This is a genomic window from Lederbergia citrea (assembly GCF_018343525.1).
Lineage (GTDB): Bacteria > Bacillota > Bacilli > Bacillales > Bacillaceae_C > Lederbergia > Lederbergia citrea.
Genome location: NZ_JAGYPH010000003.1, coordinates 116,829 through 347,514, shown reverse-complemented (window position 1 = coordinate 347,514; position 230,686 = coordinate 116,829). Strand labels below are relative to the sequence as shown.

General features: G+C 39.5%; 182 protein-coding genes, 20 tRNA genes, 3 rRNA genes, 4 pseudogenes and 1 riboswitch (2 of these 210 only partly in view). Of the genes and pseudogenes, 161 read left to right on the top strand and 48 right to left on the bottom strand.

Annotated elements, in window-relative coordinates; genetic code table 11:
* The 10 genes from KHA88_RS16210 to leuD form a co-directional block, all read left to right on the top strand.
* Nucleotides 1-765, top strand: the 3' portion of a protein-coding gene (locus KHA88_RS16210; RefSeq protein ID WP_213122502.1) for an ABC transporter substrate-binding protein. The gene continues 309 nt to the left of window position 1, outside the view; 765 of the gene's 1,074 nt are visible here — the last part of the coding sequence; the start codon falls outside the window, past its left edge; the stop codon is at nucleotides 763-765.
* Between the two features lie 299 nt (nucleotides 766-1,064).
* Nucleotides 1,065-1,964: a branched-chain-amino-acid transaminase gene (gene ilvE / locus KHA88_RS16205; protein ID WP_213099134.1), complete on the top strand. Its 900-nt coding sequence runs from the start codon at nucleotides 1,065-1,067 to the stop codon at nucleotides 1,962-1,964.
* A gap of 42 nt (nucleotides 1,965-2,006) precedes the next feature.
* Entirely contained in the window at nucleotides 2,007-3,671 is a 1,665-nt protein-coding gene (gene ilvD / locus KHA88_RS16200) for a dihydroxy-acid dehydratase (protein WP_213099135.1), read from the top strand.
* A 495-nt stretch (nucleotides 3,672-4,166) separates the two neighbouring features.
* Nucleotides 4,167-5,900 (top strand): acetolactate synthase large subunit, encoded by a 1,734-nt coding sequence (ilvB, locus tag KHA88_RS16195; protein ID WP_213122501.1) that lies wholly within the window; start codon nucleotides 4,167-4,169, stop codon nucleotides 5,898-5,900.
* Nucleotides 5,897-6,415: an acetolactate synthase small subunit gene (gene ilvN, locus KHA88_RS16190; RefSeq protein ID WP_213099137.1), complete on the top strand. Its 519-nt coding sequence runs from the start codon at nucleotides 5,897-5,899 to the stop codon at nucleotides 6,413-6,415. Before ilvB ends, ilvN begins: the two co-directional genes overlap by 4 nt.
* Before the next feature lie 18 nt (nucleotides 6,416-6,433).
* On the top strand, nucleotides 6,434-7,468 hold the full coding sequence (ilvC, locus tag KHA88_RS16185; protein WP_213099138.1) for a ketol-acid reductoisomerase: 1,035 nt from the start codon (nucleotides 6,434-6,436) through the stop codon (nucleotides 7,466-7,468).
* The gene (locus KHA88_RS16180; RefSeq protein WP_213122500.1) at nucleotides 7,455-8,996 is read left to right on the top strand and encodes a 2-isopropylmalate synthase; all 1,542 of its coding nucleotides are present in this window, start codon (nucleotides 7,455-7,457) and stop codon (nucleotides 8,994-8,996) included. The genes ilvC and KHA88_RS16180 overlap by 14 nt, the downstream gene beginning before the upstream one ends.
* A gap of 77 nt (nucleotides 8,997-9,073) precedes the next feature.
* On the top strand, nucleotides 9,074-10,174 hold the full coding sequence (gene leuB / locus KHA88_RS16175) for a 3-isopropylmalate dehydrogenase (RefSeq protein ID WP_213099140.1): 1,101 nt from the start codon (nucleotides 9,074-9,076) through the stop codon (nucleotides 10,172-10,174).
* A gap of 11 nt (nucleotides 10,175-10,185) precedes the next feature.
* The gene (leuC, locus tag KHA88_RS16170) at nucleotides 10,186-11,601 is read left to right on the top strand and encodes a 3-isopropylmalate dehydratase large subunit (protein WP_213108336.1); all 1,416 of its coding nucleotides are present in this window, start codon (nucleotides 10,186-10,188) and stop codon (nucleotides 11,599-11,601) included.
* Nucleotides 11,598-12,182 (top strand): 3-isopropylmalate dehydratase small subunit, encoded by a 585-nt coding sequence (gene leuD, locus KHA88_RS16165; RefSeq protein ID WP_213122499.1) that lies wholly within the window; start codon nucleotides 11,598-11,600, stop codon nucleotides 12,180-12,182. The genes leuC and leuD overlap by 4 nt, the downstream gene beginning before the upstream one ends.
* A gap of 61 nt (nucleotides 12,183-12,243) precedes the next feature.
* Here leuD and KHA88_RS16160 read toward each other — a convergent pair whose 3' ends face one another.
* The 3 genes from KHA88_RS16160 to KHA88_RS16150 are packed head-to-tail and all read right to left on the bottom strand — an operon-like array spanning nucleotide 12,244 to nucleotide 14,182.
* The gene (locus tag KHA88_RS16160; RefSeq protein ID WP_213122498.1) at nucleotides 12,244-12,927 is read right to left on the bottom strand and encodes a hypothetical protein; all 684 of its coding nucleotides are present in this window, start codon (nucleotides 12,925-12,927) and stop codon (nucleotides 12,244-12,246) included.
* Nucleotides 12,924-13,814, bottom strand: coding sequence for an ABC transporter ATP-binding protein (locus KHA88_RS16155; protein ID WP_213122497.1), 891 nt, complete (start codon nucleotides 13,812-13,814; stop codon nucleotides 12,924-12,926). The genes KHA88_RS16160 and KHA88_RS16155 overlap by 4 nt, the downstream gene beginning before the upstream one ends.
* Nucleotides 13,811-14,182 (bottom strand): GntR family transcriptional regulator, encoded by a 372-nt coding sequence (locus tag KHA88_RS16150; protein ID WP_213108334.1) that lies wholly within the window; start codon nucleotides 14,180-14,182, stop codon nucleotides 13,811-13,813. Before KHA88_RS16150 ends, KHA88_RS16155 begins: the two co-directional genes overlap by 4 nt.
* A gap of 81 nt (nucleotides 14,183-14,263) precedes the next feature.
* Between KHA88_RS16150 and KHA88_RS16145 the strand changes: the two genes are divergently transcribed.
* From KHA88_RS16145 to KHA88_RS16015, 27 genes are all read left to right on the top strand, one after another.
* The gene (locus tag KHA88_RS16145) at nucleotides 14,264-15,088 is read left to right on the top strand and encodes an AAC(3) family N-acetyltransferase (protein ID WP_213122496.1); all 825 of its coding nucleotides are present in this window, start codon (nucleotides 14,264-14,266) and stop codon (nucleotides 15,086-15,088) included.
* A 74-nt stretch (nucleotides 15,089-15,162) separates the two neighbouring features.
* Complete coding sequence (locus KHA88_RS16140; protein WP_213122495.1) at nucleotides 15,163-17,328, top strand: MMPL family transporter; 2,166 nt, start codon at nucleotides 15,163-15,165, stop codon at nucleotides 17,326-17,328.
* 37 nt (nucleotides 17,329-17,365) lie between these two features.
* Nucleotides 17,366-18,046, top strand: coding sequence for a response regulator transcription factor (locus KHA88_RS16135; RefSeq protein ID WP_213122494.1), 681 nt, complete (start codon nucleotides 17,366-17,368; stop codon nucleotides 18,044-18,046).
* A complete protein-coding gene (locus tag KHA88_RS16130; protein WP_213122493.1) occupies nucleotides 18,043-19,416 on the top strand; it encodes a sensor histidine kinase in 1,374 nt (457 codons plus the stop codon). Before KHA88_RS16135 ends, KHA88_RS16130 begins: the two co-directional genes overlap by 4 nt.
* Before the next feature lie 462 nt (nucleotides 19,417-19,878).
* A 16S ribosomal RNA gene (locus tag KHA88_RS16125) occupies nucleotides 19,879-21,430 on the top strand.
* A gap of 240 nt (nucleotides 21,431-21,670) precedes the next feature.
* Nucleotides 21,671-24,602 (top strand): 23S ribosomal RNA (locus tag KHA88_RS16120).
* A gap of 63 nt (nucleotides 24,603-24,665) precedes the next feature.
* A 5S ribosomal RNA gene (gene rrf, locus KHA88_RS16115) occupies nucleotides 24,666-24,782 on the top strand.
* Together the 16S, 23S and 5S rRNA genes with 20 tRNA genes alongside form the textbook arrangement of a ribosomal RNA operon.
* A 49-nt stretch (nucleotides 24,783-24,831) precedes the next feature.
* Nucleotides 24,832-24,906 (top strand) — tRNA-Glu (locus tag KHA88_RS16110).
* Between the two features lie 3 nt (nucleotides 24,907-24,909).
* A tRNA-Val gene (locus KHA88_RS16105) sits at nucleotides 24,910-24,982 on the top strand.
* A 79-nt stretch (nucleotides 24,983-25,061) separates the two neighbouring features.
* Nucleotides 25,062-25,137, top strand: a tRNA-Lys gene (locus KHA88_RS16100).
* 6 nt (nucleotides 25,138-25,143) lie between these two features.
* Nucleotides 25,144-25,225: transfer RNA gene (locus KHA88_RS16095), tRNA-Leu, on the top strand.
* 7 nt (nucleotides 25,226-25,232) lie between these two features.
* Nucleotides 25,233-25,307: transfer RNA gene (locus KHA88_RS16090), tRNA-Gly, on the top strand.
* Between the two features lie 8 nt (nucleotides 25,308-25,315).
* Nucleotides 25,316-25,401, top strand: a tRNA-Leu gene (locus KHA88_RS16085).
* Between the two features lie 20 nt (nucleotides 25,402-25,421).
* Nucleotides 25,422-25,498 (top strand) — tRNA-Arg (locus KHA88_RS16080).
* A 17-nt stretch (nucleotides 25,499-25,515) separates the two neighbouring features.
* A tRNA-Pro gene (locus tag KHA88_RS16075) sits at nucleotides 25,516-25,592 on the top strand.
* Between the two features lie 6 nt (nucleotides 25,593-25,598).
* A tRNA-Ser gene (locus tag KHA88_RS16070) sits at nucleotides 25,599-25,691 on the top strand.
* Nucleotides 25,692-25,848: 157 nt separating this feature from the next.
* Nucleotides 25,849-25,925 (top strand) — tRNA-Met (locus tag KHA88_RS16065).
* Between the two features lie 7 nt (nucleotides 25,926-25,932).
* Nucleotides 25,933-26,008: transfer RNA gene (locus tag KHA88_RS16060), tRNA-Asp, on the top strand.
* Nucleotides 26,009-26,051: 43 nt separating this feature from the next.
* Nucleotides 26,052-26,124, top strand: a tRNA-Phe gene (locus tag KHA88_RS16055).
* A 26-nt stretch (nucleotides 26,125-26,150) separates the two neighbouring features.
* Nucleotides 26,151-26,235 (top strand) — tRNA-Tyr (locus KHA88_RS16050).
* 6 nt (nucleotides 26,236-26,241) lie between these two features.
* A tRNA-Trp gene (locus tag KHA88_RS16045) sits at nucleotides 26,242-26,315 on the top strand.
* Nucleotides 26,316-26,326: 11 nt separating this feature from the next.
* A tRNA-His gene (locus tag KHA88_RS16040) sits at nucleotides 26,327-26,402 on the top strand.
* Between the two features lie 15 nt (nucleotides 26,403-26,417).
* Nucleotides 26,418-26,492, top strand: a tRNA-Gln gene (locus tag KHA88_RS16035).
* A 16-nt stretch (nucleotides 26,493-26,508) separates the two neighbouring features.
* Nucleotides 26,509-26,582, top strand: a tRNA-Gly gene (locus KHA88_RS16030).
* Nucleotides 26,583-26,593: 11 nt separating this feature from the next.
* Nucleotides 26,594-26,667: transfer RNA gene (locus tag KHA88_RS16025), tRNA-Ile, on the top strand.
* A 14-nt stretch (nucleotides 26,668-26,681) separates the two neighbouring features.
* Nucleotides 26,682-26,756: transfer RNA gene (locus KHA88_RS16020), tRNA-Asn, on the top strand.
* 10 nt (nucleotides 26,757-26,766) lie between these two features.
* Nucleotides 26,767-26,840: transfer RNA gene (locus tag KHA88_RS16015), tRNA-Arg, on the top strand.
* Nucleotides 26,841-26,897: 57 nt separating this feature from the next.
* On the opposite strand, the gene KHA88_RS16010 is transcribed toward KHA88_RS16015, so the two are convergent.
* Nucleotides 26,898-27,359 (bottom strand): hypothetical protein, encoded by a 462-nt coding sequence (locus KHA88_RS16010; protein WP_213122492.1) that lies wholly within the window; start codon nucleotides 27,357-27,359, stop codon nucleotides 26,898-26,900.
* Nucleotides 27,360-27,542: 183 nt separating this feature from the next.
* Here KHA88_RS16010 and KHA88_RS16005 point away from each other — a divergent pair, with 183 nt between their 5' ends.
* From KHA88_RS16005 to KHA88_RS21225, 20 genes are all read left to right on the top strand, one after another.
* Entirely contained in the window at nucleotides 27,543-28,931 is a 1,389-nt protein-coding gene (locus tag KHA88_RS16005; protein WP_213122491.1) for a TldD/PmbA family protein, read from the top strand.
* Nucleotides 28,932-28,934: 3 nt separating this feature from the next.
* Nucleotides 28,935-30,278, top strand: a complete 1,344-nt coding sequence (locus KHA88_RS16000) for a TldD/PmbA family protein (RefSeq protein WP_213099152.1) — start codon at nucleotides 28,935-28,937, stop codon at nucleotides 30,276-30,278.
* Between the two features lie 124 nt (nucleotides 30,279-30,402).
* Complete coding sequence (locus KHA88_RS15995) at nucleotides 30,403-30,612, top strand: PLD nuclease N-terminal domain-containing protein (protein WP_213122490.1); 210 nt, start codon at nucleotides 30,403-30,405, stop codon at nucleotides 30,610-30,612.
* Nucleotides 30,609-31,517, top strand: coding sequence for an ABC transporter ATP-binding protein (locus KHA88_RS15990; protein ID WP_213122489.1), 909 nt, complete (start codon nucleotides 30,609-30,611; stop codon nucleotides 31,515-31,517). Before KHA88_RS15995 ends, KHA88_RS15990 begins: the two co-directional genes overlap by 4 nt.
* Nucleotides 31,514-32,290 (top strand): ABC transporter permease, encoded by a 777-nt coding sequence (locus KHA88_RS15985; RefSeq protein WP_213122488.1) that lies wholly within the window; start codon nucleotides 31,514-31,516, stop codon nucleotides 32,288-32,290. The genes KHA88_RS15990 and KHA88_RS15985 overlap by 4 nt, the downstream gene beginning before the upstream one ends.
* An 84-nt stretch (nucleotides 32,291-32,374) precedes the next feature.
* Nucleotides 32,375-33,175: a thermonuclease family protein gene (locus KHA88_RS15980; protein WP_249313258.1), complete on the top strand. Its 801-nt coding sequence runs from the start codon at nucleotides 32,375-32,377 to the stop codon at nucleotides 33,173-33,175.
* Nucleotides 33,176-33,517: 342 nt separating this feature from the next.
* Nucleotides 33,518-34,483 (top strand): LacI family DNA-binding transcriptional regulator, encoded by a 966-nt coding sequence (locus KHA88_RS15975; RefSeq protein WP_213122487.1) that lies wholly within the window; start codon nucleotides 33,518-33,520, stop codon nucleotides 34,481-34,483.
* A gap of 184 nt (nucleotides 34,484-34,667) precedes the next feature.
* Entirely contained in the window at nucleotides 34,668-35,552 is an 885-nt protein-coding gene (locus tag KHA88_RS15970) for an ABC transporter permease (protein ID WP_430413718.1), read from the top strand.
* A gap of 18 nt (nucleotides 35,553-35,570) precedes the next feature.
* Nucleotides 35,571-36,446, top strand: coding sequence for a carbohydrate ABC transporter permease (locus KHA88_RS15965; protein WP_213099158.1), 876 nt, complete (start codon nucleotides 35,571-35,573; stop codon nucleotides 36,444-36,446).
* A 17-nt stretch (nucleotides 36,447-36,463) separates the two neighbouring features.
* A complete protein-coding gene (locus tag KHA88_RS15960; RefSeq protein ID WP_213122486.1) occupies nucleotides 36,464-38,068 on the top strand; it encodes an ABC transporter substrate-binding protein in 1,605 nt (534 codons plus the stop codon).
* Nucleotides 38,069-38,086: 18 nt separating this feature from the next.
* Complete coding sequence (locus tag KHA88_RS15955) at nucleotides 38,087-39,541, top strand: glycoside hydrolase family 32 protein (protein ID WP_213122485.1); 1,455 nt, start codon at nucleotides 38,087-38,089, stop codon at nucleotides 39,539-39,541.
* A gap of 2 nt (nucleotides 39,542-39,543) precedes the next feature.
* A complete protein-coding gene (locus tag KHA88_RS15950; RefSeq protein ID WP_249313257.1) occupies nucleotides 39,544-40,443 on the top strand; it encodes an ROK family protein in 900 nt (299 codons plus the stop codon).
* A gap of 236 nt (nucleotides 40,444-40,679) precedes the next feature.
* Nucleotides 40,680-40,946, top strand: a complete 267-nt coding sequence (locus KHA88_RS15945; protein WP_213099161.1) for a hypothetical protein — start codon at nucleotides 40,680-40,682, stop codon at nucleotides 40,944-40,946.
* Between the two features lie 79 nt (nucleotides 40,947-41,025).
* Nucleotides 41,026-41,739, top strand: coding sequence for a membrane protein insertase YidC (gene yidC / locus KHA88_RS15940; RefSeq protein WP_430413673.1), 714 nt, complete (start codon nucleotides 41,026-41,028; stop codon nucleotides 41,737-41,739).
* Nucleotides 41,740-41,812: 73 nt separating this feature from the next.
* Nucleotides 41,813-43,167 (top strand): IS3 family transposase gene (locus tag KHA88_RS15935; RefSeq protein WP_213121260.1). Its coding sequence is split into 2 segments (ribosomal slippage): nucleotides 41,813-42,266 and nucleotides 42,266-43,167, totalling 1,356 coding nucleotides; the frame shifts between segments, so codons are not numbered across the junction.
* Nucleotides 43,168-43,283: 116 nt separating this feature from the next.
* Nucleotides 43,284-44,912: an ABC1 kinase family protein gene (locus KHA88_RS15930; RefSeq protein ID WP_213122484.1), complete on the top strand. Its 1,629-nt coding sequence runs from the start codon at nucleotides 43,284-43,286 to the stop codon at nucleotides 44,910-44,912.
* A 189-nt stretch (nucleotides 44,913-45,101) separates the two neighbouring features.
* Entirely contained in the window at nucleotides 45,102-46,241 is a 1,140-nt protein-coding gene (gene menC, locus KHA88_RS15925) for an o-succinylbenzoate synthase (protein ID WP_213122483.1), read from the top strand.
* A gap of 15 nt (nucleotides 46,242-46,256) precedes the next feature.
* On the top strand, nucleotides 46,257-46,628 hold the full coding sequence (locus KHA88_RS15920; RefSeq protein ID WP_213099165.1) for a hypothetical protein: 372 nt from the start codon (nucleotides 46,257-46,259) through the stop codon (nucleotides 46,626-46,628).
* 14 nt (nucleotides 46,629-46,642) lie between these two features.
* Nucleotides 46,643-47,038 carry a DUF5412 family protein gene (locus tag KHA88_RS15915; protein WP_213099166.1) on the top strand — a complete coding sequence of 132 codons (396 nt, stop codon included), beginning with the start codon at nucleotides 46,643-46,645 and terminating at the stop codon, nucleotides 47,036-47,038.
* A gap of 77 nt (nucleotides 47,039-47,115) precedes the next feature.
* Nucleotides 47,116-47,241 (top strand): hypothetical protein, encoded by a 126-nt coding sequence (locus KHA88_RS21225; RefSeq protein ID WP_283247451.1) that lies wholly within the window; start codon nucleotides 47,116-47,118, stop codon nucleotides 47,239-47,241.
* 35 nt (nucleotides 47,242-47,276) lie between these two features.
* Here KHA88_RS21225 and KHA88_RS15910 read toward each other — a convergent pair whose 3' ends face one another.
* The 11 genes from KHA88_RS15910 to ilvA form a co-directional block, all read right to left on the bottom strand.
* Nucleotides 47,277-48,062: a glycerophosphodiester phosphodiesterase gene (locus KHA88_RS15910; RefSeq protein ID WP_213122482.1), complete on the bottom strand. Its 786-nt coding sequence runs from the start codon at nucleotides 48,060-48,062 to the stop codon at nucleotides 47,277-47,279.
* A 75-nt stretch (nucleotides 48,063-48,137) separates the two neighbouring features.
* On the bottom strand, nucleotides 48,138-49,475 hold the full coding sequence (locus KHA88_RS15905) for an ABC transporter substrate-binding protein (RefSeq protein WP_213122481.1): 1,338 nt from the start codon (nucleotides 49,473-49,475) through the stop codon (nucleotides 48,138-48,140).
* A 21-nt stretch (nucleotides 49,476-49,496) separates the two neighbouring features.
* Nucleotides 49,497-50,315, bottom strand: coding sequence for a carbohydrate ABC transporter permease (locus tag KHA88_RS15900; RefSeq protein WP_213122480.1), 819 nt, complete (start codon nucleotides 50,313-50,315; stop codon nucleotides 49,497-49,499).
* Nucleotides 50,312-51,175 carry a carbohydrate ABC transporter permease gene (locus tag KHA88_RS15895; protein WP_249313289.1) on the bottom strand — a complete coding sequence of 288 codons (864 nt, stop codon included), beginning with the start codon at nucleotides 51,173-51,175 and terminating at the stop codon, nucleotides 50,312-50,314. The genes KHA88_RS15900 and KHA88_RS15895 overlap by 4 nt, the downstream gene beginning before the upstream one ends.
* A 71-nt stretch (nucleotides 51,176-51,246) precedes the next feature.
* Nucleotides 51,247-52,368, bottom strand: a complete 1,122-nt coding sequence (locus KHA88_RS15890; protein ID WP_213099170.1) for an ABC transporter ATP-binding protein — start codon at nucleotides 52,366-52,368, stop codon at nucleotides 51,247-51,249.
* A 216-nt stretch (nucleotides 52,369-52,584) separates the two neighbouring features.
* Entirely contained in the window at nucleotides 52,585-53,409 is an 825-nt protein-coding gene (locus KHA88_RS15885; protein ID WP_213099171.1) for a carbohydrate ABC transporter permease, read from the bottom strand.
* Nucleotides 53,406-54,350 (bottom strand): carbohydrate ABC transporter permease, encoded by a 945-nt coding sequence (locus KHA88_RS15880; RefSeq protein WP_249313256.1) that lies wholly within the window; start codon nucleotides 54,348-54,350, stop codon nucleotides 53,406-53,408. The genes KHA88_RS15885 and KHA88_RS15880 overlap by 4 nt, the downstream gene beginning before the upstream one ends.
* Before the next feature lie 116 nt (nucleotides 54,351-54,466).
* The gene (locus KHA88_RS15875; protein WP_213122479.1) at nucleotides 54,467-55,741 is read right to left on the bottom strand and encodes an ABC transporter substrate-binding protein; all 1,275 of its coding nucleotides are present in this window, start codon (nucleotides 55,739-55,741) and stop codon (nucleotides 54,467-54,469) included.
* Between the two features lie 159 nt (nucleotides 55,742-55,900).
* On the bottom strand, nucleotides 55,901-56,983 hold the full coding sequence (locus tag KHA88_RS15870) for a response regulator (RefSeq protein WP_213122478.1): 1,083 nt from the start codon (nucleotides 56,981-56,983) through the stop codon (nucleotides 55,901-55,903).
* Nucleotides 56,980-58,716: a sensor histidine kinase gene (locus KHA88_RS15865; protein WP_213122477.1), complete on the bottom strand. Its 1,737-nt coding sequence runs from the start codon at nucleotides 58,714-58,716 to the stop codon at nucleotides 56,980-56,982. Before KHA88_RS15865 ends, KHA88_RS15870 begins: the two co-directional genes overlap by 4 nt.
* Before the next feature lie 242 nt (nucleotides 58,717-58,958).
* Nucleotides 58,959-60,227: a threonine ammonia-lyase IlvA gene (ilvA, locus tag KHA88_RS15860; protein WP_213122476.1), complete on the bottom strand. Its 1,269-nt coding sequence runs from the start codon at nucleotides 60,225-60,227 to the stop codon at nucleotides 58,959-58,961.
* 177 nt (nucleotides 60,228-60,404) lie between these two features.
* On the opposite strand from ilvA, the gene KHA88_RS15855 reads away from it, so the two are divergent.
* The 6 genes from KHA88_RS15855 to KHA88_RS15830 all read left to right on the top strand — a co-directional run bounded on the left by KHA88_RS15855 (nucleotide 60,405) and on the right by KHA88_RS15830 (nucleotide 69,297).
* Nucleotides 60,405-61,415 (top strand): LacI family DNA-binding transcriptional regulator, encoded by a 1,011-nt coding sequence (locus tag KHA88_RS15855; protein ID WP_213122475.1) that lies wholly within the window; start codon nucleotides 60,405-60,407, stop codon nucleotides 61,413-61,415.
* A 186-nt stretch (nucleotides 61,416-61,601) separates the two neighbouring features.
* Complete coding sequence (gene lacZ, locus KHA88_RS15850) at nucleotides 61,602-64,685, top strand: beta-galactosidase, LacZ type (protein WP_249313255.1); 3,084 nt, start codon at nucleotides 61,602-61,604, stop codon at nucleotides 64,683-64,685.
* A gap of 88 nt (nucleotides 64,686-64,773) precedes the next feature.
* The gene (sspO, locus tag KHA88_RS15845; RefSeq protein WP_249313254.1) at nucleotides 64,774-64,920 is read left to right on the top strand and encodes a small acid-soluble spore protein SspO; all 147 of its coding nucleotides are present in this window, start codon (nucleotides 64,774-64,776) and stop codon (nucleotides 64,918-64,920) included.
* Between the two features lie 144 nt (nucleotides 64,921-65,064).
* Nucleotides 65,065-65,289, top strand: coding sequence for a hypothetical protein (locus KHA88_RS15840; RefSeq protein ID WP_213099178.1), 225 nt, complete (start codon nucleotides 65,065-65,067; stop codon nucleotides 65,287-65,289).
* Nucleotides 65,290-65,350: 61 nt separating this feature from the next.
* Nucleotides 65,351-67,954 (top strand): bifunctional acetaldehyde-CoA/alcohol dehydrogenase, encoded by a 2,604-nt coding sequence (gene adhE, locus KHA88_RS15835; RefSeq protein WP_213122473.1) that lies wholly within the window; start codon nucleotides 65,351-65,353, stop codon nucleotides 67,952-67,954.
* A 515-nt stretch (nucleotides 67,955-68,469) separates the two neighbouring features.
* Complete coding sequence (locus KHA88_RS15830; protein WP_213122472.1) at nucleotides 68,470-69,297, top strand: STAS domain-containing protein; 828 nt, start codon at nucleotides 68,470-68,472, stop codon at nucleotides 69,295-69,297.
* A gap of 208 nt (nucleotides 69,298-69,505) precedes the next feature.
* Here KHA88_RS15830 and KHA88_RS15825 read toward each other — a convergent pair whose 3' ends face one another.
* Nucleotides 69,506-70,144: an SIMPL domain-containing protein gene (locus tag KHA88_RS15825; RefSeq protein WP_213122471.1), complete on the bottom strand. Its 639-nt coding sequence runs from the start codon at nucleotides 70,142-70,144 to the stop codon at nucleotides 69,506-69,508.
* Between the two features lie 216 nt (nucleotides 70,145-70,360).
* On the opposite strand from KHA88_RS15825, the gene KHA88_RS15820 reads away from it, so the two are divergent.
* From KHA88_RS15820 to KHA88_RS15770, 11 genes are all read left to right on the top strand, one after another.
* Nucleotides 70,361-71,131, top strand: a complete 771-nt coding sequence (locus tag KHA88_RS15820) for a CPBP family intramembrane glutamic endopeptidase (RefSeq protein WP_213099180.1) — start codon at nucleotides 70,361-70,363, stop codon at nucleotides 71,129-71,131.
* 341 nt (nucleotides 71,132-71,472) lie between these two features.
* Nucleotides 71,473-73,110: a thiourocanate hydratase gene (ertB, locus tag KHA88_RS15815; protein ID WP_213122470.1), complete on the top strand. Its 1,638-nt coding sequence runs from the start codon at nucleotides 71,473-71,475 to the stop codon at nucleotides 73,108-73,110.
* Nucleotides 73,111-73,156: 46 nt separating this feature from the next.
* Nucleotides 73,157-74,248: a thiohydantoin desulfurase gene (gene ertC / locus KHA88_RS15810; protein WP_249313252.1), complete on the top strand. Its 1,092-nt coding sequence runs from the start codon at nucleotides 73,157-73,159 to the stop codon at nucleotides 74,246-74,248.
* 94 nt (nucleotides 74,249-74,342) lie between these two features.
* Nucleotides 74,343-74,990: an ABC transporter permease gene (locus KHA88_RS15805; protein ID WP_213122469.1), complete on the top strand. Its 648-nt coding sequence runs from the start codon at nucleotides 74,343-74,345 to the stop codon at nucleotides 74,988-74,990.
* Nucleotides 74,991-75,020: 30 nt separating this feature from the next.
* On the top strand, nucleotides 75,021-75,908 hold the full coding sequence (locus tag KHA88_RS15800) for an ABC transporter substrate-binding protein (protein ID WP_213122468.1): 888 nt from the start codon (nucleotides 75,021-75,023) through the stop codon (nucleotides 75,906-75,908).
* Between the two features lie 64 nt (nucleotides 75,909-75,972).
* Nucleotides 75,973-76,959, top strand: a complete 987-nt coding sequence (locus KHA88_RS15795) for an ABC transporter ATP-binding protein (protein WP_346729199.1) — start codon at nucleotides 75,973-75,975, stop codon at nucleotides 76,957-76,959.
* 20 nt (nucleotides 76,960-76,979) lie between these two features.
* Nucleotides 76,980-77,621, top strand: coding sequence for an ABC transporter permease (locus tag KHA88_RS15790; protein ID WP_213122467.1), 642 nt, complete (start codon nucleotides 76,980-76,982; stop codon nucleotides 77,619-77,621).
* A 43-nt stretch (nucleotides 77,622-77,664) separates the two neighbouring features.
* Nucleotides 77,665-78,420 carry an IclR family transcriptional regulator gene (locus tag KHA88_RS21345; protein WP_213122466.1) on the top strand — a complete coding sequence of 252 codons (756 nt, stop codon included), beginning with the start codon at nucleotides 77,665-77,667 and terminating at the stop codon, nucleotides 78,418-78,420.
* A 14-nt stretch (nucleotides 78,421-78,434) separates the two neighbouring features.
* Nucleotides 78,435-79,823, top strand: a complete 1,389-nt coding sequence (locus tag KHA88_RS15780) for a dihydroorotase (protein ID WP_213122465.1) — start codon at nucleotides 78,435-78,437, stop codon at nucleotides 79,821-79,823.
* Nucleotides 79,807-81,060, top strand: a complete 1,254-nt coding sequence (gene ertE, locus KHA88_RS15775) for an N-carbamyl-l-glutamate amidohydrolase ErtE (RefSeq protein ID WP_249308658.1) — start codon at nucleotides 79,807-79,809, stop codon at nucleotides 81,058-81,060. Before KHA88_RS15780 ends, ertE begins: the two co-directional genes overlap by 17 nt.
* Before the next feature lie 26 nt (nucleotides 81,061-81,086).
* Nucleotides 81,087-82,688: an HAL/PAL/TAL family ammonia-lyase gene (locus tag KHA88_RS15770; RefSeq protein ID WP_213122464.1), complete on the top strand. Its 1,602-nt coding sequence runs from the start codon at nucleotides 81,087-81,089 to the stop codon at nucleotides 82,686-82,688.
* 113 nt (nucleotides 82,689-82,801) lie between these two features.
* On the opposite strand, the gene KHA88_RS15765 is transcribed toward KHA88_RS15770, so the two are convergent.
* From KHA88_RS15765 to KHA88_RS15745, 5 genes are all read right to left on the bottom strand, one after another.
* Nucleotides 82,802-83,932 carry a cation:proton antiporter gene (locus KHA88_RS15765; RefSeq protein WP_213099442.1) on the bottom strand — a complete coding sequence of 377 codons (1,131 nt, stop codon included), beginning with the start codon at nucleotides 83,930-83,932 and terminating at the stop codon, nucleotides 82,802-82,804.
* A gap of 207 nt (nucleotides 83,933-84,139) precedes the next feature.
* Nucleotides 84,140-84,787 carry a pyroglutamyl-peptidase I gene (gene pcp / locus KHA88_RS15760; RefSeq protein ID WP_213099189.1) on the bottom strand — a complete coding sequence of 216 codons (648 nt, stop codon included), beginning with the start codon at nucleotides 84,785-84,787 and terminating at the stop codon, nucleotides 84,140-84,142.
* 4 nt (nucleotides 84,788-84,791) lie between these two features.
* The gene (locus tag KHA88_RS15755; RefSeq protein ID WP_213122463.1) at nucleotides 84,792-85,754 is read right to left on the bottom strand and encodes a DUF979 domain-containing protein; all 963 of its coding nucleotides are present in this window, start codon (nucleotides 85,752-85,754) and stop codon (nucleotides 84,792-84,794) included.
* On the bottom strand, nucleotides 85,751-86,440 hold the full coding sequence (locus tag KHA88_RS15750) for a DUF969 domain-containing protein (RefSeq protein ID WP_213099191.1): 690 nt from the start codon (nucleotides 86,438-86,440) through the stop codon (nucleotides 85,751-85,753). The genes KHA88_RS15755 and KHA88_RS15750 overlap by 4 nt, the downstream gene beginning before the upstream one ends.
* A 162-nt stretch (nucleotides 86,441-86,602) precedes the next feature.
* Nucleotides 86,603-87,790 carry an MFS transporter gene (locus KHA88_RS15745; protein WP_213122462.1) on the bottom strand — a complete coding sequence of 396 codons (1,188 nt, stop codon included), beginning with the start codon at nucleotides 87,788-87,790 and terminating at the stop codon, nucleotides 86,603-86,605.
* 212 nt (nucleotides 87,791-88,002) lie between these two features.
* Here KHA88_RS15745 and KHA88_RS15740 point away from each other — a divergent pair, with 212 nt between their 5' ends.
* The 10 genes from KHA88_RS15740 (at nucleotide 88,003) to KHA88_RS15695 (ending at nucleotide 98,047) form a co-directional block, all read left to right on the top strand.
* Nucleotides 88,003-88,689, top strand: coding sequence for a copper homeostasis protein CutC (locus KHA88_RS15740; protein ID WP_213122597.1), 687 nt, complete (start codon nucleotides 88,003-88,005; stop codon nucleotides 88,687-88,689).
* 315 nt (nucleotides 88,690-89,004) lie between these two features.
* Nucleotides 89,005-89,697 carry a FadR/GntR family transcriptional regulator gene (locus KHA88_RS15735; RefSeq protein ID WP_213099193.1) on the top strand — a complete coding sequence of 231 codons (693 nt, stop codon included), beginning with the start codon at nucleotides 89,005-89,007 and terminating at the stop codon, nucleotides 89,695-89,697.
* Nucleotides 89,698-89,719: 22 nt separating this feature from the next.
* Entirely contained in the window at nucleotides 89,720-91,273 is a 1,554-nt protein-coding gene (locus KHA88_RS15730; RefSeq protein ID WP_213122461.1) for an ABC transporter substrate-binding protein, read from the top strand.
* Between the two features lie 63 nt (nucleotides 91,274-91,336).
* Complete coding sequence (gene nikB, locus KHA88_RS15725; protein WP_213099444.1) at nucleotides 91,337-92,293, top strand: nickel ABC transporter permease; 957 nt, start codon at nucleotides 91,337-91,339, stop codon at nucleotides 92,291-92,293.
* A complete protein-coding gene (locus tag KHA88_RS15720; RefSeq protein WP_213122460.1) occupies nucleotides 92,293-93,198 on the top strand; it encodes an ABC transporter permease in 906 nt (301 codons plus the stop codon). The genes nikB and KHA88_RS15720 overlap by 1 nt, the downstream gene beginning before the upstream one ends.
* A gap of 32 nt (nucleotides 93,199-93,230) precedes the next feature.
* Nucleotides 93,231-94,283 carry an ABC transporter ATP-binding protein gene (locus tag KHA88_RS15715; protein WP_213122459.1) on the top strand — a complete coding sequence of 351 codons (1,053 nt, stop codon included), beginning with the start codon at nucleotides 93,231-93,233 and terminating at the stop codon, nucleotides 94,281-94,283.
* A complete protein-coding gene (locus KHA88_RS15710) occupies nucleotides 94,234-95,226 on the top strand; it encodes an ABC transporter ATP-binding protein (protein WP_213122458.1) in 993 nt (330 codons plus the stop codon). The genes KHA88_RS15715 and KHA88_RS15710 overlap by 50 nt, the downstream gene beginning before the upstream one ends.
* 77 nt (nucleotides 95,227-95,303) lie before the next feature.
* On the top strand, nucleotides 95,304-96,914 hold the full coding sequence (gene ggt, locus KHA88_RS15705; RefSeq protein ID WP_213122457.1) for a gamma-glutamyltransferase: 1,611 nt from the start codon (nucleotides 95,304-95,306) through the stop codon (nucleotides 96,912-96,914).
* A 33-nt stretch (nucleotides 96,915-96,947) separates the two neighbouring features.
* Nucleotides 96,948-97,517 carry a chromate transporter gene (locus KHA88_RS15700; protein ID WP_213122456.1) on the top strand — a complete coding sequence of 190 codons (570 nt, stop codon included), beginning with the start codon at nucleotides 96,948-96,950 and terminating at the stop codon, nucleotides 97,515-97,517.
* A complete protein-coding gene (locus tag KHA88_RS15695; RefSeq protein WP_213099200.1) occupies nucleotides 97,514-98,047 on the top strand; it encodes a chromate transporter in 534 nt (177 codons plus the stop codon). Before KHA88_RS15700 ends, KHA88_RS15695 begins: the two co-directional genes overlap by 4 nt.
* Nucleotides 98,048-98,670: 623 nt before the next feature.
* Here KHA88_RS15695 and KHA88_RS15690 read toward each other — a convergent pair.
* From KHA88_RS15690 to KHA88_RS15680, 3 genes are all read right to left on the bottom strand, one after another.
* A complete protein-coding gene (locus KHA88_RS15690; protein WP_213122455.1) occupies nucleotides 98,671-99,594 on the bottom strand; it encodes a nuclease-related domain-containing protein in 924 nt (307 codons plus the stop codon).
* A 200-nt stretch (nucleotides 99,595-99,794) separates the two neighbouring features.
* Nucleotides 99,795-100,085 carry a YxcD family protein gene (locus tag KHA88_RS15685; RefSeq protein WP_213099204.1) on the bottom strand — a complete coding sequence of 97 codons (291 nt, stop codon included), beginning with the start codon at nucleotides 100,083-100,085 and terminating at the stop codon, nucleotides 99,795-99,797.
* Nucleotides 100,073-100,528, bottom strand: coding sequence for a hypothetical protein (locus KHA88_RS15680; RefSeq protein ID WP_213122454.1), 456 nt, complete (start codon nucleotides 100,526-100,528; stop codon nucleotides 100,073-100,075). The genes KHA88_RS15685 and KHA88_RS15680 overlap by 13 nt, the downstream gene beginning before the upstream one ends.
* Nucleotides 100,529-100,952: 424 nt before the next feature.
* Here KHA88_RS15680 and KHA88_RS15675 point away from each other — a divergent pair, with 424 nt between their 5' ends.
* The 11 genes from KHA88_RS15675 to KHA88_RS15625 all read left to right on the top strand — a co-directional run bounded on the left by KHA88_RS15675 (nucleotide 100,953) and on the right by KHA88_RS15625 (nucleotide 111,905).
* Nucleotides 100,953-101,591 carry a hypothetical protein gene (locus KHA88_RS15675; RefSeq protein WP_213122453.1) on the top strand — a complete coding sequence of 213 codons (639 nt, stop codon included), beginning with the start codon at nucleotides 100,953-100,955 and terminating at the stop codon, nucleotides 101,589-101,591.
* A gap of 98 nt (nucleotides 101,592-101,689) precedes the next feature.
* Nucleotides 101,690-101,911, top strand: a complete 222-nt coding sequence (locus KHA88_RS15670) for a hypothetical protein (RefSeq protein WP_213108301.1) — start codon at nucleotides 101,690-101,692, stop codon at nucleotides 101,909-101,911.
* Between the two features lie 174 nt (nucleotides 101,912-102,085).
* Nucleotides 102,086-103,015, top strand: a complete 930-nt coding sequence (glsA, locus tag KHA88_RS15665) for a glutaminase A (protein ID WP_213122452.1) — start codon at nucleotides 102,086-102,088, stop codon at nucleotides 103,013-103,015.
* A 191-nt stretch (nucleotides 103,016-103,206) separates the two neighbouring features.
* Nucleotides 103,207-103,308: riboswitch (purine riboswitch) on the top strand.
* A gap of 285 nt (nucleotides 103,309-103,593) precedes the next feature.
* On the top strand, nucleotides 103,594-104,553 hold the full coding sequence (locus KHA88_RS15660; protein WP_213122451.1) for a nucleoside hydrolase: 960 nt from the start codon (nucleotides 103,594-103,596) through the stop codon (nucleotides 104,551-104,553).
* An 89-nt stretch (nucleotides 104,554-104,642) separates the two neighbouring features.
* Nucleotides 104,643-105,857: a NupC/NupG family nucleoside CNT transporter gene (locus tag KHA88_RS15655; RefSeq protein WP_213122450.1), complete on the top strand. Its 1,215-nt coding sequence runs from the start codon at nucleotides 104,643-104,645 to the stop codon at nucleotides 105,855-105,857.
* Nucleotides 105,858-106,087: 230 nt separating this feature from the next.
* Nucleotides 106,088-106,780, top strand: coding sequence for a deoxyribose-phosphate aldolase (gene deoC, locus KHA88_RS15650; RefSeq protein ID WP_213099210.1), 693 nt, complete (start codon nucleotides 106,088-106,090; stop codon nucleotides 106,778-106,780).
* Between the two features lie 102 nt (nucleotides 106,781-106,882).
* Nucleotides 106,883-107,632, top strand: a complete 750-nt coding sequence (locus KHA88_RS15645) for a GntR family transcriptional regulator (RefSeq protein ID WP_213122449.1) — start codon at nucleotides 106,883-106,885, stop codon at nucleotides 107,630-107,632.
* A 28-nt stretch (nucleotides 107,633-107,660) separates the two neighbouring features.
* Entirely contained in the window at nucleotides 107,661-108,605 is a 945-nt protein-coding gene (gene rbsK, locus KHA88_RS15640; RefSeq protein WP_213122448.1) for a ribokinase, read from the top strand.
* Between the two features lie 20 nt (nucleotides 108,606-108,625).
* Nucleotides 108,626-109,582, top strand: coding sequence for a nucleoside hydrolase (locus tag KHA88_RS15635; protein ID WP_213108295.1), 957 nt, complete (start codon nucleotides 108,626-108,628; stop codon nucleotides 109,580-109,582).
* Nucleotides 109,579-110,535, top strand: a complete 957-nt coding sequence (locus KHA88_RS15630; RefSeq protein ID WP_213122447.1) for a nucleoside hydrolase — start codon at nucleotides 109,579-109,581, stop codon at nucleotides 110,533-110,535. The genes KHA88_RS15635 and KHA88_RS15630 overlap by 4 nt, the downstream gene beginning before the upstream one ends.
* Before the next feature lie 155 nt (nucleotides 110,536-110,690).
* Entirely contained in the window at nucleotides 110,691-111,905 is a 1,215-nt protein-coding gene (locus tag KHA88_RS15625; protein WP_213108293.1) for a NupC/NupG family nucleoside CNT transporter, read from the top strand.
* A gap of 276 nt (nucleotides 111,906-112,181) precedes the next feature.
* Here KHA88_RS15625 and KHA88_RS15620 read toward each other — a convergent pair whose 3' ends face one another.
* Nucleotides 112,182-112,736, bottom strand: coding sequence for a GNAT family N-acetyltransferase (locus KHA88_RS15620; RefSeq protein WP_213122446.1), 555 nt, complete (start codon nucleotides 112,734-112,736; stop codon nucleotides 112,182-112,184).
* Between the two features lie 242 nt (nucleotides 112,737-112,978).
* On the opposite strand from KHA88_RS15620, the pseudogene KHA88_RS15615 reads away from it, so the two are divergent.
* A pseudogene (locus tag KHA88_RS15615) lies at nucleotides 112,979-113,366 on the top strand ((deoxy)nucleoside triphosphate pyrophosphohydrolase); the annotation flags it as partial.
* A 684-nt stretch (nucleotides 113,367-114,050) separates the two neighbouring features.
* On the opposite strand, the gene KHA88_RS21480 reads toward KHA88_RS15615, so the two are convergent.
* The 6 genes from KHA88_RS21480 to dndB all read right to left on the bottom strand — a co-directional run bounded on the left by KHA88_RS21480 (nucleotide 114,051) and on the right by dndB (nucleotide 120,421).
* Nucleotides 114,051-114,137, bottom strand: a complete 87-nt coding sequence (locus KHA88_RS21480) for a DUF4062 domain-containing protein (protein WP_213122596.1) — start codon at nucleotides 114,135-114,137, stop codon at nucleotides 114,051-114,053.
* 90 nt (nucleotides 114,138-114,227) lie between these two features.
* Nucleotides 114,228-115,346, bottom strand: a complete 1,119-nt coding sequence (locus KHA88_RS15605; protein ID WP_213122445.1) for a cysteine desulfurase family protein — start codon at nucleotides 115,344-115,346, stop codon at nucleotides 114,228-114,230.
* A gap of 9 nt (nucleotides 115,347-115,355) precedes the next feature.
* Entirely contained in the window at nucleotides 115,356-115,727 is a 372-nt protein-coding gene (gene dndE / locus KHA88_RS15600; protein ID WP_213122444.1) for a DNA sulfur modification protein DndE, read from the bottom strand.
* Complete coding sequence (gene dndD, locus KHA88_RS15595) at nucleotides 115,724-117,709, bottom strand: DNA sulfur modification protein DndD (protein WP_213122443.1); 1,986 nt, start codon at nucleotides 117,707-117,709, stop codon at nucleotides 115,724-115,726. The genes dndE and dndD (KHA88_RS15595) overlap by 4 nt, the downstream gene beginning before the upstream one ends.
* Nucleotides 117,710-117,731: 22 nt before the next feature.
* Nucleotides 117,732-119,321 (bottom strand): DNA phosphorothioation system sulfurtransferase DndC, encoded by a 1,590-nt coding sequence (gene dndC, locus KHA88_RS15590; RefSeq protein WP_213122442.1) that lies wholly within the window; start codon nucleotides 119,319-119,321, stop codon nucleotides 117,732-117,734.
* A 2-nt stretch (nucleotides 119,322-119,323) separates the two neighbouring features.
* Entirely contained in the window at nucleotides 119,324-120,421 is a 1,098-nt protein-coding gene (gene dndB, locus KHA88_RS15585; protein ID WP_213122441.1) for a DNA sulfur modification protein DndB, read from the bottom strand.
* A 133-nt stretch (nucleotides 120,422-120,554) separates the two neighbouring features.
* On the opposite strand from dndB, the gene dptF reads away from it, so the two are divergent.
* The 3 genes from dptF to dptH are packed head-to-tail and all read left to right on the top strand — an operon-like array spanning nucleotide 120,555 to nucleotide 129,589.
* A complete protein-coding gene (gene dptF, locus KHA88_RS15580) occupies nucleotides 120,555-122,915 on the top strand; it encodes a DNA phosphorothioation-dependent restriction protein DptF (protein ID WP_249313247.1) in 2,361 nt (786 codons plus the stop codon).
* A gap of 1 nt (nucleotide 122,916) precedes the next feature.
* Nucleotides 122,917-124,329 (top strand): DNA phosphorothioation-dependent restriction protein DptG, encoded by a 1,413-nt coding sequence (dptG, locus tag KHA88_RS15575; RefSeq protein ID WP_213122440.1) that lies wholly within the window; start codon nucleotides 122,917-122,919, stop codon nucleotides 124,327-124,329.
* The gene (gene dptH / locus KHA88_RS15570) at nucleotides 124,310-129,589 is read left to right on the top strand and encodes a DNA phosphorothioation-dependent restriction protein DptH (RefSeq protein WP_213122439.1); all 5,280 of its coding nucleotides are present in this window, start codon (nucleotides 124,310-124,312) and stop codon (nucleotides 129,587-129,589) included. Before dptG ends, dptH begins: the two co-directional genes overlap by 20 nt.
* Nucleotides 129,590-129,622: 33 nt before the next feature.
* Here the strand turns inward: dptH and KHA88_RS15565 are convergent, their stop codons facing one another.
* From KHA88_RS15565 to KHA88_RS15555, 3 genes are read right to left on the bottom strand one after another with little or no spacing between them, the layout of a single operon-like run.
* Nucleotides 129,623-129,991 carry a hypothetical protein gene (locus KHA88_RS15565; RefSeq protein ID WP_213122438.1) on the bottom strand — a complete coding sequence of 123 codons (369 nt, stop codon included), beginning with the start codon at nucleotides 129,989-129,991 and terminating at the stop codon, nucleotides 129,623-129,625.
* A gap of 4 nt (nucleotides 129,992-129,995) precedes the next feature.
* A complete protein-coding gene (gene dndD, locus KHA88_RS15560; RefSeq protein ID WP_213122437.1) occupies nucleotides 129,996-132,011 on the bottom strand; it encodes a DNA sulfur modification protein DndD in 2,016 nt (671 codons plus the stop codon).
* A gap of 11 nt (nucleotides 132,012-132,022) precedes the next feature.
* Complete coding sequence (locus KHA88_RS15555; RefSeq protein WP_213122436.1) at nucleotides 132,023-132,211, bottom strand: DNA modification system-associated small protein; 189 nt, start codon at nucleotides 132,209-132,211, stop codon at nucleotides 132,023-132,025.
* A 682-nt stretch (nucleotides 132,212-132,893) separates the two neighbouring features.
* Here KHA88_RS15555 and KHA88_RS15550 point away from each other — a divergent pair.
* From KHA88_RS15550 to KHA88_RS15540, 3 genes and pseudogenes are all read left to right on the top strand, one after another.
* Nucleotides 132,894-133,334, top strand: coding sequence for an ASCH domain-containing protein (locus tag KHA88_RS15550; RefSeq protein WP_213122594.1), 441 nt, complete (start codon nucleotides 132,894-132,896; stop codon nucleotides 133,332-133,334).
* Between the two features lie 117 nt (nucleotides 133,335-133,451).
* Nucleotides 133,452-134,576 (top strand): DUF4145 domain-containing protein, encoded by a 1,125-nt coding sequence (locus KHA88_RS15545; protein ID WP_213122435.1) that lies wholly within the window; start codon nucleotides 133,452-133,454, stop codon nucleotides 134,574-134,576.
* A gap of 26 nt (nucleotides 134,577-134,602) precedes the next feature.
* Nucleotides 134,603-134,998, top strand: a pseudogene (locus KHA88_RS15540) ((deoxy)nucleoside triphosphate pyrophosphohydrolase); the annotation flags it as partial.
* Nucleotides 134,999-135,092: 94 nt separating this feature from the next.
* On the opposite strand, the gene KHA88_RS15535 reads toward KHA88_RS15540, so the two are convergent.
* Nucleotides 135,093-136,088, bottom strand: a complete 996-nt coding sequence (locus KHA88_RS15535; protein ID WP_213122433.1) for an ABC transporter substrate-binding protein — start codon at nucleotides 136,086-136,088, stop codon at nucleotides 135,093-135,095.
* A 537-nt stretch (nucleotides 136,089-136,625) separates the two neighbouring features.
* On the opposite strand from KHA88_RS15535, the gene KHA88_RS15530 reads away from it, so the two are divergent.
* The 4 genes from KHA88_RS15530 to KHA88_RS15515 are packed head-to-tail and all read left to right on the top strand — an operon-like array spanning nucleotide 136,626 to nucleotide 140,160.
* Nucleotides 136,626-137,294: a GntR family transcriptional regulator gene (locus tag KHA88_RS15530; RefSeq protein ID WP_213122432.1), complete on the top strand. Its 669-nt coding sequence runs from the start codon at nucleotides 136,626-136,628 to the stop codon at nucleotides 137,292-137,294.
* 50 nt (nucleotides 137,295-137,344) lie between these two features.
* Nucleotides 137,345-138,031, top strand: a complete 687-nt coding sequence (locus KHA88_RS15525) for a DUF2848 family protein (protein ID WP_213122431.1) — start codon at nucleotides 137,345-137,347, stop codon at nucleotides 138,029-138,031.
* Nucleotides 138,032-138,034: 3 nt separating this feature from the next.
* Entirely contained in the window at nucleotides 138,035-138,832 is a 798-nt protein-coding gene (locus tag KHA88_RS15520; RefSeq protein WP_213122430.1) for a carbon-nitrogen family hydrolase, read from the top strand.
* An 11-nt stretch (nucleotides 138,833-138,843) separates the two neighbouring features.
* Nucleotides 138,844-140,160 (top strand): MFS transporter, encoded by a 1,317-nt coding sequence (locus tag KHA88_RS15515; RefSeq protein ID WP_213122429.1) that lies wholly within the window; start codon nucleotides 138,844-138,846, stop codon nucleotides 140,158-140,160.
* A gap of 356 nt (nucleotides 140,161-140,516) precedes the next feature.
* Here the strand turns inward: KHA88_RS15515 and KHA88_RS15510 are convergent, their stop codons facing one another.
* The 3 genes from KHA88_RS15510 to KHA88_RS15500 form a co-directional block, all read right to left on the bottom strand.
* On the bottom strand, nucleotides 140,517-141,590 hold the full coding sequence (locus tag KHA88_RS15510) for a GerAB/ArcD/ProY family transporter (RefSeq protein WP_213122428.1): 1,074 nt from the start codon (nucleotides 141,588-141,590) through the stop codon (nucleotides 140,517-140,519).
* 239 nt (nucleotides 141,591-141,829) lie between these two features.
* Nucleotides 141,830-143,011: a Ger(x)C family spore germination protein gene (locus KHA88_RS15505; protein ID WP_213122427.1), complete on the bottom strand. Its 1,182-nt coding sequence runs from the start codon at nucleotides 143,009-143,011 to the stop codon at nucleotides 141,830-141,832.
* Nucleotides 143,008-144,594: a spore germination protein gene (locus tag KHA88_RS15500; RefSeq protein WP_213122426.1), complete on the bottom strand. Its 1,587-nt coding sequence runs from the start codon at nucleotides 144,592-144,594 to the stop codon at nucleotides 143,008-143,010. Before KHA88_RS15500 ends, KHA88_RS15505 begins: the two co-directional genes overlap by 4 nt.
* A gap of 298 nt (nucleotides 144,595-144,892) precedes the next feature.
* Between KHA88_RS15500 and KHA88_RS15495 the strand changes: the two genes are divergently transcribed.
* The 32 genes from KHA88_RS15495 to KHA88_RS15340 all read left to right on the top strand — a co-directional run bounded on the left by KHA88_RS15495 (nucleotide 144,893) and on the right by KHA88_RS15340 (nucleotide 193,182).
* Complete coding sequence (locus KHA88_RS15495; protein ID WP_213122425.1) at nucleotides 144,893-145,342, top strand: SgcJ/EcaC family oxidoreductase; 450 nt, start codon at nucleotides 144,893-144,895, stop codon at nucleotides 145,340-145,342.
* A 178-nt stretch (nucleotides 145,343-145,520) separates the two neighbouring features.
* Nucleotides 145,521-146,180 (top strand): 7-cyano-7-deazaguanine synthase QueC, encoded by a 660-nt coding sequence (queC, locus tag KHA88_RS15490; protein WP_213099250.1) that lies wholly within the window; start codon nucleotides 145,521-145,523, stop codon nucleotides 146,178-146,180.
* A gap of 3 nt (nucleotides 146,181-146,183) precedes the next feature.
* Entirely contained in the window at nucleotides 146,184-146,660 is a 477-nt protein-coding gene (queD, locus tag KHA88_RS15485; protein WP_213122424.1) for a 6-carboxytetrahydropterin synthase QueD, read from the top strand.
* Nucleotides 146,653-147,384 (top strand): 7-carboxy-7-deazaguanine synthase QueE, encoded by a 732-nt coding sequence (queE, locus tag KHA88_RS15480; RefSeq protein ID WP_213122423.1) that lies wholly within the window; start codon nucleotides 146,653-146,655, stop codon nucleotides 147,382-147,384. The genes queD and queE overlap by 8 nt, the downstream gene beginning before the upstream one ends.
* A gap of 317 nt (nucleotides 147,385-147,701) precedes the next feature.
* Nucleotides 147,702-150,596, top strand: coding sequence for a WD40/YVTN/BNR-like repeat-containing protein (locus tag KHA88_RS15475; protein WP_213122422.1), 2,895 nt, complete (start codon nucleotides 147,702-147,704; stop codon nucleotides 150,594-150,596).
* 119 nt (nucleotides 150,597-150,715) lie between these two features.
* Entirely contained in the window at nucleotides 150,716-152,281 is a 1,566-nt protein-coding gene (locus KHA88_RS15470) for a purple acid phosphatase family protein (protein ID WP_213122421.1), read from the top strand.
* Between the two features lie 34 nt (nucleotides 152,282-152,315).
* Complete coding sequence (locus KHA88_RS15465) at nucleotides 152,316-152,546, top strand: FIMAH domain-containing protein (protein WP_213122420.1); 231 nt, start codon at nucleotides 152,316-152,318, stop codon at nucleotides 152,544-152,546.
* 285 nt (nucleotides 152,547-152,831) lie between these two features.
* Entirely contained in the window at nucleotides 152,832-155,750 is a 2,919-nt protein-coding gene (locus tag KHA88_RS15460) for a sialidase family protein (RefSeq protein ID WP_213122419.1), read from the top strand.
* 210 nt (nucleotides 155,751-155,960) lie between these two features.
* Nucleotides 155,961-160,040 carry a cadherin-like beta sandwich domain-containing protein gene (locus KHA88_RS15455; protein WP_213122418.1) on the top strand — a complete coding sequence of 1,360 codons (4,080 nt, stop codon included), beginning with the start codon at nucleotides 155,961-155,963 and terminating at the stop codon, nucleotides 160,038-160,040.
* Nucleotides 160,041-160,328: 288 nt separating this feature from the next.
* A complete protein-coding gene (locus KHA88_RS15450) occupies nucleotides 160,329-163,316 on the top strand; it encodes a WD40/YVTN/BNR-like repeat-containing protein (protein ID WP_213122417.1) in 2,988 nt (995 codons plus the stop codon).
* Between the two features lie 212 nt (nucleotides 163,317-163,528).
* Nucleotides 163,529-167,296 carry a cadherin-like beta sandwich domain-containing protein gene (locus tag KHA88_RS15445; RefSeq protein ID WP_213122416.1) on the top strand — a complete coding sequence of 1,256 codons (3,768 nt, stop codon included), beginning with the start codon at nucleotides 163,529-163,531 and terminating at the stop codon, nucleotides 167,294-167,296.
* A 115-nt stretch (nucleotides 167,297-167,411) separates the two neighbouring features.
* Nucleotides 167,412-168,815, top strand: coding sequence for a glucuronate isomerase (gene uxaC, locus KHA88_RS15440; protein ID WP_213122415.1), 1,404 nt, complete (start codon nucleotides 167,412-167,414; stop codon nucleotides 168,813-168,815).
* 21 nt (nucleotides 168,816-168,836) lie between these two features.
* Entirely contained in the window at nucleotides 168,837-170,288 is a 1,452-nt protein-coding gene (locus KHA88_RS15435) for a tagaturonate reductase (RefSeq protein WP_213122414.1), read from the top strand.
* Nucleotides 170,289-170,305: 17 nt separating this feature from the next.
* The gene (locus tag KHA88_RS15430) at nucleotides 170,306-171,796 is read left to right on the top strand and encodes a UxaA family hydrolase (RefSeq protein ID WP_213122413.1); all 1,491 of its coding nucleotides are present in this window, start codon (nucleotides 170,306-170,308) and stop codon (nucleotides 171,794-171,796) included.
* 196 nt (nucleotides 171,797-171,992) lie between these two features.
* Complete coding sequence (locus KHA88_RS15425; protein ID WP_213099262.1) at nucleotides 171,993-172,775, top strand: IclR family transcriptional regulator; 783 nt, start codon at nucleotides 171,993-171,995, stop codon at nucleotides 172,773-172,775.
* A 203-nt stretch (nucleotides 172,776-172,978) separates the two neighbouring features.
* Nucleotides 172,979-174,865, top strand: coding sequence for a beta-N-acetylhexosaminidase (locus KHA88_RS15420; RefSeq protein WP_213122412.1), 1,887 nt, complete (start codon nucleotides 172,979-172,981; stop codon nucleotides 174,863-174,865).
* 28 nt (nucleotides 174,866-174,893) lie between these two features.
* A complete protein-coding gene (locus KHA88_RS15415; protein ID WP_213122411.1) occupies nucleotides 174,894-176,897 on the top strand; it encodes an alpha/beta hydrolase family protein in 2,004 nt (667 codons plus the stop codon).
* Nucleotides 176,898-176,907: 10 nt separating this feature from the next.
* Nucleotides 176,908-178,194, top strand: coding sequence for a Gfo/Idh/MocA family protein (locus KHA88_RS15410; protein ID WP_213122410.1), 1,287 nt, complete (start codon nucleotides 176,908-176,910; stop codon nucleotides 178,192-178,194).
* Between the two features lie 74 nt (nucleotides 178,195-178,268).
* Nucleotides 178,269-179,885: an extracellular solute-binding protein gene (locus KHA88_RS15405; RefSeq protein ID WP_213122409.1), complete on the top strand. Its 1,617-nt coding sequence runs from the start codon at nucleotides 178,269-178,271 to the stop codon at nucleotides 179,883-179,885.
* A gap of 63 nt (nucleotides 179,886-179,948) precedes the next feature.
* Entirely contained in the window at nucleotides 179,949-181,550 is a 1,602-nt protein-coding gene (locus KHA88_RS15400; RefSeq protein WP_213108232.1) for an extracellular solute-binding protein, read from the top strand.
* A gap of 53 nt (nucleotides 181,551-181,603) precedes the next feature.
* Nucleotides 181,604-183,184, top strand: coding sequence for an extracellular solute-binding protein (locus KHA88_RS15395; protein WP_213122408.1), 1,581 nt, complete (start codon nucleotides 181,604-181,606; stop codon nucleotides 183,182-183,184).
* Nucleotides 183,185-183,395: 211 nt separating this feature from the next.
* Entirely contained in the window at nucleotides 183,396-184,250 is an 855-nt protein-coding gene (locus KHA88_RS15390; protein ID WP_213122593.1) for an ABC transporter permease, read from the top strand.
* Nucleotides 184,251-184,274: 24 nt separating this feature from the next.
* Entirely contained in the window at nucleotides 184,275-185,159 is an 885-nt protein-coding gene (locus tag KHA88_RS15385; RefSeq protein WP_213099269.1) for a carbohydrate ABC transporter permease, read from the top strand.
* 42 nt (nucleotides 185,160-185,201) lie between these two features.
* Nucleotides 185,202-186,533 carry an alpha-galactosidase gene (gene melA / locus KHA88_RS15380; protein ID WP_213099270.1) on the top strand — a complete coding sequence of 444 codons (1,332 nt, stop codon included), beginning with the start codon at nucleotides 185,202-185,204 and terminating at the stop codon, nucleotides 186,531-186,533.
* Nucleotides 186,530-187,576 carry a zinc-dependent alcohol dehydrogenase gene (locus tag KHA88_RS15375; protein WP_249313243.1) on the top strand — a complete coding sequence of 349 codons (1,047 nt, stop codon included), beginning with the start codon at nucleotides 186,530-186,532 and terminating at the stop codon, nucleotides 187,574-187,576. The genes melA and KHA88_RS15375 overlap by 4 nt, the downstream gene beginning before the upstream one ends.
* Before the next feature lie 164 nt (nucleotides 187,577-187,740).
* Nucleotides 187,741-189,066: a M20/M25/M40 family metallo-hydrolase gene (locus KHA88_RS15370; protein ID WP_213122407.1), complete on the top strand. Its 1,326-nt coding sequence runs from the start codon at nucleotides 187,741-187,743 to the stop codon at nucleotides 189,064-189,066.
* Nucleotides 189,041-189,427: a RidA family protein gene (locus tag KHA88_RS15365; protein WP_213099272.1), complete on the top strand. Its 387-nt coding sequence runs from the start codon at nucleotides 189,041-189,043 to the stop codon at nucleotides 189,425-189,427. The genes KHA88_RS15370 and KHA88_RS15365 overlap by 26 nt, the downstream gene beginning before the upstream one ends.
* 21 nt (nucleotides 189,428-189,448) lie before the next feature.
* Entirely contained in the window at nucleotides 189,449-190,339 is an 891-nt protein-coding gene (locus KHA88_RS15360; RefSeq protein ID WP_213122406.1) for a dihydrodipicolinate synthase family protein, read from the top strand.
* Between the two features lie 74 nt (nucleotides 190,340-190,413).
* Nucleotides 190,414-191,166, top strand: coding sequence for an SDR family NAD(P)-dependent oxidoreductase (locus KHA88_RS15355; RefSeq protein WP_213099274.1), 753 nt, complete (start codon nucleotides 190,414-190,416; stop codon nucleotides 191,164-191,166).
* A gap of 23 nt (nucleotides 191,167-191,189) precedes the next feature.
* Nucleotides 191,190-191,855: a cyclase family protein gene (locus KHA88_RS15350; protein WP_213099275.1), complete on the top strand. Its 666-nt coding sequence runs from the start codon at nucleotides 191,190-191,192 to the stop codon at nucleotides 191,853-191,855.
* Nucleotides 191,856-191,871: 16 nt separating this feature from the next.
* Complete coding sequence (locus tag KHA88_RS15345) at nucleotides 191,872-192,525, top strand: histidine phosphatase family protein (protein ID WP_213108229.1); 654 nt, start codon at nucleotides 191,872-191,874, stop codon at nucleotides 192,523-192,525.
* 15 nt (nucleotides 192,526-192,540) lie between these two features.
* Complete coding sequence (locus KHA88_RS15340) at nucleotides 192,541-193,182, top strand: histidine phosphatase family protein (protein ID WP_213122405.1); 642 nt, start codon at nucleotides 192,541-192,543, stop codon at nucleotides 193,180-193,182.
* Nucleotides 193,183-193,833: 651 nt separating this feature from the next.
* Here the strand turns inward: KHA88_RS15340 and KHA88_RS15335 are convergent.
* Nucleotides 193,834-193,971, bottom strand: a pseudogene (locus KHA88_RS15335) (IS1595-like element ISSpps1 family transposase); the annotation flags it as partial.
* A gap of 54 nt (nucleotides 193,972-194,025) precedes the next feature.
* Here KHA88_RS15335 and KHA88_RS15330 point away from each other — a divergent pair.
* The gene (locus KHA88_RS15330) at nucleotides 194,026-194,181 is read left to right on the top strand and encodes a hypothetical protein (protein WP_213122404.1); all 156 of its coding nucleotides are present in this window, start codon (nucleotides 194,026-194,028) and stop codon (nucleotides 194,179-194,181) included.
* A gap of 368 nt (nucleotides 194,182-194,549) precedes the next feature.
* Here KHA88_RS15330 and KHA88_RS15325 read toward each other — a convergent pair whose 3' ends face one another.
* Nucleotides 194,550-196,079, bottom strand: a complete 1,530-nt coding sequence (locus KHA88_RS15325; protein ID WP_213122403.1) for a solute symporter family protein — start codon at nucleotides 196,077-196,079, stop codon at nucleotides 194,550-194,552.
* Nucleotides 196,076-196,432: a DUF485 domain-containing protein gene (locus tag KHA88_RS15320; protein ID WP_213122402.1), complete on the bottom strand. Its 357-nt coding sequence runs from the start codon at nucleotides 196,430-196,432 to the stop codon at nucleotides 196,076-196,078. Before KHA88_RS15320 ends, KHA88_RS15325 begins: the two co-directional genes overlap by 4 nt.
* A 672-nt stretch (nucleotides 196,433-197,104) precedes the next feature.
* Here KHA88_RS15320 and KHA88_RS15315 point away from each other — a divergent pair.
* The 7 genes from KHA88_RS15315 (at nucleotide 197,105) to KHA88_RS15285 (ending at nucleotide 207,044) form a co-directional block, all read left to right on the top strand.
* Complete coding sequence (locus tag KHA88_RS15315) at nucleotides 197,105-200,125, top strand: chitobiase/beta-hexosaminidase C-terminal domain-containing protein (RefSeq protein WP_213122401.1); 3,021 nt, start codon at nucleotides 197,105-197,107, stop codon at nucleotides 200,123-200,125.
* A gap of 162 nt (nucleotides 200,126-200,287) precedes the next feature.
* The gene (gene kynU, locus KHA88_RS15310; RefSeq protein ID WP_213122400.1) at nucleotides 200,288-201,568 is read left to right on the top strand and encodes a kynureninase; all 1,281 of its coding nucleotides are present in this window, start codon (nucleotides 200,288-200,290) and stop codon (nucleotides 201,566-201,568) included.
* Nucleotides 201,569-202,198: an arylformamidase gene (kynB, locus tag KHA88_RS15305; RefSeq protein WP_213122399.1), complete on the top strand. Its 630-nt coding sequence runs from the start codon at nucleotides 201,569-201,571 to the stop codon at nucleotides 202,196-202,198.
* Nucleotides 202,199-202,214: 16 nt separating this feature from the next.
* A complete protein-coding gene (gene kynA / locus KHA88_RS15300) occupies nucleotides 202,215-203,039 on the top strand; it encodes a tryptophan 2,3-dioxygenase (protein WP_213122398.1) in 825 nt (274 codons plus the stop codon).
* A 101-nt stretch (nucleotides 203,040-203,140) separates the two neighbouring features.
* Nucleotides 203,141-204,412 (top strand): ATP-binding protein, encoded by a 1,272-nt coding sequence (locus KHA88_RS15295; RefSeq protein ID WP_249313241.1) that lies wholly within the window; start codon nucleotides 203,141-203,143, stop codon nucleotides 204,410-204,412.
* Nucleotides 204,413-204,523: 111 nt separating this feature from the next.
* On the top strand, nucleotides 204,524-205,264 hold the full coding sequence (locus KHA88_RS15290) for a hypothetical protein (RefSeq protein WP_213099285.1): 741 nt from the start codon (nucleotides 204,524-204,526) through the stop codon (nucleotides 205,262-205,264).
* 157 nt (nucleotides 205,265-205,421) lie between these two features.
* Nucleotides 205,422-207,044, top strand: coding sequence for an ATP-binding protein (locus tag KHA88_RS15285; RefSeq protein ID WP_213122397.1), 1,623 nt, complete (start codon nucleotides 205,422-205,424; stop codon nucleotides 207,042-207,044).
* Between the two features lie 76 nt (nucleotides 207,045-207,120).
* Here the strand turns inward: KHA88_RS15285 and KHA88_RS15280 are convergent, their stop codons facing one another.
* Nucleotides 207,121-207,258 carry a hypothetical protein gene (locus tag KHA88_RS15280; protein ID WP_213122396.1) on the bottom strand — a complete coding sequence of 46 codons (138 nt, stop codon included), beginning with the start codon at nucleotides 207,256-207,258 and terminating at the stop codon, nucleotides 207,121-207,123.
* A gap of 410 nt (nucleotides 207,259-207,668) precedes the next feature.
* Between KHA88_RS15280 and KHA88_RS15275 the strand changes: the two genes are divergently transcribed.
* From KHA88_RS15275 to KHA88_RS15265, 3 genes are all read left to right on the top strand, one after another.
* The gene (locus KHA88_RS15275; protein WP_249313239.1) at nucleotides 207,669-208,646 is read left to right on the top strand and encodes an ABC transporter substrate-binding protein; all 978 of its coding nucleotides are present in this window, start codon (nucleotides 207,669-207,671) and stop codon (nucleotides 208,644-208,646) included.
* A gap of 105 nt (nucleotides 208,647-208,751) precedes the next feature.
* The gene (locus tag KHA88_RS15270) at nucleotides 208,752-209,612 is read left to right on the top strand and encodes an ABC transporter permease (protein ID WP_213099289.1); all 861 of its coding nucleotides are present in this window, start codon (nucleotides 208,752-208,754) and stop codon (nucleotides 209,610-209,612) included.
* Nucleotides 209,609-210,829, top strand: a complete 1,221-nt coding sequence (locus tag KHA88_RS15265; RefSeq protein WP_213122394.1) for a quaternary amine ABC transporter ATP-binding protein — start codon at nucleotides 209,609-209,611, stop codon at nucleotides 210,827-210,829. Before KHA88_RS15270 ends, KHA88_RS15265 begins: the two co-directional genes overlap by 4 nt.
* Before the next feature lie 112 nt (nucleotides 210,830-210,941).
* Here KHA88_RS15265 and KHA88_RS15260 read toward each other — a convergent pair whose 3' ends face one another.
* The 3 genes from KHA88_RS15260 to KHA88_RS15250 all read right to left on the bottom strand — a co-directional run bounded on the left by KHA88_RS15260 (nucleotide 210,942) and on the right by KHA88_RS15250 (nucleotide 213,567).
* Complete coding sequence (locus KHA88_RS15260) at nucleotides 210,942-211,109, bottom strand: hypothetical protein (RefSeq protein ID WP_213099291.1); 168 nt, start codon at nucleotides 211,107-211,109, stop codon at nucleotides 210,942-210,944.
* A gap of 315 nt (nucleotides 211,110-211,424) precedes the next feature.
* Entirely contained in the window at nucleotides 211,425-213,029 is a 1,605-nt protein-coding gene (locus KHA88_RS15255; RefSeq protein WP_213122393.1) for a DUF4179 domain-containing protein, read from the bottom strand.
* Nucleotides 213,007-213,567: an RNA polymerase sigma factor gene (locus tag KHA88_RS15250; protein ID WP_249306110.1), complete on the bottom strand. Its 561-nt coding sequence runs from the start codon at nucleotides 213,565-213,567 to the stop codon at nucleotides 213,007-213,009. Before KHA88_RS15250 ends, KHA88_RS15255 begins: the two co-directional genes overlap by 23 nt.
* A gap of 211 nt (nucleotides 213,568-213,778) precedes the next feature.
* Here KHA88_RS15250 and KHA88_RS15245 point away from each other — a divergent pair, with 211 nt between their 5' ends.
* The 4 genes from KHA88_RS15245 (at nucleotide 213,779) to KHA88_RS15230 (ending at nucleotide 216,618) form a co-directional block, all read left to right on the top strand.
* Nucleotides 213,779-214,210, top strand: coding sequence for an SRPBCC family protein (locus KHA88_RS15245; RefSeq protein WP_213099294.1), 432 nt, complete (start codon nucleotides 213,779-213,781; stop codon nucleotides 214,208-214,210).
* A complete protein-coding gene (locus KHA88_RS15240; RefSeq protein WP_213099295.1) occupies nucleotides 214,211-214,531 on the top strand; it encodes an ArsR/SmtB family transcription factor in 321 nt (106 codons plus the stop codon). It begins immediately after the preceding gene.
* A 63-nt stretch (nucleotides 214,532-214,594) separates the two neighbouring features.
* On the top strand, nucleotides 214,595-215,713 hold the full coding sequence (locus KHA88_RS15235) for an NAD(P)/FAD-dependent oxidoreductase (RefSeq protein ID WP_213122392.1): 1,119 nt from the start codon (nucleotides 214,595-214,597) through the stop codon (nucleotides 215,711-215,713).
* A gap of 68 nt (nucleotides 215,714-215,781) precedes the next feature.
* A complete protein-coding gene (locus tag KHA88_RS15230) occupies nucleotides 215,782-216,618 on the top strand; it encodes a metallophosphoesterase family protein (protein WP_213122391.1) in 837 nt (278 codons plus the stop codon).
* Nucleotides 216,619-216,712: 94 nt separating this feature from the next.
* On the opposite strand, the gene KHA88_RS15225 is transcribed toward KHA88_RS15230, so the two are convergent.
* From KHA88_RS15225 to KHA88_RS15215, 3 genes and pseudogenes are all read right to left on the bottom strand, one after another.
* Nucleotides 216,713-217,933, bottom strand: a complete 1,221-nt coding sequence (locus KHA88_RS15225; RefSeq protein ID WP_213122390.1) for a sugar efflux transporter — start codon at nucleotides 217,931-217,933, stop codon at nucleotides 216,713-216,715.
* Nucleotides 217,934-218,088: 155 nt separating this feature from the next.
* Entirely contained in the window at nucleotides 218,089-219,069 is a 981-nt protein-coding gene (locus KHA88_RS15220; RefSeq protein WP_213099299.1) for an aldo/keto reductase, read from the bottom strand.
* A gap of 229 nt (nucleotides 219,070-219,298) precedes the next feature.
* A pseudogene (locus KHA88_RS15215) lies at nucleotides 219,299-220,476 on the bottom strand (MFS transporter).
* A 250-nt stretch (nucleotides 220,477-220,726) separates the two neighbouring features.
* Between KHA88_RS15215 and KHA88_RS15210 the strand changes: the two are divergent.
* The 8 genes from KHA88_RS15210 to KHA88_RS15175 form a co-directional block, all read left to right on the top strand.
* Entirely contained in the window at nucleotides 220,727-221,644 is a 918-nt protein-coding gene (locus KHA88_RS15210; RefSeq protein ID WP_213099301.1) for an AraC family transcriptional regulator, read from the top strand.
* Between the two features lie 76 nt (nucleotides 221,645-221,720).
* A complete protein-coding gene (locus KHA88_RS15205) occupies nucleotides 221,721-222,266 on the top strand; it encodes a TetR/AcrR family transcriptional regulator (protein WP_213122389.1) in 546 nt (181 codons plus the stop codon).
* A 161-nt stretch (nucleotides 222,267-222,427) separates the two neighbouring features.
* Nucleotides 222,428-224,497, top strand: coding sequence for a bifunctional aldolase/short-chain dehydrogenase (locus tag KHA88_RS15200; RefSeq protein ID WP_213122388.1), 2,070 nt, complete (start codon nucleotides 222,428-222,430; stop codon nucleotides 224,495-224,497).
* Between the two features lie 71 nt (nucleotides 224,498-224,568).
* A complete protein-coding gene (gene rhaB / locus KHA88_RS15195) occupies nucleotides 224,569-226,011 on the top strand; it encodes a rhamnulokinase (RefSeq protein WP_213122387.1) in 1,443 nt (480 codons plus the stop codon).
* 17 nt (nucleotides 226,012-226,028) lie between these two features.
* Complete coding sequence (rhaA, locus tag KHA88_RS15190) at nucleotides 226,029-227,285, top strand: L-rhamnose isomerase (RefSeq protein ID WP_213122386.1); 1,257 nt, start codon at nucleotides 226,029-226,031, stop codon at nucleotides 227,283-227,285.
* Nucleotides 227,286-227,323: 38 nt separating this feature from the next.
* The gene (locus KHA88_RS15185) at nucleotides 227,324-228,622 is read left to right on the top strand and encodes a class II aldolase/adducin family protein (protein ID WP_213122385.1); all 1,299 of its coding nucleotides are present in this window, start codon (nucleotides 227,324-227,326) and stop codon (nucleotides 228,620-228,622) included.
* A 267-nt stretch (nucleotides 228,623-228,889) separates the two neighbouring features.
* Nucleotides 228,890-229,945 carry an autoinducer 2 ABC transporter substrate-binding protein gene (locus tag KHA88_RS15180; RefSeq protein ID WP_346729198.1) on the top strand — a complete coding sequence of 352 codons (1,056 nt, stop codon included), beginning with the start codon at nucleotides 228,890-228,892 and terminating at the stop codon, nucleotides 229,943-229,945.
* Nucleotides 229,857-230,686, top strand: the 5' portion of a protein-coding gene (locus tag KHA88_RS15175; RefSeq protein WP_213122383.1) for a sensor histidine kinase. Its footprint extends 1,048 nt past the window's final position; the window shows 830 of its 1,878 coding nt (coding positions 1-830); its start codon is at nucleotides 229,857-229,859; the stop codon falls past the right edge of the window. The genes KHA88_RS15180 and KHA88_RS15175 overlap by 89 nt, the downstream gene beginning before the upstream one ends.

The window sequence follows — 230,686 nt, the reverse complement described above, 5'->3', positions numbered from 1 at the left end:
TTACCGCTCGATCATGAAAAATTGCCGAACTTACAATACATTGATGAACATTATCTAGATCTCTCATTTGATCCTAGAAACAAATATTCCATCCCTTATTTTTGGGGAACGGTCGGGATTGTATATAATCCAAAAATGCTTGGTGGAAAAGAACTGACAAGCTGGAATGACCTATGGGATCCTGACTTGAAAAATCAAATTTTTCTCGTCGACGGCGCTCGGGAAATCATGGGAATGGGGCTAAACAGTCTCCACTACTCCTTGAATGATAAGGATAAGGGCCATCTTCAAGAGGCAAAGGAAAAACTCGATAAACTGACACCAAATATTAAGGCAATCATCGGCGATGAGATAAAACTGCTCATGGCAAATGAAGAAGCGGCCATAGGTGTTACTTGGTCTGGTGAAGCTGCTGATATGATGGACCAAAATGAGGATATTGACTATGTCATCCCCGAGGAAGGTTCAAATTTGTGGTTTGATAATATGGTCATTCCTAAATCCGCGAGGAATGTGGATGGTGCGCATCAATTTATCAATTTCATGCTTGATCCGGAAAATGCTGCCCAAAATGCAGAGTATGTCGGCTACTCCACACCGAACGCGAAAGCATTGGAATTTATGCCTAAAGAGATTACGGAAGATGAGCGCTTTTACCCTAGTCCAGAACTGACCGAAAAACTGGAAGTATATGATAACTTGGGGAAAAGAATGCTTGCCTACTACAATGAACTTTTTTTAGAGTTTAAAATGCATAGGAAATAAGAATAGGCTGAAGCTAGACATTTGGAAGGGCCGCTCGGGAAACTCGAGCGGCCCTTTTAATGCTGTTCCTGCTTTTTCTAAGAGATTTGTGATTCATTAAAACTTTGAAATTTTTTTGAATTTTAATAAAGCTTGGTACAATCGCAATGAAAACGGATACAAAATAAATGGACTTTTTCCAACTGATAAAACATTCTGAAAATGTATTGACGTTTCAGTCATACCAAGGTATCATTGAGAACAATTTAATAAATCAAAAACTTGAAAATACAAATAATTAACGAGAGGGGCGAATAGTGATGAGTGAACAATTGATCTTCCTAAACGGCAAGTTCGTAAAAAAGCAAGAAGCCGTTGTGTCGGTGTATGATCATGGATTCCTATACGGAGATGGGGTCTTCGAAGGAATTCGTGCTTACAGCGGGAATGTATTTCGCTTAGACGAGCATTTAACTCGTTTATATGACTCGGCGAAATCTATTATGTTAACCATTCCTTACACGAAAGAGGAGATGACAGCAATTGTTGTTGAAACACTCCGACAGAATCATTTGCAAGATGGCTACATTCGCCTCGTCGTATCTCGTGGGGTCGGGGATTTGGGTTTAAGTCCATTTTCGTGTGAGATGCCGACAGTTATTGCAATCGCCGAGCCGCTCAGGATTTTTCCAAAAGAACTTTACGAAACAGGGCTGGAAATTGTCACGGTAGCCACAAGGCGCAACCGCTCAGATGTGCTCAGTCCAATGGTTAAATCCCTGAATTACTTAAATAATATTTTAGTGAAAATTGAAGCGAATCTTGCTGGGGTACCTGAAGCTTTAATGCTAAACGACCAGGGATATGTAGCTGAAGGTTCAGCAGATAATATATTCATAGTTAAAAATAATAAACTATTAACACCGCCAGGACATGTTGGCGCCCTTGTAGGAATAACGAGAAATGCAATTTTAGATCTCGCCCGAGAAAAAGGTTATGAAGTTGCAGAGGCTGTTTTCACAAGGCATGACGTATACACAGCAGATGAAGTTTTCTTAACTGGGACAGCTGCAGAAGTGATTGCGGTGAAGAAGGTGGATGGTCGCGTCATTGGTGAAGGTAAACCGGGTCCCGTTACACAGGACTTGCTTGACAGCTTCCGTGAGCTAACCCAGAACGACGGGGTTAAAATATACGACCAAACATTGAATGTCAGCTAATCATTGTACAACATCAGCTAATATGGATACAGGAGAGGTAAAATGCGAAGCGATATGATAAAAAAGGGGATCGATCGTGCCCCGCACCGCAGTTTGTTATATGCAACAGGTGTTAAGACGAAAGATTTAGAAAAACCATTTATCGGAGTATGTAACTCATATATTGATATCATACCAGGACATAAGCACTTGCGAGAATTTGCAGACATCGTAAAAGAAGCGATTTGGGAAGCGGGTGGAGTTCCATTCGAGTTCAATACTATTGGCGTCGATGACGGAATTGCAATGGGGCATATTGGAATGCGCTACTCACTGCCGAGCCGAGAGCTCATCGCTGATGCTGCAGAAACAGTGATTAACGCTCACTGGTTTGACGGAGTTTTCTACATCCCGAACTGTGACAAGATCACCCCTGGCATGTTGATGGCAGCATATAGAACGAATGTCCCATCCGTTTTCGTTTCAGGTGGACCGATGGAAGGCGGCGTATCTTCAGAAGGTGAGCCACTTACACTCACATCCGTTTTTGAAGGGGTCGGCGCTTATCATTCGGGAAAAATGACAGCAGAAAAGCTGCTCGACATCGAGCAAAACGCGTGTCCAACATGCGGATCGTGTTCAGGAATGTTCACAGCCAACTCAATGAATTCATTGATGGAAATGCTCGGAGTGGCACTACCAGGGAACGGGACGATTGTTGCAACATCAAATGAACGTCATCGTTTAATTAAAGAAGCAGCACAGCATTTGGTCAGAATGGTAAAAGAAGATGTTAAACCACTAGATCTGATCTCAGATCAAACAATCGATGATGCTTTTGCTTTGGACATGGCTATGGGTGGTTCTACGAATACTGTTCTCCACACATTGGCCATCGCTCATGAAGCTGGAATCGACTATGATTTATCTCGTATTAACAAAGTGGCGGAACGTGTCCCTTACTTAGCTAAAATTGCTCCGGCATCAGATTATACAATGCAAGATGTTCACAATGCAGGTGGAATAAGTGCCATCATTCGTGAATTATGTGAAATTGGTGCTGTTGAGAGCGACCGAATGACAATCACAGGTAAAACAGTCTATGAAAATGTGAAAGATCATGTGATTACAAATCCTGAAGTGATCAGACCAAGAGAGAATCCATATAGCCCGGTGGGCGGCCTATCCGTCTTATATGGAAACTTGGCACCAGACGGAGGAGTCATCAAAGTGGGGGCGGTCGACCCATCCATCCAGACATTTAACGGAAGTGCAATTGTCTTTGAATCACAAGAAGACGCACAACAAGGAATTAATGATGGAACTGTAAAAGAAGGCCATGTAGTCGTTATCCGCTACGAAGGTCCGAAAGGCGGACCCGGAATGCCGGAAATGCTTGGACCAACGGCAGCTATTGCTGGCAGAGGACTTGGAACGAAAGTCGCGCTCATTACTGATGGAAGATTCTCCGGGGCATCAAGAGGTATTTCAATCGGACATATTTCACCAGAAGCAGCAGAAGGCGGACCGATCGCTCTCGTTGAAAACGGCGACGAAATCTCCATCGACTTAATCAACCGTACGATTAACCTGCTTGTAGAAGATGAAGTTTTAGCTGAGCGCCAGTCGAAATTACAGCCATTTGAACCGAAAATTAAAAAAGGCTATTTAGCCAGATACTCAAAACTTGTCACATCTGCCAGCACTGGCGGAGTAATGAAAATATAATAAAATGCGTATTCAAAAAGGAGGATAAACCGTACTTTTTGAATACCTTCAGTAAAAGCAATGATAAGGAAAAAGTAATTGGGGAACTGCATTAACCAGAGAGCCGGAACTGCTGGAAACCGGCAATGCAGCCATTTACGACATCACCTTAGAGCAGGAACCTTGAAAGCGAAAGCGATTATAGGTTCACGGGGATTTTATCTTAAAAGTTCCCGTTATCAATGAGCGGCTAGCCGCCGCTCGTGAGTCGGTGAAGATATGTTCACTGAGAAGTAGGGTGGTACCATGAAGCTTTTTCATCCCTGCATAAAAGGTTCTCCTTTTGTGTGGGCTGAAAAGGCTTTTTTTTATGGAATAGCGGAAGCGCAATAGAAAATCTGGATCCTCGATGCAGACAATAACGAAAATTTAATTTATCAGATTAATGCATTAAATCGTTGAAATGTTATATGTTTAAAAAAATGAATATTGAAAGGAAGGCGTTATGCAGTGAGTATGGGTATCCCGACGGAAACGAGTAACCAAATGTCAGACACGGCCGTAAAAGAACAAGTGAAAACTGGAGCAGACCTTTTCATTGAGGCACTGCAAAAAGAGAACGTCGAAATAATTTTCGGTTATCCAGGAGGAGCTGCGCTGCCGATTTATGATGCATTGCACAGAAATCCAATTAGGCATGTGTTAACAAGGCATGAGCAAGGAGCTATCCATGCTGCAGAAGGATATGCAAGGGTTACTGGTAAGCCGGGGGTCGTAATCGCCACTTCTGGACCAGGTGCAACGAACTTAGTGACTGGAATTGCAGACGCAATGATGGATTCTTTGCCTCTTGTCGTTTTTACAGGTCAGGTCGCAAGCTCTGCGCTTGGTACAGATGCATTCCAAGAATCTGACATCATCGGTATAACAATGCCAATCACAAAACACAACTATCAAGTCAAAAAGCTTGAGGACTTTGGCAGAATTATCAAAGAAGCATTCTATATTGCTTCGACAGGACGTAAAGGGCCGGTGCTCATCGATATTCCGAAAGATATTGCACAGCAGGCAGCGGAAATCTATCCGGATTCTCCAATCAATTTACCTGGATATCAGCCGACAACGCAACCGAATTATTTGCAGATCCAAAAGCTTGCAAGAGAGATGGAAAACGCCAAAAAGCCATTGATTCTTGCCGGTGCAGGCGTCTTATTTGCAAAAGGGTCTGATTATTTAAAAGAATTTGTCGAGAAGACTGGATTTCCGATTACGAACACACTGCTCGGCTTAGGAACGATTCCTGGCGACCATCCGCAGTTTTTAGGAATGGCGGGAATGCATGGGACCTACACATCTAATACGGCAATTACGGAATGTGATTTACTCATTAATATTGGCGCACGTTTTGATGACCGTTTGACAGGTAATTTACAGCATTTTGCACCGAATGCCACCGTTGCCCATATCGATATTGATCCTGCTGAAATCGGTAAAAATGTTCCAACAGCCGTCCCAATTGTCGGTGACGCGAAGGCGGTTCTGAAAGAGCTTCTGAAGCTGGAGGTAGATCTCCCAGATATTTCAGAATGGACAGAGCAATTGCAGGAAAGTAAAGAGAAATATCCATTTAAAACACCTGTCTCAGATGAAGGTTCACTATCTTCACCACACGTCATTCAAATGATTCATGAATTAACTGGTGGAGATGCAATTGTCACAACAGACGTTGGACAGCATCAAATGTGGGCTGCACAGTATTATGGCTTTAACGGTCCTGATAACTGGGTAACCTCAGGCGGACTTGGCACGATGGGCTTTGGTTTTCCGTCGGCAATCGGCGCACAACTGGCTGATCTGGAAAAAACAGTTATAGCAGTAACCGGTGATGGCGGCTTTCAAATGACGCTGCAGGAATTATCCGTTATCAAGGAACTTAATTTACCAGTTAAAGTAGTTATTCTGAATAATCAATGTTTAGGAATGGTCCGTCAATGGCAAGAAACTTTTTACGAAGAGCGCTATTCTCATTCTTTAATCCCTGAACAGCCTGATTTTGTAAAATTAGCCGAGGCCTACGGAATTAGAGGTTACCGAGCATCAACAGAAGAAGAAGCAAGAGCGGTGTTTGAAGAAGCTTTTAATTTACCGGAGCCAGTTTTAATTGATTGTCGGGTTGTTCAAAAGGAAAACGTATATCCGATGGTTGCTCCAGGTAAAGGACTGCATGAAATGATTGGGGTGGGAGAATGAAACGGGTTGTTACTGTCACAGTCAACAATAACAGTGGAGTGTTGAACCGAATAACCGGATTATTCGCCAAAAGGCAATTTAATATCGAAAGCATCACAGTTGGGCCAACTGGAAACCCAGCGATTTCAAAAATGACGTTCATCGTGCCGATGGAAGATCCGGCAAAAATGGAGCAGTTACTTAAACAGCTACAGAAACAAATCGATGTAATCAAGGTGACCGATATTACCGATAAATCAATTGTTACTCGGGAATTGGCACTCGTCAAAGTGGCTTGCCCGCCGTCGGTTCGCAGCGAAGTATACAGCATCATCGAACCATTTAGGGCAACCGTTATTGATATGGGCAAGAACATGGTCACTGTGCAAATCACAGGAGAACCAACAAAAGTAGAAGCATTTATTGATTTGCTGAAGCCTTATGGCATTAAAGATATATCTAGAACAGGGGTAACGGCCTTCGTTCGAGAACAGCAAAAACCAGAAACACCACAACTATCAATTTTACAATTATAAAAGAGGAGATGGATGAAAATGGCAAAAGTATATTACAACAATGAAATCAATGAACAGGAACTACAAGGGAAGAAAATTGCAGTACTAGGTTACGGTTCACAAGGTCATGCACATGCAAGCAACTTGAAAGATAACGGTTTTGACGTTGTTGTCGGAGTAAGACCAGGAAAATCTTATGATCAAGCAGTTGAAGACGGACATGAAGTATATTCCGTTAGAGAAGCAAGTGCCCAAGCTGATATCATCATGATCTTGCTTCCGGATGAAAGACAAACTGCTGTTTATGAAAACGAAGTAAAACCCGAGCTTACAGAAGGTAAATCATTAGTATTTGCGCATGGCTTTAACGTACATTTCAGCCAAATCGTACCACCTTCAAACGTTGACGTATTCCTAGTTGCTCCAAAAGGTCCTGGACATCTTGTAAGACGTACATTCGAACAAGGTGCAGGCGTACCGGCATTGTTCGCCATTTACCAAGATGCTTCTGGCAATGCTAGAGAAACTGCATTGGCTTACGCAAAAGGAATCGGAAGCGCGCGTGCAGGTGTATTGGAAACAACTTTCAAGGAAGAAACAGAAACAGATCTATTCGGAGAGCAAGCAGTACTTTGCGGAGGAACAACTGCTCTTGTAAAAGCTGGTTTCGAAACGCTTGTTGAAGCAGGATACCAACCAGAGGTTGCTTACTTCGAGTGCTTGCATGAATTGAAATTGATCGTTGACCTAATGTACGAAGATGGTCTTGCAGGAATGCGCTACTCCATCTCTGATACAGCACAATGGGGAGATTTCGTTTCCGGACCACGTGTTGTTGACGCTGATACGAAAGCACGCATGAAAGATATCTTGGATGACATCCAAACTGGTAAATTTGCAAAAGGCTGGTTGCTGGAGAACCAATTAAACAGACCAGAATTTAATGCAATCAACCAACGTGAAAGCGAACATTTAATCGAGAAAGTAGGTCAAGAGCTTCGCGAAATGATGCCGTTTGTAAAAGCTGGCAAAAAACAAGCGAACAAGGAAGTGGTCGCAAGTGCGAAAAATTGACATCTTTGATACCACTTTGCGCGATGGAGAGCAGTCAGCTGGCGTTAATTTAAATACGGCTGAAAAACTCGAGATCGCCAAACAGCTTGAAAGATTCGGAGTGGATGTAATGGAGGCGGGATTTCCCGCCGCCTCTCCGGGTGATCTTGATGCTGTGAAGAAAATTGCCTCCACAATAAAAACTTCGTCCGTTACAGGGCTTGCACGCTGTGTCAAAGCCGATGTTGACGCTGCATGGGAAGCGTTGAAAGTGGCAGAATGCCCTAGGCTCCATATATTTCTTGCCACTTCACCTATCCATATGACGTATAAATTAAAGCAAACACCTGAACAAGTTGTGCAAACAGCGGTTGAAATGATTAAATATGCAAAGCAGTATTTCCCGATTGTTCAGTGGTCCGCCGAAGATGCCTTCCGCTCTGACCGCGCCTTTCTTGCTCAGATCGTCGAACAGGCCATTCTAGCAGGTGCATCAGTTATCAACATTCCTGATACGGTCGGATATGCAACACCGCAGGAATACGGGTCACTTTTCCGCTATTTGAAAGAAAATGTTCCGAATATTGAGGAAGCGAAGTTATCTGCACACTGCCATAATGACCTTGGAATGGCTGTCGCAAATACCCTTGCTGCAATAGAAAACGGGGCAGATCAAGTGGAAGGAACAATTAACGGAATTGGTGAAAGAGCTGGAAATGTCGCTTTGGAAGAAGTCGGAGTCGCTCTTTATACGAGAAAAGACTTTTATAATATCGAAACGAACTTGGCGCTAAACGAAATTAAGCGCACAAGCCAGCTTGTCAGCAAATTGACAGGGATGGCGGTGCAGGCGAATAAAGCCGTTGTTGGTAAAAATGCTTTTGCCCACGAATCTGGTATTCATCAAGATGGTGTGCTTAAAGAACCAACAACATATGAAATCATCACTCCGGAATTAATCGGGGAAACATCGAATAACTTAGTGCTTGGCAAACATTCAGGACGCCATGCATTCCAAGACCGGGCGAAAACAATGGGCTTTGAATTAGATCAAGAAGCATTGAACAGCGCATTCAAGGAATTCAAGAAACTAGCAGATCGCAAGAAAGAAATAACAAATGAAGATTTGTGGACGATTTTAACAAATCAACAGTTGAAGGAAACGGATGCTGCAATGTATGAGCTCGAATCCGTTGAAGTTCGATACGAAACAGCAAACACTCCTTCAGCAACTGTAAACGTCAAAATACCAGATGGCACGGCTGTTGCGGAAACATCACCTGGAGCCGGAAGTGTCGAAGCTATTTTCAATGCTTTAGAGAAAGTTGTCGACGGCAAGGTCCATGTATTAGATTACCGAGTGTCATCGATTGGAAAAGGAAGAGATGCACTCGCTGAAGCAGTCATCAACTTAACTTTAAATGGCGATGAACTGACAGGCAGAGATTCGGCACAGGACGTACTAGAAGCATCAGCCAAAGGCTACCTAAACGCAATTAACCGCAGTTTACTGCAAACCCAAATAAAACAACTAATGAAAACAGTATAAATAATCAGGTGAGTTTTAAGAATTTTCGACAAAATTCGGGTGGTGCCTGTCACCTGTCGAAAAAGGAGGATATGGAGATGAAGAAACGAGTAGCTGTGTTGCGCGGGGACGGAATTGGTAAGGAAGTGACAGATGCGGCAACGGCTGTATTGGATTCAATCGGCCGCCGCTTTCATCATGAGTTTGAATGGGTAAACGGCTTACTCGGAGGGGAAGCCGTCGATAAAGCCGGTCAGCCTTTACCTGAGGAAACGATCAAAATCTGTGAAGAGAGTGATGCGATTCTCCTTGGTGCGGTCGGTGGTCCGGCATGGGATAATCATCCTTCCCATCTTCGACCGGAAAGAGGGCTTCTTCAAATTCGCAAGCACTTTGAATTAAGTGTGAATCTCCGGCCAGTGCAAGCATTCAAGAGCTTGCTGGCTGTTTCTCCTTTGAAGGAAGAAGTGGCAGAAGGCGTGGACATGATGATTGTCCGAGAATTGACGGGAGGACTTTATTTCGGTGAGCCGAGCTTCCATGATAATGAAAAAGCAGTCGATACACTTGTTTATGCACGCGAAGAAATTGAGCGAGTAGTCATTCATGCTTTTGAATTAGCGAAGCAGCGCAGAAATAAAGTCACGTCAGTAGATAAAGCCAACGTGCTTGAGTCCAGTAAATTGTGGCGGAAAATAGTCGAGGAAGTAGCCGAAAATTATCCTGAAGTCGAGTATGAGCATATGCTCGTTGATGCAGCAGCGATGAAATTAATTACTTATCCGGCAGCATTTGACGTGGTCGTAACTGAGAATATGTTTGGTGATATTTTAAGCGACGAGGCTTCTGTCATTACCGGATCATTGGGCATGCTTCCGTCAGCCAGTCTTCGTGCAGATGGCTTTGGAATGTATGAACCGATCCACGGATCTGCACCGGATATTGCCGGGCAAAACATTGCCAATCCAATCGGTGCTATTTTATCAGCCGCAATGATGCTTCGCAGCTCGTTTGGAATGGAGCAGGAAGCAAGTGCAGTAGAAAAAGCAGTGAAAAGTGTACTTGAAGATGGCTATTGCACAAATGAATTTAAAAATATTGGCCGAAAAGTTTTATCAACACGTGAAATGACGGAAAAAATCATCAATGAAATTGAATGTGAATTGATTGCAGACAATATTTTGTCAGCGTATGTGTGAGGTGGAGAAAGATGGGCAAAACGATTATCGAAAAAATTTGGGATAAACATGTCGTGCATGAAGAAGAAGGCAAGCCGGATTTGCTGTATATCGATCTTCATCTCGTCCATGAAGTGACATCTCCGCAAGCATTTGAGGGCTTGCGGTTGAACGGCAGAAAAGTGCGCAGGCCTGATTTAACATTTGCGACAATGGATCATAACGTGCCGACGCGTTTAAATGAAGCTGTTACTGATCCGATTTCTGAGAAGCAAATGACAACATTGGAAAAAAACTGTGCTGAATTTGGTGTACCTTTAGCAGGGATGGGGCATCCAGATCAAGGAATTGTCCACGTTATTGGACCTGAACTAGGTTTGACGCAACCAGGGAAAACGATTGTGTGCGGTGATAGCCATACATCGACACATGGTGCAATGGGTGCCTTGGCATTTGGGATTGGTACGAGTGAAGTTGAACATGTCCTTTCCACACAAACATTATGGCAAGCAAAACCGAAAACGATGCAAGTGCAAGTGAACGGAGAATTAGGTCCTGGTGTCACATCAAAAGACTTAATTTTAGCAATCATTGCAAAGTACGGCATTAATATTGGTACTGGTCATATTTTTGAATATACAGGTAGTGCGATTAGAAATTTAACGATGGAAGAGCGCATGACTGTTTGTAATATGTCGATTGAAGCAGGTGCAAAAGCGGGCTTAATCGCTCCGGATGAAACAACATTTTCTTATCTGGAAGGACGTCCACATGTACCAGCAGGCGCAGAGTTTGAAAAATTAAAAGCTGAATGGCGTAGTCTTGCTACCGATCCGGATGCCAAATATGATGCAGTAATCGAAATCGATGCTTCTGAAATTGAGCCAGTCGTTACATGGGGAACAAACCCAGGCATGGGTGTAGGTGTGAACGGTGTAGTGCCGCGTCCTGAAGATGCGAAAACCGAAGCTGAAAAAGCGGAAATTGAAAAAGCGCTTCATTATATGGGTCTAGAAGGCGGAACGAAAATGACCGATATAGAGATTCAATATGTGTTCATTGGTTCTTGTACGAATTCCCGAATTGAAGACTTACGCGCAGCTTCGAAAGTAGTTGCAGGTCAAAAAGTAAGTCCCGGCGTAAATGCAATTATCGTCCCTGGTTCAAGAACGGTAAAAACAATGGCAGAAGAAGAAGGCTTAGATAAAATTTTCCTTGAGGCTGGTTTTGAATGGCGCGAAACAGGATGCAGTATGTGTCTCGCAATGAACGCAGACCAAGTTCCTGCGGGCATGAGATGTGCATCCACATCGAACCGTAACTTCGAAGGACGCCAAGGCAATGGTTCACGTACACACTTAGTAAGCCCGGCAATGGCCGCAGCTGCAGCAATTGCGGGTCGCTTCGTCGATGTTCGTACATTTAAACAAGAGGAGGCGCTTGTATGAGACCGATTAAAGAAGTAACGAGCGTCCTTGCACCGTTAGATCGTTCTAATGTCGATACAGACCAAATCATTCCGAAGCAATTTTTAAAACGAATTGAGCGAACTGGTTTTGGCAAATACTTATTTTATCACTGGCGCTTTGACGATAACGGTGTTGAAAGAGCTGACTTTGAATTAAATAAGCCAGAATATGCAAACAGTGAAATTCTCATTGCTCGCGACAATTTCGGCTGCGGTTCTTCCCGCGAACACGCACCATGGGCACTTGGCGATTATGGGTTTAGAGTTGTTCTTGCGATGAGCTTTGCTGATATATTTTACAATAACTGTTTTAAAAATGGCATCCTTCCTATTCAGTTAGCGGAAGCAGATGTTGAAGATTTGCTGAAAAAATCGCAGGAAAAAGCATTGAACATTACCGTTTCACTCGAAACAGAAACGGTTGTAACAGAAGATGGGGATATGTATTCTTTCACTGTCGATCCATACCGCCGTCAAATGCTCTTGAACGGTTGGGACGAAATTGCATTAACACTGCAATTGGAAGATAAGATCGCGGAGTACGAGAAGTCTCTGGCATAAACAAAAAAACGACTTGCATTGGCAAGTCGTTTTTTGTTTATTCGAACTAGACCCTTTAACGTTAAACCGTTGCACGACGCAGGAAAAGATACGATGCAAGTAGATTGATTAGTACAAATGGTATGAGCGAATAGGCAAGTTGTGCAGCTGTTTGGCTAGCAAACCAACTGAAGATATTCCACCAGGCTTCATATTGATGCAAGAGCAAGACCGCAATGCTTCCAACTAGCAGGAAGACCAACGACGAAATGAACATACCTTTTTTGCCAAAGCGCCGCGCAAAGCTCGATATTAAAAAACCAAGGGAGAACATATAGAGAAATAAGATAATATATATACTGAGTTGCTCCAAAGCTGTCCCGTCATTTACATAAGGCAAGTGGAAAAAATGGAGTCTAGTGCCCCAGCCATTCGACTGCTCTTCCAAAAGTGCCATCAAGAAAATTAAACTTCCAAATAGGATGCTGGCAATGGTTCCTACGGCTGCAGACCCGATAAAATAATCAGTTCTTCTGATTGATATTCCTAAAGCAAAAGGAAAGGTTTGCGCCACGACCAGAATTCCTGCTACAAAGATGAAAATAAAAACTGAAGATACACCGCCTGTATAAATGTCTTGATTAGGAATCAAGAAACTTATGATGAGATTAACGGCAAAACTAGAAAAAAGGATTAAAGCAGGAATATACATCCACGACCATTTATCACGATAATGAAGTTTTATAACACCTGAAACTCTATTCATTCCGCAATCGCCCCTTTATGTTCGGATTTTCCATTTGTCAAATGAACGACAAGCTGCTGCAGCGAAACAGGCGAAATCTCAAGTCCGCTTGCCTCCGCTAGTTTTTGATCGGCGCCACTCCGAATCACAGTGGCGGATAGCAATCCGCCGAACGGTTCGCGATGCACTGTTTCCTTACCAACGAGAAATGCTTCTACCTTTGAAGACTTCCCAGTAACTGTAAATGCTTTTCCACGCAATACTTCGGCTTCTTGATCGATAATAAGCTTTCCGTTGTCGATGACTAAAATATGCTCAAGCAAGCGGCTCACTTCATCAATCAAATGCGTGGACAGGATGACGGTTCTGGGATATTCAGAATAATCCTCCATTAACCGATCGTAAAATAACCCCCTGGAAACTGCATCAAGTCCCAAGTATGGTTCATCAAAAATAGTGATCGGCGCGCGGCTTGCGAGTCCAACTACAATCCCAACAGCAGAACGCATCCCACGAGACAGCTTCTTCATTTTCCGTTTCAAAGGCAGATTGAAATCTTTTATTAGGGAATGTGCAAAGTCAGTATCCCAATTTGGGAAAATTGATTTCGACACTTCTAAAATATCGAGGATACTATACTGATCCGGGTATTTCTGGCTCTCTTTAATAAAGCAAATTTGGCTGAGCGCATTAGCATTTTCGTATGGATCCTCTCCGAATACTTTCAAATCGCCGCTTGTCGGAAAAATTTGCGCCGTAATCATTTTCATGAGCGTCGTTTTTCCCGCACCATTTCTTCCGAGTAGACCATATATTTTATTTTCTTGAATGGAGAAACTGACGTCCTGGATTGCGTGAAAATTCCCGTACGATTTATCGAGCTGCTTGATTTCAATCACATTTTTCATCGCTTGCTATCCCCTCTCCGGATCATTTCCGTCAATTGGTCAGCTGTAATCCCAAGTTTCTCCGCTTCGCGAATCATCGTGACTACATACTGTTCGAAAAACTGTTCTTTCCTTTTTTCCATAACTTTCATTCGTGCTCCTTCGGAAACAAACATGCCAATCCCCCGCTTTTTATATAAAATGCCTTCATCCACCAACAAATTTACGCCTTTTGCAGCTGTTGCAGGATTGATTTTGTAAAATGCGGCGAATTGATTCGTTGAGGGAACTTGCGATTCTTCTGGCAACCCGCCTTCAATAATGTCATCTTCAATGCGCTCTGCAATCTGGATAAATATAGGCCGGCCATCATCAATTAAATTTTTCACTGCCTCACCACCATGTTGGTTAGTTACTTATGTAATTAACCATATAACGAATAGGAAAAAATGTCAACGTCTTTTTGAAAAATGGGCATTGGAGGAGAAGATGAGGTTGTTATCGAAATAATGATTGTATATGAAAGGAGAATATATATGCTTACGAAAGAAGAGCTCATAAAGGAGTTTAAGGCGATTGGAATAAAAGAAGGAATGGTTCTCGTTGTTCATACTTCACTGAAGAATATTGGTTACATAGAAGAAGGACCAGAAGCAGTGATAGAAAGTTTATTAGAAGTTTTGGGGGATAGCGGAACGCTAGTCATGCCATCGATGGCAAGCGGCGAAGAAGTGTTTGATCCTAAAGAAACGTCTACCGACGATATGGGGATTGTTGCGGAAACCTTTTGGAGAATGCCAGGGGTCCATAGAAGTAGTCATCCGAGCAGTGCCTTTGCAGCAATCGGGAAGCATGCGGAGGAAATTGTCGCAGAACATCCTTTGGAGGAACCGGAAGGAATGAAAAGTCCGATTGGAAAAGTGTATCAGCTAGACGGGAGGGTTCTCCTGCTCGGCGTTTCCCATGACTCCAACACGACGATCCATTTAGCCGAATCATTAAATCACGTACCGTATAGAACATATTCAACGATGCTAATTTCTGAAAATGGAAAAGTTGAGGAACTACAAGTTCCAATCATCAATCATTGCTGTCAAAATTTTAAAAAGATGGAATCCCTTCTTAAGGAAAAAGGTTGTCTTACTGTACAGCAAATAGGACGTGGTATTTGCCAGTTCATGAAAGCGAAGGATGTTATTGAGGTGGCAAGCGCGGAGTTAAAGACAAATCCATATTATTTTCTATGTGAAGATGAGTGCGAGGAGTGCACGGAAGCTAGGGAATATGTAAAGTAATCTGCTATTCATACTCCGTTCATATTCGATTTCTACAATGAATGTAGAAATTGATTGTTTAGGAGATGAATAGTATGCTTCGTCCTTTTAGAAAGCTAGTTGGATTTTCAAGCAGTCCAAAGGGAGCAAAAATCATTCTTGTTGCGTGGATGCTTGGTGTCGTACTTTTAAGTGCGCTTGCCCCGTCAGCAAAAGAATATGCCGGTAATAGTAAAGAGGGAAGTGTGAACGGCGATACCCCTTCGGAAATCGCCACTCAAGTTTTGAAAGAACAATTTCCTGCTAACGAAGGCTTGCCTGCATTGCTTGTTTTTCATCGAGACGGAAAAATAACTGCGCAAGATCGGGAGAAAATTACGGAATTGAGTGAGTGGCTTGCTTCTAAGCAAAAGCCCGAACATATAACAAGTGCTTTGCCGTTCCATCAATTTCCTTCTTCCGTACAAGACCAAATGTTTTCAAAAGACGGGACGACCTTGCTGTTTAATCTGTCATTGGAAGCTGAGTTGGAATCGGGTTTGGCTAATGACACGATGGAGAAAATTAGGGATAAAGTGAAAATGCTCGGTATGGATGGCATGCAGTTTGAAATCACCGGACCTGCGGGGATATCGGCTGATACAATTACGTTATTTAAAAATGCCGATCTCGTTTTAATGCTTGCGACTGTCGGGTTGATTTTTATCATATTAATCTTCATCTATCGCTCTCCTTTACTCGCGATAACGCCGTTGATGATTGCGGGTATTGTATACGGAGTCGTCGATCGGATTTTAGGCTTGGCCGGTAAAAATGATTGGTTTGCTGTTGATAGTTCAGCGGTCTCGATTATGCTTGTCTTATTATTTGCAGTCTTGACGGACTATAGCCTCTTTGTCTTTTCGAGATATAGGGAGGAATTAAGCAAGCAAGATTCAAAATATGGAGCCATGGGAGAAGCGATGTTCCATGTATCTGAACCGATTGTGTTTAGCGGTGGCACGGTACTTCTGGCGATGGTGACATTATTTTTTACGATCTTTGAGCCTTATAATCACTTTGCGCCAGTTTTTTCGGTAGCGGTTGTCGTGATTTTACTTGCCGGAATAACGCTCATCCCAAGTGTTTTTGCTTTAATGGGCCGCAAAGCTTTCTGGCCGTTTGTACCAAAGGTTGAAAAAATTGGCGCGGGGAAAGCTGGAATTTGGGGGAAAATCAGTAAGCAGGTAATGAAACGGCCCGGACTACTTGGAGGTATTTTACTAATCGTTTTATTAATCGGTGCATTCAATTTTTCTTCCATAAAGTATTCGTTTAACTTATTAAACTCATTTCCGGAAGATATGCCCTCACGACAAGGCTTCGAACTTTTAGAAAATCATTATGAAGCGGGGCAATTGGCTCCAGTGACCGTGATCTTACAATCGGACAAGAAAATCGATGCGAATGAAGCATTTTTACGAAAAATAAATGAGCTTAGAAAAAGATTGGAAGATCAAAGCGGTGTCAGTTCCGTCACTCCAGCGATTATGGATAAAACGGAGTTACCGAGGAATTTTTTATCTAAAAAAGGAGAAGTGGTAAGACTCCAATTAGTTTTGGATGATAATCCATATGAATTGGAAGCGTTAGACACTGTCCAGAAGCTTCGGGATTCCTCGGAGCAGATGCTGGTGGACAGCGGATTCTCATCGAGTGAATTTCATCTTCATTATGCGGGCCAAACAGCAGGTCAGCTTGATGTGAAGCAGATGAATCAACGTGATATGCTTATCTTGTTTTCACTTGTAATAGTGTTGCTAACCATTATACTTAGTTTCCAAACGAAGTCAGTTCTTATGCCAGTCCTAATGATGGGATCGATTCTTCTATCCTATTTTGCTACGCTTGGATTTGGCTGGTGGATTTTCCATCATTTAATGGGCTATGATGCAATCAGCTATCGATTGCCTGTGTATACCTTTGTGTTCATGGTTGCTTTAGGAATTGACTACAACATCATGCTCGTTTCCCGAATTAGGGAAGAAGCGAAGAAACTTCCGTGGAAAGAAGCTGTCGGCAAAGGCGTAGCGGTGACAGGTGGCGTCATTTCTTCAGCAGGATTAATCCTAGCCGCAACATTTGCCGTATTGATGACACAGCCCTTACAAGAACTTTTCCTATTCGGATTCACAATGGCAATGGGAATACTACTCGATACATTCCTAATCAGAGGAATACTCTTCCCATCCATCTTAATCTTGACAAAATCCGGGCGGTGACAGGCACGCCTCGAATTTTGTCGAAAGGAGTGCAGCTATGCAGACGCATATTTTGGTTGTGGATGATGATCCGCATATTCGCGAGTTATTGCGATTTTACCTGCAAAAGGAACGGTATATTGTTGTAGAAGCGGAGGATGGGGATCGGGCATCCGAGCTGTTGGAATATGAGCAAGTCCATTTGGCCGTTGTCGATGTAATGATGCCGGGGAAAAATGGCTGGGAATTATGTGAAGAAATCCGCCGCTATTATGATCTTCCCGTGATTTTGCTGACGGCAAAAGGGGAGATGGAAGATAAAGCGAAGGGCTTTTTATCTGGGACAGATGATTATGTCGTGAAACCGTTTGAGCCTGAAGAATTGCTATTTCGGATTCGGGCACTGCTTCGGCGCTATCAAATGGTTTCTGAAAATATGATTAAAATGGGAAATACGGTCATTGACCGGATGAACTATGAAGTGAAGGTGGGCGAGAAAGGGCTTGTTTTGCCACTTAAAGAATTTGAACTTCTTTCACAATTGGCGAGCCAGCCTGACCGCACATATACACGAGAACAGCTGCTTCAGTTAGTGTGGGGAAATGACTTTGAAGGAGATAGCAGAACGATCGATGTCCATATTAAAAGGCTGCGGGAAAGATTTCGTGATCTGACAGATGATTTTCGCATTGTTACGATTCGAGGACTTGGCTATAAACTTGAGGTGAACGGCAAATGAAGTCTCTTTATTTCAGGATTGTCACCACCTTTATAGTAGTGGCACTCATCAGCGGTCTCATTGCCTTTTTAATATCAAATTTTTACTATCAGGCAAAATTGAAAGAGTTTAATGAGGAAAAAATCTTGGAGATTGCTCAAGAAATTGTTTTTCTGCATGAGAACTCTGCCGATCTGCCTATCGATCAATTTTTAACGAGCATTGCGAACATGAATTTTCAATTGTACTTAGTTGATGAAACTCTTAACGGAGAATCATTCGGTGAGGGATTCCGAAATTATTCGTTAGATGAAAATATCATCAAATCGGTTTTGGCTGGGAATACGTATCATGGTATTTCCGAATTTCAAAGCAGTTTGTTTGTGACCGGTTTTTTTAAAGATGATTTAAAAAATAGCATCGGCATTCCGCTAAAGGTCAATGGGAAAAATCAGGCATTATTTATCCGTCCGAATGTCGAAAAACAATTTGGCGAGATGCGAATTGTTTTCAGCTTACTATTAGGACTGACGTTCTTACTGAGTTTAGTACTTATTTTAGTTTTTACAACATATCTTGTTCGCCCGATAAAAAAGTTGACGAAAGCGACAAGAAAAATTGCGAGTGGCAATTATAATCTGCAACTCGAGAGTAATCGCGGAGATGAAATCGGTGCTCTCGCCAGGGATTTTGGACTCATGGCGACTTCATTGCAAAAGCTGGATGAGATGCGCCAGGAATTCGTTTCTAATGTATCGCATGAAATCCAATCTCCGCTCACCTCTATTCAAGGTTTTACAAAAGCCATCCGAACGAAATCGGTGTCTCCTGAAGATGCGGACCGTTATTTAGGAATTATTGAAAAGGAGAGTGCCCGTTTATCTTCGCTTAGCAAGCAGCTGTTAATGCTTTCGTCGCTAGATAAACAAGTGAAGGCCGTGGAGAAAGCTCCATTCCGGCTGGACGAACAAATTCGTGAAGTGATATTACTGACGGAATGGCAGTGGAGTAGAAAAAAACTTCACATTGAACTGGATTTACCAGAGCTTATCATCGAAGCAGATAAGCAGCTGCTTTTTCAAGTGTGGATGAATTTAATCACGAATAGCATTAAGTTTACAGGTGATCATGGGACCATCTTTATTGATGCTTTCGTGGATGAAGACATAGTCGTAACAGTCCGGGATACTGGTGCTGGAATTCCTGAAGATGAGCTTCCCTATATTTTTGATCGCTTTTATATGGGTGACAAATCAAGGGCCCGGACGAGTGAAGGAAGTGGGCTTGGTCTTTCAGTTGTAAAAAAAATCATCGATGTTCATGGGGGATCTATCGGAGTAACGAGTAAACTAAGAGAGGGAACGGAATTTACAATTAGGCTGGCAAGGTGAATGTGGTGATCAAAGAAAGAGAGATCTTCTAAATACTTAAATGGAAGACCTTTCTTTTGATTACTTATAGGAAACCAAAAAGTGGATACTTCATTTTTTAAAACTACTAATTATAAATGCACTCTATTAATATAGTAGATTATATTTAATCATAATTTTTTTCATAAAGTTATTGACTTCTATAACATACAGGAGTATTATTAGTAACTGTCGCTAGCAAGTGCTGACAATCAATATTTTTCATATTAAAAAACTTCAGTAAAGATGTTGACAAGTTTATATGAAAATGTTAAGATATTAAATGTCGCTGAAAACAACAGTGATTAAGAGAAAAAACATTTGACACATCGGTTTCGAAGTGGTACAATGTAAATTGTCTCTAAAATAGTTCTTTGAAAACTAAACAAAACAGAAACGTCAACAAGTAATTTTGTAAGACCAGCAAATGAGCTAACAAACTACTTTTATGAGAGTTTGATCCTGGCTCAGGACGAACGCTGGCGGCGTGCCTAATACATGCAAGTCGAGCGGATCTTTGGGAGCTTGCTCCCAAAGATTAGCGGCGGACGGGTGAGTAACACGTGGGCAACCTGCCTGTAAGACTGGGATAACTTCGGGAAACCGGAGCTAATACCGGATAACTTCTTTTCTCGCATGAGGAGAGGTTGAAAGATGGCTTCGGCTATCACTTACAGATGGGCCCGCGGCGCATTAGCTAGTTGGTGAGGTAACGGCTCACCAAGGCAACGATGCGTAGCCGACCTGAGAGGGTGATCGGCCACACTGGGACTGAGACACGGCCCAGACTCCTACGGGAGGCAGCAGTAGGGAATCTTCCGCAATGGACGAAAGTCTGACGGAGCAACGCCGCGTGAGTGATGAAGGTCTTCGGATCGTAAAACTCTGTTATCAGGGAAGAACAAGTATCGGAGTAACTGCCGGTACCTTGACGGTACCTGACCAGAAAGCCACGGCTAACTACGTGCCAGCAGCCGCGGTAATACGTAGGTGGCAAGCGTTGTCCGGAATTATTGGGCGTAAAGCGCGCGCAGGCGGTCTCTTAAGTCTGATGTGAAAGCCCACGGCTCAACCGTGGAGGGTCATTGGAAACTGGGAGACTTGAGTGCAGAAGAGAAGAGCGGAATTCCACGTGTAGCGGTGAAATGCGTAGAGATGTGGGGGAACACCAGTGGCGAAGGCGGCTCTTTGGTCTGTAACTGACGCTGAGGCGCGAAAGCGTGGGGAGCGAACAGGATTAGATACCCTGGTAGTCCACGCCGTAAACGATGAGTGCTAAGTGTTAGAGGGTTTCCGCCCTTTAGTGCTGCAGCAAACGCATTAAGCACTCCGCCTGGGGAGTACGGCCGCAAGGCTGAAACTCAAAGGAATTGACGGGGGCCCGCACAAGCGGTGGAGCATGTGGTTTAATTCGAAGCAACGCGAAGAACCTTACCAGGTCTTGACATCCTTTTGCCCTCCCTAGAGATAGGGATTTCCCTTCGGGGACAAAAGTGACAGGTGGTGCATGGTTGTCGTCAGCTCGTGTCGTGAGATGTTGGGTTAAGTCCCGCAACGAGCGCAACCCTTGACCTTAGTTGCCAGCATTCAGTTGGGCACTCTAAGGTGACTGCCGGTGACAAACCGGAGGAAGGTGGGGATGACGTCAAATCATCATGCCCCTTATGACCTGGGCTACACACGTGCTACAATGGATGGTACAAAGGGTTGCGAGACCGCGAGGTTTAGCTAATCCCATAAAACCATTCTCAGTTCGGATTGCAGGCTGCAACTCGCCTGCATGAAGCCGGAATCGCTAGTAATCGCGGATCAGCATGCCGCGGTGAATACGTTCCCGGGCCTTGTACACACCGCCCGTCACACCACGAGAGTTTGTAACACCCGAAGTCGGTGGGGTAACCCTTACGGGAGCCAGCCGCCGAAGGTGGGACAGATGATTGGGGTGAAGTCGTAACAAGGTAGCCGTATCGGAAGGTGCGGCTGGATCACCTCCTTTCTAAGGATAAATTGAAGTGCTATTGTGCTTCTAATTAAAAGACGTTTCTGTTTTTGTTTAGTTTTGAGAGAACTATCTCTCAATTTGCTCCTGCGTCGCAGTAGTTTTGAGGAAGAAAATCCTCAGCTCGTCGCAAGGTCGCAAAGAAGCTGCTCTTAGAAGTGGCCTTGTTCCTTGAAAACTAGATAACAATTGACAAGACATCATTTAAACAAGTAAGTTCTTTATAATATTAACTTAGGTTAAGTTAGAAAGGGCGCACGGTGGATGCCTTGGCACTAGGAGCCGATGAAGGACGGGACTAACACCGATATGCTTCGGGGAGCTGTAAGCAAGCTTTGATCCGGAGATTTCCGAATGGGGAAACCCACTGCCCGTAATGGGGTAGTATCCATTTCTGAATACATAGGAAATGGAAGGCAGACCCGGGGAACTGAAACATCTAAGTACCCGGAGGAAGAGAAAGAAACATCGATTCCCTAAGTAGCGGCGAGCGAAACGGGAAGAGCCCAAACCAAGAGGCTTGCCTCTTGGGGTTGTAGGACACTCTATACGGAGTTACAAAGGAACGGGGTAGACGAAGCGGCCTGGAAAGGCCCGCCAAAGAAGGTAACAGCCCTGTAATCGAAACTTCGTTCCCTCCAGAGTGGATCCTGAGTACGGCGGGACACGAGAAATCCCGTCGGAATCCGGGAGGACCATCTCCCAAGGCTAAATACTCCCTAGTGACCGATAGTGAACCAGTACCGTGAGGGAAAGGTGAAAAGCACCCCGGAAGGGGAGTGAAAAAGATCCTGAAACCGTGTGCCTACAAGTAGTCAGAGCACATTCATGTGTGATGGCGTGCCTTTTGTAGAATGAACCGGCGAGTTACGATTTCATGCGAGGTTAAGTCGAAGAGACGGAGCCGCAGCGAAAGCGAGTCTGAATAGGGCGCATGAGTATGAGGTCGTAGACCCGAAACCAGGTGATCTACCCATGTCCAGGGTGAAGGTAAGGTAACACTTACTGGAGGCCCGAACCCACGTACGTTGAAAAGTGCGGGGATGAGGTGTGGGTAGCGGTGAAATTCCAATCGAACCTGGAGATAGCTGGTTCTCTCCGAAATAGCTTTAGGGCTAGCCTCAAGGTAAGAGTCTTGGAGGTAGAGCACTGTTTGGACTAGGGGCCCTCATCGGGTTACCGAATTCAGACAAACTCCGAATGCCAATGACTTGTCCTTGGGAGTCAGACTGCGAGTGATAAGATCCGTAGTCGAGAGGGAAACAGCCCAGACCGCCAGCTAAGGTCCCAAAGTATACGTTAAGTGGAAAAGGATGTGGAGTTGCTTAGACAACCAGGATGTTGGCTTAGAAGCAGCCACCATTTAAAGAGTGCGTAATAGCTCACTGGTCGAGTGACTCTGCGCCGAAAATGTACCGGGGCTAAACGTATCACCGAAGCTGCGGACTGACACCTTCGAGTGTCAGTGGTAGGAGAGCGTTCTAAGGGCTGTGAAGCCAGACCGGAAGGACTGGTGGAGCGCTTAGAAGTGAGAATGCCGGTATGAGTAGCGAAAGAAGGGTGAGAATCCCTTCCACCGAATGCCTAAGGTTTCCTGAGGAAGGCTCGTCCGCTCAGGGTTAGTCGGGGCCTAAGCCGAGGCCGAAAGGCGTAGGCGATGGACAACAGGTTGATATTCCTGTACCACCTTTTTACCGTTTGAGCAATGGGGGGACGCAGGAGGATAGGGTAAGCGCGCTGTTGGATATGCGCGTCCAAGCAGTTAGGCCGGGGTGGAGGCAAATCCTTCATCCTAAAGCTGAGCTGTGATGGCGAGGGAAATTTAGTACCGAAGTTCCTGATTCCACACTGCCAAGAAAAGCCTCTAGCGAGGTAACAGGTGCCCGTACCGCAAACCGACACAGGTAGGCGAGGAGAGAATCCTAAGGTGATCGAGAGAACTCTCGTTAAGGAACTCGGCAAAATGACCCCGTAACTTCGGGAGAAGGGGTGCTCTTGCGGGTGCAAGCCTGCGAGAGCCGCAGTGAATAGGCCCAGGCGACTGTTTAGCAAAAACACAGGTCTCTGCGAAGCCGCAAGGCGAAGTATAGGGGCTGACGCCTGCCCGGTGCTGGAAGGTTAAGAGGAGCGCTTAGGTGTAAACCGAAGGTGCGAATTGAAGCCCCAGTAAACGGCGGCCGTAACTATAACGGTCCTAAGGTAGCGAAATTCCTTGTCGGGTAAGTTCCGACCCGCACGAAAGGCGCAACGATCTGGGCACTGTCTCAACGAGAGACTCGGTGAAATTATAGTACCTGTGAAGATGCAGGTTACCCGCGACAGGACGGAAAGACCCCGTGGAGCTTTACTGCAGCCTGATATTGAATGTTGGTGCAGCTTGTACAGGATAGGTAGGAGCCTTGGAAACCGGAGCGCCAGCTTCGGTGGAGGCATTGGTGGGATACTACCCTTGCTGTATTGACATTCTAACCCGCACCCGTGATCCGGGTGGGAGACAGTGTCTGGCAGGCAGTTTGACTGGGGCGGTCGCCTCCTAAAGTGTAACGGAGGCGCCCAAAGGTTCCCTCAGAATGGTTGGAAATCATTCGCAGAGTGTAAAGGCACAAGGGAGCTTGACTGCGAGACCTACAAGTCGAGCAGGGACGAAAGTCGGGCTTAGTGATCCGGTGGTTCCGCATGGAAGGGCCATCGCTCAACGGATAAAAGCTACCCCGGGGATAACAGGCTTATCTCCCCCAAGAGTTCACATCGACGGGGAGGTTTGGCACCTCGATGTCGGCTCATCGCATCCTGGGGCTGTAGTCGGTCCCAAGGGTTGGGCTGTTCGCCCATTAAAGCGGTACGCGAGCTGGGTTCAGAACGTCGTGAGACAGTTCGGTCCCTATCCGTCGCGGGCGCAGGAAATTTGAGAGGAGCTGTCCTTAGTACGAGAGGACCGGGATGGACGCACCGCTGGTGTACCAGTTGTTCCGCCAGGAGCATCGCTGGGTAGCTATGTGCGGACGGGATAAGTGCTGAAAGCATCTAAGCATGAAGCCCCCCTCAAGATGAGATTTCCCATAGCGCAAGCTAGTAAGATCCCTGAAAGATGATCAGGTTGATAGGTCCGGTGTGGAAGTGTAGCGATACATGGAGCTGACGGATACTAATCGATCGAGGACTTAACCGAAATGTTTTAAATGATGACCGTCAATAGTTATCTGGTTTTGAAGGAATAAACCTTCTAACTAAGTCTGGTGACAATCGCGAAGAGGTCACACCCGTTCCCATCTCGAACACGGAAGTTAAGCTCTTCAGCGCCGATGGTAGTTGGGGGATCTCCCCCTGCAAGAGTAGGACGTTGCCAGGCAGCCCCAAATGGGGCTATTATTTTGCACTAATTTACATAAATGTAAATTGGCCCGTTGGTCAAGCGGTTAAGACACCGCCCTTTCACGGCGGTAACACGGGTTCGAATCCCGTACGGGTCACCATTCGGAGGATTAGCTCAGCTGGGAGAGCACCTGCCTTACAAGCAGGGGGTCGGCGGTTCGATCCCGTCATCCTCCATTATTATGTGCCGGTGCAATAACGGTAGAGCAAAGAACTTTTAATGAGTTTAGCTCCCCTTGCCGGCGTTTTTTTAATTGAGCCATTAGCTCAGTCGGTAGAGCATCTGACTTTTAATCAGAGGGTCGCAGGTTCGAATCCTGCATGGCTCACCATTTTTTGCGGGTGTGGTGGAACTGGCAGACACGCTAGACTTAGGATCTAGTGCCGTAAGGCGTGGGGGTTCGACTCCCTTCACCCGCATTATAAAGCGGAAGTAGTTCAGTGGTAGAACACCACCTTGCCAAGGTGGGGGTCGCGGGTTCGAATCCCGTCTTCCGCTCCAAGATTTTTGCCGGGGTGGCGGAATTGGCAGACGCACAGGACTTAAAATCCTGCGGTAGGTGACTACCGTACCGGTTCGATTCCGGTTCTCGGCATCATTCTTTATTATTAATTTGCGCCCGTAGCTCAATTGGATAGAGCGTCTGACTACGGATCAGAAGGCTATGGGTTCGACTCCTTTCGGGCGCGCCAATCAAACATTGTAATTTCGGGAAGTAGCTCAGCTTGGTAGAGCACTTGGTTTGGGACCAAGGGGTCGCAGGTTCGAATCCTGTCTTCCCGACCATGATTTGGAGGTATACCCAAGTCCGGCTGAAGGGATCGGTCTTGAAAACCGACAGGGGAGTCAAATCCCGCGGGGGTTCGAATCCCTCTACCTCCTCCATATTTTTATTTTATTTTATCGTCGCGGGGTGGAGCAACGAGCGTTACTTCACTGAATGAACTGCGAGTTGTACCGATCGAGTTGCAGCTTGAATAAGCTTCCTGAGATCGGGACAGTAATATGCATTGTGCATATAATAGTTATGTTATTTTATCGTCGCGGGGTGGAGCAGTCCGGTAGCTCGTCGGGCTCATAACCCGAAGGTCGCAGGTTCAAATCCTGTCCCCGCAACCAAATAAAAGGTCCCGTGGTGTAGCGGTTAACATGCCTGCCTGTCACGCAGGAGATCGCGGGTTCGATTCCCGTCGGGACCGCCATTTTTCTAAAGTAATTATGTTTCAGTATGAAAATATATCATATGGCTCAGTAGCTCAGTCGGTAGAGCAAAGGACTGAAAATCCTTGTGTCGGCGGTTCGATTCCGTCCTGAGCCATCATTTAATTAAAATTTAATATGTTCGGTGGGGTAGCGAAGTGGCTAAACGCGGCGGACTGTAAATCCGCTCCCTCCGGGTTCGGCGGTTCGAATCCGTCCCCCACCACCATTTGACAGGGGTATAGTTCAACGGTAGAATAGAGGTCTCCAAAACCTTTGGTGTGGGTTCGATTCCTACTACCCCTGCCAATTTTATGATGGCGGTTGTGGCGAAGGGGTTAACGCATCGGATTGTGGCTCCGACATTCGTGGGTTCGATTCCCATCAATCGCCCCATTTTATTTAAAAGATTGGGCTATAGCCAAGCGGTAAGGCAACGGACTTTGACTCCGTCATTCGTTGGTTCGAATCCAGCTAGCCCAGCCATACTATTTTTAGAAATGCGGGTGTAGTTTAGTGGTAAAACCTCAGCCTTCCAAGCTGATGATGAGGGTTCGATTCCCTTCACCCGCTCCATACCTTAAGATGGGCCTGTAGCTCAGCTGGTTAGAGCACACGCCTGATAAGCGTGAGGTCGGTGGTTCGAGTCCACTCAGGCCCACTTTTGCTTTTTGTTCCGCAGTAGCTCAGTGGTAGAGCTATCGGCTGTTAACCGATCGGTCGTAGGTTCGAATCCTACCTGCGGAGCCATACATATGATGTGCCTTTAGCTCAGCAGGATAGAGCAACAGCCTTCTAAGCTGTGGGTCAGAGGTTCGAATCCTCTAAGGCGCGTAAATTAAAAAACGCTTAGACTAATTTGTCTAAGCGTTTTGTGTTTTTATAAACCATTTAAAATCTAAAGCTAACTATAAAGATCGTTGCCAATACGCAAGCTACGGAGGTTAGCATCATCGCAATATAATTCGATAGGCTTGAAGAATGTTTTATTACGTGGCCATCTTTTTCTTGCGCGTTTAATTTTTTAACAAGTTTTCTCCCGACAAAACTAATTGCAATAATAGTAAACAGTATTGCTCCTCCGCCAAATCTTTCCATGAAATTAAGGTAAAATGGTTTGGAAGCATCTCCGAAATTCATCGAGATAATCATAAACACTCCACTAATTAAAACAAAAAAAGCACTCGGATGAACGAGCATATTAACCACCCGCGTCATTTTCTTCACAATCGTTGATGACTCTTTTGATCCTAGATTCTTTCTCATCATTAATAAAATAAAGGTGACAGCAAGTAGTGCCCCAACCCAAATCGAGATCCCGGTGAAATGCAAAAACAACCAAAACTTAAACATGAAAACTCCCCCTTCCTAATATCAATAATATTGGAGCAATATGAACACCAAATGAACAACACATTACAAAACGATTCGACAAAATTCGGGTGGTGACAGGCACCGCTCGAATTTTGTCGAATGCGCGCCTCGAGGCACTGCCTGGTGAATGAGGTATAATTGAGGAAGAGGAGGAGGGTGAATATGTTAAGTAAATCTATGATTGAAGATGTGTTGACTGCCGCTTTGTCTACGGGCGGGGATTTTGCCGAGGTGTTTGCTGAGGATCGTTTTTCGAATAATATGTCTCTTCAGGACGGCAAGATTGAGCGTAGTATTTCCGGAAGGGATGCGGGTGTTGGAATTCGTGTATTCAGCGGTTTGCAAAGTGTGTATGCATATACGACTGATTTTTCAAAAGAAGGTCTTTTGAAAGCGGCCAAAAATGCAGCCCATGCGATTAAGGGAAGTGGGTCGCACATTGTTTCTCCGCTCGTGCAGGAAACGATTCATCCACTAAATAAAATCATTCAAATGCCGCGGACAGTTGAAAACGGACGTAAAGCAGCAGTAATGAAAAAAGCGTATAACATCGCGAAAAACTATCACTCTAGCATCAAGCAAGCAACAATACAATACATAGATGCCGAGCAAAATGTGTTGATTGCGAACTCAGAAGGGAAATTCGTCGAGGATACGAGAGTAAGAAGCCGCCTTGCGATTCAGGCAATTGCTTCCGACGGAACGCAAATGCAGCCCGGCTACTACGGTCCCGGCGCTTATCAAGGCTTCGAGTTCTTTGAGAATCTTAATCTTGAACATTATGCCGGCGAGGCTGCGCGGATCGCAGTGACAATGCTAGATGCAGAGGAATGTCCGAGCGGTAAATTCCCTGTCATTATTGATAACGAGTTTGGCGGCGTTATTTTCCATGAAGCGTGTGGTCATGGACTTGAAGCTACTTCTGTAGCGAAGTATAACTCTGTTTTTGCCAACCGTATTGGGGAAAAAGTAGCTCCTGACATCGTGACTTATATTGATGACGGAACAATTCCGAATGAGTGGGGATCGCTGAACATTGACGATGAAGGAGAAAAAACGCGAAAAAACGTCCTGATCGAAAATGGGATTTTAAAAGGTTATTTGATTGATAAATTTAACGGTCGTCGAATGGGCATGGAAGCAACAGGCTCGAGCAGAAGGGAATCATACCGTTTTAATCCGACTTCACGGATGACAAACACGTATATTGCTCCGGGAAAATCGACTCCTGAGGAGATTATTTCATCTACTGAAAGCGGACTATACGCGAAATATATGGGAGGCGGCCAGGTGAATACAGCAACTGGCGATTACAACTTCGCTATCATGGAAGCTTATATGGTGAAGGATGGGAAGCTCGGCAAACCTGTCAAAGGTGCAACGTTGATCGGAAACGGACCTAAAACTCTTCAGCTTGTCGATATGGTCGGGAATAATCTTGCTCATGGCGCGGGTATGTGCGGCTCTGTCAGTGGCAGTCTTCCTGTAAATGTCGGACAGCCAATGATTCGTGTCAGTGAAATCACCGTCGGCGGAACGAAGGGGGAGTAAGCAATGAATATCGAACAGTTCCAGCAAAAACTTTTAGAGGATGGAAAAAATTCTGGGTTTGGTGACATGGAAGTTTACTTTGAAAAATCAACACGTTTCGCCTGCCAGGTTTACAAAGGAGAACTGGACCATTACGAAACAGCAGAAGATGGGGGACTTTCTTTCCGCGGTACCTATAATGGGAAAATGGGCTATGCCTATACAGAAAAATTGGATGAAGAATCAATTACATTTTTACTCGAAAGTGCGAAAGCGAATGCGGAAGTGATTGAAGATGAGGAACAGGATGACATCTTTGCAGGAAGCGATAGCTATGAAGATATCGATTTTTATTCTAAAAGTTTAGATGAAGTTCCTATTCCGGATAAAATTGCTTTTCTAAAAGAAGTGGAAAGCAAAGTAGCCAATTACGATTCGCGCATTGCATCCATCAATTCCTGTAAGCTGATCGAACAGTCGAATGAACGAGTACTCGCCAATAGCAAAGGGCTCTCTCTTCATGAGCGCAAGAATTATTTGGCCTTGGTTTTATCGGTCATTGTCAAACACGAGGAAGAAACAAAAAGTGGATTCCAAGTTGAAATTACTAAGGATTTTACCTCATTAAATGCGGATGAAATTGCGAAAAAGGCGGCCGATGAAGCCCTGTCTTACCTCGGAGGGAAATCGATTGCGAGCAAGAAATATCCGATTATTCTGCGCAATGACGCGGCGGCAGATTTACTTGGAACGTTTGTATCTGTATTTTCTGCTGAAATTGCGCAAAAAGGCCGATCCTTATTGAAAGATAAGGAAGGTGAAAAGATTGCTGCTGAAAAATTAACAGTTATCGATGATCCATTCCATGAAGATGGATTTGACAGCAGAAATTTTGACGGGGAAGGTGTTGCATCAAAAATATGTTCCGTCATCGAAAACGGAACATTGAAGACACTGCTTCATAACCGTAAAACAGCGACGAAGTCAGGTGTGGAAACAACGGGTCATGCGTATAAGGCGTCATATAAAGGAACGTTGACAGTCGCACCATCCAATTTTTATGTTGTACCGGGTAAGAAAAATCGGGATGAATTGGTGAACTCACTGAATGAAGCGGTCATCGTTACAAAACTATCCGGCCTTCATTCCGGAGCAAACGCGGTGTCGGGGAACTTCTCTGTTGCAGCTCAAGGCTTTTATGTGAAAGACGGAAAGGTCTCAACACCCGTTAAGCAAATGACAATCGCAGGGAACTTTTTCGAATTGCTAAAAGAAATTCAGGAAGTTGGATCTGATCTCTATTTTGCAACGAGCGGGATTGGCGCGCCGTCTCTACTTGTAAAAGAATTATCTGTGACAGTTGAATAAGAAATAATCCAAAAGGATAACTGCATATGTGGTTATCCTTTTTTTTATAAAAAATAAGTAGCATTTGTTAGATATGCCTGTTATATTAGTTGTATAACAAAGGGGAAGGAAAGGAAGGAATAAAATGAATGATTTAGATTTATCATCGATTGATTGGGGATTGATTGCACCATTGATTGAGATTCAACTCATTCTCGTGGTTGTAGCTTTGATTAATTTAACAAAACAAGCTTACACAAACGGACCAAAGTGGTTGTGGGTACTCATTATTCTGTTCGTTAGTATGTTCGGGCCAATCCTTTATTTTGTATTTGGAAGGAGTAAGGACAGATGACCGTTCTTGAAATAGAAAACCTTTCAAAGCAATACAAAAATAAGAAGGCTGTTCAAAACATCAAGTTTACACTGGAAGCTGGAAAATGCACAGCATTACTCGGGCCAAATGGAGCCGGTAAAACAACGACATTAAATATGATAGCTGGATTGTTGACGCCTACATCGGGAACGATCAGATCTCCTTTACTCAATTCCAAGCAGGATCTTCGCCAGCTCATTGGCTTTCTTCCTCAATATACATCATTTTATGGATGGATGAGCGGTAAGGAATACGTGATGTTTGCCGGTGAATTATGTGGTTTGACAAAAAAAGAAGCGGAATCAAGAACGGACTATTTGTTAAACCTTGTTGGTTTAAAGGAAGGCAAGAATCGAAAAATAAGCCAGTATTCAGGAGGAATGAAACAAAGGCTTGGCATTGCACAAGCGCTTATTCATAAACCGAAATTGATTTTACTAGATGAACCTGTATCTGCTCTGGATCCATTTGGAAGAAGAGAAGTGCTTGAACTCATGAGAAATTTAAAAAATGAAACGACGATTTTATTTTCTACTCACATCTTAAATGACGCAGAAGAAGTCAGTGATAATGTCCTGTTCATGAATGATGGAAAAATAATTGAAAAAGGCAGCTTAACAGAAGTGAAACAGAGGAACGCCGAAAATCTGATGTTTTTGAAGTTTGACCAACCTGCATCTCGTTACGTGAAAAGCTTTGAGACATGTGAGTCTATTGAAGAAATCAATGTAAATAACGATACTATTTCACTATCTCTTCAGGATGTTGCCCATGCTAAAAGCGATATTTTACAAATAATCGCTCGTGAAAATTTGCCCATCATAAAAATCGAACTGAGTACTGCGTCATTAGAAGACATCTTTATGAAGGTGGTGAAAAAATGAAGCAATTTAGAGTCCTTTTTAAGAAGGAATGGATGGAGGCAGTTCGAGATTTGAGATGGATATGGATGCCGATTGTCTTTATCCTTATCGGCATTATGGAACCTATAACCACCTTTTATACACCGCAAATCATCGAACAATTTGGTAGTTTGCCAGAGGGTACAATCATCGAAATTCCACTTCCGACAGCAGAAGATGTGCTCGTTAGTACTGCAGGTCAATATAATTTGCTTGGAGTCCTCGTGATTGTCTTAGCATTTATGGGAATCCTTGCAGGAGAAAGAAAATCTGGAACGGCGGCAATGGTTCTTGTCAAACCTGTTTCATTCAAGGCATTTGTCGCTGCAAAATGGCTTCACGGTGTCCTCCTCGTTTGGGTTTCATTTTTACTGGGAATGTCTATGTCTTGGTATTATACTGATCGACTATTTGGGTTAGTCCCTGTGTCGGATTTTTTCACAGGCAGTCTTTCGTTTGGACTTTGGCTCACCTTTATTTTTACAATTATTTTATTTTTTAGCAGCTTTAGTCCGAAACCTGGAATCGCCGCCTTCGGATCCTTGGCAACAGTCATTGTCTTGACGATGTTGTCTTCTATTCTCCCTGAAAAATTCAACTGGAGTCCATTTGCTTTACCGACATATGCCAGTAAATTTTGGTTGGCAGAGCCGACTGAAAAACAGCTATATGTAGCATTAATCATCTCGATTATTCTTATATATGGATTAATCATACTGTCTATAAATATATTTAAAAGAAAAGAATTGGCTTAGAGTAGTTGGAATTTGGATCCTAATGATTGTAAAATGGTTTAGAGTTTGAAGTTTTATAGCTTAAAAATATCAGGAGGATTCAGCTTGGAACTATTTTTAGGATTTCTAGTGTTTGCAAGTTTAGTAGCTTGTGGTGTTTTTTTCAGTAAGGTAATCAAAAAAGCTAAAAAGGGAGTTTCGTTAAAGCGCTCAGTCCAATCTTTGGGAGTATCTTTCGTTGTTTTACTTGGATCTATTGCCGTATTCGGTAATCCTGAATTACTAAACCTGATACAAACTTCGGGAACTACTGATCAAATTCCCGTTAAACTTGTAAAAACAATCGATGGCGACACCATTAAAATTAGCTATCAAGGCAAAGATCAAAATGTGCGATATTTATTAATTGATACACCGGAAACGAACCATCCCCGTCTTGGGAAACAACCATTTGGAGAGGAAGCAAAAGAACGAAATAATCAACTGGTGAAAAGCGGGAAGTTAACGATCGAATTTGATGTCGGAGAACGTGTGGACAAATACGGCCGCCTGCTTGCCTATGTGTATGTAGATGGGAAGAGCGTTCAGCAAACGTTATTGGAAGAGGGACTGGCAAGAGTTGCGTACGTTTATCCGCCGAATACTAGACACTTAACGCCTTATGAGGAAGCACAACAACGTGCCAAAATTAAGGGAATCGGTATTTGGTCTATCGAAAACTATGCTACTGATACTGGATTTAAGGAAAATGATGCGAAGAACTCTGGAAGTTCGGATGAAGTAAAGGAATATTTTAGAAACTGTACGGAACTTAGAAAGAAGTACCCTAACGGCGTGCCAAAAGGGCATCCTGCATATCAAGCGAAAATGGATGGCGATAAAGACGGCTATGCATGTGAGAGGTAATAAAAGAGGGTATCACATGAATCTTTAATTGTGATATCCTATTAATTTTTTTCGGAAAATTAATCCGCAGATGTGATCGAGGATTTACCTCTGTATTGCTTAGGAGTATACCCACAGTGTTTTTTGAACACTTTTGTAAAAAAACTCAGGACTTTCACTTGTACAGTCCTGAGTTTATTACAGTAGCAATTAGTCATTTTCTCATTGCCTTTTTCTAGAGCGATTCGTATGTCACTTCGATTCAAAACCGTAACATATGCTAAGATATAAATGATTGATAAACATTTTTTATAAAGACATATAATTCCAATTAAAATAAATATATGATCAAGGAGAAACAAAATGAAGGTTAAATTAGAAGATGTTGCAAAAGCGGCAGGAGTTTCTCCTACTACGGTATCACGCGTATTAAATAATAGGGGATATATAAGCGATCGAACGAGAGCGAAGGTTGAGGAGGCAATAAAAGAATTAAATTATTACCCGAATGACGTCGCAAGATCTCTTTTCAAAAAGCGGACTAATTTTATAGGATTAATACTACCAACTGTTAGTAACCCTTTTTTTGGTCAATTAGCGTTATATATTGAAAATCTTTGCTCAACATTAGGATATAAAGTTATTCTTTGTAATAGTTCAGGTCAAATTGAAAAAGAAAAATCATATTCAACGATGCTTATTAGGCATCAAGTGGATGGAATGATTGTTTGCTCATATAATAGGGGAATAGACACGTATATGTATCCTAAACTCCCGATTGTTGCAATCGATCACTATTTATCACCTACTATACCAGTGGTAGGTTCCGATAATTATGCTGGCGGAAAATTAGCTATTCAACATTTAATTGAGCAAGGATGTAAATCTATCATTCATATTAATGGTCCTCTTGAAATTGAAACACCTGCACAATTAAGAAGAAAAGCATACGAAGATCTGGTAGAAAATTCCGTCACATATGAACTTCCCTTTGAGGATGAAGATACGATTGTATCTATTAGAAAAATTTTAAAAGAGCGTCCTGAAACAGACGGAATATTTGCTAGTGATGATATAATTGCAGCTGCGTGTTTGCAGGTTGCAAGAGAAATGAACATACACGTGCCTGGTCAATTAAAGGTTGTTGGATATGATGGAACTGAAACTACAATGAGCTTATTACCTCAATTAACAACAATTAAACAACCAATTGAAGATATAGCTAAAACATCTGTTTTAAAATTGATGGACATGATTGAAAACTCAGAATTCTCCGGCCCGTATGAAACATCACTTCCAGTTCAATTATTAATCAATGAGACTACCTAATCTTTTATAAAGATTAGGTATTTTTTTAATATTTTCGGTCAAGCGGTTGACATATGAAAGCGGTTGACATATTATGAATTTACAAAATTGAAATTGATGTATAGGGAGGCTTTATATGGAAACTACAACAAGTGTCCATAAGGAAGTGAAAATACATAAGGAAAAGGTAAGTACTAGAACTTACATGCGCCAAAACTATATGCTTTATTTGTTTTTAGCGCCAGCAATTATCTTAACGGTCGTTTTTAAATACGTCCCAATGTATGGAGCAATTATATCATTTAAAGATTTTAGTCCGATGAAAGGAATTTGGGGAAGCGATTGGATAGGGCTTGAGCATTTTACTAGGTTCCTAACATCGCCCAATTTTGGGGAAATATTTATGAATACGCTTAAATTAAGCGTTTATGGTTTAATTTTAGGCTTCCCTGTTCCAATCATATTAGCGCTTATGTTGAACCAAGTAAGAAGGGCATCTATAAAAAAGAATATCCAGCTGATACTTTATGCACCGAATTTTATTTCTGTCGTGATTATTTGTGGGATGTTGTTTATTTTCCTTTCGCCGACAGGGCCAATAAATACAATATTATCTCTTTTCATAGATAAACCCATTTCATTTATGTCAGATTCTGATGCTTTCAGATCAATCTATATCATTTCAGGTATATGGCAGGGAGCTGGCTGGGCCTCCATTATCTATGTTGCAGCACTAGCGAATGTGGACCCGCAACTACATGATGCAGCAAATATTGACGGTGCTTCACTATTGCAAAGAATATGGCATATCGATCTTCCGACATTAAAGCCAATGATGGCAGTATTATTTATTCTTGGTGCTGGTGGAATCATGGCCATTGGTTTTGAGAAAGCATACTTACTGCAAACAGCTATGAATATACCAACATCTGAAATTATCCCCACCTATGTTTACAAAGTGGGATTGCAAGCTGGAGATTATGCTTATTCATCCGCAGTAGGATTGTTTAACTCTATTATTAATGTCATCTTGCTTGTATTTGTAAACTTTGTTGTAAAAAAACTAAATGAAGGTGAAGGCCTATATTAAGGAGGGGAATCCAAGAATATGTTTCATACAAAGAAAGATAAAATTTTGCTTTTTATTAATAAAATACTATTAATAATGATGGTATTGGTCATTGTTTTACCGTTGCTATATGTGTTATTAGCATCGTTTTTAGACCCTAGCGTTTTGTTGAGTAAAGGATTATCATTCAATGCTTCAGATTGGACGATAGATGGATATGTAAGGATTTTAAAGGATGATGCAATTATTAGAGGCTTCTTTAATGCCGTTCTCTATTCAGTAGGTTTCACACTTGTAACGGTTATGGTATCAATCTTTGCAGGTTATCCTTTGGCACTCGACGGATTAGCAGGGAAAAAGATCATCATGGGATTTTTCCTTTTCACAATGTTTTTCGGTGGTGGATTAATTCCTACTTATCTAGTTGTGAAGAATTTAGGAATGCTTAATAGTATATGGGCGATTATATTGCCGGGAGCTGTGAGTGTATGGAACATAATACTGGCTAGGACATTCTTTAAAAGCATTCCAAAAGAACTTAACGAAGCTGCAAAAATTGATGGTGCCTCCGAAATGCAAATATTTTTTAAGATCGTTCTACCATTAACAAAACCAATCATTTTTGTGTTAGCTTTATATTCTTTTGTCGGCCAATGGAATTCATTCTTCGATGCAATGATTTATTTGGAAGATCAGAAAATGCATCCCTTGCAATTAGTGTTAAGATCTATTCTTATTCAAAATGAAGTGCAGCCTGGGATGATTAATGATCAGCTTGCGATGGCAGAACTGAGTAAAATCTCGGAAAAAATTAAATATTCTTCGATTATTCTTTCGAGTCTGCCTTTAATTATTATGTATCCATTCTTCCAAAAGTATTTTGAAAAAGGCGTTATGGTAGGATCATTAAAATAAAAAAATGGGGGTTTATTATGAAAAAAATGTACAAGGCATTATCTACCTTTCTTATTGCAGGAGTAATAATAGGAGGTTGTAGTAAGGAAAGTAATACTTCTTCAAGGGATTATGAACTTAAGGATGTCACGTTTCCGTTAGAAGAAAAAGTAACATTGAAATTCATGACACAAAGTTCACCATTGGCACCTAAAGATCCTAATGAAAAGTTGATTTATCAGCGATTAGAGGAAAAAACAGGTGTGGATATTGAATGGAAGAACTATACGAGCGATTCATTTGTTGAAAAGAGAAATTTAGCAGTTGCCAGTGGAGAAATGCCTGATGCGATTATGGATGCCGGATATGGTGATTATGATCTGTTGAAACTGGGAAGGGATGGCACGATCATTCCCGTTGAAGATCTGATTGAGAAATATATGCCGAATTTGAAAAAGGTTCTCAATACTAAACCAGAATACAGAGCGATGATCACTGCTCCGGACGGACACATATATGCTTTCCCATGGATTGAAGAATTGGGTGCTGGCAAAGAGAGTATTCATTCAGTAGACGCTTTCCCGTGGATTAATGTGGAATGGTTGGAGAACTTAGGATTGGACATGCCGACAACAACAGAGGAATTGAAAGAAGTTCTAATTGCGTTTAAAACACAGGATCCAAACGGAAATGGTGAAGCTGATGAAATTCCAATGTCTTTTATTATTAATGGCGGAGGAGAAGATTTAACGTTTTTATTCGGCTCTTTTGGTATAGGAGATAACTGGGATCACACAGTCGTTACAAATGACGGGAAGGTCGTATTTACTGCAGCTCAAGATGATTATAAAGAAGCAATGAAATACTTTAATGATTTATATAAAGAAGGATTAATTGATGAGGAAGCTTTTGAACAAGATTGGAATACGTATCTTGCCAAAGGAAAGAACGAAAAATATGGTCTATATTTCACATGGGATAAAGGAAATATTTCAGGGATGAACGATAAATATGAATTGATGCCGCCACTGGCGGGTCCTTCTGGCGAAAAGAATGTAACGCGAACAAATGGTATGGGCTTTGATAGAGGACGTATGGTTATTACTAGTGCCAATAATAATTTAGAACTTACAGCGAAATGGATTGATCAGCTATATGATCCACATCAATCGGTTCAAAATAACTGGGGGACTTATGGCGATACGGAGCAGCAAAATATTTTTGAATTTGATGAAAGCACAGGGATGTTGAAGCATCTTCCACTTGAAGGAACTGCCCCTGTTGAATTGAGACAAAAAACGAATATTGGTGGTCCTTTAGCTATTCTTGATGAATATTACGGAACAGTTACAACAAAGCCGGATGATGCAGCATGGAGATTGAATTTGATGAAAGAAGTAATGGTTCCACATATGAAAGCAGATAATATTTATCCAAGAGTATTTTTCTCTCTAGAAGAATTAAAGGAACTCTCAAAGATTGAAGCAGATTTAATCGCTTATGTTCACAGAAAACGCGCGGAATGGGTGAAAACGGGCAAAGCTGAAGAAGAATGGAATGCCTATTTAACTGAGTTAGAAAGACTCGGATTGGATAAATGGCTGCAGATTAAACAAGTTGGATATGACAGAAGTGTGAACTAACTTAGGAGGCTATAATGAATGGAAACATATAATCTTGAAAAATATAGACCGAATCTACATTTTGCACCTCAGAAAAATTGGATGAACGATCCCAATGGTTTAATTTATTTTAATGGTGAATATCATCTCTTCTTTCAGCACAATCCACATGACAGCATATGGGGTCCCATGCATTGGGGCCATGCTGTCAGTAAAGATATGATTACATGGGAAGAGTTGGAAATTGCTTTATTCCCGGATGAATTAGGAACGATTTTTTCAGGTAGTACAGTGGTAGACTGGAATAATACTTCGGGGTTCTTCCCAGATGAGCCAGGAATGGTAGCGATTTTCACTCATCATTTAGATGGGACTGATCAAACACCACCTGTTCAAACACAAAGTCTTGCTTACAGTCATGACAAAGGGAGAACATGGACAAAGTACGAAGGAAATCCGGTATTGAAGCATTCTACAAAACTAGACTTCAGAGATCCAAAAGTCTTTTGGCATGACCAAACTGAAAAGTGGATCATGGTTTTAGCAACAGGTCAAACGATTTCACTTTATTCTTCTCCTAACTTAATAGATTGGCAGCTTGAAAGTGAGTTTGGTGAAGGTATTGGTTCCCACGATGGAGTATGGGAATGTCCGGATTTGTTCGAGTTGACAGTGGAAAACAGTGGAGAGAAAAAATGGGTTCTTTTTGTGAGTATTGGGGATGATCCTCAATTCGAAAGTGGCTCAAGAACACAGTATTTTATTGGTTCTTTTGACGGGTCAACTTTTACAGCTGAAAACAATGAAATTCAATGGGTCGATTTCGGAAAAGATAATTATGCAGGAGTTAGCTTTTCTGACGTCCCTAAAGATGATGGCAGAAGAATATATCTTGGCTGGATGAGTAATTGGCGATATGCAAACCAAGTGCCGACTGAGGGTTGGAGAAGTCAAATGACCTTGCCGAGAACTCTTGCATTAAGAAATATTGAAGATAAGCTTTTGGTGGTTCAAAGACCTGTAAAAGAACTAGATCAATATTTTGTTAAAAAGTTAGACCTAAACGATGTTACGATAAAAAGCGGTGAACAAAAAACATACAACATCGATGGGTCAAGTGTAGAATTCGTTTTAAATATCGAAAACATGAATTCGAAAGAATATGGCTTAGTGATAGCTCACACTGAAACCCAAAACACAGTAATTACAATTGATCCAATCACAAACCAACTAATTGTTGATAGGAAGAATTCAGGTCAGGTTGATTTCTCAGAAAACTTTTCTAATCGTCAAGAGATGAAAATTAACACAACGGATCATGTGAATTTGCGAATCATTCTTGATGCATCTTCCATTGAGGTATTTGTTAATGACGGTGCCTATGCCTTAACGAGCTTAATTTTTCCAGATAAGACATGTGAGCAAGTTTCAATTTTTTCATCAGCTGGAGATATAAAAATAGCAAACGGTTATATTTCGGCATCTGAATCATAAAAATGAATCTTGACATGGGGGGAAATTGTATCGTGCTTGGTGCAATAGAAGCGGGAGGTACAAAATTTTTATGTGCTGTAGGGGATATGGATTTTAATGTGATTGATAAAATAGAAATACCTACAACTTCTCCTAGGGAAACAATCGAAAAAGTAAAGGACTTTTTTAGACAATACAATGTTCGATCAATGGGTATAGGATCATTTGGTCCAGCGGATGTAAATATTGATTCACCAAATTATGGCTGTATTACAACAACACCAAAAGAACAATGGCAATATTTTAATTTAATCACTGCAATGAAAGATGTCTGTGATTTTCCTATCGTTTTCGATACAGATGTAAATTTTGCTGCACTCGGAGAAGTAAGGTTTGGAGCCGCCCGTCATGTGAAAAGTTGTATTTATGTAACAATCGGTACTGGCATTGGCGTAGGGGCTATAGTTAATAATCAAATATTACATGGTTTGAGTCATCCGGAGATGGGACATATCGTTGTCAGAAGGCATAAAAATGATCTTTTCGAAGGAGCCTGCCCATTCCATCAAGATTGTTTGGAAGGATTGGCTTCTGGTCCATCAATTGAAAAAAGGTGGAGCAAAGAGGGTTTTCTCCTTGAAAGTAATCACGAAGCGTGGGAAATAGAGGGTTACTATATAGCTCAGGCTTTAATGACTTATATATTAACCTTATCACCAGAAAAAATCATTTTAGGCGGAGGAGTAATGAAGCAAAGACAATTGCTGCCAATTATTTATCATTACTTGAAGAAACTTAACGAGGGCTATATATCTTTGCCACAAATGGATGAGCAGATTTCAGAATATATTGTTACCCCTGAACTGGATGGATTATCTGCCATTAAAGGAGGTTTTTATTTAGCTAAAAAACGCATCGATTGATCAGACAAGAATTTACTTGGACCTATTAAAAAAATTTAGTAAGCCAGTAATTGGAATAGGGAGTCATTCCTCCTGTCATTTGAGTTAATTTATCTTCATACTCAATTCGACATTTGGAAGGTACTCCTTTTTCATTTTTTTCGACAAAATTCGGGTGGTGCCTGTCACCGCCCGAAAAATAGTTTTGTTTTTCCTTAAAAATACGGTTATAATTTAAATATAAAGGAAGTGTTATGATGTTTGAACTTCTCTTACAAGATTCATATACAGAATGGGTTATCCCACTGACTCTAGCAATAGTCTGGATTTTGAGCTGGCAGCTAATGTCCCTATCAGATCCAGTTTATGCACGGAGAAAAATGGAATACCCATGTCAATCGACAACTTTCATAGTTCCAAAAATCATAAATGAACGCCCGCTTCTTTCAGGACTTCAATTAACTAAAACAGTCAAAAGAAAAGAATGCCCTGATGATCCGGAGGGGCCGCATCTTTCTATTTAAAAATAAAATTTTAAATAGAAGGGTGATATCATTGAAAAAAAACACCATATTGCTTACTATACTTGCCTTAACAACCGTAATGCTAGGTGGATGTTCGGGTGTACAAAATCAAACGGGCTTTTTTTACAGTACATTTGTCCGGCCATTTGCTTGGTTAATCCATGAACTCGGTACAGTACTCGGAGGAAATTTCGGATTGGCATTGATTATTATTACACTGCTCATTCGCCTCGTATTAATGCCTTTTATGCTGAAAACATATAAAACTCAGCAATTAATGAAAGGAAATATGGAGAAGCTTAAGCCGGAAATGGCGGAGATCCAAAAGCGCTCAAAAGAGGCAAAGACTCCTGAAGAAAAGAAAGAAATTCAACAAGAAATGATGCTTTTATATCAAAAGCATAACGTAAATCCCCTTAATATGGGCTGTCTGCCAATGCTCATTCAAATGCCAATATTAATGGGGCTTTATTATGCGATTCGGAGTTCAACGGAAATTTCGACTCACTCATTTTTATGGTTTAACCTTGGTCACACGGATATCGCCATGACAATCATCGCGGGTCTCGTATACCTTGTGCAGGCGCAAGTCTCGATGGCAACCGTACCTGAAGCACAAAAAAAGCAGATGCGCATGATGATGTATATATCGCCGATGATGATCATGTTTATCTCGTTCTCAGCTCCAGCAGCCTTGCCGCTATACTGGGTAGTAGGAGGGTCGTTCCTCATCATCCAAACGTGGATTGGACGAAAGTTTTATCAGCAACACCCGGAAAAAGCTAAGGAATAAATGGAAAAAGGATAGCCTTGTGAACTGCACCCCAATTGTTAGACACATACTCTAACAATTGGGGTGTATTTTTATGGCTAAATTTACTGCGGAAGAAAAATTACAAGCTGTTGCTCGTTATTTAAATGGGAATGAGAGTTACAGAGAAGTCGGAAAATCTCTGGGGATAAATTTTAGACACATCTATAAATGGGCAAAGCAATTTGAACATAATGGGGTAGAAGCTTTTAATAAACAATGTACAAGTTATACACAACAGTTTAAACTGGATGTACTAAACTTTATGACTGAAAATGGCGCATCCTTAACCGAAACAGCAGCTATATTTAATATTCCTGCACCTTCTAGTATTCTTGTTTGGAAGAATCAACTCGAAAAACAAGGAATTGATGCCCTTCAGACAAAGAAAAAGGGGCGTCCATCCATGAATAAGGAGTCAAATAAACAACCAAAACAAGCATTAGCTGAAGGTTCAGTTGAAGCTTTAGAAGCGCGCATTAAACAGCTTGAAATGGAAAACGAGTATTTAAAAAAGTTGAATGCCTTAGTTCAAAACAAGGAAAAATCACCAAACAAGACAAAGCGCAAATAGTCTTTGAGTTAAGGCATAAATATTCGGTGAAAGCACTTGTAAAGCTCGCTGGCATTCCACGTAGTACGTATTATGACTTAGTGAAACGAATGAATCAGCCTGATCCAGATGCCGATTTAAAAGTAGAAATCAAAGCGATTTATGAAGAACACGAAGGTCGTTACGGTTACCGTCGTATTCGTGATGAGCTAGCGAATCGTGGAAAAAAAGTAAATCATAAGAAGGTTCAACGTATCATGAAAGAGTTAGGTTTGAAATGCCTTGTACGTATGAAAAAATATAAATCTTATAAAGGCACTGTCGGTAAAATTGCGCCTAATCATTTAGACCGCCAATTTACAGCGGACGCCCCTAACGAAAAATGGGTAACAGATATTACGGAATTTAAATTATTTGGAGAAAAGCTGTATTTATCGCCTGTATTAGATTTATTTAATCGCGAGATTATTACGTATACCATTGGCCCGCGACCAACGTATTCATTGGTTTCGGAAATGTTAGAGAAGGCATTAGAACGCCTACCTGAAGAGAACTCACTACTGATGCATTCAGATCAAGGCTGGCACTATCAAATGAAACAATATCGCCATGCGCTTCAAGCAAGAGGGATTAAACAAAGTATGTCTCGTAAAGGAAACTGTTACGACAACTCTGTGATGGAGAACTTCTTCGGAATACTAAAGTCAGAATTCATTTACTATGGTGAATTTAAGAGTGTAGAACATTTTCAACAAGAATTAGAAAAATATATAGAATACTATAATACGAAACGGATGAAGGCAAAATTAAAAATGAGTCCGGTACAATACCGAACTCATTTTGAGCAAGCTGCCTGATGAAATAACCGTGTCTAACTTTTCGGGGTCACTTCATTGAAGGCTGTCCTTTTTTAATAAAATACGCTATTCTAAATAATACCATTTTTAACTCAACCATAGGAGGAGGACCGTGAATGAAGGCGAATAGAAAGTGGATGAGGATGTGCAAAGTACTGTCCTTCGCAATAGCAGTTGTGATTCAAGTATATTGGTACCGCTTTCGTAAAAAAACCGATTCCGAATGGGATAAATTATGGGTGAAAATCGGACAGAAATTTCGGCAAATGCTCTTTGATTTAGAAGGATTATTGATAAAAGTTGGTCAAATGTTAAGTATTCGTGCGGATATACTTCCTTCTAGTTTTATCCAACAAATCCAGGACCTAGTTGACCATGTTCCTCCTTCTCCTTGGGCTGATATTAAACTTGTTTTGGAAAAAGAGTGGGGGCGCCCAATTGAAGAAATGCTGTTGTCCATTGAAACGAAATCAATTGCTTCAGCATCGATAGGTGAGATATATCAAGGGCGCTTGAAAGACGGAACGAAGGTTGCAATCAAAGTACAACGCCCAATCATCAAGTCAATCATCAAAACTGATTTTCGTTCACTCGCGATTATTGTGTGGTTTGTTCGACATTTTGTCCCGCTACCTAAAGGATTTATCAGTTTTAAGCTATTATTCGAAGAACTGAAATATGTGATTGAAAGAGAATTAGATTTTAAAAAGGAAATGAATTCAATAAACCACTTTAGACAGCGATTTTCTTCATTCAGCAAATTGACGATTCCAGAGGTATTTCCCGAACTTTGTACCTCAAGAGTATTGGTAATGGAATGGGTTGATGGAAAAAGAATTACGGATGTAGACTTTTTAAATCAATGTCAGATTGATAGAAATGAACTATCTCAGCGTCTATTTCGGGCTTTTATTCCACAATGGCTGGAAGCGGGGGTTTTTCATGCGGACCCGCATGCAGGTAATGTATTGGTGCAGGCAAATGGCACAATTGTACTGCTTGATTTCGGAATGGTAGGAGAGATTTCAAAGAAAGACGCAATGAATTTTCAAGAGTTATTCCAAGCCATTTTAATGAAAAATTACTCGAAAGCTGTAGGGATATTAATCGATTTAGGCTTTTTACTTCCCAGCGTCAATCCAAAAATCATTGAGGGTCTCTTAAAAGAAGCATTATCTTTTGATGTTGGCCAGTTGAAAAACATGGACCTTTTTGCGGTAAAAAAAGAAATGAATGACATTGTCAAATCACTTCCAATCCATGTTCCGACGCGTTTTATTTTCCTAGGTCGCTCAGTTGTTACGATTGAAGGGATGATTCGCACAATCAATCCTGATAAAGAAATCTTGGAGATAGCGAAGCCAGTATTTATGGATTGGTTCAAAGAAAGCAATCTGAATAAGTGGACGTTAGTTTTAAATTGGATTGATGCGCAGCCTTTTTTTCAAATCTTTCGTTCCATTGCGGATTTATTGAGTTTCCCTCAACAATTACTTAAACAAAAGGAAACATTGCAGCAAAGGGAATTTATTTTTTGTATGTATGAAAATCAGAAGAAACGCGCGTTTTATATAGGTGCAATCGGATTAATAGCACTGTTCCCAAGTTTATATTTACAGCATTCATTAACTTCGATTATATCTGCTGGTTTGGCGGGAGTTTCTTTTGTACTCTATTTTATATCTGCTTGGAGACAAAAAAACTGGTTATCATTCATAGACTATAATAAAGATAGCAGACGCTAAAATCGGCGGCTGTTTTCTTTTTGTGCGCTATAATAAGGATGATGAGTGAAATACATGAATACATACCCAGCGATTAGAGACGCCAATCGCAAATATTCCCTGGGAAATGACAAATAGCGACCAGCTTAAATTAGCCGATGTCGACAGAATTTTTATGGCGTCAAGTAACTTAAACGGGAGTCGAAGAAAATGATCATAAAAGAAGTCATTGTCCGCAGATTAAGAATGAAAATGAAATTTCAATTTACAACGAGCTTTGGCACAATTGAAGATAAAGAATTTTTATTAATAGAAGTAAAAGATGAGAATGGAAATAACGGTTGGGGAGAATCTGGGGCATTCCAAGCTCCTTGGTACACCGAAGAAACGATCGAGACGAATAGACATATGCTCGAGGATTTTCTAATTCCAGCTTTACTGAACAAAGAAATCGAGCATCCTGATCAAGTTTCTGAGATTTTCTCACCATACAAAAGAAATAATATGGCGAAAGCTGCGATTGAAACAGCCGTATGGGATTTATATGCTCGAAATAAAGGAATTCCTCTTGCGACTGCACTTGGAGGAATGAATACAAAAATCGAAGTAGGCGTAAGTATTGGTATTCAAGATTCAGTTGAGGATTTACTGCGTGTCATTGATCGTCACGTCAATGAAGGGTATAAACGGATAAAGGTGAAAATCATGCCAGGCTGGGATTATGATGTCATCAGGAAAATCAGACAGCAATTCCCGACTGTTCCTTTGATGGCGGATGCCAATTCCGCTTATACGTTAAACGATATCCCGCTCCTAAAAAGATTGGATGAATTCAATTTAATGATGATTGAACAGCCACTCGGGTCTGACGATATTATTGACCATGCCCAGCTTCAAAAGGAAATCCGTACTCCTATTTGTTTGGACGAAAGCATTCTTTCTTATGAAGATACTCGCAAAGCGATTGAATTAGGCAGCTGTAAAATTATTAATATCAAAATTAGCCGTGTTGGTGGGTTGACGGAAGCAAAACGAATTCACGATCTTTGTAAAGAGCATGGCATCGCCGTCTGGTGTGGCGGCATGCTGGAAGCAGGAGTCGGAAGAGCGCATAACATTGCACTCTCGACATTAGATAATTTTATTTTACCAGGAGATACAGCGGGATCTTCACGCTACTGGGAAAGAGATATAATCGATCCAGAAGTCGTAGTTGAAGATGGCTACATCACAGTTCCTGAAGGACCTGGAATAGGCTATGAACCAAACCTTGAAATAATTAGGAAATTAACAATAAGTGAAAAAACATATTCGACAAAATCCGGGGCGTGCCTGTCACCGCCCGAATGATAAAGGGGATTTCTGATGAAAACAAAAGTGATAGTTGTTTTAATTTTGTTAGTTTTTACTATTGCTTGTCAGCGAAAGACTATGACTTTTGAGGAAGTCTACCCTGGAAATTTATCAGATGTGACGAAAATAGAAATCCGGCATGGTGGCGGTAAGTTAAAGACGGTAATAGATCAAATGGTGATTGAGAAGTGGTTAACCGAAATAAAAGACATCTCGTTCATTCCTAAGAAAAATCATGAGAAAATAAAAGGCTATCTTTATGCTGTGAATTTATATGAAGGTGAAACATTGACCTTTTCATTTACCACAACAGAAATCAATGACAACTATGAAGTAAACGAAGCGCTTATACAGAAGTTAGAGGAGCTATTTGTTGATAACTAATGTGAGGGAATCATATGAAAAAGTGGAAGAAATGGATACTGATTATTTCTATTATTATTGGATTTTCTGGAATCATGCTGATGGGATGTAAAATAGTGTTGGAGAAAGTTTTTGCTGGAATGTGCGCTAATGAAATTGTTAAGAAAGTCGACTCTCCTAATGGCAAAAAAACTGCTTATATATTCAAACGAGATTGTGGGGCAACAACAGCGGAGTCTTTTCAACTATCCATTCTAAATAATGGCGGCGATCTAAAAAATAAATCTGGAAATACTTTCGTATCATCTGAAGAATTTTCGGTGGAATGGCTGAACGATAGCAAACTACAAATAAAGTATGATCAAACATCAGAAACATTTAAGATGGACAGCCGCGTAAAAAGGATCAATGTTGAATATGTGGGGAAATAGTAGATCTTGAGCAAGAAGGGGATTCGACAAAATCCGGGGCGTGCCTGTCACCGCCCGAAAGTGAGGTGTGATATTAAATGGAAATTATGGGATTTATTTTTGGGATTTTTGCTATGTCTCTGGCTTTTGGTGCTCAAGCCGAAATTAAAAAATTGAAATCGAAAGTAGAAGAGTTAGAAAAAAAGATTAATAAGAATGAATAGGTTTATAATATAGGGAATTCATAAAAAACATCGACCTAGCCGAAGCAGTCGATGTTTTTTTCGATATATATGTTGTCCCTAATATTTCTTAATGAAATAGCTTCCTTCGGAAAATCTGTCATAATCACATCTATATTATTTTTGTTTAAAAGTTGTTCAATTTCCTTTTCATCATTAACTGTCCACACACGGATACTAAAATCATCCGCACTTATTCTGTCCTTTAATAATAAATCTTTATGAAGATGTAATCCTTCTAACTCTAAACTTTGCACATATTCGGAAGGGCGGATTAGTTCTTCTTCTAGTAACCATGCAATTTTCACATTTGGCTCAATTTTTTTCAATTTTAATATAGAAGGTAGATGGAAAGAAGAGTAGATCACTTTATCAGCATAATCAAATTGATTTACGATCTTTAAAACTTTTTCTTCAATACCTTCGTAAGGAAAAAGAGTAGTCTTCAATTCTATATTTAATTCAATTTGAAAAGGTGAAATCAAGTGTAACACTTCTTCTAACGTAGGAATCCGCTCTAGCTTCCATTCCGCTTCATCAAATAACTCAAAGGTTGAAAATGTCACGCCTGCGCTAAATTGCCTTAATTCATTTAAAGTAAAGTCTTTCACATATCCTGTACCATCTGTCGTTCTATCGATTGTTTCATCATGGATAACGACTACTTCTCCATCCTTTGTCAATTGAACATCAAGCTCAATCCCATCTACTCCACATTCCAATGCATGACGAAATCCTAATAAAGTGTTTTCTGGCAAGGATCCCATACTTCCACGGTGACCAAATATTTTAGTTTTATTCATTGTCCAGATTACCTCGCTTTCATTTAAAAAGGAATAGAGAACATGGTATATTCTCTATTCCCTATAAGATAGAATTTATTTCCCTCTACTTTTATTAGATTGTTCAATGGCTGCATTGACTTGTTTAACGGCATCTTCAAATGTTTTTTCTACGTCACCGCCGTTATAAACCGTTTCGAGAGCTGTTTCAATAATTTTACGTGATTCTGGAATCATATCCATTAACGCACCTTGCGTAGCATAGGATGGTTTTGTTGCTTGCAGCTGATTTACTGCTACTTGTAATTGTGGCATTTTTTCATAGGAATCTTTCACAACTTGCTCGTCATAAGCAGCTGGATTAATGGCGAAATAACCTGTACCTACATGCCATTTAGCTTGCACATCTGGAGTTTGTAAATATTTCATGAATTCCCAAGCAGCGTTTTGTTCTGCTTCGTCCTTTCCACTAGACATCCATAAGCTTGCGCCGCCAATTGCCACACCTTGGCGCTCTTCTTTTTCAGGATGAGGTAAGAAAGCTACGCCTACTTCAAATGGAGCATTATCAATAACATCTCTTGAAGAAGCTGAAGACTGGAGGAACATGGCAACATCGCCTGCTAGAAAGCCCGCAACCATATTATCTTCGTTTATTCCATAATTTGCGAAAGTGCCATTATCCACCATTCTTTTAGCCCATTCAAAAATTGATTTACCTTTTTCATTATCAAATGCTACTTCTGTAGGTGTATCTGAACGACCATTGTCGTTATTCATCAGAATTCCACCTTGATTAGCTAATAACTCTTCAAATAACCAACCATATGCTTGTAAAGCGAAGCCCTTCATTTGCTTATTACTTTCAACAATTTTCTTACTTGCTGCTTCAACTTCTTCAAAAGTTTCTGGAGCTTTTTCAGGGTCTAAGCCGGCCTTTTTAAAAGCATCTTTATTATAATACATGACAGGTGTTGATGAGTTAAATGGCATGGAGTAAAATTTACCATCCACTTTGTAATAGTTAGTGATATTCTCTTCAAGCCCGCTCATATCATAGTTTTCAGCGTCAATAAACTTTTGAATGGGTTCGATATTTCCACTATTGATCATCGACATCGTACCGATTTCTTGAACTTGAATGATAATCGGAGCATCTTTTGTTCCACCAACACTATGAAACTTCGGTAATGACTCTTCATACGTTCCTTGGAATTCCGCATTTACTTGAACTTTATCTTGAGAGCTATTATATTCTTCTACAATACTATCTAATACTCCTTGATTGACGCCACTCATTGAATGCCAGAATGTAACAACTGTTTTATTCGTTTCTGATTTAGATGCGGCCTCAGTCCCAGCACCTTCATTTGAACTACAACCGGCTAGAATCAATAGTATACTTGCCATTAATAAGCTTAATAACTTTTTCATTATGATCTCCTTTATAATTCGTTATTTAAGGGCACCTTCTGCTAATCCTTTTTGGAGCTTATTCTGACCTATGAATAAAAAAATGAGCGTAGGGATGGCGACAACCATTGCACCCGCCATGACAACACCCCATTGATTGACTGTTTCCTGTGATTGTAATTGTTTTAATCCAATTTGGACGGTTCGGACCGTATCATTTGTTGTTGATAATAGCGGCCATAAATACATATTCCAAGCCGTTAAGAAGCTGTACATCCCTAATGTAACTAAGCTCGTTTTTGCGACGGGTAAAACGACTTTAATATAAAACTTAACATGTCCCATGCCGGCAATTTCACTTGCTTCTTTCAGTTCTTTAGGGATTTGCTTAAATGTTTGTCTCAATAAAAATATGCCAAACGCTGTAGCCAAAAAAGGTAGGGCTAATCCTGGAAAAGTATTGAGTAAATTCAATCCCTTGATCGTTTGAAAGTTTGGAATGATCGATGCTTCAAATGGAATCATCATCGTTGCGATAAACAATAAGAATAAAGCATCTCTACCTTTAAATTTTAGAAAAACAAATGCATAAGCAGCTAAACTAGATAAGATTAACTGACCGATCATAATAAACAGGGAAGCTATGAAACTGTTAAATAAAAATTTTAATAATGGTAAGCGTTGGAATGCCATCATATAGTTATCTAACGTCCAAACAGAAGGAATGATTTTGCCTACCATCGCATCCTGGCTATTCATAAAGCTCATTATAAAAGCGAAGATAATTGGTAGAAATAATACGAACGCCGATATCGTCAGCAATGTATACAGTATGATTTTTTTAGAAAGTGGCATCCTCATTGATAATGGACCTTCCTTTCTCCAAACTTAAACTGTATGAGTGTCATGATTAAAATAATGATAAACAAAACGACAGCTTGTGCACTTGCTGTGCCGTATTGGTAATTCACGAACGCTTCACGATAAATGGAGTACACGATCAGATTTGTTTCGTTGCTTGGACCGCCTTTTGTGAGCATATCGATTTGTCCAAAAGTTTGAAAGGCATTAATGATCGAGACAGTGATGACAAAGAATAGGGTAGGGGAGAGCACCGGGATTGTAATCCGGCGTAATTTATAAAAATACCCCGCACCATCAATATCAGCACTTTCATATAAATGGGAGTCAATCGACTGTAATCCCCCAAGGACAATTAAAAATGTGAAACCAATATTCATCCAAACTGTCGATAATGACACGGAAATAAGCGCCCATTCTGGATCCGTTAACCAGCCGATTTTATCAAAACCGACAGTGGCTAATATTTTATTAAAGAACCCAATACTCGGGTTAAATAAAAACAACCAAAATACAGAAGCAGCGGCTACAGATACCCCCATCGATGATGAAAAGATCATCCGGAAAAAGGCGATACCTTTTAACTTTTCATTTGCCAGTACTGCTAAAAATAAGCTGATGATGATTGTACCTGGCAATGTAAATAGAACAAATAAAAAGGTTGATTTTAAACTTTTCATGAAGATTGGTGATGTGAAAATATCTATGTAATTTTGCAAGCCAACAAAAACCGTTGTAGCCCCAGCTTGATTTGTTAAAAAGAAACTAAGATAAATCGTACGGATCATTGGATAAAACAAAAAGATACTAAACAATAACAAGGAAGGAGATAAAAACAAAAGTCCTTTTACTGCATTCATATTGCGTTGCTTTTTTTTGACTTTCTCAAAATGAACCTCGTTATATTTGATTGTCATCGTTGATTCTGTATTCAATTGGCAACGACCTCTTGTTCTTGCTCTTTATATGCTGGCTGGATTAATTGACCAGTTTCTGCATGAAAGAAACAAAAATTTTGAACCGAAATATGAACGGGGACTTTATCTCCAGGATGAATCATCCATTGCCCTGGCCATTTAGCATTCCATAATTGACCATTCAACTCTTCAAACACAATCATCGTTTCATTTCCTAATTGCTCGACATTCGCAACCTCTAAATAATGTGTTGCATTATGCTCCGATGCGGGATAGATATGTTCTGCTCGAATACCGACCGTCATCTTTTTATCCGAAGGTATATTCATTAGATCCGTTGGACTTAAATGAAACTTCAGCTTGTTTTCAATGATTATTTGCCGTTTTTCCACAAATAGCTCAGCTTTTCCCATATTCATTTTTGGTGAACCGATAAAAGAGGCGACAAATGTATTTGCCGGTTCGTTGTATAAAGTGATCGGTTGACCAATTTGCTGCACCTTACCATCATTCAGCACCATGATTCTGTCACCCATTGTCATGGCCTCAACTTGGTCATGTGTGACATAAATCATCGTAAGACCCAATTTTCTTTGCAAACTGCGAATTTCAACTCGCATATGTGCACGTAATTTAGCATCTAAATTTGAAAGAGGTTCATCCATTAAGCAAAGCGGCGCTTCACTCACTACTGATCTTGCCAGCGCTACCCTTTGTCTTTGGCCACCAGAAAGTTCCTTTGGTTTCCGTTTCAATAATTCACTTAAACCAATCATTTCTGCCGTTTCTGTAAGTCTTTTTTGTTGTTCTTTTTTATTAACCTTCTTCACATCGAGGCCAAAAAGAATATTTTGTTCGACTGTTAAATGAGGGTAGAGGGCATAGTTTTGAAAAACCATCGATAGATTTCGATTTTTAGGTGGAAGATGATTGGCTATTTCTCCATTTAGCTTCAGTACACCTCCGGTAATTTCTTCTAATCCCGCAATCATTCTTAATAAAGTACTTTTCCCACATCCAGAAGGACCGACTAAAACAAAGAACTCGCCTCTGTTAATCGAAAGATGAATTTCATTCAATACATTTGTTTGTTTATCGTACGACTTTGAAACATCAATCAATTCAACTTGTTTCATATATTTCAACCTCCTTCTTTTTTCAACCTCATTTAAACATATAGTCGTCCAAAAAAATCAAGATTTACCAAACCATTACATAAAAGCTAGACCACCTTAAAAGTAAGCGCCCTCAATAAATGGAATTTACAATTTATTAACATAAAAAAATGCCTAGACATTATTGTCTAAGCACCTTTCGACAAAATTCGGGGAGTGACAGGCACCGCCCGATTTTTATTTAATTGCACCTTCCGATATTCCAGCGAGTATATGTTTTTGGAAAAAAGCATAGAAAGCAATAACAGGAAGAGCTGTTAATACTAATGCGGCTAAAATTTTTGGCCAATCACTCGTATATTGTCCAAATAACATATTGATAGAGAGCATCAATGTATAATTGTTAACATCAGTTAGCATGATCAAAGGTAATAAGAAGTCATTCCATAGCCATAAAACGTTTAATATTAAAATGGTTGCTGTAATTGGTTTTAGCAAAGGGAAGATGATTTGTATGAAAATTTGCAAGTCACTACAACCATCAATTTTTGCCGCCTCTTCAAGCTCAAGGGGTATTGATTTTACAAATCCATGATAGAGGAAAACAGCCATATTAACGCCAAGTCCAATGTAAATTAAGCCAAGTCCAGGTAAAGAACCTTGTATTCCAATCCCTTTTGCCATTTGGCTAAGTGTAATCATAATGGAATGAAATGGGACAAGCATGGAAGCAATAAAAAGTATGAAGATGATTGTACTTAGCTTTCCTGGTGTTCTAGCAAGTTTATATCCAGCTAGGGAACCACAAATCACTATTCCTCCAAGACCGATAACTGTTACTATCAATGTATTTAATGCACTTCCTAATAAATTCAATTCACCAAAAACACTAATATAATTATCAAAATTTAATGTCGTAGGAAGAGATAAAACTGAACTGAATATCTCGCCTTGCGATTTAAATGAATTAACAATAGCCATATAGATTGGAAAGAATGAAATGGCAGCAAAAACCGTTAATAAAATATTTATACTTATGGAAGCTAAGCGGTTCTCTCTCATGCTTCAAGCTCCTTTCCTTTCGTTACTCTAACTTGAATGAGGGTAATGATCATAACGACGATAAATAGAATCATCGCTTTTGAGTTTGCATACCCAAAGCGGAAATTGTTCGAGAATGCTTCTTCATAAATATTTAATGTGATGACTTGTGTAGAAGTTCCCGGCCCACCTTGAGTTAAAGCGTAAACGACATCGAACACTTTAAAGGCACCGTTCAAAGTTAAAAAGGAACAGATTGTGATGGCATGCATTATCATTGGGAGAATAACATGTCTCAATCTTTGAAAAATATTAGCCCCATCAATCATCGATGCTTCCTTTAATTGTTTCGGAACACCTTGTAAAGCGGCCATATAAATGACCATCATATATCCGATCCCTTGCCATAGGGACACAATCAAAATGGAGTAGAAGGAAACTTTTGCGTTACCAATCCAAGGTTGATCAAGGACTGAAAGTAAAGCATGTTGGGAAAGCTCCGGAAGTACATTGGTGAAAATAAAAGAAAACATTAATGCACTAATAATTAAACTGATCATATTAGGCATAAAGAATATTGTTCTGAAAAAACCTTTTGACCGAGTTCTTGATTCTATAAGGAGAGCTAAAGAGAGAGCTACAACATTTTGGATAACAAACACAAACGCCGTGTACTTTAGCGTAAAGAAAAAAGAATGTCTAAAGGCCATATCTTCTGTAAATGCTTCAACATAGTTGCTAAATCCAACAAAATCATAGGCTGGGTTTAAGCCATTCCAATTCGTAAAGCTATAAACCCCAGCGCCGATCGTTGGGATAAAGAGAAATACAAAATAGAAAATGAAAGCAGGTAAAACAAATAATATTAATCTTAAGTACTTATTTAATGTTTTTCTTTTTGGAATAGCTAAATCAATAGAGGGTGTATTGCGTGACTCCGCAACAGACTCCTTCATAGACATAGGATTCATTCCTTTCAGGCTTCAATAGGGAGAAAGACAGCTTCAGGGGCTGTCTTTCTGTTCTTATTGCTCATATATTTTTCGTTGCTAAATGTGCGCTTATGCTAACGTTCTAGTTAGTTATTCACTTTTAGATATTGCTCCCATGCACGATCAAGTCCTTTGATCACATCTTCTTTTGAAGCATCGCCAGCAAAATAGCTTTGGAGTAATTTTTCCGACTCTGATTTTACTGCGGATGGAATAGGAAGTTCTAGATATGCTTTTCCTTCCTCAACGTACTTAATAGATTCGTCTAACCAAGGATATGGTTTAAATGTATGCAAATCTGAAATCGGGTTGAAGCCTAAGCTTTCATATAAAGCGCTTGAATCTTCATCGTCCAAAATATAATTAATAAATTCTTTTGCCACATCTTTTACTTTACTTGTTTTGGAAATAGCAAGAGATGTTGAAGAACCTAAATTAATTAAAGTTGCGTTAGGATCGTCGTTTAGAGGAAGTGGTGCGACTCCAAAATTAAAGTCTGGATTAGTAGCTAGGATTGATTCGGCCATCCATGGTCCTTGCACCCACATTGCTGCTTTACCATTGGCAAAGTCCGCTGCACCTTGATCTTGTCCAACTTCAAATGAACGATCTGTTCCATTTGCATGTACGAGATCCAAGATTTGGAACATATCTTTCAAATCAGCAAAACTTCCTTTGCCCTCATTCATACTTTCAACGAACCCTTTATTAGAAGTGTTTTCTAGCCCGCCAACCGTTAAAGGTATAAATAATTGCGGAATATAAGAATCTTTATAAGAGAGTATAAATGGTGTGACATCATTTTCTTTAAGTTTCTTTATAACCGCTTCCATTTCAGTGATCGTTTGTGGTATTTCAAGGCCGTGCTCCTTAAAGATATCTTTGTTATACATGTAACCCCATTGAACGGTTTCTAATGGAACAGCTAGAACGCGGTCATCTCTTGTCACCGCTGGTTTGACTGTTTCAAATAACTTTTCAGCAAATGGCTCCCCTGACAGGTCTTCAAGATATCCAGCTTTATCATATACAGGAATATCATTAACAGCGTGAAGGCTGAATATATCTGGACTATCGCCTGAAGCCAACCGCGTTTTCAATAATTGATCTGCTTGGTTGACGTTTGGCATTTCAAGCTTAACTTTAATATCTCTACCTTTTTCTTCTTTTTGTTTAGCAACAAATTGATCAATGTATGTTTCATATTGTTCTTTAAACCGTGGTTGAGAGATAAATACTTTTAATTCAATTTTCTCAAGTTTTTCACCACTTGAATTATTTGATGATCCTGTAGTACCACAGGCTGACAGCAATCCTCCAGCTAATACTAGAGTAAGCATAGCAATAAATATTCTTTTCATTTTTAAATCCCCCTTCTGCTATTATCATAATATCTATGGCCATTTAAGATAATTGAAAATGTTTACGCTTTCACTTGTACTTTATTAAGATGCTCAAAAAAATCCCCTTGCCTTAAGTTTCTACAACAAAAGGCAAGGGGGGGAGAGTAAGGAAGCCATTCATGATTTCCTCATTTCTCCAGGAGATATATTAAAATACTTCTTAAATACTCGGTAAAAATAAGGTGCATCCTCATACCCGACTTTTTCAGCAATTGTTTTATATTGCATTGTTGTATTTTTTACAAGTTGTTTTGCTCTTTCCATTCTTAAAGAAATAATGTATTCAGTAATATTGTATCCGTACTTTTTTTTATATACTGTCGTTAAATATTCTTTACTCACAAAAAAAGTTTTTGCCACAATGTCTAAAGACATGTCCGGAATATCGAAGTTCTGATCGATATACTGCTTAATATCCTCCAAATTGATCCTAGTTTTCTGACTTTTGTTTCTTTCAATAGCAGAAATAATAGCTTGTCCAATTTCAATTTGATTTTTAATGATTTGCCCAAACGAGGCAGTCGGGTATAAATTAAAAATTTTCAAGTCTATTTCTAAATCTTCTAGACGAAGTTGATGATCTCGTATAATTTCTTCTATCATTATTAAAAATTTTTGTTGCAAATGGAAAACGAATGATTCATCCATCTTTAAAGGCTTGTCAATTGATGTTGAAAATTTGTGTATACGATTTAAAAATTGATTGATATTCGATTCTTTAAAATCAAAGTAAAACCCTCTGAGAAGTGGCTGAATAATCTTTGATATTTCTGGCCGATGAATCGATAACAACGGATAATTCATTTGTTGTTGTTCTAATTCTTTTTTAAATTGGATGGCTTTTTCTATAGCTTGAAATAATTCCGCTTCATTCACAGGCTTAAGCAAGTATTCTATTACTTTTGACTTGATTGCTTGTTTTGTATAGATAAAATCATGATATCCACTCAACACAATCACCGGAAGTTGTGGATATTTTTGTTCAATGATTTCAAGTAACTCCTTACCATCTATGCCCGGCATTTTCATATCAGTGACAATCATGTCTACCTGTTTAATCTTGATTAATTCTAATGCCTCGATTCCGTTTTTAGCTTCCTCGATATCAACATGCGAAATTGGTGAAGTTTCATGTGTAACTAAAGCTTTGATTGTATCCCTTACCCAACTTTCGTCATCAACGATTAACAATGCTGTCATACGCCTACTCCTTTCGTTTGGTAGGGAAGTCTCATGATGATTTTCGTATACATATACTTTTTACTGTATATGTTAATTCCATATTCCTTACCGAAATAGAGCTTCAATCTATTGTTCACATTATGAAGTCCGATGCTTCCGCTTTGAATAAATTGTTTAGAAGATAGATTTTTTTGGATTTGCGATAAATGTGACTCAGAAATACCTACGCCATTGTCTTCAATGATAATTTCAATTTCATCAAATACTTTTTGAATATCTATTTTTATCATGCAGTGATCAATTTTGGATTCAAAGCCATGAATAAAACAGTTTTCAATAAGAGGTTGGATCGCGAGCAATGGAATCAGTCCATCCTTCACTTCTTCGTCTACAAAAAGGTGAATGGATACCTTATCATGAAATCGCACTTGTTGAATATGCAAATAATTTTTTAAATGATTAACCTCTTCATACATATAAACAAGGCCATGTTGTCTTTTTGTAATATATCGAAACATATGGCTGAGTTTTTGGGTAACATCATTAATTTCTTTCGCATTTTTTATTATGGCCATGCCCCCAATGACTTGAAGGGTATTATATAAAAAATGCGGATTAATTTGTGCTTGTAAAGCTAAAAATTGTGCATCCTTCTTTTCAATTTCACGTTTATAATCTTTCTCAATCAAATCCCGGATCCTACCGATCATTTCTTTATATTTTCGATTCAAAATACCAATTTCATCTGAGCCATTTGTATTGATTTTAACATTAAAGTTATCTTCACTGACATTTTCCATTGCCTTTGACAGCTCAATCACTGGCTTGGTTACTCGATTAGAAACATAAAATGATAATATTACGGTTAAGAATACGGAAATGATAAGAATAATCGTACCTGATTGGCGAATATGAGCGGCACCAACATTCATTACTTCTGCTGGCACTGCTTTTAGTAAAATGATATTTTGAGATAAATTTTTTTGGAAATAATAAATACCATCATCCTGACTTACCACCGTTTTACCTAATGAATCCTTTATTACACTATTACTAAGCAACTTAACACTGTCAGGATATGGAGCATAAAGAATTCGACCTGACGAATTAAGCAATAATACATGTTCTTCATCATTATTTTGAAGATCTTTTAGAATCGGGTCAAACAGTGAAAAATGAACATCGATTTTAATTTTTCCTATTAATTTTTGATCTTCAAATCTAAAAATATTGCGTTCATAGGAAAAACTATTAGATTTTTCGTCTATATTAAAAATGACATCTTTACTTTCAGTGTTTTTCAATAAATGTGAATAAGAGTCAACGAAGAAATCATTATTTTCGACTCGATATATGTTACCCGTTTCAATAGAAACAAGCGATGCTGCTTGAATGCTAGCCCTGCTATTGTAAAGATAGAAGAGCTTGTCTTGTATATATGTTTGTGTATTGAATACATTGGCAGTACTAATATTATCTGGTTTAGTTAAACTGGGGACCAACATTTCATCCACCAACGAAGAAAATAACAGTTGATCATACTCTTGTAGTTGATATTCAATATAACGGCTTGAAAGATCTACCATAGATATATTAGAACTAATTTCTGATGACTCAACAGTTCCTTTAGCAATATTAGTAGATAAGATTAAAAAGGTGATGAGTGGAACCATCATTACAATAAGTAGAGTAATGACTAATTTGCGCTTAATACTTTGCAAAATGTGGATATCTAAATAATGCTTTAACAAAATACGGAGGTGTCTGAATCTATTCCTATATGTAATCACATACATCTCTCTTTCTATATAAAAAAGTATCGGCTTCTTTCGACAAAAATCGGGGAGTCACAGGCCCCCCCGATAATTATAGTATTAAAAGACTAGTAAAAATCCCAGCAGTTTTTCCCATCAATATAGGAGAGAGGGGGGATAGTGCAGGCTAACATAGAAGAAGGAGGCTACCTGGATTAAGGTGCCTCCTTTAATGATTCTCAAATTAACAAATGAAACAACGTACTATCCTTATTTACTTCAGTATAGGAAAAGCCTTTCTGATTCATCCGCTCAATAAGGCCTTCGTAATCGCCGCGATTTTTTAACTCAATGCCAACAAGTCCTGGGCCGCTTTCCTTGTTGTTTTTCTTCGTATATTCAAATGTGGTGATGTCGTCTTCAGGTCCAAGCACGCCATCCAAGAACTCACGCAGTGCTCCGGCCCGTTGTGGGAAATCGACGATAAAATAATAGAGAAGGCCTTCATAAATTAATGATTTCTCTTTAATTTCTTGCATTCTGCCAATATCGTTATTTCCGCCACTGATGACACAGACGACGGATTTACCTCTAATTTCTTCTTTATAAAAATCCAGTGCTGCAATTGGCAATGCGCCTGCTGGTTCAGCAATGATTGCATGCTGATTATATAAATCTAAAATTGTCGTACAAACCTTTCCTTCTGGAACAGGGATAATATCATCAATATATTTTTTGCAAATATTATACGTAAGCTTACCCGCACATTGTACAGCTGCCCCGTCCACAAATTTATCAATGTTTGGCAACAGCGTGACGGATTTATTTTTCAAGGCCGCTTTCATACTGGCTGCACCCTCCGGTTCCACACCAATCATGCGTGTATGAGGGGATACATTTTTAATATAGGCGCTTAATCCTGACATAAGACCGCCACCGCCGATGCTTCCAAATACAAAATCAACCGGCTCCTCAATATCGTTCATAATCTCAACTGCCACTGTTCCTTGTCCGGCAATCACATCGAGATCATCAAATGGATGGATGAAGATCCTGCCTTCCTGGTTACAATACTCGCTGGCTTTGACGGATGTATCATCAAACGTATCGCCGATTAGGATAATTTCGATCCGATCCCGACCAAACATTCGAACTTGGTCAATTTTTTGCTTCGGCGTTGTTTGCGGCATGAAAATTTTCCCGTCAATGCCTAAATGGGCGCACGCATAGGCAACTCCTTGGGCATGATTTCCTGCACTGGCACAGACAATCCCTTTGTCCCGTGCTTCTTCTTCAATTGTTTTAATTTTATAGTAAGCCCCACGCAATTTAAATGAACGCACGTGTTGCAAATCTTCTCTTTTAATGTAAACATGACAGCCATATTTCTCAGACAATCGCTCGTTTTTTTGCAAAGGTGTATGGGCAACCACATCTTTTAAACGCTGATAAGCAATTAAAATATCTTCCACATGCACTGTCTTTGTTTTTTCCTTTGTTTGACTCATGGCGGTCATCCACTTCCTCCGTTGACTTTTGAATATTTGTACATTATAACATCTTATTATGATTCTGAACACAAGAATATTCGAAATATTTGGTGAAAGCGTTGTCATTTTATTTCTACTTTCCTTTTAGAAAAATGATACAATATTAAGATGAAATAGTGATTGGAGGTCAAAGATTTGGTCACAAGAAAAGAGGTCGCAGCCAGAGCAGGAGTGTCTACTTCAACGGTTTCTCGGGTTGTAAATGGCGATAAGCATGTCTCTGAAGAAGCTAGAAAAAGAGTATTAGCATCTATTGAAGAATTAAGATATGTTCCTAACCGGGCAGCAAGGGGATTAAGAACGAAAACCTATAAGCAAATTTCTTGTATCACACCTTCGATTACAAATAGTTTTTTTAGTGAAATCTTATCTGGTGTTGAAGAAAGAACAGCTGAAAGAGGATATTCATTATCCTTACATATTATCACAAAAGAAAACTTGGATTCCCTAAGCGTATTTAATGAAGGATTATATGATGGGTTAATCGTATTAGCCCCCTTTGAAATGCGAAAAATCATTGATTTAGAAGATTTAACGAAAAAGTTTCCTTTAAGTTTGTATTGGGATAAGAAGGAACAAACAAATATCCCGCATGTATTTATTGACTTGGAAAAAGCAATGAGTAAATCCGTGCAGAATTTAATTGACAATGGCCATGAAAACATCATCTTTCTTGGTCCGAATATTGAAGATCAATATGAAAACCCTAGATTATTGGGATATAAAGAAACGATGATTAAAAATGGCCTTGATATACAAGATTACTATTTAAATTTCATTGAACAATATGAAGACAGTATGACCAATGGCTATTTACAGGTGAAAAAACTGATCAATAAAAATAAAAGCTTTACAGCGATTGCAGCATCGAATGACTTGTTGGCAGCAGGAGCGATCAGGGCAATAGTAGAGAGTGGCAAGAAAATACCAGAAGACATTTCAGTCATGGGCATGGATAATATCGAATTATCCAGCATCGTCACGCCAACGCTATCAACGATGGATATACCAAAAAAAGAAATCGGGAGAAAACTAGCAGATCAATTAATTACCCAAATTAATGGGGAGAAGCCGGTTGATCAGGTCGTTGAATTTGATGTGCAATTAATCAACAGAGAATCTGTGAAAAACAGATTGACAATGTAAGAGGTTACAATATAAACTGAAAGAGCAAAGATTTGGTCACGAGGCCAAATCGTTTTTATCCACTTAATTGGTCACGAGACCAAAAAAACATTCGACAAACTTCGGGGCGTGCCTGTCACCACCCGAATTGGTTTCGACAAATATCGGGGCGTGACAGGCACCGCCCGAATTATGGAGGTTTATATGATGAAGGATTATGAGTCGTTGTCGGTTCTGCAAAGGAATCGGGTTCAGGATCGTGCTTATTTTATGTCTTATAGAAATGAACAAGATGCGATTACTTACGAGCGTGAGCGTTCGCACGGGTTTATGTTATTAAATGGACTATGGAAGTTTCATTATGCGGAAACACCTGAACTTGCTCCGGAATCATTCGAGCAAGAGGATTTCGATGTAAGTGAATGGGATGATTTAAAAGTTCCATCGAGCTGGCAAATGCATGGATATGGCCGTCCGCATTATACGAATGTGCAATATCCGTTTCCGGTTGATCCTCCACACATACCATCTGAAAATCCAACAGGGTCTTATCGAAGAGAGTTTTATGTAGCGAAAGAGCTTTTACAAGAGCAAATGTATCTTCGTTTTGAAGGAGTAGATAGCGCGTTTCACGTATGGATCAACGGTAAATTTGTCGGCTATAGCACGGGAAGCCGTGTGCCTGCGGAATTTGATGTGACTCCTTTCCTTCGTGAAGGTAAAAACACAATTTCCGTGAGAGTGTACCAATGGTCAGCCACAACTTATATTGAAGATCAAGATATGTGGTGGTTAAGCGGGATATTCCGGGATGTGTACCTAGTCGCGAAACCGAAAGTACATGTGTTTGATTTTTTTGTGAAAACAACCTTCGATGCAAGTTATACGGATGCTAATCTTGATGTTGAAGCGGTCATTCAATCCCATGTAGAAAAAGCCGGTTCTCACAAAGTCGATGTTCAGTTATTTGATGGCAATTTTCAAGAAGTGGCTACCGCTAGTCAAGACGTCAATTCCGAAAATCAAATTGCAATTCAAATACCTGTTGCAGCACCGAATAAATGGACGGCAGAAACACCTTATTTATATCATTTGCTTATCACTCTAAAAAATGAAAACGACGAAGTCATGGAAGTCATTCCTGCAAAAGTTGGTTTCAGACAAGTAGAGTTAAAAGACGGACTTATTCAAGTAAATGGTGTGCCAATCATGTTCAAAGGTGTGAACCGTCATGACCATCATCCAGATCTTGGACGAGCTGTTCCGATCGAATGGATGATCAAAGATATTAAACTAATGAAGGAACATAATATTAATGCAGTCAGAACGGCGCATTATCCAAATGACCCTCGTTTCTACGATCTATGTAATGAGTACGGATTGTATGTCATTGATGAAGCAGACCTTGAGTGCCATGGGTTTGTTTTCACAGATAATATGCATCAGCTTAGCCAAGATCCGGAATGGAAGGAAGCCTATGTCGATCGAATGAGAAGAATGGTCGAGCGTGATAAAAACCATCCTTCCATCATTATTTGGTCACTCGGAAATGAATCCGGATTTGGGGAAAATCATATTGAAATGGCACAATGGGCAAAGCAAAAAGATCCGACAAGATTGGTGCATTATGAAGGGGAAACACGTGATATTTTAACGAAATCAAATAATAACCCACAAGTATTGCACGAAGCGGCGGATATGTTCTCAACGATGTACTCTTCCGTTGAACTTATGGATCAATTGGGCAGCAGAACTGATTTGCAGCAGCCTCATATTTTATGTGAATTTGCGCATGCGATGGGTAATGGTCCCGGCGGGTTTAAAGAGTATTTTGAAACATTTTACAAACATAAACGACTACAAGGTGGCTTCGTTTGGGAATGGCTTGACCACGGAATTCGTCAGTTTACTCCGGACGGCGAGGAGTACTTCGCCTACGGCGGTGATTTCGGAGAGCCATTCCACGATTCAAACTTTGTCATGGACGGAATGGTTATGGCAGACCGTACGCCTTCACCAGCATTAATTGAATATAAAAAAGTGATTGAACCAGTAAAAGTTGAGGTGGAAAACCTTGAAGAAGGTCTCGTACGAGTTCTTAACCAATACGATTTCATAGACTTAACCCATCTTGAGCTTTCATGGTCAGTCGTATCAAACGGGGAAATCCTTGATTCCGGAACATTGGAATCGCCGAAAGTTTTACCTGGTGAATCAGTTGAAGTAAAAATTCCATTCACATTACCAAATTTGATAAAAATCCAATCAGATGTTTGGTTGAACATTGAATTCCGTCAAGCAACAGCGACGAAATGGGCAAATGCCGGTCATGAAGTAGCCTGGGCCCAATTTGAATTGCCAGTTCAAGTCAATCAAGCTGCAAGCGAAATAAAAGTTTGCAGTCCACTTTCTGTGAACGAAGAAGGAAAGAATCTTGTTGTCCAAGGCGACGATTTCCAACTCGTCTTCAATAGAGCATACGGTGTGATCAACTCGTGGAAACAACAAGGTATTGAATTGTTGGAAGAAGGTCCACGCTTAAACGTATGGAGAGCACCGACGGACAATGACATTTTAGGCATTGAAGATGAATTCGGCGTTCAAAAAGAAGAGAAAGATTGGAAGCTTCACGGAGTGCATTTGATGCAGCATAGGGTGAAAGCAGTGGAATATGACCTATCGCCGAATAAGGATACATTGACCATCACTGTCAATACAAGATTCGCCCCACCAGCGTTAGCCTGGGGATTTGATATAACTTATACGTATACAATCACTGCGGACGGCACGATCAAAATCAATGTGCTTAGTGAAAAAACAGGGAAGTCATCACGTACATTACCGAAAATCGGTCTACAAATGAAGCTTAAAAACCAATTTGACCAAGTCCAATGGTATGGCCGTGGACCGGGTGAATCCTACGCGGACAGCAAACTTGCCAATCGTTTCGGCATCTGGTCAAAAACTGTTTATGAAATGTATACAACATACGCAGTACCGCAAGAAAATGGCAATCGCAGCGATGTGAGATGGGCCAAGGTTACGGATAAATCAGGTGTAGGTCTATTAACTGAAGGTGAAAACTTTAATTTCAGCGTTCACCACTTTACAACTGAAAACATTGAAACTGCTCGCCACCCATACGATTTGGTGAAGCAAGACTATATCGTTTTCAATGTCGATCACAAACAGCAAGGTCTAGGCTCTGCAAGCTGCGGACCGGGTGTACTCGAACAGTACCAATTGAAAAATGAAAGTTTCGGATTTACTACGATTTTTAAAGGAATATAAAATTTTGGGAGGGCCAGTTTTGGCTCTCCTTTTGTCGTTGAATATTTGTATACTGCAAAAGACAAAATATGACACGGAGGTGATTTAGATGGTGGACAAAAGAACAGCAAGTAATATTGAAGGCATGAATCCAGAGAAAAAACCAAGCTTTGGGGCAGGAATTAATGAAGAGTTTGCAAATGAACCATTAACCGCGGCACAAAGACAACATAATAAAAAGAAGAAAAAGAATTAATAACAAAGTTGGAAGCGAATGATCATTTTTCGCTTCCAATTTTATAGATGAAAATAAAAAACCGTCACACTTTGTTCAATGTTTCACAAACTTTTAAATTGACCTTATGCTATCATTAAGGCAAAGGAATAGGAGGGATAAAAAATGATACTTTGTGAGTGGAAGTCCTTCTCTACAGATACCGAAACATATACACTCCAAGCATTTGAGGAAGCGGTCGAAGATGAATTTGAGGCAATGATGTATAAGGGAGATGAGATTCCCACCGTTATCTGGACGAGTAACTATGTCATTATTGTTAAGAAATTTTCAACATTAACCACCGATATTATGTTTGAAAAAATCCCTAGAAATCCTGTTTGTGAGTAAGCGATTTTTTTTAATATAGTTTGTGAAATTATTCACAATATAAATGTAGGAGGGAAATCAAATGGCAGTGTTAGAAAAAGTTGTAAAAGAAGAGCAAAATGTTGTTTCAGTGATTGGCTCCTTGGTCAATAACGGTTTACAAGCTTTGAAAGATTTTCGCAGCTTTACTCAGGAAACGGTTGATGAGATCGTAAAGGCGATGGCGATAGCTGGTTTAGATCAGCATATGCCACTTGCAAAACTGGCGGTGGAAGAAACAAAACGAGGTGTGTATGAAGATAAAATCATTAAAAATATGTTTGCAACAGAGTATATTTACCACAACATTAAGTACGATAAAACCGTTGGTATTATCAACGAAAATGATCACGCTGGTGTGATTGAAATTGCCGAGCCAGTTGGAGTAATTGCAGGGGTCACACCTGTTACAAATCCGACATCCACAACAATGTTCAAAGCTCTCATTGCCATAAAAACGAGAAACCCAATTATTTTTGCCTTCCATCCATCTGCACAAAAATGCAGCAGTGAAGCTGCAAGGGTGCTAAGAGATGCAGCTGTGAAGGCGGGAGCACCTGAAAATTGCATACAATGGATTGAAAAACCATCACTTGAAGCAACACGGGTATTAATGAATCATCCGGATATTTCTCTCATCTTAGCCACAGGGGGAGCGGGAATGGTGAAATCTGCTTATAGCTCCGGGAAGCCTGCACTTGGTGTTGGTCCTGGCAACGTCCCTTGCTATATTGAAAAGTCCGCTAGAATTAAGCGTTCTGTCAACGATCTGATTTTATCAAAAACCTTTGATAACGGTATGATTTGTGCTTCTGAACAAGCTGTAATTATTGATAAAGAAATCTACGCAGAAGTTAAAACGGAAATGGTGGCAAACGACTGTTATTTCCTGAATGAAGAAGAAAAATTGAAAGTAGAAAAACTGGTCATCAATGAACAATCATGTGCCGTCAATGCTGATATTGTCGGGATGGCAGCATACAGAATTGCCGAAATGGCAGGAGTAGCTGTGCCTAAAGAAACGAAAATCTTGGTAGCAGAATTAACAGGTGTTGGACCAGAATTCCCGCTTTCTCGTGAAAAATTAAGCCCTGTGCTGGCCTGTTACAAGGTAAATTCTCTCGAGGAAGGCTTGAAAAGAGCGGAAGAAATGCTAGAGTTTGGCGGCATCGGCCATTCTGCTGTCATTCATACTACAGATGAGAACATAATCAAGACGTTCGGTTTACGGATGAAAGCAGGGAGAATCATTGTAAATGCTCCATCATCCCAAGGAGCAATTGGTGATATTTATAATGCCTACATGCCGTCATTGACACTTGGCTGCGGCACGTATGGGGGAAACTCAGTTTCTACGAACGTGGGGGCCATTCATTTAATCAACACGAAAACGGTGGCGAAAAGGAATGTGAATATGCAGTGGTTTAAAGTTCCCCCTAAAATTTATTTTGAAAAAAATTCAACGCAGTACTTGGAGAAGATGCCCAATATTTCAAAAGCGCTTATTGTGACTGACCCTGGAATGGTGAAACTCGGCTATGTAGACAAAGTGCTCTATTATTTAAGAAAGCGCCAAGATTATGTCCATTGTGAAATTTTTTCTGAAGTCGAACCAGATCCGAGCATCGAAACAGTCAGGAAAGGTGCAGAAATGATGGCGAACTTCGATCCAGATGTCATTATTGCACTTGGCGGTGGTTCCGCAATGGATGCAGCAAAAGGGATGTGGCTGTTCTACGAATATCAAGATGTTGATTTTCACGGCTTAAAGCAGAAATTCTTGGATATTAGAAAGCGGATTGTCAAGTTTCCAAAGCTTGGTAGAAAGGCTCAGTTTGTCGCCATTCCAACTACATCTGGGACTGGATCAGAAGTGACCTCCTTCTCAGTCATTACAGATAAACAAGCAAACATCAAATATCCGCTCGCGGACTATGAATTAACACCCGATGTGGCAATCATTGATCCTCAGTTCGTAATGACCGTTCCGAAGCATATTACAGCTGACACAGGGATGGATGTTCTGACACACGCAATTGAGGCATATGTTTCAGTCTTAGCCAACGATTATACCGATGGTCTTGCGATCAAAGCGATCCAACTCGTATTTGAATATTTGCCAAAAGCCTATCACAATGGCAATGATGAGCTTGCACGTGAGAAGATGCATAATGCTTCAACTATTGCCGGCATGGCTTTTGCCAACGCATTTCTTGGTATCAACCATAGCTTGGCCCATAAACTAGGAGCTGAATTCCATATTGCCCATGGCCGTGCAAATACGATTCTCATGCCACATGTCATTCGGTACAATGCAACAAAGCCGACAAAATTCACTGCATTCCCGAAATATGAGATATTCATTGCTGACGAAAGATATGCGGAAATCGCTAAAATTCTTGGACTCCCGGCTCGTACAACCGAAGAAGGTGTTGAAAGTCTTATCCAAGCAGTTATTCAGTTAGCTAAAAATCAAGATATTCCGATGAGTATTGAGGCAAATGGCGTTGACAAAGAAGAATTTGAAAGCAAAGTCGATTACCTTGCAGAACGTGCCTTTGAAGACCAATGTACAACCGCTAATCCGAAGCTTCCATTAGTGAGCGAACTTGCAGAAGTATACAGACTTGCTTATAAAGGGGTGTAAATCATACATGTACGAAGAGATCTGGGGTATTATCTCCAGGTCTTTCTTGTGAGTGCTGTTTAATGGTAGACAGGCCGGTGAAAAAAAGGGGTGCAGAGGATCCAGCACCCCAAAGCCAAGATATGGATAAGGAAATGGAAATGAGAGGGGAAATGTAAATCCTCCACCACCACTAAAGTCATGATATTTGATTAATGATCATTTGTAAAATGAAGGAAATTACCTTTTCGATTATATTAGTCGCTAAAAAACGCATTTTCTCCTAGTGAAAATCTTATTATCAGCCATGAATTTCAATCAAAAATGGATGATTGATATATAATAAAAAAAACCGAAGCGAATAAACAAATTCGCTTCCGCTTAACGCCCTAGGTCTATATAGCTTTGATTCCCTATGTACGATAAAGGTTGATTGAAAAAATACCGGAATTTTTTAAATAGATAGTTTATATGGTTTGGCAAATCAAATAAAGGGTATATACTATGAGGTAGTTACCAAAAAAGGGGAGAATAAAATGCCAGAGGTTTTTCAAGAATCTATTGAAATAAGAAAGTATATTGACCTAAATAAGCAAAACTTTGAAGATTCCTTATTATTAGAGGCTGTTAATGTCAAAGATAAAATTAAAGAAATTGAAAAGTACGGAAATATTAACCTTATAAATAACGCCCATAAGTTAATAGGTTTTGTAATTAACGGGAAGGAAAAAGAACTTGAGGATTTTGCAGAGCAGGAAGGTATAGCGTGGGCGACACATGCATTAACATTATCATTTAAATTGGAATGGATTCAAGCTATTCGCAGAACCTTATGGAAATACATACAAAAATATTACGAGCAAATGAAGAATGTTTCATTGCAAGAGTTATTTATTTTGGAAAAACAAATAAATAATCGAATAGACAAATTTTTAAACGCTTTCTTTATTATTTATTCAAAATACAAGGATAAATTGATAAAGGAACAAAGAGAATTAGTTGAAAATCTTTCGGTTCCTATCATTCCCATAACACCTAGTATAAGTATATTGCCGTTGATTGGTACCATTGATTCGATGAGAGCTGATATCCTTGAGGAAAAAGTTTTGATGGAGATCGGTAATTTACGTATTCAAAAATTGATTATCGATTTATCAGGAATTGCTGATATGGAGAGTGATGTCATTCACCACTTAATTAAAATGATTGATGGCATTTCATTGATGGGATGCAATGCAATCATTACAGGATTAAGGGCTGAAGTCGTTAGAAAAATGATACACTTGGGAATGAAATTTGATAAGAATACAGAAACATTAGGAACTTTACAACAAGCACTATACCAATATATAGGTAAAATATAAGAACGAGTTGCTTCGGCGGCTCTTTTTTAATTACTGTTTTCGCATAGAATATTGCTTATCGTACCTAAAGGGCAGTCCATATGTTCGTTTACGTTTCGGGATCTTTTCCTCGCAATACTTCTAGAAGAACTATAGTATCAAAGCTTAGAAAAGAGCCCAAATATACTATATCTTATTAATACGGCATAGAAACAGCTAGCCCACATCTTCAGTCATAAGTAAATTTAGCAGTGACAGTACTAATAATATCCATTGTGCCAGGCTGGATGGGGGTAACGGCTTCACTTTTTACGAATTCGAAAGTCTGATAGGGAATCGGGCCTCCATATGTTCGTAAATTCTCAGTCACTGATATCGGTACTCTTATTAATTGGACCCTTAACGTATTAGCTATCGTTTCTGCTTTTTGATGGGCATTGATGACTGCTAAAGATAAGGCTTGCTGATAATATTGATTGTGATTTGATGTATCAAACTTAATCCCCGAAACATTATTCGCTCCATGACCAACAGCAGTATCCACGACCAAGCCTGCGTTCTGAAATTGTTTTACGGTTATGTGAAGTAAATGCTCTACTTTATAACCTTTGAAAATTTGCTTTCCTTCTATATATTCATACTGCGGATAAATGGAGTAATTTACTGTCTGAATCTGCTCATCTCGTATCCCAATCTGATTTAGAGCTTTTTTGATATTCGAAATAATTAAGGCGTTGCTTTTCTGAGCCTTCATTAATGATAAATCCTCTGTTGATGCTCCTAATGTTATTTCCGCTTGATCGGGCTGAACCGTTACTTTCCCTTCGCCGGTGACTTCGATGACATTGCGCTTTCCTTTTTCATACAAAATCCACTCCCCGCTTTCTGTAAAAATGATATTTCTATTATGTACGATTAATATCTAAAAAAAAATCCAATTTCTGCGAAAAAAATCATCCGAAACTTATTTGTGCTCTCATTTGTTCGCAGGAATTGAATTATACATTAGCGAATATTTAATATTGTGAATTTATACTATTCATTAATAATAAAGCAAGTAACCAGAAAAAGAGGGGGAATTATTGTGAGGAAGTTTTTTAGAGAGCATCCGATTATATTTGCGATTTTTATATTATTTCTATCAAGAATAGTAGGATTGGGTGTAGCATATGTAATTAAAGTTTTCCTTCCAGATCTTAATCCTATCAAGGACCTAGGTTGGCTTATACAAATCTTATTTGCGATAACAACGCTTGTACTTGTGTATTGGTCAGGAGATGCGAAGGGGCTTGGTTTTATGAAACCCGTTTCCAAAAAAGAGTGGCTATTATGGATACCAACACTAATTATTCCTATATTAATTGTACTAACGCTCGGGTTTAATGTCAGCGAGTTTTCAAAAGCGGGTGTGCTCGCCATTACAGCATTATGTGTAGCTATAAATGAAGAGGTCATTTTCCGCGGGGCTCTTGTAAAAGGTTTTCTTCGTTTCGGTACTACTGTTACCATCTTTGTCCCTGCTGTATTATTTGGAATTATTCATCTTGGCAACATCTTTGGTGGGGCGGATATTACATTTAGCGTCTATCAAGCTGGTTGGGCTATAGCGGCTGGAATCGCATATACAGCATTGCGGCTTCGAAATCAGAGCATTTATCCATTAATCGTATTTCATTTCATCCTTGATTATACGGAATATTTATCAACTGGCGAAAACGGTGTTCATCAAACGGGCTTTTCAACGAGAGCTTTGGTAATTGGTCTTATCGTGTCTGTCCTATTTGCGATTTACGCTCTAGTTTTATTTAAGATGAGTAAGAAAACAATCATCACTGAAATGAGTATTGAGAGTTAATGATGTTCCCTTAAGATTTCGATTGTCATTAAAAGAAATCCCGAAATTCAGGTGCTTAGAATTTCGGGTTTTTTTTTATAGCACCTCCCATGACTAACGAACTATTAGTATTGACACTGAGATAAACAGGTGATAGCATGTTATGAAGTAAAACCAACTAAAGCAATAGGAATTATAAAAATAGCATTAGACATAGAGTATGACTAGTCTATTGATATTTTATGGAGAATAAACTTTATATTGACTATTAATTAAATATTATGTAATATTCGAATAAACTGGTAATTTATTATCAATATACGATAATTTATTATCTTTATGTGAGAATAGGGAGGAAAACCATGGGGCGGATTACAGCATTTCGAGGTTCAGACTTGCGTTGTAAAGGTTGGAGACAAGAGGCTTTACTTCGCATGTTGGAGAATGTTTTGGAAAATGGAGAAAACCAGAAGGAATTAGTCGTATACGCAGCGCTTGGTAAGGCTGCCCGTAATTGGGATGCTTATCATGCGATTGTGGATGCACTTCGAAATATTGAAGAGGATGAGACGTTAGTCATCCAGTCCGGTAAGCCGATTGGAATTTTGAAAACGCACGCGTTCGCACCACTGGTCATTATGGCTAACTGTAATGTTGTTGGTAAGTGGGCGACAAGTGAAAATTTTTATGATTTACAGGAAAAAGGTCTGATTATGTGGGGTGGACTGACAGCGGCGGCATGGCAATATATCGGTTCACAAGGTGTGATACAAGGGACATATGAAATTTTTGCAGCGATTGCGGAAAGACATTTCAATGGCAGTTTAGTAGGAAAGTTCATTTTAACGGCAGGACTTGGAGGGATGGGTGGTGCACAGCCATTAGCAGGGGTGATGGTCGGTGCAACAATTCTTGTTGTAGAAATAGATGAAGCCCGCGTTGATAAACGAATCGAAGATGGTTATTTGCAAAAGAAAACGCATGATTTGGACGAAGCGTTAGCTTGGATTGAAGGGGCGGCTTCGAAAGGCGAAAGTGTGAGTGTTGGCCTGGTCGGGAATGCCGCCGATGTTTATACGGAGCTTGTACGACGTGAGATTACTCCGGATATCGTAACAGATCAAACTTCAGCCCACGATTTGTTATATGGCTATATTCCAGCAGGCTACAGTCTTGAAGGAGTTAAGCGCCTTCGCGAAACAGATCCTGTAAAGCTTGAGCAAGATGCACGAGCATCGATCGCTCTCGAAGTTGCAGCGATGCTTACGCTTAAAAACCGCGGTTCGATTGTGTTTGACAATGGGAACAACATTCGTACCCAAGCATATGAATATGGCGTTAAAGATGCTTTTGAGATTGATATTTTTACAGAAGCATATTTAAGACCGTTATTCTCAAGAGCAATTGGTCCTTTCCGCTGGGTTGCTTTGACAGGAGAAGCGAGTGATATTCAGACGATTGACAACTACATATTAGAACATTTTAAGGAAAATAAAATTGCCACGAATTGGATTTCACTTGCTAATAAATACGTGCCATTTCAAGGATTGCCTGCACGGATTGGCTGGTTTGGCCACGGCGAAAGAACAGAGCTTGCGCTTGCAGTAAATAAGATGGTTCGGGATGGGGTATTAAGTGGACCTATTGCATTCTCCAGAGATCATCTTGATGCTGGTGCCATGACTCATCCTAATATAATGACTGAAAGAATGAAGGATGGCAGTGATGCGATTTCTGATTGGCCGCTTCTTAATGCGATGTTGAGTTGTTCATCGATGGCAGATTTAACGGCAATTCATTCAGGAGGCGGCGGCTATTCCGGATATATGACAAGTGCGGGTATAACGCTTGTTGCCGACGGAACGGCAGAAACTGATATACGGTTAAGGCATGCGTTAGATAATGATACGAGTTTAGGTGTGCTGAGATATGCAGATGCCGGCTACGAAGAGTCACTCGATGAAATTGATAAAAAAGGGATTCGGCGCATCGATTTATGATAAGAATCAGTTTTAACTTAACGTAGATTAATAGGAGGAGAAAACAATGCGTGTATTAACGATGGAAGATGTGAAAGCGGCAGTTGCAGGGGGATCTGTATATGCTTCTGGTGGTGGCGGTTGGGTGGATCACGGTCTTGAGATTGGCGGTGCTGCAGTGACGATGGGGCAGCCGAAATTGGTGTCGGTCGATGAACTCCCAGACGATGCAATCATTATTACATGCACGGCCATTGGTGCGCCTGCCGGAAAGACGGACTGGCAAATGCTAGGCGTTGACTATATTAAAGCAGTCAAGTTGCTTATGGAGAATTATGAAGGGAAAGTTGTTGGTGTAATGACACCACAAAATGGAATGTCCAGTTCAATAAATGGCTGGTTGCCTGCAGCAATGCTTGATCTTGTCGTTGTTGATGCAACAGGGGATATTCGGGCTCATCCAACAGGTAAGATGGGGCAGATGGGGTTAGCTGCCGATCCTAACTTTGAGACGATTCAAGTTGTTGTTGGTGGAAAAAAGGAAACCGGGTCATATATTGAGCTTGTCGTGAAAGGTACTCCTGCAAAAACCTCGAATGTTTTGCGAACAGCTTCCGATATGTCAGGAGGATTTATTGCTTCCGCCAGACTCCCGGTTCCTGCAAGCTTTATTAAAGAGAATGCGGCGATTGGCGGAATTTCCATGGCGATCGACCTTGGAAAAGCGATTATTGAAGCAGAACCTAATGGGGCCGAAGCAGTCATTCAAACGATATGTGACAAAACAAATGGTGAGATTTTAGGTCGTGGAAAAGTTATCTCTTCAACAGTTGAATATTCAGGGGCTTTCGATATCGGTCAAGTGGTCGTCGATAATCCAAACAATCCGTTAACACTGCATGTGATGAACGAATTTATGGCAGTGGATGATTCCAAGGGCAACCGTTTGACAACTTATCCAGATGTAATCACAGCGATTTCAACGGAAACAGGTAAACCGCTAAGTGCTGGTGCTCTTGAGCCTGGATTAGAGATTGCCGTATTCCGGATTCATAAAAGCCATATTCCATTAAGTTCAAGCGTACGCGACGCTACCGTTTATCCTGAAGTAGAAGCTGCCCTAGGTATTCAGATTTCAGATTATGCATTAGGAGAATAAGAAAAGTGTAAAAAGCATAGGGGAAGAACGGCTATGTATGCCACATCCCGTGCTAACGCCGTTTTGACCCATAAATTCAGAAAGGAGGGGTCGGATGGAGCTGTTAATGAAAGCATACGAATACTTGATCGATAATCACGTTCGGTTTTTAGAAGAACTTCAGGTTCATTTAATCTTAAGTTTTTCCGCACTCATCCTTGGCTTGATTATTTGTGTTCCGCTCGGTATATGGTGCGCGAAAACACCGAAAGTTGCAGCAACGATCATGAATACAGTCAATTCCATTCGGGTCATTCCAAGTTTAGCCATCCTTGTCATCATGCTGCCGCTGATTGGAACCGGCTTTTGGCCGGCACTTGTGGCATTGACAGTACTGGCATGTCCTCCGATCCTTATTAATACATTTCTAGGATTTCGCGGCATCGATCCCGCGATTCTCGAATCAGCTACTGGAATGGGAATGAGTCAAAGGGCTGTTCTTAGAAAAATTGAATTTCCGCTTGCGACGCCACTCATGATTACTGGTGCGAAAACGTCCAGTGTCGAGGTTCTTGCCAGTGCATCACTTGCAGCGTTTATTGGGGGCGGTGGCCTTGGGACATTTATTATCAACGGACTGAGTATGTATAAATTTCAAGTTTTGCTTGTCGGCGCGATTCCGATTGCATTATTAACGATATTCTCGGAAGTTATTTTTTCTTGTATTGAGAAACTGACAACGAGATATCAAAGAGATGCATGACTAAAAACTATTTTTATAGGGGGAAATGAAGTGAAAAGAAAGTCATTCATTGTACTGGCCATTGCACTCGTTTTTACATTGGCGCTGAGCGCTTGCAGCGGTTCGTCGAAAATTAAGGTAGGTTCCAAAAACTTTACTGAATCCTTAATTTTAGGTGAAATGTACGCATTAGCATTAGAAGATGCCGGATTTAAAGTAGAGCGTAAATTGAATCTTGGCGGGACGCTTGTCGCCCATGAGGCGCTCAAAAAAGGCGATATTGACGTGTATCCAGAGTATACAGGAACAGGACTTCTCAACATTATGGAGGAAGAACCACTCTCTGATCCACAACAAGTATATGACATGGTTTCTGATTTTTATAAAAAAGAATTTAATCTTGTTTGGTTAACTCCATCAAATGCTAACAATACGCAGGCAATTGCCGTATCAAAAAAAGCTTCAGAAGAATATGGAATCACTACTCTTTCTGATCTTCAAGCAAATGCCGATAAAATTGATTTTGCCGGTGTCCCAGAGTTTGAAGAACGCGAAGACGGATTGCTCGGGATGAATAGAGTGTACGGTGATTTTAATTTTAAAAGCCTTAAGCTATATGATTATGGTGTGAAATATCGTGCGGTACTGAATGACGAAGTACAAGGGACGGTTGCATTTGGGACAGACGGTGATTTAACGAATCCTGACTTGGTCGTTTTAGAAGACGATAAGCACTTATGGCCGCCTTATTTCGTTGGACCGGTCATCCGTCAGGACACATTAGATAAAGATGAAAAAATCGGAAAAATACTGGACGAAATATCAGCGAAACTGGATGACAGCACGATGCAGAAATTGAATGCCGAAGTGGATATTAATCAGCGCGAGTATGCAGATGTAGCGAAAGAATTTTTGAAAAACGAAGGTATTATTAAATAATGAAATAAACGCATGGCTTTTCCTGAAAAGTGTTCGGGAAAAGCCCGTTTATTACGAATTGAAGGTGAATGGTTTGGCGAAAAATGCGATTGTTTTTGAACAAGTGACCAAACAGTTTCCGAAAGCGTCTAAACCGTCCGTGTACAGTACGAATCTCACGATTGAAGAAGGTAGCTTTGTTACCATTCTAGGTGCTTCCGGCTGTGGGAAGACGACGTTGCTGAAGATGGTAAATCGCATTCACGATCTGACATCTGGAAAGATTTATGTGCATGGTCAAGATATTACAAAGATTCCTGTTACAGAATTGCGTCGTAATATTGGTTATGTCATCCAGCAAATTGGTTTATTTCCGCACATGACGATTGCCGAAAATATTGCGACTGTACCTAAAGAATTAGGCTGGGATGCACAAAAAATCGAAGAACGAATCGACTTTTTACTAGAGCTGATAGAGCTGCCTCCTCAAGATTATCGTAAACGGTATCCTAGGCAATTATCCGGCGGTCAGCAACAGCGCGTCGGATTAGCTCGTGCCCTAGCAGGCAATCCGTCGATCATGTTGATGGATGAGCCGTTCGGAGCGATTGATGCGATTACCCGAAGCAGTTTACAAGACGAGATGATTCAAATTCAGCGAAAACTGAATAAGACGATTCTCTTTGTCACTCATGATATAGATGAAGCACTAAAATTAGGCGATAAAATCGTGATCATGAACGAAGGGGTTATTCAACAATTTGATACACCGTTAAACATTATTACGAATCCGACAAATTCTTTTGTCAGCCAGCTAGTTCATTCGGATGATGTTGTACAACATCTCGGTCTCATGAGAGCAGATCATGTCATGCTTCCACTTATAGATGAGGTCAGCTCTCAAGAAACAAAGGTAGATCGAGCCGAAAACTTGAAAAATGTTCTCACGCAAATTTTAAAAGGGCATAGCGATTCGGTCATCGTTACCGATAATGAAACACCGATAGGACGTATCACATTAGCAGAGCTAAAAAGTTATATAGCGGGAAGTAGAACGAATTCCGCTTCTTAACGTGGAGGTGGATATAATCGATGTTCGAATTTCTAGTAAATCATTACGATCGTATATTGATGTTGTTTTTTCAACATCTCATGCTTACGGTTGTCTCACTAAGCATTGCATTGCTCATCGCTCTGCCTTTAGGAATATGGTTATCCCGAATTAAATGGATTTCTGTACCGATTTTGTCGGTACTCGGGATTTTATACTCCATTCCAAGCTTGGCAATGTTTGCCTTTTTAATTCCGATCGTCGGACTAGGTGTAAAGTCAGCGATCATCGCCTTAGTGGCCTATAGTCAACTTATACTCGTGCGTAATGTGATGGTAGGCTTTCAATCCATCGATCCGGCAATTATCGAAGCGGGAAAAGGAATGGGGTTAGGATCACTTCCATTGTTTTGGAAAATTGAATTTCCGCTTGCATTACCTGTAATTTTAGGTGGTATTCGAATTGCCACAATTTCTACCATTGGGATTGCCACGATCGCCGCTTGGATTAATGCCGGTGGACTCGGAGTCATTTTGTTTGAAGGGCTGTATCAAAACCATACACCAAAAATGGTTTGGGGCACCATTTTTGTTTCTCTACTTGCTATCGCTTCCAATCAGTTATTATTAAGTTTGGAGAAACGTTCTTCATTAAAGGTAAGAGGGGAACTCGCATCTAAATAGAGGAATAGATTATTTACACCAAGTGAGGGAGATAGCAGTGAGCGTGAACAAAACTCAAACCATTGAGAGAGCATTAGATATTATTTTTTCTTTAGCTGAGGCGGAGACGATTTTGACTGTGAGTGAAATTGCAGAGAAAGTAGCGATCCCAGAAAGTACAGCTTATCGATTGATCAAAACTTTGGAGCAATATGGCATGGTCGAAAGGAAGACAGTCGGTCAAATAAGTCTTGGTTTGGGCATTTTAGATTTAGCAAGGAGTTTACAGCAACAATTGGACCGAGAATTAATTACGATTGCCAGGCCAATTATGGAAGGACTATCCAACAAAATAAATGAGACTTCCATTCTTTGTGTTAGATCAGGTTCACAAGTAATCTGTGTACAAAGTATAGAAGCACGTCAAATCCTTCGCTTGTCGGTTGAAATTGGAAAAATATTGCCGCTTTACCTCGGGGCTTCTGGGAAAGCCATTTTGGCTTTTGAAAATAAACATATAATAGAGCGATTATTGCGACCGATTTCGGATGCAAGCATGAAACGAAGCGTTGAAGTGGAAATTGAAAAAATAAAAAAACAAGGCTATTGTTTGACGTTCGGTGAAGTGGATACAAATATTTTTGGTTTAGCTGTTCCGATTTATGATTGCGATAAACGTGTAATTGCTTCACTTACAGTTGCGGGGCCAACAGAGCGTTGGACGCAGGAAAATAGAGAGGAATTTGTCAATGAGGTAGTTTCGGCAGCATCTGAAATATCAAAGAAGCTCGCTTATGTTTCCAATGCTTCTATAAAATAGAAGGAGGATAGTGAATGGAAATTTCACATGATTTGCTGATTAAAGGTAATGTCGTATTGCCGGATCGTATTGCCTATGATGCTACGATTGCAGTTAAAGACGGGAAAATAAGCCATATTTCTGAAACAAACAACGGGCTGCTTGGGAAAGAGACAATCGATGCGACAGGGAAATATATTCTCCCAGGTGCGATTGATGCCCATGTTCATTGCTTTAGTTCGCTTGAAGAAGGTTTTACGAATGCGGGTTATTCAGCTGCTGCAGGTGGTGTAACAACGATCATTGAAATGCCCTATGATGCGACAGGAATGGTTAGTACCGAGCAACTTTTTTTAGACAAAATAGCAAGATTGGAACGGGAATCCGTTGTTGATATCGCATTATTAGCTACGATTTCGCCAAAAGATGGTTTGGATGAAATTGCGAAACTCGCCGAAGCGGGAGCATGTGGGTTTAAGGTATCGATGTTTAATACAGACTCCTTCAGATTTCCACGCATTGATGAGGGGCAGCTGCTGGATGCATTTTCTGTAATCGCAGAAACGGGATGTCCTGTCGGAGTTCATGCGGAAAATGATGACATTGTAAAAAGATATATTCGAAAATATGAAGATCAGGGCATAGCGGATCCACGTGCTCATGTTTATAGTCGGCCCAAAGTGGCGGAATCTGTTGCTGCTTTAACAGCAATGGAATTAGCCTATTATACCGGCGTGAAATTGCATTTATATCACAGTACTTTTCAACGTGTCTTTGATTTTGCTGACTATTATCGATCACAAGGAGCGCGAATCACAGCTGAAACATGTACACATTACTTAACTTTAAGTGAAGATGATATGGTCGAACTCGGTGCACGAGGAAAAATAAATCCACCGCTTCGCACGAAGCAAGATGTAACCGACCTCTGGAATCTAATTGCGTGTGGGAAAATTGATATGGTCACCTCAGACCATGCCCCATGGACATTAGATCGGAAAGAGAATATAGATATTTTTCAAAATGCATCAGGTGCGCCCGGCGTTGAAACATTGTTGCCGATCATGTACAGCGAAGGGGTGGCTACTGGAAAGATAACAATATTGGATCTCGTGCGAGTACTTGCGGAAAATCCCGCAGCAACGTTTGGATTGGGACATTGCAAAGGTCGAATCGGGGTTGGTATGGACGCCGATATTGTCATTTTCGATCCTCAAAAATCATATATGTTGGATGAACAATCATTGCATTCTAGCGCTAAGTGGAGCCCTTATCATAATCGTAAAATACATGGAAAAATTATAAATACATTTGTTCGCGGTCGAAAGGTATATAACGGTGACGGGGAAGTTGTCGGTAAAGCAGGCGATGGGAGCTTTGTAAAACCGCAGCATAGAGATGTTAAGCATGACCAATTCATTTAACCTCCACCCAAATCGAGACCGTGTTCAACAATACATTGAAACGTTAGCTTCGATGGTCGATGAGACAAAACCCGGTTGGACGAGAAGGCCGTTTACACCATGGTATATACAGGGACGTGCATGGTTGCAACAGCAAATGGAAGAGTGTGGGTTGGACGTTAAAACCGATGCAGGAGCTAATTTAATTGGCATGATTGAAGGTACCGAGGCTCACTTAAAACCGATCATGATTGGATCTCATACAGATACTGTCGTTGGCGGTGGTAGGTTTGATGGTATTATTGGCGTCATCGCAGGACTAGAAATTGCCCGTCGATTAAAGGAAACAGGTACTACATTGCGCCACCCGCTTGAAATTGTTGATTTTACGGCGGAAGAACCGAGTGAGTTCGGTATTTCTACAATTGGAAGTCGAGCGATGGTCGGTCATTTATCACCTGAAATGATGCAACGGACGGATCAAGCAGGCTTAAAGCTTGAGGATGGGATTCGCATGATGGGTGGCGACCCGGAAAAAATAGCTGAGCTCTCTCGTAAACAAGGGGACGCTAGCTTATATTTAGAGCTTCATATTGAACAAGGACCTGTTTTGGAACAATCGAATCAGCAACTGGGAGTTGTCACTGGAATTGTCGGTATCCATCGTTACAGGGTCATTGTCGAAGGAAAACCGAACCATGCGGGTACAACCCCGATGAATATGCGATTCGATGCGTTAACCGGAGCATCTGAGCTCGTTCTGGAACTTGAGAATCTGTGCAGAGAAACATACGCGGACCCTGTCGTTGGGACAGTAGGTAAATTTTTGAATGAGCCAAATGGAGCGAATGTTATCCCAGGACGTGTAACGTTTGAATTGGAAGTTCGCTCGCTTGATACGGATATTATCGAAAACATCCTGGATAAGTTCTCACATTTTGCCAATCATGTCGCCACATATCGATCACTGGACATTAGGATAGAGAACTTGTCTAAGGCGGATCCGATTCGTGTCGCTCCTTCAGTACTAGAAAAGATTGCACAAGCGTGCACAGCGGCAGGAAATACGATTTATTTGCCGAGCGGTGCTGGACATGATGCAAATCAACTTGCCACCATTGCTCCTGTAGGGATGATTTTTGTGCCTAGTCGAGATGGGAGGAGTCATTGCCCAGAGGAATGGACAGAATTCGAAGATGTATCACGAGGGGTAGAGGCGTTGGCAAGGGCGCTTATTGAATTTGATCTCAGCATGTAGCATATTTGCAAAGGAAGGTGAAACTAGTGCCTAGCCAAACAGAGTTTCTCATTATTGACGGAGAAACTTTATCATATGAAAAAATATTTGAGTATATTGAAAATCCACATTTGCAAGTCGCTTTGTCGATTGAAGCAATAAATAGAGTGAACCATTATCGTTCTGCTGTCGATCAATGGCTTGTGGATGAAAAAAAGGTGATTTATGGAGTTACAACCGGTTTAGGAAAATTAAAGGATTTTGTCGTTGATGAACGAAATCAAAACGAATTTCAACGAAAAATTTTACTTTCACACGCTGTGGGGCTTGGTCCCGATTTTCCCGAACAAGTCGTTCGGCTAGCGATGTTGTTACGAGCGAATGTGTTTGCCCGCGGAAATTCTGGGGTGAGAATTGAGTTTATTGAGCGAATATTGCAACTTCTAAATAAAGGTGTCTATCCGTGCGTACCGCAAATAGGTTCTCTAGGGGTAGGCGATTTACAGCCAATGGCCCATATCGGTTTATGTTTGATTGGGGCGCCGGAAGGGAAGGCTCGTTTCCGAGGTGATAAAGGAATCAGTCCCGACATCTTAGCTAAGGCCCAAATTGTACCGATCACATTTGAAATGACAGCAAAAGAGGCATTGAGTTTAATTGATGGAAGTACGATGGTGCTGGCGGCATCCATTTATGCTTATTATCAAGCACAACAACTTTGTAAAATTGCTGATATGGCTGCTGCTTTGAATATTGAAGCAACAAGAGGGGAAATGAATGCACTTGATCCTCGGATACATGAAGTGAATAATCTTCAGTCTGAACAGGATACCGCTCGGATTTTACGAGAATTCCTGGAAGGTAGTCAATGGACGACGGATGAAGGCAGGAAACGTTTAGGAGAATTGAAACCTCGTGTCCAAGATGCGGTTAGCATTCGGTCCACCGCACAAGTCCATGGAGCGATTAAAGATGTGCTCCAATATATACAATCTATTTTAGATAGAGAGATGAATGCGTCGAAGGATAACCCGTTAATTTTCTTTGATGGCGTTAACTTTGAAAGTTTAAGCGGTGGGAATTATCATGGGGCACACCTCTCATATGCGCTCGATTTTATGGGTATTGTTATTACAGACTTAGCTGTTATATCGGAAAGAAGATCAGCAAGATTGCTCGATCCATTTATGAGTTATGGTTTACCGACAAATTTAGTAGCGAAAGCGGGACTGAATACCGGATTTGCGCTTGTTCATGCGAATGCCACGGCAATGGTCGGCGAAATAAGAATATTGGCCACGCCTGCAAGTGTCGGTTCGATTCCTGCAAAAGGTAACCAAGAGGACCATAATAGTATGGCCATGGGGGCAGTCCGCAAATTAATGCATATGATTGAACTTGCTCAACAAGTATTGGCCATCGAGCTTCTCGTTGCAGCACAAGCGATTGATCTTATATCAGAAAATATGCAAGGTTTATGTATGGGGAAAGGGACTTTTGCAATCCACCGTTGGATTCGTCTATCAATCGCACCGATGTGGGAAGATCGGTTTATTTTACCAGATTTGGAGAAAATGATTGAATTTGTGAAAAGCGGCCAAATATTAGGGCAATTTCCTCCGTATAATATGAAAAAGATAGCGCGATAATGGCTTAAGTCATTATCGCGCTATTTGTGTTGACATGGGTTAATTTTTATGAGGTATTCTAAAATTTTACACAAAAAGGTGGCAATTCCATTTAAGAATTGCCACAATGCTTGTTAATCTTTTGCCTTAAAAACCAATTTCATCATCGGCGGAGTAACAATGGTTGTCACCAAGATCACTACAATGAGTACGGCAAACATATCTTGTGATAATAACATGGACTCTAAACCAATGGCAGCAATAATTAATGCCACTTCACCGCGGGAAACCATTGCCGACCCAATCCCCGCCGAACTTCTCCAACTGAAGCCTGCCAATTTAGCACCAATACCGGCACCAACTAATTTTGTTAAAATCGCTAAAATACTTAATGCCACAATCAGTCCTAAATTTTGAGCAATTCCATTAAACTGAGCCATAATACCAATCGAGGTAAAAAAGACGGGCACGAAAATGGAATAACTGATTGTTTCTACCTTTTTAAATATCTCATGTTTGAAACCCGTTACGCTAATTGCCACACCAGCGATATAGGCTCCGATGATCGCAGCAACGCCTGTGTACTCAGCAAAATAAGCGAAAACAAAACAAATGATGAGTGCAGAGGAAATGACCGTCTCGGTTACTTTTAATTTTGCGAATCTTTCCAGGAACCAAGGAACAACCTTCCATCCGATGAGAATGGCTCCAGCGAAGAATAGGACTTTCTTAAAAATAACCATGGTCAAATTCACATCGCCGCCGGAAAAGCTCATTAAAAATGCTAAAGCAATAATGACGACGACATCGTCGATGACTGCAGCCCCTAAAATGGTTGTCCCTTCACGGGTTTTCAATTGATTCATTTCCTTCAACGCTTGAACGGAGATGCTTACACTTGTAGCTGAAAGTAATAGCCCTAAAAACAGAGATTCAAATACAGACAAATTTAATATGATTCCGGCCAAATATCCGAATGCAAGAGGGGCAATTATCCCCCCGAATCCTACATAAGTGGCCGCTTTTCCAGTTCTTTTAAACTCATCTATATCCGTTTCCAATCCTGCAATGAACATTAGCAGGATCACACCGATTTGACTGAGTGCGCTTAATGTTTCTGTTTCAGTTACCAATCCTAAAACCGAAGGACCTAAAACAATCCCGACAAGCAGTTTCCCAAGAACCGCTGGCTGTCCCAATCTTACGCTTAGGCTGCCAGCTACTTTTGATGCGATTAAAATGATCGCTAATTGAAGTATTAAAATCACCTGAATTCCGCCTTCCTATAATAATTTAATCAAAAAAATGCAAAAAGAGCCCATCACCAAAGGACATAGTTATCCCTTGGTGACAGACTCCTCCAAGTACATTCAATATTTGATTATGACTATCATAACATACATTCCATGAAATCATCAAATACCAAAAGCAACCATTCGACAAAATTCGGGGAGTGACAGGCACTTGTCGAATTAGTGTGTGGTTCCGCCGATTTCGCGGATGTCTTCTGTTTCGTTCGCTGCGATGATTGCTGCAGTTTGAAGGCCGCGTACGATGTCGTCAAGGTTTAAGCTAGGGGCACCATTTTCAACGGTTTGTTCTGGAATGAACGGAATATGGATAAAGCCGCCGCGAATTTGCGGAGCGGATTTTTGTAAATAGTGCATGACGCCATAGAATAAATGATTACAAACGAAGGTCCCTGCTGTATTGGAAACAGCGGCGGGAATTCCTGCTTTTTTCATTTCGTGAACCATTCTTTTTACAGGCAAGGTTGTCCAATAGGCAGCTGGGCCGTCCTCGTAAATAGCCTCATCAATTGGCTGATTTCTCTGATTGTCTGGAATGCGGGCATCATCGACATTAATCGCAATTCGCTCAGGTGTCACTTGAGTGCGGCCGCCTGCTTGTCCAACACAAATGACAACATCCGGCTCGTGTTTTTCAATTGCCTCTACCACTACTTCAATCGATTTATGAAAAACAGTCGGCACCTCTTGGGCCACAATTTCTACATTATCTGCTTTTATACCATCTAATTGCTTTACAGCTTCAAGTGCCGGGTTTACCTTATCAGTTCCAAATGGATCGAAGCCTGTTATTAATACCTTTTTCCCCATGTAATCATACCTCCCATTTCACTAGAAAATACATCAACAATACATTGAATGCAAGTACGAATAAGGCAGTTGGAATTTGCACGCGAATGACATGATTCTTATCCTTCAGATCTAACAAGGCTGCAGGGACAATATTAAAGTTTGCTGCCATTGGGGTCATTAGTGTTCCACAATAACCGGCAAACATTGAGATGGCAGCAATGTGATTCGGATCTGCATTAAATTGATGAATCAAAAAGGGAACAGCAATACCAGCCGCCATAACCGGAAACGCCGCAAATGCATTCCCCATAATCATTGTAAATAATGCCATACCTACACAAAATACGAAAACAATCATGAATAAGTTACTTTCTGGAATAATCTTCGTGACGGTATCAGCTACTACTGTTCCAACTCCAGCTTTTGTAAAAATCGTCCCTAATGTTGCCAAAAGCTGTGGTAGTACGACCGCCCAACCAATTGCTTCTAAAAGTCGGCGAGATTCTTTAATCCCTGTTTGCGGTGTACTTTTAGTTAACAGCATCGCAGCTAAAATGGCAATTATACATGCAATACCTAGAGCAACCAATGTTGGATTTGCCGGGTCAAGGATAAATGAAGATCCAATTTTTACGCCATCAAATCCTTTTGCTCCAATAATCGTTAAGAGCGGAATGAGAAGGGCCGGAATAAATAACTTGGAACCTAATCGTTTACGATTGTTTTCCTTCTGTTCCTCTGTAGCTTCATCGTATTTCCCTTTGCGAAGACCGCCAACTCCAACGATTAACACCATGATAAGAACCATTAACCCGATATAAAATGGAGGGATGACTTTGCCGAGTAATATAGTGACAGAGTAGAGTAAATAGAATAATCCAGATAGAAGCCTCTTAGGATTCGCTTTATCGGAAAACGTATATAATGAACAGCATAATCCGATGATTCCCATGACAATATAAATAAATTCTACAGAAAAAATCATGCGTTCACGTCCTCCTTAGTTTTTTTACCTAACTTTCTGTCTAGCTTTTTATCAAACAAGTGAAGTCTAACGGAATGGACAATGAATGCAAAAATCGCCGTCGGTAATCCCCAGATTGCCATCATAATCGGATCTGATTCAATGCCATTTTGGTCGAAAAAGCCTTTCATTAATAAAATAGCCCCGACTGCTACGAAAATATCTTCTCCGAAAAACAATCCGATATTATCAGCGGCTGCCGCATGGGCACGAATTTCTTCTCTTTCTTTTTCGGGAACTTCCCCGTACTTCGCTCTTGCTGCTCCTTCAGCCATCGGAGCTAGGAGTGGTCTTACTGTTTGCGGATGTCCACCAAGACTAAGCAAGCCAAGGGCAGCACCGACTTCACGGAAAAGTAAATAAATATTGATGATTCGCCCGGCAGTCACAGCTTTAATTTTTGAAACGAGATGTCCTGCTTGATTTTGCAAACCACTTCTCTCTAAAAGACCAATCACCGGAAGCGTGACAATTAATATCGACATATAACGATTCGTTGTGAATGCTTCTCCAAATTGCGTAATAATGTCCAAGATAGGCAAACCAGCAATCAAGCCAGTGACCAAACCGGAAACTGTTACGACAACAAGCGGATTTAGCCTTAATGCAAAACCAATGATGATTAAAGCAACACCGATTAATACCATATAACCACTCCTCCTTAAGTAAAATTAAATTTAAATGCAGCACAATAATTTGAACAATTGTTATTTTAGCATAACTTTATTTATGAAGGATAGGTGGGGATTTCTGGATTTCCATAAAAACAAAAACCGGGGGGTGACAGGCACGCCCCGGTTTTTGTCGAATTATGTTGTTTTAGTTTTTATTAGTATGCGGATGTAGAGAAGGATGGAGCAGAGTACGGATATGGCTGCGACGCTATAGATGGTGCTATAGCCATATAGGTAGGCGATTTGGCCGAAAACTATCGCGCCGATTCCGACACCTAGGTCAAAGAATGAGAAAAAGGTCGCGTTTGCCATTCCCCGCCGATTGGCTTGAACCTCTTTGACAGACCATGCTTGTAAGGCAGGTTGTACAGTTCCGAAGCCAAACCCGTATAGAATGGCAGCAACGTAAAGGGCCATGCTGTTTGGAAGCCAAGCTAGCAGAATCATAGAGACAAGAATTAACAGGGCCCCTGGAATGAATACGGCTTGATGTCCCTTTTGGTCATATATTTTACCTGCAAAGGTACGGGAGAGCATCAATGCGATTGCATATAACAGGAAATACCATTCGATTCCGGCAATGCCTTTCTGCACTGAATAGATGGGCAAGAAAGAAGCGATACCGCCGAAAGTAACTGTAATGAAAAATAAAAGTATTGACGGTGGCAGTGCACTTTTTTCATAAATGTCCCATTTTTTGAGCGGAACAGCCTGCTCATCCACTTGTTTATAGCGAATTTTTGAAGATAACAAAAGAGCTGCTACTCCGAGAATCGCACAAATTAAAAACAGTTGCTTAAAAGACACTATGCCAACTAAGGCAAGACCTAAAGTTGGCCCGAAGGCTAGCGCCAAATTCCCCGAAAGGCCGTAATAACCCATTCCCTCTCCGCGTCTTTTTGCAGGTATCAAATCAGTCGCAATTGTACCGGATGCTGTTGTGGAAAATCCCCAGCCAACTCCTTGGACGATTCTCATAAGAAATAAGAAGAGCATACTGTTTACGAATCCGAAGGAACCGACAGAAAAAACGAAAATTCCCAGCCCTGTCAGGAATACAAAGCGTCTGCCTTTCGACTCCAATGCATGCCCAGCATATGGCCGCAGAAGGAGAGCAGAGAAGGTAAAAATACCAACAACGATTCCAATTAACTGATCATTTCCGCCAAGTTCCTTAACAAAGAGGGGAAGGGTCGGTAAAGTCATTTGAAATCCTAAAAAAACAAAAAAATTAGACATGACGATTAAAACAAAATCCCGTGTCCAAATTTTATCGGAACTCACCCGTTGTCGAGGAGCTTCCTTTACGAGTGATTTACTCAATGAAATCTCCTCCTGTTAGATTAACTTTCAAAGATTATTTAGATACACTAAATATATACCCCATTCTACATCGATTTGTATGAAAATTCCAATAGGGAGAGTTATGGTTTGGTTTATATTTTGATTGAGATCGCTTCATTTGTTGTATTCGCAGAGATGAAGCGGTACAGTCGATAAAATAGATTAATAAATGGAAGGGATTGAAGAAAATAGTGCAAATTGAAATCATTGCAACAAGTGTAAAGGATGCAAAAGTGGCAGAAGAAAATGGCGCAAATCGAATCGAGTTAATTACAGGAATCGCAGAGGGTGGATTGACCCCTAGTTTTGGTTTAATCAAAGAAGTGGTAAATGCTGTGAAGATTCCAGTAAACGTGATGATTCGTCCGCATAGTTACTCGTTTTGCTATAGCGAGGAAGATATGATCACCATGATGGAGGATATTAAAGTTGTTCGCGAAATCGGAGCAAATGGGATTGTGATCGGTACATTGACTCGCGATCATACAATTGATGTCGATGCTTTGGAAAAACTTTTATCCGTTGCGGGAGACTTGGATGTAACCTTTCATAGGGCGTTTGATGAAGTGGTTGACCAGGAAGCCGCTCTAAAGACGTTGTTGCAATTTCCGCAAATTAATAGGGTATTAACATCTGGCGGTCAGCCGAATGTAACTGAAGCCACCGACGTTATTAAAAGCCTGCTACAAATAACGGAAAATAAGCCATTACATATACTTGCGGGGAGCGGTTTGAAGACTAACAATGCGGCTGGGTTTGTAAAACAAACAGGAGTGGAAGAAATCCATTTTGGATCAGGTGTCAGATTTGAAGAACAATCCTTAAAACCCATTGACCCAAATAAAGTTAGAACAATTACTAAAATGTTCGAACGATAATGTGTAAAAAATCATTCGACAAAAACCGGGGCGTGCCTGTCACGCCCCGGTTTTTGTCGAATTGAAATTTATTTCTTCTTTCTTTTCTGAATTTTTAGCTTGATTTCAGTTTGGTTATCGTATAGACTTAAAAACTATTAAAGGAGTGCAATTTTCTATGTATCATTTTTGGGTCGAGTATTCAGAATAATGTATGTATTCAGCTGAAAAATATTTTTGCATCCCAGCGAATACATCTATTATTTTCATACTATGCTTTAACCTGTCAGACAGGTAAGACAAGAGAGGCGGATTCATTTGGGAGGTGATCGAAGTTTGGCTAAGAAAGTGAGTACGCTCGTTACTGAGTATATTACGCAAGAAATAAAAAGCGGCAAATATGCTGTAGGCGATAAGCTCCCATCGGAGCGGGAGTTAACAGAAATATTGAGCGTAGGAAGATCATCCGTTCGGGAGGCTCTAAGTACACTTGTTGATATGGGTGTATTAGAAAAAAGAATGGGGATCGGAGTTTTCGTTAAAACGACGGAATTAAATAATTTAATAGATTCTTACGTCGTATCTGCATTAATGGATACAAATTTATCGAAGGAATTATTGGAGTTTCGTTTGATGTTGGAAATGGTGATCGCTGGGAAAGCAGCAGAAAAGGCAACTGAACAAGATATCATTATGATGGAAAATGCGTTAGAGATGCATAGTGCCGCAATAAAACTTAATCAACCCACTTTAAAGCCAGATGAGCTTTTTCATAAAGCGGTGGTCATGTCTACCCAAAATAGCATTTTAGTAAAGGTTTATGATTATATTTCTGACTTACTTCATTCTTTTAAACTCGAAATGTTAAAAGTTGAAAATAAACAAATAAGCCTAGATCATCATAGGAAAATTTTTGAGGCGATTAAAAGTGGTCATGAGGATGAAGCCAAACGAGCAATGAAGGAACATTTGAACGAAGTAAGCAACAGATATGAAGAGATAGAAAATCAGCAGCTAACAAAATTATAAACATACATATTGGAGGAAGAAAATGAGGAAACTACTTTTTTTATTAATAGTCTCAATTTTTGCAATCATCACTACTGCATGCGGTAGTAATTCGTCATCAACAGAAGGTAAAGAGACAAAAAATGCAGCCAATTCAAAAACAAAGTTGGAGTCAAAGGATACATTAGTCATCGGACTTGACGACGATCCGCCGCAACTAGACCCACATATGTCATCAGCAGCGGTAGACCGTCAAACATTCCAAAGTCTGTATAACAAACTCGTAGACATTGACGAGAACTTAGACATTATCCCGGAACTCGCGAAAGAATGGGATATCAGTGAAGATGGAAAAACTTATACGTTTAAATTAGAAGAAAACGTCGTCTTTCACGATGGGACACCGTTCAATGCGGAAGCAGTAAAATTCAATTTTGACCGTATGCTTGATCCGGATATGGGTTCACCAAGAACATCTGAGATTGCTTCCATTTCAGAGGTAAATGTAAAAGGTGACCATGAAGTGGAAGTAAAACTGAAAGAAGCCTATTCACCATTTTTAGCTGCACTTACAGATCGTGCTGGAATGATGGTATCGCCGACGGCAGTTAAAGAATTAGGCAAGGATTTCGCAAATAAGCCGGTAGGAACAGGGCCATATAAACTTGAAGAAAGGGTAACCCAAAGTCATATTAAATTAACGAGATTCGAAGATTACTGGGGAGAAGAACCGAAAATCAAAAACATTGTCATCAAACCATTTTCTGATGCAGATGTGCGCGTAACGAATCTAGTTTCTGGTGATTTAGATATTATTAATAAAGTAGCTTATAAAGATTTGGAAGATTTACGTAATAATGAAAATATCACATTATTGGAAAAAGACTCCCTCCAGTTCCAAGGGATCCAGCTAAATAACAAAGTTGCACCATTTGATAATAAAAAAGTCCGTCAAGCGCTTAACTATGCTATTGACCGTGAAGCTATCACAAAAGTAGTTTTCCATGGCGGTGCCGTACCTGCAGTAAGTGCGTTTCCGGATTCAAGCTGGGCGAGTCCTGGTATCGAAGTTCCAAAAGCCGATGTTGAAAAAGCGAAAGCATTGATTAAAGAATCTGGCGTTGAAAAAATTAGCTTTACATTAAAAATTACTCCGAAACCTGAAGAGCAACAAATCGCTCAAATGCTGCAGTCAATGCTAAAAGCTGCTGACATTGACATGGAGATTGAAATGGTTGAATTCGGAACAATGCTTGAACAACAAGACAAAGGAGATTTTGTTGCACTTCGTCTTGGATGGAGTGGACGAACTGACCCGGATGGGAACAGTTATTCATGGTTCTATACTGGGGCTCCACTGAACAAATCTTTCTATTCTAATCCGAAAGTAGACGAGCTGTTTACAGAGGCAAGACTGATATCCGATCAAGCAGAACGTGCAAAACTTTATAAAGAAATATCAGAAATCATATGGGAAGATGCCCCTTATATTTTCCTATATCACGAAAAAGACTACAAAGCGATGAAGAAAAATGTAAAAGGATTTAACCATATCTCAGATACGATGATTCGTACGGAGACAATGTATTTCGAATAAGACAAGACGATAAAGTGTTGCTTTGTGCAACACTTTATCCAATTTGAAAATGGAGGTGTAGAGGTGTTATCGTTTTTGCTTAGAAGAATGGGCCTTATGATAGTCATCTTGTTTTTAGTAAGTATCATGATTTTTTCTTTGGTAAATGTTTTACCAGGTGATCCAGCGCGGCTCATCCTAGGCCAGGAAGCTACACCTGAAGCATTGGAAGCTTTAAGAGCGGAAATGGGATTAAATGATCCTTTAGTAGTTCAGTATTTTCATTGGATTTCAAATGTCATCCAAGGTGATTTTGGAAATTCCGTAAAAGATAATACCGCTGTGGCAGATATTTTAATCGCAAAAATTCCTGTTACTCTTCAACTCACAATCATGTCATTTCTCATCGCCCTCATGATTGCTTTACCGGCAGGGATCATTAGTGCAACGAGAAAAGGAACGCTCTGGGATTACTCTGGTACATTCTTTGCGCTTTCTGGTGTTTCGTTGCCGCCGTTTTGGCTTGGAATTCTATTAATTTATATTTTTGCCGTTACATTAGGATGGTTACCGCCTTCAGGCTATGTTTCTATGAAGGAAGACTTTGTTAGAAGTCTTACACTTATGATCTTGCCGGCCATCACGATCGGCATTAGGCTCTCCGCTGAATTAACGCGAATGCTTCGTTCCAGTTTATTGGAAGTTTTACAATCTGATTTTATTCGTACAGGCTATGCAAAAGGATTGCTGGAGAGAGCCGTCATCTTTAGACATGCTTTAAAAAATGCTTTAATACCAGTCATTACTGTAAGTGGATTGCAAATGGCAACATTTTTAGGTGGAGCAGTCATTACAGAGACGATTTTTGCTGTTCCGGGAATCGGGCAATTAATTGTAAAATCGATTCTTACCCGCGACTTCCCAGTAGTTCAAGGCGCAGTCATGTTTATGGCTCTTGCTGTTATTATTATTAACTTCTTAGTAGATATTGCCTATTCCATCCTCGATCCAAGAATCAAGTTGACTGGGGGGACGAAATAATGGCACAAAACCTTACGATGAAAAATCAAGAAATACAAGTGCATACCAAAGTTGAAAGTCCGCGTATGAAAATGTTTAAAACGATGTTGGGGCGACTTTTTCAAAATAAATTAGCGGTTGCCGGTGGCCTATTCACTTTTTTATTGATCTTTATGGCATTTTTCGCTCAGTATTTAGCGCCTTACGAACCGTCAGCACAAAATTATGAAGTGATCATGTCTCCTCCGAGCGCAGCCCATTGGTTTGGAACGGATGAACTTGGACGAGATATTTTAAGTAGAGTCATATACGGAGCTCAAGTATCATTGAAAGCCGGTTTGATTTCCGTTGGAATTGCCCTTGCTGTCGGCATCCCGATCGGATTGATTTCAGGTTACTATCGTGGATTTTGGGACGAGTTCGTCATTATGCGAATAACTGACGCAATGCTTTCTTTTCCACCATTAGTATTGGCATTATCTTTAGCAGCTGTTTTAGGGGCAGGGCTTGAAAATGCGATGATTGCCATTGGAATCGTGCTTACACCGAATTTTATCCGCTTAATCAGGGCAGAAGTGCTCGCTCATCGTGAAAGAGAATATGTAGAAGCAGGCCGTGCCACCGGTTTAAGAGATTGGAGAATTTTATTGCATCATATTTTACCAAACACAATGGCACCGATTATGGTTCAAGCAACTTTAGCGATTGCGGGGGCGATTATCTCCGAAGCGTCTTTAAGTTATCTCGGTCTTGGTACACAGCCGCCAACGCCAAGTTGGGGAGCGATGCTTGCCGCTGGCCAAGGGTATTTAGAGCTTGCTCCGTGGATGGCATTATTCCCAGGCGTCTTTATTTTTCTAACGGTCATGTCGATTAATTTATTTGGCGATGGAATTCGAGATATGTTAGATCCGAAATTAAAATAATTGTACGAAGTGTTTAGATAGGAGTGCTCATATTGACTAGTACCCAATTAGAAGTGAAAAATTTACATGTCGGATTTAAAAGTAAAAAGGGATTTACTACGATATTAAACGGCGTTGATTTTGCGGTCAGAAAAGGAGAAACACTTTGTATTGTCGGTGAATCAGGCTGCGGTAAAAGTTTAACATCGCTATCCATCATGGGTTTGTTGCCAAAGTCAGGGCAAATAAGCGCAGGTCAAATTCTGTTCAATGGCCAAGATTTATCAAAAAAGAATATGAAAGAAATGAGCAAGATCCGCGGTAAAGAAATATCGATGATTTTCCAAGAACCGATGACATCATTAAATCCTGTTCAAACAGTTGGAAAACAAATTGAAGAGGTTGTGAAAATACACCAAAAGATCGGGAAACGTGAAGCGCGTGAGAAAGCGATCGAAATGCTGCGGCTCGTAGGAATTCCTGCACCGGAAAAAAGAATCGATAACTATCCGCATGAGATGAGCGGCGGTATGCGTCAGCGTGTCATGATTGCCATGGCGCTGACGTGCAACCCAAAACTTTTAATTGCAGATGAACCAACAACTGCACTTGATGTAACGATACAGGCACAAATCCTAGAGTTGATGAACCGCTTAAAAACAGAATTGGACATGTCCATTATGATGATTACTCATGATTTAGGTGTTGTATCAGAGGTAGCAGATACCGTATTGGTCATGTATGCAGGCAAGGTAGTGGAGTATAGCGATGTAAAAACTTTGTTTACAAACCCAAAGCATCCCTATACACAAGGACTAATTGAATCCATTCCGAAATTAAATGAAGAACAAGATGAACTTCCAATCATTAAAGGATCTGTTCCAAATCCTGAAGATATGCCAAAAGGGTGTCGATTCTCAACAAGATGCAATTATGCTGTGCCTTCATGCTTTGAAAAAATGCCGGAGCTAGTCGGCGATGAGAAGCATCAAGTAAGCTGTTGGAAGTATACGGATCAATGGGAAAAGATGGTGAAACAAGGAGGTGCAGCAGACGATGTCAGTCGTAGAGAAACAGCAGCAACAGCAGCCCCTACTGGAAGTTAAGGGATTGAAAAAGTACTTTTCTGCAGGGGGAACGGGTTTTTTAAATAAAGATCAAAAATTTGTTAAGGCAGTCGATGATTTATCCTTTTATGTAAATGAAGGCGAAACACTAGGGATCGTCGGTGAATCGGGCTGTGGAAAATCAACAATGGGAAGGGCCATTCTTCAGCTGCAAAAGCCGACGGAAGGTCAGGTCTTGTTTCAAGGTAAGGATATCAGCAAATTTAACGCCAGACAAATAAGGGAATTACGAAAAGATATCCAAATTATTTTTCAGGACCCTTTTGGCTCTCTCAACCAAAGAATGACTGTTGGTTCGATGTTAAGTGAGATTGTCAGAGTGCATAAAATCGTTCCGAAAAAAGAGGAGCTAAAGTATATTCAGCAGCTCCTACAAGATGTTGGCTTGAATCCAGAGCATTATTGGCGATATCCTCATGAATTCAGCGGCGGACAAAGGCAGAGGATCAGTATTGCAAGAGCACTCGCTGTTCAGCCAAAGCTCATTGTTTGTGATGAGGCAGTTTCAGCATTGGACGTTTCTGTTCAAGCTCAAGTATTGAACCTGCTTCAAAAATTAAAAAAAGAATATCAATTAACCTATATTTTTATCTCCCATGATTTATCTGTTGTTAAACATATTAGTGACCGGGTTGGGGTCATGTATTTGGGCAAAATGATGGAACTATCCGACAAGCATATGATTTATGAAAATCCACTTCATCCGTATACGAAAGCATTATTTTCTGCCATCCCAGAAGTTTCGGCAGAAGTAAAAAAGCAGCGGGTCATATTGAAAGGGGACGTTCCTAGTCCACTTGACGTTCCAAGTGGCTGTTGTTTCCATACGAGATGTCCATTAGCAACAGAGAAATGTAAAGTGGATATTCCTGCATTTAAGGAAGTGGAGCAGAAGCATTTTGTCGCCTGTCATTATGCGTAGAACCATCCATGGATTTGATTATTTAATATTCTATAAATATACTATATTAGAAAAATACTTTTAGGGAGTGCAATTAAATGAAGCTAGATCATTTATACCAGCCATATTTGGCACAGCGAAATTCGGTGTTTGCAAAAAATGGTATGGTAGCAACATCCCAACCACTTGCAGCAGAGGCAGGGATGGATATTTTGAAAAAAGGCGGAAATGCGATAGATGCAGCGATCGCTACAGCTGCTGCCCTTACAGTCGTTGAGCCGACATCGAATGGAATTGGCGGTGATGCGTTTGCACTTGTTTGGACAAACGGAAAATTGCACGGTTTAAATGCGAGCGGTCCTGCCCCGCAATCGATCTCAGTTGACGCGTTAAAAGAGCGTGGACATGAGAAAATGCCAGTTCATGGCGTGATCCCGATTACCGTACCTGGGGTGCCTGCTGCTTGGGCTGAGCTATCAAGAAAATATGGTAAACTTCCGTTGACTGAAGTTCTTGAGCCGGCAATTCGCTATGCTGAAGAAGGATATCCGATTTCGCCAATCCTCGGGAAGTTCTGGAAGCTTGCATTCGATAAGTTTAAAGAAATCTTTACTGGGGATGAATACAAGCCATGGTTTGACACCTTTGCACCAGATGGCCGTGCACCTGAAATCGGTGAGATGTGGAAATCACCGGGCCATGCAGCAACTTTGCGCTCCATTGCAGAAACAAATGCTGACAGCTTTTACAATGGCGAACTGGCAGAAAAAATGGCCGATTATGTTCAAAAACACGGAGGTTTTTTATCGAAAGAGGATTTGGCAGCTTACAAACCGGAGTGGGTTGAACCGATTTCCACCAACTATCGTGGCTATGATGTATGGGAAATTCCTCCGAATGGCCAAGGAATCATCGCTTTAATGGCATTGAAAATTGCAGAAGGCTTCCAATTTACAGAAAAAGAACATGCCAATACATATCATAAGCAAATCGAAGCGATGAAGCTTGCTTTCACGGACGGAAAAGCATTCGTGACTGAGCCTGGCGACATGCCTTTGCCAGCGGATGAGTTGCTATCAGAGCAATATGCAGAAAAGCGGCGCCAGCTAATTGGTGATACAGCGGGAGAGCCTACACCAATGGACTTGCCTAAAGGTGGAACCGTTTATTTAGCCGCTGCTGACGGCGAGGGCAACATGGTTTCATTTATTCAAAGTAACTACATGGGCTTTGGTTCAGGGATCGTCGTGCCGGATACAGGAATTGGCCTGCAAAACCGCGGACATGATTTTTCACTAGAGGAAAACCATCCGAACGTGTTAAAACCGGGAAAGAAAACATATCACACGATTATTCCAGGATTTTTAACGAAAGATGGAGAGGCAGTTGGTCCATTTGGTGTAATGGGTGGATATATGCAGCCGCAAGGGCATTTCCAAGTCATTTCAAATACAATCGATTTTCATTTAAACCCGCAAGCAGCACTCGATGCTCCGCGATGGCAATGGATGGAAGGGAAAAAAGTTGTTCTCGAACCCGGATTTCCAAATCATATCGCACAAGCACTCGCACGCAAGGGGCATCAAGTCCAAATTGCCGTTGATACCGGCAGCTTCGGACGCGGACAAATCATTTGGAGAAATCCGGAAACAGGTGTCCTAATGGGCGGTACTGAATCGCGGACGGACGGATCCATTGCAGTTTGGTAAAAATATATTTTAGCAGTAAAGGCAGTTGATTTGATGAAACAAAGAGATATATTCATCGCTTTTTTCCGTTCGGGAATGCTTGGGTTTGGCGGCGGACCATCCGCCATTCCTCTCGTACACAGGGAAGTGGTGGTCACTTATAAATGGATGAGTGATGAAGAATTTTCTGATGTACTTGCACTTGCCAATGCGCTTCCAGGCCCGATTAATACAAAGATGGCGGGATATGTGGGCTGGCGGGTAGGCGGGTTCGCCGGGATGTTGAATGCTTTATTTGCTACTTCCGTTCCGACTGTAGTCCTAATGATTTTATTTCTATCGTTATTGACTGCTCATAAGGATAAACCATGGGTTTCGGGAATGTCGAGTGCAGTTTTGCCCGTAGCCGGCGTGATGATGGGCATCTTGACATGGGACTTTATCGTAAAATCAAAAAAATCCCTTGGTTGGATGGGGACAGTGCTCATTCTCGCAGTTAGCATCATCATTATGGAATTGCTTGGCATCCATCCTGCCATATTGATCGCTGCACTGCTTGTTACAGCGCTCTTGTCAGGCACAAAGGGAAGAAAGAAAAGGCAAGAGAAGGGAGTTCAAGCATGATCTACTGGCAGATTTTTCTCGCCTTTTTCATACCAGGTATACTCGGTTACGGCGGCGGTCCGTCCTCCATACCACTGATTGAAAATGAAGTAGTAGGCCGGTATGATTGGCTGACTGTTCATGAATTTAGTGAAATGCTTGCACTCGGAAATGCGCTTCCAGGTCCAATTGCTACGAAAATGGCCGGCTATATCGGTTATCAGCAAGCTGGCATCCCTGGTGCTGCCGTTGCCTTATTTGCTACAGTCGCTCCTTCACTTATTTTAATGATTGCCTTACTTGGCCTTTTATTAAAATATAAAGATTCACCAAAAGTAAAAAAAATGACCCTGCTCGTAAGGCCGGCAATCGCCGTCCTACTTGGCGTCATGACTATCAGTTTCTTTTTAAGTTCTATATCAATAGAAGGTTCCGGTTATGTGCAAACAATTCTCATCGCTGGAGTCAGCCTTCTTTTACTGCAAAAGTGGAAATTGCATCCTGCATACGTCATTGCGGGCGCCCTTGTGTATGGAGCGGTTTTTTTATAGGGTATTTAACTTGGATACATGTGGTCACCATTGCAATACGATGGTGACCGTTTTTTATTTGGGAGAAGTTTCAGGATTCGACAGGTGCCTGTCACTACCCGAAATTTGTCGAATGAATGTTCAGTAGGAGGCTCTCTTGAGGACAGAGATCTTGGACAATAGGATGGGAAAGGGACCATGAAGCATTCATAAGGACAGAGATCGGTGAAAATATGTGAAAATGGGAATCATGAAGCGTTCATGAGTACAGAGATTCAGGAAATTCAGATAGAAAGGGAATCATGAAGCGTTCATGAGTATAGTGATCCAGGAAATTCCTATAAAACGGGAATCATGAAGTGTTCATGAGTACAGTGATCCGGGAAATTCAGATAGAAAGGGAATCATGAAGCGTTCATAAGTCCAGTGATCCAGGAAATTCCTATAAAACGGGAATCATGAAGCGTTCATAAGTCCAGTGATCCGGGAAATTCCTATAAAACGGGAATCATGGAGCGTTCATAAGTACAGTAATCGAGGAAATTCAGATAAAACGGGAATCATGAAGTGTTCATGAGTACAGTAATCTGAGAAATTAGGATAAACCGGGAATCATAACGATAGAAATCTGGAAATGGAGATAATTAAGACTTTGGTAAATGAACATAATATGAGAACTTACCTTGCCCCACTTTACGGAAGTTTTTTGTTAAAATCCTCCAAACTCTTTTTTTGGACACAATAGCTTCACACCATTCGTGAACGAGGTTTGTTGTAACTTTTTTATCAGGGAAAAGAAGCGTCAATTGCTCTACGTTTCGTAAAATAGCGGATTCAATGTCTTCTTTACACAAGCATTTAGCACATACCAATTTGTTTTCTTCCCGAGAAATCAAGAAGGAATAACAACATTTACAAATTACACCTTTTCTTAGCTGTTCATAATCATAGTTCGGTACTTGTGTAAAAGAAGAATCGTTTAAATGTTTATTTACTAGTAGTTCAGCGAATCCGGAATGTTTTTCATTTAGTTTTGATGATTTCTTATTTAAATTTTTCATAAAATAATGAAGTTGTGTTGGAAAAATAATAGGTAGGTTTCGAGGGGCTTGGTATAAAGTAAACTTGGGGCTGATGAAGATTAGATATGCTTCAATGGAAAAGTTGAAATTAAGATCTTGGAGTAAGCGTCGAAGTAAAAATTCACTTCGTTTTAACTGGAGGAGTGGATCCTTAATTTCATTACCAGATGCCACCGAGTACCACTTATCTGCGTCGATATAATAGTCTCCTTCATAATTTTTAACTTCAAAAAGAAAAATGCTGTGTCGAGATACTAGTAGTGAATCGATTTGAAACATCGTATTGTTAACTTCTAGTAATAGGTCGCTCAGGATTAACCATTCATCCGAAAGATTTTCTAGCAGCATATCAAAGCTTAATTCACCTTCATAACCTTTCTTTAAGTTTACATAATACTGCTTTTCTTTGTCCGTTAAATTCATTCGTTTGCTTAAATATCTTAATAGCTGTAATTCCGTCGATTCATAGCGTGGTTTGATAAACATTTCCCACTTCCTTTCTATAAAACTATCATATGGAAGTTATTTCATATTTTCAAGTATGGAAAAGCTTCTTCTTGTTAAGTTTATATTTATAAACAATGAAGAAGACTTGTATAACAATAAAAAACTCATCCAATAGCGAAAAGGATGAGTTTTTAAATTCGGGGGGTGACAGGCACCACCCGGATTTTGTCGAATTTTGTCTAGTTGTTAATGAGAGCAATGATTCCTTCTTCGTCGTCTAATTGCAGTTCGATTCCGGCATATGGGTTTTCGTTCATAAATTCATCAAGCCATAGGCGCAGGGCTTCAATTAAGTTTGCGGCAATGAGAACTTGCTTCCGCCCATCGACAAAGACTTCTGCAGAGAAGCCATAATCGTCATCATGCATTAGCTCCACTTCAACCTCTTCGGGCTTGACTTGCTTTTTGCGAGATATATAAACGCAAACCGCATTTATGATATCTTGCTCAGGAATCATTAACCTCTCCATGGATTAATATCCTCTTTTTTCTTTTTCTCATTGAAAAAGGCGAAAATTTTACGAATAACCGAGATTAAAATCATAATCGCAGCAATATTGATGATAAATCCAAGAATTGAACCTAATTCTCCCATGTTTGCGAAAATGCTGCCAAATAAAAGTCCAGCTATTCCACCAAACATAAGGCCTTTCATAAGACCACCAGACATAAAGCCGCCTTTGTTATTGGTAGCAGTAGTCGATTTATTATTTGTTGTATTTGAATTTGAATCTTGCTTTTTCTTTTGGAAGTTAGAATTGTTGTTGATCTTACTGTTATTCATGTTAAAACCTTTTTTACCGGACTTGTAACCTCTTGCTTCGACAGTTGTTGAATGATCTTGAAAAACAAAGTTCCCAACAGGTGATAGTAGAAGTACTGTTGCAAATAAAGCTGCTAACATTTTTTTCAATTAATATTCCCTCCGCTTGTTAAACTTTGATGTGTGAGTACATACACATTCCCACCCACAATTATACGATGTAATTCACAATAAGTTTCACTTTTTAATGTGACCAATTTATTACAAAATCAATTCGACAAGTGCCTGTCACCACCCGAAATTTGTCGAATACTTAGGGATTGGAGCTTTAGAAAAATTATTTGAACAGTTGAAGGCAAAAGAAGAGTCATTCACGAAAACAATATGGATTTTTTTCCGCTAGAAAAAAGTAGGTAGATGGGTTCAAGAATCGATAAGGATTCCGGTTTCCCATCTATTTTTATTTTAGTTTTTAGGCGACAAATCATAGGCATAAAACTTCTGTATACAACGTAAAAAAAGCCCGATTTTATGTTATAATTTGGTAAACTATGGAATGAACGGGGGATAAAACTTGTCAGGATCGTTTCAAGTTAAATTTAGGGACGGTGAAACCTTAGTTATCAGCGATATCATTGAATTTGAAGAAAAACAGCAAGATGAAATTGAGGCTACTGCAGGGGACTACACTAAGATACAGCTTCGTCAATTTAATCAGGATGGTAAGGACTTATCATATTTAACAGATGAGCAAAAAAAAATTGTTCTCAGAACGAAAAAATTAACCGTTGATGGTAAAACTGCAGACCAGTTATGGGGGCAAAAGATAGTTAGTGTGTCAGTTCATTTTAATGAACGAATTCTTGAAAGACTTGGTTCTGATGAGCTATCCGTCATAATAAGCATAATAGATAGGATCATTAACACCGATTTTGTAATAAAGGCGCAATTCAAAGGTTACCCCGCACTTACATATACATTGATGAAATCAGATGATCCGGAAAAATTTAAGTTTGCCGTTAGCTTTAAAAGAAAAAATAAAGGACATTATACGTTGCAGATTGTAACACTTACTTTTAAAAATTCTCCGCATAATAAGATGACCACTAGGCTTATCCAAGACGCAAATCTATTAAATAGAATGGAAGATTTTAAACGTAAATTAAAGGATGCGGTGAATAAAGAAATAAAGGACAATGGGAATAAAAATTGAATATATAAGTAGTGGAGTTTAAAATTCCATTAAAAGGTTAAAAATAATATAAAAAGGGACTGAAACAAATGGTAACCAGAACCAAGGAGGTTCCCGCTATGGAAAGGGAAACTACTTTCTTTAAAAAAGACATCACTTGGAATATTTTGGATAGGAAGTATATTGTTCGCAATGTACCCTATACTGTGTCGGATACCGAAGATGAACAGTTTCTTGATTTAGATGTCTCGATGAGACTCACCGCCCTTAGAGATCTAATGTTTGAAAATGAAATTCCTCACGATATCAATTATGAAGACATTGCTCATATTGAATTTTAATTTTCTTACCATCATATAGAACATCCCCAAAAACCTCGTGTAATTACTGTGGAGGTTTTTTATTTATAATATCAGCTAACCATTTTGGATTAATCCCCAATTTCTATAAAATGAATAACCCTTGTTTTTTCATATAATAATCCCATTTAGCCCATACTACTAACGGTGATGAATATGCCCTGTCAATCAAGTGATGAATTAAAGGCGTTAGTGAAAGAAGCTCGTCCCTATACAAAAAATGGCAAGGTTGCCGACTATATTCCGGCACTTGGAAAAGAAAATCCGAATGACCTCTCAGTTTCCATTTACTATCCTGATGGGCAATGTATTTCTGCTGGGGAGATCGACAAAAAATTTACACTCCAAAGTGTTTCAAAAGTAATAAGTCTAGCCCTTGTTTTGATGGATAGAGGCCAAGACTATGTGTTTGAACGGGTTGGAATGGAGCCTACCGGCGACCCTTTTAATTCGATTATTAAACTGGAAACTGCCGCTCCCGGTAAACCGTTAAATCCGATGATTAATGCTGGGGCCCTTGTTGTCACCCATATGATTAAAGGGAATTCTGTTCAAGCGCGGTTCAATCGGTTATTATCCTTTATTCAGGAAATGACAAATGACCCAACCGTTACCTATAGTGAGGAAGTGGCCCGTTCTGAATTCGAAACGGCATATCTAAACAGGGCATTATGCTATTTTATGAAGCAGTATAACTTTATAAATGAGGACGTAGAGCAACTAATGGATTTATATACGAAGCAATGTGCCATTGAAATGAATTGTTTGGACTTGTCCAGAATAGGAATGGTGTTTGCAATGGACGGGTTAGATCCATTAAGTGGAAAACAAATCATGCCTATAGATGTAGCGCGTATTTGCAAAACATTTATGGTGACATGTGGCATGTATAATGCTTCTGGAGAGTTTGCCATTAAAATTGGGCTCCCAGCAAAAAGTGGTGTATCAGGCGGCATTATGGGAACTGTTTCCGGTAGATTCGGCATTGGCATTTTCGGCCCTGCTTTAGACGAAAAAGGAAACAGTATCGGTGGAATGAAATTATTGGAGCTGTTATCAAAAAAATATGGTTTGAGTTTGTTTTGAAGAGGGTCCATTGCTAAAACGTATAAATATAAAGGAGAACATCGTGTTCTCTTTTTTTTTTGAAAAAATATACTCTTTCCTTTTCTTATGCTGTATTATCCGAACATTCAGTTGTCATAAAATAAAAACTTTCGTGGTTTCCGTTGACCATTGCAGGACTTGTATGCTATTAATGTTATAGTAAAATAACAACTTAATGAAAGTTTTTTGAATGTATATGCTTAGGAATATGGCTTAAGCGTCTCTACCTGGTAACCGTAAACTACCGGACTACATGAAAGAATGATTGGAAACTTGTATTTTATATTAAATCCATTCCATTATTTCTCAATGTAAATCCGTAACCTGGGTAGGTATATATCCGGGTTTTTTTGCATTTCACTCGAACCATATTAAGGAAGTGAGATAGGAAAGAATATGAATATCCTTCCATGGAATCGGGAGACTATATCGGTGTAAGGCCTTGCTGCTTTGAAAAGGAACACTTCGATATCATTGGAGCCTTACCTGATACCACCGAAGATCTTTTAGTCGAATATTCATATAAATACTTTTTAATGAAAAGGATGGGATTTGGGATGGCGAAAAAACATATTTATTTTAATCACGACGGCGGAGTCGATGATCTAGTTTCATTATTTTTATTACTAAAAATGGATAATGTCGAATTAACAGGTGTATCTGTCATTCCGGCAGATTGTTATTTAGAGCCAGCGGTTTTTGCAAGCCGAAAAATTATTGATCGCTTTGGGGACGGTGTCCGTCTCGATGTCGCTGAGTCAAATTCACGCGGAAAAAATCCTTTCCCAAAAGACTGGAGAATGCATGCATTTCTTGTGGATGCACTACCGATTTTAAACGAATCTGGAGAAATTATTACACCTGTAGCAGAAAAGCCGGCACATCTCCATATGATTGATGCGATTCGTAATACCACTGAAAAAACAACTTTATTATTCACGGGTCCTCTTACTGACCTTGCCCGTGCATTAGATGAAGCTCCAGATATTGAAGAGAAAATTGAAAGACTTGTTTGGATGGGTGGTACTTTCCGTGAAGACGGCAATGTTCATGAACCTGAACATGATGGAACAGCGGAATGGAATGTATTTTGGGACCCTGAAGCTGCAGCTCGCGTATGGGAAACTAACATAGAAATTGACTTAGTCGCGCTTGAAAGCACAAATCAAGTACCGTTAACTTTGGATGTGCGCCAACGTTGGGCAAAAGAGCGTAAATACATCGGGGTTGATTTCCTCGGCCAATGTTATGCGATGGTACCGCCGCTTGTTCATTTTACAACAAATTCTACCTACTATTTATGGGATGTGTTAACGACTGCGTTTATTGGCAATAGTGATCTTGTTAAAGTCCAAACGGTCAATAGTGTTGTCATCACCGATGGACCAAGTCAGGGACGTACAGTTGAAACACCCGATGGTCGCCCGGTGAATGTAGTTTATGACGTGAATCGCGATGCTTTCTTCGATTACATGACGGAATTAGCAAGGCAAGTAAGTGGAGAAAATTCCAAATGATAGAGAAAAACCATGTATGAGGTTCAATAAGTATAGTTTAAACAATATTAATTTCTATTTACTTTATTAACAATGATGGGGGAGAAACTATGCAATACATCTGGGGAATTTGTGGCATCATCGGTATTTTAGCAATTGCATTTGCCCTATCGACAGCACGTAAATCCATCAATCCAAGAACCATTTTAGGTGCTTTAGGCATCCAACTCCTTTTTGGTTTTGCAGTGTTGAAATGGGAACTCGGAAGAAAGATTTTGCAATACCTTTCAGGGATTGTCCAAAAAGTGATTGACTCGTCCGATGCTGGAATTCAGTTCTTGTTTGGAGGAGTACTAAATGCAGAAAACGCAGGTTTTACCTTTGCCTTACAAGTGTTACCCATTATCATTTTCTTTGCTTCATTAATTTCGGTTCTTTATTATCTAGGAATTATGCAGTATGCAACTAAGTTTATCGGTGGACTTTTGGCAAAAGCCCTTAAGACAAGTGAGACCGAATCGATGTCAGCTGCTGCCAATATTTTTCTTGGTCCGACAGAGGCTCCATTAGTTGTAAAACCCTATATTGAGAAAATGACTAAATCAGAATTATTTGCCGTCATGGTAGGGGGAATGGCCTGCGTATCGGGGGCCGTTTTAGGAGGGTATGCCAAGCTGGATGTACCAATAGATTATTTGTTAGCCGCAGCTTTCATGGGTGCTCCGGCGGGATTGTTATTTGCAAAAATCATCGTTCCTCAAACAGAAAAATTGAACACAGCTGACCGTATTCAAATGGTTAAAGACGAGGAATCTAGAAATGTCATTGATGCAGCATCGCGCGGGGCGATAGATGGATTAAAAATAGCGGTAAGTGTTGGTGCATTGTTACTTGCATTCATTTCTCTCATCTTTTTAATTAATATGATAATCGGAGCTATTGGTGGAATTTTTGGATTTGAATCTTTAACGCTAGAACAGATTTTAGGCTATCTTTTCTTCCCACTTGCTTTCCTCATTGGAGTTCCATGGGATGAAGCATTAAAGGCTGCCTCTTTTATTGGGCAGAAATTTGTACTAAACGAATTTGTTGCTTACACTTCTTTTGCTCCTGAAATCGCTAATCTATCTCCTAAAAGCGTCGCGATGATTAGCTTTGCACTTTGTGGTTTTGCCAACCTTTCAGCACTTGCTATGCTAATTGGTGGATTAGGAGGAATGGCTCCTTCTAGAAGACAAGACATTGCTGAAATGGGGTTACGAGCAATAATCGGAGCAACACTGGCCAATCTGCTCAGTGCAGCCATTGTAGGGATGTTGATTTAAGATAAAAGATGTTATGTATAGTAAAAAATTAGTTTGAAAAAAGAAGCGTCGAAAATAGTTTGTATTATATAGAAGGAAAAACATATAAGGGTGACATCCAATAACAGGGTGTCACCCTATTTTTAGTTAATCCTAACCTACTATTATTCGATAAAATATTGACAGATTATTTATATAAGTCTATACTCATATATAGACGTATATATACGTATACACAAGGAGGAGTAAAAATGACTACAAAAGTTTATACAGTTGAAGAAATTGCAAGTAAAATCCAACATACGAATGTAAATCCTGATGTAACTAAAGAAGATATTAAAAAACTATCTGAAGATTGTATGGAATATAAATTTGACGGAGTAATGCTTCAGCCTTGCTGGATTGAGGAAGCAAAAAAACACTTACAAGGTTCTGAGGTGAAAATCTGTACGGCATTAGGTTATCCAATGGGAGGATCTACTACGGCGACTAAAGTTAATGAAATGAGAGAGGTTATTGAATTAGGCGCGGAACAAGTGGATTTTATGGCTAATATTGGATTCCTAAAAAGTGGTATGTATGATGAATATAGAGAAGAAATTGCTCAAATCGTAAAAGCAGCAAATGGTAGAGTTACAAAAATTATGCTTGAATTTGGAATGCTCACACAGGAAGAAAAGAGGAAGGCTGCGGAACTAGCGTTGAGCGCGGGAGTTACTTATTTAAAAAACTCAAGCGGCTGGGGTAAAGGCGGTCATGCAACAGTTGAAGATGTTCAATTGTTAAAGGAAATTGCAGGTGACAAAGCATTAGTCAAAGCATCTGGTGGTATTCGTGATTTTGAAAGTGCTTCAACAATTTTAAATGCGGGTGCAGTTCTACTTGGTACAAGTGCTGGAGTGAAAATCGTCACAGGCGCTGGTAATGCTTTAAGCGATTACTAATAAACCATATCCCGAATTTATACTTGTTGATGTACCATCTATTTTATATTTTAAACAAAGGTATAATAGGGTGGGAAATAAATTCGGGAAGGTGTTTTTAAGATGAATGAACTAATAAATATTATAAATAAAAATGATCCTAGACCTCTATATAGCCAAATTGCCGATGGGATTCGTGAAAAGGTATCAACAAAAGAATGGGAGAAAAATCACCAATTGCCTGCAGAAGAAGAGTTGGCAAAGATGCTTGAAGTCAGTAGAGGCACACTTCGAAAAGCAATTTCTTCATTGATAAAAGAAGGGATCTTAATTCAAATTCAGGGCAAAGGGACGTTTGTTGCTGAACCCAAAATGTCACATCCTTTTGGGCAAGAATTGATTTCTTTCGCAGAATCAATGGAAAGAGAAGGCATTAAGTTTGAAACGAAAGTGATTGAGAAACGTTTAATACAGCCAAAAGCATCGATTCGACAAAAGTTTTCATTAAAGGATGGACAATCAGTCCTTTATTTAAAACGTGTCCGTTATATTGACAATGACCCAGTTATCGTTCTTGAAAACTATATCAATGTGAATCTTTGTGAAGGAATTGAACAAGTTGACTTTGAAAATACGCATTTGTTTGCAGCAATTGAAAAAATTAGCGGACGAAAAATTAAGTTTGGTTTTCGTCAGTTTGAAGCAAGAGGATTAGAAGAGGAACAAGCATTAATTTTATCGTTACCAAAAGGCACACCTGTTCTATATTTAGATCAAATTACGTATTTAGAAGAATCAAAGCCAGTTGAAATTTCCTATGTATGGTTACGTTCTGATAAATATTCAGTGGCTTCTTTTTTACAGCGTGATTAAGATTGTTTACAAGAGGTGAAGGGGTATGATGAACTCTGAAACAAAAAAAATTCTAGTAATCGGCAGCTATAATGTCGGTTTAACATGCCAAACCGATCGTGTACCTGTCTGGGGTGAAACATTAATTGGACAAAGTTTCTCTGAAAGCAATGGTGGAAAAGGAGCTAACCAAGCAGTTGCAGCAGCTAGACTTGGCGGTGATGTAGCATTTGTTGGCTGTCTTGGGAATGACCGCTACGGAGATGAAGGACTTCGTATGCTTGAAAGTGAAAACATAGATATTTCGGGTGTACGTCGTTCAAAAAATAAAAGTACCGGGGTTGGCTTCATCTTTTTAAACTCTGAAGGCGAGAATTGCATTCTAGTGGATCCAGGGGCCAATCACGACCTCTTACCAAATGATGAAAGCGTTTTAGAGAAGATTGATGAAGCTGATATTATTGTTTGTCAGTTGGAAAATCGTCTTGACACAGTAAGAGAAGCATTGCGTTATGCTCAGCAATTAGGCAAAACCGTGATTTTAAATCCTGCGCCAGCTAATGCTGAAGCGTTGGAGTTGTTACAATACACATCAATGATTAATCCGAATGAATCGGAGTTACTTATTTTAAATGGGGAAAATCCAAATGAAGAATTATCCGTACAAAAATGTGAGGAACTTGCTTCTAGGTTATTAAGCAAGGGACCAAAAGCAGTAATTGTAACTCGTGGGGAAAACGGTGCTTTAATTGTAACGCAACAAGGTGTTGCTCAAGTACCCGCCTTTAAAGTGGAAGCGGTTGATACAACTGGTGCGGGAGATTCCTTTACGGGAGCGCTAGCTGTTTATCTTGCAGAAGGACTAACATTAGAAGATGCCGTGGGTAAAGCGAGTATTGTTGGGTCTTATTGTGTAACTAAACGAGATGTTATTCCGGCCCTTCCTACAAGGGAGCAACTTGAAGAATTTGAAAAACAATTTGTCGCAATATAATGAAGAGGATGAAAAAAGAGATGGCAAAGAAGCATATTTATTTTAATCATGACGGCGGAGTCGATGATCTTGTTTCATTATTTTTATTACTGAAAATGGATAATGTCGAATTGACAGGTGTATCGGTCATTCCGGCTGATTGTTATTTAGAGCCAGCCGTTTTTGCAAGCCGAAAAATCATTGACCGTTTTGGAAACGGTGGTCTTGACGTAGCAGAGTCCAATTCACGTGGAAAAAACCCATTTCCAAAAGATTGGCGAATGCACGCTTTTTATGTAGATGCACTACCGATTTTAAACGAATCTGGAAAAATTATTACACCAGTAGCAGAAAAACCGGCACATCTTCATATGATCGATGCTATTCGTAATACTACTGAAAAAACAACTTTACTATTCACGGGTCCTCTTACTGATCTTGCCCGTGCATTAGATGAAGCTCCAGATATTGAAGAGAAAATCGAAAGACTTGTTTGGATGGGCGGCACTTTCCGAGAGGCTGGGAATGTTCACGAACCTGAACATGATGGAACAGCAGAATGGAATGTGTTTTGGGACCCTGAAGCAGCTGCCCGAGTGTGGGAAACTAACATAGAAATTGATCTAGTCGCACTTGAAAGCACAAATCAAGTACCGTTAACTTTAGATGTACGCGAACGATGGGCAAAAGAGCGCAAACATATTGGAGTTGACTTTCTCGGCCAATGTTATGCTATGGTGCCACCTCTTGTTCATTTTTCAACTAATTCTACCTATTATTTATGGGATGTGTTAACGACTGCGTTTATTGGCAAGAGCGATCTTGTTAAAGTACAGACGATAAATAGCGTGGTGCACACAGATGGACCAAGTCAGGGACGTACAGTTGAAACACCTGATGGCCGCCCTGTGAATGTAGTTTATGACGTGAATCGCGATGCTTTCTTCGATTATATGACGGAATTAGCTAAGCAAGTAACGAAGGAGGATTTTAAATGATAGATAAAAAACGGGTCATTATTGATACGGATACAGCTGGTGATGATACGATTGCCATTTTAACAGCGCTTCATTATTTTAATGTAGAAGGAATTATGATGACTGGTGGAAATGTCCAATTTGATCAGCAAGTAGAAAATGCCCTTTATACGATTCAAGTAGCTGGTAAGGGTGGACAAGTACCGGTATATAAAGGGTGTGAGCGTCCGTTAATGGGGCTTGGTGAAAAGGAGCACCGAACGGTTGAAGATGTTCACGGAAGAGATGGAATGGGTGATTCATTTTTTGAGAAAGCAGTCCAGCGTCCAGCTGACGGACATGCAGTTGATTTTCTCATAGAAACAGTTCATAAATATCCCGGAGATATTCATTTATTAGCGATTGCACCATTGACGAATATTGCAATGGCCATTAAAAAAGACCCAACAATTGTTCCGAAGATTCCTCATCTCTATATTATGGGTGGAACAAATAATGCTTTAGGAAATATTACCCCAAGTGCTGAATATAATTTCTGGGTTGATCCCGAAGCTGCAAAAATTGTCCTTCATTCGGGTATTCCAATCACGATGGTTGGCTGGGAAATGTGTACACAATATTCAATTATGGATGACAATGACCACAAAGACATTGCGGCATTAGCAACAAAAGGGTCAAAGTTTTTCACTGATGTTAATAAAGTTGTTATGAAGTTTAATAAAAGCGTCCACCAATTAAATGGTACAACACATCCAGATACACTGTTAGCTGCTGTTGCAGCAAATGAAGATATAATGACAAAGTCTAATCTTTATCACGTAGATATTGAAACAGTCGGCGAACTCACAAGAGGGTACAGTCTTGTCGATATTAATAACCGTCTTGAACGTGCAAAAAATGTTCGTGTTTGTGAAGCTATAGACCGTCATTCATTTAAAGAAATGCTTCTTGATGTATTGCGTGCGATACAATAGAAAACTTGTGACCGTTGTCTGTATCGACGCTATGAATCAAGAAGTATATTAAAACAGATATTGTTTAAATTTATTGAGCATAAGGAGCGAGTGCCTGCTTCTTTATGCTATCTCGTCTGTATATTATATAAATTGACGATGATGGGGGAGGAAATATGCAATACATTTGGGGTATCGGGGGAATAATCGGAATTTTAGCATTAGCTTTTGCCCTTTCGAAAAAGCGCACTGCCATCAATCCAAGAACAGTTTTTGGCGCTCTAGCCATCCAGCTTATTTTTGCTATTGCGGTGTTGAAATGGGAATTTGGAAGAAAGATTCTCCAGTTTTTTTCATCCATTGTCCAAAAAGTAATCGACTCGTCCAATGCTGGAATTCAGTTCCTATTTGGAGGAATACTAAACGCGGAAAATGCAGGTTTTACCTTTGCATTACAAGTGTTGCCCATTATCATTTTCTTTGCATCATTAATATCGGTTCTCTATTATCTGGGAATTATGCAGTTCGCAACCAAGATCATCGGTGGATTTTTGGCCAAAATGCTGAAAACGAGTGAACCAGAATCGATGTCAGCTGCTGCAAATATCTTTCTCGGTCCAACGGAAGCCCCATTGGTCATTAAACCTTATATTGAGAAGATGACCAAATCAGAATTGTTTGCAGTAATGGTAGGGGGAATGGCGTGTGTATCTGGCTCTGTTCTCGGTGGATACGCGATGCTTGGGGTTCCTCTAGAGTATTTGTTAGCTGCAGCTTTTATGGGGGCTCCTGCGGGATTGTTATTTGCAAAGATAATAATTCCCCAAACAGAACAACTAAACACTGGTGAACGTATCCAAATGATCAAAGATGAGGAATCAAGAAATGTAGTTGATGCAGCAGCACGCGGGGCTGCGGATGGATTAAAAATAGCAGTAAGTGTAGGTGCATTATTGCTTGCTTTCATTTCCCTCATCTTTTTGGTCAATACAATTATCGGTTCGATTGGTGGAATCTTTGGATTTGGAACGTTAACACTAGAACAAATCTTAGGATACATTTTCTTTCCGCTTGCCTTCCTCATTGGAGTTCCATGGGATGAAGCGTTACAAGCCGCTTCTTTCATTGGACAGAAGTTTGTGTTAAACGAATTTGTTGCCTACACTGCTTTTGCCCCCGAGATTGCTAATCTGTCCCCTAAAAGCGTTGCGATGATTAGTTTCGCACTTTGCGGTTTTGCGAATCTGGCTGCGATTGCCTTGATGATCGGTGGATTAGGAGGCATGGCGCCGTCAAGAAGACAAGATATTGCGGAGATGGGTTTGAGAGCGGTAATAGCGGCAACCCTGGCTAATCTGTTGAGTGCGGCGATTGCTGGGATGTTGATTTAAGAAAAGGAGTTTTGTAATTTTGCACTTGACGAGATAGTTAACGAGTGGTGAATAAATATATTAATAGAAGAAGCATCTGGATAAAACTAGATGCTTCTTTTTGATGGTCGGATATTTAATACTATGTACGTAAAGAAAGCCACTTCATAAAAAATGGGCGATTATTGTTTTGCGAATTGTCGTACCACTTAGAATAAAGTTGTACAGGAGGAGTGCTATGACAAAAGTGGTGGGTGTGTATAAATTTCAGATTAGTATAGAAAAGTCCCACAACAACTATATCTGTTTCACTAAATAATGATATACATGATCGTTAATCGTAATTGTTTTCTTATAGGAAAAACCAAGCCGTTCATAAAGTTTACGTGCTTTAATATTGGTCTCTTCGACATTCAAAGAAACAGTGGGGTAACCTTGAGCATTCGCATAATCTATTGCTGATTGTAAAAGTTCTGTTCCGAACCCTTGCCCACCAAATTTTGGGTTCACACTTAGCGTATCAACATAGAAATCCGTTGCACCCGCTTCCGGATCTAACACCGGTTCTTTACCCGTAATCTTCCTTACATGTGCACGGATTGGCTCATCGAGATCCAGTGAATTTTTTCCGTGATAAGCAACAATAATGCCAATGGGAACATTATCAACAATCTTTACAAGGCAATTGTGGTAGCTTAGACGATTCAGCTCTTGAGAAAAAAATCGCTCCAACTGTTCGAGTACTTTTTCCTTCTCATCTTCTCCTGTCAATGCATGTGCGATATCATGGATAGCTTCATAAATGAGCACTGAAGCTTGTTTACTGTCCTGCTTTTCTGCTTTTCTAATCATGATGCTGCACTCCTTATTCTCAATAAAAGATTCACTGATAATAGATTATCATTCATATTTGAAATGAACCAGAAAGAGTAATAGTAGAAGATATATCTGTCATCAATAATCCCGATGTACCAGCAATTATGGGTTGTAATCATTTTAAATTTATAATTCAATCCTACTTTATGTATCAAGTCCTGAATATCCGGAACACATTCCGTAATATCAGATAAAACAGGATAACGAAGGGGGATCCAATGAATAAGAATATCCATGTCGTTGGTGCAGTAATCATTGAAAACGGTAAAAGCTTATGTGCACAAAGAGGACCAACTAAATCACTACCCCTTAAATGGGAATTCCCAGGTGGCAGAATAGAAAAGGGTGAGTCACCACATGAAGCTCTGCATCGCGAAATTAATGAAGAAATGCATTGTAAAATAGAAATCCGTGAACAAACCGAAGATACCGTTTATGAATATGACTTTGGAATTGTTCACTTGACAACGTTTCACTGCAAACTGATCGAGGGTAAACCAATTTTAACAGGGCATTTAGCGATTAGATGGTTACAACCCAACGAGCTAGCGTCTTTGGGCACCTGCTGATATACCTGCGATTGAAAAAACATTAAAAATATCCATTTTTTCATTAACGGGTTCGGTTTATGGGGAGAAAAATGCTAATAACAATGTAAACATAAAACTAATTAGCATACATTTCAACAACAAATTGGTATGAAAAATAAGTAGTAATCAGAGTTCTAATTTGCAAATCAACAATAATGTTTAGTGCGAGTTTTATTCAACGATGCAGGATAGCTAAACAAGACTGATTTTATAGTATTTTTCCATTTTTTAAGAGGTAAAAATAATTATATGGTGAAATAATACTATATTAACAATTAAAGGGGGTGCGAAATGGCTGATATAGTTTGGGGGAGTCCAGGTAGTTTATTTTGTTTAGGATTTTTTTTAGCGGGGTTGGGCGTTTTTATAAAGTTTTCGCGAAGTCCGAAATAATTATTCAATTTAGTAACGTTTGTAAATCCTATCTTTTTAAAAAATATAGTTGTGATAATGTGCAACTTTAACAAGTCGATGTATAGAAAAAAGCTCAGGTCTTTTGCACTGAGCATCTTTAAATTTAATTATTGTGTTAATTTAGGTGCTAATTAGATTGTCGTTTCAGATACTAAATGTACTTTCGTACTTCAAAACCGAACCTGAGAAAAAATCTGGGCGTTTTTTACTTTCATCCGTCCATTCCGTTTATGGGCCCATTATTAAAAGGGAGAGGAAAAGGGCCCTCTCCTTCGGTGTCTAAATTTTAGATGTGTTTACCATTCCTAACAGCGGCTTGTCTTTCTTGTTGTAAGTCAGTATAAGTAGAGGATATAAATACCTGTTTTTTCAATTATAGACTCCTTATTCAATACTAAGTTAATTAAAATATAGAAGGCTTATTAATCAAGTTAGGTGTATTAAAATTAATAAAGGAAGGTATTTACAAGTCTCTAAATATATCCAAATCTTCCTTTCCATTAAGTGCTGAAATCGAAAACCTTACCGTGGATCTTATCTCGTCCAACGTTAACCCTATACCTTCCAATACATGAGACGGTTTCGTTGAACTGCATGCCGATCCAGTAGAAGCAGCCACCATAGGAGCAAGAGTCTTTAAAAGTAATTCATTGTTTACACCTTTAAATAACACACTTAGAATACCAGGTATTTTATTTTCTTTATCATTATTAAACTTAATTTGATTGCCGAATTTATCATTTAATATTGTACAAAGGTATAACTCTAGTTCCTTTAGTTTCACGATATTCTTGCCTAAGTTTAGGGTCACTATGTCAGCGGCTTTTCCCATACCTACAATGTTATGAACTGCCAACGTACCACTTCTGACACCGTGCTCCTGACCACCACCATGTAATAACGGAGTGAATTTAGTTAAAATCCCATACTTATCTTCTCGAATAAAGGTGGCACCAATTCCTTTTGGACCATGGAATTTATGGGCAGAACAAGATAAAAAAGTGATTCCTGGGAAGGCTGACATATCAAATTCGATTTTACCAACCACTTGGGTGGCATCTGTGTGTAAAAAAATATTCTTATCAAGACATACGTTAGAAATAGATTCCATATCATTTAATGAACCGAGCTCATTATTTCCCCAAATAATACTTACTAATATAGTGGTGTCTTTTATGCTATTTTGAAAGTCCTCAAGGTCAATTCTTCCGTATTGATCCACATCAAGATACGTGATAGAAAAACCTTTTTCTTCTAGGTACCTACAAGTTTCTAATACAGAAGGGTGTTCAACTTTAGTTGTAATGATATGATTTCCTTGATTTTGATAATAGTCTGCTACTCCCTTAATAATCATATTATTGCTTTCAGTTGAACCGCTTGTAAAAACTATTTCTGAGCTATTGCATCCTAACAAAGAAGCAAGAGAGGCCCTCGCTTCTTCTACCGCCCGTTTGGCATTTTCAGCCTTTGAGTAATATTTGCTTGATGGATTCCCGAATTCCTCCATTAGATAAGGTAGCATAGCATCTTTTACTTCCGGATAAATTTGTGTGGTAGCACTATTATCTAAATAGATCATTCATTTCACCTAACTTCCCATTCCTATTAAATTTTGTAGAAGTTTTTCATAATTACCAGCATGTTTATATTCATTTTCTAGTAATATCATTCCTCTTTCAATATGTGCATTGAAAAGGTCAGGGAAATATTCTTCGTCTGAAACATTACGTTGTGCATGTTGTCGAATCAATGCTTTATAAACATAATCGTTTTCACCGGTCATTGCATTCCGATGAATATCTACACCATTTTTATTTTCTACTAACCCAGGCATAGATGGGTCTTGTAAAGAAAGAGAAAGGGCGATTCTTGATAAAATATTCCAAGTCAAACCGGTAGATGCCTGAAGAGAATTTAATCGTTCACCAGTATCTTTGGATGTTTTTAAGCGGAAATTCATGTACTCAACTCCAATTGTTTAAAAGGAAAATAATGATTTATAATGTGTGTTTCTTTTCTTTCGACGTTAAAGTCTAACATGTATTCTTTGGCAAGATTATCTATTAAGATATTATAATGAGCTTGGTCAATTTCAGTGTCGGTGGAAAGAATAATTGCTTGTTCGCCGCAGTTAGGAATAAATTCTCTTAATACCGTAGCTTTATGAGTTTTATCTAATCTACCTAGTAGTGTGTCAAAGATAAATGGTACTTTTCTTCCTGAACATTTAAATATCGCCCAAATAATTGAAATTAATAATATTTGCTTTTCGCCAGCCGATAATGTTGAAATTTCTAGATGCTCTTTTTGTGAATCTAGCAAGGATACATCATAATTTTCGTGATCTATAATAATTGAATTAATATAATTATGCTTTCGCGTTATTCTTTTTAACATAGTGGTAGCTTCAATTTGAACTTGTTGAAGCTTTTTCTTTAATTGAATCTCACGAAATCGTCGACTTAAAGCAATTACCTTTTGTGCCTCTAAGAATGAACTCTGTGTCTTTTCATTATCTTTAAGATTGATTTGGATTTTATCGATATTAGAAATAGTTACTGTTAATTCACTTTTAAGTTCATTTAATTGTGATTCTGAAATTTCTATCTGATTGTCTAGTTCTAGAATTCTTTGTTGCAGTCCTTCAATCTGTTGAATCATATGGCTAAATTCATTAGAGGAATCATTGACCCTTAATTTTTCTCTAAGTGTTTGAAGTTCGCTAAGTTTATTTCTATTTTCCTCCAAGAGTAATAAAATCTCCTGGTCATGATTATTTGAAACGTTTAAATACATGTTTTCTATAAGACTACTTTCTGAAAATGAAGCACCATGTATTTGATGAATATCTTCAGCGGGTTTAAGTAAATTTAATACTTGTTCCTTAATCTTTTTACTGTGCATATTGTTTAATGAGTCAGATACAGACTTAAGAATAGCATTCATACTGTCATCAGTAAGTTTTGCCTCTAATTGTTTATGAAGTTGTAGGGCCTCTTCGCCCTTTATTTGCTCTCGCGCTTTTACAAGTAATTCCTTTGATAAATAAAAAGGGAGAAGGTCAGCAACAAACTCCCTTGTTTTATCCATGTTTTGTTTCCTACTTAATTCGATAACATTTATATCCCTAATAATCTCTTCTCGTTCACTTTTAACTAAACCGCCATATTTTTCAAAGTCATTTCTCAACTTATCATATTCATCTTGATAGTTTGATCTTTCATTTTTTAAGTAATTAAGATTACTACTTTCATCGGCATACTTAGTTCTTAAATCTCGTTCACGTTGATTTAAGTCGTAGATTTCGCTTTCTAACTCCTCCATTTTTTGGGAGTTAAACAACTGATTTGAGTACTCTCCAAGGTCGTCTTCAAGAACTTCGAATAAATCCAGGTTAAACACAACCTTAGCCAGTTTTTTTAAGTAACTTGAAAGCAAATTTTCATTTACTATTTTTGCAATTTCCTCGCCGTCAAAAAGACAAAGGTCTAAAAGTTGAGGTGGCATAACCTCTTTTAATTTAGATTGAAATACTTCCTTATCATACTCGGATAGATGTTTTCCATTAGCTATTAAATCAAATTCTTCTTTTAAGTTTTGTTTACTTCTATTCCATTTACGGAATAATATATAATCGATTTTTTCGAAACCATCAATTAAAGAGAACTCTAACTTAATTAAAAAGTTGTTTTCTTCTCTCTTTTTTGCGCTATTATTCAAGAAAGTATTTACTCTATTATAGTACTCGACATTTTCTGTTTTAAAACCGTAGCTATATGCGCCGAATAATCCAAGTTTAATTGCATTTAATAAAGTAGTTTTCCCAGCACCATTTTCTCCACCGATTAATATAACGTTTTTCCCTACGGTAGGGCTAAGGTCAAAGGAGTTCAAACCTCTATATGGCCCGATATTGGTTAATTGAATTTTATTTAATATCATAAAATAACCTCTTTTTCTATTCTTACAAGTGTAAATAATCCTGCTTTAAGACCTTGCCTATATCATTCATTAATCCTCTACGAATTTTATATCCTGAAAAGTCCTTTTCGATCGAGATTAATTTTTTAAGTACGTTAAAGTCAACTTGAAACTGGTCGCAAAGTAACTCGAGGTCAGATATCTGCTCTTTATCAAATAAAGGACGATCATCAATTTCCCAATCTAAAGAATATCCCATTATTTCTTTATGGATAGAAGGTATTTGATCGTTCCAATCACCGTTCCTGAACCAGATTTTCCTAATTTCTTTTAACTCATCCACACTAATAAGCTCATAATAAGGATCATTGGGATGTTGAATTTCTTTTTGAACCTCTAAGAGTTTAGTTAATATTTCTTTACGGGTTTCCATAGTAAAGGGTCCTAAACCGAGTTGAGCATATTTTTGAATTATTTGACCATCTAATGTTTCTTCCTCATAAGTAACTAATATTTTATGATCTTCTGGGGAACTTAGATCTATTTTATTCTTTTGGATATAACTTTTAAGTTCACTCTTTTCAAGAATCTCATATTCCTCTAAAGGGATAAATTGTGCTAGTCTGCTCGATTTCCTAGGAATAAAAACGTGAGGTATTCCGTCTTTCTCTTCAATTTTTACATCTCTATAATAAATTTGACCGTTCATTCTATACTTCATTCTTCTGGTTCTATCATCCCTAATTTCGGCTAACCAATTTCTAAAATCGAGTAAAGGTTTCATCCAATCATGTCCACTCTGGATAAATCCGTTTAAAGCTTTATCTTCGTTTACTACAGTACAAACCCAGCAACCGAATCGGCTGTTCCCACATGAACCCGCACTTTCTTTAATATTTTTATCAACCATTAACGGACATTCACCACTATTAGAATCCTGATATAATTGATGAAGTTCATGATTGTCATCACCCCAAGGTGAAGGGTGATTTAATAAATAATTCCAAACATCGTCAATATCAAAACTTCTAATAGGGGCGTATACATAGGCATTTGACAACGTTGAGTGCCTCATAAAAGTTTTTCCCTCTACTGTATGGGAACGTATTACATTTCCACGGGTTACACTTTCATCTTCACGAACTCCTAGGACCATAATTACCTCTCCAAAAGAGGATACTTTATCCGTAATAAATTGATTTGCAGGGTCTATTTTAAGTCTATCCGTACACCACCTAAATTGTTGGTTGGGAGAGGGATAACCTTTTCCAATAATATTCGCCCAGAAAGACTGCTGAGCATCAGGTTTAACCTTATGCGTTTCAATAGGTAGATTTCTATTCAGAGCTTCATCTTGAATCCTTCTTAATGTCGTATTAATAGAATTGATAATTAAAGGAGTCTCAACTAAAGTATCTGAAGAAATGACATAGACTTTTTTATGTAATTCCTCTAAAGGCATCTCACATAATGCTTCGAATACAAGTTGAACAACGACTGTAGAATCTTTACCGCCACTATAACCTACGACCCAAGGATGGTCATCACCCTTATAAGCCTCTTTAATTTGTTCTTTGGCGTCATCTATCTTAGGTAATTGCTTTGATAATAAATTACTAATAATACCTTTCATATCTAGTTAACTCCTTGGAAGTATTTGTCTTCTAAGACTTGCTCAGCATCTGTTAATGGTAAATTGATTAATTGTTTAATCCTATTACATGTTAATTGGATAGTGTGTGAGGTCTTTTGTATTCTTCCGCTATGATTAAAGGCGCGACCCAGCCAATCATTTGTGTTCGCTCTATTCCAATCAATTTTAGATAAATCTTTTATATAATCTTTCCATTCATTTTCGTGGTATTTTCTAAGGTAATAACCCAAAATTCCCAAAGCCTCAAAAAACACTGCGTGCCCAACAATATAGTTAACACGTAGCTCCCGAGGAGTAAGTTCTTTGTTTAGAATCATTTTCCATTCTGTAATAGCTTCACACAATGTAGCCCAATATTCTTTTAAAAATTGTTCATCTGAATTAGTAATTTTATCGCCTTTTGATTTCCCTAATAATTTCAAATTAGTATTAAATATATGATTTAATGCTAGAACTTTTGGAGAGTTTTTTGATAGTGAAACTCTTTCATTATCGGTATATCGATTTAGCATAGGTATAGAAATAATAATATCTTTCGTTACCAAAGCCAATCGGTCACGATGATCGTACAAAATTCCAATAGAGGAAGTTGTATTTACAGCATGTCTATTTAAATCTGAAAAGATTTGCTGTGAATTTTTTAAATTCTTATCATGAAAAAAAACAACAGAAATAGTTTCGTCTCCAAGTTCGGGTGAAATCTTTAATGCTTCTTCAATGGCTGCTCTTCTATGCTGCCCATCGTTAATTAGAAATCTTGAATCCAAAGAAATTCTAAGTTGACCTAGATCTTTGAGCGAAGGCTCATCACTGAAAGGTATAAAATTAATTTCTCCATCTATTGAAGCAGTCATAGAAGAAAAAACATAATCACGTTGGTTTTCAATAATATAGTTCGTTATGTCTGGAATTCTAGCTTTATTAAGAATCCGTTGTGCTCGATATTCTGGAGGTACTTCTTCCTCATCAAATAAAAAGATCTTCGGAATTATCCTTAAAGGACACATTGCAACAAAATATTCTTTTTCAGCTTGTATTCCTCTGAGGGCAGGAAAGTTATAACAAAATGATGAATCCATATACATTCCTCCTTATTACGTACGTACTTTATTATGAAAATTATAAGCTTTTCTTTGGACTATTACAATAATTATGCAACAATTACTAGTAGGTAATTTGGAGAGTGACTTCAATATTTATTAGGATAATAGTATGATAGAAGTAATAAATAGAAGATATTCGGAGATGATGATTTTGAGTGCTCAATACGAAGGATTTTTGAGTTTTATAGAAAAAATCAACTCAGTTGCAGCCTATAATGCAAAATTAATGGAAGACTTAATGTTTACAGATCCTAGCAGCGCAATAGTGAAAGCTCGGTTATTTGCGGAGGAAATTTTAAATGAAGTCTTTAAACTAGAGGAAATTAATGAACCATACATAACATCTTTATTTGAAAGGATTTCTTATCTGGCTAAATACGGAATTATTAAAAAAGATATTCAGCAATCGTTTGATACGATCCGATTAGCAGGAAATAAGGCTGCACATGATGGAACATTTAACGATATTGCTACAGCGTATAAATTGCATAAAGAAATGTATAAATTAGGTGTTTGGTTTTATGAAGTTTATTATAGCGGACAATTAATGGTTCCTCAATATGAAATGCCAAAACCTAAAGAAAATGAAAGTATGGATGATATTAAAGATATTGTGAGAGATCAAATAATGCGATTATTGGGTACCGATAAACTAAAAGGTCAAGAATTCTTATTAAGTGGTGAAAAGCAAAAATCGGAAGTAGAAGTAAAGGATGACAATGATAATGTTAAAAGTAATGAAGAGTCTCCAGTATTAAATAAGGACATAGAAAAAGGCCGAAGCTATTTAGTACGAGAGCTTACACGATTAAAAGATTCTTCACAAGAGGCGATTGAGAATGCTAATCAGTTTAGCGCGTTTAAAAAATACCTCCACATTGACCGCAAAATACAATTAGACCTAGAGAAAATACTCAACAGTAATCGTGAAGGCAATAAAAACAGCCTCATTCTTTTGTGTGGAAGCGTTGGTGATGGAAAATCCCATTTACTAGCATATATCAAAGAAGAAAAACCGCAACTAATTAATGATTATACTATCTTTAATGATGCTACCGAGAGCTTCTCTCCCAATAAAAATGCTATGGAGACATTAGAGGAAGTATTAAAGGGTTTTTCAGATGAAGAAATACATGAATCTAATGATAAGGTCATCTTAGCTATAAATATGGGGGTTCTTCATAATTTTGTTAACCGATCTCATGAAAAATATTCTTATAGTATTTTAAAAGATTTTGTAGAACAAAGTGGTCTATTTACTCAAAATATCACAACTACATACAGTGATAATTACTTTGACCTATTGAGCTTTGGAGATTATCATTCGTATGAATTAACTGAAGAAGGGGCAAGATCAAATTTTTATTCTTCATTATTAAGTAAAATAGTTGAAGAATCTGATAGGAACCCCTTCTATTTAGCACTAAAAGAGGATGAAAAGAACAATCATATTACGATAGTACATGAAAATTTTCGATTCTTACAGGATGAATTTGTGAGAGAACAAATTGTTGAGTTAATTATCCAGACAATAGTAAGGAAAAAGCTTGTTATATCGGCCCGCGCATTTATGAATTTTATTGCTGATATATTGATTCCTGGGGATGTAGAGAATCTAAAACTAGCCAATGAATTTGAAGTTTTAGAATCATCATTGCCTTATCTCATATTTAATCGAAGCGAACGATCAGAAATATTACATGCTATGGCCGATCTTGATCCCATACATGAGAGATCCAAGTATATTGATCAAATAATAGTAGACCTAAATACGCTTAATGATAGGGAAAAAATTATTAATGATTATGAACTATCGCATACAGCCCCAAATTGGCTCATTCCATTTTTAAAGAAAAATGGGCTTGCGGACCATTCTCTTAATGTATTTATTGAATCCTTCATTAGAATTGTATTTCTTACGAATCCAAAATTTGCAAATAATATTGCAGATAATAGTATGAAGACATATTTGGAAAATGTATATGCTTTTAATATCGGAGATAAAAAGAAAATAAAAGAGTTTTATGATGAAATAAAATCATCTGTATATAAATGGCAAGGAAACTTGAAAAAAGACTATATTTATATGAATAAACCTGTTGATGAATATCGTATTGCTCAAAAACTTAATATTAAACCATCAATAGCTCATTTACCTTCTAGTACTGAAACTATATTAGACTCTTTTAAATCAACAATTGTTTTGGCATATGATGATGAAGTAAGAAAAAACAAAATTTATTTGGATATAGACTTTCCGCTTTATGACCTTTTAACTAAAGTTCAGGAAGGATATAGACCTAATAAGAATGATGAAGAAGATGCTATTAAATTTATTGAATTTATTGATAGACTCATGGCCATAGGCGAAAAGAAAAATGAAATTTTAATACATTTCCCTCATGACAATAAAAATTATCTTCTAAAGCGTGATGATTTTGGCGCGTTTGTATTTGAAAGGGAGTACTAAAATGATTCAAACCTTAAATAGACAATACTTGAAGGACTTGTTACACCAAAAGAACAAACATGATACAGGCGATGTAATAGAGGTATTACCGTTCCTATCCAAAAGGACAAGGGCTGTTAGAGGACAATTTAATAAAATCTTAGGTGAATTTGTACGGAATATTTGCTGTTTGCAGCTAAATAATTCAAATCTTAAAAATAAAGATGATTTGTCATATGAAGGTAATGAATTAAGTGAATTGATAGCTAGCACTATTGAGTATGAAAACCAAGATGATATGTATGATTTTAAGCGATTTTTAGATGCTCACTTATTTAACGAGGATAAAATTAATCCAATACATCCTTATTTATATAATTATATTGAATTAGAAAAAAACCTTAAAAATGAGTTTGGTAAATATGCTGTTTTTATGAATGAAACATTTGTTAACGATAATGAGGAAATAAAAACTGTTTTCAACAATCAAGAATCGGAGGATATCTTAACTGAGGTTATTTTAACGAAATTAGATGCCTTGAAGCCAAAGAAACCATTGAAAGAACAACAATATGAACCACTATTACCAAGCTTATCAAAATTGTTTCAGGAAGATCTTGTTTATTTAAGTAAGCATAAAGATTATTTTTTAACTTCATTTCCACTAATTACGCATTACTATGTTTTTATGTATGCTTGTCAGTTAATATTTAAGTTTGAACAATTCACTAGTGCAGATTTCAACGAAATACAGCCATTATATTTTGGATTAGACGGGGAATCTCTGAATAAACGTAGAAATGCAGCGGATGGAGTGGAGAATTTTAAATATATTAAAGAAAAGTCGGAAAATCTCTTTCCGCATATTCATACTATTTCACAACTAAACCATAATTCTATTCATCAAAATAATTTGAAAGAGGAAGAACAGACTCTCCCTTTCATTCCTTATGGCGAACTCTATTCCCTTATTAAAGAGCAGGGAGAAGAATATGAGAAGAACTTTTTAGTAGAGCTTAAACAATGGATTAAGGATTATTCTACGTGGGCAAAGGTTAATGTAGTAGATAATTCGACAAATATACCTGAGGCATTTGAAGTTTTGCATTCTTGTTTAACTAAAGGTATGAGTCAAGGTGTAATTGAAAAATATGGTGGAAATATTGAAGACTTAGGTGCAAATCAGTTTATTAAAAGTCGAGGAAGCTTAGGCCAGGTATTTAACCTTAAACAAGACTTTTTATTGATTTTAACGGCAGTTTCGGTAAAGGATAAGCGCATTCCGCTTAATGATTTATTCATTGAATTTGAAAAAAGAGGAGTGGCCTTAGATATGCACTCAAAGAAAGAAGTTATAACATTATTTAATAATCTTAATATTATCGACAAAAAAAGTGATAGTGGTGATGCTCAATATGTTAAACCAATTTTATAACTATGTCGCATCTTTATTGACAGATTACTTTAATCATAATGGTATTAAATCAGGAGAGCGTTTCTCTCTCTATTTAGATAGACAGTCTGATGTTGCACAATTTTCACAAGCACTTGAGGAAGTAACAGGAGTAGAGCCTTTTGTATACAAGCACGAACTAGGCGATGAATATAAAACATTTTCAATTTCCTTTGGAAAAGTTAAATTAGTTGTTGCTCATACATCGGACGTTGTTAAGCCAGATTTTCTTGTTACCTTAAGAAATTTGGTAGGTGAACAAAAAGGTGTTTGGGAAAATACAGCGTTAATAAGTATAGTAGCTGAACAATTAGATTCTATTCAAGGTGGAAGCAGCGACTTGCAAAAGGAAGGAATGCCGTTACATCCTAACTCACTTTTTAAGAATTTAAAAGAAGAAATAGATAGCAGTAATTTGGACAAAGTAGACCAAATTATTTTGTTAGACAACTTAGAAAACTTAATTCAAGAACAACAATTAACGAAAATAACTTTTTTTGAATTTGAAGATATTTTTACAACCCTACAAAAGGGTGCTATTCAGGATGCTGATTATCATAAATTTGGGTTATATAGAGACCCAGACTTAGCAACTTTTAAAGGCAGAGATCAAAAGGAACGCTTGAGAGAGAACCGTGAATTTTTTGATCATGTAAGAAGAATTCATGAATTTGGTCTTAATGAAGAAGAATTAGAAAAAAGATTCTCGCCTGAAGGAGCCAGGGAATTAATAAAAGAACAATGGAAAGACACACTTTTTACCCAAGTTCATAAATATCACCAAGATTATTTAAAAAATAATAAAAAGAAAAAAGTAGAGCTGCATACATTTAGGGTTTTAGGAGGTTTAAAGTACTGGGATAAGCCTCATAACGAAAAAGCTGCAGGCCAGAGAAAAAGACATATTGTTATTTTTAATGAAGAGAAAAAAGATGAAATTGAAATTCAAGCATCATTCCATTTGAGTGGAGCAATAAAAAGTTTGTCAGACGAATTTCTTACTGTTCCAAATCCTTTTAGGGAAAAACTTAAAGTTGAAGTAAAAACTAGTAATATAAATGCAAAGATTACTCCAAACAAGAATGAAGCAACATTTGTTAGGTTTGTATATAAACATGATAAAAAGTCCGCTCTTGGAGCAGAGTTTATTATAGCAATTGTTCCTTTTGAACCGATTTTTCTAGATGCATATAAAGCAAAATATAATATTAATCCGTCTAAGGGTATCGAATTACAATTTGAAGAGGATGAATTAATCTTTGGGGATAAAATAAGTCAAAAGATAATGGAAATTACCGAAGATAATCAGGAAGTTCATCTAACACAAGACGAACAGCTGATTATTACTCCGCTTCCAGAGGCATTTAACGACGAAGACGAGTTAAAGATTAATATTAATTATGAACAGGTATCTGTCCCCTTTATTTTGAAAAATGATTTACCGGAATCTATTCCAATTACTGGTCAACGTATTTGGAAACTTATCCGTGAAAATAGCCAGGATATAGAATGGATAAAGGAAAATAATCGTTTAATTCTAGGAAACCGGGAGTTTTATTTTCATCCAGAATATAAAAGCTTTTTTGAATGGGAACACTTATGGGTTACCGATGGATATAGAAGTGCCAAATATGAATCTGACCTATTGCATGCTGAAGAATTGAGTCTAAGTGATAATTTAAGAGAAGCATATAGTAGATTTATTACGTATTTTAAAATTAATAATTCTATCCCGAGTTTAAGTGCTGTAACAGCTGATTATAAAAAACGCGCATTAGATTATATAAATGAGTATGAAAATGAAATTAAAAGTTTTAAAGATGGGCATCCAGCCGGAAAAAAAGGGAGAGACCTCTTTAAGCTAGGAACTATCTGGTCGAATAATATGCTTTATTTCACCCCTTTTCACCCATTGATGGTTGCATTCAAATTAAAAGTATATGAACTATTACAAAGTGAAGATATTGATAATAGTATATTAAATAGGCTTAATCCAGCGCCATTAATTCCTTTCTTATATGATGGAAATGATACGTTATATAAACCAGAGCATCAACAAGCTGCTATAGAGTGGTTAATATTTAAACCAGTAAATCAAATATCTGTTTCAGATGCAAATCAGTATTTAGCCAAAGTTGTAAATGATAAAATAATGCAATTTAAGGAGCATTTCTCTTACTTATTCATGGATACATCACATGCTCCTTTGCAAATTAATATAATTAATATCGTTAATGATAAAGAAGTATTAAAGGGTATTTTACAATGGATGTTTAATGAGATTAAAAGGGAAGGCATTTATAAATTAAAGCCGATAGAGGTTACTCTATACAATGAAGATGACAGTGAAAGCTCATTTGACCAATTTGCATTGACTGATAGTGTCTTAGAATTTGAACATACATTCGATATGAAGCTCGTTGTAAAGGATTTGGAATCTGAAGAAATACTAAGGGCAATAAGGTCTAATTTAGTTTTTTATAAAAGTGATCTAAATAATGATTTCAGGTATGCGCATATTTCATTTTATAAAATGTACGCACAGGAAACGCATGCAATACAACCTATGGAAAAAATGATGACTGGTAAAGCTATTGAAGGAATTTACTCTAGTGTTCCTTCGATGAAAGATGAAGAGAATTACAAAAGTGGTTTCGGAACTAAGGCATACAGTATGTTCGCTGAAAATTATTTAACTAGCGTAGCGTATTATGTAAATGAATTAGCGGTAAATGTCAAAAATGGTGGAAATGATAGCTATAGAAAAGGTGAAGCTATATTTTCTAGAACAGCAACTACAGATGAGGAATTATTAGAAAGAATATTTCAATCATCGTATTGGGTGACATTTGTTGACCCACATGTTGATTTGGAGTTCTTTAACAAATATGAAGGAAATTTAGTTGTTATTCATTATAGCGATCAATACTCGTCCTCAAGTCGATATGATGCTATTACAGTTACGGATAAATCATCACAATATTTTGCTGTTATTAAGGAATTTTTACAAATGAAAGACGTAGATGGCACTGATGAAAACGTCGATGCAACCATTAAAGCATTTAACACCTTTAACGGTGAATGGTTACTTAGAATTATAGGAAGTAAAGGTCATTATGATAGAGAAAAATTAAGCATTATTTCTGCAATAAAATATTCCTTATCATATTTGGATCATCCAAATGTTTTATGGGTTCCAATTTCATTGGAGGAAGTTTTGCGAGTAGCTGGAGCTGTCGGTTTAAATAAGTCCGAAGGAATTTTTACGGCGAAAAACCTTGGTGTTAAAGGTAGTCATAGTGACGATCTTTTATTGATTGGATTAGAAAATATGGATGGCGACATCTCGTTACACTTCTACCCCATAGAGGTGAAAATTGGCATCAATCACGGAACAGTACTAGAGAAAGCTAAAATACAGGTACAAAAAACAAAAGATCTATTAATTAACACGTTGACTGGGCAAACAGGGGACTTGTTCGCTGGTAGATTTTATAGAAACTTTTTTACCCAGCTCTTATTGGCTAATGCCAAAAAGCTAGAACAAGGTAACTTCTGGGTGGAAAAAGACTATCAGATATCAGAGGAAGTTATAGAAAGTCTTTTACTTGATGATTATAAGATTTCTAATAACTTAAAAGATTATATTGGAGAAGGGGCAACCTTATCCTTTAGAAAAGAAGCAATCTTCCGGAGTGCTGAAATTGAAGAGGATGTATTATTGCTCAATCTTACAGAGCGAGATGGATACGAGGGATTGGTAAAACCAATTAAAGATTTGAGAGATTGGGTTCAAGAACAACCAAATGACTTTATTAAAGAAGAAATGCTTTCGTATTTGTATAAGAGATCAAATGATATCAAAATAATAGATACGCATAATGATACTGAAAACCCGCCTCGAAAAGAGCAGGAAAATAATTTATATAAAGTTGATAATGTACCGCCAACTGAAAATGATACACCTGAACCTGAGCGAGAGATTAAGATCGATTCCGGAGAAGGGTTAGAGGTGGTAGAAGATAGTCCAACTCCTAAAGAAGTTAAAACTATTGAAGACCCAGAACCAGTTAACCGAGAAAGATTACCAGGTGATCATTCGAATTCAATCAGTCATCCTCCTTTAGATAAGGTTCGAATTAAAATAGGGCAAGCTGAAAACTCTACTCGTGAAATATATTGGGAATATGGAAATAAAGGTCTTGCGAACAGGCATTTATTAATATCAGGTAAATCTGGTCAAGGAAAGACTTACTTTATGCAATGTTTATTACTCGAAAAATCAAAGGCAGGTATTCCTAGTATTGTTATTGATTATACTGAAGGTTTTTTGCCTAATCAGTTGGAACCTGAGTTTCTTGAATATCTTGGAGATAAATTAAAGCATAAAATAATTTATAGTGAGAAACTTCCAATTAATCCTTTCCAAAAGAATATTAGAGATATTGGTGGTATTCAATTAGAAGAATCAAATACTGATGTAGCTGAAAGAATAAGAGGTGTATTTGCATCAGTCTATAAATCGTTGGGAATCCAACAGTTAAATGCTATCTATGAAGCAATTCTAAATGGATTAGATCGCTTTAATGATATGAATTTAGAGAAATTAAGAGAATTACTTGAAGAAGATGGTTCAAGTTACGCTAAAACTGCTTTATCTCAAATAAGGCAATTGATAGACCGAAATCCATTTAGTAGTGAAAATACACTGAACTGGAAGGATATAGTAGAGAGTGATGGAGAAATATTTATTATTCAACTCACAGGATTTCCAAGAGAAGTTCAATTGATTATTACGGAATTTATACTTTGGGATTTGTGGAATTACTCCGTTAAATATGGTACAAAGGACAAACCTATGCCTGTGATAATGGATGAAGCGCAAAACCTAGATCATACGGAGAAATCTCCTTCAGCACGGATATTAACGGAAGGAAGGAAATTTGGATGGTCTGCCTGGTATGCTACACAATTTTTAAGATCTCAACTTGATGCAGATGAATTAGCAAGATTACAAAACTCATCAGAGAAAGTATATTTTTCACCTCCTGAGCAAGAATTATCTAATATAGCTGCTAGCTTTACAAAGGATAATCAAGAGAAAAAGATTTGGGAGAATAAACTAGCTACTTTGAAAAAAGGGCAATGTATTGTTCATGCTCCTATTTTAAAAGATAATGGCGAATTATCTCATTCAACTGTAACAGTAGTAAATATTACTTCACTTTCTGAAAGAATGTAAAAAAAGTCCCACCTAAAATGGTGGGACTTTCTTTTAGATGATACTTAGTCTGAAGTCTTCAATTGAGGGTTTACTTTCTAAATCTTCGTTAAGTCTCCGTACTCCCACTTCAATAAATGCTAGCATATGTTTGTGTAATTCATCCTCATTTAAAGGAGAATTTATTTCATTTATTATTAAATGCTTAAACAATAAAAACTCTTTATCTTTAATAATATTATCAGGTATCGTCCACTTTGGTTGACTATCATTGATAATATCTTGGACTGGGCCATTAGATGTTGCAATTCCTTTTGCAAGTGCAACTTTGACAGCCATAGGTCTTTCAATATCTAGTGAGTCAGCAATCTTATCTAAAAGTATCTTACCTTCCCCGGATAAAGTCATTCTTCTATTTGCCATAATATCACCTTTTTATGAAGTTAAAATATCCATCCCTGACAATGGTATATTTCTTTGATTCATTATAGTCAAGCATGTATTGTTTATAGGAGTGATTTTTCATAAGCTTAATGTATTCTTCAGTAATTTCCGTATCCGTGGAAAGGATAATTACTTGATCACTAAGCTCTTTATAATAATAGTTGATTAGGTGGTTTCTATGATAGCTATCAAGTCTTCCGAGCGGAGTATCTATTACCATAGGTAATGATAAATCAGAAGCTTTGGTTAAAGCCCAAATTAAAGCCGATGAAATCATTTGTAATTCCCCAGCTGAACGATCATGGATACTAATTTCTTGCATTCGATCATTATATAGACGAATTGTATATGTGTTAATATCAAATTCTATCTTGCCGAACTCATCTTGCTTTCTAAATAATCGCTGCAACATTTTTGCAAACTCTTCTTTTATAAAGTTCGCTTTCATATCTGTAAGCTCTTTAACATATTGCTCCATTGCTTTAATTGTTCTGGAAACATCCTTATTTTGCTGTTGTAATGCTTCCACGTTCTCGTCTAGTCCTGCCATTCTTGTAATATTGTTCATTAGTGTCGACTTTTCTTCATAGGCAGCCCTCAACTTCTTTGAAACTACTTTCTTTCTAAGCTGATACTCACTAAGCTTTTTTACTAATAGATCTATTTTTTCATCTTCTTTATCTACATTTATAGCTTCAGGGGCATTCCGTATTTCTTTCTCTAATTCATCCATTTTCTGTGTGAGTCTTTCGATATCATTAACGAAAGTGGATAATTGTATTTTGTCTTTCAAAGGTAGGTTGATTAAATAATTATAGTCATTCTTTGAAATATCGTGAATTTCCCGAATGCTAGTTGGAATTTCATTTTTTATTTTGTTCTCTTCAACCCAAATCTCCTCACCTAACTTTGTAATTTGTTCTAGCTGTTCTTGAGTTAATGGAGGAGTAATATTTTTATTTAATAACTGATTGATAAAATTTCGATATGGAGTTAATGAAGCATCTCTTACAATTCGCTTATGATTTAAATCACTCTCTAATCTTAATTGCTCTTTAAGATTTAAAACTTTATCTTTTAAAATAAGAATTAATAAATTATTATTTAGAAAGTCATTATAATTTTTCTTGGTAATCTCGAGTTGAGTAGCTAATTTAGTCTGTTCTTTAATGAAGACTTCTCTTGATTTAGAGTTCTTGGTTATTTTATTATTACGATCAAGCTTCGCATCATAGATTAATTTTTCGTAATTTCTGATATGGGATTGATAATGTTCATCCTTTTTCTCTAAATCAATTATAACTTCTTTTGCTTTTTCCAATTGTGTTCTTGCGCTATCTATTGCCTTCTGGCTAACTGACTTAGCTAATTTATTTTCAAGTGAATCTTTTAAACTATTCAAATCCAATAAAAGCTGTTTATATGCTTCCATACCAGAAATTTTATGAATAGCATCCTTCATTTCTTGACTATTTTGCCGTAAAATAACATCTCTAATTTCTTCACCATCGAAAATGAAAAAGGGTGCAGCATGATAAGGAATGATTCTATCGATAAATTTATTAAATACTTCAATATTTTCAATCCGTGCATGTTTAGGAATTCTTGTACCAGGTTTTTTAATAGATAATTCCCGTTCTTCCTGTGTCATCCTTTTCGATTTATCAAAATACCATTTAATTTTAAGATTCCATTCTTCTCCAGAGTCGGTTTCTAAAATTAATGAAACGGAACATTCCCGTCCGCCTTCATCAAAAAACGTGTTATTTATGACGTTGGAAAATAATCTTTTATACTCGGTCTCACTCATTCCTCTTTTTCCAAATAATATATATATAATTGCTTTAAGAATGGTAGTTTTCCCAGCTCCGTTAAGTCCTCCGAGAAGAATAATGTTTTGACCTTTTTCCTCCCTAATTTCCTTCGGGATATATAAATCTATTTCTTGCTGACCATAATATGTTTTATAACTGTCAAACACGAGCTTCTTCAATATCATTTAATTTCACCCTATTGTGGATTATTTATAAATTGCTTGATTAAGTCCGCATACTCGTTAGTTCTGGTTTTTTGTGTAACATTCTCATACGAATATTTTTCAGCAGAACGGATAAGTTCCTTTGCTAATTTAGTAGAGATATCATGTTTGTGGCATACTTTTGCTAACAGTTCGATTTCTCTTCTTCTAATTTCTTTCAATTTTTATCACCTAAAGATATATTATTTTTTAAAAAACTAGTAGTAATACTCAATTTATTATATCATTTAATATTTTTTGATACTAGAAGCCATAGGGGAAATGACCTAGAAGTGCATGGGTGACTAGAGTGCCCTTGTCACACTTCTATTAAACCCACCGTAATTATTAGCCCCTTTTCAAATACTCTATTTAACTCAGCTACTTGCTTTAAGTTTTGATTATCTTTGAAATAGTTTGTGTATATTTGAATAACTGAAAAAATATGATAGGTACAATTTAGCCGATCGGAATTAGACACGATTGTTAGCCGTAAAATTGCTAAAACACGGCTGCACACTTTCATGTTATTCTAATTGTAATAACTATATGGAGGCGGACTTATGGATACTGAAAAGCTAGAAAGAGCATTAAAATCTATTGGAAAGAAATCTTTTATTGAGGATTAGGAGTATGCAGTAATTAAATTTGCTATGGCACCTTATGTGGTACCTGTATTAATACATGAAGGTTATGCCCAGAAACTAGTTAATTATAGAATTAGATTTTGCTAGTAAGACCCACTTTCTAGAAAGTCAGAAAGAGATTTGATAATACAATTCTAAAGTGATAGATGATAGACGTATGGCTTATCATGCGGCTAACTATGCGAAAATTATAATTATTAGAGAGGATGTTTTAAAAATGAACCAATCCGCAAAAACATATTGGAACGAGTATTGGGGTAATGCTGCCAAGCCGTCATCCGTCACTGCCTGGCAGTTCGGGGATACCCCCGACGAGCTTGCACAGCTTGTCATCGATGGTGTGAAAACAGCCACGTGTTCAGGTCATATTTTTTATGAACTAGAGAACGAACCTTTGCCGACAACTGAAGATTACAGCATTATTTTGAATAGCAACAACAAACCAGTTGCTATTATTAAGACCGTTGAAGTTAAGCTGGTACCAATGAATGAGGTGACAGAGGAATTTGCGGTTGCCGAGGGGGATGGAACGTATCAAAATTGGAAAGACATTCATGTACGATTTTTTACAAATGAATTAAGTAAACATGGGATTGAATTTTCCGAGGATATGCTTCTTGTTTGTGAGCATTTTCAGTTGATTGATGTAAATGAATAAAGTGAATGTTAGAGTGATAAGCAATTCCTAAAGGGCTTTAAGGGTTCCTCATACAAAAGAACCACAATAATGTTAAAATAATATAATTAAAAAAGTTTCACAGAAAGCGAGAACACCATGAAATCACACCAACCCTATTTTTATAAATTCATAGAATCTATCTCAAAAGAACTGGCTTATTTAGCTCGTGAACTGGAATTTAGTATTTATTTAAGCCCGAGGACCATGCTCACTCATTCAAGAACGTTTGTCGAAGCAATTTTGAAACAAGTCATTCAGGAGGAAAGACTCGATTTCTATCCAAATATGACATTGAAGGATTGCATTGATCTATTGGATGAAAAGGGCTATTTGATTCCGGAAATAAGAGATGCCCTTCATCATGTTCGACTTATTGGGAATAAAGCGGCGCATGATGTACGGAGGTTTCGATATTCTGAATCTCTTTTATCGTGGGAAGCTATCTATATCATAGTTAAGTGGTACGTCGAGGTATACGGGCCGGTAGAAATGGTTGTGCCGGAATATCAAGACCCAGCTTACAGGAATGAAACACATGATATGGCGGAAATTCAAGAGAAGCTTAAAATTCTTGAAAAGCTATTAACTGAAACACTCCAAGGTAAAAGTGAACCTGCTGAAGAAGAAGAAACAGAAACGATCGGCCCTCCTATCCCCGAACACGATCTACCCGGATTTACTACAATTCGAAAGATTACTCATCAGGATAAGGAAATAGAGGTTCCTTATTTTCTCCGCGATGCTTTCCTGCTGCCACAAAGATTTGATAAATCAGAGAGATTCCTCATTAAACTTGGTGCAGAACAGCAGGCACGTATTATGAGCGAATTGCCTAATAATATAGAAGGATTACATAAACATGTAAAGCGTTATAACGAAAGAAATGATGAAAACTTTTTCGAGGAACTTCTCGTCTACATCGAAGAGGAAAAAGTAAGAAGGAAATTAGCGATCGAGCGTCCAGGGGAACTATTCTTCTTTTATAAAGCAGCCCATATTGTTGTTACAGAAGAGCTATCTAAAATACCTCTCACTACAGCTGAATTTCCTGGTAGTCCAAGTTTATTTAGGCAACTGACAGATGATCAAATTTTTACTGTAGGACAATTGCCGAGAGAACTCGTCATTCTTGCTAAATATGAGAATGTGGGAATTGGCACTGTGGAGAAATTGTTTGAGCAGCTGAAGGAAAAACAGGGAAAGACTATGGTTAGTATTTAAAAAATCCAGAAGTGCAGGGATGATGAATGAAAAAGCATATTTTTGTCGTGGGAGCCGTAATCACCGAAAACGAAAAAATCTTATGTGCTCAAAGAGGACCATCGAAATCATTACCATTGAAATGGGAATTTCCTGGCGGGAAAATTGAAGAAGGCGAGTCTCCACAAGAAGCATTGCATCGGGAAATTAGTGAAGAAATGCAATGCAAAATAGAAATAGGGGAACAAGTTGAGCAAACAGCCTATGAATATGTTTTTGGAATAGTTCATTTGACGACTTTTCATTGCAAACTGATTGAGGGGCAACCTGCTTTAACCGAGCATGTAGCCATTAAGTGGTTGCTGCCGACTGAGTTAACCTCTTTAGATTGGGCACCTGCTGATATTCCGACGATTGAAAAAATAATGATGAAGTCTCTTGTAAATGAATCGGGAAAGCGAGTGTCTGACCCCCAGTGTGGTAAAGCATCACCGTGCTGGGGGACAGGCACCTAACTTGGCACCTAACTTACACTAATCAATCAAGAATCTCCGCATTCCATTCAGGCTTTATTTCAACCCCAATCGTGTCAGCTGTCTTCTTATTTATCACAAATTTTAGGTTTTTGGGTGGTTGAGCAGCTATTTCAGATGGTTTGCTTTCTCCATTTAAGATCTTGACTGCCATTTCTCCAGCTTCGTGACCAACTTCGAAAAAGTCGACACCAAATGCGGCGAAGGCACCACGATCAAGTGAATCAATGTCGGCCGCTATTAGTGGGATTTTATTATCGTTTGCGACGGATACGACTGATTCAAATGCTGTTACAACTGTATTATCCGTGACGATATAAAGCACATCTACTTTATCTACAATAGATTCCGTTGCTTGTTTCACTTCGGCCGTTGTGGAGGCAGAAGCTTCTTTCAGCACCAATCCAAGTTCATCCATCTGTATTTTGATTTTATCAATTTGGGCACGCGAATTTTGCTCTCCCGCGTTGTAGACTGTACCGATTGTTTTAGCTCCCAATTCTTCTTTAATGAATTTCAAAGTTCTAGCAATTGAATCTGGATGATGGTGACTCGTTCCAGTTACATTACCGCCAGGTTCTTCCATTGAAGCTACTAATCCAGCACCTACTGGATCGACTACTGATGTAAAAACAATTGGAATTTCAGTAGTTTTGCTTAATGCTGCTTGAGCGCTCGGTGTTGAATTAGCGAAAATAAGATCCACATTTGCACCAACAAAGTTAGTTGCAATCGTGTCATTGGCGCTATTATCACCTTGAGCATTTTGCACGTCATACTTAACATTCAATCCGGATTCCTCAAGCGCCTTCTGAAAACCTTCATGCGCAAGATTCAGTGCTGGATGCTCCATTATTTGTGTCACGCCAATCGTATATTGCTCATCTTTTTCGTTTGGTTTTGATTCGGATGAAGGCGATGCGGAATTACTGCCACAAGCCGCTAAAATAAAGGCCGCACTTATGATTGATAGAACACTCTTTTTCATTATGTATCTCATTATTAATATCACACCTTTCCCTCTGATTTTATTCCATAAAAGGCCAATCAAATCTAATTAGAAATCTCCCTTCTGAAAATGTGTTTTTAATAGAACGAATGACGAATTATTAGTTGTTCTCTATGATAGACGAGGGTATATTTGATGTCAATTGATTCTTAATATTTAGAAATATAATCTTTTAGGTCGTGGCAATTGTCAATAGTGGGGGGGGTATTGGAAAGGAGCTACATGTAGAACATGATATATAAAAGCATGGGAATATATTTCGTCAAGAATGAAATTTTAGAGAAAAATAACGAAAGCTGTTTTGGGGTAACCCAAAGCGGCTTTTTTAGTTATTTACCTTCAGGGAAACATGAAGTTATTGGTATTAACAGTAGACATTGAATGGTTTGTCTTGCAGAAAAGCCCTAAGAAGGGCAATTGTCCGTAAAATGGAAATAGTGTGATAAATAGTATAAAAGTACTTTGACAACTGGCAAAATTCTATGTACTCTGTATAGTGTATACATCATACATAGGAGTGAATCAAGATTGATAAATCTAAATGTTAACCCTATTGAAAAGGTAAAGACCACTAAAGAAATCGTCTATGACGAAATAAAGAATGCAATTTTCAATGGGAATATAAAACGGGATCAAATTATTACCGAAACAATCCTCGCACAGTCCCTCAATACTTCTCGAACTCCGGTCCGCGAAGCAGTAGGAGATTTATTAAAAGACGGGTTGCTCGTATCCGTGCCCCGAAAAGGATTGAAGGTTCGGGAAATCACCCCTAGTGAGAAGGATCAAATTATTTTTCTCCGCATTTCCATTGAAACAGAGGGATTAAAAAAGGTTATCCCATTTATTACACCGAATCAAATTCAATTATTAAGAGAAATAATCGAGTTGCAGAGAGAAGCAATGCTGAACAATAATCGAATTGAATTTATCGAGTTGGATCAAAAATTTCATCGGAAAATTATTTTCTTTGCTGAACAGCATTTACTAGGAGATATATTGTTGAATCTATATGATTTGTCAAGATTGATCGGACATCAGGCCTTAGCGAAATCTGGCAGAATGGAAGAAGTCATCGAAGAACATATGCAGATTGTAGAAGCACTAAAGCTTATGAATGTGAATCTAGCAACAGAGTTAATGGAGAAGCATTTGTTGAAAACAAAGGAATCCATTGCCATAGTTGAAGGCAAATAAAAAAATTTCGGCATAAATGAAAACGCTAACAGACATTGGAGGAGGAAATGATGAAAATGATATCGCTACCCTTAACGATCAACAATGAGGAAAAAGAAATAAAAGTTAATCATGTTTATTGCATTGGCTATGCTGGCCGCAATATAGAAAAAACGATGGAACATATTGTTGAATTAGAGAAAATCGGAGTGCCGCGTCCTGAAGAAATTCCTACCCTTTACCCGGTTCGCAAAAACAGTTTGAATCAGACGGAGGAAATTGAGGTTTTAGGTGGTGAATCAAGTGGTGAAGCGGAAATTGTTTTAGTATTCGGCGATTCAGATGATGATGTATATATCACTGTTGGAAGTGATCATACTGATCGCTCATTGGAAACCATCGATATTAATCAATCAAAACAAATTTGCGATAAACCGATTGCTCAAAAAGCGTGGAAGCTTAATGATGTCATTGATCACTGGGATGACCTTACTTTAACTTCCCAAGTACATATAGATGGTGAGTGGCAGGATTATCAGAGAGCAAAGATTAACGAAATCATTCCTTTGGATGAAATAAGCAGCTTCCTTAAGAAAAAGAATGCATTGAAGAAAAATAGTGTCGTCTTCTCGGGAACAGTACCGCTATTAGAAGGTTTTAAATACGGATCTGGATTCAAAATGGCCTTCATCGATAAGGTTCGTAATGATGAAATACATGCAGAATATGCAATTACCCGTTTAGATGTGGAGGCGTAACATATGAAAATATCAATCTATCAAATGGAAATTGTCCCTGGTAATCCGTCGGAAAATCATAGGAAAGTACATGCGTGGATTGAAAAGGAGGTAGAGAATTCCAAGCCAGATCTGATTGTCCTGCCGGAAATGTGGACAACATCCTACACCTTAGAGGACATCCATCTTCATGCCGACTATAATGGTAACCCCACCGTACCATTTCTTCAAACAATGGCTAAATCTTTTAATATTAATATTATAGGAGGATCGTTTGCCAATAAGGTTGGCGGAAAGGTGTATAACACAGCGGTTGTCATCAACCGACAGGGCGAAACCATTTATCAATATAATAAAGTTCATTTGGTCCCAATGCTAAACGAGCCTAAATATTTAGCGGGAGGTCAAAACGTTCCTGAAGTTTTCGAACTGGAAGGCATGAAGATGGGACTCATTATTTGTTATGACCTGCGTTTTGCTGAAATTATCCGCCCGCTTGCATTAGAAGGAGCCGAAGTATTATTTATCGTCGCGGAATGGCCAATCGCCCGACTTAACCATTGGAAAAACATTCAAATAACCCGCGCCATCGAAAATCAAATGTTTGTTGTATCATGCAATAACGTTGGTTCGTATCAAAATGATACTTTTGGGGGCAGTTCCATGGTTGTTAACCCGTGGGGAGACACGTTATTGGAAGGATCCACTACGGATGAGGAAGCTTTATCTATATCGATTAATATTGAAGAAACGAAAGAAATTCGTGAAAAAGTTCCCGTGTTCGCCAGTCGAGTATCGCATTTATATAAACAAGGATTATAGGGGGAATGTTTATGAGTAATTTTGCCGAAAAGATTGTTCAAAATACCGAAACGGTACATATTGATCACGGTAAGCAACAAAAAATTGCCGGTATCTCAAGTGTTTTAGGGTCAACAATAGAATGGTATGACTTCTTCCTTTATGGAACCATGGCTGCTATTGTTTTTCCACAATTATTTTTTCCGCAGCACGATGCATATGTTGCTACTTTATTAACTTTTTCAACATATGCCATTGGGTATATTGCAAGACCGTTGGGCGGAATTTTGTTTGGGCATTTAGGGGATAAAATTGGTAGAAAAGTTTCTTTAATAGCAACGTTAATTATCATGGGGATAACGACCGTTCTTATTGGTTTATTACCAGGTTTTGCTGTAATAGGGATATGGGCGCCTATATTAGTCACAATATTTAGATTCGTCCAAGGAGTTGCCATTGGAGGGGAATGGCCTGGGTCTGTTCTCATTTCAATGGAGTGGGGAACTAAGAAAAATCGAGGATTTATGGCCACTTTGCCTCAAATTGGGGTGCCGCTTGGATTAATCTTAGGAACTGCAGTAACATCCCTTTTTATAGCCATTTCTGGCGATAGCTTTTCAACATGGGGTTGGAGAGTGCCGTTTATTCTTAGTTTAGTTTTGGTCATTCTAGGATTAATGATCAGGGTTAATTTATTGGAAACTCCTTCATTCCAAAAAGTGCTTAATGAAAAAGAAATGCCGAAATTGCCTTTTGTTTCGGTATTTAAGGAACATCCTAAACAAGTGTTATCCGGAGTTTTTTCAAATGTGAGTAGCGATATTGCTTTTGGCGTGTTTGCTTTTTATACCACGACCTACGGAATCACACATTTAGGTCTAGATAAATCAATATTCGTTAACGCCACACTAGTAGGTGCAATGATAGCGGTGTTATCTATCTTTATAACTGGGTATGTCAGTGATAAAATAAATCCTAAAAAAATTCTCGGATTTGGCAACATACTACTGATTCTCTGGGCAATACCATTTTTCTACTTATTAAATACGAAAAGTACAGGATTAATCTTCCTTGCAATTATTGTGGCATTTATCATTCACTCTACAATGTGGGCACCATTGGCTCCAGTCATTGCTTCTAGTTTTCCTGCACATCTAAGATATAGTGGTTCAGCTATTACCTTTATGTTAAGAAGTGTAATTGGAGGAGGATTTGCTCCATTAATTTCTACCTATCTTCTTCATACATTTGATAGCGGTTACGCCATTAGTGCCTATATTATCGTAGCAGCAGTAATAGCATTATTTGCACTAAGATTTGTAGATATTAAATATCAAAAGGAAGATTAAGGGGCGTGTTTTAAAAGCGAGTGTCTGACCCCCAGTGAGGTAACGTATCACCGTACTGGGGGTCAGACACCTAACTTGACACCTAACTTTGACACCTAATTTTCCGAGGATATGCCTCTTGTTTGCGAGCGTTTTCAGTTGATTGATGTTAGAAATCGTGGAGAATGAGAGAGTGAAAATAAATGGGGTCCCAACATCAGGATCTAACTCCTAAGACTAGAGGATTTTTAAGGGTACCTAGCTTGTTTAATATAATATGGCGAAGGTAGATAAAGGAGGTGTATCTATTGGAGCTTTGCAAAAACGGATCAAAAAAATGTGTAAGCTAACACAAAGGAAAACTATCCTTGTTTCGTTTAAATAGACCGCATCTTATCAACTACTAAATAAATGACTGGAATCAATTCAGCAAAGATCATCAAGGTTACTAGGCCATGAGTAATTAATTCATTAAGTTCAGTTACTGATTCCGCCATATATAAAGATACTCCGATCATTAAAGCTGTAATTGATAATGAAAAAGGTTTATGACTTTTTAATGAGAAGACATGAGCTAGACCAATTGCCGCCACGTATAGTAATAAACTTACTTTAATAAATAAGCTAACCATCCAACCGGCAATTAACAATGCATCAAAATTCCTAAAAAAAGTACCAATATTGATAAACCGTGTCAGTTCTAGTTCGGGGTATGTCAGGTTAGATATTAAGGAAGTTCCAAAAATCAAAATCATCGGAATAAGGTTGCTTAATATAATAAATACAGATGTAACTGATGCCCAGACAAGGGATTTAAAAGTTTTATGGGAACGTTCAAAATACGGAAATAGGAAAACAATTAAGGACATTTCACCGAAAATAGAAATTACAAAATAAGATCCATTCCATATCTCTTTAACATTAAAATGAGTAATCAATGCAGAAGCAACTGAGAAATTCATTTGATTGCCTAACAAAAAAGGAATGACAAGTATTCCGGTTATACTTGCAAAAAAGATCCCTTGTGCACTCCGGAAAATCGATTGGATTCCGAAGCGTACGGCATAGGCGGTGCAAATTCCAAAAAGGGTCACAATTGCCCAATCGGGTGTTTTTGGTAAATATATTTCTATGATAAACTCCGTTAATGAACGTAAAATCACTGATGCATTTAATACGAAAGAAAAAATTATTATCATTACGAGCGGATAATGCACCCATTTGCCAACAATCTCTTTTCCATAATGGACGAAAAATTGGGTCGGTCTTTTGATTGCCAAACGATAAGATAGATAAGTAATTGTCAGGCCACCGACACTGCCTAATAGTAAAGCAAGCCAGGTCATATAATTGGATACATGAACCAACTTATTAATGAGGAAACCGATCATTGATGTAAAAAGAAATTGAGAAAACAACATGTACAATTGTAATTGTGTAACTCGTCCCATCTGATCGTTACTCCTATTTCATTATTTTATTAACATGTGCTTTTGTATTGGTTCGAAAATCAATTCAATGAAACTGCTTAATGTCCATTGTTCCTTAAAAAAATATAGAGCCTCAAAGCTAAGAAATATAAAGACCACTAAACTAAGTACAATTCGAAAGGTACGTCGCTTACAATTCTCCCGTTTTAAATAGCTCCATTCGAAATAGATGATACACCCGAATACGATTCCAATACCAATCATTTTACCGATCCTTTCCGCTTAATTAAAGTCCCCCTTTCTGCCCCTAGCGATTTGACGGAGCTATTTACTTGTACAGTTATTTTTAAATCGTTACTGTAAATGTCTTCCCAATTCTGCTTCATGTCGTTCCACTTATGGGGATATTTCCATGAGATATAATTTCCGAAGCCAAAAGCATCCGCTTTAGCTTCTCTTGTTCTTTCTATGGATTGGTTGATTAACTTTTTTACTTCAGCATCAAGTTTTTTTTCGAGTAATTTTAGATGTTTTGTGTTTTCTAAGTTGATGTTGGAGTTTGATGCTAATACGCTAGCATCTGCTTTACTTTGAATATGTACCACAATTTCGTCGCCTTTGACTATTGGCTTTATTTTGGTGTGCACTTTATGGATGGTAAAATTGACAATCTTGCCGTCTGTAGGGGAAGGGATCCTAATTTCATTGTTTTCCCATTGATTTAGAATCATCAAGCCTCCCCTCATTTCCTTTGTATTTGTAGTTGTTGTTAACTTACCTCGCTTAAAAATGGCCGCTCCATCGTTTCGCATCCATCTTTTTTTTTCAAATTTATCTGTTGTATTTCCAAATTTTAGTAATGGTGCCATCACGCATCCCACATTATAATTTGCCACTAAAAAATCTTTTATCGTGGTAGCGACGGTGGCATGCTCATTGGCGTAAGCTTTTATGATATCAGAAGGGAATCGTTCATAAATTACTGGAAAATGTAAAATTTCTGTAGCCTTTCCAGCAGTTACAAACAGGTTTGAATTTATGTGAAATGAAGAATTGCGTTCTAGAAATTCCAAAACAGGATCAATCCCTTCTTCCGCCAATTCTCGGCCAATTACAACCACATCTGTTTGGCCAAGGGAAATTTCTCGCGATAAATCCGACTGGATTTTGCGAAAAGCATCACTAATGTCTTTTCCCTCTCTCTTAACAAAATTGTACGGTTTACCTGGTTGTCCTCCTGCTACTCGTCCAGGAATTAACCGGTTCGGCAATGGGGAATTAAGGGTCAACTCAATCCCTTTTTTAGTTTTATCTAAAATAATCATTTTTACAAATAATCTTTTATTTAATTCAACCGCTGATCCACAACCGGCAAGTGACAACGCTAACAATAAGCAAATTAGTAATTTCAGGGCTTTTTGATAGTTGTTTAAACATTTCAATCGATCTCCTCCTTTATACGCCATTTGCGAGAGTTCATTTGTTTGGTTGGATAGCGATTAGGCTTCTGTTTCAGTATCGGCCATGGTGCTCTTACTAAAATATCCCTTAGTTTCTTGGCATCTAGGGGTGCGACAGGGCTTAAATAAGGTGTACCAAATGATTGCAAATTAATAAGATGCAAATAAAGAAAAATCATCCCACATACTATTCCGAATATGCCAAATCCCCCTGCCAAAAACATAATAGGAAATCGAAGCAATCGAAAGGCTAAACCTAAATCATATTGCGGAATAAGAAAAGAAGATATCCCTGTTACCGCAACGATAATGACCATTAACGATGATACAATTCCGGCTTCAACTGCCGCAGTCCCAATGATCAATGCTCCGATTATGGATACCGCTTGACCGATTATTTTTGGAACACGAACGGCAGCTTCTCGTAACGCTTCAAAAGCAACTTCTATAATAAATGCCTCAATAAAAGCTGGAAAGGGAACAACCTCTCTGGAAGCGGCAATTGTAATGAGTAGATCCGGGGGAATCAACTCGGGATGAAACGTAGTGATCGCAATATAAAAGGAGGGCAACAGTAAAGAAATAAAAGCGAACAAATAACGAATCCAGCGAATCCAAGTGCCCGCTATAAAGCGCTGAAAGTAATCTTCCGGTGATTGTAACAGTGAAAACAAAGTTGTAGGAGCAAGTAGAACAATGGGTGTGCCATCTACTATAATGGCTACCCGCCCTTCCAATAAAGAAGATGATACCGTGTCAGGACGCTCGGTATACTGAATTTGTGGGAAAGGTGAATACGGATTATCCTGAATATATTCCTCTATATAATTTGATCCCAATACACCATCGATTTTAATTTGAGATATTCTCATTTTGACTTCATCCACAAGTTGCTGTTCACAAACACCATGCAAATAAGCAATGATAATCTTTGTTTTTGTCTCAGCTCCAATCTCCATCAATTCCGTTTTGAATTTCTTTGTTTTCAAATTTCTTCGAAGCAATGTTAGATTGACACCTAAATCTTCGATAAAAGCTTCACGCGGCCCACGAATGACTGTTTCATTGGGTGCATCTTCAATCGCACGCTTTTCAAAAGAGGAGAAAGGAAACTCAATCATTCTGTGATCGCCATTAACGAGTAGTAAGACATGTCCGTCAAGAATTGCCTGCAATCCTTTTTGAATTGTCGTAAGCACGTTAAGATTTGTAACGGAAAATTGTTTTAAAGTAAAGATTTTATTACAAAATTGTTTTGAGGATTCCGACTTGTCTAGGGACAGGATATTATTTAAAACTTCTTCTTGAATTGTTTTCTGATCAATCATACCTTGTAAAAAAATAAGTGCACAATGTTGGTTAGGTCCGGCAACAAAGGTGTGGTAAACGACATCAGAACAAAGATTTAATTGTTCGCGATACCATTGAAGACGGTCATCGAGTTTTTTGACTTTATCTAAGGAACTGGTCTGAACGTCAGATTCTGCTGTTATAGGTTCTGCACCTTGCTGCTGCTTAACGGTACCGTTTCTATTTCTGCTTTTTAATCGGAAAAAGAGCGACATGTAATATTCCCCTCAACCGTTATTAAATTTATATTTAATTAGTTGTCCCCTAAATAGGGATTTTTATCCTTCCAGCAGGAACTCCCCATTCCATTCAGGGGCTGTAAGCAGGCCCCCCTCTCGATTGTTGAGTAGGGATGCGTTCGATCACTATAAAATTGCAAGAGCATTATTTAGCTTAGTTTCCTCTATTTATGTAGTTGCAATTGGTAAATTTCACGTCGAATTCGTCATCTTAAGTAATTGATAAAAGGAAACTCGTACACTAAGATATAAATAAACCGAGGGAGGAACCAAAATGAACTCACCTGAATCAATAGAAGTTCAAGTACTCTATCAACAACTTATAGACGCATGGAATAACCGAAGTGCCCGGGGAATGGCTGATCTTTTCATAGAGGATGGGGAAAGCATTGGCTTTGATGGGAGTCAGTCAATCGGGCGTGAGGAGATATATTCGCATCTTCACCCTATATTTGAAAGTCATCCGACAGCTCCATTTGTAACTAAAGTGAAAGATGTGCGTTTTTTAGGTTCTGATGTAGCCATTTTGCGTGCAATCGCAGGCATGGTGCCTCCAGGTCAAAATGATATTAATCCTAAAGTGAACACACATCACACGCTCGTCGTTGTTAAGCAGGAAGGGAAATGGCATATCCAACTTTTTCAGAATACCCCGGCTCAATTCCATGGGAGACCGGAATTAGTGGAACAAATGACGGAGGAGTTAAGGAAATTAATTCCTTAAGTTGCTTTTATACTGTAAAATCACCACCGCGACTTGCTTTATGTGTATAATAGAGTCGGAAATTAAATACAAATCCGCTTTTGCGGTAGAGGTTATTAGCTACCCTCTCAAAAAAACTAAGGAAACAGGACTCTTTTCTTTAGGGTGCTGTTTTTTTGTACAAAAGGAGAATTTTTAAATGAAAAATGATAAGGCCATTGTTGTATTTAGTGGAGGACAGGATAGTACGACTTGTTTGTTCTGGGCGATGGAGCAATTTAAAGAAGTTGAGGCTGTGACATTTGATTATAATCAAAGGCATAAGCTTGAGATTGAATGTGCTCAAAATATCACGAATGAACTTGGGATCAAGCATCATATTCTTGATATGTCGCTTTTAAGTCAACTCGCACCTAATTCTTTAACGAGGGATGACATTGAAGTGAAAGAAGGAGAAGATGGGGAACTGCCTAATTCGTTTGTTCCAGGAAGAAATCTGTTGTTTATTTCTTTTGCTGGAATCCTGGCAAGGGGCGTTGGGGCGAAGCACATCATCACAGGTGTAAGCGAAACAGATTTTAGTGGATATCCTGATTGTCGTGATAATTTTATCAAGTCCATGAATGTAACGCTAAACTTGTCAATGGATGAGAATATGGTCATCCATACTCCATTAATGTGGCTGAATAAAGCAGAAACTTGGGAACTTGCCGATAAGCTTGGTGCGTTTCAGTTTGTCCGTGATAAAACTTTAACTTGCTATAACGGAGTCATTTCCGATGGCTGTGGAGAATGTCCGGCCTGTATGCTTAGAAAAAATGGGCTGACAGATTACTTGCAGTATAGAGGGGAGTTATAAACCATGTACGGATTTCGCATCGTTGATAAACTTCAAAAGATCGATGAAGATATTCAGTATGACCAGTTAAAATATCACGCTAAACGGGTCTTGGTCAGCAAGGAATTTACCTTTGATGCTGCACATCATCTTCATCATTATGAAGGGAAATGTAAAAACCTTCATGGTCATACGTACAAAGTGGTGTTTGGATTAAGCGGATATGTGGATGAGCGGGGTCTGATGGTTGATTTCGGTGATATAAAGGATATTTGGAAAACAGAAATTGAAATTTTTCTTGATCATAGATATATCAATGAAACATTGCCTCCGATGAATACAACGGCAGAAAACATCGTGGTCTGGATATATGAAAAAATGAAAGAATCATTACTGGAAAGACAAGAACAATACAAGGAAGCAAGAGTGGAGTTTGTTCGACTTTATGAAACTCCAACGAGTTATGCAGAGGCAAGACGGGAGTGGATGGAAGTTGAGTAGAATTCCAGTTATGGAGATTTTTGGTCCTACAATTCAAGGGGAAGGGATGGTTATAGGCCAACGAACGATGTTTGTTAGAACGGCCGGATGTGATTATTCCTGTTCGTGGTGTGACTCTGCTTTTACATGGGATGGTTCTGGAAAAGATCTAATTAAGCAAATGAATCCTGAAGAAATATGGGCCCAATTACAGAATGTTGGAGGCAAAGGATTTTCCCATGTTACGATTTCAGGAGGAAATCCAGCCCTTTTAAAAAATTTGGCTGGACTAGTGCGATTATTAAAGGGAAAAAACATTAAGACTTGTTTAGAAACTCAAGGGTCTAAGTGGCAAGACTGGATGCTTTCTATTGATGAACTTACGATCTCGCCGAAGCCCCCAAGCTCAGGTATGGTAACCAATTTTGACATATTAGATACGATCATACATGATAAGCTGCTTTCTTCTGACTTTATCGGAAATCTCAGCTTGAAAGTGGTTATTTTCGATGATGCTGATTTTGTCTACGCGAAAGAAATTCATAGCAGATATCCGGAAGTGCCATTTTTTATACAGGTTGGCAATGATGATACAAAAACAGTAGACAATCAAGCGCTAGTTTCCCATCTGCTGCAAAAATACGAAGCTTTAATCGATAAAGTGACGGAAGACGATGAATTATTAGATGTAAAAGTGCTCCCTCAGCTCCATGCACTTGTGTGGGGGAATAAGCGGGGAGTATGAATGGAACATATGAAATACAGAAGGTTAATTAGGAGGATTTTACCATCTTCATATCGGTTAGGAAAACAACGCAGACTAGTCTGTGTTGTTTTTTTTTGAACTGAAATAGGAAGAAAGTACCTTGTTCAAGTAGGACTATCATGGTAACTTTGTGTTGATTCGGTATGCTGAATATTCAATCAACATATCAAACGTAGATATGTATTCGCTTACAATTATGCTCCGTTGTCTATTTTAGGGAGGGATGACACATAGCTTAAATCCGATACTGCTCGTTTAACACCCTATCGCTATCAAAATTATGGGAGGATGAACGAATGAAGAAAAAGCGATTTAAGATCACCTCTTTCGTGTTAATGACTGGACTATTTATTCAGTTGGCTACCGCTGGTGCAACTGCAGCACCTGCTGAAGTTATTTCGGTACCTACGAAAGAAGAAAATTATCAAAAGCCTGATCAATGGGAAATGATTGAACCAGGTGCTGGAGGGGCGTTCATGACAGTTGGTGCAGGCCCAACTGGGATTGCCATTGCAGCTGGGGATTTATCTGGTGTGTATATCAGTTATGATGATGGGAAGTCATGGGAAAATCGGGGACAAGCAGAAGGTATCACTCATAACGCTCATTTAAGCATGGTTGGATTTGATACAGAAGATGAAAAACTCATCTATGTAGGCTCGCAATATGTCATGTATAAAAGTGATGATAAAGGTTACAACTTTCACCCAATCTTATCGAAGGATTGGAACAGGGATACAAGAACTGGAACATTTGAGGTTGTAAGGGGTTCGACTGAAGGTTATAAAGACCCGTCCTCTTCAGCGAATAGGCTTTACTGGACTTCAATGACTTTTTCAAAATCTAATCCTAATATTGGATATGCTGCAGCTCATAGTACTTATAATACGGTGGACGCGATGATCTTTAAGACGACGGACAGAGGAGAAACGTGGAAACCTGTGAAATCGTTTGTTAATGAGGGCAGTGGTAATAGCTTAGTCATTAATGCAGATAAGCGGATTTTAAAAATCATTGTTGATCATCAAAATCCAGAAAATGTGTATTTCCTCACTCAGGACGATCATTTTACTTGGGGAAAACCTCAAACCGCGATCTATAAGTCGACTGACGGTGGAGCGACATGGGGTATTCTGAATGGTGGTACTGATAACCTTGTAACTTACAGTGATATTGATGAAGAAATGCCTAAGTTTGATGAAAATGGTCAAAGAGTTGTTGAAAATGGCAGAGCGGCATCATATTCGGAAGGCTCTACTTTTAGCGAACCTGTTTTACAAAGACATGTAATGGATTTCGAAATAGATCCAGTGGATCCGAATATTTTATACGCTTCCAAAGGGGTGTACTGGGATTCTTCAATGCCTGGGTCAGGTACTTATAAAAGTACAGATGGCGGAGCAACTTGGACGAAGATCAACGATCAAATCGGTTTAATCAAAACGAAGGCGGTTAATAACGATGCAAGTAAAACAATTGTGAGATGTATTGTTATCGGCGGCTGGGAAGGTGCCGATGAAGATTCATTGGATGTGGCCAATAGAAATTATCCACAAGTTTGGGAATCAGCTGATGCTGGAGAAAAGTGGGAAAAAGTTGCCGGTGCGACTAATTTTGAGTACGGTGCGATTATGCATTGGTATGATGCTAACGGGGGCTTCTCTAGGACAGTTGCTACATCGATGGCTGACCCTGATGTTTACTATTGGGCAGATTATCAATGGGTATATATGTCTGATGACGGAGGCAAAAGTTTCCGATCAGCGGGGTCGACCGTTCATCATGAGGACAAGGATGGAAAATGGTATACGACTACTGGAGTAAGTAATGTAGTCTCCTTTACTTTAAAAATTAGTGAAGCGGATCCTAACATCATTTTTATCGGAAATGCCGATATTGGTTTATGGAGAAGTCTAGACAACGGCAGATCATGGCAGCATGCGAACCAACACGGATTTTTAAGTGACTGGCAATATTATGGTGGCCAGGCACAGGCAATTGCACTTGATCCTGAACGACCGAATGTTGTCTGGGCGGGGCTTGGCGGCTACTACGAAGATCAAGTTTTAGTGAAAAGTGAAGATTACGGGAAGCTAAATACTTGGAGTGAATCGCATAGTGGACTTCCAAAGGAGAAAAGATCCGATGATTTTCAACCTGGAGCAGTAATACGCGGGCTGTCCATTGATCGAACAAGTCCAAAGGATAATCGTACTTTATATGTCGTTGCTGACGATAAGGTTTTCAAAAGTGTGAATGATGGTGCCGATTGGGCAGAGGTATTAAATATGAGAGGTACGCAACCTCCATTTAATTACGCTAACAGTTTATCCGCCGATCGCCAAGCTGCAACGGAAGTTGATCCGACGGACGGTAATTTTGTGTATGCGGGGGGAGCGGACGGTTTATTCCGTTCAACTGATGCCGGAGTTACTTGGGAACCAACAGGTCCTTCTGGATTGAAAGGTATTCAGAAGATTGTCGTATCCCGTCAAAATCCTGAACATGTGTATGTTGCTGCATATGGATCCAACCAGGGGTTATATTTCAGTTCTGACCGTGGAGAAACATGGACACAAGTATTAAAGGATAATTATTTGAGAGGTTTTGCGGTAAATCCTAAAGATGATCGTGTCATTATCGCAGGATCGTCGAATGTGTTTGTTTCAGGTGGGGCTCCTAACTCAAGCGGTGCTTTGCTGTCAGTTGACGGAGGAAACACTTGGACACAAGTAAATGATGGATTGTCATGGCCATGGGTGAGAGACGTGGAATTTAACCCTCATGACCCATCGCAAGTATTTATTGTGACTCCAGGTACTTCCTACCATGTTAGGGCTTTTGATTATCATAAGTATGGATTACCGGAAGATCCTAAGGATCCAGGGGAACCCGTCGACCCGGAAGAACCTGAAAATCCTGGCGAACATGTAAATCCAAATCCGGAAGCTTTACTGCAAATGTTAACAGCATACGAAACTTCTGGAGACATTAAGCAACCACTGACTTCCCAACTAAGAAACACCGCAGAACAGATTCGACATCATTCGGATAAAGGTCAAATGAAGCAGGCGGTAAAAAGCTTAGATGATTTCTTGAAAAAGCTTAACAATAAGCCGAAAGATATATCCCTGGAGGCGAAGCAGGCGCTGACGGATTATGTTCAAAGTTTGAAAAACTTGTGGAAATAAAAAGAATTGAAAACAACGTAGAATCTATTTAGTTATAGTTCTGCGTTGTTTTTATATGCTATTTTAAAAAACAAATCTCGTATTTTAATACTATCAATATATAAAGGAGTGCGAATTTTATGAAACCCTCAATAAAGTTGAATAAAATACCGTCAATAACGCCACCACCAGGTTCAGTTAGCGCAATCCCTACATCAGTAACTTTCCTCTTTGACACGGCAGACAATGGCGCGGTAAAAGCAAGATTCAACTGGGTGACTTCAGATATGACAATTCTTCATTCTGTACTTAAATATGCGAAAAAGGATGGTTTTAACGGTATATTCACTGAAACGATTATAGGTGAATCATTTCCGATTGACCAGCGAGACTTGTACGAAACTTTTATGGGTAATGATAAAAATGAAGTGCAACTCACACCGATTATTAGCCATAAAGCGGAATCTTTGGAACTTGAACCAGACACAGAATACGTTTACTCCGTAGGTGATGGCGGTGTTCATGTTACTGATACGACGAACCTACCAAGCTTCAGAACACCTGCAGCAAATATAGATGAATTTTCATTTCTATGGATAACCGACTCACAGGAAAGTGGAATCGACGTTGAAACGGCTTATAGAAAGTATGAGCATTTTATGGGACGTGCAGTAAAAACTGCCATGAAAAATCATCCAAATATAGACTTCATTATTAGTACGGGTGACAATGTAGACTTCGGATTCGACACCAAGTTATGGGACGCATACTATTACGCACTACAACCATATTTGTATAACACTCCATATTATTCTGCCACAGGTAATCATGAGTATGAAGGCAATCCGCGAATAACCGGAAGCTGGGAATCGATTGATCCCTATATGGTTACCGCTAAAGGTCGTATTAACGTTCCAAAGAACGGGCCAGCTTACAAAGGTGCTGGAACAAATGGATTGGAACCTATTGCAAAAGGCGCAATTAAGCAAAGGCTTGACGGTAACACCTATTACTTTGAATACGGTGATGCCATCTTCCTCGTGCTTGACTACTCAGACAACATAAGTAATATTGACGAAACGGGTGACAAGGGCTTTTCATTTTCAAGCGATAAGGTGATTAAAGATCAGCTTGACTGGATGAAGTCAGTATTGAAGGAGAAGGACAAAAAGTGGAGAATCGTCGCAATGCATCATGGCCCATACTTAGGGAGGCTTGCCCAGCCCGAATATTGGAAGACTGTCACAGACGCATTCGATGAAAGTGGCATAGATGTTGTTCTTTCCGGACATGACCACCTATACTTGCGTTCAAAGCTTATGAATAACAATCAGGTGACAACTGTTCCCGGAACCGGCACAACATATATTACCGGCGGAACAGCTGGCAGCGGGTTTGATGCTTTATACGGTCATAATAACGATATTGCCGAAACATACACAGAAAAATATACCGACTGGGTTGTGAGCAGCTATCATGTGATAGATGTTAATGGGTCCGGTATATCAATCACCTCCAAAGGAATCAAAATGCTTCCGATAGATGGAGTAACAGAACAACAAGAAGATAACGCAAGTGCCTTCAAAGAAGATGAAAATGGCTATCGAGACCTTGACGTTTCTTCGAAGGTAGTCTTAACAAACACTCCACGCACAAAGAATCTTAGTTCATGGAAATATCCGAATCCCCCTGTGGAGCAACCTTGAACAATACGATCGACAAGCTGCTCCCTTACTGCAAATGGTAGCGGCTTACGAAACTTCCGGAGAAATTAAGCAACCATTAACTTCCCAACTAAGAAACACCGCAGAACAGATTCAACATCATTCGGAAAAAGGACATATGAAACAAGCGGTAAAAAGCTTGGATGATTTCTTGAAAAAACTAAACAATAAGCCGAAAGATGTAACCCCAGAGGCGAAGCAAGTGCTGACGGATTACGTTCAAAGTTTGAAGCAATTGTGGGAATAAAAAGGTAGAAAGCAACGCAGGGCCATTCTAGTAATAGTTCTGCGTTGTTTTTTGTTCGCAATTTTGAATAATATTTTTAAAATTCAAACAAATGGGAAAAAAGTACCTTGTCCGTTCAAATGTATCATGATAGGTTAATGTTGATTCTATATATTGAAAAATGAATCAATATATTAAACTTAGATATGTATGCGCTTTCAATGATTGCTTCGTTGTCTATTTTAAGGAGAGTGATATGGGGAATAAATGTCTTGGCACGAAATAATTAAAGGGAGGATCGATCTCGTGAAGAAAACGTTATTGAAAGCAACTTCTTTCTTGCTTGGAGTCGGATTGGTTTTTCAGTCGGCGGTTGCGACAGCAGCTCCTGCCAAAGATAATACTTATCAAAAGCCCGATCAGTGGAAAATGATTGAGCCGGGTGCAGGTGGAGCATTCTTCGCAGTTGGTGCAGGTCCTACAGGTATTGCAGTAGCAGCGGGGGATTTATCTGGACCGTATATTAGTTATGATAACGGAAAGTCGTGGGAAACGAGAGGAACCGCAGAAGGGATTTTATACCACACCCATTTTAGTATGGTTGGCTTTGATCCTGAGGATGAACGTTCCATCTTTGTTGGCGCTGAGGATATGATGTACAAGAGTGACGACAAAGGCAAGACGTTTTACCCGATTCTTTCTGAAGATTGGGATCCGTTTAAAAGGACAGGAACATTTAAAGTAGTAAGAGATTTGAAGCCTGGTGAGATCGGGACAAAATATAAACATCCTCTTCAAGATGTACATGATAGGTGGGCGGACGAACCATTTGAAGATGGTGCTCTCCTTTACTTTAATGCGATGACTTTCTCCAAATCTAATCCTAATATCGGTTACACGGCGGCGCATAGTGACTGGGAAGGTACAGATGCGATTATCTTTAAGACTACGGATAGAGGAGAAACATGGTCACCAGTTAAGGCCTTTATTAACGAATATGATCAAGACGGAAAACTGGTAAAATTTCTTCAAGATAAGAGAGTACAAAAAGTTGTCGTAGATCACAAGAATCCAAATATCGTATATATACTGTCTCAGACGGATGGTTTTACAGGCTCAAGAGGTGCTGGTAGAGGCCCCCAAAATGCCATTTATAAGTCTACGGATGGCGGAGTGAATTGGACTCTCGTTGGAGGGGATATGCTCACTTATAATATTTCTAGTACAATACCTCTCTATAATAACGATGGCTCTGCGGTCTATACGGTGAATAGTGATGGGAACGCTGTAGCGATGACAAGAAATAGTGGTTCTATTACAGAACCTAGATTTGTCCGGAATATGCTCGACATTGAAATGGATCCAGTCGATCCAAACATCCTATACGCAGTAAAAGGAGCGAGAGGCAGCACGAGTATTCCCGGAAATGGTGTATACAAAAGCACAGATGGCGGTTCAACATGGAAGCTTATCGATAATAGAATTGGTGCAATTAAATTAAAAGCTGTTGATAATGATCCTGATAAGACAATTGTTAGACGGATTATTTTCAACGGTTGGGAAGGAACGAGCGAGGCTAATACGAAGCCAGAAAACCGCTCTTATCCGCAAGTTTGGGAATCAACTGATGCGGGAGCAACTTGGACTCAAGTAGCATCTCCACTTAATTTTACATTCGGCGGTATTACCCATTGGTATTCTTCCATGAGTGCTTACTCTAAGACGATTGCTACATCGATGGCAGATCCGGATGTTTACTATTGGGGTGATGGTCAGTGGGTTTATATGTCAGATGACGGGGCTAGAAACTTCAGGTCAGCAGGTTCGACGGTTCATCATGAAGATGAGGATGGTAAATGGTATACGACAACTGGAGTAAGTAATGTCGTTTCCTTTACGCTAAAAGTTAGTGAAGCAGATCCGAACATCGTATTTATTGGTAATGCTGATATAGGACTGTGGCGAAGCCTTGATAATGGCCGATCTTGGCAACATGCGAACGAGCATGGCTATATTGCCGATTGGGTTTATTACGGAGGACAAGCCCAGGCGATCGCACTAGACCCGGAAAGACCTAATGTTGTGTGGGCCGGACTCGGCGGAGCATACGTAGAACAGCTTATGATCAAAAGTACCGACTATGGAAAACTAGGGACTTGGAAGAGTTCGGGCGAAGGACTTCCAAAAACAAATACAAGAGGAAGTCAAACTGGATCCGCTCTACGTGGCCTTTCGGTTGATAAAACAAGTCCAACGAATAACCGTACTTTATACGTTGTAGCCAATGATATCGTCTTCAAAAGTGTTGATGATGGTGAAACGTGGAAAGAGTCTTTAAATATGAGAGCGGTATTGGGCAAGAAACCGTATCCTTACCAATCAGATTATAGAGCCGATCGTCAAGCGGCAACAGCTGTTGATCATACGGATGGAAATTATGTGTATGCAGGCGGAGCGGATGGACTTTTCCGTTCAAATGATGCAGGAACTAAGTGGGAGCAAATCGGAGGTTCCGAATTTGCCGGGGTTCAGAAAATCGTGATTTCCAAACAAAATCCTGAGCATGTTTATGCTGCTATCGGTCAAGTTTATGACGAGGACTCCGGGGACCTCATCAGTTCTCCAGGATTATATCGCAGTACAGATCGAGGAGCCAATTGGGAACTCATCTTGGAAGATGAATTTTTGCGAGGCTTTGATGTAAATCCACATGATGAGAACATTATTATGGCGGGATCAAGCAATGTATTTATGTCCGGAGGAACACCGGAATCAGACGGAGCACTTCTGACAGTTGATGGAGGAAAAACATGGCAGCAAGTAAACGAAGGTTTGTCATGGCCGTTCGTTAGGGATGTAGAATTCAATCCACATGATCCATCACAAGTATTTATTGTCACGCCGGGGACATCTCATCATGTCAGATATTTTGATTTTAGTAAGTACAAGACAGATGATGCCGACGAGTTACAAATAATGCAGAATTTACTTGACCAATATATTGCTTCAGGGGAAGTAAGTGGCCCATTGGTTAATCAATTGAATAACAGCCTTGATCAGGCGGTCCATCAATTCAATAAAGGTTCAAATAAGCAAGCAGTTAAGAAAATAGAAGACTTCTTAAAGCATTTGAATAATCCTCCACAAAAAAATAACGTCACTTCAGAAGCTAAAGAAGAACTTAATAAAGCAGCCCAAGCGCTTATTCAAATCTGGTCAAAATAATATTTATTTGCAAACATCAAAAATCCCGGTTTTCACATTTGTGAAACCGGGATCACCAACTACTAAACTATCTTCACTAATAATTATCCATTTACAACGAGACATTAACCAAATATTAACAACCTATTAACAAATACAGGAAGTGATATTAATAATTTACTAGTACAGTATAATTTGGCATTTTACTAATATGTGGAGGAGTATTTGGTCATGAAGAAAAATGTAGTTTCAATTATTTCTAAGATTTTTTTAATTACTATGTTATTGGCAAATGTACAAGTATTCGGACCACCTATGAATTCTGACGTAGCATACGCTGCGGAGCAAGCTGATCAGATTCATTACACAATCACAGGTCCGAACTCGGTAACTTTTAGCTGGCACAAAGGATCGGATGTAATTAGATACGGAAAAACAAGCAATTACGATCATGAAGTTAGGGCAGGGGAACCCGATATTACCCCAAGATCTTCGCCAGGACCATGGAGAGAGGCTAAATTAGTAAATTTAGAACCTGATACTGAATATCATTATTCGATTGGAGACGGTCCGGACTTTACATTTAAAACTGCACCGGTACATGGGAGCTCCGGCTTCTCGATTGTAGCGACAGGAGATATCGGATCATCGGCAAACTATGATTCGGCCGTACCGATGAATAAATTAATTAAAAGTCTTGATCCTGACATGTATATCGGCCTTGGCGATTATACATACGCGAATGCAGGGCCGCCCGATTATTCACAGGAATCTGTCAATCAATATTTTAACGATGTGATGGAGTGGAGTCGAGAGATCCCTTTTATGCCGATATGGGGCAACCATGAATGGGATGTGCAAGAATGGGATGATTTGCGTAATTATAAGGGGCGGTTTGATTTACCGAACTCACGAACTGAAGCTACTTCTCCGGCCATTAGTTGTTGCGGAAAAGATTGGTATTGGTTTGATTATGGTAATACCCGTTTTATTGCGATGACTGAGCCTTATGCTGGTTCATCGACATGGAATAATTGGAAAACTCAAGCTGAACCATTATTTGAACAAGCTGAAAATGATCCGGATATTAAGTTTATCGTAACATTAACGCATAGACAGGCATGGTCAACGGGATACCGTGATAGTGATATGAGTCTACAAAATATCATTAGGGATTTGGCGAATAAGTATCCAAAGTTTATCCTGAATTTAAGTGGACATGATCACCATTATGAAAGAACAACCCAAGACATAACTGACGGTGTAGTCACGATTATTTCCGGGGCCGGAGGAGCGGGTCTTCATATTCCGGGTAAAGATGATTGTTTATGGAAACAATGTCCGGCACCTGATTGGTCGGCTAAGCGGTTCTTCCATTATGGTGTTGTGAAGTTGGATTTTGAAGAGAACGAAATTAAAGGGCAATTCGTCTGTGGACCTCCTGGAGGAGGAATTAACGATGTTGATTGTGAAATAGGCGAAGTCATCGATGAATTTGTAGTTAAAACTCGAACCCCCGAAAAGGAAGAATCGCCATCATTAAGTGATATAAAGGTGGATGGTAATACCGTAAGCGGGTTTAAACCTAGTCAGCATGAATATAAAGTAAATGTACCAAATGCCGCAACATCCGTAACTGTGACAGCTAAATTACAATCAAATGCAGATGCGAAACTAGAAGTTCACGGTGGAGACAACTTAAAAGAAGGCGAAAATACAGTAACAGTGACGGTAACTCCAAAAAATGGCGAGAAAGAAACGTATACGATTAACGTCCACCGTGCTTCCCCCCATTCAGGAGAGGGGTTAGAGGGTGCTGGAACAGCTATAGATCCGTATATTGTCATGACTGCGGACGATTTAAATAATATAAGAAAGAATGTAACTGCCCATTATAAGCTCGGGGCCGATATTGATTTAAGCAAATTCGATGCCGGGGACGGATTCGGTTGGAAGCCAATCGGTGACAGTAATAACATTTTTTCAGGATCTTTAGATGGGAATGGCTTTATTATAAATGGGCTGACTATCAATCGCGATCAAAATGAGGTTGGTTTATTTGGATATGTATCTAACCCTACAATCAAAAATATCTCGTTGGAAAACGTAAAGATTAAAGGGAAAAGCAATGTTAGTGCCATTGTTGGCCTGATGAACTCTAGTAGTGGCGGTTTAATAGAAAACAGCTACGCTAAAGGAGAAGTCACCGGCACTTCTGCTGTCGGAGGGTTAGTTGGGGATCTCCAGCATTCTAGAATATTCAATAGTTATGCAAAAGTAAGAGTAAACGGAACTTCAAATGCCGGGGGACTTGTCGGTAGAACATCATCTTCCGCTGCTGCAGGAAATATTAACTTTACTTATGCCGCTGGAGAAGTTACCAATGGTGGTGGGCTGATTGGATCTACGTCATCGGTTGCCGTTACAAATTCTTATTGGGACAAAGAAATAGGTCCAGCTAAATCTGCAGGTGGAGATGGTAAAACAACAAAGGAAATGCAACAGCAAAAAACATTCGTAAACTGGAATTTCGGAATGATTTGGGACATTGACGAAGAAAAAGATTATCCACAACTTAAAGTCTTGCGTCAAGAATCAAAGGCTAATGCACGTTTGCTCGGATTAGAATTGAACGGAAAACCATTAAATAATTTCAATCCAAATCAATTAGATTACAAAGTTAGCGTCCCGAACAATGAAAATAAGGCAATCTTATCCGCTATACTACTCGCAGATCCAAATAGTTCAGTTGAAATTAGCGGTGCAGGAAAGTTGAATGATGGTGAAAATCTGATTCAAGCTAAGGTCATTGCCCAAGACGGAAGTGAATTAGTATACAGCGTTACGGTGATTCGCGATGAATCAGAAGCATCGCCAAATAGATATTTGAAAGAATTAAAGGTAGATGGAAAACAGGTTGAAGGTTTTTCACAAGAGCGTCTGAACTATACAGTACACGTCCCATATGAAACGACATCCTTGTCTTTTGCAGCTGAAAAAGACAATCAGGGTGCAACATTAGAAACGAAAGCGCTAGGTAATCTCAAACTCGAAAATGGAATGTTGAAAGACTTAAGTGTAGGCGATAATACCGTCACGATGAAGGTTACAGCTGAAGATGGTTCGAAACATCTCTACATTTTATTAATTGTTCGCGGCCCATATATTTTAAAACCTGAGGAGATCATGGAAGGCGAAGGAACAGGAGATAACCCTTATATCATTATGACACCAATCCATCTCGATGGGATTCGTAGAGATAAGGGTGCTTATTACAAACTTGGCGCCGATATTGACTTAACAAATTTTGATAAGAACAATGACGGGAAAGGATTTATGCCAATCTCCGATGGTACGAGCGGTGGGTCTTTCATGGGAACTTTGGACGGCAACGGTTATAAGATTAAAGGGTTAACGATCAATCGCCCGGAAATGGATCATGTAGGTTTGTTCGGTTATATCTATTATTCTGCGACACTCAAAAACATCTGGTTAGAAGATGTAAATATTACAGGACGAAACTATGTAGGAGCAGTAACGTCGTATTTGAATCCGAGCTCAGGTCAAAGAGGAACGTACGATAAGTGGTATGCTACCGGTTCAGTTCAAGGCGAGAATAATGTAGGGGGACTCATCGGTGGAACCCAAACATATGACCCGACAATAACAAATATTGCTGCCGTAGTTGATGTAACGGGTACAGGCACTTCAGTCGGTGGATTAATTGGTGCACTTAACGGAGGTAAACTCACTAACGCCTATTCTGCAGGGAAAGTATCATCAAATGGGGGCGGATTAATCGGCACAATGTCGAGATCCCCAGAGGTTATTTCCTCTTATTGGGATATTGATGCCTCCAATCGTTCGGATAGTGCAGCTGGAATCGGAAAATCGACGGAAGATATGAAAAAGCAGGAAACGTTTGTCGATTGGGATTTCGATAATGTTTGGAAGATGGATGGAAATAAGGGTTACCCAATTCTTCAGCTGCCGAATGTTGAAGAAGGTGAAGAGCCGGGTGAACCGGGAGAAGAACCAGGCGAAGAACCTGTACCAAGTATCCAAGCGATTCGTAGTTTAATTGACGGCTATATCTCCTCTGGGGATCTGACTGGCCCGCTAGTAAATCAATTGAATAATAGATTGGATCAGGCTGAGCATCAATTAAACAAAAGCTCAACCAAACAGGCTGCGAAGAAAATGGAAGATTTCTTGGAGCACTTGAACAATCCAGCAATGAAAAAACATGTTTCAATAGAGGCAAAGGAAGCTTTAAATAAACAAGTAAAAGAGTTACTTCATACGTGGTAGACTATCACAACGCAGATTGAATATAATCTGCGTTGGTTTTTTGTTCGTCATTCAGAAATACAAATCGGAATGCAAATAAAATAGGACTATTTAACCATGATAACCATGTGATATTGTGATAGTTTAAAAGTATATTCAATATGTTGAAAATTGAATTAATATCCCAACTACAAATATGTATACGCTTACACATAATGCATCGTTGTCTAGTTTAAAGGAGTGATGATGATTACAATTGCATTTTAAAAGGGTACGGTTCAAATTTTTAAAAACTGAAGGAGGTAAATAATGAAGAAACGGTTATTTAAGATAATTTCTTTCCTGCTTGTAATTGGATTGTTTGTTCAGTTGGCTTCAGTTGCAGCCGCTGAAAAGACTCCGGCACCAACTAATAGTAATGATTTTCAAAAACCTGATCAATGGCAAATGGTAGAACCGGGTGCTGGTGGAGCGTTCTTCTCCGTAGGAGCGGGACCTGCAAGTGAGAAATATCCACACGGTATTGCCGTAGCAGCTTCAGACTTGTCTGGTCCATATTTAAGTTATGACAACGGAAAAACATGGGAAAACAGAGGCTACTGGAATGGCTTAGTGTATCATAACCACACAAGTATGGTCGGATTTATTCCAGATGATGCGAATGTCGTTTTCATTGGTGCTGAAGATATTATGTACAAGAGTGACGACGGCGGCCATCAATTTTATCCAATTCTATCAGAAGACTGGGATCCTTGGAAAAGAACAGGAACATTTAAAGTCATCAGAGATTTAAAACCAGGTGAAATCGGCACGAAGTATAAGGATCCGCTCGGTGATGTGCATGATGAGTGGGGTGATGCCGAAGACGGCGCGTTGCTTTACTTTACTTCGATGACTTTCTCAAAGTCAAATCCGAACATTGGATATGCGGCCGCTCACCATAACTGGGAAGGAACCGATGCAGTCATCTTCAAGACAACAGACAGAGGAGAGACGTGGAATCCAGTTAAAGTATTCCTTAATGAATACGATGATAAAGACAAACTCGTTAAGTTTAACGAAAATATGCGTGTACAAAAAATCGTTGTAGATTACACCAATCCGGATAACTTATACATCCTTTCACAGCCAGATCAATTCACGGAAGAAACTGGATTGTATTGGGAAGGACCGAAAAGCTCTATTTATCAATCTGTAAATGGAGGGAAGGATTGGGAAATTGTTGCAGGCGACATGCATTCATACCCGGCATATGGCGGAGACAATGGTATGGGATTACCTTTGTACGATGCGGACGGTCAGCAGCAATTTTACTTGCATACAAACGGGGAATATAGAGCGGCGTACCAAAAAACTGGCACGATCGAGGAGCCTCTATTTATGAGGTATGTATCCGACTTCGAATTAGACCCTGTTGATCCAAATGTACTGTATGTTTCTAAAGGGAATAGAAGAAACTTGAACCTCCCAGGTACAGGACTTTATAAAGGAACATTTAAAGACGGTAAATGGACGTGGGAACAATTAACGAAAACATTCGGAATCGTTAAAGTAAAAGAAGAAAAAGGTAATTCAGTCGTAAGACTGTTTGACATTCGTGGCTGGTCAGATACAAAGCCAAGCGAGGAACTGAGAAATTACCCAAAAGTGTATGAATATCGTTCAGATAAAGCAGCAGAAGGATTTGAACTCATCGCGGAGGCAACGAAACCAGGGACGTTTGAATTAGGGGCGATTCATCACTATTATTCTACTTCCCCAGCTTACGTCAAGACGATTGCGGCGTCTATGGCAAATCCAGATTCATACTTCTGGGTTGATTCTCAGTGGGTATTTAGATCCGATGATGGTGCAAGAAGTTTTAAATCGGCGGCATCCACTTCTCGTACAGATGAGGAAGGAAATTGGTATTCGACGACTGGTGTAAGTAACGTTGTATCTTTTTCACTTAAAATTAGTGAAGCAAATCCAAATATCATTTACACAGGAAACGCGGATATCGGATTTTGGAGAAGTAAAGATAATGGTCGGTCTTGGCAACACTCAAACCAAGATGGATTTGTTAGTGATTGGAAAGGAATCGGCGGTCAAGCCCAAGCGATCTTACCCGATCCGGATCGTGAGAATGTCGTATGGGCCGGTCTTGGCGGCTATTACGTGGACCAAATTCTCGTTAAGAGTACAGATTATGGGGCAAACGGCAGTTGGGTAGAATCACATAAAGGTCTTCCAAAGTCGGAATCACCAAGATGGAATAGCTACCAAAATGGTGCTGCTATTCGCGGATTATCACTTGATAAAACGAGTCCTATCAATAACCGTACTTTGTATGTCGTTGCGGATGATACCGTCTTTAAGAGCGTAGATGACGGTACAAGTTGGAAACAAGTTTTAGATATGAGAGAAGCAACTGGAAAGGGCCCTTACGAATATAACGGTTTTGAAACTTGGGATGTCAATCCTGATCGTACAGCTGCAACAGCAGTTGATCCTACGGATGGTAATTACGTCTATGCAGGCGGTGCGGATGGATTCTTCCGTTCTACAGATAAGGGCGCGACGTGGGAACAAGTCGGAGGCGTCGAATTTGAAGGAGTACAAAAGATTGTCGTTTCTAAACAAAATCCTGAGCATGTATTCCTAGCTATAGGACCTTACCAAAATGATGACGGGACGAATAACAATTCTCCTGGATTGTATCGCAGTACGGATCACGGCAAAACGTGGGAAAAGATTTTTGAAGATGAGTTTATCAGAGGATTTGACGTCAATCCACTAGATGAGAATATTATTATTGCTGGATCGGCCAATGTCTGGATCGCTGGAGGAGTTCCTGAATCTAGCGGTGCATGGTTGACGGTTGACGGCGGTGAAACATGGAAAAAGGTTAATGAAGGTTTATCATGGCCGTATGTTAGAGATGTTGAGATGAACCCGCATGATCCTTCACAAGTTTTTATCGTTACACCTGGAACTTCCCATCATGTAAGATACTTTGATTATAGTAAGTACAAAGACGGTGAACCTCAAGTTGCTGAATTAGAGGCATTGCAAAATTTACTAGACCAATATATTGCTTCAGGAAAAGTGAACGGACCTTTAGTTAATCAATTGAGGAATAGCCTTGATCAGGCAGTTCATCAATTCAATAAAGGGTCAAATAAGCAAGCTGTCAAAAAAATGGAGGACTTCCTAAAGCATTTGAATAACGCTCAAAAACAAAAGAATGTTACCCCAGATGCTAAAGACAGTCTTACCAATGCAGCCCAAGCTCTAATGAAAGCCTGGTCTAAATAGGCTTTCGGAAGTATCAAAGTAGTTAAATGATCCTGATTTTCACGCCCGTTCTCAATAAATGGGCGTGAAATCGGGACTTCTATGATTCTTAAAATTTCCCACAACGAGACGTTAATCAAATATTAACGACATATTAACAAATATAGGAAATTAAATTAATAATCTACTATTACACTATAATTTGGCACTTAATATTATGTGGAGGTGTGTTTATGAAAAAGGGGAAAGCAAGATTTTTTTCCATGATTGGTTTATTCGTCATGCTATTGGCGAACTCGCTTGGAATCGTACCATTATCCGCACCTCATTCAGCTGAAGCTGCGGAGGTAAAGCCCGCAGAACAAATTCACTACACAATCACGGGTCCCGACTCAGTTACGTTTGATTGGGTGTACGGTCCTGATACGATTCAATTTGGTGAGAAGGCGAATACATACGATCAATCGGTGAAAGCCGGAGATCCGATCGTTAAACCAAGAACTCCTGTTGATGGATTATTTCGTGAGGCTAAAATTACGGGATTGAAACCGGGCACAACTTATCATTATACGATTGATGACGGAAAGGATTACACATTCCATACGGCGCCGAAAGCTGGCAGCTCTGGTTTTTCCGTCGTTACGACAGGAGATGTCGGTGCTTCCATTCGTTTCTCAAATGCAAAGTTTGTAAATGAACTCATCGCATCTTTGAATCCCGATCTTTATTTAGGGTTAGGAGATTTTACTTATGGGGATCAAGAAGGGCAGGAATCAGTGAATGCCCATTTCAACGATGTCATGGTTTGGAGCAGGGAAACGCCTTATATGCCTAACTGGGGAAATCATGAATGGCAAAGTGCTTTTGATGATTTGACTAATTATAAGGGACGTTTCGACTTGCCTAATCCACAAATCGATAAAGGGATGAGCAGCAACACTCCGACGCAAGGAATTCCGGGAGATTGGTATTGGTTTGATTATGGAAATACGCGGTTTATCGCTTACCCCGAGCCATTTGGCAATTCTTCTTGGTCAAGCTGGGCCTCCGAAGCTGCTGTCATTATGGAAGAAGCGGAAGCCGATGACAATATAACCTTTGTAGTTACATTCGGACATAGACCAACCTATTCGAGCGGCTACCACGGAAGTAATCCCGAATTAGCCGATCTTATGGAAGGTTTGGCGAAAAAGTATCCGAAATTCGCCCTCAACTTAATTGCTCATGATCACCACTATGAACGGACCCACCCAGAAAAAACCTTCGGTGTACTCCATGTTGTGGCAGGTACAGGAGGGTCAACATTATCAATTGATAAAGAAACAGATTGTAAATTTAAAAACTGTACTCCACCACCTTGGTCTGCCGAAAGGTTTTATCATTTCGGTGCAGTAAAACTTGATTTTAAAGACGATGAAATAGTAGGGACCTTTGTATGCGGACCGTCACACAAAGATGAAAGTATCGAGTGTGGTTCCGGGGCTTCAGGCGACACTTTTACGATTAAATCAAGAATCCTTAAACCAGATCTAGACGCAGTAATGGACGGTTCTGGTACGGTGGAAGATCCATACATGGTCATGACGGCACAGGACCTCTATAATATTCGAAAAAATCCTGCTGCCCAATACAAACTTGGCGCAAATCTAGACTTGACGTTTTTCGATTCAGGAGACGGGAAAGGCTGGCTCCCTATTGATCAAACGGGAAGTAACCGCTTTTCGGGCGGATTCGATGGTAATGGTTTTATTATTAATGGACTCACTATAAAGCGACCCGATTCCGACCATTCTGCTTTATTTGGCTACACGGGCAATGAAGCTACTATTAAAAACGTTGCTTTGGAAAACGTATATATTGAAGGTAAAAATTATACCGGTGCACTCGTTTCTTATATGAGCGGAAGCGGCTCGATCAAAACGAGCTACGCTACAGGTACTGTTAAAGGAGCGAGATATGTAGGTGGGTTAGGCGGACAAATTTCAAGACCTGTCTCGGACAGCTTTGCTCGAGTGAATGTAACTGGCAATAATGATGTCGGTGGGCTGATTGGCCTTTATTCGGGGTCAGCGACGAATACGTATTCCACAGGAAAAGTAACTGGTTCCGCTAATGTTGGCGGTCTTATCGGAAATGACACCAATGGTGTCGGAGTTGTTACTGATTCCTATTGGGATATCGATGCTTCAGGTCAAACAGTGAGCGCTGGCGGAATAGGTAAAACAACTGCTCAGATGAAACAGGAAGCAACTTATGCGAATTGGGATTTTAATTTCATCTGGCAAATTGATGAAGGGGAGGATTATCCGTTATTAAGTGGATCAGTGCCACCTGCATCAAGCAATGCCAATTTGAACGATATCCAAATTAATGGTGATACAATCAGAGGGTTTTCCCCGGGTACTCATATGTATAACATTGATGTACCTTACAGTGTGAGCGAAGCACATTTAGATGCGATCCCGATGGAGGAAAAGTCCACGGTTGAAATTACTGGGGATCATGTATTGAAAGCAGGAGAAATAAATACCTTTGTGATTACTGTGACGGCGGGGGATAAAGTAACCACTCAAACTTATACAATCAACATTAACCGCGAAGCTGCACTTATGGCCGGTTCTGGTACGGAGACTGATCCTTACCAAATCAATACTGCAGAAGAGCTGAATAAAATGAGGCTCGACAAGACCGCCCACTATATTTTATTAGAGGACATTGACTTATCGAATTTCAGTGAAGAAGATGGCAAGGGCTGGATGCCGATCGGTGTTGATAAATCAAGATTTATAGGCAATTTCGATGGTAAAGGCCACGTAATTAACGGCTTACGGATAGAGCGATCCGATACCGATTTTGCAAGTCTCTTCGGTTATGTAACCTGGGGAGGATCGATTAAAAATATTGGTTTGACGAATGTCGATGTAAAAGGTAAAAACTACGTCGGCGGACTAGCGGGCTATATGGACGGCGATGGTGAAATCAGAAACGCCTCCGTTACCGGTACAATTAATGGATCCGGAAAAAACATCGGAGGTCTAGTTGGAGATACGCGTGTAAGTATTTATGATAGTTATGTTCATGCGGATGTTACTGGTAATAACGTAGCCGGCGGATTTGTAGGACGTATGCAAAGCAGTTCAAGTAGCATCGACCTGCAGATTAATCGATCCTATTTTACCGGAACAGTTAAGATCATAACAGCAACAAATCCAGCATCCGGCGGTTTTATCGCGGAACTTGCCGCAGGAAAAGTGATTAACTCATATTGGAATACCGATACAGCTGGGCAAACGCCTAAAGTTTGCGGTTCCGGTTTAACAATCAATGATTGCGGAATCGGAAAAACGACAGCTGAGCTGAAACAAAAAGCAACGTATGTTGGCTGGGATTTCGCAAATATTTGGGAGATCGATGAAAATAATGGCTTCCCTTTGTTCAAGCAAACGAAGCAACTGTCATCAAACGCTGATTTAAGCGATTTGAAAGTCGGCGAGGAAACGGTGAGCGGGTTTGACGCCAATCAGTTCAAATATACTGTTGATGTGCCGAACGAAACAACTTCCGTAAAAGTAACGTTTACTGCTGCAGATGCGGATGCCACTGTTGTGGTGAGTGGTGGAAATAACTTGGAGGTTGGGTCGAACATTGTAACAGTAACAGTGACAGCAGCAGACGGAATAACCGAAAACATCTATATGATTACAGTTAATCGTGCGGCTGCTCCAGCGGCGCCCGATGTAGACACGTTGCTGCAAATTCTTGCTTCTTACGAAAGTTCTGGAGATATTAAGCAGCCGTTAATCTCCCAGCTAAGAAACACGGCAGAACAAGCGCAGCATCATTCGGAAAAGGGACATATGAAGCAGGCTGAAAAAAGCTTAGATGATTTCTTGAAGAAGATAAACAACAAGACGAAGCAAGATGACATATCTCCTGAAGCAAAGCTGTCGCTGACTGACTATGTTCAAAGTTTGAAAGAGCTGTGGAGTTCTGGCTCTTAATTTTACGGATAAAAAGTATGCCAGACTTTCAGTCCTGGCATATTTTTTATAAAAATAATAGAATAGTATAAAGATTAATAAATTTAAAAAAATAAACTGATTGCAGGTGAAGAAGATGAAGAAATTTATGGACGAGTCATTTTTATTAACGAATGAAACAGGAGCTGAGCTTTATAACAAGTTTGCGAAAGATATGCCCATTATTGACTATCATTGTCACCTAAGTCCCCAGGAGATTTACGAGAATAAGAGGTTCAAAAATATTACGGAAGCATGGCTGTATGGTGACCACTATAAGTGGAGGGTCATGCGTGCCAATGGAATTGAAGAGGAGTTTATTACAGGGAATGCTAATGATTACGATAAATTTATGGCTTGGGCCAAAACAGTGCCAATGACGATTGGTAATCCGTTGTATAACTGGACACATTTAGAGCTACAGCGATTTTTCGGAATCGACACAATCTTAAATGAGAAAACTGCCCCTGAAATTTGGGAGCTTGTTAATAAACAACTAAGTGGAGAAGGTTTTGGTGCAAGGGATTTAATTACAAAATCTAATGTAAAAGTCATTTGTACGACAGATGACCCTATCGATTCATTGGAATACCATCAGAAGTTACGGGAAGATGATGATTTTGAAGTGAAAGTATTTCCTAGTTTCCGACCTGATAAAGGATTGAACATTAATCATGATGGCTATAACGAATGGGTTGAGAAGCTAGGGGATGTATCTGGAATAAACATTACCGATTTTGATACCTTTTTAACTGCTCTACAATCTCGGATTGAATTCTTCCATTCACTTGGAGGCCGTGTTTCTGACCATGCGCTTGATGTCATGATGTATGAAAAAACTTCTAAAGAAGAAGCGGGAGCTATTTTTGCAAAAGCGTTAAAAGGTGGAAAAGTGTCATTAGAAGAAGAGAGAAAATATAAATCTTATACATTGGTTTTTCTAGGACAAAATTATGCACGGCTAAACTGGGTGATGCAATTTCATATGCATGCACTTCGTAATAATAATACGAGAATGTTTAATAGACTTGGCCCAGATGTCGGCTTTGACAGTATTAATGATACTGCACTGGCTAAACCATTGTCCCGATTACTTGATTCTCTCGATAAAAAGGAAGCGCTGCCAAAAACAATTCTCTATTCTTTGAATCCAAATGATAATTATATCATTGGAGCGATGATTGGAAATTTCCAAGGGGGGGGCATTCCAGGGAAAATCCAGTTTGGTACGGCGTGGTGGTTTAATGATCAAAAGGACGGTATGCTTGATCAGATGAAGGCGTTGGCGAACCTTGGTTTATTTAGCCGCTTTATCGGTATGCTTACGGATTCGAGAAGCTTCCTTTCTTATACAAGACATGAATATTTTCGTCGTCTTGCTTGTGACCTCATTGGCAGCTGGGTTGAAAGTGGAGAAGTGCCTTACGACTTAGATATGTTAGGAGATATTGTGAAAGGAATCTGTTATCACAATGCAGAAAACTATTTTCAATTTGAGTAAGATAAACGAGGTGCCAATAAAATGAAAAAATTAATGATGCAAAAACATGTGTACCCAGAAAAAGTGCTTCAATTTGGTACAGGCAACTTCCTTCGTGCCTTTACAGTGTGGATGATTGATCGCATGAATAAAGAAAGCAATTTTAATGGCAGTGTCGTCACCGTACAATCGACCAATAGTGGAACTGCGGATAAAATCAATCGCCAGAACGGTTTATATACACTTTGTTTGCAAGGGATTGTTGATGATCAACCTGTTAAAGAATATGAAGTGATCCATTCAATAAGCCGCGCTCTAAATTTGCACAAACAATATAATGAATACATAGAACTTGCTAAAAGTCCGGATTTACGGTTTGTCGTATCTAATACGACGGAAGCAGGCATTGTGTATGACGCTGATGATTGTTTGGATGACCGCCCACAAAACAGCTTTCCTGGGAAATTGACAGCCTTTTTATATCATCGCTTCCAGTATTTTAAGGGGAATAAAAGTAAAGGTTTAATTATTATTCCTTGTGAGCTGATTGATCGAAATGGGGATATGTTAAAGGAGATTATTCTTCAGCTTGCTGACGATTGGGGATTAGAAGCTAACTTCGCCGACTGGATTAAAGAAGCTAATTATTTTTGCAATAGTCTTGTTGACCGAATTGTTCCCGGCTTTCCAAAAGATCAGATGGAAGAAATTGAAGCTGAGCTAGGGTATCGCGATGAACTTATTGTCACGGGTGAGCAGTACCATTTATGGGCGATTGAAGGGCCGGATTTTTTGAGGGAAGAGTTTCCTGCCGAAGAGGTCGGCTTAAATGTAAAAATAGTAGAAGATCTAGCACCGTTTCGCGAAAGTAAAGTATATATTTTGAACGGGGCCCATACAGCGATGACACCGATTGCATATTTATGTGGTTTAGAAACAGTTGGAGAAACGATGGAAGATCCGGAAACAAGGCGATTTGTAGAAGAGCTAATATTGGAAGAAGTGATACCAGGAACAGACTTGCCGGAAGCAGAAATGAAGGCGTTTACGAAGGATGTTTTGAGTCGATTTTCCAACCCATTTATACAGCATTACTTGCTTTCTATTTCTTTAAATGCAATGGCTAAATTTAAAGCCCGAAATTTGCCTGTGTTACTTTCATATGTTGAAAAGTACGAGAAAGTCCCAGAGCGCATAGCATTTGCGCTGGGCGCTTGGATTGCGTTTTATCGAGGGAAACGTGGAGATGAAGACATTCAGTTGTCAGATGAGGAGACTATTTTAGCATTTTTCAAGAAGATATGGTCTAGCCATGAAGGATCGGATCAGGCGCTTCGAGAAATTGTTAAATCCGTATTAGCATATGAAAAATTGTGGGACCAGGATTTAAACGAAATACAAGGTTTAACTGAATCGGTTTGGATGCATTTGCTTGAAATCGAGCGCAATGGAATGCAATCTGCACTAAAAAATATAGTAATAGAAAAAGTGTAGTAAAGGAGGGAGAGCATATGAGAGAGTTTATATCGATAGATCATCGTGATAATGTCATCGTTGCCTTGAAAAATTTCAATAAAGGTGAGCGAATAAGCGATCAAGATTTGGATATTATTCTTGTTGATGATGTAATCAAGGGACATAAAATAGCGATACGTGATATTCCTAGCGGTGAGAATATTATTAAATATGGATATCCAATCGGTCATGCAACTGAGTTTATTCCAAAAGGTGCCCATATTCATACACATAATACGAAAACGAATCTCGATGATTTAGAAGAATACGAGTTTCAGCAAAATTTAATCGGAAAACAGATAGATAAAAGACCATTAACTTTTAAAGGTTATCGCCGTGAAAATGGCGATGTCGGAATTAGGAACGAACTGTGGATTGTTCCGACTGTTGGCTGTGTTAATGGGATTGCAGAAATGATAATCCAGGAATTTAAAGCAGAAGTAGGCGATATTGCGCCATTTGAAAACATTGTTGTACTAAAACATCAATACGGATGTTCACAACTCGGCGATGATCATGAAAATACAAAAATCATCCTTGGGAACGCAGTAAAACACCCCAATGCGGGTGGCGTTCTAGTAATGGGGCTCGGTTGTGAGAACAATGAACTTCCAGAATTAAGAGCATCCCTTGGTGATTACAATCAAGAACGGACGAGGTTCCTAGTTTCTCAGGAAGTATCAAATGAAATTGATGCCGGCGTTCAAGCTTTGAAGGAAATATTCGCAGCAGCAAGAGATGATAAACGGGAAGATATTTCCCTGTCAGAGTTGAAAATTGGATTAAAATGTGGGGGATCTGATGGTTTTTCCGGTATAACGGCGAACCCGCTCCTCGGAAGATTTTCGGATTTTCTAATTGCACAAGGTGGGACAACTGTTTTAACAGAGGTACCAGAAATGTTTGGTGCAGAAAAAATATTGATGGAACGTGCGAAAAATGAAGAAATTTTTCATAAAATTGTGCATTTGATTAATGATTTTAAACAGTATTTTATTGATTATAAACAACCGATCTATGAAAATCCGTCACCTGGCAATAAAGATGGAGGAATTACAACGCTTGAAGATAAATCGCTTGGCTGTACCCAGAAGGCAGGCTCGGCAACCATTGTTGATGTACTAAAATATGGCGGCATAATAAAAGAAAAAGGGTTGAATTTATTAAGTTCACCTGGGAATGATTTAGTTGCCTCTTCTGCGCTCGGTGCTTCTGGCTGTCATATGGTTCTTTTCACTACAGGGAGGGGGACGCCCTTCGGTTCCTTTGTTCCAACGATGAAAATATCTACAAATACTGCGTTATTTGAAAATAAACGGCACTGGATTGATTTTGATGCAGGAAGGTTGCTAGAAGACGTATCACCTGACGTAGTATTGGAGGATTTTGTACAATACATTATTCGTGTAGCAAGCGGAGAACAGGTTAATAATGAGAAAAACAATTTTCGAGAGCTTGCTATTTTTAAGACGGGAGTCACATTATAAGTCCTAATTTCAACCGGATCATCATAATGATCCGGGGTAATTTTTTTTCATTCGGTATTTTATTATTACAGGATAATTTCTATCATTGACTCCTTATGAAAGCGGTGATATATTAATAGTTAATTCAGTACTATGAACAATGATTTGTTATACAGAATACCTGGCGATTATGCGATGTGGAGGTCAGTGAATCGAGATGAAGAAAAAAAAGGATTATAATGTGCCGGCATTGGAGAAGGGGTTATTGATTTTAGAATGGTTGTCTAAATCGGAAGAGCCTCTAAGAATTACAGATATACATGAACAATTGGGCATCCCAAAAACCTCCGTTTTTATGATGATGTCAACGCTCGAAGCAATGGAATATGTGGAAAAGGTAGACGATAGCAGGTATCGAGTAACGATGAAATTATACAACATCGGCATAGAGACAAAATCCAAATATGATATCCGTAGGATTGCCCGTCCTTATATGGAGAAGCTAGCCCAAAAATTAAGATTCACTGTTCATTTAGCGATTTTGAGTAATGGGCGTGCTGTTTATATTGAAAAGGTAAATGGGCCAACATTTGTTCAATTCGATACAAAAGTTGGACAGTCGATGCATATTCATTCCTCCGCGGTTGGAAAGGTGCTTGCTGCCTATTTAGATGAGGAAACAGTAGATGAAATTTTAGAGAATAATCCAATGGTGCGTGCCACGGAAAATACGATTACATCACCAGAATTGTTCAAACAATTTTTGGCTAATGTTCGTGAGACGGGTTATGCAGTTGAAGATGAAGAAGGAGAAATAGGAGTTCGCTGCCTCGGTGCACCCATTTTCAATGACAATGGCAAAGTAATCGCTGCCTTAAGTGTGACAGGAGTACGCAACGACCTTCATAGCATTCATTTCCAAGAAATAGGTAATGTGTTAAAGGAAGAGTGCAGCCAAATTTCGGAACAAATTGGCTATAAAGAGGCTTTGAATAAATAAAAAATATTTTCAATATGAACGTTCATGCTGCCAAAAAAATTGGCAGTTTTTTTGGTCTGCGTCCCTCCAATACATTCGTTATTAAAATATTTTAATAATTCGTCATTTTTAGTCTTGATAAACTATATAAATAATGATAGTTTATAAACAAGCATTCGTAATTTCGAATTTTTAGATACGAACAATTGTTATGGAGGGTTACCATGAAAATTCATTTATTCGGTGATATATCGGAAGTAGAGCAAGGATTGGATATTCTCGCTAGTAAGTTCAATTTCAGTATCGCACAGGATGGCTTTCCAATTGAAGTGCGTAAAGTTCTAAATAGTGAAATTAAAGTTTTAAAAGCCGAATCTAAAGGAAAGATAATTTACTCCGAAAACATTCATTTTTTCCGAGCCTTAGGGTTATTTTTAGAGGCGAGTCAGGAAGAGGAAGAGTTTGAGATTGTTGAAGAACCGCAATTTGATAGAAACGGATTGTTTTTCGATGTATCCCAAGGAAATGCTGTCATGAATTTGGATTCGATCAAGGAGATACTCACCCGCATGTCAATCATGGGATTAAACTGGTTCATGTTATATATGGAAGATAGTTATGAAGTAGGAAGTGAGCCATTCTTCGGATATATGCGAGGGAAATATTCATACGAAGATTTGAAAGCGGTTGATGACTATGCGTTTGCACTTGGCATCGAGGTTATTCCTTGCATTCAAACTTTGGCTCATATGCAGGAAGTGATGAAATGGCCGCGATTTAATTCAGTGAGAGAAGATGAAGCTACACTGCTCGTTGGTGAACCGAAAACGTATGAATTAATTGAAAACCTACTTACCGACATTAGTGCACCGTTTAGAAGTAAGCGCATACATATTGGTTTGGACGAAGCATGGCGGCTCGGTCTTGGTGAATATTTACCGAGAAACGGGTTAAAAACAAAGTTTGAAATTATGACTGAACATATTAATCATGTCATCAAAATAACAGAAAAACTCGGATTAATTCCAATGATGTTCAGCGACATGTATTTCCGTACACCGGAGCTTGCCGGTTATGGCAATAACTACGATGTGAATGTGCAAATACCAGAAGAGATTGTGCAAGCCATACCTAAAGGGATGCAGATGAATTTCTGGGAGTACAATCGTGAAGACGAGCCTTTCTATGAAGCAATAATTGATAAGCATCGATCTTTAGGCGTCCATACGGTTGTCAGTGGAGGAACGTATAATTGCCACGGTTTTGGTACCAATTATGGCATCGCCTTTAGAGCATCCAATGCGCTCTTAAATGCTTGCAAAAAGAAGGAAGTAAAAGAAGTATTTCTGACACATTGGGGTGATGATGGAACAGAGAGCAATATATTTTCCACCATACTCGGTTGGCAGTTAAGCGCAGAACATGGTTACGCACGTGAGCTGGATGAAGAAAAACTAAAGAGAAGATTTAAGTTTTGCACAGGAGGAAATTTCGACGATTTTCAGTCCATCAAATATTTGGATGAAGTACCTGGCGTTTCAAAAGACAACACAAACATGTCCAATCCATCAAAATACTTAATGTATCAAAATCTTTTAGCGGGACTGTTTGACAAAAATATCGAAGGTTTACAATTAAATAACCATTATGAGGAAACGGCTGCTCGTATGAGGGAAAGTGTCGGGCGAAATGGCGAATTCGATTTTGTTTTTATCTTATCTGAGAAAGTATGCTCCGTATTGTCCGTTAAAGCAGAACTCGGGATCCAAATCACCGCTGCCTATAAACAGCAAGACCGGGAAGGGTTGGAGAGGCTTTCGCAAGATGTTCTACCCCGCCTTAAAGCTCAGGTTGAAGATTTACGGGTTTATCACAGGGAGATTTGGTATAAGACAAATAAGCCGCTTGGGTGGGAAATTCTTGATCTGCGCTACGGGGCGCTCCTAGCGAATATTGATACGTCGATGGCTAGGATTCATGATTACTTAAATGGAGATATTAGTAGAATCGAAGAGTTGGAAGAAGAACGACTGATCTATCCATTTTCCGCCGATCTACCAATGATCACAAGCTATAGCAGAATTCCTTCTGCGAGCCGATTATTTCAGTAAAAATAACTATGACGCGGAGGTCAACGTAATGGAACGTGATTTGCTTAGTGGCGTGAAGTTAGATAACAAACTGAGATCGATTGTTCAGGATAGTAGACTATCCGACGTTTATCACCACAATTACTCATTTGAACTGCCTCGTTATGCAAAGGTTGATGAATGGCAAGCAAGATGTAAACAGTTAAAGGAAGCGATATTGATCAGCGCAGGGCTATGGCCATTTCCTAATAAATGTGAATTAAGAACAAAGATTTTTGATAAGCAAGAATTCGATGGTTTTACTATAGAAAAAGTGTTGTTTGAAAGCTATCCCGGTTTTTATGTAACTGGTAATTTGTACCGTCCTACACATGGAGAGGGACCATTCCCGGCCATATTGAATCCCCACGGTCACTGGGAAAACGGCAGACTGGAAATGAGCGAAGTGGCGGAGGTTCCCACTCGATGCGCTAATTTTGCCAAAATGGGATTTATCGCTTTTTCCTATGATATGGTTGGTCACTTAGACAGCAAGCAATTCGATCATGAGTTTAGCGGATTAGAGCATGAGCTTTGGGGTGTAGGATTACTCGGCTTGCAGCTATGGAATAGCATCCGTTCCATCGACTTTTTACAGTCGCTTCCGGATGTTGATTCCGACAAAATTGGCTGTACCGGCGCTTCAGGTGGGGCAACGCAAACCTTTTTACTAGGAGCGGTAGATGAACGGTTAAAAGTTTCCGCGCCAGTCAGTATGGTTTCCTCCCATATGCAGGGCGGATGTAAATGTGAAAACGCACCTTATTTACGGATGGATGGAACGACAAATGTTGAAATAGCAGCGATGTTCGCTCCCCGGCAGATGTTGATCACTGGAAATACCGGCGATTGGACGAAAAACATTCCCAACTTGGAGTTCCCTTACATCCAGCATATATACAGTCTATATGGTGCCTCTGAAAAGACGGAATATTTTTATATTAAGGCGGAGCATAATTACAATAAAGCAACGAGAGAAGCGGTATATAACTGGTTTAGATTACATTTTCACGGATTATCCACTCCATGGGAAGAAGTGAAAATTGACTTTGGCGACCTAAAGAGACTTCGTATCTTTTCTTCGCTGGAAGCCAATGAATTTCAAACCGATGAGGAAATTATCGCAAACATAAAACAGGAAAAAGTAGAGAAGCTGGAAGCGGCGAGAAGTACGGGACAACGTGAACAGATGAAGATGTATGATCAGGCTTTAAGACGCCTCATGGGCTTGGATGCCACTGATGCTTCGATTCAATCGATCAAACCGGAAAATATTTACTACGGTGAGCAGTTGAAGCATAAGGACACTGAGCAAATCGCGATTGATCAATATGTAATCACAGCTGGGGCGGAGCATGTAAACATTCCTGTATCTATTCTTAAAAACAAATCAGTCGTGAATAGCAATGAAGCCGTTTTATTCATTCATCCTAGTGGAGCTCAAGGTCTAGTTGAGGATCCTGATAGTAGAAAAATAGTGAATGACTGGCTGCAAAAGGGATATGAAGTTGCAACAGCGGATGTATTTCTTACCGGGGCGTACTTAAAACCGTACTCCCAATCTGGCAGAAATGCCACGCTCGATCAATATTTTACCACTTATAACTATACTGACTCGGTTTTGAGAGTCCAGGATATCGTTCATATTTATCGCTTTTTACAAGATTGCCAGTATGACAAACTTCACGTTGTCGGTCTTTATGAGGCGGGGCTATGGGCGTCGGCTGCATTGCCATTTTTGTCTAAGTTAGATTCCGCATCGGTTGATTTAAATGGTTTTAATTTGGACTCTGATGAACAATACGTAAATCATTTCTTTGTTCCGCATTTTCGGGCGATTGGCGGGTTTGAAACATGCTTCCATTTGGCGGAACCAAGGATATTGAAGGTATTTAATTGCTCTCCCGAGGTAAAAGACTCGATTAATAAGCTTAAAACTGAAGTGCAAATGTTCGAATCGTTCGCCGATGCTTTTGATTTGGCAGTGAAGGCTAATCACAATTCTTCTATATGAGGTGCAGACAATGAAAAAAAAGTATGTTGTTGTAGGTGTAGGTGGCAGGGCGCGGTTTTTCTATGAAGCAATCGTGAGGGATTTTCAGGAAACCTCTGAACTCATTGGATTTTGCGATGTAAATCAGACTCGAATGGATTATGCGAATTCCGTTCTGGAGGAGCGGCTCGATTACCATAAAGTGAACACATATAAAGCGAATGAATTTGAAGTCATGATTGAGAAGGAAAAACCGGACGTTGTGATTGTGACGTCTATTGACCGCACCCATCACAACTATATCATCCGAGCGATGGAACTCGGCTGCGATGTCATTACGGAAAAACCGATGACGATCGATGAAGAGAAATGTCAAGCTATCCTTGACGCTGTAGAGAGGACAGGCCGAAAGCTAAGGGTGACGTTCAATTATCGCTATGCGCCGCATAATACGAAAATTAAAGAATTGATCATGAATGATGCAATCGGCGATGTGATTTCGGTCCATTTTGAATGGTTATTGAACACCGAGCATGGTGCGGATTATTTCAGAAGATGGCATCGCGACAAACGAAACAGCGGAGGGCTATTGGTCCATAAATCAACCCACCATTTTGACCTTGTCAACTTTTGGCTCGGCACGACTCCGGATACGGTTTTTGCGATGGGGGATCTGAGCTTTTACGGCCGTGAAAATGCAGAAAAACGGGGTGTCGAGCAATTTTATTCTCGATCACATGGAAGCGAGATAGCAAAAAACGATCCGTTTGGACTCGATATGGCTAGCAATCCATATATGAAAGCAATGTATTTGGACGCAGAGAAGGAAGATGGATATTTCCGTGATCAAAGCGTTTTTGGAGACGGCATTAGCATTGAGGATACGATGGGCTTGCTTGTTAAGTACAAAAATAAGGCGATTATGACCTATTCCCTTAATACTTTTCTGCCTTGGGAAGGCTATAATATCGCATTTAACGGTACGAAAGGGAGAATGGAAGTCAAAATTGTAGAAATGTCCTACGTGAATTCCGGTGGAGATGTTTCCTTGGAAGGGGCGCTGCAAGAGTCGAGCATCATCGTATATCCGATGTTTGATGCTCCGTACAAAGTAGATTTTGAGCAAGAAGAAGGTGGTCACGGAGGTGGAGATCCGATTTTGCTCAGAGATATTTTTGCGGAGCCGGAGGATGATATATATAACCGGGCGGCCTCTCATATTGACGGAGCGTTATCGATTATGACGGGAATTGCCGGAAATAAGTCACTGCGTACTGGTATGCCGGTACGGGTAGACGATCTAGTCAGATTTAAATAAATTGCTATGAGCGAAATGGGGTGGTAGATCCTGGAGTAATTTTGATTTGAAAGATGAATGAGAGGGGGATGGGGATGAAAAGGGGTAAAAATCTTTTAGTAATTATACTCATTGCAATTTTGATCGCAGGATGTACAAATAAAAAAACAGCTACTTCGAAAAAATCACCTTCAGACACACCTCAAGCTGAAAAAGTAAATGGTAAATATGATCCACCAATTGAGATGACATTCGCAGTAGGAAGAGTGGACTCAGATGTAAACTTCCCCGACGGCCAAACAACGAAAGATAATCAGTGGACAAGGAAAGTTGAAGAGGAACTTGGTATTAAACTCGATGTTACCCTCGCAATGAAAAGTGGGGATGAATATAATCAAAAATTAAATGCTCTGATTGTGACGAATGATTTGCCGGATTTATTTACGGTGTATGGCGGTGCAATAAACCAAGTTGATCAAATTGTTGAAGCAGACATCGCTGAAGATTTAACCGAGGCATTCGACAAATATGCTTCTCCATTAGTAAAACAGCTTTTGCCTGATGAGGCACTAGAACCATTGAAGCGGAATGGTAAGTTATATTTCCTGCCTGCCTTGCAAGATCCCGCTGAAGAAGGGTTCATGACGTGGATTAGGTCGGATTGGATGAAAAAGCTAAATTTACCGGAACCAAAAACATTCCAAGATGTAATCGCCATTGCAGAAGCATTTAAAGCGATGAATCCAGACCAAAATTACGGGTTCGAAGCCGGTACCGCTGACTGGAATATGTATAGTTTAAGCGGATTATTCTCTGCTTATCACGCCTACCCGAATGCATGGTTAAAAGATGCGGATGGAAATCTAGTAAATGGAACGATTCAACCAGAAATGAAGGATGCTTTAAAAAGCCTTCAAGATCTTAAGAAAAAAGGTCTCATTCATCAAGAATGGACAGTCAGTGATGACGGCGAGAGGGCAAGAGAGGATTTGATTAACGGAAAAGTTGGAATCCATTTTGGACAATGGTGGGCGCCTGAGTGGCCTTTGCAGCTCGTCAAAGATAGTGACCCAGATTCAGAGTGGAAGGCATATCCTTTTATGTCCGTTGATGACAAGCCCGCTTTACACTTACAACAAACTGTCCAAGTGAATAGCTTCTACGTTCTCAAAAAAGGCTTTCCACATCCAGAAGCATTTTTCGATATGGTCAATCTAGTTGCCGAACACTACTGGGGTGAAACAGCTGTGGCGGATCCACCTGCTAGTGAATTATGGAAAATAGCTCCTGCGGACGTCCAACTTTGGGGTAAAAATATCGTGTTCCAGGAATCAATAGAGGATGCATTTAAATCAGAAGACACGTCAAAATTACGTCCAACTGAGTTACAACTATATGAGAGAATTGAAGACTATCAAGATGGCAATAACGATAATTGGGGAGTTGCCCTTGAATATGGGGTTGATGGATCATTAGGTCTCTATGGGGAATTTACCCGAAATAATCTATGGATAAACAATGAGTTTTACGGCGCTCCAACATCATCAATGACAACGAAACAAGCGAATCTCGATAAACTGTTCTTGGAAACATTCATCGACATTGTCAACGGAGCTGACATTAACAAGTTTGACAGTTTCGTAGAGCAATGGAAAAAGCAGGGCGGTGACGAGATTACGAAAGAAGTGAATGAATGGTATAAATCGAAATAGTTTTAATGATTATTGAAAGCGGTTACTAAAGCTATCGGATTATCTAATAGGAGGGAAAGGTAGATGAGAATGAAAAAGACGTTCAAAAATCTAGTTGCGCTCGTAATCATTCTGCTTTTGATCACCGGTTGCTCGAATAAAGGGACAGAAACCTCTTCGGGTAAGCCAAAAGGTGAAAAATCAGATGGCAATGACAATTCGCCAATTGAAATGACGTTCGCAGTGGGGAGGGTTGACTCGGACGTTAACTTCCCTGATGGTCAATCAACAAAGGACAATAAATGGACGAGACTCGTTGAAGAAGAAGTTGGGGTTAAGCTCGATGTTACCCTCGCAATGAAAAGCGGTGACGAATATACGCAAAAATTGAATGCTCTTATTGTAACGAATGATTTGCCTGATTTATTTACAGTTCGGGGCGAGGATATTATCCAAATGGATCAAATTATTGAAGCGGGCCTCGCTGAGGATCTTACGGAGGTTTTTGAACAACATGCATCTCCTCTAGTCAAGGAGCTTTTACCGGCAGAGGCGCTAGAACCATTAAAGAGAGATGGCAAACTATATTTCATACCCGACTTGCAAAGACCGTCAGAAGATGGATCTATGACTTGGATTAGAGCCGATTGGCTTAAAAAGCTAAACTTACCGGAACCGAAAACATTTCAAGATGTCATTGCGATTGCAGAAGCTTTTAAAGATATGAATCCAAAACAAAATTACGGGTTCGAAGCCGGCACTTCACCTTATGGCATGTACAGTCTAAGCGGATTATTCTCAGCTTACCACGCTTATCCTAATGCCTGGATTAAAGATGCTGACGGAAATCTAGTGAATGGAAATATTCAACCAGAAATGAAGGACGCATTGCAAAGCCTTCAGGACCTGAAGAAGAAAGGACTTATTCACAATGAATGGACGGTCAGTGACGACGGAGAGAGATCTCGTCAGGATTATATTAACGGCAAGCTCGGCATTCACTTTGGGAAATGGTGGGCTCCAGAATGGCCATTACAGCTTATCAAAGATAATGACCCAGACTCGGAATGGAAAGCCTTCCCGTTTATGTCCATTGATGACAAGCCTGCTCTCCATTTGCAAGAAACAGTCCAGGCGAATAGCTACTACGTTCTTAAAAAGGGATATGCTCATCCCGAAAAGTATATTGAAATGGTAAATCTTGTGGCTGAGCATTACTGGGGAGAAGATCCACAAGTCGATCCAGAAGCAAGTGAATTATGGAAAATGGCACCTGCACATCTTCAGCCGTGGGGGAAAAATATCGTATTCCAACAATCTATAGAGGAAGCGTTTAAATCTGGAGACGATTCGAAGCTCCATCCAGGGGAGAAACAGCTATACGATAGGATTCAAGCATATAAAGACGGAAATGACGAAGATTGGGGCATTGCCCTTGAATATGGAGAAGGCGGATCGCTAGGCCTTTATGACTCTTTCGATTATATCAATAACGAGTTTTATGGCGCTCCGACAACCTCTATGACCTCAAAACAAGCGAACTTGGATAAATTATTCCTTGAAACTTTCATTGAAATCGTAAACGGGGCTGATATTAACAAATTCGATACTTTTGTGGACCAATGGAAAAAGCAGGGTGGAGACGATATTACGAAGGAAGTTAATGAGTGGTATAAATCGAAATAGGCAGCGAAAGGGAGATGAGTGTGAATCGATTAATCAATAGGCTAATAATTTTTATGCTAATAATGCTTTTGATGGTTGGTTGTTCAAGTAAAGAGACATCATCTACATCGAAGAATCAGTCACCTTCAAATACAGCCCCGGCGGAAAAAAAGGATGGAAAATACGACCCGCCACTTGAAATGACTTTTGCAGTTGGCAGAGTGGATGCCGATGTAAACTTCCCAGACGGTCAATCAACGAAGGATAATAAATGGACCCGACTTGTTGAGGAAGAACTTGGCGTCAAATTGGATGTAACACTTGGGATGAAAAGTGGCGATGAATACAACCAGAAATTGAATGCGCTTATTGTAACAAATGATTTGCCAGATTTATTTACCGTACGAGGTAGCGAGATAAACCAACTTGATCAAATTATTGAAGCGGATCTTGCTGAGGATCTAACAGAAGTATTTGATGAATATGCTTCTCCATTAGTTAAAGAACTTATGCCTGAAGAAGCACTTGCACCACTGAAGAGAGATGGCAAACTATATTTTCTTCCAGATGTACAGAATCCCGCGGAAGAAGGATTTATGACATGGATTAGAACGGATTGGCTTAAGAAGCTCGGTTTATCAGAACCAAAAACTTTCCAAGACGTCATTGCCATCGCGGAAGCCTTCAAAGCAATGGATCCAAGCAAAAATTACGGATTTGAAGCAGGCACGGATGCGTGGAATATGTACAGCTTAAGTGGATTATTTTCAGCTTATCATGCTTATCCCAACGCTTGGATTAAAGATGCTGATGGAAATCTTGTTAATGGAAATATTCAACCAGAAATGAAGGACGCTTTACAAAGCCTTCAAGACCTTAAGAAGAAAGGGCTTATCCACCAAGAATGGACAGTCAGTGATGATGGTGAAAGATCACGTGAGGACATGATCAACGGCAAGCTCGGCATTCATTTTGGGCAATGGTGGGCTCCAGAATGGCCATTACAGCTTGTTAAAGATAGTGATCCTGACGCTGAATGGAAAGCCTTTCCGTTTATGTCCGTCGACGATAAACCAGCGCTGCACTTACAGGAAACGATTCAGGTGAACAGCTACTATGTTCTTAAAAAAGGTTATGCACATCCCCAAGCATTTATAGAAATGTTGAATTTGGTTGCGGAGCATTATTGGGGAGATGATCCACAAGTAGATCCGCGAGATAGTTCATTATGGAAATTGGGACCAGCACATGTTGAGCCATGGGGTAAAAATATTAAGTTCCAACAATCTATAGAAAATGCATATAAAACTGGAGACAATTCAAATCTTCATCCTGGTGAAATGAAACACTATGAAGAAATTGAAGACTATAAAGCAGGAGACGATACTTACTGGGGCATTACTCTTGAATATGGAGAAGGCGGGTCACTCGGACTTTATGATTCGTTCTCTTTTATAAACAACGAGTTTTATGGCGCTCCGACACCGGCTATGACTTCAAAACAAGCAAACTTGGATAAGTTATTCCTCGAAACTTTCATTGAGATCGTAAACGGGGCCGATATAAACAAATTTGATACTTTCGTAGACCAATGGAAAAAGCAAGGCGGAGACGATATTACGAAGGAAGTTAATGAATGGTATAAATCAAAATAGCGTTGCATGACTAGGTATACAATCTTCCTATTTTTCACCCGTCCCTCTAAGGTCGGGTGGAAAACGGGATTTCCGAGGTGAGAGATGCGTGCTTACTACAAAAAAAGTTCTAAATACTGATACTCAGATTGTTAGTGTTTCTCCTAGAGTTAGTAGAGAATCAAAAGTTAAACTTTCTCCTAGGACAAAAAGGGAAATTCCCCTCTATTTAATGTTACTTCCAGGTTTCATTTTGGTGCTGATTTTTTCTTACGGACCGATGCTTGGGATTATTATGGCCTTTCAAAATTTTATCCCTGCTAAAGGTTTCTTTGAATCGGACTGGGTAGGGTTGGATCATTTCAGGTTCATGACCCAACTACCGGATTTTCGTCAAGTAGTATGGAACACATTGTTCATTGCAATGATGAAAATCGTGGCTGGGTTAATATTTCCGATTATTGTCGCCCTTTCTTTAAATGAGGTAATGAAAGAATGGTATAAAAGATTCGTTCAGGTCGTTATTTACGCCCCATACTTCCTTTCTTGGGTTATACTCGGAGGAATTCTATTCCAATTATTATCGGCAGACGGCATCGTCAATCAGTTTTTGGGAGTTTTCGGTATCGATCCGATTCTCTTTTTAAATAACGCCCCTATTTTTCCGTATGTGTTAGTTGGTTCCGATATATGGAAAAACGTAGGATTCAGTACCATTGTTTTTTTAGCAGCGATCACGAATGTGGATCCCACATTATACGAGGCAGCTTCAATCGATGGAGCAAACCGTTGGAAACAAACTTGGAATGTTACGCTTCCAGCCATGCTTCCAATCATCATCCTTGTTGCGACTTTAAGCCTGGGTGATATTCTGAATGCGGGTTTTGAGCAAGTGTTAATGCTTTATGGTCCTGCTCTTTACAAGACTGGCGACATCATCGACACGTATGTATACAGAATAGGGTTGATCGATGCTCAATATTCTTTTGCCGCCGCAGTAGGGCTGTTTAAATCTCTCATATCTTTAGTTATGGTTTCTCTTTCTTATTTCCTTGCCTACCGCTTGGCGAATTACCGAATCTTCTAAAACATAAGTAAGGAGAGTGGAATGATGGTTGCTGATAAATCGATTGGATATCGAATATTTTTAATAATAAACTACACGCTTTTGGCCTTACTTGCATTGACTTGTTTGCTACCGCTATGTCATGTATTGGCCGTTTCATTAAGTTCTAAAGCTGCTGTTACAGCGGGATCAGTGAAATTTCTGCCCGTTGATTTTACGTTAGCTTCCTACAAGCTCGTTATAGCGAAGCCACAGTTTATCACATCGATGCTGATAACTGTGAAACGCGTACTGCTTGGAGTCGGCATTAATATGATTTTGGTCGTCTTAACGGCATATCCGTTATCTAAAGAAGTAAAAACCTTCCGTTCAAGGACGATTTTTTCCTGGTTTTTCGTATTTACGATGTTTTTTGGTGGTGGGCTTATACCGAGTTACATCGTCATTAAATCTGTTGGAATCATTGACACGATCTGGGCATTGGTACTGCCGGGAGCGCTTCAGATTTTCAGTGTAGTACTTTTGCTGAATTTCTTCCGCGGTATTCCGAAAGAGCTTGAAGAGTCGGCGTTTATGGATGGGGCAGGGCACTTTTCAATTTTATTTAAAATATACCTTCCGGCCTCTTTGCCTGCTTTGGCTACATTGACGTTATTTTCAATCGTATATCATTGGAATAGCTGGTTTGATGGATTGATATATATGAACTCCCCGGAAAATTACCCGCTGCAAAGCTATATGCAGACAATCATCGTTAAGATGGACCAGCAGTTCATGAGAGGAGCAAGCAAGGAATTAATCAAATCACTTAATGAACAAACCTTAAAATCTGCACAGGTTTTCCTTGGTTCTCTGCCTATATTGCTTGTTTATCCATTCCTGCAAAAGTACTTTGTTAAAGGAATTGTGTTGGGCAGCGTAAAAGGTTAAACGATCTATAAAAATTTACAATTGTATTGGAGGAGACAAAGAATGTCGAATTTCACGTTTATCGGAGCAGGAAGCCTTGGATTTACTCGTAAGCTAGTTACGGATATTTTAACTTTTCCGGCGTTGGCAGAAAGCACGATTACCTTGATGGATATTGACGAAGAACGATTGGATGTTGTTAAAAAGGTTGTAGAAAGAATCATTGCGGAGGGGAACTTCCCGGCTAAGGTTGTCGCGACGACGAATCGCGCCGAAGCTTTACAAGGAGCAGATGCAGTCATCTGCACCATTCTTGTCGGAGGAGTACATATATTTCGGCATGATATCGAAATACCTAAAAAATACGGAGTCGATATTAATGTAGGAGACACAAGAGGACCTGCGGGAATTTTCCGCGCGTTAAGAACGATACCAGTCATGGTCGATATTGCGAAAGACATGGAGAAATATTGCCCTGACGCCGTCTTTTTAAATTATACGAACCCGATGACGATGCTTAGTAAAGCAGTGCAGGATACAACCAAAGTGAATTATGTAGGATTATGTCACAGTGTCCAGCATACGGCTGAGATGCTTGCCCGTTGGCTTGGGGCTCCGATTGAAGAGATTACGTATACTTGTTCTGGTATCAACCATTTGGCTTTTTATTCAGAATTTAAATGGAATGGCGAAGATGCGTATCCTCGCTTGAGAAAATTGATGGAGGATCCGACCATTTATAATGAAGAGCTCGTACGTAATGAAATGTTCCTTCACTTGGATTATTACGTCACTGAGTCAAGTGGACATAACTCCGAATATAATGCCTGGTTCAGAAAGCGACCAGATTTGATTGAAAAGTATTGCACACATGGAACCGGTTGGAATCCTGGGGAATATGCCTACATTTTAAATGAGTATCTGGATCAGGAGCAAACTTGGAAAAATGAGCTGAAGGCATCGTTAGAGGAGCCTGTGAATTTGACGAGAAGTACCGAATACGCATCGTATATTTTGAATGCGATGATGGGAGACGGAACACTCTTTACTTTTAACGGAAACATTGAGAATCGTGGCTATATAGATAATCTACCAGAAGGAAGCTGTGTAGAGATACCAATTTTAGCGTCCAAGCGAGGCTTTGATCCGATTAAGGTCGGCAACATGCCTGAACATCTTGCTGTTCTTGCTAATACACATGCGCGCTGCGAAAGTTTGGCTGTTGAAGCTGCATTGACGGGCGATAAAAGGAAGGTCTTCCAAGCCATTTGTATGGATCCACTCACTTCAGCAGTACTAAGCTTGGCTGAGATTAAAAATATGGTCGATGAGTTATTTGAAGTGAACAAGGAATGGCTTCCGGCTTTCAACAAAGTTGGTGGAGTGACGGTATGAGCGGATCAGTAATGAAAGCGCTAATCTATGAAGGCCCGGAATTAATGAATATGAGGGAATTGCCTATTCCCTCTCCACGGCCGGGTGAGGTGCTTATTCGCGTCGAACGGGTTGGAATTTGTGGCTCTGAATTAAGTGGTTATTTAGGGCATAATTCACTTCGTAAACCACCGCTCATCATGGGACATGAGTTCGCGGGCATGGTTGCTAAAACAGGCAGCGATGTGGCGAAATTGAAGTCAGGAGACCGTGTGACAGTGAATCCGCTCATTACTTGCGGAGAATGCCGCTACTGTACGACAGGATCTGCTCAGTTATGCGCGGAACGAAGTCTAGTTGGTGCGCATCGTCCAGGTGCATTTGCTGAGTATGTGGCAGTTCCAGAGAAGAATGTTTATTTGCTTGAGGACCATGTTTCTTTTGATGAGGGGGCATTAGCGGAACCTTTTGCGGTTGCTGTTCATTTATGTCGCTTGCTTCAGTTAGATCCAACAGATCGTTTGCTGATTTTGGGTGCCGGTCCGATTGGACTTTTTACACTACAGGCGGCCCAAGTTTATGGCCTGAAGAACATTGTGGTTGTAGACCTTAACGAGGAACGGTTGGAAATCGTGGAGGAACTAGGTGGGGTATCCAAAACTAGTTTACGAGATTACGAAGTAGGATCTTTTGATGCAGCCGTCGATGCAGTCGGTGTTGAAATCACGCGTTTACAATGTTTGGAGTATGTTAGACCAGGTGGAAGTGTAGTCTTTTCTGGCCTTCATCAAAATGAAACAAATCTTCCTGTGAATGATGCCATTAGAAATGAAATCAAGATGTTCGGTGCCTTTTCTAACAGCCCACTCGACTTTGAAACAGCTTTACAATGGATTAGCGAAGGCAGAGTGAATTTGCTGCCTTGGACGATTCACGCCCCACTTGAAGAAGGATCCGTCTGTTTTGAGAAATTAATATCGGGGCCAGGTAAAGTAGCGAAAATTATGCTAACACTACAGAAGCAAGTAGAAGGGTCTATGAATCTTTTAACACAAAAAGCTTAAGGTACGCTACATATTATTTGAATATTTAACCATTTAAGTGATTGACGATTCAGAATGGTGATGCTATAGTGAGTTTAAGTTCTGGATGTAAAACAGATATTTAAAATACAGAACAAAATTAAACATCACCGTACAGGAAAAAACATTTTAAGGAGGATTGTTGATTGAGCAAAGTAAGGGAAGCGATTACAGAGTGGGTTCAAAAAAATGAAAGTCGTATCATCCAACTTGTGCAAGACCTTGTTTCCCATAATACGGTTAATCATGTAGTTACGGGAAATGAGAAGGAAGCTCAAATATTTCTTTCACAAGTTCTAAGGGATATGGATCTAGAAGTGGACATGTTTACACTTGAAGAAGTTCCGGGATTAAAAGAACATCCGGGATATTTTCCGGGGAAGAATTATTCGAATCGTCCCAATGTCGTAGCTACGTTGAAAGGTAGCGGCGACGGAAAATCACTCATCTTTTCTAGCCATATGGATACGACTGTTGCGGCTTCTGGATGGGAGAAGGATCCGTGGAAGCCGGTCATAAAAGATGAGAAGCTCTACGGATTAGGAACCTTTGATATGAAAGGTGGACTCGCAGCATCCATTATGGCGATTCGCTGTATACAAGAATTAGGTTTTCAAGTAAAAGGCGATCTTCTCGTTGAATCCGTCGTTGATGAAGAGTTTGGTGGGGCGAACGGAACTTTAGCTAGTCGAGTAAGGGGTTATAATCCTGACGCGGCGATTATTCCTGAACCGACAAATATGGCTGTTTGTCCTGGAACACATGGCGGAGCCTTATGGCGGGTCACATTCAGTGGAAATACTGGAATGTCTTTTAGTGGGGAAACTATCGTGAATCCGGCAAATATAGCCGCTAAATTCATAGTCTTTTTAGAAGAGTATGAGTTTAACCGTCAGCAGAAAGGCGGTCCGGCCCCTTATTTCGAAGATGATCACGTTCTTCCAGTTATCGTTACAAGACTTGAGGCAGGCGACATGACAGCAGCTTTATGTGATTCAGGCCCGACGGAATGCCATGTGGACATTTGGGTGGAATGTCATCCGAATGTTTCTGAAGAAGATTTAAAAAAGGAAATTATCGATGGTTTTCGTGCGAAATATGAAGATCAATACCCGACTTGGAACGAACCAGTATTTACGAAAGTCATTCGCTTTTTACCGGGTGCAGAGATTGATCAAAACTTCCCATTAATCAATCTGCTATCTGAAATAACAAGTGAAGCAACTGATCAAAAATACGGCAATGTTACTGGTGCTCCATTTGCATGCGATGCCTTTATGTTTAACGTATATACGGAAACACCTGCCATTGTTATGGGACCTGTTGGGGCAAATGCGCATGCCCCTGATGAACATCTCGATATTCCAGAGTTTTTGAAACTTGTTGAGATATACACACTGACTGCTTTAGAGTGGTGTGGATATGTTGAAAAGGATGTGCACAGTGATGAGAAGAGCAATTCGTACACCTGAAGCTTCTTCGGGTAATGGACCCTATTCACAAGGGATTATTGCAGGAGATTTCGTCTACGTTTCCGGTCAAGGCCCTCTCGATCCACAATCAGGAGGCGTTGTTGGCAGCACCATTGAAGAGCAGACGGAACTAACATTGAAAAATATCCAAAATATATTAAAAGCGGCCGAATGTACAATGGATGATGTTATAAAGGTGAATGTGTTTTTAGCTAGTCTTAAAGATTTTGATCGTTTTAATAGTGTATACGTACAGTTTTTTAACCAGCCGATGCCGGCAAGAACTTGTGTGGAAGCAGGGCTCGACGACATCCTAGTCGAAATTGATGCTATTGCACATCTACCAGATAAAAATACATGAGAACTTTGGAGGGATTGTTAAATGGCTATAAGCGGTAATATTCCAGTTATTCCTACCCCTTTTTTGAACGGTAAGGTACATTTAAGTGATTTTGATAATCTACTAAATAAAACAGTTGATCACTTAGAAGGATATGTAGTTTGTGGCAGTACGGGGGAAGCACCAGCTTTGTCGAAGGAAGAAAGAGTTACTGTTGTAGATTATCTTTCAAAAATAATGCCAAAAGATAAGCATATCGTTGTCGGTCTTGGCGATACGAATTTAAACCAAGCTGTGGAGATTGGCTTACATGCAGCTGATGCTGGAGTGAGAACAGCATTGATTCCGAGCCCATACTATTTTCCAAACTCCCTTGAAATGGTGATTGAATATGTCGGCGAAATTGCTGAACGTACTGGATTGGACATCGCTTTTTACGATAATCCAGTTACAACAAATACGCGATTTACGGCAAATGATTTAATCCAATTAGCTGAAGCCGTTCCAAAAGTTAAATATATTAAAATGACCGATCATTCTTTCTCAAAAATTCGCACCCTAAAGGAAAAAACAAATTTAAAGGTTTTCGGCGGCGACGACATAATTTGTTATCGAGCATTTGAAGCGGGAGTGGACGGAAGTATGATTATCACTCCTTCCGTATTTCCAGCTGAATTCCGCGAGTGTTGGGAAGCTTACCGAAGCGGCGATCGCGAGAAAAGCTTCGATATTTATACGAAAGTTTTGCTTCCTTTTATCATTATGTTCGGACCTGGGGATGAAATTCCAACAACGAAAGCACTATTCCATCATCTCGGAATTTTTTCGAGCAGCGAGACCCGACTTCCATTGATTCCATCAGATGAGAACAGATTCAAAGAAGTCATATTAGGCTATAACACTGGCCTTAAAGGGAGCACAATACAAGTTTAGTAGTCAAATTCTAAAATAAGGATAAGTGGCATTTGCCGATTTGTCCTTATTTTTTTTCAAGGAGGTAATTTCATATGGAACGATTTAAAAACAAAATAGCCTTTGTGACAGGAGCATCTCGGGGAATAGGAAAAGCCATTGCCGAACGTTTCGCCGCGGAAGGAGCAAAGGTAGCTTTAGTTTCCAATAGTAATGAAGATTTGAATGAAACGGTTAATGAATTTCAAGCTTTAGGATACGAGGTCTTACCTATATTGACCGATGTTTCAGATGCCAACCAAGTAGAAAGTGCCGTTGAACGAACAGTTCAGGAATGGGGCCGGATTGATATTTTAGCCAATAATGCCGGAATTGCTTGGGAAGAAGATTTCTTAGAAATCAAGGATGATCACTGGCGGAAAATGCTAGACGTAAATTTAAATGGCATGTTTTATACCGCACAGCGAGTATCAAGGCAAATGGTAAAACAAGGGGAAGGCGTTATCATTAATATGGCATCGACGAACGGGATTGTTGGTGAGCATAAATATGCGCATTATAACGCATCAAAAGGCGGGATTGTACTTTTAACTAAAACGATGGCGTTGGAGCTTGGTCGTCATAACATTCGCGTGAATTCCGTTTGTCCGGGCTATATTCAGACTCCAATGTCCGAAGCAATCGATGACCAGGAATTTGTGGACGAATATATTCGTACAAAAATTTCTCTTAGTAGAGTAGGGAAGCCGGAAGACGTAGCAGGGGTTTATGCATTTTTAGCTTCTAATGATGCGGCTTTTATTACCGGAACGGAAATTATCGTTGATGGTGGACAATTGGCGCAATAATTATTTGGAGGAAGGTGATTAGAATGAAGGTTTACGATTTAACCGGAGCAATTGAAAGTGGAATGTGGGGCTATGGCGATCCGTTTCCTCCTGTGAGGATCGAACCGATCGCTACAATTGAAAAGGATGGTTTTAGCTCCCATAGCTTCCAAATGCATTCGCTTGCTGGCACTTATGTCGAAAATGGCAACCACCTATTAGCTGGAACGGAATCTATCGACCAAGTCCCAGTAGATCGCTTTATTAAGACTGCATGGGTCGCACAATTATCCGAAAAAGAAGCGCTAGAGCCAGTCAGTGCTGAAGAACTTGAAGCAGCTGTCGGGGACAAAATTAAACCCGGAGATGCTTTGCTCGTCAGTACTGGATGGGACAAAAATTGGAATAAGCCAGGTTATGTTGAAAATAATCCTTTCTTTCTTCCTGAAGCAATGGACTGGGTTGTCGAGAAAAAAATTAGTATTTTAGGAACGGATCTCACTCATATTCAAGATCCCCGCGATGACGATGGATCACTTTTACGGAATTTATACATGAACGACGGTCTCCTCATAGCACCGGTTGTTAACTTACGGAAGGTAGACGGTATCGGTCCTTTTACATTAGTAGCTCTGCCACTGCTTATCCCTGGAGTGAACAGCACGCCTTGCCGTGTAGTTTTAATGGATTCATTCAACGCGAATTCATAGGAAGGAGAATGAGAAAATGGATAAAATTTTCCTCTTGCGTCATGGAATGAGACTGGATTTGGAAGATGAAACGTACTGGCGTCATTATGCAAGGCGCCCCGATGATACGCCGCTTTCGGCAAATGGAATTAAACAAGCGCTGGAGACGGCCGAGTTTATTAAGGACGAGGGTATAAAGCATATTTTCGCTTCTCCGTTTTTTCGTACGCTGCAGACCGCGAATATTATCGCTGAAAAATTGGATTTAAAAGTGAATATCGAATATGGATTTATGGAACAGCTCGCCGAAATCTGGTTTAGTGCATTTCCGGAAATTATTACTCAGGAAGAAGCATTTGAAATTTTCTCGAACATAAACAAGGATTACAAATCCTTTGTCATGCCGAAATTTCCGGAAAATATTTCGAAAGTAGATGTGTTTGAGCGAGTGGGTAAGACATTAGAACATGTATTTGAACATTATGACGAGCCTGTTCTCATTGTAGGGCACGGAGCTTCTGTCTGGGAAACGACAAGGAATTTATGGGAAAAGGGAAGAGCTACGGAATATCCTCCAGAAGAATATAACCAGAAAATGTGCGCGCTGCATAAATTCACTTTTCAAGACGGGAAATGGGAACTCGTTCAATCTACGACAGATCATTTGAGTTATATTGATACTTGGTCATAGGTAAGGAGGAACATCATGGTCAATGAAGTATTTATATTGCGTCATGGAATTCGGCTCGATATCGATGATAAAGCATATTTTAGACATTACCTGAAACGTAAAGACGATGTTCCTTTATCCAGCCGGGGAATCATTCAGGCAGAAGAGACTGGTGAATTTTTAAAAAATCAACATGTCACGCATATCTTTTCTTCTCCGTTTTTTCGCACGCTGCAAACGGCTCAAGCGGTGGCTTCAAAGCTAAATTTACCTATCAATGTCGAGTACGGTTTTATGGAAATGTTAAATCCGGATTGGTTTCCCGCTGATCCTGAGCTCTTAACTAAAGAGGAAGCGCTCTCGGTTTTTCCAAATATAAACCCGGACTACGAGTCATTTGTTCAACCGGAATATCCAGAGACCGATTATGAAGGTGTTGTACTTCATCGGGTGAAAAAAGCGCTGGACGAAATCATTTGGCGTTACGATGGAACCATTTTGATCGTGGGTCACGGAGCGTCTACGGAATCGGCGGCGAAGGCATTGATCTTGCCTGATTCGCTTGAAGGTTTTGATGGGAAAATGTGCGCTTTGAATAAATATGTACGCGAAGATGATAAGTGGACATTCGCTTATTGTACAACTGATCATTTGAGCGCCGAATCAATTTTGAATTAGGCTATTTTAAAGATTAAGGTTAATTATGATAAAAAACTCGCTGATATAAGATAACGGGTTCGGTTTTTAAGTGCAAAATTGCAATTTGCTGATAAATAATAAAATCAGCTTTCGAATTAAGAAGATACACAATAATTGGCATTAAAATTGCTCAGGGCATAAAAGCTCTGAGCATTTATTATACATTGGCTTATTGAACAAACGTCACGTTAATCACTTAAATAATGCCAGGATGGATAGAAAAATACATATAACTGTTGAAGTAAATAAGATAACAGAAGTTACAAGATTTCTCCTAAATTTAATAGCATATGCACAAAAAAAGATTGCCGCAGCTAATTTGGAGCAGCTTTGAAAATAAGCATTATTAGAAAAAAATGAATTGCTAAAAATAATTGAAATAAGTAATGTTGCAGAAATAAGTATTTTAAACCACAAAGGCTCTTTTAGGAATTGTTTAATCATAAATTTTATCCACTGCATAACGGTATAACTCCCTTCAATACACTTTCATTTCTAATTAAACATATGATGTATTCTTGAAAAATAATACTTCCCTTATGCAATGGTTATAACATATGTATCAACAACGTGATATGTAAAAATCAGGTGCAAGAATGATCAAAATGCTAGTTCTCGTAGTCTCAATGTTTAAGCAGTTTCCCACGTTTCGAAAACAATTGCTAAAATAAGCATTTATTTCTTCTTACTTAATTCGCTTACCATTTTTCTTTTGTCAAGGAACTGGAACCAAACTAAATAAAGCTGCAAATAATTCGTTGATACTCCGGGCTGAAGGGCGGGTCATTGCCCGTAGATCGAGAGAATTGTTATTTGCGGTAAATGGAATGGGTTTCGATTGCCCTTGGAAGGTGGAAATCGTTCCTTGCGGTAAATGGAATGGGTTTCGATTGCCCTTGGAAGGTGGAAATCGTTGCTTGCGGTAAATGGAATGGGTTTCGATTGCCCTTGGAAGGTGGAAATCGTTGCTTGCGGTAAATGGAATGGGTTTCGATTCCCCTTAGAAGGTGGGAATCGTTGCTCACGGTAAATGGAATGGGCTTCGATTTACCTTAGTGGAGAAAATCGTTGTTCACGGTAAATGGAATGGGTTTCGATTCCCCTTAGAGGGTGAAAAACGTTGTTCACGGTAAATCAAATACGTTACGATTGCCCCTAGGGAAGAAAAATTGTCTTTCAAGGTAAATGGCTTGCGGTACCCTCACCCGTCTTCTACAAAAAAGAAAAGTGGCCATTATTAGATCTTCATAAGTACAGAAATCCGAATAAATATGATAAAGCCATATCATGAAGAGGGGCTGTATAGAAAGTCCATAAAAGTGACTTCTACACAGCCTCATTTTTAATTAAAGATGATATCCCGTATTAGCTTTTACCTTCACTTCTGCATATTTTTTCGCATCTTGTTTGCTCGAAACGAGTGTGCCGATGACAGCTCCGATAAAACCGATTGGAACGGAGAACAGGGCTGGATTCGTTAATGGAAAAATTGGATCCCCTGTGAAAAAGGCTGCGCCTTCTACTGGTGAAATGACATTAGGACTGATGGCGACAAGAATAATAGAAGACAAGAGTCCTGATAACATCCCTGTCATTGCTCCTGTTGTATTAAAGCGCTTCCAATAAATCGTATAAACAATAACAGGAAGGTTTGCGCTAGCCGCAACACAAAAAGCTAAAGAGACAAGAAAAGCGACGTTTAAGTTTTGAGCAAATAGTGCAAGTAAAATCGAAAGTACTGAAACGCCTAGTGAAGCATATTTTGCAGCTCGCATTTGTTCTTTCTCCGTAGCTTTCCCTTTTTTGATAATTTGTCCAAAAATATCATGAGCGAAAGCAGAAGCTCCGGATAAAACAAGACCGGCGACAACAGCTAAAATTGTAGCAAACGCAACTGCTGAGACAAAGGACATTAATACATCGCCGCCTAGTACTTGTGCAAGTAGTGGGGCAGCCATATTTCCTGCAGCATTACTGCTTTTAATTGCATCGGAGCCAACAAAAGCGGCAGCACCGAAGCCAAGAAAAATTGTCATTACATAGAAAATCCCAACAATCCATGTCGCCCAAATGACGGAACTGCGTGCTGTTTTAGCATCCCTGACTGTAAAGAATCTCATTAAAATATGCGGAAGGCCAGCTGTACCAAGTAGGAGTGCAATCATGAGTGAGATTGTATCTAATGGCGCCGTGTACTTCACACCTGGATGTAAGTAAGCCTCTCCTAAAGGAGTCGCTGATTTCATCGTGGTAAACATTTCTAAAATATTAAAATGAAAACGAGAAAGGACTAAAAAGGAAATAATGACTGTACCAAGCATTAAGAGAACGGCTTTAATAATTTGTACCCAGCTAGTTGCTGTCATTCCTCCGAATATGACATAAATAGTCATCATTACACCGACAATTAACACAGCTATCCAATAATCAATTTTAAACAATAATTGAATAAGTGCACCTGCACCAACTAATTGGGCGATCATGTAAAAGATAACGATCGTAATCGTGTTAAGAGCAGCGGTCGCGCGTACTTTTTTTGCATCGAAACGAGCATGAATCATATCGGCAAGTGTATACTTCCCGAGATTACGAAGTGGCTCCGCAACAATAAACATAACAACTAAATAAGCGACCAAGTAGCCAATACTAAATAAAAAACCATCAAAACCATATAAAGAGATTGCACCTGCTATCCCAAGAAAAGAGGCTGCAGATAAATAATCACCGGAAATGGCAAGACCATTTTGCCAACCTGTTAAGCCCCCGCCAGCTGTATAAAATTCATTGGTCGTGTTCGTCCTTTTCGCTGCAAAATATGTAATCAAAAGCGTCATTCCGACAATAATTAAAAAGAGAATAATTACGGTACTATTCATCGGGCTTTTCTCCCTTCAGCATGTACTTCTTCCTTCCAAACTTTCTCAGCCATTCGATCGAATCCCGCGGCTTTTTTCATGTAAATGGTGGCCAAGACCCATGTCATTACAAATAATAAAAGGGCATAGATCCACGTCCATGAAATATCACCGATGGCTGGTTTGTCCAATACATTTGTGTAAGAAATAAGAATTGGAAACAATAAATATAACCCGAAGAATAGAACGATTGATGGTACCAAAAATTTTCTTTTTGCGAATATCAACTCTTGAAACGGAATACTTCTTTCCATCTCTTCAAAGTCTACCGCCTGTTTGTTGTGTTTTTTTCCTTTCAAAGTCCCCTTTGCCATTACTCAACCTCCTCTTTTTATAAATTCAAAATTATAGAAATATAATTAAAATTTAATTTAAAAAAAGCTAAATGTCAATTTAAATTTAATAGTCACGACCTTTTGGTTATAAGGGATTAGTGTGGTTGTAGGTAGAAAGTTTTGATTGGAAAATGAGGGTTTTGGGAGGGACTGAAGCGTTCATGAGGACAGGTAACGAGAATGGGAATCATGAAGCGTTCATGAGTACAGTTATGGAAGAAAAAGCCATAGAACGGGAATCATGAAGCGTTCATGAGGACAGGTATGGGAGAAAAAGCGACAGACTGGGAATCAAAAACCGTTCATGAGGAGTATCACTATTAGACCTATTAGGCAAGGATGGGTCCTTTTTGTTTTTATGATTGTTGCCGAAAAAATGCACATATAATGACTTTCCAATCTTCACATTCCCTTGTTCATATAAAACCCCTGACGTTATTCTTGCCAAGTCTTTTGGATCATGAGTTTAGCCTCGAATTAATAGGCATATTTTCGCGTGATGTAGTTAGAAGGTTCTAATTGGTTTGAATTGTCAGTGAAAATTCCATATTCCCAGTAACCATATGCTATAATCCGGAATGACAGATTGCTTGTAAACGCTTTCTATTTATGAGCAATTCAATTTTTAATTTTAATAAAGGTGGGGAAAAGATGAAAAAAGGGATATTGTCAAAAGTATCCAAAGCATTGTCATTATCCATTATTATGTCAATGGTTTTGACGATGTTGCCGGTACATAAACATGCAGAAATTCCGGAAGACGCGGTCATGTTTCAAGATTTTGAAGGTGCAGGTGATATATATACGGCTGCTCAGGGGGCAGCTGGCACATTGACTACGGATGAGGCCATTGATGGAAGCCAATCTCTGAAATATGAAGTGGAATCTAGTGGGGATCCGAGTGTAAGCAAAGGAAGTATCAGTGTCAAATCAATAGGAGAATCAGTTGATGCCACTGGAATGGAGTATTTGGTGTTTTATATTAAGGATATGCAAGGCTCGAATACGATTAAAGTTTCCTTAACGGATAATAGCGGGAAATCGACTGACTTTGGCTGGAAGGCAATGAGCACGAAGAAAAATCAATGGGTAAGGTATGAAGTACCGATGAGTGGATTCACTGGGATTGATTTTTCCAACATTACCGATGTACGAATTGGTCAGTGGAATGAAGGCGTTTATTATATAGATCAAGTATTTTTTGCGAAAAAGCTTCCACCTATTCCGCCAGATCAACCAACTGCCTATCATCCGTCTGGTGAATACGATAATTTTGTTGTGGTGGAGCTGCGGTCTCTTTCAAATGGTGTGCAAATCTATTATACAACTGATGGGACGACTCCAAACAAGGAATCAACCCTTTATAAAGAACCGTTAAGGTTAGAGTCGAGTGTTACAATCAATGCCGTCGCCTATAATCCGAAAGGTGATATTTATAGTAAAGTGAGCACTTTCGATTATGTTATCCACCAGAAGGAAAATTTGGCGAAACCTAAGGCAATTCCTGCAGCGGGGACATATGGCGTTGCTCAATCCATCGAACTGACGGCGGCTGATGGTGCGACCATTTATTATACGATCGATGGAAAGGAGCCAACGACTTCTTCTAAAAAATACTCAAAACCAATCAAAATTTCCAAAGATACGGTCATCAAAACGATTGCTGTGAAAGATCAGCATAAAAGTGAAGTAGCTATCAATAAATATATGATTGATAAAAGTTCTACTCCATTTTTAAAAACAGACGGAAAGAAAATGCGCGATCATTATGGTGCAGGAGATGAAGTTGTTCTTCGTGGTACGAATGCAGGTGGATGGTTGGTGATGGAAGGTTGGATGTCGCCAACGAATGCTCCTGATCAAAAGATGGCACTAGAAACGCTTACTGCCAGATTCGGAGAAAAGACAGCATGGGAGCTTATCAATCTTTATCAAGACAACTACTGGATGGAATCTGATTTTGATAACATCAAAGAAGAAGGAATGAATGTCGTCCGTTTACCATTTTCGTATTTCGAAATGTTAAACGATGATGGCAGTTTAAAACCGACTGCTTTTGATCGATTAGATTGGTTTATAGAAGAAGCAGGAAAAAGAGAATTGTATGTAATTTTAGATATGCACGGTGCACCTGGTTCACAAAACGGAAAAGATCATTCAGGTGATACGAGCAAACCGGATGTGGGCAATTTATTTGGCAACAAGGAAAATATGGATAAAACCGTATTTCTATGGGAGAAAATTGCCGAAAGATATAAGGATAAAAAGTGGATAGCAGGCTATGACTTGCTAAACGAGCCTGGTGGAGCACTTGGCATCGAACAATTTGATTTTTATGATCGACTCTATCAAGCTATTAGAAATAAAGATCAGAACCATATTATTTTTATCGAAGCAATATGGGAACCGTACCATCTTCCGAACCCTGACTTATATGGCTGGGAAAATGTCGTGTATTCATACCATTTTTATGGCTGGGATAATATAGACAGCTATCATTCTCAAAAGAAATTCGTAGATTCGAAAATACCAATGGTCAATGAGATGACCAATTATAATGTACCATTATTAGTTGGCGAGTTTACCTTATTTAATAATTTACAAAGCTGGGACTATGCTCTAAGTGTTTACGAGGAACAAGGGTGGAGTTTTACGACGTGGACATATAAAGTCACGGGCCAAGGTAGCAGCTGGGGCATGTATACTGGGGACCCTTTAAAAGTAAACATTCAAAAAGATAGTGAGGCGGAAATTAGAAACAAATGGGGAAATGTAGGAACGGATACAAGCTTTACCCGTAACGATTATATTGCTGATACAATTCGTAACTACTCTAATCCGGCTTTTAGAAGTTCAGATAACAGAACATTGGTGGCTAATTTTGAAGAGCTTGATGCAGGGACAACTTTTGAAACAGGTACACGAGCAACAGCAGCTTTGGATTTTGAAAATAAATCTGCAGGGGATGCCTCTCTTAAATTGGTCGTAACTGATGGATCAAACCTTGATGTGACACAGCAATATGTGAGTATTAAAGCACCAGATGGTAAAACATTCAATATGGCAGATGAGTTAAATACATTCCCGAAATATCTGCTTTTCGATGTGTTTAATACTACTGGAAAAGAGCAGAGAGCTACAGTTACATTGATTGATGCAGCTGGAAATGAAGCAACTGCGAAGACGCATGCATATACAAAAGCTTTGGCAAATTCATGGTCAATAGTTCCGTTGCTTTTAAAATCGATTGAAGGCGAGATCGATAAGTCTGCGATTGTTGAAATTCGACTGGCTATGGAGGATCCGGGAATATATAACTTTGACAATATATTTATTGGGCAATCTTTTGCTAATTACCCGCCAGTACAAAAACCGGACATTAATACTGTGAAAGAGTTAGTGGAAAAGGCTGCAATAGAACCTAAAGGCATTCGGAATTCACTGCTGGTCCAATTAGATAACGCACAGCGCCTTTTCGATAAGGCAGAAAGCTTTCATCATCAAGGAAAGGAAAAACAAGCGCAGCAATCTCGTGAAAATGGTTATAAAACGCTCGAAGGTTTGGCGGAATGGGTTGGGCAGCATTCAGGCAAACATATCGACAAGGAGGACGCTGCTCAAATTATTTCGATGTTGGAGTATATTGTGGCAAATGAAACGCTGACTCTATAAAAATGCTACCCAAACACTCCATTTCTATTAAAATGGAGTGTTTGGTTTTAGTTAAGCATTATATGAAAATTTTGTAGAGAACGCTAAATGTAAGCGTTTGCCTGAAATATTAAACTCTCTTACAATATCTTTATACGAAAAGCACATAGGGGGACGAAACAAATGGGTAAGCATCAACTAACAAGGGCATATGCGCAAAGTCTTGACGAGAAAGATGAGCTCGCACACTTTCGTAATGAATTTTATATTCAGTCAGGCAGCATTTATTTTGACGGGAATTCGCTTGGGTTGCTTTCGAAGCGCTCGGAATGGGCTGTTTTGTCAATGCTAGAGTCTTGGAAGGCGCTCGGGATTGATGGATGGACGAAAGGTGAAAATCCATGGTTTTATTTTGCGGAGAAGCTTGGAAAAATGAGTGAGTCGCTTGTTGGAGCTGAATCGGGAGAAGTGATTGTGACGGGATCAACAACGGCGAATTTGCACCAGCTTGTAGCGACTTTTTTCAAGCCAGAAGGGAAGAAAACGAAGATTTTGGCGGATGAGCTAAATTTTCCTTCAGATATATATGCGTTGAAAAGCCAGCTGCAATTGCATGGTCTTGATCCAGCTGAGCATCTTGTCCAGGTGGGGAGCAAGGATGGATACATCATCCAAGAGGAAGATATTATCGAAGCAATGACAGATGAGATTGCATTGATTGTTTTGCCAAGTGTCCTGTACAGAAGCGGCCAGATTTTGGATATGAAGCGGCTGACTGAGGAAGCGCATAAACGGGGTATTTTCATTGGCTTCGATTTATGTCATTCGATTGGATCTGTTCCGCATTCATTGAGTAAGTGGGGTGTTGACTTTGCATTTTGGTGCAATTATAAGCATTTGAACGGAGGACCAGGTGGGGTGGGCAGTTTGTATGTAAACAAGAAGCATTTTGGAACTGCACCTGGGCTTGCCGGATGGTTCGGATCTGATAAGGAAAAACAATTTGATATGGAACATATTTTTACACAGGCACAAGACGCGAGCGCATACCAGATGGGAACGCCGCATATTTTGAGTATGGCACCGCTCCTCGGGTCACTTTCTATTTTTAATGAAGCGGGGATTAAAAATATACGGGCAAAATCACTAAAACTAACAGAATATTTGATGGAACTAATAGATAATGAGTTAAAGGAATATAATTTTATGATAGCGAACCCCCGTGATGATCAATCGAGAGGCGGGCATATTTTGCTTGAGCATGAAGAAGCAGCAAGAATATGCAAGGCGCTGAAAGCAAATAAGATCATTCCAGATTTCCGCTCACCGAACGGAATCCGCCTGGCGCCTGTCGCACTTTACAATACGTTCGAGGAAGTGTGGGAGATGGTTCAGATGCTGAAAAAGATAATGGAGGAAGAGCAGTATAAGCAGTTTGAGAACAAAAGAGAAGTGGTGGCGTGAATGAGTGAGCGCAAGTGGATTGATATTTCGCAGCCATTATCGAATGAAATTGCTGTCTGGCCCGGAGATACCCCATTTTCATTCGAATTATCATTTACTAAGGAACAGACCGGTTCGGTCAATATTGGAAGCATGACAACAAGTGTGCACACCGGAACGCATATTGATGCCCCGTTTCATTTTGATGATGAAGGTAAAAAGGTGCATGAGCTAGATTTAGATTTATATATTGGACGTGCGCGAGTGGTGGACGTAACTGGTCATAAAAGCATCGGGAGGAGGGAACTCGAATCACTGCAGCTCTATGGTGTAGAGCGGCTTTTACTCCGCATGACAAATCGCAGAAATCCTAACGAATTTCCGAAACAATTCACTCATTTGCGAGCGGATATTGGGCCATTTTTACAAGAAAAAGGAGTGCGATTGCTCGGTGTGGACTCACCGTCCGTTGATCCAGTCGACAGCAAAGTCATGAGCGCTCATCATTCACTAAATGACAATGGCGTGTTTATTCTTGAAAATATTGTTCTTGAGGGTGTAGAGCCCGGGGACTATGAACTTATTGCTCTTCCACTCGCGATTCATGGGGCGGATGGAAGTCCGGTTCGTGCGGTCATTAAACCTCTATAATAAAGGGGGGCTTGCTATGTCGGATTTGGACAAAGAAATCCACACTGATTTTTCAAAAGATATGACGTACGGTGATTATTTGCAACTCGAGTCATTGCTCACAAGCCAGAAACGACTATCTGGCCACCACGACGAGATGCTGTTTATCATTATCCACCAAGTGAGCGAGCTCTGGATGAAGTTGATTATTCATGAGCTTGAAGCGGCTATAAAAGCGATTGAAAAAGGGGAGATGCAAGCGGCGTTCAAAATGCTCGCACGCGTCTCCAAAATCCAAACCCAGATTATCCAGGCGTGGGATGTACTCTCCACCTTGACTCCCGCTGAGTATATGGAATTCCGTGACAAGCTCGGGCGGGCATCTGGTTTTCAATCATATCAATACCGATTGATTGAATTTGCGCTAGGGTTTAAATCTAGGCATATTTTAAAAATATATGAAAAAGAACCGGTACTTAAAATGCGGCTCGAGGAAGCACTGCAAGCCCCGAGCCTTTATGATGTTTCCATTCATGCGTTGGCGAAAGCGGGTTTTCCAATCAATCCGGAATTAATGAAGCGAGATTTTTCTAAAACATATGGCGGGGATAAGACGGTTGCAGATGCTTGGATGGAAGTGTACAAGGACACGGACAAGTACTGGGATTTATATCAGTTAGCGGAAAAATTAGTCGATATTGAGGATTGGCTTCAGCAGTGGCGCTTCCGACATATGAAAACGGTCGAGCGAATTATTGGATTCAAACGGGGGACAGGTGGTTCGTCAGGTGTGCATTATTTGAAGCGCGTGCTTGAACATCGGTTTTTTCCGGAATTATGGGATTTGCGGACGAGTTTATGAGTAATATTGGGACTCCTCATTATTTCCACTATACTATTGTTGAAAAATTATTTAAAATTAAACTACAACAAAAATATTGCTAGAATAAGAGGAACCTAACATTGAAAAATACATCATTTATCATTCAACTAAGCGAGAATGGCCGCGATGTTTTACCGAATTACCATGATTATGGCATGGTATTAGATAAAATCAATCATTTAATTCTGGAACAGACGGGCCTATCAATGAAAATTTACTCCGATCATGAAGGTCAGGAAGAAATGTGGAGTGTGTTGGAGGAAGATATTGCGGAAAACAGGGCTAGATTGCTTTCCCACATTTATGATTATGTAGAAACCGGCAATATTACCTTTGATCAAATGGGCGACCAGCAAGGATTTGTCATTAAACCGTCTATCAATAATTCGGTCTATTATTATCCGGAGTTTTATGTGGCACTTGTTAAGTTGCCAATTTTTCAAAGCTTCACAGATTACCAGCATGAATTTATTTTTGCTGAAAATGATCAAGCACTTCTGGCATTTTTAACTTATGTGTATGAACGACAAAAAGAGATCATGAAAAACTGTGTCAGTGTCTTTACCGATACGGAAGATGGAGTGGAGAGGACGAAAGAGCGGATCACCCAGCAAGTAAGCAGGGATGATGTGTTATTAGAAGAAGGGTTGAAGAGCGAAATTTATCGATCAATCGATGAGTTTTTCAATGAAAGCGGCGATTTCTTCAAGACTTATCACATCCCCTATAAACGCGGAATACTGCTCTACGGACCGCCGGGAAATGGGAAAACAACGCTCGTTAAGTCGATTGCAGGCAGTATCAGTGCCCCTGTAGCGTACTGGCAAATTACCGAATATACAACGAGTTATTCGATTAAAGAGGTATTTTCCATCGTTGCAAAAATGGCGCCTATGGTGTTGGTGATTGAGGATATTGACTCCATGCCAGAATCATCGCGCTCTGTCTTTTTAAATGCACTGGATGGTGCAACTTCCAAAGAAGGTATCTTCTTAATTGGGACTACGAATTATCCGGAAAGAATTGATCCAGCTTTGATAAATCGTGCAGGTCGTTTCGATAGGGCGTATGAGATTAAGACCCCAAGTTTCGAACTAAGGCGAAAATATTTATTCAATAAAAAAATGGACCAATTTATCGATAAAGCGGATATTTTGTATATTGCCGAAAAGACGGAAAGGTTTTCCATTGCACAATTAAATGAGCTGTATACTTCTGCAGCACTCCAATGGCATTATGACCGCTCGATTGACATTGACAGCCTCATTCAAAACCTTGAAGAGTCCAATAAAAAAGCCCGTAATCGAGAATGGCAAACAGAAGATTCGTCCACATTAGGATTTGGTTTTTAAGGGATTGCATAATGCAATCCCTTTTCTTGTGGCTGATTTTAGAAAATGTCTCCCTTATCATCTTAATGGCATAAGATAAACCATTCATGCGATAAGGGGGTGTAAACAAACATGGGCCTATTTATTAATAAAGGTGAGCACCCGGATGTTTTTAAAAATAATGAAAAAATAAACGAACCAAACCAACAATTTTCAAAAATAGATTATTTATCCGAACTCGTTCAGGAGCAGAAAAAAGCATACATTTCGTTGAATGATTCCTTTCAAAAATTGAAACTCCTCTCCGAACAACAAGACAATACACAAGCCATTCGATGGAAAGAAATCGGCAGCCAGTTGAATGAACTAAAAGCCAGTTATTATCATCATGAGCAATTTGAAAATCAGGTTATCGAATGGTTAACGAAATTAGATCAAAAGAATGTGGAGGCTTTAGAAAACGAGGATAGCTTTAAACAGGAGTTAATGGAGGAAATCAATCGTGTAAGTCTGTCAAACAAAGAAATCATGGAAAAATGCGAATCTACAAATCAGGAACTTGCTATACAGATCAATGAGCAGTTTCAACTGCAAAAACAATTATCTGATCAAATGTCCAAGCAAGAGGATCGTCAAAATGAAGTAATAAGTCGAATGGACGATCAGGAGGCATTGGCGGAGAAAATTTTAAGACAAATCGATCATATCCGTTCTATTCTATTTGAAAGAACGAGTTACCTAGCAGAAAAAATAGAAAATGGATATAAAGTTACATCTTCCTATGTATATAAGTTAATGACGGGCTCGGATCAACCATTGTCGCTTCTCTTGATGAATCAAAAAAAGGAAGAAAAACAAAAAACTACTGACTAAAAAAGAAAGGCGATACTATTCAAGTGGTGTCGCCTTCCTTCTCTATTTAATTAATATTCAACTGAGCATTAATTCACTGGACTTATTTACCATATGGTGTATTATGGTGGAAAGCGGTTACGCATTCATTTGATCAACTATGTATGGGGGGAGTCAGGTGATTCTATTCGACTATATTATTAATCTCTCAATTTTTTCACTGCTGGTCAGTACTCCATTAGTGATCCGTTCGCTCATTATCCCTAAACCACTTAAGCAGTTTCGGTTTTGGGTTGGTTTATATGCGGGAATCGTAGCTACATTCCTCATTGCATTACCATACCATTTGCAAGATTATACATATGATATCCGGTACTCAGCAATCATTCTTTCATTTGCTTATCTTGGACCAGTGGCAGGCATAATTACCGGCAGCTTTGCTTTGATTTCAAGACTGTTTGCAAGTGGCCAATGGTATCCAGCTATCATTGGTTGGATCATCATCGCTATTATTTTCTCAATATTGCATAAATTCATTTCGCGATATACACCGGTAAAAAGGTGTTTCGTCTTATTCGGTGCGTATATTTTCATCTATATTATTCTTGTACCGATTATATTTAATGTTTTTGGAGATAGACCTTTATTTCATTTTCAATATTTAGTTTTTGTTATGTTGGGAGTGATCATTGGGGGATTACAGATTGAATCTTATGAGAAACTGTATAGAATCATTACTGAAAAAAATAGTATGAAGAAAATTTTGCAAGCGAGTGAAGCGAAATATAGATTAATTACTGAAAATACGTCTGACCTCATCGTTGTAATGGGGAAAAAAGGTTTGATTAGTTACTTCTCGCCTTCCCATGAGCTTGTATTAGGGTACAAGGAATCTGAACTGAAAAATATCGGACCAGATGTGATGGTTCATCCGGATGATATTGATTTGTATAAGAATACGATTAAGATGTTGTTTGAAAATAAAGAATCACAAACGATGGAATTTCGTTTAAGACATCAACAAGGTCATTGGATTGAATTTGAATCCAGTTGTAAGCCTGTCATGGGGGAGAACTCAAAAGTAGAACATACTGTTATTGTCAGCCGGGATATTTCTGAACGGAAAAAAGCAGAAGAATATTTGTTGCAGTCTGAAAAATTATCTATTGTTGGAGAGTTAGCAGCAGGCGTGGCACATGAAATCCGGAACCCACTTACAACGATTAAAGGTTTTGTACAACTGTATAAAAGTGATCATGCGATTGCATTCACTGACTTGCTCCTTAGCGAACTAGAACGAATTGAAACCATTACAAGTGAACTTCTTTCTCTTGGAAAACCTCAAGCTCACCTAATGTCCCGTGCGAATTTACGAGACATGATTGAGAACACACTTAATTTACTATTACCTCAAGCAAATATGAATAATATTCAATTTAAGTGGAGCTATGATCATACAGCTTTTTTTATTACATGCGAGCAGAATCAAATAAAGCAAGTTTTTATAAATATTTTAAAAAACGCGATAGAAGCTATGAATGAAGGTGGCGATATTGAGATAAATCTACGAAAAAGGGCAGAAGGTGAGTGTATTATTTCTTTTCAAGATTATGGTAACGGAATTCCCGAAGAACTACTGCCCCGTCTAGGTGAGCCTTTTTATACATTAAAAGAAAAAGGAACGGGACTCGGTTTAATGATCTGTCATAAAATTATTAAACAGCACCATGGTGTAATTACCTATCAAAGTAAAGAGTCGGAAGGAACTTTGGTCGAGATCATGTTTCCGCTGACGAGTTGAAGATGAGAAGGAATAAATGAATTAAATGAAGAAAAACGGCGCGCATTCTTATTAATAAGAATGCGCGCCAATTTTTTTATTTTATAACTTGATACGGTCTTGTCCCGGCTGCCATAAACAGAACGTCTTTCTTCCACAGCATCATTCTAGTTAATGTTGCTTTAGCCGATCCATTGCTATCTGATAAACCAAATAATTTTCTAAACATACTCATTAATCCAACCTCTAGAAAAATGTGTTGTTATCCATTTTAGGGGTATGAAGATTGTTATCCCTTTCACATAAGGCAGTTATAATGATGAAAACGTTGGATTTGGGAGTAATTATAATGAAATGTTTATGTAACATGATGAGGGGTATAAGAATAGGGGGATATGCACTTTTATGTCACTTTATCCAATTTGTATTGATTCGGATATACCCGTAGTATGAATATAGGTCGATTGCACACTTCGATTTCCTAGGATTTCCCATCTATTCTTCCTACCTATAAAACTTTCTGCAAAACTAAAACAGCTTTTTAATTGTCTATCAAATTGGTTATTAGGGGATAGTAGTTCAAGTGTTTGTGTTCGAAAAATACTTTTGAAAAAGGGGTCTTAATTTGTTATGCGCAAAATTTCAATGTTTCTTTTAGTTAGTATGCTTGTGTTCTTAACTGCCTGTAGCAGTAGTGCGAGTAAAGATAGTATTAAGGTGATCAAGTTTGCTGATGCGGGCTGGGACAGTATTCGTGTTCATAATAGTATCGCCCAGACGATTATTGAAGAAGGATATGGGTATGATACCGAAGTCACGAGTGGAACGACTGCCGCAACCGTGCAAGCATTGGAACAGGGAGATATTAATGTCTATATGGAGTTATGGACAGATAACATTAGAGAAGTGTATGAAAAAGCAATTGAAAAAGGAAATATTATTAGAGCCTCAACCAATTTTGCAGACAATGCACAAGGATTGTATGTCCCGACATATGTCATAGAAGGTGATAAAGAAAGAGGAATTGAACCGGTCGCACCTGATTTAAAAACAGTCGAAGACTTGGCGAAATATCCTGAAATTTTTAAAGACCCAGAAGATAATAAAAAAGGCAGGATTATTGGAGCTCCTTCGAGCTGGGTGGTTAGTGAGCATTTAGAAACGAAGGTAGAAACATATGGATTAGACGACAAATTTAATTATTTGGCGCCAGGCTCTGATTCTGCCATTGTCGCATCCTTAGCGGGAGCTTATAAAAAAGGGGAGCCATGGGTTGGTTATTATTGGTCGCCAACTTGGGTTACGGCAAGTTATGATTTAACTCTCCTTGAAGACAATCCTTATGATGAGAAGGTGTGGGAGGAGAATAAAGGAACAGAATTCCCGCCAAACGATGTTGTCGTTGCTGTTCATAAGGATTTGCCAAATCAGGCAAAAGAAGTGGTCGAGTTTTTGGAAAACTACGAAACTAGTAATGAATTAACTGAAAATGCACTTGAGTATATGGAAGCGAATGATGTCGAAGCAGATGAAGCAGCCAAGTGGTGGATGAAAGAGCATGAAGATGTTTGGACTAAATGGGTGCCTGAAGATGTTGCTGAAAAAGTAAAGGCTGCATTGTAATTTTAAGAATGGGGGGACCTAGAAGGTCCCTTCTGTAATAAATGATTGATCAAACTGTGTATTAGTGAGGTGTGGAGGCGACTGTTTAACGACAGTCCATAACATATGAGTGAGTTTCCCAATATACGCATACCAATAGGTAGTGGTGTGGAAAAATTTATTGATTTTTTAGCTGAAAATTTCGAAGCGTTTTTTGATTTTATATTTGTTGTTTCATCCACCTTGATTAAAGGACTTGAAGCAGGGTTACTTGCTATTCCATGGTGGATATTTATCTTCATTATTTTTATTTTAGGGTGGTACTTTACCACGCTGTATGGTGGACTGTTATTTTCGTTTTTTATCTTTTTAATCGGCTCGTTCAATTTATGGCCGGAAACGATGACGACCATATCAATTATATTAATCTCAGTAATACTTTCACTTGTCATCGGAATCCCACTGGGTATTTTTATGGCTTTTAATAAAATACTGTCTACGATCATGCGTCCGGTACTGGATGCGATGCAGACGATGCCGAGTTTCGTGTATTTAATCCCTGTTATTTTCTTTTTTCCTTTAGGGAATGTTCCCGCAGTCATTGCAACAGTTATTTATGCCTTACCGCCAGTGAGTCGTTTAACAGAGCTTGCTATTCGGAATGTTGACCGGGAAGTGGTTGAATCGGCACAGTCATTTGGTTCTTCAACGATGCAAATGTTAACGAAGGTCCAGCTCCCTCAGGCATTGCCAACCATCATGGCTGGGATTAACCAAACGACGATGATGGCACTTGCCATGGCCGTTGTTGGGTCAATGGTCGGTGCACAAGGACTTGGTGAACGAGTTTTATACGCGATTAATCGAATCGATATTTCACTAGGCTTTGAAGCTGGGATTAGTATCGTCTTCCTAGCGATTATTATCGACCGGATTACAGGTGGAATTGCTGAGCGACTTCAGAAACATAGGAGGAATGGCTCGTGACTGTCAAAATGAAAGTTGAAAATGTATCGAAGATTTTTGGTTCGCGTCCTAAAAGAGTGATCCCAATGATTGAAAAAGGCGAATCAAAATCTGAGATATTAGCTAAAACTGGTCATACAGTTGGCGTTTATAATGCGTCGATGGACATTATGGAAGGGGAGACCTTTGTGATCATGGGTCTTTCCGGAAGCGGTAAATCAACTTTGATTCGCTGCTTGAATATGTTAAATCGTCCTACAGCTGGTGCGATTTATGTAGATGGAGAAAATATTGTTGAATATAATTCTCAACAATTAAAGTATTACCGTCAAAAGAAAATTGCGATGGTTTTCCAACACTTCGGTCTTTTTAGTCACCGTACAGTTCTTAGCAATATTGAGTACGGCTTAGAAGTGAGAGGGATACCGAAAAGTGAGCGTCAAAAAATTGCTCAAAAGCATTTGGAGACCGTTGGTTTAAAAGGATTTGAAAACAAATATCCAGATGAACTTTCTGGTGGTATGCGTCAACGGGTCGGGATTGCCCGGGCATTGGCAAATGACCCCGATATATTATTAATGGATGAACCATTTAGTGCGCTTGATCCATTAATTCGCAGAGAAATGCAGCTTGAACTGCTAGATATTCAAAATCGCTTGCAGAAAACGATTATTTTCATTACTCATGACGTGAACGAAGCATTTAAAATTGGTGATCGAGTGGCTGTCATGAAAGATGGAAAGGTAGAGCAAATTGGCACACCGGAAGAAATCTTAGAAGAGCCAGCCAATGATTATATTTCAGAGTTTATTAGAGATATCGATCGCTCTAAAATTCTTCAAGCTGAACATATTATGGTGAAGCCGTTTGGATTAGTTTCATTAAAAGACGGACTGAATGTAGCCATCAAAGTGATGCGTGAAAATGGGATTTCGAGTGCCTTTGTCACCGATCGTGGACGTCGTTTACAAGGACTTGTAACGATTGACCGGGCGATTGAAGGACTAAAACAAAAGAAGACTTTACAAGATGTCATGGAGAAAGAGGTTAATACCGTTGATCCAACGGATTATGTCCAAGACATCATTCCAAAAGCGCTGGATTCTAAATATCCACTCGTCGTAGTCAATGAAGAGAACCAAATCAGGGGAATTATTTTACGAGTCCATGTATTGGCGAGCTTAATTGGCGACAATGGTGATGGCGGAGAAGACGATGAAATGAAAATAGATGCATGATTAAATCGGGAGGTGCCTGTCACCTCCCGTTTTTTTGCCGACAATTGTCGAAAGGTAGTACAGCGGCTCATCGACAAAAACCAACAAAATTCGGGGCGTGATCCCCCGAATTTTAAGGCATTTCGTCTTCTTTGATGCGGTTTTTGAAGGCTTCGTGTGTGACGATGTTTTCGTGTTGTTCTGTTTGCCGCGTGTGCACTTTTTCCTCAGTAACGCTATTTTTCGGGAAGTTGCCAGGGTGTCCTTTTTCTTTATGGTTAAAGCTTTTACCACGACTCATCTCGATCTCTCCTTTCTAATCTTGCTTAGTTTTGTCTATCACGTAAAAATTATGATAATTTTCGTTGTAAACCCGCTAAATTAATAAGGAGATCGCTGTCTCGTAGAATGCTTATGAAAACAGGGAACCTTTTTGATAAATGCCGCGCATTTCGATTGCCCGTGATGATGAAAAAATGAGGTTCACGGTAAATGGAACTCATTTCGATTGCCGGTGATGATGAAAAAATGAGGTTCAAAGTAGATAAAGCGGATATCATGATAGGGGCAGTCCAGAAAGTCAGTAAAATTGACCTTCTGGACTACCCCTTTCTCATTAATATAATGGTACTTTCCATTTGTCCTTCACTTCATAATAACGAGTGACAGAAAGGAGGTGTAAGGTTAATTCTTCAGGAATTTCATCTACATCATATGCACGGATTGTGAAAGATGTTTTATTACGGCCATTTTCATCTTTTTCGTCATAGGTGGCCCCGCTAAGATAGGTCAAGTATGGCATACCTTTGTCATCCACTAAAACCCAAGCACCAAGTTCAGTAGCGAGTGTTTCTTGTTCGCCTTCCATTTCAATGGTAAAGATATCCTCTTTTTTCACTGGAAGAAGCGACTTGCGCAATGAATACTTACCTTTCTTTTTCGCTTCTTTTATTGTGACAAAGTTTCCTTCGTATTCAAAAGACGCTGGATTCTTCTTTAATTCATTAGGCTTGAAAGTTACCGAAAAATCAGCTGGTTCTGTTTTGATTATGCCATCTAATACAAAACTAAGCTTTTTATCTTTCTTTTGTGGAATAAACGACTCATTCCATTTAACTTCTCCCATTTTTCCCGTTGGTTGTCCGGTACCTTGCAGTAATCCCGAATCTATTGAAGACCCTTTTGAATTATGATGAGAAACTACCTTCATATTCTCATTTTCTATATGGTAAGCGATGGCGGTGCCATAGTTCGTAAAAGTGTTCACGATTTCTTTTCCATATTGATTTTCAAGATTTTGAATATCTTCGTTAATTCTTGATTGTTCCTCTTGCGTAAATGATGTTTCATACAATAACTCATTAGAGGATGGGGCAAATCGAACTTCCTTCAAATGAACATCGACGCCATGCTGACTCGTATTAGCATCTTTTAATCGGACAGTTTTTGTTGCTTTTAAACTTTCTTTTAAATCGATGGGAATTTCTAACTGCCAATGGCCTTCTTTACCATTGAGCTCGTTTAGATCAAACTTTACAATAATATTTTCTAAGTCTTCTTGTTCCCGTATGGATAGTTCGATAAATCCGTAATCCTTTGCACTTGACCAGCCCGTACTTGAAAGTTCAAGCAGCTTGCCGCGATTATCTTTTGCAAGGATTTCATTTTTACCATCGGCTAAATCAAAATAGCTGTTTTTTATTTTTCCATTTTCATTAAGGACCTGATAGGATATGGCAATACGAGAGGAATCTGCGACAACATCTTCCACTTTAAAAGTAATGCCTTTATCTGTTACTTCTTGGTTGACACGTTTCGCAAATCCCGCCTCAGTAGCCATTCTTAATCCTTCATCCACTTGATCCGTTGAAAACAAACCGCCAATCCACTGTGCGAAAGTGGGGTTGAATGTTGCGCTTAAACCAACCGCCAATAAAATTCCTGCTGCGGAGAGCATGGCCCGTCTCCAGGGCGTTTTTTTTCGACTGGCTGATTTTTGTTCATAAGGCTCAAGCTGTTCTAAAACAGATGATGCGAAATCCTCCGGTAATGTAGGTGTTAATAATGTTTCCTTAATAAACTGTTGTTCTCCCATAAAAGCTTCAACGACTCGTTTACATTCATCACAGCTTTTTAAATGATTGTCTATATGAACGGACTCCTGCCCAGTTACTAAATCATCAACGTATTGTGAAAGTTCATCTACAGTTGGACATTTCATCAAAATAGCCTCCTTCACGTTTAACCGTATTTCTCATTTTTTTCTTAGCCCGATGAAGTTTATTGCGAACGGTTGAAACAGGAGCACCTACCAGTTCACTTATTTCTTCATAGGTTAATTCATTGACGTATCGTAAAAGGATGATCATTCGTTCATCTTCTGGCAGCGTAGCGATTAACCGCTCTAACTGCCTGTTTTTCTCTTTTTTCAAAAAAATAACTTCAGGATGGTTGGGGTTCTCCAGCAAATCTTCCGTCATTTCTACCTGTTTATAGCGCTTCTTTCGAAACTCATCCATACAATGGTTGATTGTGACGCGATAAATCCAGCTTGAAAATAATCCCTTACCATCATATTTTCCTAGCTGGTGATACACTTTAATAAACGCTTCCTGCGCTAAATCCTGTGCATCTTGTGGATTTTTTGTCATCCGTAAAATCGTCGCATATAACTGATTTTTATATTTATTAATAATGTGTGTGTAGGCTTGTTTGTTTCCAGAGAGAACTTCTCGGATCCATTGAATTTCCTCCTGCATATTGACCTCCTGACCCAAACGATATGTCTCGTTTTTGTATTCATCTATTATAACGAGTATCAGCTATGGAAAATTTCATTTATTGAAAAATAATTTGAAATAAAAGTGGAGGGCAAACTAAAAAGAGATATTTGACATGAAACTAAAAGGTGTTATATACTCGAAAGCACAACCAAAAGGTTTCATATAATAAATCAAAAGGAGATACTAAATGGATACAAATAATCAGAATACATTGCAGGATATTAAGCAAACGATTGTGATTGAAGCACCAATTCAAAAGGTATGGGATAAGGTTTCAACCGCGGAAGGAATTGCGGCCTGGTTTATGCCAAATGATTTTCAACCAGAGGTCGGACATGAATTTCATTTACAATCTCCATTCGGACCGTCACCTTGCAAAGTAATTGAAATTGATGCACCTCATCGACTCTCTTTCACATGGGATACAGATGGTTGGGTCGTTTCCTTTATTTTAAAGGAGCTAGGGGACAAGACGGAGTTTACGCTTATTCATGGTGGTTGGAAACACCCTGATACAATCCTGCCGAAGCCGAACGAAAAGAGTTCAATTATTCGTGAGCGGATGTCAGGCGGTTGGTCAGGACTTATTAAAAAACTTGGAAAGGTTGTTGAGAACTAAGTGTCCTCATCAGCGCAGAAGTATGATGTATTTCAGGCGATTGCCGACCCGACACGTAGAAAAGTACTTAAATTACTTGCTGAAAAAGAACTGCCGATTTCAGAAATCACCTCCCATTTTTCAATTAGTCGTACAGCTATAGCTAAGCATCTCCATATCCTTTCAGAAGCTCAATTAGTTAGCGGGCGAAAAGTCGGGAGAGAAAAACGTTATCGGCTCCAGCCGGAACCCTTAACTGAACTGCAACAATGGCTTTCATATTACGAAAAGTTCTGGAATAATAAACTATCGATACTTAAACATGAAATTGAAAACGAATGAAATTCGACAAACTTCGGGGCGTGCCTGTCACCACCCGAAATTTCTTTGAAAAGGTGTTTATAAATGAAGGATTTTATTGTAGTGGGTGCGGGAATTTTAGGTGCGGCAACAGCGTATCATTTGGCGAAGGCGGGGGCGTCGGTAACGGTAGTGGACCGGAAAGATCCGGGGCAGGCAACAGACGCGGCGGCTGGAATTATTTGTCCATGGTTGTCCCAGCGCCGGAACAAAGCATGGTATGCGCTCGCTAAAGGCGGTGCTGCGTATTATGAATCACTTATGAATCAGCTTGAAGAGGATGGCGAAAAAGACACGGGTTATCGGAAAGTAGGAGCAATTAGCCTCCATACCGATTCTGTTAAACTCGACAAGATGGAAGAGAGAGCGGTAAAAAGGCGGGAAGACGCCCCGGAGATTGGTGCCATTAATCAACTGCCACCAGCTGAAACTTCAGCGCTTTTTCCGCCTTTATCACCACAGGATTACGCATCTGTTCACATTAGCGGGGCAGCAAGAGTTAATGGCCGAGCACTGCGACAGGCGCTAGTAAATGCGGCGAAAAAGCATGGTGCAAAGTTTGTTCATGGAGAAGCTAAACTTGATCATGAAAACAACCAAGTGAATGGTGTTCGAGTTGGAGAAAACTTTTTTTCGGCAAATCAAGTCATCGTCACAGCAGGAGCATGGGCGTCTGAGTTATTATCGCCACTCGGGATTAACTTGCAAGTAAGAGGTCAAAAAGCACAAATCGTTCATCTTCAGCTCGAAAACACGCAAACTGCCGATTGGCCAGTAGTAATCCCACCCAATGACCAATACATTTTAGCATTTGATGATGGGCAAGTGGTGATTGGCGCCACACATGAAGATGATGTGAATTTTGACAGACGGGTGACGGCTGGGGGATTGCATGAGATCTTTGACAAAGCATTGGCTGTTGCACCGGGGTTAGCTGATGCTACATTCATCGAAGCACGCGTTGGATTTCGACCATTTACACCGAACTTTCTCCCAATCATCGGGAAGGTCCCAGGTTTCAACGGACTTCTTCTTGCGAATGGGCTTGGCGCTTCGGGGTTAACAGTAGGCCCGTTTCTAGGTCAGCAACTCGCAAAACTAGCACTTGGAGAAGATGTTGATATTGATCTGGAGTTGTATGATGTGGCGGGGGCATTGGAATAAAATTTTTAAAAAGTAAATATTGATGGTTTCTTTTTAACGACGGAGATTTTTTAAAAGGGGGTAAGCATTTGTTTCGAATAGCATTGTTAGGCGATTTACATTACCCATCCAATGATGTCAAAAAGTCGGATTTACAGGAAACAGCGGACAACTTTTTTACGAAATATTTACATGAATTTTTAAGTATAGATGCAGATTTGCATGTTTCAATTGGTGATTTGACCCATTTAGGGCTCGAGAGTGAGTTTCAGTTCATGTATGATCTTGTGAGGAAATACGATGTAACATTTAGACAAGTATTGGGTAATCATGATGTGCTGTCCCTTTCAAAAGAAAAAATAACGGAGCTTATAGGACAACCGAGATATGATGCGATAGAAACAGAAGAGTGCTTGCTCTTATTTTTAGATACTACTAAAGAATTGCAATTACATGGCTGGGGGCTGGACAAGGAACAATGGAATTGGCTTGAAGCACAAATGAGCCGTTCCATTGAGAAGCCATTAATTATATTTGCTCACCATCCTGTACCGAATACGACTAAGTATTCTCCTGAGGGAAATACGAGTTTCGAAGCTTTGCAGGATATTCGTCCCTTGCTGGCTAAAAGGGAGGGGCTTGTCATTTATTTTAATGGACATACACATTCGCAATCTATTATTCAGCAGGCAAACCACCATTTTGTTCAAACCGGGGCTGTATTATGTGATTCCAATTATTTAGTAATAGAGTTAAACGATGATCAAATAAACATTCATACTATGAATATTGGTGACGTACAAATAAACGCCTTTAGAAAAACATTATATGAAAAATTATCGGATTTTCATCGTCCCAATCTTCTTGCCGATGGAGATTTCTCTTCTACTTACAGAATTAAAAGATCATTAAAGATAAACTATTAAAAGTCCCATTCATATAATCTCTCCGATAGAATAAAATTAGAGAAAAGTAGTTATTTGGACTACCTTTCTCTAATTTTTTTTATCTGATAGCAGACTAGACTGACCGTATTTGTTCTGTGGATACTTCCATTTCCGCATGTGATCTTGTTCTCCAAAAGATCAAGAACGAGAATACTCCAAGTGCCAGGCACATCCAAAAAACAGAACGAACCCCCGCTATTTGGGCAATAAAACCGCCACCCAGACTTCCCACTAATCTTCCAATCGTGGACCCGTTATAATAGATGGTTGTGGCTACCCCCGGTGAATTAGGCAGCCGTTCCGTGAAATAGCTTAGTCCAATACCCATGACAATAGCTACAAACGTTGCCTGAAGAAGCTGCGCTGGGATCAACTGCCAAGGATGCGTCGCTACACTTAAAATGGCGTAATAGATCACTACGATCAAGCAGCCATAAATCATTAGAGTATGATTCGAGATCTTTTTTCCTAGTGCACCGAGTCCAAGCATAATCGGAATTTCCAAACCGGCACAAATACTGACTACCACTCCGACATCCCGATACGTCCCATTCAGTTCATTCACAATAAACAACGGCGTAATGATCAAATGAATGGTATTGATGACAAACAGAAAGAAAAAGGCAATAAAAGGCAGTCTAATTTGCCTGTTTTTGATCCAAGAGGTATCTGAACTCTTTTTCTTTTTGGTGTTGCTTTGAACTATTTTTCGTTTTTGTAAAAACAAGAAGACAAGAGATGCAACTATAAGATAAATAGCGGCTGTTCCAAGGAAAATTCCCTTATATCCAGCAAGTGCTAAAATGAGTGTTCCAAATAAAGGTCCTAATAGGAATCCGAGAGAAACAAGAGAACGTAATGTAGAGATTGCTAAAGTCTTGTCATCAGATTTGCTTGCATTTGCGGATTCATGTGCGGATGCATAGATTTGCGGTAAGGCTGGAGCTGCTAATCCATTAAAGAGTGCGACGACAATCAGCAAAATAAAAAAGTTATGAAACACAAGATACGAAGCATACCCTATAGCAGCTGAAAGTGCGGCAATAATAATAATCCATCTACGATCCATCCCGCTATCCGAATGTTTAGCGATGAGCGAGTTCACAACCACGCCGCCCAATGAACTGATTGCCATGAAAATGCCAAAGGCTCCTGCACTCATTCCGAAATCTTCCGTTAAAAACAGGGGTAAATAAGGGGATGTAATAGAAATACCGATACCGATTAGCAGCAAACAAATGACAAATAAACTATATCCTTTAATTGCAAACAGATTTTTTAATCGTGTATACAAATTTTGTCCCCCTTAGAAGAACTTACATATTTTGTTTTAAAGAAGATATAACAGATTTAATCTTGCATTCGGTTGTAAACTAGTAAACACAGAAATACCGAAATTGAAAAAACGGTATCTCTGCTTTATCCTTCTATAACCTTTATACAAATGTATTAGTTAAAACCGCTAATTGGATGCGGTACATACGGCTCTTCTAGGAACGCAACTTCTTCAGGTGTTAACGAAATTGAAAGAGCAGCTACTGCATTATCGAGATGAGATATTTTTGTAGCACCGACAATTGGAGCTGTCACCGGTTCTTTCTGCAGCAACCAGGCAAGGGCTATATGAACACGAGGAACGCCTCGTTTTTCTGCGATTTCCGCCACACGTTCTATGACTAATCGATCGGCATCGGCAGTCGCATCGTATTTAGCTTTTTGAGCTTGATCTGTTTCGGAACGATGTGTTGATTCCTTCCAATCTCGCGTCAATCTTCCTGATGCTAGTGGGCTATATGGAATCACACCGATTTTTTCTTCCTTGCAAAGCGGCAGCATCTCCCGCTCTTCCTCGCGGTACATGAGGTTATAATGATTCTGCATCGATACAAACCGTGTCCATCCATGTTTTTCCGCTACATGTAACGCTTTCAGAAACTGCCAAGCATACATGGCAGAAGCACCGATATATCTTGCCTTGCCAGCCTTCACCACATCATGCAATGCTTCCATCGTTTCTTCAATTGGAGTATTGTAATCCCAGCGGTGAATTTGGTAGAGATCCACATAATCGGTTCCTAGTCTCTTAAGGCTTTTATCAATTTCACTCATGATTGCCTTCCGAGAAAGTCCTGCCCCATTTGGACCATCATGCATACGAAAATGAACTTTAGTTGCAAGGACAATTTCATCCCGATTGGCATAATCCTTCAGAGCCCGACCAACATATTCCTCGCTTGTTCCATTTGAATACACATTTGCTGTATCAAAAAAATTGATTCCTAGATCAAGAGCCTTTTTGATGACAGGACGACTGTTTTCCTCGTCAAGCACCCACGGATGAAAACCAGTATTCACATCACCAAAGCCCATAGTTCCCAGACAAATCCGAGATACATCCAACCCGGTATTTCCAAGTTTTACATATTCCATTAAATAGTTCCCCACTTTCTGATATTTGTAGTTTATTAGAACATCCAAAGTTCTTCTCACTTGTTCTAGCCTCGTCATCTTTATTATGACAGAACCAGAAATGCGACCGTTATCTCGTTTATCTCAAATGATTGCCTATTCTTCTCATGACACATTTATTATTTACATTTTTCAAATTAAATCCTAGGATTACAGATAACCAGAAAAAATCACTTCCTATTTTCCCTATTTATACTGATTTTGAGGAAAGAGATTCAGTATTTAGATGGGGAAGTTTCTTTTTCAACAATCGTATAACAAAGAAAGAAAATAAAATCAGGGAAACAGCAACTGACACAGCACTAACTGTAAATAACATCTGATAACTCGTGTACTGGGAAACCCAGCCTAGCGTCATCGCACCTAGCCCGATTCCGAGGTCGGTAGCAGTCGAAAAAGAGGCATTGGCTACTCCTGTTCGATCCGGGCGAACAAGACGTAATGTTGCCGCTTGAAGAGCCGGCTGCGCGGAACCGAAACCAATGCCGTAAAGAACAGCTGTAACGAGTACACCAAACAATCCGGTCGAAAAGCTTAAGATTATCAAAGCTAATATCGTAATCACGAGACTCGGTACAATGACAAATGTCTCACCATGCCGGTCCGAAAGTTTTCCTGCAACTGGACGGATCAGTACAAGTGTCGCCGCATAGACGAGAAAGAACGTGCCGGAATTGACATTAATCGAGTAAGCGAATAGCGGAACAAAGCTGGTAATGCCGCCATAAGCGATAAAAAGAAAAAAGACCGATGTGGTAACAGGTAATACTGATTTTTCGAAAATTTCCATTCGCCTTACGCCGGGCTGCGGCTGGAAAGGCATTTTTGCTCCAAACGTCAATAGCAACGCCGCGACTGAAAGGCCCGAAGCGAATAGGAACAGGGCGTTGAACGAAAGATTCCCTGAAATCCAGATACCGAACATTGGGCCGATTGCCATAGCCAGAGTCATGGCCATCCCGGACCATCCCAGCCCTTCACCCCGGCGGGAGGATGGGATCATATCTGTAATTGCCGTAATGATGGATGTTGTGGAGACGCCCCAACTCATTCCGTGTAATATTCTGAGCGCCATCAAAACAACGATTCCGCCAACCCATTCATACATATACATCGTCACGGCAAAGAAAATCAGCCCCCAGACGATAAACGGCCGCCTGCCGAAACGGTCCAGTAATCCACCGATAATCGGGCGAAGAATAACAGCGGAAAGCATAAATACCCCCATAGCCAGGCCAACTTGAGATTCATTGCCTCCATTTGCTTAATAAACAGCGGCAATGTTGGATATAGCATATAAAATCCTGTGAATAAGAAAAACATCCCGACGGTCATAAAAATAAATGGTTTCGTCCATAAGCGTTCCACGATTCATTCCTCCTTAGGTGAAAGATTCAATGTTGTTCCTTCACAGCAAAGCGGCAGCATCTATTTCCTTTATTGCCACACCAATTTCAGTTGTTTTATTGGGACCTATGCTCTTAATTATGTAACAGATAAAAAGAAACCGTTATCACATTTCTATCAAATGATTGCCTAATCCTCTCAAAACTCGTACTCAAGATATGAATATGCATTATAATGGAACCATCAAGGTCAAGGAAACAGGGAGGATTATATGTCTGAACAACTATTTAAACAGCAGGATGAGCTCGCCAAACTAATACAGCGTTATGCCGGACAGGATGGTGTTCATGCAACCGCCATTCCGTCTTTATTTTTAATTAATAAATCTAATGTTACTGCACCAAATCAAGGTGTTTATAAGCCTTCCTTATGCATCATCGTCCAAGGTGCGAAGGAGGTTCTACTGGCACAGGAACGCTTTATATACAATCCTGGCAATTATCTGGTTGCATCCGTTGATTTGCCGGTTACCAGCCAAATCATCGAGGCATCATCCGACGTTCCATATTTGGCTCTGAAGCTTGAATTTACACCGAGCCAAATCCTAGAAGTTTTAAATAATTTTGAAGTTAATATTGATTCAAAAAGAAAAGCTAAGCGAGCTATGTTCGTCAGCGGGATTGAGTTACCTATTTTGGATGCAGTAATCAGGTTAGTTCGTTTGCTGGATAATCCTAGAGATATACCGGTACTTGCTCCTCTATTCACGAAGGAAATTCTATATAGGGTTTTGCAAGGGCGGCATGGGGCTACACTGGAGCAAATTGCAATAGAAGGAAGCGATACCAATCGAATCAACGATGCTATTGAGCAAATCAAGCATAACTATGATAGGCCAATCCGTATTGAGGAGCTTGCAGAAATAGCGAATATGAGCGTTTCTTCTCTTCATAGGCACTTTAAAGAGGTCACCGCTATGAGTCCTATACAGTTTCAAAAACATCTAAGACTACAGGAAGCACGGCGCCTATTATTATCTGAATCAACGGATGCCGCTGATGTCGCATTCCAAGTAGGTTACGAAAGTCCGTCACAATTCAGCCGAGAATATTCCCGCATGTTTGGTTTTCCACCTAGAGAAGATATCAAGCGCCTGAGGGGAAGATATGACGATAGAATAAACGCATGAAGCTTAAAGGGGCAATCAGCGAATTTTATAAGAGATGATCCGTTTAGTTTATTAAGGAAGGTGGGTGCCTCATTTAATGTCCAAAGTAGATAGAAGAATACTTAAATCTCGAGAAGCGATAAAAAAAGCTTTCATTGCACTCATGTCTGAACAAAGTTTTGACAACATCACGATTCAGGATATTTCCAACAGGGCTAATGTTGGTCGAGGAACGATCTATTCTAATTATATTGATAAATTTGATCTACTGGATAAGCTGATTGGAGAACATATTAATGAAATGCGAGAATTATACGAATCGACATCTGACATGGATGAGATAGATGCGAAGGAACTCTGGTTCGATTATATTAAGAGTAACTATGTATTCTTTTCTACAATGTTAGAGAGTAAAGGAGCCCCTTATTTTCGTAATCAGTTCCTCGAGTTTCTCGTAGAGGAGTTCAAGGATGAAGTGGATATAAAGACGGGAAAAAATCAGGGGTTAAATGAAGAAGTTATTCTTCAAATAATGGCCACTTCTTACTATGGGGTAGTGGAGTGGTGGGTCAAAAACGAAATGCCTTACCCTCCTTATGTTATGGCAGAACATGTGGGGGTTTTGTTAGAAGGGAATCTATAACAATCTAATTTTCGAAATGGAAAAGCGTGGGCGGGGAGCTCACGCTTATTTTTCATTTTTCAAAAAAGAAAAATGAAAGCGCATATTCAAACGTAAACAAATATAGTATACTATGAAACAAAGGTAAAAAAAGATAAAAATAAAAAAACGGAGGTAATCAAATGTCTAAAAATTTATGGAATCAACACGAAGTGTTTAACTTAAATAAGGGAGTAGAAGAGCTCGTCTACCGTTCAAATTTAATAGGTTCAGATCGTGCTGTATGCAATTGGGGCGGAGGAAACACGTCCATGAAAACGATCGAGAAGGATTTTCGCGGTCGTGATATTGAGGTTATGTGGGTTAAGGGAAGCGGTTCGGATCTTGCAACAATGAAAGCCGATAATTTTACCGGCTTAAATATGGAGGATATCCGGCCATTGATTGAGCGCGATAGCATGACTGATGCAGAAATGGTGGAGTATTTGTCACATTGCATGATTGATAGCAAACATCCACGTCCTTCGATTGAAACTCTATTGCATGCTTTTTTGCCATTCAAACACGTGGATCATACACATCCCGATGCAATTATTAGCCTTTGCTGTGCAGATAATGGTAAGGAAATTGCCAAAGAAATTTATGGTGATCGATTTGTCTGGGTACCTTATATTCGCCCTGGATTTTCACTATCGAAAATGATTGCGGAAGGTGTGAAAAATCACCCTAAGGCTGAGCTGGTTTTAATGGAAAAACACGGGCTTGTAACATGGGGCGATACATCAGAAGAAGCTTACAACAAGACAATCGATATTATTAATGAAGCAGAAAGCTATATTAATAGTGGTATTCAAAAAGATAAAATGTTCGGCGGAGCTAAATATAATGCATTTTCGGAAGTGGAACGACAGGCAGTTCTTGCGACCGTTATGCCTGTCATCCGCGGTGCAGTAAGCGATGTAAAAAAAATGATTGTCACATTTGATGATTCAGAGGATGTTCTTCAATTTGTAAATAGCTATGACGCCCCGGCAATTTCACAAGTCGGAGCCGCGTGCCCCGATCACTTAGTTCATACAAAACGCACACCCCTATATATTGACTGGGAGCCGCAGGCAGATGATGTAGAAAACCTGATCAAAAAAGTTAAATCGGGTGTGCAAAAATATAAAGAAGAGTACAAGGCATACTTTGAGCGAAATAAACATGAAGGCGATCAAATGTTTGAAGCAGCACCACGCGTGATTTTAATTCCTGGAATCGGAATGTTGAACACGGGAAAAAACACGATGATGGCAAATGTAAGCGGAGGACTGTACCATCGTGCCATCGCGGTGATGAAAGGTTCCACAGCACTCGGAGAATTTGTATCATTGAGCGAAAATGAATCATACAACGTAGAATATTGGCCGCTAGAATTGTACAAGCTTTCACTCGCGCCGGCGGAAGTAGAATTTTCTCGGAAAGTTGCCTTTATTACAGGAGGAGCGGGAGGAATCGGAAGTGCAACGGCTCGCAGGCTCGTCTCAGAAGGTGCGCACGTTGTCCTTGCGGATTTAAATTTCGAAGGTGCAAAAAAAATTGCGGCTGAGATGAATGCTGCATATGGAGAAGGACGGGCAGTAGCAGTGAAAATGGACGTAACAAGTGAAGAGCAGGTCGAGGCCGCTTTTGCGAAAGCAGCACTTACTTACGGCGGTGTTGATATTATCGTTAATAATGCTGGGCTTGCTACATCAAGTCCATTCGATGAAACTACATTAAAGGAATGGAATTTGAACATGGATGTTCTAGGGACTGGATATTTCCTTGTCGCCCGTGAAGCATTCAAGCAGATGAAGGAACAAGGGATAGGCGGAAACATGGTATTTGTGGGATCGAAAAACTCGGTTTATGCGGGTAAAAATGCGGCTGCATACAGCTCTGCCAAAGCACTTGAAACTCATTTGGCCCGCTGTATTGCAGCAGAAGGGGGCGAGTTCGGTATACGGGTTAATTCAGTCCTTCCGGATGCTGTGCTCCAAGGATCGGCCATTTGGGGTTCAAGCTGGCGTGAAGAGCGTGCGGCTGCATATGGGATCAATCCGGATCAGCTTGAAAATCATTATAAAAATCGCACAACATTACTTGTAAACATTTATCCAAAGGATATTGCTGAATCTATTGCGTTTTTTGCTTCATCGAAAGCAGATAAAACGACCGGCTGCATGATTACCGTAGATGGCGGTGTACCAGCAGCCTTTACAAGATAAATATTTTCCGATTTTGCGGCTCGGGTTCTGGACGGGTAGAGCCCTTGCCCTTTAAAAGGAGTGAAAACTGTATGGTTCATATTGCGGTTGACATAGGTGCATCGAGCGGCAGACTAGTTGCCGGTGAAATAAAAGAAAACAAACTACAAATCAAAGAGATTCATAGATTTGCAAATGGTTTTATAGAAAAAGAAGGTAGGTTGTATTGGGATATTGATCATTTATTAATGGAAATCATCAAAGGCCTTGCTGTGGCCAAGTCAATTGGGTATGAAGCATGTACAGTCGGCATTGATACTTGGGGTGTTGATTATGTGCTTGTCGGCAAAAATGGTAAACGATTACAAGAAGTTGTCTCTTATCGTGATAAACGCACAGAAAAAACAATCGAAAAAATCATCAAACACATTCCCAAAAAATTGATGTATGAAAAAACAGGTCTCCATTTCTTACCATTTAATACTATATATCAGCTGTTTGAAGAGATTCCGACATTGATTCGTGAAACGGATAAGATTTTGATGGTGCCAGATTATTTAGGCTATCGGCTTACCGGGAATATGGTGATGGAAGAAACGATTGCATCGACAATGCAGCTTCTAAATATTGAAAAACGTGATTTTGATGACGAACTACTCAGTATTATTTCAGTGAAAAAAGAGCAGTTCCCTGATTTTGCCGAACCTGGACAGGAACTTGGTTGGTTAAAGAAGGATTGGTTCCCAGCTTACGATCTGCCTGATTGCAAATTAGTGACGGTCGCTTCTCATGATACAGCATCAGCTGTTGCAGGGACTCCAGGAATTGGGGAAGGTTGGTCCTATTTAAGTAGCGGCACGTGGTCGCTACTAGGCATTGAAACGAGCCAGCCGGTTATCAGTGAATTGTCCCAAGAAGAAAACTATACAAACGAATGGGGTGCCTTTCAGACGTACCGCTTTTTAAAAAATATTATGGGCATGTGGATTATTCAAGAGGTGCGTAAAAACTTACCGAAAAACTATCGTTATTCACAGTTGGTGGAAGAAGCGAAAAAGGTGGAACGATTCCAGCAGTTTATTAATTTTAACGATGACCGTTTCTTAAACCCGACTAATATGGTTACGGAAATTCAAGCATATTGCAAAGAAACAAATCAGCCTATTCCAGAAACAGCAGGTGAGTTTGCCGGCTGTGTGTATGACAATCTTGCTATTATTTATGCGATTGCAATTATGGATCTGGAAAAAATCACAGGGAAAAAGATTGAATGCCTGCATATTGTAGGTGGAGGTGCGCAAAACGAGCTTTTGAATCAATTAACGGCTGATGTAAGTGGAAAAACGGTTTACGCCGGACCATCAGAAGCGACGGCAATCGGTAATTTAATATTACAGATGATTGCAGTAGATGAAATTGAGGATTTACGAGCAGGGCGGCAATTAATCCAAAAGTCCTTTGATATCAAAAAATATGTACCTGTAGCTATTGACCAGAAAAAAGTGGTTACTCAATTTAAACAATTTATAAGATAAAAGAGGGGAAGATTTTTATGACAAATGTAAAAGAACAATTTGAAGCGGCAAAACAAGCATACTCAAAGTGGGGCATTGACGTTGATTCAGTACTTGAAACTTTGAAGCGTGTGCCTATCTCCATTCATTGCTGGCAGGGCGATGACATAGGTGGATTTGAAGTGAACCGTGGTGAGCTATCCGGTGGAATTGACGTGACTGGGGATTACCCTGGAAAAGCAACGACACCGGAAGAGCTTCGTATGGATTTGGAAAAAGCGTTATCACTGATTCCGGGGAAGCATCGAGTCAATTTACATGCCATTTATGCGGAAACAAATGGAGAAGTGGTTGAGCGGGATGAACTCGAACCAAAGCATTTTGAGAAATGGGTACATTGGGCAAAAGAAAATCGTCTTGGCCTTGATTTTAATCCGACACTGTTTTCTCATGAAAATGCAGCAGACGGACTTACGCTTTCACATCCTGACCCGGAGATCAGAAAGTACTGGATAAATCATTGCATTCAGAGTCGCAAAATTGGTGAATATTTCGGCAGTGAGCTTGGGACACCGTGTTTAACCAATATTTGGATCCCGGACGGCTATAAAGATATCCCAAGCGACCGTCTCACGCCGAGAAAACGCCTTAAAGATTCGCTTGATAAAATTTTTGCAGTTGAAGTTAATGAAGAGCACAATATTGACGCGATAGAGAGTAAGCTTTTCGGCATCGGTTCCGAATCGTATGTTGTAGGGTCCCATGAGTTTTATTACGGCTATGCATTGAAAAACGATAAGCTTTGCTTAATCGATACCGGTCACTTCCATCCGACAGAAACCGTATCAAATAAAATCTCATCGATGTTATTATACAGTGACCAATTAGCTCTTCACGTTTCACGGCCAGTACGCTGGGACAGCGACCATGTTGTAACACTTGATGATGAACTGCGTGAAATCGCACTTGAAATTGTTCGTAATGGAGCGCTGGATCATGTGAAAATCGGCCTTGATTTCTTTGATGCAAGTATTAATCGCGTAGCTGCCTGGACGATAGGCACACGCAATATGATTAAAGCACTTTTATATGCTTTATTGACACCCAACGATTATTTAAAGCAACTCCAAGATGAAGGTAACTTTACTGACAGACTCGCACTCATCGAAGAGTTTAAAACATATCCATTCGGTGCCGTGTGGGATTATTATTGTGAGCAAATGGATGTGCCAGTGAAAGAAAGCTGGCTGGAAGATGTAAAAACCTATGAAAAAGAAGTCCTTTCAAAAAGATAAAATAACAATCTATTAAATATGGAAGGAGAAGATCATATATGAATGTTGATTCCATTCATCCGGCTGATCAGCTTGTTACAATCATGGACCGAATTTATCAATATGGCATGACGACCATTTCTGGCGGGAACCTCTCAATTAAAGACGAAAATGGTGATCTTTGGATTACTCCTTCAGGTGTCGATAAAGGTGCATTGAAAAGAAAGGATATTATGTGCGTGAAAAAGGACGGTTCCATTGAAGGGAGTCATAAACCATCAGTGGAGCTGCCATTCCACCAAGGTATTTATGAAGCTCGTCCGGATATTAAAGCAATTGTTCATGCTCATCCCCCGGCATTAGTCTCCTTTAGTATGGCTCGAAAAGGACCTAATTATAAATTAACTCCACATGCGTTTACAAACATTGCAGGTCAAATCGAGATAGCTGCTTATGCGATTCCCGGCAGTGAAAAACTAAAAGCGAATATAGCGAAAGAATTTGCAAAGGGTGGCGACGCCGTTATTCTTGAAAATCACGGGATAGTAGTCGGTAAAAATAATATTTTCGATGCTTTTGCGCTTTTTGAAACATTAGAGGATGTAGCATATCTTGAAATTAATGCTAGAAAATTAGGCGTACCACGGGAATTGTCCAGGGAAAATTTACAAATGGTTACATCTTATCGTCCAAACGAATTAGAAGAATTTACTGTTACGAACCGTACAATGGAAGAGACAGAGGCAAGAGCAGAGATGTGTAATTTAATTCAACGATTATATTCACGCCAGCTTTTTATTAGTACGGCTGGGAGTTTTTCTACACGTTTAAGCGATGGTTCCATTATGATTACACCATTTAAAAAAGATCGTAAAAATATTGAAGCAGATGATTTAGTGTTGATTAAAAATCACTGTCGCGAACAAGGGAAGACACCATGTGATTTGTATGAATTACATACAAAAATTTATGAAAAACATCCGGAAGTCACATCTATCATCGTTGCAAACCCCCGTTATTTAATGGCCTTTGCAGTGACAGATGTAGATTATAATACTCATATCATTCCAGAAGCTTATATTGTTCTTCGTGATATTCACAAAGTACCCTTTGGCATTGGAAAAGACCATCACGAGATGATCGTTGGTAAATTAGCTAAGGATAATCCTGTGCTATTAGTTGAAAATGGATATGCGGTTATCACCGCTAATAGTTTACTTAGTTCATTTGATATGTTAGAAGTAGCAGAATACAGTGCTAAGGCGCTAGTTTTTTCAAAAGATGTGGGAGAAGTTATCAATATTAGTGAGGAAGAAATAGCGGAAATAATTGATGGATTTAACCTAGTAACACAATAGGGCGGGCCTAGTTACAATTTTTTCACGATGACTATTCGGAAATTTGTGAAACCTGATAAAATGATTGCATTTTATCAGGTTTTTTGAATGGTAACAACTCAACAAATATAAAGTAGAAGATAATCGAGCCTATTATTTATAGATAGCATCTTTAATCTAGTCATATTATACTAAAATTACAAACCAATCTTTCAAAATGAAACCGCTCTCCTGTTATAGAGAACGATTATGTATAGAAGTAGTGCTTTTGGATGGGGGGAAATCACTGTGAAAATAAAATATTTCCTTTTTGCTATTATATTTTTAACTTTATGTGGTTGCGGATTTTTTGGCAATGAATCTAGCAAATATGAAATTATTTATAATGGGGAAGCAAATAACCATAAGCAAGCTGCTAAAAATAACACAACAAAAAAGAATGAACAATACACGATTGCTCTTGTTCCTAAAATCGAGGGAATCCCTTATTTTAAAGCCGTAAAAGAAGGAGCATTGGAAGCTGGAAGAGATATCGGAGTAAATATAATATATAAAGGTCCATCATCAGCGAGCTGGCTGGAGCAGGCACTAGTGATAGAAGAATTGATTGAGGAAAATGTAGACTGTATTGCGGTCGCTGCCGACGATCCGTTGAAGCTAGGCGGGGTATTACAAAAGGCAAGTAATAGGGGAATAAAGGTAATTACGTGGGATGCTGACACGGACCCAGAATTTAGAAGTTTCTTTATAAATATGGTGGATCCTGAAATTTTAGGCCGGCATGTATTGGACCTTCTTGCATGGGAGGTTAATGAACAAGGAGAATATGCAATTATGACAGGTTCATCAACTGCGGCAAATTTAAATGAATGGATTAAATGGATAGGCATTCATAAAATGGAGAATTATCCCCAAATGAAGCTGGTTGAAGTTGTTCCGACGAATGAAGATCCTCACAAAGCCTACATGGCTGCACAAAATCTATTAGAAAAGCACCCAAATTTAAAAGGGATTATCGGAGTATCTACCCTTAATCCGCCTGCAGCTGCCCAAGCTGTAAAAGATGCAGGGAAGACAGGTGAAATCAAAGTGGTAGGTGTATCGTCACCCAGTCAAATGAAAGCCTTTTTATTAGAGGGAGATGCACAATGGATCACATTGTGGAGCCCTCAGAAACTAGGATATTTAACGGTTAGTCTAGCTCATAACTTGCTAAATGATGAAATGCCATATGATGGACAGCAAGTTCCAAATATTGGAGCAATTAAATTTGATGGTGACATGGTCATTATGGGCAGGCCAATTGATTTTACAAAGGAAAATGTTGATCAGTATGATTTTTAAAAATAAAAAACGAATCAAATTAAATAACATCAGATTATCTACTAAACTGATTATTACATATGTGCTATTAACCGTTATCCCGATGGCTTTATTAGGATATATTGTCTATAGCCAATATTCTAAGTCTATAGAGGCTCAAGTAGGAGAGTATATCCCACAATTACTAAGACAGGCAAATGATAATTTAGAAAATGAGATTGGAAAGCTTGAGAATTTGCCTGATCTGATATATAGCTCTGGAGAAGTAATGGAAGTACTGAGAGATCGTCAAATTCAAAATAAGTCTTCACGTCTTCATGGGCAGTATACCGTTCAAAGTTATTTGACAAATATCTACCTTACTTCTAATAATCCAGATATTTTGGGCGCATTTTTAATTTCAAAGAATCGTCTATTTGCAAGCACACGAACTTCCTATCAGGGATTCGGCTTTAAAGATGGCTCCTTTCCATATCAAAAAGATGTTGTACAAGTAGGAGATATGAAGTTGCTCTTCCCTGATCAAATTAAATTATCATTTAAAGACAACCCATCTTATGTGTTGTTGGTTAAACAAATAACAGACTTTGATAATAGGAAAAATTTAGGCACCCTTTATTTAGCTCTGAATGTAAGTTTTTTTGAAAGAGTTCTTGAAGATTTAGGTCGTAATGAAAATACAACGATGTGGATCATGGATAAGGAAGGGCAAGTAATTTATCATACAGATGAAGCAAAAATAGGGGAAAATGTAGAGCAAAT

Excerpts from the sequence above, each read along its gene's own strand:
- KHA88_RS15270 (WP_213099289.1), top strand. The coding sequence starts at position 208,752 with ATGAGTGAGTTTCCCAATATACGCATACCAATAGGTAGTGGTGTGGAA.
- KHA88_RS15290 (WP_213099285.1), top strand. The coding sequence starts at position 204,524 with ATGGGCCTATTTATTAATAAAGGTGAGCACCCGGATGTTTTTAAAAAT.
- KHA88_RS15320 (WP_213122402.1), bottom strand. The coding sequence starts at position 196,432 with ATGGCAAAGGGGACTTTGAAAGGAAAAAAACACAACAAACAGGCGGTA.
- KHA88_RS15445 (WP_213122416.1), top strand. The coding sequence starts at position 163,529 with ATGAAAAAGGGGAAAGCAAGATTTTTTTCCATGATTGGTTTATTCGTC.
- glsA (WP_213122452.1), top strand. The coding sequence starts at position 102,086 with ATGCCCTGTCAATCAAGTGATGAATTAAAGGCGTTAGTGAAAGAAGCT.
- rhaB (WP_213122387.1), top strand. The coding sequence starts at position 224,569 with ATGGTTCATATTGCGGTTGACATAGGTGCATCGAGCGGCAGACTAGTT.
- KHA88_RS21225 (WP_283247451.1), top strand. The coding sequence starts at position 47,116 with ATGGAAATTATGGGATTTATTTTTGGGATTTTTGCTATGTCTCTGGCT.
- KHA88_RS15405 (WP_213122409.1), top strand. The coding sequence starts at position 178,269 with ATGAAAAGGGGTAAAAATCTTTTAGTAATTATACTCATTGCAATTTTG.
- kynU (WP_213122400.1), top strand. The coding sequence starts at position 200,288 with ATGGGTAAGCATCAACTAACAAGGGCATATGCGCAAAGTCTTGACGAG.
- KHA88_RS15670 (WP_213108301.1), top strand. The coding sequence starts at position 101,690 with ATGGAAAGGGAAACTACTTTCTTTAAAAAAGACATCACTTGGAATATT.
- KHA88_RS15720 (WP_213122460.1), top strand. The coding sequence starts at position 92,293 with ATGGCACAAAACCTTACGATGAAAAATCAAGAAATACAAGTGCATACC.
- dndD (WP_213122437.1), bottom strand. The coding sequence starts at position 132,011 with ATGATATTGAAGAAGCTCGTGTTTGACAGTTATAAAACATATTATGGT.
- KHA88_RS15635 (WP_213108295.1), top strand. The coding sequence starts at position 108,626 with ATGGCAAAGAAGCATATTTATTTTAATCATGACGGCGGAGTCGATGAT.
- KHA88_RS16130 (WP_213122493.1), top strand. The coding sequence starts at position 18,043 with ATGAAGTCTCTTTATTTCAGGATTGTCACCACCTTTATAGTAGTGGCA.
- KHA88_RS15710 (WP_213122458.1), top strand. The coding sequence starts at position 94,234 with ATGTCAGTCGTAGAGAAACAGCAGCAACAGCAGCCCCTACTGGAAGTT.
- KHA88_RS15340 (WP_213122405.1), top strand. The coding sequence starts at position 192,541 with ATGGTCAATGAAGTATTTATATTGCGTCATGGAATTCGGCTCGATATC.
- KHA88_RS15425 (WP_213099262.1), top strand. The coding sequence starts at position 171,993 with ATGAAGAAAAAAAAGGATTATAATGTGCCGGCATTGGAGAAGGGGTTA.
- dndC (WP_213122442.1), bottom strand. The coding sequence starts at position 119,321 with ATGAAAGGTATTATTAGTAATTTATTATCAAAGCAATTACCTAAGATA.
- KHA88_RS15475 (WP_213122422.1), top strand. The coding sequence starts at position 147,702 with ATGAAGAAAAAGCGATTTAAGATCACCTCTTTCGTGTTAATGACTGGA.
- KHA88_RS15525 (WP_213122431.1), top strand. The coding sequence starts at position 137,345 with ATGAAAATGATATCGCTACCCTTAACGATCAACAATGAGGAAAAAGAA.
- KHA88_RS15255 (WP_213122393.1), bottom strand. The coding sequence starts at position 213,029 with ATGAAATGTCCAACTGTAGATGAACTTTCACAATACGTTGATGATTTA.
- yidC (WP_430413673.1), top strand. The coding sequence starts at position 41,026 with ATGCTAGGTGGATGTTCGGGTGTACAAAATCAAACGGGCTTTTTTTAC.
- KHA88_RS15890 (WP_213099170.1), bottom strand. The coding sequence starts at position 52,368 with ATGAAACAAGTTGAATTGATTGATGTTTCAAAGTCGTACGATAAACAA.
- KHA88_RS15520 (WP_213122430.1), top strand. The coding sequence starts at position 138,035 with ATGAAAATATCAATCTATCAAATGGAAATTGTCCCTGGTAATCCGTCG.
- KHA88_RS16155 (WP_213122497.1), bottom strand. The coding sequence starts at position 13,814 with ATGAAAAATGTGATTGAAATCAAGCAGCTCGATAAATCGTACGGGAAT.
- KHA88_RS15400 (WP_213108232.1), top strand. The coding sequence starts at position 179,949 with ATGAGAATGAAAAAGACGTTCAAAAATCTAGTTGCGCTCGTAATCATT.
- KHA88_RS15840 (WP_213099178.1), top strand. The coding sequence starts at position 65,065 with ATGATACTTTGTGAGTGGAAGTCCTTCTCTACAGATACCGAAACATAT.
- KHA88_RS15465 (WP_213122420.1), top strand. The coding sequence starts at position 152,316 with ATGGTAGCGGCTTACGAAACTTCCGGAGAAATTAAGCAACCATTAACT.
- adhE (WP_213122473.1), top strand. The coding sequence starts at position 65,351 with ATGGCAGTGTTAGAAAAAGTTGTAAAAGAAGAGCAAAATGTTGTTTCA.
- KHA88_RS15430 (WP_213122413.1), top strand. The coding sequence starts at position 170,306 with ATGAGAGAGTTTATATCGATAGATCATCGTGATAATGTCATCGTTGCC.
- KHA88_RS15605 (WP_213122445.1), bottom strand. The coding sequence starts at position 115,346 with ATGATCTATTTAGATAATAGTGCTACCACACAAATTTATCCGGAAGTA.
- ilvN (WP_213099137.1), top strand. The coding sequence starts at position 5,897 with ATGAAACGGGTTGTTACTGTCACAGTCAACAATAACAGTGGAGTGTTG.
- KHA88_RS15930 (WP_213122484.1), top strand. The coding sequence starts at position 43,284 with ATGAAGGCGAATAGAAAGTGGATGAGGATGTGCAAAGTACTGTCCTTC.
- ertB (WP_213122470.1), top strand. The coding sequence starts at position 71,473 with ATGGGGCGGATTACAGCATTTCGAGGTTCAGACTTGCGTTGTAAAGGT.
- KHA88_RS15245 (WP_213099294.1), top strand. The coding sequence starts at position 213,779 with ATGGATACAAATAATCAGAATACATTGCAGGATATTAAGCAAACGATT.
- KHA88_RS15205 (WP_213122389.1), top strand. The coding sequence starts at position 221,721 with ATGTCCAAAGTAGATAGAAGAATACTTAAATCTCGAGAAGCGATAAAA.
- ilvE (WP_213099134.1), top strand. The coding sequence starts at position 1,065 with ATGAGTGAACAATTGATCTTCCTAAACGGCAAGTTCGTAAAAAAGCAA.
- rhaA (WP_213122386.1), top strand. The coding sequence starts at position 226,029 with ATGACAAATGTAAAAGAACAATTTGAAGCGGCAAAACAAGCATACTCA.
- dptF (WP_249313247.1), top strand. The coding sequence starts at position 120,555 with ATGATAGAAGTAATAAATAGAAGATATTCGGAGATGATGATTTTGAGT.
- KHA88_RS15655 (WP_213122450.1), top strand. The coding sequence starts at position 104,643 with ATGCAATACATCTGGGGAATTTGTGGCATCATCGGTATTTTAGCAATT.
- ilvD (WP_213099135.1), top strand. The coding sequence starts at position 2,007 with ATGCGAAGCGATATGATAAAAAAGGGGATCGATCGTGCCCCGCACCGC.
- ertC (WP_249313252.1), top strand. The coding sequence starts at position 73,157 with ATGCGTGTATTAACGATGGAAGATGTGAAAGCGGCAGTTGCAGGGGGA.
- leuD (WP_213122499.1), top strand. The coding sequence starts at position 11,598 with ATGAGACCGATTAAAGAAGTAACGAGCGTCCTTGCACCGTTAGATCGT.
- kynA (WP_213122398.1), top strand. The coding sequence starts at position 202,215 with ATGTCGGATTTGGACAAAGAAATCCACACTGATTTTTCAAAAGATATG.
- queC (WP_213099250.1), top strand. The coding sequence starts at position 145,521 with ATGAAAAATGATAAGGCCATTGTTGTATTTAGTGGAGGACAGGATAGT.
- KHA88_RS15315 (WP_213122401.1), top strand. The coding sequence starts at position 197,105 with ATGAAAAAAGGGATATTGTCAAAAGTATCCAAAGCATTGTCATTATCC.
- leuC (WP_213108336.1), top strand. The coding sequence starts at position 10,186 with ATGGGCAAAACGATTATCGAAAAAATTTGGGATAAACATGTCGTGCAT.
- KHA88_RS15985 (WP_213122488.1), top strand. The coding sequence starts at position 31,514 with ATGAAGCAATTTAGAGTCCTTTTTAAGAAGGAATGGATGGAGGCAGTT.
- KHA88_RS15325 (WP_213122403.1), bottom strand. The coding sequence starts at position 196,079 with ATGAATAGTACCGTAATTATTCTCTTTTTAATTATTGTCGGAATGACG.
- KHA88_RS15885 (WP_213099171.1), bottom strand. The coding sequence starts at position 53,409 with ATGAGAGAGAACCGCTTAGCTTCCATAAGTATAAATATTTTATTAACG.
- KHA88_RS15905 (WP_213122481.1), bottom strand. The coding sequence starts at position 49,475 with ATGAAAAAGTTATTAAGCTTATTAATGGCAAGTATACTATTGATTCTA.
- dndD (WP_213122443.1), bottom strand. The coding sequence starts at position 117,709 with ATGATATTAAATAAAATTCAATTAACCAATATCGGGCCATATAGAGGT.
- menC (WP_213122483.1), top strand. The coding sequence starts at position 45,102 with ATGATCATAAAAGAAGTCATTGTCCGCAGATTAAGAATGAAAATGAAA.
- KHA88_RS15875 (WP_213122479.1), bottom strand. The coding sequence starts at position 55,741 with ATGAAAAGAATATTTATTGCTATGCTTACTCTAGTATTAGCTGGAGGA.
- pcp (WP_213099189.1), bottom strand. The coding sequence starts at position 84,787 with ATGGGGAAAAAGGTATTAATAACAGGCTTCGATCCATTTGGAACTGAT.
- uxaC (WP_213122415.1), top strand. The coding sequence starts at position 167,412 with ATGAAGAAATTTATGGACGAGTCATTTTTATTAACGAATGAAACAGGA.
- KHA88_RS15960 (WP_213122486.1), top strand. The coding sequence starts at position 36,464 with ATGAAAAAAATGTACAAGGCATTATCTACCTTTCTTATTGCAGGAGTA.
- KHA88_RS15915 (WP_213099166.1), top strand. The coding sequence starts at position 46,643 with ATGAAAAAGTGGAAGAAATGGATACTGATTATTTCTATTATTATTGGA.
- KHA88_RS15365 (WP_213099272.1), top strand. The coding sequence starts at position 189,041 with ATGAGAAGAGCAATTCGTACACCTGAAGCTTCTTCGGGTAATGGACCC.
- KHA88_RS15470 (WP_213122421.1), top strand. The coding sequence starts at position 150,716 with ATGAAACCCTCAATAAAGTTGAATAAAATACCGTCAATAACGCCACCA.
- KHA88_RS15630 (WP_213122447.1), top strand. The coding sequence starts at position 109,579 with ATGATAGATAAAAAACGGGTCATTATTGATACGGATACAGCTGGTGAT.
- KHA88_RS15455 (WP_213122418.1), top strand. The coding sequence starts at position 155,961 with ATGAAGAAAAATGTAGTTTCAATTATTTCTAAGATTTTTTTAATTACT.
- dptH (WP_213122439.1), top strand. The coding sequence starts at position 124,310 with ATGTTAAACCAATTTTATAACTATGTCGCATCTTTATTGACAGATTAC.
- KHA88_RS15945 (WP_213099161.1), top strand. The coding sequence starts at position 40,680 with ATGTTTGAACTTCTCTTACAAGATTCATATACAGAATGGGTTATCCCA.
- KHA88_RS15390 (WP_213122593.1), top strand. The coding sequence starts at position 183,396 with ATGTTACTTCCAGGTTTCATTTTGGTGCTGATTTTTTCTTACGGACCG.
- KHA88_RS15210 (WP_213099301.1), top strand. The coding sequence starts at position 220,727 with ATGTCTGAACAACTATTTAAACAGCAGGATGAGCTCGCCAAACTAATA.
- ertE (WP_249308658.1), top strand. The coding sequence starts at position 79,807 with ATGACCAATTCATTTAACCTCCACCCAAATCGAGACCGTGTTCAACAA.
- KHA88_RS15695 (WP_213099200.1), top strand. The coding sequence starts at position 97,514 with ATGATCTACTGGCAGATTTTTCTCGCCTTTTTCATACCAGGTATACTC.
- KHA88_RS15345 (WP_213108229.1), top strand. The coding sequence starts at position 191,872 with ATGGATAAAATTTTCCTCTTGCGTCATGGAATGAGACTGGATTTGGAA.
- KHA88_RS15750 (WP_213099191.1), bottom strand. The coding sequence starts at position 86,440 with ATGGTATTAATCGGTGTTGCTTTAATCATCATTGGTTTTGCATTAAGG.
- KHA88_RS15275 (WP_249313239.1), top strand. The coding sequence starts at position 207,669 with ATGTTTCTTTTAGTTAGTATGCTTGTGTTCTTAACTGCCTGTAGCAGT.
- kynB (WP_213122399.1), top strand. The coding sequence starts at position 201,569 with ATGAGTGAGCGCAAGTGGATTGATATTTCGCAGCCATTATCGAATGAA.
- KHA88_RS15565 (WP_213122438.1), bottom strand. The coding sequence starts at position 129,991 with ATGGCAAATAGAAGAATGACTTTATCCGGGGAAGGTAAGATACTTTTA.
- KHA88_RS15250 (WP_249306110.1), bottom strand. The coding sequence starts at position 213,567 with ATGCAGGAGGAAATTCAATGGATCCGAGAAGTTCTCTCTGGAAACAAA.
- ilvA (WP_213122476.1), bottom strand. The coding sequence starts at position 60,227 with ATGAGTCAAACAAAGGAAAAAACAAAGACAGTGCATGTGGAAGATATT.
- KHA88_RS15690 (WP_213122455.1), bottom strand. The coding sequence starts at position 99,594 with ATGTTTATCAAACCACGCTATGAATCGACGGAATTACAGCTATTAAGA.
- KHA88_RS15870 (WP_213122478.1), bottom strand. The coding sequence starts at position 56,983 with ATGACAGCATTGTTAATCGTTGATGACGAAAGTTGGGTAAGGGATACA.
- KHA88_RS15510 (WP_213122428.1), bottom strand. The coding sequence starts at position 141,590 with ATGGGACGAGTTACACAATTACAATTGTACATGTTGTTTTCTCAATTT.
- queD (WP_213122424.1), top strand. The coding sequence starts at position 146,184 with ATGTACGGATTTCGCATCGTTGATAAACTTCAAAAGATCGATGAAGAT.
- KHA88_RS15280 (WP_213122396.1), bottom strand. The coding sequence starts at position 207,258 with ATGAGTATGTTTAGAAAATTATTTGGTTTATCAGATAGCAATGGATCG.
- KHA88_RS15880 (WP_249313256.1), bottom strand. The coding sequence starts at position 54,350 with ATGTCTATGAAGGAGTCTGTTGCGGAGTCACGCAATACACCCTCTATT.
- KHA88_RS16135 (WP_213122494.1), top strand. The coding sequence starts at position 17,366 with ATGCAGACGCATATTTTGGTTGTGGATGATGATCCGCATATTCGCGAG.
- KHA88_RS16145 (WP_213122496.1), top strand. The coding sequence starts at position 14,264 with ATGGGCATTGGAGGAGAAGATGAGGTTGTTATCGAAATAATGATTGTA.
- KHA88_RS15420 (WP_213122412.1), top strand. The coding sequence starts at position 172,979 with ATGAAAATTCATTTATTCGGTGATATATCGGAAGTAGAGCAAGGATTG.
- KHA88_RS15355 (WP_213099274.1), top strand. The coding sequence starts at position 190,414 with ATGGAACGATTTAAAAACAAAATAGCCTTTGTGACAGGAGCATCTCGG.
- KHA88_RS15995 (WP_213122490.1), top strand. The coding sequence starts at position 30,403 with ATGAATGATTTAGATTTATCATCGATTGATTGGGGATTGATTGCACCA.
- KHA88_RS15830 (WP_213122472.1), top strand. The coding sequence starts at position 68,470 with ATGCCAGAGGTTTTTCAAGAATCTATTGAAATAAGAAAGTATATTGAC.
- KHA88_RS15410 (WP_213122410.1), top strand. The coding sequence starts at position 176,908 with ATGAAAAAAAAGTATGTTGTTGTAGGTGTAGGTGGCAGGGCGCGGTTT.
- KHA88_RS15780 (WP_213122465.1), top strand. The coding sequence starts at position 78,435 with ATGGAAATTTCACATGATTTGCTGATTAAAGGTAATGTCGTATTGCCG.
- KHA88_RS15235 (WP_213122392.1), top strand. The coding sequence starts at position 214,595 with ATGAAGGATTTTATTGTAGTGGGTGCGGGAATTTTAGGTGCGGCAACA.
- KHA88_RS15395 (WP_213122408.1), top strand. The coding sequence starts at position 181,604 with ATGCTAATAATGCTTTTGATGGTTGGTTGTTCAAGTAAAGAGACATCA.
- KHA88_RS15755 (WP_213122463.1), bottom strand. The coding sequence starts at position 85,754 with ATGATTTTTTCTGTAGAATTTATTTATATTGTCATGGGAATCATCGGA.
- rbsK (WP_213122448.1), top strand. The coding sequence starts at position 107,661 with ATGAACTCTGAAACAAAAAAAATTCTAGTAATCGGCAGCTATAATGTC.
- dptG (WP_213122440.1), top strand. The coding sequence starts at position 122,917 with ATGATTCAAACCTTAAATAGACAATACTTGAAGGACTTGTTACACCAA.
- KHA88_RS15955 (WP_213122485.1), top strand. The coding sequence starts at position 38,087 with ATGGAAACATATAATCTTGAAAAATATAGACCGAATCTACATTTTGCA.
- KHA88_RS16005 (WP_213122491.1), top strand. The coding sequence starts at position 27,543 with ATGTTAAGTAAATCTATGATTGAAGATGTGTTGACTGCCGCTTTGTCT.
- dndE (WP_213122444.1), bottom strand. The coding sequence starts at position 115,727 with ATGAATTTCCGCTTAAAAACATCCAAAGATACTGGTGAACGATTAAAT.
- KHA88_RS15435 (WP_213122414.1), top strand. The coding sequence starts at position 168,837 with ATGAAAAAATTAATGATGCAAAAACATGTGTACCCAGAAAAAGTGCTT.
- dndB (WP_213122441.1), bottom strand. The coding sequence starts at position 120,421 with ATGGATTCATCATTTTGTTATAACTTTCCTGCCCTCAGAGGAATACAA.
- KHA88_RS15515 (WP_213122429.1), top strand. The coding sequence starts at position 138,844 with ATGAGTAATTTTGCCGAAAAGATTGTTCAAAATACCGAAACGGTACAT.
- KHA88_RS15975 (WP_213122487.1), top strand. The coding sequence starts at position 33,518 with ATGAAGGTTAAATTAGAAGATGTTGCAAAAGCGGCAGGAGTTTCTCCT.
- KHA88_RS15965 (WP_213099158.1), top strand. The coding sequence starts at position 35,571 with ATGTTTCATACAAAGAAAGATAAAATTTTGCTTTTTATTAATAAAATA.
- KHA88_RS15620 (WP_213122446.1), bottom strand. The coding sequence starts at position 112,736 with ATGATTAGAAAAGCAGAAAAGCAGGACAGTAAACAAGCTTCAGTGCTC.
- KHA88_RS15260 (WP_213099291.1), bottom strand. The coding sequence starts at position 211,109 with ATGAGTCGTGGTAAAAGCTTTAACCATAAAGAAAAAGGACACCCTGGC.
- KHA88_RS15685 (WP_213099204.1), bottom strand. The coding sequence starts at position 100,085 with ATGGAGAGGTTAATGATTCCTGAGCAAGATATCATAAATGCGGTTTGC.
- KHA88_RS15450 (WP_213122417.1), top strand. The coding sequence starts at position 160,329 with ATGAAGAAACGGTTATTTAAGATAATTTCTTTCCTGCTTGTAATTGGA.
- KHA88_RS15900 (WP_213122480.1), bottom strand. The coding sequence starts at position 50,315 with ATGAGGATGCCACTTTCTAAAAAAATCATACTGTATACATTGCTGACG.
- ilvB (WP_213122501.1), top strand. The coding sequence starts at position 4,167 with ATGGGTATCCCGACGGAAACGAGTAACCAAATGTCAGACACGGCCGTA.
- KHA88_RS16140 (WP_213122495.1), top strand. The coding sequence starts at position 15,163 with ATGCTTCGTCCTTTTAGAAAGCTAGTTGGATTTTCAAGCAGTCCAAAG.
- KHA88_RS15910 (WP_213122482.1), bottom strand. The coding sequence starts at position 48,062 with ATGAATAAAACTAAAATATTTGGTCACCGTGGAAGTATGGGATCCTTG.
- KHA88_RS15550 (WP_213122594.1), top strand. The coding sequence starts at position 132,894 with ATGAACCAATCCGCAAAAACATATTGGAACGAGTATTGGGGTAATGCT.
- KHA88_RS15730 (WP_213122461.1), top strand. The coding sequence starts at position 89,720 with ATGAGGAAACTACTTTTTTTATTAATAGTCTCAATTTTTGCAATCATC.
- KHA88_RS15990 (WP_213122489.1), top strand. The coding sequence starts at position 30,609 with ATGACCGTTCTTGAAATAGAAAACCTTTCAAAGCAATACAAAAATAAG.
- KHA88_RS15495 (WP_213122425.1), top strand. The coding sequence starts at position 144,893 with ATGAACTCACCTGAATCAATAGAAGTTCAAGTACTCTATCAACAACTT.
- KHA88_RS15500 (WP_213122426.1), bottom strand. The coding sequence starts at position 144,594 with ATGTCGCTCTTTTTCCGATTAAAAAGCAGAAATAGAAACGGTACCGTT.
- KHA88_RS15545 (WP_213122435.1), top strand. The coding sequence starts at position 133,452 with ATGAAATCACACCAACCCTATTTTTATAAATTCATAGAATCTATCTCA.
- KHA88_RS15220 (WP_213099299.1), bottom strand. The coding sequence starts at position 219,069 with ATGGAATATGTAAAACTTGGAAATACCGGGTTGGATGTATCTCGGATT.
- leuB (WP_213099140.1), top strand. The coding sequence starts at position 9,074 with ATGAAGAAACGAGTAGCTGTGTTGCGCGGGGACGGAATTGGTAAGGAA.
- sspO (WP_249313254.1), top strand. The coding sequence starts at position 64,774 with ATGGTGGACAAAAGAACAGCAAGTAATATTGAAGGCATGAATCCAGAG.
- KHA88_RS15200 (WP_213122388.1), top strand. The coding sequence starts at position 222,428 with ATGTCTAAAAATTTATGGAATCAACACGAAGTGTTTAACTTAAATAAG.
- ggt (WP_213122457.1), top strand. The coding sequence starts at position 95,304 with ATGAAGCTAGATCATTTATACCAGCCATATTTGGCACAGCGAAATTCG.
- KHA88_RS15330 (WP_213122404.1), top strand. The coding sequence starts at position 194,026 with ATGGAATGGGTTTCGATTGCCCTTGGAAGGTGGAAATCGTTCCTTGCG.
- KHA88_RS15350 (WP_213099275.1), top strand. The coding sequence starts at position 191,190 with ATGAAGGTTTACGATTTAACCGGAGCAATTGAAAGTGGAATGTGGGGC.
- KHA88_RS15790 (WP_213122467.1), top strand. The coding sequence starts at position 76,980 with ATGTTCGAATTTCTAGTAAATCATTACGATCGTATATTGATGTTGTTT.
- lacZ (WP_249313255.1), top strand. The coding sequence starts at position 61,602 with ATGAAGGATTATGAGTCGTTGTCGGTTCTGCAAAGGAATCGGGTTCAG.
- KHA88_RS15920 (WP_213099165.1), top strand. The coding sequence starts at position 46,257 with ATGAAAACAAAAGTGATAGTTGTTTTAATTTTGTTAGTTTTTACTATT.
- ilvC (WP_213099138.1), top strand. The coding sequence starts at position 6,434 with ATGGCAAAAGTATATTACAACAATGAAATCAATGAACAGGAACTACAA.
- KHA88_RS15185 (WP_213122385.1), top strand. The coding sequence starts at position 227,324 with ATGAATGTTGATTCCATTCATCCGGCTGATCAGCTTGTTACAATCATG.
- KHA88_RS15360 (WP_213122406.1), top strand. The coding sequence starts at position 189,449 with ATGGCTATAAGCGGTAATATTCCAGTTATTCCTACCCCTTTTTTGAAC.
- deoC (WP_213099210.1), top strand. The coding sequence starts at position 106,088 with ATGACTACAAAAGTTTATACAGTTGAAGAAATTGCAAGTAAAATCCAA.
- KHA88_RS15970 (WP_430413718.1), top strand. The coding sequence starts at position 34,668 with ATGCGCCAAAACTATATGCTTTATTTGTTTTTAGCGCCAGCAATTATC.
- KHA88_RS15645 (WP_213122449.1), top strand. The coding sequence starts at position 106,883 with ATGAATGAACTAATAAATATTATAAATAAAAATGATCCTAGACCTCTA.
- KHA88_RS15805 (WP_213122469.1), top strand. The coding sequence starts at position 74,343 with ATGGAGCTGTTAATGAAAGCATACGAATACTTGATCGATAATCACGTT.
- KHA88_RS15375 (WP_249313243.1), top strand. The coding sequence starts at position 186,530 with ATGAGCGGATCAGTAATGAAAGCGCTAATCTATGAAGGCCCGGAATTA.
- melA (WP_213099270.1), top strand. The coding sequence starts at position 185,202 with ATGTCGAATTTCACGTTTATCGGAGCAGGAAGCCTTGGATTTACTCGT.
- KHA88_RS15415 (WP_213122411.1), top strand. The coding sequence starts at position 174,894 with ATGGAACGTGATTTGCTTAGTGGCGTGAAGTTAGATAACAAACTGAGA.
- KHA88_RS16010 (WP_213122492.1), bottom strand. The coding sequence starts at position 27,359 with ATGTTTAAGTTTTGGTTGTTTTTGCATTTCACCGGGATCTCGATTTGG.
- KHA88_RS15660 (WP_213122451.1), top strand. The coding sequence starts at position 103,594 with ATGGCGAAAAAACATATTTATTTTAATCACGACGGCGGAGTCGATGAT.
- KHA88_RS15385 (WP_213099269.1), top strand. The coding sequence starts at position 184,275 with ATGGTTGCTGATAAATCGATTGGATATCGAATATTTTTAATAATAAAC.
- KHA88_RS16160 (WP_213122498.1), bottom strand. The coding sequence starts at position 12,927 with ATGAATAGAGTTTCAGGTGTTATAAAACTTCATTATCGTGATAAATGG.
- KHA88_RS15700 (WP_213122456.1), top strand. The coding sequence starts at position 96,948 with ATGAAACAAAGAGATATATTCATCGCTTTTTTCCGTTCGGGAATGCTT.
- KHA88_RS15895 (WP_249313289.1), bottom strand. The coding sequence starts at position 51,175 with ATGAATGCAGTAAAAGGACTTTTGTTTTTATCTCCTTCCTTGTTATTG.
- KHA88_RS15535 (WP_213122433.1), bottom strand. The coding sequence starts at position 136,088 with ATGAGATACATAATGAAAAAGAGTGTTCTATCAATCATAAGTGCGGCC.
- KHA88_RS15625 (WP_213108293.1), top strand. The coding sequence starts at position 110,691 with ATGCAATACATTTGGGGTATCGGGGGAATAATCGGAATTTTAGCATTA.
- KHA88_RS15950 (WP_249313257.1), top strand. The coding sequence starts at position 39,544 with ATGAATCTTGACATGGGGGGAAATTGTATCGTGCTTGGTGCAATAGAA.
- KHA88_RS16000 (WP_213099152.1), top strand. The coding sequence starts at position 28,935 with ATGAATATCGAACAGTTCCAGCAAAAACTTTTAGAGGATGGAAAAAAT.